This window comes from Pseudomonas sp. NY5710, assembly GCF_013305665.1.
Lineage (GTDB): Bacteria > Pseudomonadota > Gammaproteobacteria > Pseudomonadales > Pseudomonadaceae > Aquipseudomonas > Aquipseudomonas juntendi.
In genome coordinates this window covers 687,629-918,314 of sequence record NZ_CP045554.1, presented here as the reverse complement: position 1 = coordinate 918,314, position 230,686 = coordinate 687,629, and the positions used below count along the sequence as shown (strand labels likewise).

At 63.2% G+C, this 230,686-nt stretch carries 191 protein-coding genes, 3 tRNA genes, 3 pseudogenes and 1 riboswitch (2 of these 198 cut by a window edge); of the genes and pseudogenes, 80 read left to right on the top strand and 117 right to left on the bottom strand.

The window, feature by feature from the left end; genetic code table 11:
- A protein-coding gene (locus GEV39_RS04150; protein WP_029885073.1) for a Fe2+-dependent dioxygenase crosses the window boundary here: on the bottom strand, positions 1–177 show its 5' end (the start). Its footprint begins 504 nt before the window's first position; only the first 177 of its 681 coding nucleotides appear in the window; it begins with the start codon at positions 175–177; its stop codon lies off the left edge, out of view.
- 220 nt (positions 178–397) lie between these two features.
- Here GEV39_RS04150 and GEV39_RS04145 point away from each other — a divergent pair, with 220 nt between their 5' ends.
- Both GEV39_RS04145 and GEV39_RS04140 read left to right on the top strand, forming a co-directional pair.
- The gene (locus GEV39_RS04145; protein ID WP_173887658.1) at positions 398–2,701 is read left to right on the top strand and encodes a TonB-dependent receptor; all 2,304 of its coding nucleotides are present in this window, start codon (positions 398–400) and stop codon (positions 2,699–2,701) included.
- Positions 2,702–2,928: 227 nt separating this feature from the next.
- Entirely contained in the window at positions 2,929–5,484 is a 2,556-nt protein-coding gene (locus tag GEV39_RS04140; protein WP_173891646.1) for a PepSY domain-containing protein, read from the top strand.
- A gap of 102 nt (positions 5,485–5,586) precedes the next feature.
- Here GEV39_RS04140 and GEV39_RS04135 read toward each other — a convergent pair whose 3' ends face one another.
- The 21 genes from GEV39_RS04135 to trmJ all read right to left on the bottom strand — a co-directional run bounded on the left by GEV39_RS04135 (position 5,587) and on the right by trmJ (position 24,224).
- On the bottom strand, positions 5,587–6,378 hold the full coding sequence (locus tag GEV39_RS04135; protein WP_029885485.1) for an amidohydrolase: 792 nt from the start codon (positions 6,376–6,378) through the stop codon (positions 5,587–5,589).
- Positions 6,366–7,514: a pyridoxal phosphate-dependent aminotransferase gene (locus tag GEV39_RS04130; RefSeq protein WP_173887657.1), complete on the bottom strand. Its 1,149-nt coding sequence runs from the start codon at positions 7,512–7,514 to the stop codon at positions 6,366–6,368. The genes GEV39_RS04135 and GEV39_RS04130 overlap by 13 nt, the downstream gene beginning before the upstream one ends.
- A gap of 139 nt (positions 7,515–7,653) precedes the next feature.
- On the bottom strand, positions 7,654–9,117 hold the full coding sequence (gene der / locus GEV39_RS04125) for a ribosome biogenesis GTPase Der (RefSeq protein ID WP_009682028.1): 1,464 nt from the start codon (positions 9,115–9,117) through the stop codon (positions 7,654–7,656).
- Between the two features lie 116 nt (positions 9,118–9,233).
- A complete protein-coding gene (gene bamB, locus GEV39_RS04120) occupies positions 9,234–10,376 on the bottom strand; it encodes an outer membrane protein assembly factor BamB (protein WP_009682029.1) in 1,143 nt (380 codons plus the stop codon).
- On the bottom strand, positions 10,377–11,018 hold the full coding sequence (locus GEV39_RS04115) for a tetratricopeptide repeat protein (RefSeq protein ID WP_009682030.1): 642 nt from the start codon (positions 11,016–11,018) through the stop codon (positions 10,377–10,379).
- A 38-nt stretch (positions 11,019–11,056) separates the two neighbouring features.
- Entirely contained in the window at positions 11,057–12,346 is a 1,290-nt protein-coding gene (gene hisS / locus GEV39_RS04110; RefSeq protein ID WP_173887656.1) for a histidine--tRNA ligase, read from the bottom strand.
- Positions 12,347–12,371: 25 nt separating this feature from the next.
- A complete protein-coding gene (gene ispG, locus GEV39_RS04105; RefSeq protein ID WP_173887655.1) occupies positions 12,372–13,481 on the bottom strand; it encodes a flavodoxin-dependent (E)-4-hydroxy-3-methylbut-2-enyl-diphosphate synthase in 1,110 nt (369 codons plus the stop codon).
- A 3-nt stretch (positions 13,482–13,484) separates the two neighbouring features.
- Complete coding sequence (locus tag GEV39_RS04100) at positions 13,485–14,513, bottom strand: RodZ domain-containing protein (RefSeq protein WP_173887654.1); 1,029 nt, start codon at positions 14,511–14,513, stop codon at positions 13,485–13,487.
- Positions 14,510–15,271 (bottom strand): type IV pilus biogenesis/stability protein PilW, encoded by a 762-nt coding sequence (pilW, locus tag GEV39_RS04095; RefSeq protein ID WP_173887653.1) that lies wholly within the window; start codon positions 15,269–15,271, stop codon positions 14,510–14,512. The genes GEV39_RS04100 and pilW overlap by 4 nt, the downstream gene beginning before the upstream one ends.
- A 14-nt stretch (positions 15,272–15,285) precedes the next feature.
- Entirely contained in the window at positions 15,286–16,431 is a 1,146-nt protein-coding gene (gene rlmN / locus GEV39_RS04090) for a dual-specificity RNA methyltransferase RlmN (protein ID WP_009682035.1), read from the bottom strand.
- A 28-nt stretch (positions 16,432–16,459) separates the two neighbouring features.
- Positions 16,460–16,885 (bottom strand): nucleoside-diphosphate kinase, encoded by a 426-nt coding sequence (gene ndk, locus GEV39_RS04085; RefSeq protein WP_009682036.1) that lies wholly within the window; start codon positions 16,883–16,885, stop codon positions 16,460–16,462.
- An 88-nt stretch (positions 16,886–16,973) separates the two neighbouring features.
- On the bottom strand, positions 16,974–17,174 hold the full coding sequence (iscX, locus tag GEV39_RS04080; RefSeq protein WP_173887652.1) for a Fe-S cluster assembly protein IscX: 201 nt from the start codon (positions 17,172–17,174) through the stop codon (positions 16,974–16,976).
- Positions 17,175–17,184: 10 nt separating this feature from the next.
- Positions 17,185–17,526 carry an ISC system 2Fe-2S type ferredoxin gene (gene fdx, locus GEV39_RS04075; protein WP_023533300.1) on the bottom strand — a complete coding sequence of 114 codons (342 nt, stop codon included), beginning with the start codon at positions 17,524–17,526 and terminating at the stop codon, positions 17,185–17,187.
- Between the two features lie 3 nt (positions 17,527–17,529).
- Positions 17,530–19,392, bottom strand: a complete 1,863-nt coding sequence (gene hscA, locus GEV39_RS04070; RefSeq protein WP_173887651.1) for a Fe-S protein assembly chaperone HscA — start codon at positions 19,390–19,392, stop codon at positions 17,530–17,532.
- A gap of 42 nt (positions 19,393–19,434) precedes the next feature.
- A complete protein-coding gene (hscB, locus tag GEV39_RS04065) occupies positions 19,435–19,956 on the bottom strand; it encodes a co-chaperone HscB (protein WP_054911407.1) in 522 nt (173 codons plus the stop codon).
- Positions 19,957–19,964: 8 nt separating this feature from the next.
- The gene (iscA, locus tag GEV39_RS04060) at positions 19,965–20,288 is read right to left on the bottom strand and encodes an iron-sulfur cluster assembly protein IscA (RefSeq protein ID WP_003248536.1); all 324 of its coding nucleotides are present in this window, start codon (positions 20,286–20,288) and stop codon (positions 19,965–19,967) included.
- A gap of 28 nt (positions 20,289–20,316) precedes the next feature.
- A complete protein-coding gene (iscU, locus tag GEV39_RS04055) occupies positions 20,317–20,703 on the bottom strand; it encodes a Fe-S cluster assembly scaffold IscU (protein WP_003248539.1) in 387 nt (128 codons plus the stop codon).
- Between the two features lie 46 nt (positions 20,704–20,749).
- Positions 20,750–21,964 (bottom strand): IscS subfamily cysteine desulfurase, encoded by a 1,215-nt coding sequence (locus GEV39_RS04050; RefSeq protein WP_173887650.1) that lies wholly within the window; start codon positions 21,962–21,964, stop codon positions 20,750–20,752.
- A gap of 45 nt (positions 21,965–22,009) precedes the next feature.
- Positions 22,010–22,501, bottom strand: a complete 492-nt coding sequence (gene iscR / locus GEV39_RS04045; RefSeq protein ID WP_008092572.1) for a Fe-S cluster assembly transcriptional regulator IscR — start codon at positions 22,499–22,501, stop codon at positions 22,010–22,012.
- A gap of 178 nt (positions 22,502–22,679) precedes the next feature.
- Positions 22,680–23,465, bottom strand: coding sequence for a serine O-acetyltransferase (gene cysE / locus GEV39_RS04040; RefSeq protein WP_009682043.1), 786 nt, complete (start codon positions 23,463–23,465; stop codon positions 22,680–22,682).
- A 3-nt stretch (positions 23,466–23,468) separates the two neighbouring features.
- On the bottom strand, positions 23,469–24,224 hold the full coding sequence (trmJ, locus tag GEV39_RS04035; protein ID WP_173887649.1) for a tRNA (cytosine(32)/uridine(32)-2'-O)-methyltransferase TrmJ: 756 nt from the start codon (positions 24,222–24,224) through the stop codon (positions 23,469–23,471).
- Between the two features lie 151 nt (positions 24,225–24,375).
- Here trmJ and suhB point away from each other — a divergent pair, with 151 nt between their 5' ends.
- Complete coding sequence (gene suhB, locus GEV39_RS04030) at positions 24,376–25,194, top strand: type III secretion system regulator SuhB (RefSeq protein ID WP_173887648.1); 819 nt, start codon at positions 24,376–24,378, stop codon at positions 25,192–25,194.
- 647 nt (positions 25,195–25,841) lie between these two features.
- Here suhB and GEV39_RS04025 read toward each other — a convergent pair.
- The 6 genes from GEV39_RS04025 to queA form a co-directional block, all read right to left on the bottom strand.
- Complete coding sequence (locus GEV39_RS04025; RefSeq protein WP_173887647.1) at positions 25,842–26,384, bottom strand: glycine zipper 2TM domain-containing protein; 543 nt, start codon at positions 26,382–26,384, stop codon at positions 25,842–25,844.
- A 121-nt stretch (positions 26,385–26,505) separates the two neighbouring features.
- Positions 26,506–27,414: a protein translocase subunit SecF gene (gene secF, locus GEV39_RS04020; RefSeq protein WP_173887646.1), complete on the bottom strand. Its 909-nt coding sequence runs from the start codon at positions 27,412–27,414 to the stop codon at positions 26,506–26,508.
- A gap of 10 nt (positions 27,415–27,424) precedes the next feature.
- The gene (gene secD / locus GEV39_RS04015) at positions 27,425–29,287 is read right to left on the bottom strand and encodes a protein translocase subunit SecD (protein WP_173887645.1); all 1,863 of its coding nucleotides are present in this window, start codon (positions 29,285–29,287) and stop codon (positions 27,425–27,427) included.
- 63 nt (positions 29,288–29,350) lie between these two features.
- Positions 29,351–29,686 (bottom strand): preprotein translocase subunit YajC, encoded by a 336-nt coding sequence (gene yajC / locus GEV39_RS04010; protein ID WP_008092587.1) that lies wholly within the window; start codon positions 29,684–29,686, stop codon positions 29,351–29,353.
- Between the two features lie 42 nt (positions 29,687–29,728).
- Complete coding sequence (gene tgt / locus GEV39_RS04005) at positions 29,729–30,844, bottom strand: tRNA guanosine(34) transglycosylase Tgt (protein ID WP_009682049.1); 1,116 nt, start codon at positions 30,842–30,844, stop codon at positions 29,729–29,731.
- Positions 30,845–30,858: 14 nt separating this feature from the next.
- A complete protein-coding gene (gene queA / locus GEV39_RS04000; protein WP_054906087.1) occupies positions 30,859–31,908 on the bottom strand; it encodes a tRNA preQ1(34) S-adenosylmethionine ribosyltransferase-isomerase QueA in 1,050 nt (349 codons plus the stop codon).
- A gap of 107 nt (positions 31,909–32,015) precedes the next feature.
- On the opposite strand from queA, the gene GEV39_RS03995 reads away from it, so the two are divergent.
- From GEV39_RS03995 to GEV39_RS03985, 3 genes are all read left to right on the top strand, one after another.
- Positions 32,016–32,100, top strand: a tRNA-Leu gene (locus tag GEV39_RS03995).
- 263 nt (positions 32,101–32,363) lie between these two features.
- Entirely contained in the window at positions 32,364–33,011 is a 648-nt protein-coding gene (locus GEV39_RS03990; protein WP_173891645.1) for a trypsin-like peptidase domain-containing protein, read from the top strand.
- A 302-nt stretch (positions 33,012–33,313) separates the two neighbouring features.
- Positions 33,314–34,207 (top strand): bestrophin family protein, encoded by an 894-nt coding sequence (locus tag GEV39_RS03985; protein WP_173887644.1) that lies wholly within the window; start codon positions 33,314–33,316, stop codon positions 34,205–34,207.
- A 36-nt stretch (positions 34,208–34,243) separates the two neighbouring features.
- Here the strand turns inward: GEV39_RS03985 and phnE are convergent, their stop codons facing one another.
- The 4 genes from phnE to GEV39_RS03965 are packed head-to-tail and all read right to left on the bottom strand — an operon-like array spanning position 34,244 to position 37,489.
- Positions 34,244–35,011 carry a phosphonate ABC transporter, permease protein PhnE gene (gene phnE / locus GEV39_RS03980; RefSeq protein WP_173887643.1) on the bottom strand — a complete coding sequence of 256 codons (768 nt, stop codon included), beginning with the start codon at positions 35,009–35,011 and terminating at the stop codon, positions 34,244–34,246.
- The gene (locus GEV39_RS03975; protein WP_054890553.1) at positions 35,008–35,835 is read right to left on the bottom strand and encodes a PhnE/PtxC family ABC transporter permease; all 828 of its coding nucleotides are present in this window, start codon (positions 35,833–35,835) and stop codon (positions 35,008–35,010) included. The genes phnE and GEV39_RS03975 overlap by 4 nt, the downstream gene beginning before the upstream one ends.
- Complete coding sequence (locus GEV39_RS03970; RefSeq protein ID WP_173887642.1) at positions 35,829–36,638, bottom strand: phosphonate ABC transporter ATP-binding protein; 810 nt, start codon at positions 36,636–36,638, stop codon at positions 35,829–35,831. The genes GEV39_RS03975 and GEV39_RS03970 overlap by 7 nt, the downstream gene beginning before the upstream one ends.
- The gene (locus GEV39_RS03965) at positions 36,635–37,489 is read right to left on the bottom strand and encodes a putative selenate ABC transporter substrate-binding protein (protein ID WP_054906265.1); all 855 of its coding nucleotides are present in this window, start codon (positions 37,487–37,489) and stop codon (positions 36,635–36,637) included. The genes GEV39_RS03970 and GEV39_RS03965 overlap by 4 nt, the downstream gene beginning before the upstream one ends.
- Before the next feature lie 261 nt (positions 37,490–37,750).
- Between GEV39_RS03965 and selD the strand changes: the two genes are divergently transcribed.
- The gene (gene selD, locus GEV39_RS03960; RefSeq protein WP_173887641.1) at positions 37,751–38,785 is read left to right on the top strand and encodes a selenide, water dikinase SelD; all 1,035 of its coding nucleotides are present in this window, start codon (positions 37,751–37,753) and stop codon (positions 38,783–38,785) included.
- Positions 38,785–39,897, top strand: coding sequence for a tRNA 2-selenouridine(34) synthase MnmH (gene mnmH / locus GEV39_RS03955; protein ID WP_173887640.1), 1,113 nt, complete (start codon positions 38,785–38,787; stop codon positions 39,895–39,897). Before selD ends, mnmH begins: the two co-directional genes overlap by 1 nt.
- A gap of 240 nt (positions 39,898–40,137) precedes the next feature.
- On the opposite strand, the gene GEV39_RS03950 is transcribed toward mnmH, so the two are convergent.
- The 13 genes from GEV39_RS03950 to hmpA form a co-directional block, all read right to left on the bottom strand.
- Positions 40,138–40,524, bottom strand: coding sequence for a lysozyme inhibitor LprI family protein (locus GEV39_RS03950; protein ID WP_173887639.1), 387 nt, complete (start codon positions 40,522–40,524; stop codon positions 40,138–40,140).
- A gap of 20 nt (positions 40,525–40,544) precedes the next feature.
- On the bottom strand, positions 40,545–41,084 hold the full coding sequence (locus GEV39_RS03945) for a hypothetical protein (protein WP_173887638.1): 540 nt from the start codon (positions 41,082–41,084) through the stop codon (positions 40,545–40,547).
- Positions 41,085–41,095: 11 nt separating this feature from the next.
- Positions 41,096–41,659, bottom strand: a complete 564-nt coding sequence (locus tag GEV39_RS03940; protein WP_009681616.1) for a GNAT family N-acetyltransferase — start codon at positions 41,657–41,659, stop codon at positions 41,096–41,098.
- A gap of 209 nt (positions 41,660–41,868) precedes the next feature.
- On the bottom strand, positions 41,869–42,252 hold the full coding sequence (locus GEV39_RS03935) for a YkgJ family cysteine cluster protein (protein WP_173887637.1): 384 nt from the start codon (positions 42,250–42,252) through the stop codon (positions 41,869–41,871).
- A gap of 125 nt (positions 42,253–42,377) precedes the next feature.
- Positions 42,378–43,505, bottom strand: a complete 1,128-nt coding sequence (locus tag GEV39_RS03930; RefSeq protein ID WP_173887636.1) for a hypothetical protein — start codon at positions 43,503–43,505, stop codon at positions 42,378–42,380.
- Positions 43,506–43,724: 219 nt separating this feature from the next.
- Positions 43,725–44,933, bottom strand: a complete 1,209-nt coding sequence (gene alaC, locus GEV39_RS03925) for an alanine transaminase (protein WP_173887635.1) — start codon at positions 44,931–44,933, stop codon at positions 43,725–43,727.
- A gap of 337 nt (positions 44,934–45,270) precedes the next feature.
- Entirely contained in the window at positions 45,271–46,158 is an 888-nt protein-coding gene (gene cyoE, locus GEV39_RS03920) for a heme o synthase (RefSeq protein WP_173887634.1), read from the bottom strand.
- 11 nt (positions 46,159–46,169) lie between these two features.
- Positions 46,170–46,502: a cytochrome o ubiquinol oxidase subunit IV gene (gene cyoD / locus GEV39_RS03915; protein WP_003248599.1), complete on the bottom strand. Its 333-nt coding sequence runs from the start codon at positions 46,500–46,502 to the stop codon at positions 46,170–46,172.
- Positions 46,502–47,128, bottom strand: coding sequence for a cytochrome o ubiquinol oxidase subunit III (cyoC, locus tag GEV39_RS03910; protein ID WP_029886722.1), 627 nt, complete (start codon positions 47,126–47,128; stop codon positions 46,502–46,504). Before cyoC ends, cyoD begins: the two co-directional genes overlap by 1 nt.
- Positions 47,129–47,131: 3 nt before the next feature.
- Positions 47,132–49,150 carry a cytochrome o ubiquinol oxidase subunit I gene (gene cyoB / locus GEV39_RS03905; RefSeq protein WP_009685201.1) on the bottom strand — a complete coding sequence of 673 codons (2,019 nt, stop codon included), beginning with the start codon at positions 49,148–49,150 and terminating at the stop codon, positions 47,132–47,134.
- 3 nt (positions 49,151–49,153) lie between these two features.
- Complete coding sequence (cyoA, locus tag GEV39_RS03900; protein ID WP_054890292.1) at positions 49,154–50,095, bottom strand: ubiquinol oxidase subunit II; 942 nt, start codon at positions 50,093–50,095, stop codon at positions 49,154–49,156.
- Between the two features lie 557 nt (positions 50,096–50,652).
- The gene (locus tag GEV39_RS03895; protein ID WP_173887633.1) at positions 50,653–51,159 is read right to left on the bottom strand and encodes a disulfide bond formation protein B; all 507 of its coding nucleotides are present in this window, start codon (positions 51,157–51,159) and stop codon (positions 50,653–50,655) included.
- A 456-nt stretch (positions 51,160–51,615) separates the two neighbouring features.
- Positions 51,616–52,791, bottom strand: coding sequence for an NO-inducible flavohemoprotein (hmpA, locus tag GEV39_RS03890; protein ID WP_173887632.1), 1,176 nt, complete (start codon positions 52,789–52,791; stop codon positions 51,616–51,618).
- Between the two features lie 154 nt (positions 52,792–52,945).
- Between hmpA and norR the strand changes: the two genes are divergently transcribed.
- The 15 genes from norR to GEV39_RS03815 all read left to right on the top strand — a co-directional run bounded on the left by norR (position 52,946) and on the right by GEV39_RS03815 (position 88,866).
- On the top strand, positions 52,946–54,502 hold the full coding sequence (gene norR, locus GEV39_RS03885) for a nitric oxide reductase transcriptional regulator NorR (protein WP_173887631.1): 1,557 nt from the start codon (positions 52,946–52,948) through the stop codon (positions 54,500–54,502).
- A gap of 188 nt (positions 54,503–54,690) precedes the next feature.
- On the top strand, positions 54,691–71,571 hold the full coding sequence (locus tag GEV39_RS03880) for a BapA/Bap/LapF family large adhesin (protein ID WP_173887630.1): 16,881 nt from the start codon (positions 54,691–54,693) through the stop codon (positions 71,569–71,571).
- A gap of 63 nt (positions 71,572–71,634) precedes the next feature.
- A complete protein-coding gene (locus GEV39_RS03875) occupies positions 71,635–73,071 on the top strand; it encodes a TolC family outer membrane protein (protein WP_173887629.1) in 1,437 nt (478 codons plus the stop codon).
- Complete coding sequence (locus tag GEV39_RS03870) at positions 73,068–75,227, top strand: type I secretion system permease/ATPase (protein WP_173887628.1); 2,160 nt, start codon at positions 73,068–73,070, stop codon at positions 75,225–75,227. Before GEV39_RS03875 ends, GEV39_RS03870 begins: the two co-directional genes overlap by 4 nt.
- Positions 75,224–76,408 (top strand): HlyD family type I secretion periplasmic adaptor subunit, encoded by a 1,185-nt coding sequence (locus GEV39_RS03865; protein WP_173887627.1) that lies wholly within the window; start codon positions 75,224–75,226, stop codon positions 76,406–76,408. The genes GEV39_RS03870 and GEV39_RS03865 overlap by 4 nt, the downstream gene beginning before the upstream one ends.
- A 199-nt stretch (positions 76,409–76,607) precedes the next feature.
- Positions 76,608–77,507 carry a chemotaxis protein gene (locus GEV39_RS03860; RefSeq protein WP_173887626.1) on the top strand — a complete coding sequence of 300 codons (900 nt, stop codon included), beginning with the start codon at positions 76,608–76,610 and terminating at the stop codon, positions 77,505–77,507.
- A gap of 87 nt (positions 77,508–77,594) precedes the next feature.
- Positions 77,595–77,906: a hypothetical protein gene (locus tag GEV39_RS03855; RefSeq protein WP_173887625.1), complete on the top strand. Its 312-nt coding sequence runs from the start codon at positions 77,595–77,597 to the stop codon at positions 77,904–77,906.
- Complete coding sequence (locus GEV39_RS03850) at positions 77,903–78,637, top strand: YkgJ family cysteine cluster protein (RefSeq protein ID WP_173887624.1); 735 nt, start codon at positions 77,903–77,905, stop codon at positions 78,635–78,637. The genes GEV39_RS03855 and GEV39_RS03850 overlap by 4 nt, the downstream gene beginning before the upstream one ends.
- A 166-nt stretch (positions 78,638–78,803) precedes the next feature.
- Positions 78,804–79,964, top strand: coding sequence for an efflux RND transporter periplasmic adaptor subunit (locus tag GEV39_RS03845; protein WP_173887623.1), 1,161 nt, complete (start codon positions 78,804–78,806; stop codon positions 79,962–79,964).
- Entirely contained in the window at positions 79,961–83,053 is a 3,093-nt protein-coding gene (locus tag GEV39_RS03840) for a multidrug efflux RND transporter permease subunit (RefSeq protein WP_173887622.1), read from the top strand. The genes GEV39_RS03845 and GEV39_RS03840 overlap by 4 nt, the downstream gene beginning before the upstream one ends.
- 9 nt (positions 83,054–83,062) lie before the next feature.
- Positions 83,063–83,737, top strand: a complete 675-nt coding sequence (locus GEV39_RS03835; protein WP_173887621.1) for a heavy metal response regulator transcription factor — start codon at positions 83,063–83,065, stop codon at positions 83,735–83,737.
- Complete coding sequence (locus tag GEV39_RS03830; protein WP_173887620.1) at positions 83,712–85,145, top strand: heavy metal sensor histidine kinase; 1,434 nt, start codon at positions 83,712–83,714, stop codon at positions 85,143–85,145. The genes GEV39_RS03835 and GEV39_RS03830 overlap by 26 nt, the downstream gene beginning before the upstream one ends.
- A 229-nt stretch (positions 85,146–85,374) precedes the next feature.
- Positions 85,375–85,599 carry a hypothetical protein gene (locus GEV39_RS03825; protein WP_173887619.1) on the top strand — a complete coding sequence of 75 codons (225 nt, stop codon included), beginning with the start codon at positions 85,375–85,377 and terminating at the stop codon, positions 85,597–85,599.
- 205 nt (positions 85,600–85,804) lie between these two features.
- Positions 85,805–87,139 (top strand): OprD family porin, encoded by a 1,335-nt coding sequence (locus GEV39_RS03820; RefSeq protein WP_173887618.1) that lies wholly within the window; start codon positions 85,805–85,807, stop codon positions 87,137–87,139.
- Between the two features lie 236 nt (positions 87,140–87,375).
- Positions 87,376–88,866 carry a sensor domain-containing diguanylate cyclase gene (locus tag GEV39_RS03815; protein ID WP_173887617.1) on the top strand — a complete coding sequence of 497 codons (1,491 nt, stop codon included), beginning with the start codon at positions 87,376–87,378 and terminating at the stop codon, positions 88,864–88,866.
- On the opposite strand, the gene GEV39_RS03810 is transcribed toward GEV39_RS03815, so the two are convergent.
- Positions 88,863–89,339: a ferritin-like domain-containing protein gene (locus tag GEV39_RS03810; protein ID WP_173887616.1), complete on the bottom strand. Its 477-nt coding sequence runs from the start codon at positions 89,337–89,339 to the stop codon at positions 88,863–88,865. The genes GEV39_RS03815 and GEV39_RS03810 overlap by 4 nt on opposite strands.
- Positions 89,340–89,540: 201 nt before the next feature.
- On the opposite strand from GEV39_RS03810, the gene GEV39_RS03805 reads away from it, so the two are divergent.
- Positions 89,541–89,759: a DUF3820 family protein gene (locus tag GEV39_RS03805; RefSeq protein WP_173887615.1), complete on the top strand. Its 219-nt coding sequence runs from the start codon at positions 89,541–89,543 to the stop codon at positions 89,757–89,759.
- Positions 89,760–89,858: 99 nt separating this feature from the next.
- On the opposite strand, the gene GEV39_RS03800 is transcribed toward GEV39_RS03805, so the two are convergent.
- The 3 genes from GEV39_RS03800 to ptsP are packed head-to-tail and all read right to left on the bottom strand — an operon-like array spanning position 89,859 to position 95,395.
- A complete protein-coding gene (locus GEV39_RS03800) occupies positions 89,859–91,598 on the bottom strand; it encodes a PTS fructose-like transporter subunit IIB (protein WP_173887614.1) in 1,740 nt (579 codons plus the stop codon).
- Positions 91,595–92,542, bottom strand: coding sequence for a 1-phosphofructokinase (gene pfkB, locus GEV39_RS03795; RefSeq protein WP_173887613.1), 948 nt, complete (start codon positions 92,540–92,542; stop codon positions 91,595–91,597). Before pfkB ends, GEV39_RS03800 begins: the two co-directional genes overlap by 4 nt.
- The gene (gene ptsP / locus GEV39_RS03790) at positions 92,543–95,395 is read right to left on the bottom strand and encodes a phosphoenolpyruvate--protein phosphotransferase (protein WP_173887612.1); all 2,853 of its coding nucleotides are present in this window, start codon (positions 95,393–95,395) and stop codon (positions 92,543–92,545) included.
- 389 nt (positions 95,396–95,784) lie between these two features.
- Here ptsP and cra point away from each other — a divergent pair, with 389 nt between their 5' ends.
- Together cra and GEV39_RS03780 are read left to right on the top strand one after the other, a co-directional pair.
- On the top strand, positions 95,785–96,780 hold the full coding sequence (gene cra / locus GEV39_RS03785; protein WP_029886926.1) for a catabolite repressor/activator: 996 nt from the start codon (positions 95,785–95,787) through the stop codon (positions 96,778–96,780).
- Positions 96,781–96,782: 2 nt separating this feature from the next.
- Positions 96,783–97,559: a TatD family hydrolase gene (locus GEV39_RS03780; protein ID WP_173887611.1), complete on the top strand. Its 777-nt coding sequence runs from the start codon at positions 96,783–96,785 to the stop codon at positions 97,557–97,559.
- A 21-nt stretch (positions 97,560–97,580) separates the two neighbouring features.
- On the opposite strand, the gene ampE is transcribed toward GEV39_RS03780, so the two are convergent.
- The 3 genes from ampE to GEV39_RS03765 form a co-directional block, all read right to left on the bottom strand.
- Positions 97,581–98,411 carry a regulatory signaling modulator protein AmpE gene (gene ampE / locus GEV39_RS03775; protein WP_173887610.1) on the bottom strand — a complete coding sequence of 277 codons (831 nt, stop codon included), beginning with the start codon at positions 98,409–98,411 and terminating at the stop codon, positions 97,581–97,583.
- The gene (ampD, locus tag GEV39_RS03770; RefSeq protein WP_173887609.1) at positions 98,408–98,980 is read right to left on the bottom strand and encodes a 1,6-anhydro-N-acetylmuramyl-L-alanine amidase AmpD; all 573 of its coding nucleotides are present in this window, start codon (positions 98,978–98,980) and stop codon (positions 98,408–98,410) included. Before ampD ends, ampE begins: the two co-directional genes overlap by 4 nt.
- 73 nt (positions 98,981–99,053) lie before the next feature.
- Entirely contained in the window at positions 99,054–101,183 is a 2,130-nt protein-coding gene (locus GEV39_RS03765) for a DUF1631 domain-containing protein (protein WP_173887608.1), read from the bottom strand.
- A gap of 221 nt (positions 101,184–101,404) precedes the next feature.
- Between GEV39_RS03765 and nadC the strand changes: the two genes are divergently transcribed.
- Positions 101,405–102,253 carry a carboxylating nicotinate-nucleotide diphosphorylase gene (gene nadC / locus GEV39_RS03760; RefSeq protein ID WP_173887607.1) on the top strand — a complete coding sequence of 283 codons (849 nt, stop codon included), beginning with the start codon at positions 101,405–101,407 and terminating at the stop codon, positions 102,251–102,253.
- A gap of 148 nt (positions 102,254–102,401) precedes the next feature.
- On the opposite strand, the gene trxB is transcribed toward nadC, so the two are convergent.
- Positions 102,402–103,364: a thioredoxin-disulfide reductase gene (gene trxB, locus GEV39_RS03755; protein ID WP_003247318.1), complete on the bottom strand. Its 963-nt coding sequence runs from the start codon at positions 103,362–103,364 to the stop codon at positions 102,402–102,404.
- Positions 103,365–103,686: 322 nt separating this feature from the next.
- Between trxB and cysZ the strand changes: the two genes are divergently transcribed.
- Entirely contained in the window at positions 103,687–104,451 is a 765-nt protein-coding gene (gene cysZ, locus GEV39_RS03750; RefSeq protein WP_173887606.1) for a sulfate transporter CysZ, read from the top strand.
- A 20-nt stretch (positions 104,452–104,471) separates the two neighbouring features.
- Complete coding sequence (locus tag GEV39_RS03745) at positions 104,472–104,687, top strand: TIGR02450 family Trp-rich protein (RefSeq protein ID WP_173887605.1); 216 nt, start codon at positions 104,472–104,474, stop codon at positions 104,685–104,687.
- A gap of 55 nt (positions 104,688–104,742) precedes the next feature.
- On the opposite strand, the pseudogene GEV39_RS26470 reads toward GEV39_RS03745, so the two are convergent.
- Both GEV39_RS26470 and GEV39_RS26465 read right to left on the bottom strand, forming a co-directional pair.
- Positions 104,743–105,102 (bottom strand): annotated as a pseudogene (locus GEV39_RS26470) (methyl-accepting chemotaxis protein); the annotation flags it as partial.
- 228 nt (positions 105,103–105,330) lie between these two features.
- Positions 105,331–105,930: pseudogene (locus tag GEV39_RS26465) on the bottom strand (PAS domain-containing protein); the annotation flags it as partial.
- 299 nt (positions 105,931–106,229) lie between these two features.
- Here GEV39_RS26465 and GEV39_RS03735 point away from each other — a divergent pair.
- A complete protein-coding gene (locus GEV39_RS03735; RefSeq protein WP_173887603.1) occupies positions 106,230–107,435 on the top strand; it encodes a glycosyltransferase family 4 protein in 1,206 nt (401 codons plus the stop codon).
- On the opposite strand, the gene GEV39_RS03730 is transcribed toward GEV39_RS03735, so the two are convergent.
- From GEV39_RS03730 to GEV39_RS03720, 3 genes are all read right to left on the bottom strand, one after another.
- Positions 107,427–108,317: an RHS repeat-associated core domain-containing protein gene (locus GEV39_RS03730; RefSeq protein WP_173887602.1), complete on the bottom strand. Its 891-nt coding sequence runs from the start codon at positions 108,315–108,317 to the stop codon at positions 107,427–107,429. The two genes, GEV39_RS03735 and GEV39_RS03730, sit on opposite strands and share 9 nt — an antisense overlap.
- Before the next feature lie 122 nt (positions 108,318–108,439).
- Entirely contained in the window at positions 108,440–108,922 is a 483-nt protein-coding gene (locus GEV39_RS03725) for a glutathione peroxidase (protein WP_110678723.1), read from the bottom strand.
- Positions 108,923–109,066: 144 nt separating this feature from the next.
- Complete coding sequence (locus GEV39_RS03720; RefSeq protein ID WP_173887601.1) at positions 109,067–109,552, bottom strand: FKBP-type peptidyl-prolyl cis-trans isomerase; 486 nt, start codon at positions 109,550–109,552, stop codon at positions 109,067–109,069.
- Here GEV39_RS03720 and GEV39_RS03715 point away from each other — a divergent pair.
- Positions 109,551–109,853: a DUF3565 domain-containing protein gene (locus tag GEV39_RS03715; RefSeq protein WP_173887600.1), complete on the top strand. Its 303-nt coding sequence runs from the start codon at positions 109,551–109,553 to the stop codon at positions 109,851–109,853. The two genes, GEV39_RS03720 and GEV39_RS03715, sit on opposite strands and share 2 nt — an antisense overlap.
- A 31-nt stretch (positions 109,854–109,884) precedes the next feature.
- Positions 109,885–111,972, top strand: a complete 2,088-nt coding sequence (gene pta / locus GEV39_RS03710; RefSeq protein ID WP_173887599.1) for a phosphate acetyltransferase — start codon at positions 109,885–109,887, stop codon at positions 111,970–111,972.
- Positions 111,973–112,006: 34 nt separating this feature from the next.
- Here pta and GEV39_RS03705 read toward each other — a convergent pair whose 3' ends face one another.
- The 8 genes from GEV39_RS03705 to GEV39_RS03670 form a co-directional block, all read right to left on the bottom strand.
- Positions 112,007–112,729 carry a YiaD family glycine zipper/OmpA-like lipoprotein gene (locus GEV39_RS03705; RefSeq protein ID WP_029887746.1) on the bottom strand — a complete coding sequence of 241 codons (723 nt, stop codon included), beginning with the start codon at positions 112,727–112,729 and terminating at the stop codon, positions 112,007–112,009.
- 108 nt (positions 112,730–112,837) lie between these two features.
- On the bottom strand, positions 112,838–113,482 hold the full coding sequence (locus GEV39_RS03700; RefSeq protein WP_173887598.1) for an MBL fold metallo-hydrolase: 645 nt from the start codon (positions 113,480–113,482) through the stop codon (positions 112,838–112,840).
- Positions 113,483–113,553: 71 nt separating this feature from the next.
- Positions 113,554–114,246, bottom strand: a complete 693-nt coding sequence (locus GEV39_RS03695) for a sensor histidine kinase (protein WP_009682688.1) — start codon at positions 114,244–114,246, stop codon at positions 113,554–113,556.
- Entirely contained in the window at positions 114,243–115,850 is a 1,608-nt protein-coding gene (locus tag GEV39_RS03690) for a response regulator (RefSeq protein ID WP_173887597.1), read from the bottom strand. Before GEV39_RS03690 ends, GEV39_RS03695 begins: the two co-directional genes overlap by 4 nt.
- A gap of 169 nt (positions 115,851–116,019) precedes the next feature.
- On the bottom strand, positions 116,020–118,737 hold the full coding sequence (locus GEV39_RS03685) for a winged helix-turn-helix domain-containing protein (RefSeq protein ID WP_173887596.1): 2,718 nt from the start codon (positions 118,735–118,737) through the stop codon (positions 116,020–116,022).
- A gap of 754 nt (positions 118,738–119,491) precedes the next feature.
- Positions 119,492–120,856 (bottom strand): DUF1329 domain-containing protein, encoded by a 1,365-nt coding sequence (locus tag GEV39_RS03680; RefSeq protein ID WP_173887595.1) that lies wholly within the window; start codon positions 120,854–120,856, stop codon positions 119,492–119,494.
- Between the two features lie 25 nt (positions 120,857–120,881).
- Complete coding sequence (locus tag GEV39_RS03675) at positions 120,882–122,768, bottom strand: DUF1302 domain-containing protein (RefSeq protein WP_173887594.1); 1,887 nt, start codon at positions 122,766–122,768, stop codon at positions 120,882–120,884.
- 333 nt (positions 122,769–123,101) lie between these two features.
- Positions 123,102–124,784 carry a fatty acid--CoA ligase gene (locus GEV39_RS03670; RefSeq protein WP_173887593.1) on the bottom strand — a complete coding sequence of 561 codons (1,683 nt, stop codon included), beginning with the start codon at positions 124,782–124,784 and terminating at the stop codon, positions 123,102–123,104.
- Positions 124,785–124,981: 197 nt separating this feature from the next.
- On the opposite strand from GEV39_RS03670, the gene GEV39_RS03665 reads away from it, so the two are divergent.
- From GEV39_RS03665 to GEV39_RS03655, 3 genes are all read left to right on the top strand, one after another.
- Complete coding sequence (locus GEV39_RS03665) at positions 124,982–125,947, top strand: 2-hydroxyacid dehydrogenase (RefSeq protein WP_173887592.1); 966 nt, start codon at positions 124,982–124,984, stop codon at positions 125,945–125,947.
- A 54-nt stretch (positions 125,948–126,001) separates the two neighbouring features.
- On the top strand, positions 126,002–127,000 hold the full coding sequence (locus GEV39_RS03660) for a methyltransferase (RefSeq protein WP_173887591.1): 999 nt from the start codon (positions 126,002–126,004) through the stop codon (positions 126,998–127,000).
- A gap of 38 nt (positions 127,001–127,038) precedes the next feature.
- Positions 127,039–127,179: riboswitch (yybP-ykoY riboswitch) on the top strand.
- 87 nt (positions 127,180–127,266) lie between these two features.
- Positions 127,267–127,851: a TMEM165/GDT1 family protein gene (locus tag GEV39_RS03655; RefSeq protein WP_009682938.1), complete on the top strand. Its 585-nt coding sequence runs from the start codon at positions 127,267–127,269 to the stop codon at positions 127,849–127,851.
- 43 nt (positions 127,852–127,894) lie between these two features.
- Here GEV39_RS03655 and GEV39_RS03650 read toward each other — a convergent pair whose 3' ends face one another.
- The 4 genes from GEV39_RS03650 to GEV39_RS03635 all read right to left on the bottom strand — a co-directional run bounded on the left by GEV39_RS03650 (position 127,895) and on the right by GEV39_RS03635 (position 129,891).
- Positions 127,895–128,713 carry a M48 family metallopeptidase gene (locus GEV39_RS03650; RefSeq protein ID WP_173887590.1) on the bottom strand — a complete coding sequence of 273 codons (819 nt, stop codon included), beginning with the start codon at positions 128,711–128,713 and terminating at the stop codon, positions 127,895–127,897.
- Positions 128,714–128,812: 99 nt separating this feature from the next.
- Positions 128,813–129,433 (bottom strand): SOS response-associated peptidase, encoded by a 621-nt coding sequence (locus GEV39_RS03645; protein ID WP_173887589.1) that lies wholly within the window; start codon positions 129,431–129,433, stop codon positions 128,813–128,815.
- A 15-nt stretch (positions 129,434–129,448) separates the two neighbouring features.
- Positions 129,449–129,709, bottom strand: a complete 261-nt coding sequence (locus tag GEV39_RS03640; protein WP_029887158.1) for a putative signal transducing protein — start codon at positions 129,707–129,709, stop codon at positions 129,449–129,451.
- Entirely contained in the window at positions 129,709–129,891 is a 183-nt protein-coding gene (locus GEV39_RS03635; RefSeq protein ID WP_009682943.1) for a CPXCG motif-containing cysteine-rich protein, read from the bottom strand. Before GEV39_RS03635 ends, GEV39_RS03640 begins: the two co-directional genes overlap by 1 nt.
- A 124-nt stretch (positions 129,892–130,015) precedes the next feature.
- On the opposite strand from GEV39_RS03635, the gene GEV39_RS03630 reads away from it, so the two are divergent.
- Positions 130,016–131,182 carry a 1-acyl-sn-glycerol-3-phosphate acyltransferase gene (locus GEV39_RS03630; RefSeq protein ID WP_173887588.1) on the top strand — a complete coding sequence of 389 codons (1,167 nt, stop codon included), beginning with the start codon at positions 130,016–130,018 and terminating at the stop codon, positions 131,180–131,182.
- A gap of 33 nt (positions 131,183–131,215) precedes the next feature.
- On the opposite strand, the gene GEV39_RS03625 is transcribed toward GEV39_RS03630, so the two are convergent.
- Positions 131,216–131,476, bottom strand: a complete 261-nt coding sequence (locus GEV39_RS03625; RefSeq protein ID WP_054903934.1) for a hypothetical protein — start codon at positions 131,474–131,476, stop codon at positions 131,216–131,218.
- Between the two features lie 160 nt (positions 131,477–131,636).
- Here GEV39_RS03625 and GEV39_RS03620 point away from each other — a divergent pair, with 160 nt between their 5' ends.
- The gene (locus GEV39_RS03620; protein WP_173887587.1) at positions 131,637–131,843 is read left to right on the top strand and encodes a hypothetical protein; all 207 of its coding nucleotides are present in this window, start codon (positions 131,637–131,639) and stop codon (positions 131,841–131,843) included.
- Positions 131,844–131,937: 94 nt separating this feature from the next.
- On the opposite strand, the gene GEV39_RS03615 is transcribed toward GEV39_RS03620, so the two are convergent.
- Complete coding sequence (locus tag GEV39_RS03615; protein ID WP_029886852.1) at positions 131,938–132,522, bottom strand: YajG family lipoprotein; 585 nt, start codon at positions 132,520–132,522, stop codon at positions 131,938–131,940.
- Between the two features lie 765 nt (positions 132,523–133,287).
- On the opposite strand from GEV39_RS03615, the gene mqo reads away from it, so the two are divergent.
- Positions 133,288–134,796: a malate dehydrogenase (quinone) gene (gene mqo, locus GEV39_RS03610; protein ID WP_173887586.1), complete on the top strand. Its 1,509-nt coding sequence runs from the start codon at positions 133,288–133,290 to the stop codon at positions 134,794–134,796.
- A 271-nt stretch (positions 134,797–135,067) separates the two neighbouring features.
- Here the strand turns inward: mqo and GEV39_RS03605 are convergent, their stop codons facing one another.
- The 3 genes from GEV39_RS03605 to GEV39_RS03595 form a co-directional block, all read right to left on the bottom strand.
- Complete coding sequence (locus tag GEV39_RS03605) at positions 135,068–135,358, bottom strand: PA4642 family protein (protein ID WP_173887585.1); 291 nt, start codon at positions 135,356–135,358, stop codon at positions 135,068–135,070.
- 68 nt (positions 135,359–135,426) lie between these two features.
- Positions 135,427–135,897, bottom strand: coding sequence for a hypothetical protein (locus GEV39_RS03600; RefSeq protein WP_173887584.1), 471 nt, complete (start codon positions 135,895–135,897; stop codon positions 135,427–135,429).
- Between the two features lie 44 nt (positions 135,898–135,941).
- Positions 135,942–136,499, bottom strand: coding sequence for a hypoxanthine-guanine phosphoribosyltransferase (locus tag GEV39_RS03595; protein ID WP_173887583.1), 558 nt, complete (start codon positions 136,497–136,499; stop codon positions 135,942–135,944).
- Between the two features lie 159 nt (positions 136,500–136,658).
- On the opposite strand from GEV39_RS03595, the gene upp reads away from it, so the two are divergent.
- Positions 136,659–137,297: a uracil phosphoribosyltransferase gene (gene upp / locus GEV39_RS03590; protein WP_173887582.1), complete on the top strand. Its 639-nt coding sequence runs from the start codon at positions 136,659–136,661 to the stop codon at positions 137,295–137,297.
- 2 nt (positions 137,298–137,299) lie between these two features.
- Positions 137,300–138,574 carry a uracil-xanthine permease family protein gene (locus tag GEV39_RS03585; protein WP_173887581.1) on the top strand — a complete coding sequence of 425 codons (1,275 nt, stop codon included), beginning with the start codon at positions 137,300–137,302 and terminating at the stop codon, positions 138,572–138,574.
- A gap of 78 nt (positions 138,575–138,652) precedes the next feature.
- Here GEV39_RS03585 and hemH read toward each other — a convergent pair whose 3' ends face one another.
- Complete coding sequence (gene hemH, locus GEV39_RS03580; RefSeq protein WP_173887580.1) at positions 138,653–139,675, bottom strand: ferrochelatase; 1,023 nt, start codon at positions 139,673–139,675, stop codon at positions 138,653–138,655.
- A gap of 13 nt (positions 139,676–139,688) precedes the next feature.
- Positions 139,689–140,594: a TIGR01777 family oxidoreductase gene (locus GEV39_RS03575; protein WP_173887579.1), complete on the bottom strand. Its 906-nt coding sequence runs from the start codon at positions 140,592–140,594 to the stop codon at positions 139,689–139,691.
- Positions 140,595–140,781: 187 nt separating this feature from the next.
- On the opposite strand from GEV39_RS03575, the gene GEV39_RS03570 reads away from it, so the two are divergent.
- The 5 genes from GEV39_RS03570 (at position 140,782) to GEV39_RS03550 (ending at position 145,855) form a co-directional block, all read left to right on the top strand.
- Positions 140,782–141,768, top strand: coding sequence for an NAD(P)/FAD-dependent oxidoreductase (locus tag GEV39_RS03570; RefSeq protein WP_173887578.1), 987 nt, complete (start codon positions 140,782–140,784; stop codon positions 141,766–141,768).
- 99 nt (positions 141,769–141,867) lie between these two features.
- Positions 141,868–142,836, top strand: coding sequence for a YbgA family protein (locus GEV39_RS03565; protein WP_173887577.1), 969 nt, complete (start codon positions 141,868–141,870; stop codon positions 142,834–142,836).
- Complete coding sequence (locus GEV39_RS03560) at positions 142,826–143,725, top strand: MerR family transcriptional regulator (protein WP_173887576.1); 900 nt, start codon at positions 142,826–142,828, stop codon at positions 143,723–143,725. Before GEV39_RS03565 ends, GEV39_RS03560 begins: the two co-directional genes overlap by 11 nt.
- Positions 143,716–145,134 carry a deoxyribodipyrimidine photo-lyase gene (phrB, locus tag GEV39_RS03555; protein WP_173887575.1) on the top strand — a complete coding sequence of 473 codons (1,419 nt, stop codon included), beginning with the start codon at positions 143,716–143,718 and terminating at the stop codon, positions 145,132–145,134. Before GEV39_RS03560 ends, phrB begins: the two co-directional genes overlap by 10 nt.
- Positions 145,135–145,153: 19 nt before the next feature.
- Positions 145,154–145,855: an SDR family NAD(P)-dependent oxidoreductase gene (locus GEV39_RS03550; protein WP_173887574.1), complete on the top strand. Its 702-nt coding sequence runs from the start codon at positions 145,154–145,156 to the stop codon at positions 145,853–145,855.
- Positions 145,856–145,921: 66 nt separating this feature from the next.
- Here the strand turns inward: GEV39_RS03550 and GEV39_RS03545 are convergent, their stop codons facing one another.
- The 6 genes from GEV39_RS03545 to hemA form a co-directional block, all read right to left on the bottom strand.
- A complete protein-coding gene (locus tag GEV39_RS03545) occupies positions 145,922–146,440 on the bottom strand; it encodes an acyloxyacyl hydrolase (protein ID WP_173887573.1) in 519 nt (172 codons plus the stop codon).
- Between the two features lie 103 nt (positions 146,441–146,543).
- Positions 146,544–147,341, bottom strand: a complete 798-nt coding sequence (murI, locus tag GEV39_RS03540; RefSeq protein ID WP_173887572.1) for a glutamate racemase — start codon at positions 147,339–147,341, stop codon at positions 146,544–146,546.
- Positions 147,334–148,089, bottom strand: a complete 756-nt coding sequence (locus tag GEV39_RS03535) for a molybdopterin-synthase adenylyltransferase MoeB (protein ID WP_173887571.1) — start codon at positions 148,087–148,089, stop codon at positions 147,334–147,336. The genes murI and GEV39_RS03535 overlap by 8 nt, the downstream gene beginning before the upstream one ends.
- Positions 148,083–148,913: a peptide chain release factor N(5)-glutamine methyltransferase gene (gene prmC, locus GEV39_RS03530; protein WP_173887570.1), complete on the bottom strand. Its 831-nt coding sequence runs from the start codon at positions 148,911–148,913 to the stop codon at positions 148,083–148,085. The genes GEV39_RS03535 and prmC overlap by 7 nt, the downstream gene beginning before the upstream one ends.
- Positions 148,913–149,995, bottom strand: coding sequence for a peptide chain release factor 1 (gene prfA, locus GEV39_RS03525; protein ID WP_173887569.1), 1,083 nt, complete (start codon positions 149,993–149,995; stop codon positions 148,913–148,915). The genes prmC and prfA overlap by 1 nt, the downstream gene beginning before the upstream one ends.
- Positions 149,992–151,269: a glutamyl-tRNA reductase gene (hemA, locus tag GEV39_RS03520; protein ID WP_173887568.1), complete on the bottom strand. Its 1,278-nt coding sequence runs from the start codon at positions 151,267–151,269 to the stop codon at positions 149,992–149,994. The genes prfA and hemA overlap by 4 nt, the downstream gene beginning before the upstream one ends.
- A gap of 581 nt (positions 151,270–151,850) precedes the next feature.
- Between hemA and GEV39_RS03515 the strand changes: the two are divergent.
- From GEV39_RS03515 to GEV39_RS03450, 14 genes and pseudogenes are all read left to right on the top strand, one after another.
- A pseudogene (locus GEV39_RS03515) lies at positions 151,851–152,338 on the top strand (Hcp family type VI secretion system effector).
- 11 nt (positions 152,339–152,349) lie between these two features.
- Positions 152,350–153,327, top strand: coding sequence for a hypothetical protein (locus GEV39_RS03510; RefSeq protein WP_173887567.1), 978 nt, complete (start codon positions 152,350–152,352; stop codon positions 153,325–153,327).
- Between the two features lie 764 nt (positions 153,328–154,091).
- The gene (locus GEV39_RS03505) at positions 154,092–154,451 is read left to right on the top strand and encodes a hypothetical protein (RefSeq protein WP_173887566.1); all 360 of its coding nucleotides are present in this window, start codon (positions 154,092–154,094) and stop codon (positions 154,449–154,451) included.
- 1,021 nt (positions 154,452–155,472) lie between these two features.
- The gene (locus GEV39_RS03500) at positions 155,473–157,194 is read left to right on the top strand and encodes a tetratricopeptide repeat protein (RefSeq protein ID WP_173887565.1); all 1,722 of its coding nucleotides are present in this window, start codon (positions 155,473–155,475) and stop codon (positions 157,192–157,194) included.
- 4 nt (positions 157,195–157,198) lie between these two features.
- The gene (gene lolB, locus GEV39_RS03495) at positions 157,199–157,816 is read left to right on the top strand and encodes a lipoprotein insertase outer membrane protein LolB (RefSeq protein ID WP_047149785.1); all 618 of its coding nucleotides are present in this window, start codon (positions 157,199–157,201) and stop codon (positions 157,814–157,816) included.
- Between the two features lie 4 nt (positions 157,817–157,820).
- A complete protein-coding gene (ispE, locus tag GEV39_RS03490) occupies positions 157,821–158,681 on the top strand; it encodes a 4-(cytidine 5'-diphospho)-2-C-methyl-D-erythritol kinase (RefSeq protein WP_173887564.1) in 861 nt (286 codons plus the stop codon).
- Positions 158,682–158,702: 21 nt separating this feature from the next.
- Positions 158,703–158,777 (top strand) — tRNA-Gln (locus GEV39_RS03485).
- Positions 158,778–158,825: 48 nt separating this feature from the next.
- Positions 158,826–159,767, top strand: coding sequence for a ribose-phosphate pyrophosphokinase (locus GEV39_RS03480; protein WP_003247410.1), 942 nt, complete (start codon positions 158,826–158,828; stop codon positions 159,765–159,767).
- Positions 159,768–159,887: 120 nt separating this feature from the next.
- Positions 159,888–160,487 (top strand): 50S ribosomal protein L25/general stress protein Ctc, encoded by a 600-nt coding sequence (locus GEV39_RS03475; protein ID WP_009686184.1) that lies wholly within the window; start codon positions 159,888–159,890, stop codon positions 160,485–160,487.
- A 79-nt stretch (positions 160,488–160,566) separates the two neighbouring features.
- On the top strand, positions 160,567–161,151 hold the full coding sequence (gene pth, locus GEV39_RS03470) for an aminoacyl-tRNA hydrolase (protein WP_009686183.1): 585 nt from the start codon (positions 160,567–160,569) through the stop codon (positions 161,149–161,151).
- 24 nt (positions 161,152–161,175) lie between these two features.
- Positions 161,176–162,276 carry a redox-regulated ATPase YchF gene (gene ychF, locus GEV39_RS03465; protein ID WP_009686182.1) on the top strand — a complete coding sequence of 367 codons (1,101 nt, stop codon included), beginning with the start codon at positions 161,176–161,178 and terminating at the stop codon, positions 162,274–162,276.
- Between the two features lie 470 nt (positions 162,277–162,746).
- Positions 162,747–163,136 (top strand): YybH family protein, encoded by a 390-nt coding sequence (locus GEV39_RS03460; protein WP_173887563.1) that lies wholly within the window; start codon positions 162,747–162,749, stop codon positions 163,134–163,136.
- A gap of 90 nt (positions 163,137–163,226) precedes the next feature.
- Positions 163,227–164,726 carry a purine-cytosine permease family protein gene (locus GEV39_RS03455; protein WP_173887562.1) on the top strand — a complete coding sequence of 500 codons (1,500 nt, stop codon included), beginning with the start codon at positions 163,227–163,229 and terminating at the stop codon, positions 164,724–164,726.
- 12 nt (positions 164,727–164,738) lie between these two features.
- Positions 164,739–166,169, top strand: coding sequence for an aldehyde dehydrogenase family protein (locus GEV39_RS03450; protein ID WP_173887561.1), 1,431 nt, complete (start codon positions 164,739–164,741; stop codon positions 166,167–166,169).
- 80 nt (positions 166,170–166,249) lie between these two features.
- Here GEV39_RS03450 and GEV39_RS03445 read toward each other — a convergent pair whose 3' ends face one another.
- Genes GEV39_RS03445 through GEV39_RS03435 form a run of 3 tightly spaced genes read right to left on the bottom strand, consistent with a single transcriptional unit; the run spans position 166,250 to position 170,456 of the window.
- Positions 166,250–168,661, bottom strand: coding sequence for a DUF3772 domain-containing protein (locus GEV39_RS03445; RefSeq protein WP_173887560.1), 2,412 nt, complete (start codon positions 168,659–168,661; stop codon positions 166,250–166,252).
- Between the two features lie 56 nt (positions 168,662–168,717).
- Positions 168,718–169,776, bottom strand: a complete 1,059-nt coding sequence (gene ada / locus GEV39_RS03440; RefSeq protein ID WP_173887559.1) for a bifunctional DNA-binding transcriptional regulator/O6-methylguanine-DNA methyltransferase Ada — start codon at positions 169,774–169,776, stop codon at positions 168,718–168,720.
- 53 nt (positions 169,777–169,829) lie between these two features.
- Positions 169,830–170,456, bottom strand: coding sequence for a DNA-3-methyladenine glycosylase family protein (locus GEV39_RS03435; RefSeq protein ID WP_054903916.1), 627 nt, complete (start codon positions 170,454–170,456; stop codon positions 169,830–169,832).
- A gap of 170 nt (positions 170,457–170,626) precedes the next feature.
- On the opposite strand from GEV39_RS03435, the gene GEV39_RS03430 reads away from it, so the two are divergent.
- A complete protein-coding gene (locus tag GEV39_RS03430) occupies positions 170,627–171,142 on the top strand; it encodes a sigma-70 family RNA polymerase sigma factor (protein ID WP_173887558.1) in 516 nt (171 codons plus the stop codon).
- Positions 171,129–172,085, top strand: a complete 957-nt coding sequence (locus GEV39_RS03425; RefSeq protein ID WP_173887557.1) for a FecR domain-containing protein — start codon at positions 171,129–171,131, stop codon at positions 172,083–172,085. The genes GEV39_RS03430 and GEV39_RS03425 overlap by 14 nt, the downstream gene beginning before the upstream one ends.
- Before the next feature lie 281 nt (positions 172,086–172,366).
- On the opposite strand, the gene GEV39_RS03420 is transcribed toward GEV39_RS03425, so the two are convergent.
- The 3 genes from GEV39_RS03420 to GEV39_RS03410 all read right to left on the bottom strand — a co-directional run bounded on the left by GEV39_RS03420 (position 172,367) and on the right by GEV39_RS03410 (position 175,066).
- The gene (locus tag GEV39_RS03420) at positions 172,367–173,524 is read right to left on the bottom strand and encodes an MFS transporter (protein ID WP_173887556.1); all 1,158 of its coding nucleotides are present in this window, start codon (positions 173,522–173,524) and stop codon (positions 172,367–172,369) included.
- Positions 173,525–173,607: 83 nt separating this feature from the next.
- A complete protein-coding gene (locus GEV39_RS03415) occupies positions 173,608–173,745 on the bottom strand; it encodes a hypothetical protein (protein WP_173887555.1) in 138 nt (45 codons plus the stop codon).
- Between the two features lie 106 nt (positions 173,746–173,851).
- On the bottom strand, positions 173,852–175,066 hold the full coding sequence (locus tag GEV39_RS03410) for an MFS transporter (protein ID WP_173887554.1): 1,215 nt from the start codon (positions 175,064–175,066) through the stop codon (positions 173,852–173,854).
- 191 nt (positions 175,067–175,257) lie between these two features.
- On the opposite strand from GEV39_RS03410, the gene GEV39_RS03405 reads away from it, so the two are divergent.
- The gene (locus tag GEV39_RS03405; protein WP_249414351.1) at positions 175,258–176,181 is read left to right on the top strand and encodes a FecR family protein; all 924 of its coding nucleotides are present in this window, start codon (positions 175,258–175,260) and stop codon (positions 176,179–176,181) included.
- A 94-nt stretch (positions 176,182–176,275) separates the two neighbouring features.
- Positions 176,276–176,352, top strand: a tRNA-Met gene (locus GEV39_RS03400).
- Between the two features lie 62 nt (positions 176,353–176,414).
- On the opposite strand, the gene GEV39_RS03395 is transcribed toward GEV39_RS03400, so the two are convergent.
- The gene (locus GEV39_RS03395; protein ID WP_173887552.1) at positions 176,415–176,957 is read right to left on the bottom strand and encodes a D-Ala-D-Ala carboxypeptidase family metallohydrolase; all 543 of its coding nucleotides are present in this window, start codon (positions 176,955–176,957) and stop codon (positions 176,415–176,417) included.
- A 118-nt stretch (positions 176,958–177,075) separates the two neighbouring features.
- Here GEV39_RS03395 and GEV39_RS03390 point away from each other — a divergent pair, with 118 nt between their 5' ends.
- On the top strand, positions 177,076–178,233 hold the full coding sequence (locus tag GEV39_RS03390; protein WP_173887551.1) for a hypothetical protein: 1,158 nt from the start codon (positions 177,076–177,078) through the stop codon (positions 178,231–178,233).
- A gap of 53 nt (positions 178,234–178,286) precedes the next feature.
- On the opposite strand, the gene rimI is transcribed toward GEV39_RS03390, so the two are convergent.
- Entirely contained in the window at positions 178,287–178,742 is a 456-nt protein-coding gene (rimI, locus tag GEV39_RS03385) for a ribosomal protein S18-alanine N-acetyltransferase (RefSeq protein ID WP_029887538.1), read from the bottom strand.
- Positions 178,739–179,524, bottom strand: coding sequence for an energy transducer TonB (locus GEV39_RS03380; protein WP_173887550.1), 786 nt, complete (start codon positions 179,522–179,524; stop codon positions 178,739–178,741). The genes rimI and GEV39_RS03380 overlap by 4 nt, the downstream gene beginning before the upstream one ends.
- Before the next feature lie 144 nt (positions 179,525–179,668).
- On the opposite strand from GEV39_RS03380, the gene mksB reads away from it, so the two are divergent.
- Genes mksB through mksF form a run of 3 tightly spaced genes read left to right on the top strand, consistent with a single transcriptional unit; the run spans position 179,669 to position 184,483 of the window.
- The gene (gene mksB / locus GEV39_RS03375) at positions 179,669–180,958 is read left to right on the top strand and encodes an Mks condensin complex protein MksB (RefSeq protein WP_173887549.1); all 1,290 of its coding nucleotides are present in this window, start codon (positions 179,669–179,671) and stop codon (positions 180,956–180,958) included.
- Positions 180,948–181,655, top strand: coding sequence for an Mks condensin complex protein MksE (gene mksE / locus GEV39_RS03370; protein WP_173887548.1), 708 nt, complete (start codon positions 180,948–180,950; stop codon positions 181,653–181,655). The genes mksB and mksE overlap by 11 nt, the downstream gene beginning before the upstream one ends.
- A complete protein-coding gene (gene mksF / locus GEV39_RS03365; protein ID WP_173887547.1) occupies positions 181,652–184,483 on the top strand; it encodes an Mks condensin complex protein MksF in 2,832 nt (943 codons plus the stop codon). Before mksE ends, mksF begins: the two co-directional genes overlap by 4 nt.
- Before the next feature lie 126 nt (positions 184,484–184,609).
- Here the strand turns inward: mksF and GEV39_RS03360 are convergent, their stop codons facing one another.
- The 5 genes from GEV39_RS03360 to rplU form a co-directional block, all read right to left on the bottom strand.
- Positions 184,610–185,053, bottom strand: a complete 444-nt coding sequence (locus tag GEV39_RS03360; protein WP_173891644.1) for a CreA family protein — start codon at positions 185,051–185,053, stop codon at positions 184,610–184,612.
- 22 nt (positions 185,054–185,075) lie between these two features.
- A complete protein-coding gene (gene proB, locus GEV39_RS03355; protein ID WP_009686107.1) occupies positions 185,076–186,194 on the bottom strand; it encodes a glutamate 5-kinase in 1,119 nt (372 codons plus the stop codon).
- An 85-nt stretch (positions 186,195–186,279) separates the two neighbouring features.
- On the bottom strand, positions 186,280–187,506 hold the full coding sequence (gene cgtA, locus GEV39_RS03350; protein WP_029884881.1) for an Obg family GTPase CgtA: 1,227 nt from the start codon (positions 187,504–187,506) through the stop codon (positions 186,280–186,282).
- A gap of 188 nt (positions 187,507–187,694) precedes the next feature.
- Positions 187,695–187,952 carry a 50S ribosomal protein L27 gene (gene rpmA / locus GEV39_RS03345; protein WP_003247464.1) on the bottom strand — a complete coding sequence of 86 codons (258 nt, stop codon included), beginning with the start codon at positions 187,950–187,952 and terminating at the stop codon, positions 187,695–187,697.
- Positions 187,953–187,990: 38 nt separating this feature from the next.
- Positions 187,991–188,305 carry a 50S ribosomal protein L21 gene (gene rplU / locus GEV39_RS03340; RefSeq protein ID WP_003247466.1) on the bottom strand — a complete coding sequence of 105 codons (315 nt, stop codon included), beginning with the start codon at positions 188,303–188,305 and terminating at the stop codon, positions 187,991–187,993.
- A gap of 244 nt (positions 188,306–188,549) precedes the next feature.
- Between rplU and GEV39_RS03335 the strand changes: the two genes are divergently transcribed.
- The 3 genes from GEV39_RS03335 to GEV39_RS03325 all read left to right on the top strand — a co-directional run bounded on the left by GEV39_RS03335 (position 188,550) and on the right by GEV39_RS03325 (position 190,356).
- Positions 188,550–189,518 (top strand): polyprenyl synthetase family protein, encoded by a 969-nt coding sequence (locus GEV39_RS03335; RefSeq protein WP_029884883.1) that lies wholly within the window; start codon positions 188,550–188,552, stop codon positions 189,516–189,518.
- Between the two features lie 167 nt (positions 189,519–189,685).
- Positions 189,686–190,027: a zinc ribbon domain-containing protein YjdM gene (locus GEV39_RS03330; protein ID WP_010951939.1), complete on the top strand. Its 342-nt coding sequence runs from the start codon at positions 189,686–189,688 to the stop codon at positions 190,025–190,027.
- A gap of 83 nt (positions 190,028–190,110) precedes the next feature.
- Positions 190,111–190,356 carry a PA4570 family protein gene (locus GEV39_RS03325; protein ID WP_009686102.1) on the top strand — a complete coding sequence of 82 codons (246 nt, stop codon included), beginning with the start codon at positions 190,111–190,113 and terminating at the stop codon, positions 190,354–190,356.
- A gap of 127 nt (positions 190,357–190,483) precedes the next feature.
- Here the strand turns inward: GEV39_RS03325 and bamJ are convergent, their stop codons facing one another.
- The 4 genes from bamJ to GEV39_RS03305 form a co-directional block, all read right to left on the bottom strand.
- Positions 190,484–191,101, bottom strand: coding sequence for a BamJ family beta-barrel-assembly machinery protein (gene bamJ, locus GEV39_RS03320; protein WP_173887546.1), 618 nt, complete (start codon positions 191,099–191,101; stop codon positions 190,484–190,486).
- 127 nt (positions 191,102–191,228) lie between these two features.
- Positions 191,229–191,717, bottom strand: coding sequence for a TIGR00645 family protein (locus tag GEV39_RS03315; protein WP_003247486.1), 489 nt, complete (start codon positions 191,715–191,717; stop codon positions 191,229–191,231).
- Between the two features lie 147 nt (positions 191,718–191,864).
- Positions 191,865–192,203 carry a PA4575 family protein gene (locus GEV39_RS03310; RefSeq protein WP_173887545.1) on the bottom strand — a complete coding sequence of 113 codons (339 nt, stop codon included), beginning with the start codon at positions 192,201–192,203 and terminating at the stop codon, positions 191,865–191,867.
- 162 nt (positions 192,204–192,365) lie between these two features.
- Positions 192,366–194,804: a Lon protease family protein gene (locus tag GEV39_RS03305; RefSeq protein WP_173887544.1), complete on the bottom strand. Its 2,439-nt coding sequence runs from the start codon at positions 194,802–194,804 to the stop codon at positions 192,366–192,368.
- Between the two features lie 260 nt (positions 194,805–195,064).
- Between GEV39_RS03305 and GEV39_RS03300 the strand changes: the two genes are divergently transcribed.
- The 4 genes from GEV39_RS03300 (at position 195,065) to GEV39_RS03285 (ending at position 198,520) form a co-directional block, all read left to right on the top strand.
- A complete protein-coding gene (locus GEV39_RS03300) occupies positions 195,065–195,553 on the top strand; it encodes a DUF3015 domain-containing protein (RefSeq protein WP_009686097.1) in 489 nt (162 codons plus the stop codon).
- A 69-nt stretch (positions 195,554–195,622) separates the two neighbouring features.
- Positions 195,623–197,476 (top strand): Lnb N-terminal periplasmic domain-containing protein, encoded by a 1,854-nt coding sequence (locus GEV39_RS03295; protein WP_173887543.1) that lies wholly within the window; start codon positions 195,623–195,625, stop codon positions 197,474–197,476.
- 121 nt (positions 197,477–197,597) lie between these two features.
- Positions 197,598–197,954, top strand: coding sequence for a hypothetical protein (locus tag GEV39_RS03290; RefSeq protein WP_173887542.1), 357 nt, complete (start codon positions 197,598–197,600; stop codon positions 197,952–197,954).
- Between the two features lie 68 nt (positions 197,955–198,022).
- Entirely contained in the window at positions 198,023–198,520 is a 498-nt protein-coding gene (locus GEV39_RS03285; RefSeq protein WP_009686094.1) for a GreA/GreB family elongation factor, read from the top strand.
- Positions 198,521–199,368: 848 nt separating this feature from the next.
- On the opposite strand, the gene gdhA is transcribed toward GEV39_RS03285, so the two are convergent.
- From gdhA to GEV39_RS03270, 3 genes are all read right to left on the bottom strand, one after another.
- Complete coding sequence (gdhA, locus tag GEV39_RS03280; RefSeq protein ID WP_173887541.1) at positions 199,369–200,709, bottom strand: NADP-specific glutamate dehydrogenase; 1,341 nt, start codon at positions 200,707–200,709, stop codon at positions 199,369–199,371.
- Positions 200,710–200,940: 231 nt separating this feature from the next.
- Positions 200,941–202,608 carry an energy-dependent translational throttle protein EttA gene (gene ettA / locus GEV39_RS03275; protein WP_054913280.1) on the bottom strand — a complete coding sequence of 556 codons (1,668 nt, stop codon included), beginning with the start codon at positions 202,606–202,608 and terminating at the stop codon, positions 200,941–200,943.
- 218 nt (positions 202,609–202,826) lie between these two features.
- The gene (locus GEV39_RS03270; RefSeq protein ID WP_173887540.1) at positions 202,827–203,234 is read right to left on the bottom strand and encodes a hypothetical protein; all 408 of its coding nucleotides are present in this window, start codon (positions 203,232–203,234) and stop codon (positions 202,827–202,829) included.
- Positions 203,235–203,483: 249 nt separating this feature from the next.
- Between GEV39_RS03270 and GEV39_RS03265 the strand changes: the two genes are divergently transcribed.
- The gene (locus tag GEV39_RS03265) at positions 203,484–207,314 is read left to right on the top strand and encodes a sensor domain-containing protein (RefSeq protein ID WP_173887539.1); all 3,831 of its coding nucleotides are present in this window, start codon (positions 203,484–203,486) and stop codon (positions 207,312–207,314) included.
- Between the two features lie 369 nt (positions 207,315–207,683).
- A complete protein-coding gene (glyA, locus tag GEV39_RS03260) occupies positions 207,684–208,937 on the top strand; it encodes a serine hydroxymethyltransferase (RefSeq protein ID WP_009686086.1) in 1,254 nt (417 codons plus the stop codon).
- Between the two features lie 168 nt (positions 208,938–209,105).
- Here the strand turns inward: glyA and GEV39_RS03255 are convergent, their stop codons facing one another.
- The 9 genes from GEV39_RS03255 to GEV39_RS03215 all read right to left on the bottom strand — a co-directional run bounded on the left by GEV39_RS03255 (position 209,106) and on the right by GEV39_RS03215 (position 222,898).
- On the bottom strand, positions 209,106–209,753 hold the full coding sequence (locus GEV39_RS03255; RefSeq protein ID WP_029884890.1) for a response regulator: 648 nt from the start codon (positions 209,751–209,753) through the stop codon (positions 209,106–209,108).
- A gap of 28 nt (positions 209,754–209,781) precedes the next feature.
- On the bottom strand, positions 209,782–212,700 hold the full coding sequence (locus GEV39_RS03250) for an ATP-binding protein (protein ID WP_249414322.1): 2,919 nt from the start codon (positions 212,698–212,700) through the stop codon (positions 209,782–209,784).
- 105 nt (positions 212,701–212,805) lie between these two features.
- Positions 212,806–213,984, bottom strand: coding sequence for an EAL domain-containing response regulator (locus GEV39_RS03245; protein ID WP_349306026.1), 1,179 nt, complete (start codon positions 213,982–213,984; stop codon positions 212,806–212,808).
- A complete protein-coding gene (locus GEV39_RS03240; RefSeq protein WP_173887538.1) occupies positions 213,984–216,803 on the bottom strand; it encodes an ATP-binding protein in 2,820 nt (939 codons plus the stop codon). Before GEV39_RS03240 ends, GEV39_RS03245 begins: the two co-directional genes overlap by 1 nt.
- Before the next feature lie 46 nt (positions 216,804–216,849).
- Entirely contained in the window at positions 216,850–217,617 is a 768-nt protein-coding gene (locus GEV39_RS03235; protein ID WP_173887537.1) for a fimbrial biogenesis chaperone, read from the bottom strand.
- The gene (locus tag GEV39_RS03230) at positions 217,607–218,956 is read right to left on the bottom strand and encodes a fimbrial protein (protein WP_173891641.1); all 1,350 of its coding nucleotides are present in this window, start codon (positions 218,954–218,956) and stop codon (positions 217,607–217,609) included. The genes GEV39_RS03235 and GEV39_RS03230 overlap by 11 nt, the downstream gene beginning before the upstream one ends.
- Positions 218,953–221,541 (bottom strand): fimbria/pilus outer membrane usher protein, encoded by a 2,589-nt coding sequence (locus tag GEV39_RS03225; RefSeq protein ID WP_173887536.1) that lies wholly within the window; start codon positions 221,539–221,541, stop codon positions 218,953–218,955. The genes GEV39_RS03230 and GEV39_RS03225 overlap by 4 nt, the downstream gene beginning before the upstream one ends.
- Positions 221,525–222,280, bottom strand: a complete 756-nt coding sequence (locus GEV39_RS03220; RefSeq protein WP_173887535.1) for a fimbrial biogenesis chaperone — start codon at positions 222,278–222,280, stop codon at positions 221,525–221,527. The genes GEV39_RS03225 and GEV39_RS03220 overlap by 17 nt, the downstream gene beginning before the upstream one ends.
- A 72-nt stretch (positions 222,281–222,352) precedes the next feature.
- Entirely contained in the window at positions 222,353–222,898 is a 546-nt protein-coding gene (locus GEV39_RS03215; RefSeq protein WP_064314581.1) for a fimbrial protein, read from the bottom strand.
- A 141-nt stretch (positions 222,899–223,039) separates the two neighbouring features.
- Here GEV39_RS03215 and GEV39_RS03210 point away from each other — a divergent pair, with 141 nt between their 5' ends.
- Positions 223,040–223,996: an arsenic resistance protein gene (locus GEV39_RS03210; RefSeq protein ID WP_173887534.1), complete on the top strand. Its 957-nt coding sequence runs from the start codon at positions 223,040–223,042 to the stop codon at positions 223,994–223,996.
- A 6-nt stretch (positions 223,997–224,002) separates the two neighbouring features.
- Here GEV39_RS03210 and betT read toward each other — a convergent pair whose 3' ends face one another.
- Positions 224,003–225,976, bottom strand: coding sequence for a choline BCCT transporter BetT (betT, locus tag GEV39_RS03205; protein ID WP_173887533.1), 1,974 nt, complete (start codon positions 225,974–225,976; stop codon positions 224,003–224,005).
- Between the two features lie 164 nt (positions 225,977–226,140).
- On the bottom strand, positions 226,141–227,025 hold the full coding sequence (locus tag GEV39_RS03200) for a homocysteine S-methyltransferase family protein (protein ID WP_173891640.1): 885 nt from the start codon (positions 227,023–227,025) through the stop codon (positions 226,141–226,143).
- Positions 227,026–227,143: 118 nt separating this feature from the next.
- Between GEV39_RS03200 and GEV39_RS03195 the strand changes: the two genes are divergently transcribed.
- Both GEV39_RS03195 and GEV39_RS03190 read left to right on the top strand, forming a co-directional pair.
- Positions 227,144–227,965, top strand: coding sequence for an ABC transporter substrate-binding protein (locus GEV39_RS03195; RefSeq protein ID WP_009686082.1), 822 nt, complete (start codon positions 227,144–227,146; stop codon positions 227,963–227,965).
- A complete protein-coding gene (locus GEV39_RS03190) occupies positions 227,962–228,783 on the top strand; it encodes an amino acid ABC transporter permease (protein ID WP_029884901.1) in 822 nt (273 codons plus the stop codon). The genes GEV39_RS03195 and GEV39_RS03190 overlap by 4 nt, the downstream gene beginning before the upstream one ends.
- A 76-nt stretch (positions 228,784–228,859) precedes the next feature.
- Here the strand turns inward: GEV39_RS03190 and GEV39_RS03185 are convergent, their stop codons facing one another.
- Positions 228,860–229,039, bottom strand: a complete 180-nt coding sequence (locus GEV39_RS03185) for a CsbD family protein (protein ID WP_029884902.1) — start codon at positions 229,037–229,039, stop codon at positions 228,860–228,862.
- Between the two features lie 76 nt (positions 229,040–229,115).
- Positions 229,116–230,102 (bottom strand): hypothetical protein, encoded by a 987-nt coding sequence (locus GEV39_RS03180; protein WP_009686079.1) that lies wholly within the window; start codon positions 230,100–230,102, stop codon positions 229,116–229,118.
- A gap of 204 nt (positions 230,103–230,306) precedes the next feature.
- Here GEV39_RS03180 and GEV39_RS03175 point away from each other — a divergent pair, with 204 nt between their 5' ends.
- On the top strand, positions 230,307–230,686 hold the beginning of the coding sequence (locus tag GEV39_RS03175) for a PAS domain S-box protein (RefSeq protein WP_173887532.1). 1,096 nt of this gene lie beyond the right edge of the window; 380 of the gene's 1,476 nt are visible here — the first part of the coding sequence; it begins with the start codon at positions 230,307–230,309; its stop codon lies beyond the right edge, outside the window.

Genomic DNA, 230,686 nt, shown 5'->3' with positions numbered 1-230,686 from the left:
CGCGGTGCCGATTTCCTTGGCCAGCGGGTGCCCTTCTGGCAGTTGCAGGTTGTGCTTGGCCTTGGCCGACTGGTAACCGGCAGTCACCTTGCCATCGGCCCAGTCAGCCTGCTCCAGGGCCTCGCGAATACGGGCCAGTTCGTCAGCGGCGAACAGGCCTGGGATGTGCAACAGCATGGCAAGGTTACCGTCGGGAACTGTAAAGGCCCAATGATATTGATTCCCTTTTGCGCTACACAAGCCTTTTCGCCGCTTACGACGTTTCAGCCGAATGGAAACTTAAGGGCAAATTGTAAAGATTGTAAATTCTTCACGAATGGTAACGAATCTCAATTGTTAGTCACAATCGCTTACATTAGTATCCGCCGCCTCACCACCTTGGGGAAGGTTTCCAGCAATGCGCCAGTCCGTACCATCTGCAGTAAGCTCACCGCGTCTGATCGTTAGCGCCATAGGCATCGCGCTTGGCGCATCGTCGGCCTACGCCGCCGACCCAGCGGCCAGCAGTGCCATCACCCTGGATGCCACCAGCGTGAACGGCAAGGCTGAGCAGGCCAGCAGCGACTACAAAACCGAGCGCGCAGCTTCGCAGAAGTACACTGCACCATTGGTGGACACCCCGCGCTCGGTCACGGTGATTCCGCAACAGGTGATCAAGGATACCAATGCCCTGACCCTGCAAGACGCGCTGCGCACCGTGCCAGGCATTACCTTCGGCGCCGGCGAAGGTGGCAACCCGCAAGGCGACCGCCCGTTCATTCGCGGTTTCGATGCCCAGGGCGACACCTACCTGGACGGCGTGCGCGACACTGGCGCACAAACCCGCGAAATCTTCGCCATCGAGTCGGTTGAAGTGGCCAAGGGCCCGAACTCCGCCGTGGGTGGCCGCGGGGCAGCGGGGGGTACCATCAACCTGGTGAGCAAGCGCGCGCACTTGGGCAACTCGCTGGACGGTGCCTGGACCTGGGGTAGCGACCAGACCCAACGCTATACCTTCGACGGTAACTACCAATTCAGCGACACCGTGGCCGGCCGCCTGAACCTGATGACCCATGAAAGCAACGTCGCCGGCCGCGACAAGGTGAACTACGACCGCTGGGGCATCGCCCCGTCGCTGGCCTTCGGCCTGGGCACGCCGACCCGCGTCAACCTCGACTACTACCACCTGGAAAGCGACGACCTGCCGGATTCGGGCATCCCGTACAGCATCCCGGTGGCTGGCAGCGCTGCCCGTACTTCGGCCCACCCGAGCAAGCCGGATGATGGCGGCGACAGCGACAACTTCTATGGCCTGAGCGGTCGCGACTTCCGCAAGAGCCGGGTGGATATCGCCACCTTCGCCATCGAACACGACCTGACCGACACGCTGACCGTGAAGAACACCCTGCGCCACGGTAACAGCATGCAGGACTACATCCTCACCCAACCGGACGACAGCAAGGGCAACGTCAACAACGGCAGCGTCTGGCGCCGGGCCAACACCCGCGTTGGCAACACCGCCACCACCACCAACCAGACCGACCTGTTTGGCGAGTTCTACCTGGGCGGCATGAAGAACAGCTTCTCCACCGGCATCGAGCTGAGCCGCGAAGAAAGCGACCGCTCCAGCTACACTGTCAACACCAACACCGGGCTGAATGCATCCGTGTGCAACCCCAGCCTGATCGGCGCCAACAGCGGCTACAACTGCACCTCGCTGAGCAACCCGAACCCGGATGACCCGTGGAACGGCAGCATCGCCCGCAACTACGCCGGCACCGACACCAAGAGCGACACCCGCGCCCTGTATGTATTCAACACCCTTGAGTTGTCGCCTGCATGGCTGGTGAACATGGGCCTGCGTTACGACCACTTCGATACCCAGTACCGCACCTATGACGCTGCTGGCGCCACCGTGGTCAATGCCAAGGGCGTAGCCGCCAAAGGCAAGGATACCAGCGAGTTCGTCACCGGCCAGCTGGGCCTGGTGTGGAAACCGGCCGACAACGGCAGCGTCTACGTGTCCTACGCCACCTCTGCTACCCCACCGGGTGCAATGCTGGGCGAAGGCATGGAGGCCAACCCCCTGGGCAACACCACCGACCGTGCCGGCAACCTGTTGAGCAGCGACATGGAGCCGGAAGAAACCACCAACTACGAAATCGGCACCAAGTGGGACCTGCTCGACCAGCGCCTGTCGCTGACCGCCGCGCTGTTCCGCACCGAGAAGGAAAACGCGCGCGTTCAGGTGGATACCACAAGCTACGAGAACGTCGGCGAAACCCGCGTGCAGGGTATCGAACTGTCGGCCAGTGGCAAGATCACCGCCAAGTGGCAAGTGTTCGCTGGCTACACCTACATGCAGGCCCGCCAGATCGACGGCGGCCCGCTGGGCAAGGCCAACGACGGCAACCAGTTGCCGAACACCCCGAACAACAGCGCCAGCGTGTGGACCACCTACGCGATTACACCAAAACTGACCGTGGGGGGCGGTGCGTTCTACGTGGATGACGTGTACGGCAGCGTAGCCAACACCACCATGGTCGACAGCTACGTGCGCTACGACGCCATGGCTGCCTACAAGCTGACCAAGAACATCGACCTGCAATTGAACGTGCAGAACCTGACCAACGAGGTTTACTACGACAAGGCCTTCTCTACCCACTTCGCCAACCAGGCGGCTGGCCGCACGGCACTGCTGACCACCAGCGTGCACTTCTGATGCCGGGATTGGCTTGATCTGTTGAATGGGCTGCGCCTGTACCGGCCCTCTTGCGGCTGCCCCCCGCCTGTAGGAGCGGCTTTAGCCGCGAAGAGGCCGGTACAGGCACTATACAACCCTATAAACAACAGCCGCCCCGACCCCGTTCATTCCCTATGAGCGGGGCTTTTGCGTATCAAGGCATAATGCACGCCGCGCAGCATGCGGCAGAAACACAAGGTGATGATGTGGTGAAGAAGACGCTGTTCCAATTGCACTGGTTCTTTGGCATCACCGCTGGCCTGGTGCTGGCCTTGATGGGCATTACCGGAGCACTGTACTCGTTCCAGGAAGAACTGCTGCGCGCCTTCAATGCCGACGTGCTGAAGGTCGAGGTACGCGCCGAAGGCGTACTGCCGCCAGCCGAGCTGGTGCAACGGGTCGAAGCCCAGCAACACGAGCAGGTGTCGATGCTGTGGGTGGATGTGCGCGAAGGCAATGCCGCCCGTATCGTCTTCATGCCCGCACCGGGCGAACGCCGTGGCCTGCTGCGCTACGCCGACCCGTACACCGGCGAGCTCAAGGGCGAAGTGGCCGGGCAAGGCTTCTTCAACCTCATGCTCACCCTGCACCGCTTCCTGGCGATGGGTGATACCGGCCGGCAGATCACGGGCGCTTGCACCCTGCTGCTGGTGTTTTTCTGCCTGTCCGGCCTGTACCTGCGCTGGCCGCGCAAGGCGCTGAACTGGCGCACATGGCTGACCTTGGACTGGGCCAAGAAGGGCCGCGCCTTCAACTGGGACCTGCACGCCGTGGCCGGCACCTGGTGCCTGCTGTTCTACCTGCTGTTTGCCCTGACCGGGCTGTTCTGGTCCTACGAGTGGTACCGCGAAGGCCTGAACAGGCTGCTGGCCGATGCCCCGGCCGCTGGCCAGCAGCACAAACGCGGTGAGGGCCGAGGCCGCCACGGGCCGCAAAAGGTCGACCCCAATGCGCCGCCGCGGGTGGTCGACTACGATGCCATCTGGGCCAGCCTCAAACAGGCTGCCGGGCCCGGGCTGGCGGCGTACAACCTGCGCCTGCCACCGGCAGGTGGTCAGCCGGCCAACCTGTTCTACCTGCTGGACAGCGCCGACCACCCACGGGCCTTCAACACCCTGGTGCTGGACCCGGCCAGCGGCCAGGTCCAGCGCCAGGAGCGCTATACCGACAAATCCTTCAAGGCCCAACTGCTGCAAAGCGTCTACGCCCTGCACGTGGGTGAATACTTTGGCCTGCCGGGGCGCATCATCGTCACCATCGCCAGCCTGACCATGCCGCTGTTCTTCGTCACCGGCTGGCTGCTGTACCTCGACCGCCGCCGCAAGAAGCGCCAGGTGCGCGCCGCTCGCGGCAGCGTTGCCAGCAACAGTGGCAACGGCGACAGCTGGCTGATCGGTTTCGCCAGCCAGAGCGGCCTGGCCGAGCAACTGGCTTGGCAGAGCGCCGGCCAGTTGCAGGCAGCCGGCCTGCCGGTGCAGGTCCGCGCCCTGGCCGAGCTGGGTGAGGCAGACTTGCGCCAGGCCCGCCGCGCGCTGTTTGTAGTCAGCACCTTCGGCGACGGCGAAGCCCCCGACAGCGCGCGCGCCTTCGAGCGCAAAGTGCTTGGGCAACCCTGGGCGCTGAACAACCTCAGCTACGCCCTGCTCGCCCTTGGCGATCGCCAGTACCCGCACTTCTGCGGTTTCGCCCGCCGCCTGCAAGCGTGGCTCGCCGAGCGCGGGGCCAACAGCGCGTTCAGCCCGGTGGAAGTGGACAATGCCGACCAGGCTGCCCTGCAGCAGTGGCAGCAAGCACTGGCGCAGCTGACCGGGGCCCAGCCAGTGGCCGCCTGGCAACCGCCAAGTTTCGCCAACTGGACGCTGGTGCAGCGCAAGCTGCTCAACCCCGGCAGCCAGGGCCAGCCGGTCTACCTGCTCGGCCTGCAACCGCAAACCCCGGTCAGTTGGGAGGCTGGCGACCTGGTGGAGGTGCTGCCACTCAATGGTCCACCGCGGGTCGCCGCGTTCCTCAAGGGCATGGCGGTCGATGCAACCACAGCGGTGCAGGTCAATGGCCTGAGTGAAACCCTGGCCCAGGCGCTGGCCGGTCGCCAGTTGCCCACGCGCCGTGATCACCTGATCGGCCTGCAGCCGCAGGCGCTGGTCGATGCCCTGGTGCCGATTGGCAGCCGTGAATACTCCATCGCCTCGATCGCCAGCGATGGCGTACTCGAGTTGATCGTGCGCCAGGAGCGCCACGCCGATGGGCACCTGGGCCTGGGTTCCGGCTGGTTGACGGAGTACCTGCCGCTCAATGGCACGCTGAGCCTGCGCCTGCGCCGCAACAGCAGCTTCCACCTGCCGGGCCACGCCGCACCCATGATCCTGATCGGCAACGGCACTGGCCTGGCCGGCCTGCGCAGCCTGCTGCGGGCGCGGGTGAATGCGGGGGAGCAGCGCAACTGGCTGCTGTTCGGTGAGCGTAATCGCGCCCATGACCTGTTGTGTGGTGAAGAGCTGCAAGGCTGGCTGGCCAACGGCGACCTGGCACGGCTGGACCTGGCGTTCTCTCGCGATCAAGCCGAGAAAGTGTATGTGCAGGATGTGTTGCTGCAGCAGGCCGAGGCGTTCAAGCGTTGGCTGGCAGAGGGTGCGTGTGTGTATGTCTGCGGCAGCCTGCAAGGCATGGCTTCGGGGGTGGATGCGGCGCTCAATGGCATCCTTGGGGAGGCTGCTGTGCAGCAGTTGATCGAGGATGGGCGGTATCGGCGGGATGTGTACTGATCAGCCTTTGATGTAGCCGGCACTGGCCTCTTCGCGGGTGAACCCGCTCCTACATCGGTCGTTGTAGGAGCGGGTTTACCCGCGAAGAGGCCGGCCCTGCTGTCAGTGCAGCTCGAAGGTATCGGCATCCAGGTTGGCCGGGAACTTGGTGCGGTACGCCGCCAGCTCCGCCGCACTCAGCACCACGGTAAACACCCCGTCCGCCTCACCGGCACTCAGCAGGCTTTCACCCTGGAAATCCAGCACCTGGCTGTCACCGGAATAAGCAAAGCCCTTGCCGTCCGTACCCACCCGGTTCACCGCCGCCACGTAACACAGGTTCTCGATGCCCCGCGCCGGCAACAGGCGGTTCCAGTGCTGGCGGCGAGCGGCCGGCCAGTTGGCGGTGTACAGCAGCAGGTCGGTGTCCTGGGCGTCGCGGCTCCATACCGGGAAGCGCAGGTCGTAGCAGATCAGCGGGCGAATCCGCCAGCCCTTGAGCTCGAACTGCACCTGGCGCTCGCCCGGGGTGTAATGCTTGTGTTCGCCCGCCATGCGGAACAGATGGCGCTTGTCGTAGTGCAGAATCTCGCCATCCGGGCGCGCCCACAGCAGCCGGTTGCGGTGGCTGCCATCGGCCGCCTGCACGATCACGCTTCCGGTAATCACCGCGTTGTACTTTTTCGCCTGCGCCTTGAGCCATTTGTAGGTGGGGCCGTTCTCAGGCTCGCACAGGCTTTCCGATTGCATGGAAAACCCCGTGGTGAACATCTCTGGCAGGATCACCAGGTCCACTTCACCGGCCTGCTCAAGCAGTACCTCGAAGTGCGCGTAATTGGCCTCGCGGTCATGCCAGGCAAGGGTAGTCTGCACCAGGGCGATTTTCAGGTTCGGCAATGTGCTCAGATCGCGCATAGTTTTTCCGCTGCCTGGCGCAGCGTCTCCTCTCGTTTGGCAAAGCACAGGCGCACCAGGCGTTGCTCGGGGATGGGTTGCTGGTAGAACACCGACACCGGAATGGTCGCTACGCCGTGCTCACGGGTCAGCCACAGCGCCATGTCGACATCATTCAGGTCCGGGCGTATGTGCGAATAGTCCACCAGCTGGAAATAAGTGCCCGCCGTGCGGGTAAAGCGCAATCGCGAACCCTCCAGCAAGCCGCAGAACAGGTCGCGCTTGGCCTGGTAAAAGGCCGGTAACTCATCGATGTGCTCCGGGTGCTCAGCCATGAAGTCGGCCAACGCGCACTGCAACGGGGTGACGCCGCAAAAGTTGACGTACTGGTGCACCTTTCGCAGTTCGGCGCTCAGCGCCGGCGGGGCGATCACGTAACCGGTCTTCCAGCCGGTGACGTGGTAGGTCTTGCCGAACGAACTGACCACGAAGGCGCGCGGGTACAGCCGCGCATGGGCCAGCACGCTGGCGTGGCGTACCCCATCGTAGACCAGGTGCTCGTAGACCTCGTCGCTGACCAGGTAAATATCCCGGTCGGCGATCAGCTGCGCCAGCTGGTCGAGGTCTTCGCGGGTGATCAGGGCGCCGCTGGGGTTGTGCGGCGAATTGAGGATGACCATGCGCGTGCGCGGGCTCAGGGCATCGCTGAACTTCTGCCAGTCGATGCGGAAGTCGCCGTCGCTCAATTGCACATGCACGCAACGGCCACCGGCCAGCTCCACCGAAGGCGCGTAGCTGTCGTAGCACGGATCGAAGACGATCACCTCGTCACCGGCATGCACCACCGCCTGGATGGCGCAGAAGATCGCCTCGGTGGCGCCGGGGGTGATGGTCACTTCCTGGTCGGCATCCACCTGCGCGCCATACAGCCGCGCAACCTTGGTCGCCACCTGCTGGCGCAGGGCCGGCAGGCCGGTCATCGGCGAATACTGGTTATGCCCGGCGGCCACATGCCGGCCGACTGCATCGAGCAGCGCCTGCGGGCCGTTGAAATCGGGGAAGCCTTGCGACAGGTTGAGCGCGCCGGTCTGCACGGCGAGCTGGGACATGGTGGTGAAGATGGTCGTGCCGACATTCGGCAGTTTGCTGCGGATCATGGAGCCCTCTTTCCTGGGGACTGAGAGCTATAAGCTACAAGCTACAAGCTACAAGCTACAAGCTACAAGCTACAAGATAAAGCAGCGAGAAACGCGGTCTGCTTTTACTTGCGGCTTGCAGCTTGCAGCTTGCAACTGGTCAACGCTTGTCGCGGCGCTTCTTCTCGGCCTTCTTGTGGTGCGACATCAGGCGGCGCTTCTTGTTGACCTGGCGGTCTGTGAGGGTGTTCTTCTTGCCCTCGTACGGGTTCTCACCGCCCTTGTATTCGATGCGGATCGGCGTGCCGACCAGCTTCAGCACACGGCGGTAGGTGTTTTCCAGGTAGCGCGAGTACGACTTCGGAATCTTCTCGGTCTGGTTGCCATGGATCACGATCAGCGGCGGGTTGGCCCCGCCGAGGTGGGCATAGCGCAGCTTGATGCGACGACCGTTGACCAGCGGTGGCTGGTGCTCGCTCACCGCATCTTCGAGGATTTGCGTCAGGCGGCTGGTCGGCCAGCGGGTGACCGCCGACTTGAAGGCAGCCTGCACCGACTTGTACAGGTTGCCCACGCCAGTGCCATGCAAGGCGGAAATGAAGTGGATGTCGGCGAAATCGACGAAGAACAGCCGGCGCTCCAGCTCGGTCTTGACGTAGTCACGCTCGCCCGGCTGCATGCCGTCCCACTTGTTCAGGGCAATGACGATCGCGCGCCCGGCTTCCAGGGCAAAGCCCAGCAGGTTCAAGTCGTGGTCGACCACACCTTCGCGGGCGTCCATGACGAAGATCACCACGTTGGCGTCCTTGATCGCCTGCAGCGTCTTCACCACCGAGAACTTTTCGACTTCCTCGTGGATCTTGCCACGCTTGCGCACACCGGCAGTGTCGATGAACGTGTACTTCTCGCCATCGCGCTCGAAGGGAATGTAGATACTGTCGCGGGTGGTGCCCGGCTGGTCGTACACCACCACACGCTCTTCACCGAGCATGCGGTTGACCAGGGTCGACTTGCCGACGTTCGGGCGGCCGATGATGGCGATCTTGATGCCATCCTTTTCGCTCGGGCCGGGAATGCGCACCGCTTCTTCGCCTTCGGCGACGTCGGCGTCCAGGGCTTCTTCGACCTGGTCGCGCGGCAGGTGGCCGAGCACGGCTTCCATCAGCGCGTTGATACCGCGGCCCTGGGAGCCGGCTACCGGAATGGCGTTGCCCATGCCCAGCGGCGAGAACTCGGCGCGGGCCACGTCGGCGTCGATGTTGTCGATTTTGTTGGCGACCAGAATCGCCTCTTTGTTGCGCTTGCGCAGGTGCTCGGCAATCATCTGGTCGGCGGCGGTCATGCCGGCGCGGGCATCGACCAGGAACAGGACGTAGTCGGCCTCCTCGATGGCCATGAGCGACTGCTCGGCCATTTTCTCGTCCATGCCCACTTCGTCACCGGTGATACCGCCGGTGTCGATCAGGATGAAGGAACGACCCTGCCAGCTGGCATCACCATACTGGCGGTCACGGGTCAGGCCCGACAGGTCACCGACGATGGCATCGCGGGTCTTGGTCAGGCGGTTGAACATGGTGGATTTGCCGACGTTCGGGCGGCCCACCAGGGCAATTACGGGAACCATCGGCTCTCCACTCTCGAATTCTTGAAAATGCAAAGGCCGCTGCAAGGCAGCGGCCGGAGTACGGGCGGCGCTTCCTGCGCCGCGGCTTGAAGCCCGCCAAGGCTTCAAGCATAGCTTCAGCGGATGGTCAGTGCCTCGAGCTTGCCGCTGTTGCCGAAGACATAGATGGTGTCACCGACCACAAGTGGGCGGGCGCGCAGGCCATCGCTGTCGATACGCTCACGGCCCACGAAGCGACCATCGACCTGGCTCAGCAGGTGCAGGTAACCTTCGAAGTCGCCCACGGCCACGTAGCTGGAATACACTTCCGGCGCAGAGAGCTGGCGACGGGCCATGCTGTCGTTGGACCACAGGGCGCTGGAAGTGCGCTCGTCGACACTTTCGACAGTGCCTGAAGCTTCGCTGACGTAAACGTTACCGAAGCCCTGGGCGACACCCACGTAGCTGGAGGCATCACGCTGCCACAGCACACGGCCGCTTTCCAGGTCCAGGCCCGCTACGCGGCCCTGGTAAGTGCTGACATACAGGGTTTGACCAGACAGCAGCAGGCCGCCATCGATGTCGACCACGCGCTCCAGCTCGGAACGGCCCTGGGGAATGGCCACGCGGCTTTCCCACACCGGCACGCCGTTGTTGATGTCCACCGCCACCACCTTGCCGGTCGACAGGCCGGCAATGGCCAGGCGGTTGGTGACGATCGGCGCACCGGTGCCACGCAGGGTCAGTACGGCCGGGGTGTTTTCGTAGATCCAACGGCGGTCGCCGGTAGCGGCGTCCAGGCCAATCAGGCGGTCGTCCTGGGTCTGCACCACGACCACGTCACCGTTGTTGGCAGGCGGGGCCAGCACTTCGCTGGTCACACGGGAGCGCCAGCGCTCTTCACCGGTGCTGGAATCCAGGGCAATGACTTCACCCTTGAGGGTGCCGAGCATGACCAGGCCGTAACCCACGCCCACGGCGCCGGAAACCGGCAGCTCCAGGTCCTTGTTCCAGACCACGTCGCCGGTGATGCGATCGAGGGCATAGACGTCGCCGTGGACGTCGGAAGCGTAGATGCGGTCGTTCTCGATGGCCGGTACCAAGGTGTTGTAGGTTTCACCCTGGCCGTCACCGATCGAACGGCTCCACTGCTTCTTCAGCACCACTTCCTCGGTGAACTTGGTCAGCTCGGCCGGGGGCAGTTCCTTCTTGCTGTTGCTGCTGCAACCTGCGGCCAGTACGGCCAGGGTCAGCACTGCTGCATGTTTCCAACCGATCACTTACGCGTCCCCTTTAGCCAGGTCATCCAGCTTCAATTGCAGGCCACCGACTGCGGCGTCATCGGACAACGCAGCCTTGGCTTTCTCGTAAGCGCTGTGCGCGTCGCTGGCGCGACCCAGTTGTACCAGCAGGTCACCCTTCAACTCTTCACGGCTGGCCAGGAACGCCTTGTCGGCATCACCGTCAAGCAGCTTCAGGGCGTCTTCGGCCTTGTTCTGGGCGGCCAGCACGCGAGCCAGGCGCTGGCGCGAGATTTCGCCCAGGGTGGCATCGGCAGGCTTGTCCAGCACACCTTTGAGCTCGGCGGCGGCGTCGTCGAGCTTGCCGCTCTCGACCGCGACCTTGGCCACGAACAGGCTACCGTACTGGGCATAGGCCGTACCGCCAAACTCGCTCTTGAGCTTGCCGGCCAGTTCCGCGACCTTGGTGGCGTCGGGCTGACCGCTTGGCGTCAGGCTGGTTTCGAGCAGGGCCTGGTACAACTGCGAGGCCCCTTGCGACTGGTTGTTCTGGTACTTGTGCCAGGTATTCCAGCCCAGCACCACCACACCTGCCAGCAATGCGCCGGTCAGCAGCGGCTTGCCATTGCGGTTCCACCAGTCCTTGACCCCTGCCAGGTCATCATCATCAGTACTCGACACCCCAATACTCCTTTTCGCCTATTCGTTGTTGAACCGCGTTACGCCTGCGTGATCGCGGTTTCCAGGTGCTCGGCAAGAGCATCCCAGGCAATGTTCTGTTGCTCACCCTGGCCACGCAGGGGCTTCAAGCCGATGACTTGCTTGGCCAGTTCGTCGTCACCGAGGATCAGGGCGAACAGCGCACCGCTTTTATCGGCTTTCTTGAACTGGCTCTTGAAACTGCCGCCGCCGGCGTTGACGGCCAGGCGCAAGCCCGGCAAACGGTCGCGCAAACCTTCGGAAAGGCGCAGCCCGGCCAGCTCGGCCTGCTCGCCAAAGGCACACAGGTAGACGTCGACAGTACGGCTGATGGACTCCGGCACCTTGCCCAGGGTTTCCAGCAGCAGGATCAGACGCTCGATACCCATGGCGAAACCAACGCCGGTGGTCGGTTTGCCGCCCATCTGCTCGACCAGGCCGTCGTAGCGGCCACCGGCACACACGGTGCCCTGGGCGCCGAGCTTGTCGGTCACCCACTCGAATACGGTCTTGCTGTAGTAGTCCAGGCCACGCACCAGCTTGGTGTTGATCACGAACGGAATGCCGGCGGCCTCCAGGCGAGCCTTGAGGCCCTCGAAGTGCACGCGTGAAGGTTCGTCCAGATAGTCTTCCAGCTTGGGCGCCCCAACCAGCACCGCCTGGGTGTTCTGGTCCTTGCTGTCGAGAATGCGCAGCGGGTTGCTTTTCAGGCGGCGCTGGCTGTCTTCATCCAGCTGCTCCAGGCGTGCGGACAGGAACTCGACCAGCGCATCACGGTAGCGGGCGCGGGCCTCGCTGGTGCCGAGGCTGTTGAGTTCGAGCTTTACCGCGTCCTGAATGCCCAACAGGCCCCACAGGCGCCAGGTCAGCATGATCAGCTCGGCGTCGATGTCCGGGCCGTCGAGGTTGAACACTTCCACGCCAATCTGGTGGAACTGCCGGTAACGGCCCTTCTGCGGGCGCTCGTGGCGGAACATCTGGCCGATGTACCACAGTTTCTGCACCTGGCCGTTACCGGTAATGCCGTGCTCGAGCACGGCACGCACGCAGGCGGCGGTGCCTTCAGGGCGCAAGGTCAGCGAGTCGCCATTGCGGTCCTCGAAGGTGTACATCTCTTTTTCGACGATATCGGTCACTTCGCCGATCGAGCGCTTGAACAGCTCGGTGAACTCGACGATCGGCGTGCGGATCTGGCTGTACCCGTAGGTGTCCAGCAGGCCGGCGACGGTGCCTTCGAAGTAGCGCCACAGCGGCGACTGTTCTGGCAGGATGTCGTTCATGCCACGGATGGCTTGCAGCGATTTGCTCACGAAAAGTCCTTACGAATTCTGTGTGTCAGCCACGGACGATCAGCGCCGCGTCGGCTTCGGCCTTTTCGGCCGCTTTCTGGCGGATGAGTTTTTCCAGCTCATCGACCAGGTTGTCGTTGGTCAGTTTCTGCGCCGGCTTGCCGTCGATGTAGATCAGGTTCGGCGTACCGCCAGTCAGGCCGACATGGGCTTCCTTGGCTTCACCCGGGCCGTTGACCACGCAACCGATCACTGCCACGTCCAGCGGTACCAGCAGGTCTTCCAGGCGCCCTTCCAGCTCGTTCATGGTCTTGACCACATCGAAGTTCTGCCGCGAGCAGCTCGGGCAGGCGATGAAGTTGATGCCGCGCGAGCGCAGGTGCAGCGACTTGAGGATGTCGTAGCCGACCTTCACTTCTTCGACCGGGTCGGCCGCCAGCGAGATGCGAATGGTATCGCCAATGCCTTCGGCCAGCAGCATACCGAGGCCGACGGCGGATTTCACCGTGCCTGAACGCAGGCCACCGGCTTCGGTGATACCCAGGTGCAGCGGCTGCACGATCTGCTTGGCCAACAGGCGGTAGGCCTCAACGGCCATGAACACGTCGGAGGCCTTGACGCTGACCTTGAAGTCCTGGAAGTCGAGGCGGTCGAGGTGCTCGACATGGCGCAGGGCCGACTCGACCAGCGCGGCCGGGGTTGGCTCGCCGTACTTCTTCTGCAGGTCTTTTTCCAGCGAACCGGCGTTGACCCCGATGCGGATCGGGATGCCGCGGTCGCGAGCAGCGTCGACCACTGCGCGTACGCGGTCTTCGCGGCCGATGTTGCCCGGGTTGATGCGCAGGCAATCGACGCCCAGCTCGGCCACCCGCAGGGCGATCTTGTAATCGAAATGGATATCGGCTACCAGCGGCACGCTCACCTGTTGCTTGATCTTGCCGAAGGCTTCGGCGGCGTCCATGTCTGGCACCGATACGCGCACTATGTCGACGCCGGCATCGACCAGGCGCTGGATTTGCGCCACGGTGGCGGCCACATCGTTGGTGTCGGTGTTGGTCATGCTCTGCACCGCGATGGGGGCATCACCACCCACCGGCACATTGCCGACCCAGATTTTGCGGGATTCGCGACGTTTGATCGGAGATTCGCCGTGCATGACTTACTGTCCCAACTTCAGGCGAGCAGTCTCGCCACTGGTGAACGGGGCAACATCGACGGTCTGGCCGTTGTAGCTGACCTGGGCGCCCCGGGCGAAGCCCAGGCGTACCGCGAACGGCGGCTTGCCGGTCAGTTCGAGGTTGTCCCCTTTGCGCTTGATGGCGCTGAACAGCACCTTGCCGTTGCCGTCGGAAACCTGGGTCCAGCAATCGGCGGTGAACTGAATGGCGACCTTGCCGCTACCGGGCGGCGCTGGCACAGGCTCACTGGCGGCGACCGCCGCGGCAGGGGCCGCAGGCGTGGCGGTGGCCGGCGCGGCCGTAGCGGGAGATACCGGGGCCACCGGGGTGCTGGCGGCTGCCTGCACTGGCGCCTGCTGGGCGGTTGCCGCCGCAGCGGCTGGCGCCGTGGCTGTACCGGCCGCCGGCTGCTCGCCAGCTGCAGCGGGTTGTTCGCCCGTGCCCTGCGCCAGCGGCAGCGGTGCAGTCTCAGCCTGCTGGCCGGCAGTAACGGCCTGGTCTTCAGGCTCATCGAGCGGGTGGATCTGGGTGGTGCCGTCGGCGCTTTCGACTTCCACATGCTCCAGGGCCATCTTGGCCAGGTCCTTGCCACGCAGGCTGCCCTGGTCCTGCCACCAGACGAAACCGCCACCGACCACGGCGAGCAGCAACAGCAGGCTGACGCCGCGCAGGATATTGTGCGACAGGCGCGATGGCTCTTCGATGCGGCCCAGCGAATGCACGTCGCTGCCCTTGGCGTGGGTACCGGTGTAGCGGTCGAAGGCATCGACCAGCGCAGCCTGGTCCAGGTCCAGTAGCTTGGCGTAGGCACGTATGTAGCCACGGGCAAATGTATGCCCGGGCAGCTTGTCGAAGGCGCCGGTTTCCACGTGGTTCAGCGAACTGACAGTGAGGTTTAGCTTGCGGGCCACCTCGGCTTGCGACCAGTCCCGTTTCTCACGGGCCAGGCGCAAAAGCTCACCGGGGTTCTGGCCAGGCGCTACTGCTACTTCGGGATGCGCGGCGTTCATCGTTGCTCCGACAGGTATTGCTGATATTCCGGCGTACCGGGATAAAGTCGTTGTAATTGCTGGCCCGTTTCGGCCAGTGCGCCCTGCTCGTCGAATACCCTGGCAAGGCGGCTGCCCAGCAGCAGGCTACGGGCATCGTGCGCGCTCAGCTCGCTGAAACGATCGTAGTAGTCCCGGGCCGGCACATAATGCCTGTTTTCGTAGGACAACTCAGCCATTTCCAGCAACGCCCTGGGTTGCCGCTGGTTGAGCTGCAATGCTTTCACCAGGTAGGCCTGCGCCTGCTCGCGGCGCTCGAGCCTCAAGGCAGTCAGGCCAAGGTTCTCGTACACGCGCGAGCGCTCAGGATACAGGGTATCGGCACTGGCCAGGCGAAACATCTGCTCGGCCTCGGCAAATCGCCCCTGAGCATAAAGGAAACTGCCGTAGTTGTTGCGAATTCGCGTATTGCCGCCGCTGCTTTGCAGGGCCTTGCGAAAGTGTGTTTCGGCCAGCGCCGGCTCACCTTCGGCCTGGAACACCAGGGCCAGGGCCGCGTGCGCATCGGCATCGCTGCTGTCCAGGGCCAGGGCCTTGCCCAGTGGCGCCTTGGCCTGTTCGGTCAAACCCTGTTGCAAATAACCCAGCCCAAGCTGCACGTAGGCCCGCCCCGCTTCGACCCTGCCCTGGCGGCTGCCCAGCGGGTCGCTCGCGCCGCCCGACACGCAGCCGGCCAGCAGCGAAAGCGCAAGGATCGACAGCGCGGCGCGCAGGCTCATGGGCAAGGTCCCGGTCAGTGGCTGGCGGCGCTGTCTTGCAGCTCGACATCCGCAGACAGTTGGCGCACAGCGATATAGCGCTCACTGCGGCGCGTGCGGTCGTTGACCTGCCCCACCAACTGGCCGCAGGCAGCGTCGATGTCGTCGCCACGGGTAGTACGGGTGGTCACGTTGAAACCACCGTGGTGCAGCAGGTCCTGGAAACGACGAATGGCATTGTTGCTAGGCCGCTCATAGCCCGAATGCGGGAACGGGTTGAACGGGATCAGGTTGATCTTGCACGGCACGTCGCGCAGCAGCTCGATCATTTGCGCGGCATGCTCTGGCTGGTCGTTGACGTCCTTGAGCAGGGTGTACTCGATGGTCAGCACGCGCTTGCCGCCCAGGGTGGCCATGTAGCCCATGCACGATTCCAGCAGCATTTTCAGCGGGTACTTCTTGTTGATCGGCACCAGCTTGTTGCGCAGTTCGTCGTTAGGGGCGTGCAGCGACAGTGCCAGCGACACGTCGATGTGCTTGGCCAGTTCGTCGATCATTGGCACCACGCCCGAGGTGGACAAGGTGACACGACGCTTGGAAATGCCGTAGCCGAGGTCATCCATCATGATTTTCATGGCGGCGATGACGTTGTCGAAGTTCAGCAGAGGCTCGCCCATGCCCATCATCACCACGTTGGTAATGGCGCGGTCGATTTTGGCAGGGACGGTCCCGAAGGATTTGTTGGCAAGCCACACCTGGCCGATCACTTCGGCGGCGGTGAGGTTGCTGTTGAAGCCTTGCTTGCCGGTGGAGCAGAAGCTGCAGTCCAGGGCACAGCCGGCTTGCGACGATACGCACAGGGTGCCGCGGTCGTCGGTAGGAATGTAGACGGTTTCGACGCAGCTGCCGGAGGCAACGCGGATCACCCACTTGCGGGTGCCGTCGGCGGAAATGTCTTCACTGACCACTTCCGGGGGGCGAATTTCGGCAACGGCCTCGAGCTTCTCGCGCAAGGCCTTGCCAACGTTGGTCATGGCCGCAAAATCGGACACGCCAAAATGGTGAATCCATTTCATCACCTGGCCGGCGCGGAAGCGCTTCTCCCCGATAGAGTCGAAGAATTGTTCCATTTCCGGCTGGGTCAGGCCCAACAGGTTGATTTTGCCAGTAGATGTCGTCATGGATTCACCCTCACCCGTAAGCTTTCGCTTAGCGAGTGGTTACCTCGGTAGCAGCGAAGAAGTAAGCGATTTCGCGAGCAGCAGCAGCTTCGGAGTCCGAACCGTGAACGGCGTTGGCGTCGATGGACTCGGCGAAGTCGGCGCGGATGGTGCCAGGAGCAGCTTCTTTAGGGTTGGTAGCGCCCATCAGCTCACGGTTCTTGGCGATGGCGTTTTCGCCTTCCAGGACCTGAACAACAACCGGACCGGAAGTCATGAAGGCAACCAGGTCACCGAAGAAGCCGCGCTCGCTGTGCTCAGCGTAGAAGCCTTCAGCTTCGGCTTTGGACAGTTGCTTGATTTTCGAGGCAACGATTTTCAGGCCGGCTTCTTCGAAACGGGTGGTGATCTTGCCGATGACGTTTTTGGCAACGGCGTCAGGCTTGATGATCGAGAAGGTACGTTGAACAGCCATGGAAAACTCCAGAATATGAGTGTTACGAAAAATTAAACCCGCGAATTATACGCGGGTTCGAGGGGATTGCCTAACCTGCACGCAACGCTTAGTCGGCTTCGTCAATCCAGGCGGCCTGGATTGCCTCAAGCACTTTCTCACCGCCGCGTGACGGATCGTCGCTGAACTCTGGCAATGCCAGCACCCAGCGGTGCAGGTCGACGAAATTCACATATGTAGGATCGACGTCCGGCTTGCTTTCTGCAAGCTGGATGGCGATTTCAAGTACATCAACCCATTTCAGACTCATGTACAGGCCCTCAGTGCGGTGCTTCGGCAGCGTGGTTCAGCGAATACTTGGGGATCTCGATGGTCAGGTCCTGGTCGGCGACCACCACCTGGCAACCCAGGCGCGACTGCGCCTCCAGGCCCCAGGCCTTGTCCAGCATGTCCTCTTCCAGTTCATCGGCTTCTTCGAGCGAATCGAAACCTTTGCGAACAATACAGTGGCAGGTGGTACAAGCCTTGACGCCGCCACAGGCGCTCTCCATCTCGATGTGATGGTCGTGGGCCAGCTCCAGGATGTTGGTCCCGGCTGGTACATCCACGGTCAGGCCTTCAGGGCAGAACTTCTCATGCGGCAGGAAGGTTACCAGCGGCATCGATTACTCCTCGATCTCATTCAGGTTGCGCCCGGCCAGTGCGGCTTTGACCGTCGAATCAAGGCGACGGGCGGCAAATGCGTCGGTCACCTGCGACAGACGCTTGGTCTGTTGCTCGATGGCTGCGCCATCGGTGCCCGCCAGCAAATCACGTAGTTCTTGCATCTGGAATTCGATGGCGTCGCGCTCGTCACTGCTGAGCAAGCGTTCGCCGTCGGCGTCCAGGGCGCCCTGCACCGCTTCGAGCAGGCGCTCGGCGTCCACCTGGTGCTCGCGCAACTGGCGGGCGTGCTTGTCGGAACCGGCGTGTTCGAACGAGTCCTTGAGCATGCGGGCGATTTCGCCGTCGGTCAGGCCGTAGGACGGCTTGACCTGGATGCTGGCTTCCACGCCCGAACCCAGCTCGCGCGCGGCGACGCTGAGCAGGCCGTCGGCATCCACCTGGAAGGTAACGCGGATTTTTGCCGAGCCGGCGACCATGGCCGGAATGCCACGCAGCTCGAAGCGCGCCAGCGAGCGGCAGTCGCTGATCAGTTCACGCTCGCCTTGCAGCACGTGGATCATCATGGCCGTCTGGCCGTCTTTGTAAGTGGTGAACTCCTGGGCACGCGCCACCGGGATGGTGGTGTTGCGCGGGATCACCTTCTCCATCAGCCCGCCCATGGTTTCGAGGCCAAGCGACAGCGGAATGACATCGAGCAGCAGCAGTTCGCCACCTTCGCGGCGGTTGCCGGCCAGGGTGTCAGCCTGAATCGCGGCGCCGATGGCCACCACCTGGTCCGGGTCGATCGAGGTCAGCGGCGTGCGGCCAAACAGCGCACCCACCGCATCGCGCACACGCGGCACACGGGTTGAGCCACCGACCATGACCACGGCACTGACTTCGTCCATTTCAACGCCGCTGTCGCGCACCGCGCGGCGGCACGCCTTGAGGCTGCGGGCGATCATCGGCTCGATCATGGCGTCGAAGGCGACACGGCTCAGCTCACCTTGCCAGGCGCCATGGCTGACATTGACGACGTCGGCGTCAGTCAGGGCCTCTTTGGCCGCGCAGGCAGTCTGCAGCAGTGCGCGCTGGGTGGCCGGGTCCAGGTCGGAGGAGAGACCGGCCTGCTCGATGATCCAGCCGGCGATGGCATGGTCGAAATCGTCGCCGCCCAGGGCGGTGTCGCCGCCGGTGGCCAGCACTTCGAACACACCGGCAGTCAGGCGCAGGATGGAAATGTCAAAGGTACCGCCGCCCAGGTCATAGATGGCCACCACGCCTTCAGCGTTCTGGTCCAGGCCGTAGGCCACGGCAGCGGCGGTCGGCTCATTGAGCAGGCGCAGCACGTTCAGGCCTGCCAGGCGTGCAGCGTCTTTAGTCGCCTGGCGCTGAGCGTCGTCGAAATAGGCTGGCACGGTGATCACCGCGCCTACCAGCTCGCCACCCAGGGTCGCTTCGGCCCGTTCACGCAGCACCTTGAGGATGTCTGCGGACACTTCGACCGGGCTTTTCGGGCCCTGCACGGTATCGATGAACGGCATGTGCGACTCACCGCCGACAAAACGGTAAGGCAGCTGCTCGCCCAACTGCTTGACGTCGGCAACGCCGCGCCCCATCAGGCGCTTGACCGACAGCACGGTGTTCAGCGGGTCGCTGGAAGCGGCCTCACGCGCGGCCTGCCCCACCTCGATACGCCCGTCGAGGTAGCGTACCGCGGACGGCAGAATGACGTTACCCTGCGCATCGGGCAGGGGCTCGCTGCGGCCGCTGCGCAATGCGGCGACCATGGAGTTGGTGGTACCCAGGTCAATGCCCACCGCCAGGCGACGCTGGTGCGGTTGGGGGGTTTGACCGGGTTCGGCAATCTGCAGTAGGGCCATGCTTATCTGAGTACCTTAGGTGCCATCACGGGCGACACCGGGTTAATCGTCGAGGCGCTCTTCCAGTTGGCGCACTTCTTGGGCGAGCTTGTCGAGGAACTGCATGCGGCGCATCAGGCGTTCAGCCTTGTCGCGCTCGGCGGGAACGTCCCAGCAGGCAGCGAAATCCTCGTTCAGCGAGTCCTGGGCGGCCTTCAAGCGCTTCTTGAATGCCGCTACGCCGTCCAGGTCGGCTTCGTCCTGCAGCTCTTCCAGCTCTTCGCGCCACTGCATCTGCTGCAACAGGAAGTCCGGGTCGTGGACCGTGACTTCCTGGGGCACTTCATGACCGCTGATGGCCAGCAGATAGCGGGCACGACGCGGCGCACTGCGCAGCGTCTGGTAGGCGTCGTTGAGGGCTGCGGACTTTTCCAGCGCGACCCGCTGCTCTCGCTCGGAAGCGTCGGCAAAACGGTCGGGATGGACTTCGCGGGCCAGCTCGCGGTAGCGAGTGGCCAGCTTGTCGAGATCCAGGCGGAAGCTTGGCTGGAGGTCAAACAATGCGTAGTGACAAGGAGTACCCACAGCCGGCCTCAAACGTTGAAGCTTTCGCCGCAGCCACACTCACCGCGCACGTTGGGGTTGTTGAACTTGAAGCCTTCGTTCAACCCTTCCTTGACGAAGTCCAGCTCGGTGCCGTCGAGGTACACCAGGCTCTTGGGATCGATGATCACCTTGACGCCGTGGTTTTCGAACACCTGGTCTTCGTCGGCCAGCTCGTCAACGAACTCCAGCACGTAGGCCAGGCCCGAGCAACCGGTGGTGCGCACGCCCAGGCGAATGCCCTCACCTTTGCCGCGCCCATCGAGGGAGCGGCGAATGTGGTTGGCGGCGGCTTCTGTCATGCTGATAGCCATCAGGACTCCTTACCTCGCAACAGGCGACTTAGATCAAGCCTTTCTTCTGCTTGTAATCGCGCACAGCTGCCTTGATGGCATCTTCGGCGAGTACCGAGCAGTGGATCTTGACCGGCGGCAACGCCAGTTCTTCTGCCAGCTGGGTGTTCTTGATGGTTTCGGCTTCGTCCAGGGTCTTGCCCTTCATCCACTCGGTGGCGAGGGAGCTGGAAGCGATGGCCGAACCGCAACCGTAGGTCTTGAACTTGGCGTCTTCGATCACGCCCTGCTCGTTGACCTTGATTTGCAGACGCATCACGTCGCCACACGCAGGGGCGCCGACCATGCCGGTACCGACATCCGGGTCTTCGGCATTCATCTTGCCGACGTTGCGTGGGTTTTCGTAGTGGTCGATGACCTTTTCACTGTATGCCATGGTGCAATTCCTTCCTCATCAGGGAGCCGCTCTTGCCGGCGACTGCTTAGTGGGCGGCCCACTCGATCTTGGAGATGTCAACGCCGTCTTTGTACATATCCCACAGCGGCGACAGTTCACGCAGTTTGTTGACGGCCTCGCAGACTTTCTGCGCGGCGTAGTCGACTTCTTCTTCGGTGGTGAAGCGGCCGAAGGAGAAGCGGATCGAGCTGTGCGCCAGCTCGTCGTTGCGGCCCAGAGCGCGCAGTACATACGACGGCTCGAGCGACGCGGAGGTGCACGCCGAACCGGACGATACGGCGATGTCCTTCAGCGACATCAGCAGCGATTCGCCTTCGACGTAGTTGAAGCTCAGGTTCAGGTTGTGCGGAACGCGGGCAGTCTGGCTACCGTTGACGTACAGCTCTTCAAGGCTGGAGACCTGCTTGAAGAAGCGGTCGCTCAGAGCCTTGATGCGCACGTTTTCGGCGGCCATTTCCTGCTTGGCGATGGCGAATGCTTCGCCCATGCCGACGATCTGGTGGGTCGGCAGGGTGCCCGAACGCATGCCCCGCTCATGACCACCACCGTGGATGATGGCTTCCAGACGTACACGCGGCTTGCGGCTGACGTACAGCGCGCCGATGCCTTTCGGGCCGTAGGCTTTGTGCGCCGAGAACGACATCAGGTCGACCTTCAGCTTCTGCACGTCGATTTCCACCTTGCCGGCCGACTGGGCGGCATCGACATGGAACAGCACGCCACGCGCACGGGTCAGCTCACCGATGGCGGCGATGTCGTTGATCGAGCCGACTTCGTTGTTCACGTGCATCAGCGACACCAGAATAGTGTCGTCACGCAGCACGGTCTCGACCATGGCCGGGGTGACGATACCGTCTTCGCCCGGCTCCAGGTAGGTGACTTCGAAACCTTCACGCTCCAGCTGGCGAGCGGTATCCAGCACCGCCTTGTGCTCGATCTTGGAGGTGATGATGTGCTTGCCCTTGGTCTGATAGAAGTGCGCCACGCCCTTGAGGGCGAGGTTGTCGGACTCGGTGGCACCGCTGGTCCAGACGATCTCGCGCGGGTCGGCGTTGATCAGCTCGGCAACCTGGCGGCGGCCGTTCTCGACCGCTTCTTCGGCCTTCCAGCCGAACACGTGGGAGCGCGAAGCCGGGTTACCGAAGTTCCCGTCAACCAGCAGGCATTCGGCCATTTTCTGGGCGACGCGTGGGTCAACCGGCGTAGTCGCGGAGTAATCGAGGTAGATCGGCAACTTCATTTGTCTCTCCTATCAGGCGGTGGCGTCGCTCGTCGTGGCTAAGGGTCAATCGACGGCGGACGTCTCAATCTTGTCCAGCTGGGCGGTTCGGCCTGCGACACGACGCAAGTCCTGGCGCTGGGCGACTTCCTGCACCTCACGGCGCATGACGAGGTCGGCCAGGCTGATGCCGCTGAGGAATTCATGGATCTGCTGGCTGAGGTCGCACCACAGGTGGTGAGTCAGGCAGGTATCACCGGCATGGCAGTCCCCGAGGCCCTGGCAACGGGTGGCATCGACCGATTCGTTGACCGCGTCGATGACCTGTGCCACCTGGATGGTTTCCATACCGCGCGACAGCTGATAGCCGCCACCGGGGCCGCGCACACTGGAGACCAGGCTGCTACGGCGCAGCTTGGCGAACAGCTGCTCCAGATAAGAGAGGGAAATGCCCTGGCGCTCGGAAATATCGGCCAAAGACACCGGCCCATGCTGCGCGTGCAACGCCAGGTCGAGCATGGCAGTCACGGCGTATCGGCCTTTGGTAGTCAGTCGCATGGCTATTGGGTACCACGGGAGTTTCGGGATGTGTGCAAGTATGCGATTCCCGAGCATTTAAGTCAACTATTAGACCTACTGCTTTAGTCGGGTTTGCATCTGGGAGGCGGCGCGATTGTAGCAGACGAGGGGCGTGAGCACACGCCCCGTATGTCAACCTCGGTGCGCCGCGGCGCAATCAATGCGGCTGAGTGTCGCGCCTGACGGCCTGGGCCGCTTCGGTGAAGTCATCCTCGGGCAGGGCCGGCAGCTCTTTGGCGCAGTAGTCACTGCCCATTTTCGTCAACGCGCCGCACATACCCTCCAGCCGCTCGTCGACGGCCTGCAGATGGTCGAGCATCTGGCCAATGGCGCGCGCCACCGGGTCGGGCATGTCGCCACTGACACCGTAAGCGTCGAAGCCGATCTTCTCGGCCATGGCCTTGCGCTTGGCCTCCACTTCGCTGTCTTCGCGCTTGACAATGATGCGCCCGGGGATGCCCACTGCCGTGGCACCGGCCGGGACCGCCTTGGTCACCACCGCATTGGAGCCGATCTTGGCCCCCGCACCCACGGTGAACGGGCCCAGCACCTTGGCCCCCGCCCCTACCACCACGCCGTTTTCCAAGGTGGGGTGACGCTTGCCTTTGTTCCAGCTGGTACCGCCCAGCGTAACGCCTTGGTACAGGGTGACGTCATCGCCGATTTCGGCGGTTTCGCCGATGACGATGCCCATGCCGTGGTCGATGAAGAAACGCCGGCCGATGGTGGCACCGGGGTGAATCTCGATACCGGTGAGCCAGCGGCCAAAGTTCGAGACCAGTCGCGCCAGCCACTTGAAGTCGCGCCGCCACAAGGCATTACCCAGGCGGTGTAGCCAGATGGCATGCATGCCCGGGTAGCAGGTGAGCACCTCGAAGGCATTGCGCGCAGCCGGGTCACGGTGGAATACGCTTTGAATATCTTCACGCAGGCGTTCAAACATCTTTCAGTCCTTCCGTTTATGCGGCTCGCCCCGGACCACTTTCTGGGTCTCGGTGAGGATGCCGCGCAAAATGCTCATTTCCGAACGCTCGACCGCCACCCGCCCGTACAGCCGGCGCAGGCGCGGCATCAGGTGCTTGGGCTTTGCAGGGTCGAGGAAGCCGATGCCCACCAGGGTTTTCTCCAGGTGGTCGTAGAACAGCTCCATTTCGTCCATGGTCGCCAGCTCGCTGGCATCCACCTTCTCGACCTGGGCCGGTGCCACACCGGCGGCCAACCAGGCCATGCGCACCTCATAGGCGAGCACTTGCACGGCGGCAGCCAGGTTCAGCGAGCTGAAGTCGGGGTTGGAGGGAATGTGCACGTGGAAGTGACATCGCTGCAGTTCTTCGTTGGTCAGGCCGGCGTGTTCGCGCCCGAACACCAGGGCGATTTCTTCGCCACCATTGGCATGCACCACCGCCTTTTCGCCACATTCACGCGGGCCGATCAACGGCCAGGGAATGCTGCGCTCGCGGGCGCTGGTGCCCATCACCAGGTTGCAGCCGACCAGAGCCTGTTCGAGGCTGTCGACCACCTGGGCATTGTCCAGCACATCGTCGGCACCAGAGGCGCGGGCACTGGCATCCACGGCGGGGAACTCTTTCGGCTGCACCAGCACCAGACGCGACAAGCCCATGTTTTTCATGGCACGCGCAGCGCCGCCGATGTTGCCGGGGTGGCTGGTATTGACCAGAACAACACGAATATTTTGCAGCAAGGTGTTGTGCTCACAGATGCAGGAATCAGGGGCTTGGATCTTACAGAACCGACAGACGTAACGCCACGAAAGCAAATGTGCCCCTTCTGCCGCCACAGTTTTCTGCTAGAATGATCGGCTTTCTTCTTTAACATCTCCAGGTGACCCGCCCATGCAGCCTATGCTGAATATCGCCCTGCGCGCCGCTCGCAGCGCCAGTGAACTGATTTTCCGCTCCATCGAACGCCTGGATAGCATCAAGGTCGATGAGAAAGAGGCCAAGGACTACGTTTCCGAAGTCGATCGCGCCGCCGAGCAGACCATCGTCAACGCCCTGCGCAAGGCCTACCCGAACCACTCCATCCAGGGTGAAGAAACCGGCCTGCACGCCGGCACCGGTGAAGAAGGCAAGGATTACCTGTGGATCATCGACCCGCTGGACGGCACCACCAACTTCCTGCGTGGCATCCCGCACTTCGCTGTCAGCATCGCCTGCAAGTACCGTGGCCGCCTTGAGCACGCCGTGATCGTCGACCCGGTTCGCCAGGAAGAATTCACCGCCAGCCGTGGCCGTGGCGCCCAACTCAATGGCCGCCGCCTGCGTGTCAGCTCGCGCACCAGCCTGGAAGGCGCCCTGCTGGGTACCGGCTTCCCGTTCCGCGACAGCCAGATGGCCGACCTCGACAACTACCTGGGCATGTTCCGCGCCTTGACCGGCCAAACTGCCGGCATCCGCCGCGCTGGCGCTGCCAGCCTGGACCTGGCCTACGTTGCTGCCGGCCGCTTCGACGCCTTCTGGGAATCGGGGCTGTCCGAGTGGGACATGGCCGCCGGCGTGCTGCTGATTCAGGAAGCCGGTGGCCTGGTGAGCGACTTCAACGGTGGCCACGACTTCCTCGACAAAGGCCACATCGTTGCGGGCAACATCAAGTGCTTCAAGGCCGTGCTGACCACTATCCAGCCACACCTGCCAGAAAGCCTGAAGCGCTAAGCGCGGATTGCCGACAAACAAAAAGCACCCCTCGGGGTGCTTTTTTTGTGCCTGTGTCCACCCAACCAGGGCCTACTACCCCTGTAGGAGCGGCTTTAGCCGCGAAGGGGCCGGGCCTGCTGGCGAGATTTCCTGGGCATTCATCGTTGCCGCCACTGCCGCATTCGCGGCTAAAGCCGCACCTCATGGGGTAGTGGTGGGCGCTTATCTGCGGGGCAGCAACGCCCGATGTAGGAGCGGGTTCACCCGCGAAGGGGCCGGGCCTGCTGGCGAGATGCTGGGCATTCACCGTTGCCACCACTGCCGCATTCGCGGCTAAAGCCGCACCTCATAGGGCAGTGGTGGGCGCTTATCTGCGGGGCAGCAACGCCCGATGGAGGAGCGGGTTCACCCGCGAAGGGGCCGGGCCTGCTGGCGAGATTTCCTGGGCATTCACCGTTGCCGCCACTGCCGCATTCGCGGCTAAAGCCGCACCTCATGGGGCAGTGGTGGGCACTTATCTGCGGGGCGGCAACGCCCGATGTAGGAGCGGGTTCACCCGCGAAGTGGCCGGGCCTGCCGCCGGGATTTCCTGGGCATTCACCGTTGCCGCCACTGCCGCATTCGCGGCTAAAGCCGCCCCTACACAAAGCAAACCACGCCTGGCTTTACTGGCCAGCTTCGCTCAGGATCAGCTTGCCGTTCTTGTCCACCGGAATGGTCGACCCTGGCTCGCGGTCCATCTTCACCTGACCTACCTGATCACCCAGGGTGTACTTCACGTTGTACCCCACCACCTTCTCACTGACGTCGTTGACCGTATTGCAGCGGGTTTGCGTGGTGGTGTAGGTGTCACGCTGCTGCATGCCTTCCTGCACCTTGTTACCGGCATAACCACCACCCACCGCACCGGCGACGGTGGCGATCTTCTTACCGGTGCCGCCACCAATCTGGTTGCCGAGCAAGCCGCCCGCCAGGGCGCCTACCACGGTGCCGGCGATCTGGTGCTGGTCCTTGACCGGCGCCTGGCGCGTTACGGCAACCTCCTTGCAGACTTCACGCGGGGTCTTCACCTGCTGCTTGATCGGCTGCACGTCGGTGACCTGGGCATATTCAGGCCCCTTGTTGACCAAGCTGTAGGTCGCGACAGCACCTCCGGCAGTCACACCGACAGCACCCAGTACCGCACCCACCAGCATTGATTTATTCACGTCAACCTCCTGATCGTACCAGCGGGTCGCAACCCGCGCTTCTCCCAGCCTTGGAGCAAAAAAAAAGGCGCGAGTTCAATACTCGCGCCTTTTGCACCGCCAGGCGGTGTTGAGCTACCCGTTACGGACGATCGTCCACGCCTTCTGCCTTGGTCGGCGGGATCAGGTCTTCACTGTTCAGGTTCAGCCAGATCAATACTACGTTGGCGATGTAGATCGACGAGTAGGTACCTGCCAGCACCCCGATGAACAAGGCCAGCGAGAAGCCGAACAGGTTGTCACCGCCGAAGAACAACAGCGCCGCGATGGCCAGCAAGGTCGAAACCGAGGTGGCGACGGTACGCAGCAAGGTCTGGGTGGTGGACACGTTGATGTTCTCGATCAACGAAGCCTTGCGCATGACGCGGAAGTTCTCCCGCACCCGGTCGAACACGACGATGGTGTCGTTCAGCGAGTAGCCGATGATCGCCAGCACTGCCGCCAACACCGTCAGGTCGAAGGTGATCTGGAAGAACGACAGGATACCCAGCGTAACCACCACGTCGTGAATCAGCGAGACGATCGCCCCCACCGCGAACTTCCACTGGAAGCGGAAAGCCAGGTAGATGAGGATGCCGCCCAGCGCCAGCAGCATGCCCATGCCACCCTGGTCGCGCAGTTCTTCACCCACCTGCGGGCCAACGAACTCGACGCGCTTCAGCGTAGCCGGGTTGTCACCGCCTGCCTTCTGCAGTGCGGCAGCTACCTTGTTGCCCAGTTGCGGGTCATCGCCCGGCATACGCACCAACAAGTCGGTGGTAGCACCAAAGCTCTGCACCACGGCCTCGTGGAAACCGGAGTCGACCAGCTCGGCGCGTACCGCCTTGAGGTCTGCCGGGCGCTCGTAGGTCAGCTCGATCAGCGTACCACCGGTGAAGTCCAGGCCGAAGTTCAGGCCTTTCTGCCACCAGCTGAACAGCGCCAGCACGGTGAGGAGCACGGTAATGGCGAACGCGACATTGCGCACGCCCATGAAGTTGATGGTTTTCATCGCAGCTCCCTCAAACCCACAGCTTCTTGATGTCACGCCCGCCACAGGTCAGGTTGACCATTGCGCGGGTCACCATGACGGCGGTGAACATCGAGGTGAAAATCCCGAGGGACATGGTGACCGCAAAGCCCTTGACCGGGCCGGTACCCATGGCGAACAGGATGCCGCCGACCAGCAGGCTGGTCAGGTTGGCGTCGATGATCGCGGTATAGGCGCGGTTGAAACCTTCGTGGATGGCGCGCTGGACCGACATGCCGGCCTTCAGCTCTTCGCGTATGCGCGAGAAGATCAGCACGTTGGCGTCTACCGCCATACCCATGGTCAACACGATACCGGCAATGCCTGGCAGGGTCAGGGTGGCCCCCAGCAGCGACATCAGTGCCAGCAGCAGCACCATGTTGCCCGCCAGGGCGACGGTGGCGATCACGCCGAAACCACGGTAGATGGCGATGATGAACAGCGAGACGAACAGCATGCCCCACAGCGATGCATCGATACCCTTGGTGATGTTGTCGGCACCCAGGCTTGGGCCGATAGTACGTTCTTCTGCGAAGTACATCGGTGCAGCCAGACCACCGGCACGCAGCAACAGCGCCAGCTCGGACGACTCGCCCTGGCCGTTCAGGCCGGTGATGCGGAACTGGCTACCCAGCGGCGACTGGATGGTGGCCAGGCTGATGATTTTCTTCTCTTCGACGAAGCTTTGCACGGCCACGTCTTTCTCGACGCCGTCGACGGTTTGCTTGACGTAGCGGGTAACCGGCTTCTGCTCGATGAAGATCACCGCCATGCTACGGCCAACGTTGCTGCGGGTAGCGCGGCTCATCAGCTCGCCACCGTGGCCATCCAGGCGAATATTCACCTGTGGGCGGCCGTGTTCATCGAAGCTTGCCTGGGCGTCGGTAACCTGGTCACCGGTAATGATCAGCCCACGCTCGACCGCAGCGGACCGGCCGCCTTCGCGGAACTCGAACACCTCGGTAGTGGCCTTGGACGCGCCCGGTTCGGCACCGAAGCGGAACTCGAGGTTGGCGGTTTTACCCAGGATACGTTTGGCTTCGGCAGTGTCCTGCACACCTGGCAACTCGACCACGATGCGGTTGGCGCCCTGACGCTGTACCAGCGGCTCGGCCACGCCCAGCTCGTTGACGCGGTTGCGCACGGTGGTGAGGTTCTGCTTGATCGAGTATTCGCGGATTTCGGCGACCTTCGCCTGGGTCAGCGCCAGGCGCAGCACCGCAAGGTCGTTGCGCTCGGTGGTGGTCAGCTCGAAGTCATTGAAATTCTTGCGGATCAGGGCACGCGCCTGTTCGCGGGTTGCATCGTCAGCAAAGCCCAGCATGATGCCACCATCCTGCTGAGGCAGGCTGCGGTAGCGCACACGCTCTTTACGCAGCAAGGTCTTGACCTCGCCTTCGTAGACTTTCATGCGGGCGCTCATGGCCTTGTCCATGTCCACTTCCAGCAGGAAGTGCACACCACCGGACAGGTCCAGGCCCAGCTTCATCGGGCTTGCACCCAGGTTGCGCAGCCATTGCGGGGTCGTCTGGGCCAGGTTCAGGGCCACGACGTAATCATCGCCCAGCGCCTTGCGTACCACATCCTTGGCCGGCAGCTGGTCTTCCTGGTTGGTCAGGCGGATCAGCCCGCTGCCCTTCTCGCCCAGGCTGGTGCCCTTGACTGCGATCTTGGCATCGACCAACGCCTTGCTGACGCGGTCGAGGTCGGCCTGGTTCACCTGCAGCGCCGAGCTGGCACCACTGATCTGCACCGCCGGGTCGTCCGGGTAAAGGTTGGGTGCGGAATAAATGAAACCGACCACCAGTACCAGCACGATCAGTGCATATTTCCACAGAGGGTATTTGTTCAGCATCACGCCGCCCGTTCAAGACGCGGGGCGCGTTGCGCGCCCCGACTGGAAAATAAAACCGGTAACTCAGATAGCCTTGAGCGTACCTTTTGGCAGGGTCGCAGCAATGGCGCCCTTCTGGAACTTCAGTTCGACAGTGTCGGACACTTCCAGTACCACGAAGTCATCGGAAACCTTGACGATCTTGCCGGCGATACCGCCGTTGGTGACAACTTCGTCACCTTTTTGCAAGTTGCTCAGCAGGTTCTTCTGCTCTTTGGCGCGCTTGGCCTGTGGGCGCCAGATCATCAGGTAGAAGATGACCAGGAAACCGACCAGGAAAATCCACTCGAAGCCGGTACCGGCTGGGCCGGCGGCAGGTGCTGCAGCGTCCGCGTATGCGGCGGGGATCAAGAAGCTCATTGGGCACTCCTAATGTAATTTTCTAATAATGGATGCAGACAGTCAGTCCAAGGGCGGCACAGGAAGCCCGCGCTTGGCGTAGAAGGCGTCGACAAAGGCGGCCAATTTACCCTGATGAATGGCCTCGCGTAAACCGGCCATCAAGCGCTGGTAATGGCGCAAGTTGTGGATGGTATTCAGCATGCTGCTCAGCATTTCGCCGCACTTGTCCAAATGGTGCAGATAGGCGCGCGAGAAGTTGGTGCAGGTGTAGCAGTCACAGGTCGGATCCAGCGGCGATTCATCGTGGCGATGGAACGCATTGCGGATCTTGATCACCCCTGTATCGACAAACAGATGCCCGTTGCGCGCGTTGCGCGTTGGCATCACGCAGTCGAACATGTCGACGCCGCGGCGCACACCCTCAACGAGATCTTCCGGTTTGCCTACCCCCATAAGGTAACGAGGTTTGTCAGCCGGCATCTGGTCAGGCAGGTAATCCAGCACCTTGATCATTTCGTGCTTAGGCTCGCCAACCGACAGGCCACCAATGGCCAGGCCATCGAAGCCGATGTTTTCCAGGCCTTCGAGCGAGCGCATGCGCAGGTCCTGGTACATGCCACCCTGAACAATGCCGAACAGCGCGGCGGTGTTGTCGGCGTGGGCGTTCTTCGAGCGCTGGGCCCAGCGCAGCGACAGCTCCATGGAGGTGCGCGCGACATCGTGCTCGGCCGGGTACGGGGTGCACTCGTCGAAGATCATCACCACGTCCGACCCCAGGTCACGCTGGACCTGCATCGACTCTTCCGGGCCCATGAACACCTTGGAGCCATCGACCGGCGAGGCGAAGGTCACACCCTCTTCCTTGATCTTGCGCATGGCGCCCAGGCTGAACACCTGGAAACCACCGGAGTCGGTGAGGATCGGGCCCTTCCACTGCATGAAATCGTGCAAGCCGTTGTGCTTCTTGATCACCTCGGTGCCGGGGCGCAACCACAGGTGGAAGGTGTTGCCAAGGATCATCTCGGCGCCAATGGCCTCGATATCGCGTGGCAGCATGCCCTTGACAGTGCCATAGGTGCCCACCGGCATGAACGCCGGGGTTTCCACGGTGCCACGAGGGAAAGTGATGCGACCGCGACGGGCCTTGCCGTCGGTGGCCAGCAGTTCGAAGGACATTCGACAGGTGCGACTCATGCTTGATCCTCGGGGCCGCGTGGCGCCGGATTGCGGGTGATGAACATGGCATCACCGTAACTGAAGAAGCGGTACCCCTGCTCCACCGCCGCGGCATAGGCGGCCATGGTCTCGGGGTAGCCGGCGAAGGCCGAGACCAGCATCAGCAGCGTGGACTCCGGCAGGTGGAAGTTGGTGACCAGCGCGTCGACCACATGGAACGGCCGACCTGGGTAGATGAAAATATCCGTATCGCCGCTGAACGCCTTGAGCACGCCGTCGCGCGCGGCACTTTCCAGCGAACGCACGCTGGTGGTGCCCACGGCGATCACCCGGCCACCGCGAGCGCGACAGGCCGTGATGGCATCGACCACCTCCTGGCTCACTTCGAGCCACTCTTTGTGCATATGGTGGTCTTCGATCTTGTCGACACGCACCGGCTGGAACGTGCCGGCGCCCACGTGCAGGGTGACGAAGGCGCGTTCCACGCCCTTGGCGGCAATTTTTTCCAGCAGCGCTTCATCGAAGTGCAGACCGGCGGTGGGCGCGGCCACTGCACCGGCACGCTCGGCGTAGACGGTCTGGTAGCGCTCACGGTCGGCGCCCTCGTCGGGGCGGTCGATATAGGGCGGCAACGGCATGTGCCCGACGCGGTCGAGCAATGGCAGCACCTCTTCGGTGAAGCGCAGCTCGAACAGTGTGTCGTGGCGGGCGACCATTTCGGCCTCGCCACCGCCATCGATGAGGATGACCGCGCCCTCTTTCGGCGCCTTGCTGGCCCTTACGTGAGCCAGCACCCGGTGGCTGTCGAGCACGCGTTCGACCAGCACCTCCAGCTTACCGCCAGACGCTTTCTGGCCGAACAAGCGGGCCGGGATGACCCGGGTGTTGTTGAACACCATCAGGTCGCCGGGGCGCAGGTACTCGAGCAAATCGGGAAATTGCCGGTGTGCCAGCACGCCGCTCGGCCCATCGAGGACCAGCAGACGGCTGCCATGGCGCTCGGCCAGTGGGTGGCGGGCGATCAGGGAATCGGGGAGTTCGAAGGAAAAATCGGCGACGCGCATGATGATGTTCGGTTCGGCAGGGCCGGGAAGTTTAGCCCAATGTGTGAAAATTGACCATGAAAGCCGATTGACCGACCAGCGGCAGCTCTCTATACTGCGCGCCACACGCCCTGATGGCGGAATTGGTAGACGCGGCGGATTCAAAATCCGTTTTCGAAAGGAGTGGGAGTTCGAGTCTCCCTCGGGGCACCAAAATCCGGAAAAAACCGACCGTATGGTCGGTTTTTTTTCGCCTCGCAAAACTACCCCTCGTCTTGACGCCACCGCCACGGCGCCGGGCCTCACCCCGATACCCCGATTCTATTGGCTACCCTTCTGATTAGCACTTAAGCTGTCATTCGTCGGATATATCACGAAAGCATTGTCCGAATAATGGCACTTAGCCATAGTTGCGCACCCTTCCCCTCAATCCTGTGTGAACCATGAAAGCTATAGCGCCCTGTGTGGCAGCAATGATGCTGCTGGGTGGGTGCAATGGAGTGCCAACGTCGTACGTTTCCGATCCCGTCTACAGCCAGGCATTCGTGGTCACCTCCGGTGCTCCGCTGCCAATGCTGCTGATGGCCAGCGCCATCCAGTGGAACGAGGATTACGCAGTAACCGCCAAACACACCCCCTTCCTGCCCAACGTGGTTCACGAAGGCCTCGGTGATGTGGTGTTCTTCAAGCACAAGGCTGCGACGGTACCGGGCTGGCGCCAGTATGTGCCGGGCGAGGCCGTGACGGCGGTCGGCTACAACAGCTTGATGATGCCGATGCAAGGCAAGGGCCATGCCCTGCCGTCGCTGGTTCGGCTGGAAGGTACGCCTGGCAGTGTCTTCTACTCGGTACACGATGGCCCGATCACCAAAGGCATGTCGGGTGGGCCGGTGTTTGCCGACGATGGCAAGGTCGTGGGCATCAACGTGGCCATCATCCCGACCAGCGAGATCGACGCTGGCAGGCGCCCCGACCTGATCGGCAAGGAACGCATCAGCGTATTCATGTCGTTCAACGAGATCGACAAGGAGTGGCGGCGCTATCAGTACCTGTTGGCGCACAAGGCCAAGCCGAGGGGGCCGGCCGCGGTCAAAGGCTACGTGGCGGTGGCCGCCAAGCCGTGAATCGGGGCGCGGTGCTGGATGGAAAGCGGCCTATGGTGTGAGGCTGATGGCCTCTTCGCGGGTAAACCCGCTCCTACAGGGCCTGCGCGGGATTTGAGCCTGCGCTCGGGAGGCCCGAGTGCCATGCTTCAATCACAACACCGCCGGCCTGCTGTCTATCCACAGCTGGGCTTCACACCATTCGGCATCATCAAGTGGCCACCCAATCGTATCCTTATGGATACACCCGCTCAAGGATGGCGAACCTTCGGCGCCCCTCGACGTCCCATCCTGCATCCCCCCGCGTTTCGAGGTACTCTCGCGTGAAAAACGTCATCGCCCGCAAGTACCGCCTGGTGGTGAAGACCATCGGCTATATCGGCTGGTCGCTGTTCTGGCTGCTGATCTGGGATGTGCTGGTCACCATCGACTTCATGCTGTTCTTCAACAGCAAGTTCACCTTGCCGCTGATCCCACTGACCCTGCTGGGTTCGGCGCTGGTGGTGCTGGTGAGCTTTCGCAACAGCAGTGCCTACAACCGCTGGTGGGAAGCACGCACGTTATGGGGCGCGCTGGTGAACAGCTCGCGCAGTTTTGCCCGGCAGACGCTGACCCTGATCGATGACACGGTCGACGGCCTGAACCCGGTCAAGGCCACCCTGCTGCGACGGCATATCGCCTATGTGAACTGCCTGGCGGCACACCTGAAAGGTGAACCCTGCCCGGAGGAACTGATGGCTTTTATCCCGCCGGCGGAGTTCGAACGGCGCAACCGCTCGAACAACTTCGCCAACGACATTCTCAGCGGCTCGGCGGCCTTGCTGGCCCGGGAATACCAGGCCGGGCGGCTGGACAGCATTCGCCTGGCGCGGCTGGAGGCCACCCTGGTGGACCTGTCCAATGCCCAGGGCGGCATGGAACGGATTGCCAATACGCCGCTGCCGTACCCTTATGTGTATTTTCCGCGCCTGTTCATCACCTTGTTCTGCCTGATCGTGCCCGTGGGCCTGGTGGAGTCGCTGGGCTGGTTCACACCGCTGGCCTCGACAGTGGTGGGGTTCATGTTGCTGGCCATCGAGCGGATCGGTACCGACTTGCAGAGCCCGTTCAGGTTCAGTGAGCACCAGATCCAGATGGACACCATTTGCGAGACGATCGAGCGCAACCTGGAATCTATGCAGCGCGAGGCGCAGTGTGGCGAGGTTATGGGAGCCTGATGGATTTGGGGCTGCCTTTGCGGCCCCGGCTGTCAGTCAGGCCCGCACATAACGCTGGCGCAACACATCACTGAGCAGGTCCACCAGCAACACCAGCACCAGCATGCCAAGGATCACCGTGCTGGCCTGGGCTTCCTGGAACAGGCTCAAGGTGGTGTACAGCATCTGCCCCAGCCCTCCCGCCCCGACAAACCCCAGCACGCTGGCCATGCGAATGTTGTTCTCCCAGCGGTACAAGCTGTATGCCAGCAACTGCGGCCACATATTGGGCAAAGTGCCAAAGCAGAAGGCCACCACCTGGCTACCCCCCTGCAAACGGATCGCCGCCGCAGGCTCTGGCGGCGCATTCTCCAGCGCCTCGGCAAACAACCGCCCCAGTACCCCGGCAGTGTGCAGCGCCAGGGCCAGGGTGCCGGCATTGGGTCCAAGCCCGGCAGCCAGTACGGTCAGCGCCGCCCACACCAGCTCCGGAATGGCGCGCAGGGCATTGAGCAGCAACCGCGCGGCGCCCTGCAATGGCCACCCGAAGCGGCCCGCCGCCGGCAGCGCCAGCAGCAGCCCAAACACCATCGCCAACAGGGTGCCCAGCCCGGACATGGCCAGGGTCTCCAGCGCGCCGCGCCATACCGCCTTCAGGTGCCCGGCAGACCAGTCAGGGTGCAGGAAGCGCCCGGCGTATTCGCCCATCTGCCCCAGGCCGCCATTGCCGACCAGCGCGTGCAAGTCCAGCTGCAGGTAGGCAAACGAGGCCGCTACCGCCGCCACGATGCCCCCCAGCAGTAGCAGGTTGATCACCCGGTTCACGCCAACCTCCAACGCAGCAAGCGGCTGAGCAGGTCGGCCAGGATCACCAGCAACAGGAAGGTCAGCAGCATGCTGGCGACCTCGGCACCTGCAAACATGCGCATCGACAGGTCGATTTGCTGCCCCAGCCCCCCGGCGCCAACAAAGCCCATCACCACCGACGCCCGTACCGCGCATTCCCAGCGGTACACGGTGTACGACACCACCTCGGCGGCGGCATTGGGCAGGATGCCGTAGAGGAACGCAGCCAAGCGCCCGCTGCCCGCCTGCAACAAGGCATGTGCCGGGCGCTGGTCGACCGATTCGAAAATCTCGGCATAGACCTTGCCGAGCATGCCGCTGTAGGTGATGGCAATGGCCAGTACCCCTGCCGTCGGCCCCAACCCCACCGCACGCACGAACAGCAACGCCCAGACAATCTCGGGCACGCTGCGCAGGAAAATCAGCACCCCGCGCACAGGCAGGCGTACCACCCGTGACCCTAACCCGGCCCGTCCGCCCCTGGATGCAGCGCGCAACGACAACGCCCGGCTGGCCAGCAAGCCAGCCGGGATTGCCAGCAGCAATGCCAGCGCCATGCCGGCAGTCGCCACGGCCAAGGTCTGCAACGTGGCGTCGTACAGCAATGCAAGAAAATCGGCGTCGTGGGCCGGTGGCCAGAACGCGCGGGTGAACTGGGCGATCTGCTGCCGGTTCTCTGCCTGCAGCAGCACACCGGGGTTCAGCTCGCTCAACCGTATACCCGGCCACAGGACTGCCACAGCCAGCACGGCCAGCAGCAACCGCGGCAATAAGGCCGGGTCGCGGGTGCTGGCTTTCAGCATCGCGGAATCTGCACGGTCAGGGGTGCCCCAGGGGCTGGCGGCGAAGCCAGGTGTTCGTTGGCGTACAGTGCATCCAGCATCTGCCTGGTAACCGCAGTGGCCGGGCAGTCGAACGCCACCTGCCCCTCGCGAATACCGACCACCCGAGGGAAATGCGCCAGCGCCAGCTCCACCGCATGCAGGCTGGCCACCAGGGTCACGCCATGGCGCTGGGCGTGGCGGTTGAGCAAGGCCAGGCTGTGGTCGGCCAGCACCGGGTCCATGGCCGACACGGGTTCGTCGGTGAGCAGCACCTGCGGCCGTTGATACAACGCGCGCGCGATACCGACCCGTTGCAACTGCCCGCCGGACAGTTGCCCACATTGCACGAACAGCTTGTCGGCCAGGCCCAGCTCAGCCAGAACCTGCCGAGCGCCCGCAACATCGCTGGGGTACAGCAGGTTGAACAAGCCGCGTGACAGCCCCCACTGCCCCAGGCGCCCTGCCAGCACTGCCGTGACCACGCGCTGGCGCGGCGGCAAGGGTGGCGCCTGGTGTACCAGGCCGACCCGCGCACGCAAGCGTTGACGCGCCCGTACCGACAACGCCCAGGGCTGCTCGCCGAGCAGTTCTAGGCGCCCGCTGTCAGGCCGCACGGCTGTGGCCATCAGGTGCAGCAAGCTGGACTTGCCCGCGCCCGAAGGCCCGATGATGGCCACGCGCTCGCCGTGGTCGATCTGCAGGTTGACCGCATCGAGTGCGCGCACCTGGCCGTGGCGCAGGCCGGCGCCATGCAGGTGGATGGCTGCGTTCGAGGCTGTCACTTGAGCAGGCCGGCCTCACGCGCCGCTTGCTCGGTGCCCACGTAGTTCTCGGCCTTGGTCTCGATGAAGCGGCTGGCGGCCTGCAGGTCGAGAATCGCCTTGTGCGCCGGGTTGGCCGGGTCGAGGGCGAGGAAGGCCTGTTTGATCTTCTCTTTCAGCGCCGGGTCCATGTTGCCGCGCACGGTCCAGTTGTAGTCGAAATAGGTCGGGGTGGTGGCAAATACCTTCACCTTGCTGGTATCGACCTTGCCGGCGTCCACCAGCTTCTGCCAGACGCTGGCATTGAGCACACCTGCGTCGACCTTGCCCGCCTGCACCCACGCCACGGTGGCGTCATGGGCACCGGAATAGGCCACACGACTGAAGTAGTCCTCAGGCTTGATGTTGTCTTGCTTAAGCATGAAGTAGCGCGGCATCAGGCTCCCCGACGTGGACGAGATGGAGCCGAAGGCAAACGACTTGCCCTTCAGGTCGGCCAGGCTTTTCACGTTGGGGTCGGCGGTGATGAACTTGGAGGTGAACTGCGCATCCTGCTCACGCTGCACCAACGGCGTGACGGTCGGGTCCTTCAGGTGTACCTGGACGAAGGTGAACCCACCCAGCCAGGCCAGGTCGAGGCGGTCGGAAGCCAGCGACTCGACCACAGCCGGGTAATCGGCCACCGGCACGAATTTCACTTCCATGCCCAACTGCTTGGCCAGGTACTCGCCCAACGGCTTGAACTTGCGCTGCAGTTCGGTGGGTGCTTCGTCGGGGATGGCGCTGACCCGCAGGGTCTCAGCGGCCTGCACGACAACGGCACAGCAGGACAGCACAAGGCCGGCGGCGAGCGCCAGGGGGCGTTTGAGCATGGGGTGTTCTCCGGTTCAATGGCGGGGAAAAGAGGCTGCAAGTCGCAAGTCGCAAGCTGCAAGCTGCAAGCTGCAAGCAAAAGCAGCCTGCATGTGGCTTTTGCTTTTGCTTTTGCTTGAAGCTTGAAGCTTGAAGCTTGAAGCTTGAAGCTTGAAGCTTGAAGCTTGAAGCTCGCAGCTGGCCCAAGGAATTATAAGAGGCACAGGCGCAAAGGCCAGCTTTGCTACAATCGCGCAACAAATTGACCTGCTGAGGTACGCATGAGCGAGCCGATTCGCCTGACCCAGTACAGCCACGGTGCCGGCTGTGGCTGCAAGATCTCCCCCAAGGTGCTGGACGTGATCCTCGCCGAAAGCGGCACCCAGGCCCTGGACCCGAAACTGTGGGTCGGCAATGCCTCGCGCGACGATGCAGCAGTGTACGCGCTGGACGACGAGCGCGGCGTGGTTTCGACCACCGACTTTTTCATGCCGATCGTCGATGACCCCTACGACTTCGGCCGCATTGCCGCCACCAACGCCATCAGCGACATATATGCCATGGGCGGCGACCCGCTGATGGCCATTGCCATCCTCGGCTGGCCGGTCAACGTGCTGCCGCCGGAAGTCGCCCGCGAAGTCATCCGCGGCGGCCGCGCAGTGTGTGCCGAAGCGGGTATCCCGCTGGCCGGCGGCCACTCGATCGACGCGCCTGAGCCGATCTTTGGCCTGGCCGTCACCGGCGTGGTCAATAAACGCCACCTCAAACGCAACGACACTGCCAGCGCCGGCTGCCAGCTGTACCTGACCAAGCCACTGGGCATCGGCATCCTCACCACCGCCGAAAAGAAGGCCAAGCTGCGCGTGCAAGACCAAGGCCTGGCCCGTGACTGGATGTGCACCCTCAACACGCCCGGCAGCCGCTTCGGCAGGCTGGACGGGGTCAAGGCCATGACCGACGTCACCGGCTTCGGCCTGCTCGGCCACCTGGTCGAGCTGGCCGAAGGCAGCGGCCTCACCGCGCACCTGAACTACGCCGCCGTGCCACGCCTGCCCAGCGTCGACCACTACCTGGCCGAAGGCTGCATCCCCGGTGGAACCCTGCGTAACTACGACAGCTACGGGCACAAGATCGGCGCCCTCAGCGACGACCAGAAGCACCTGCTGTGCGATCCGCAGACCAGCGGTGGCTTGCTGGTTGCTGTTGCCCCGGAGGGTGAAACCGAGTTCCTCGCCGTGGCTGCCGAACTGGGCCTGAAACTGTCTCCGATCGGCAAGCTGGTCGAGCGACAGAGCCATGCGGTCGAGGTGATCTGATGCGCCCCGACTGCACCGATTTTCGCCAGCTGTTCCTCGACGACGTGCCGATGATGGACATGCGCGCGCCGGTCGAATTCGCCAAGGGCGCCTTCCCTGGCGCGCTCAACCTGCCGCTGATGAACGACCAGGAACGGCAGAAGGTCGGCACCTGCTTCAAGCAACAGGGCCAGGCCGCCGCCATCGCGCTGGGCCACCAGTTGGTCAGCGGTGCTACCAAGCAGGCCCGCCTGCAAGCCTGGGTAGCCTTTACCCAGGCGCATCCCGAGGGCTACCTGTACTGCTTCCGGGGCGGCCTGCGCTCGCAGATCGTGCAGGGCTGGCTGCGCGATGAAGCGGGCATCCAGTACCCACGCGTCAAAGGTGGCTACAAGGCCATGCGTAACTATCTGCTGGGGACGACCCAACAGGCGGTGGCCCAATGCGATTTCGTGCTGGTCGGCGGCCTGACCGGCACCGGCAAGACCGATGTGCTGCAGCAACTGGACAACGTGCTCGACCTGGAAGGCCACGCCAATCACCGCGGCTCCAGCTTCGGCAAGCGCGCCACAGCGCAGCCGGCGCAGATCGATTTCGAGAACCAGTTGGCCATCGATGTGCTGAAGAAGCGTGCCCGAGGGGTCGAGCAGTTCGTGCTGGAAGATGAAGGCCGCATTGTCGGCAGTTGCACGTTGCCGCTGGAGTTGTACCAAGGCATGCAGCGGTATCCGCTGGTGTGGCTGGAGGACAGCTTCGCTAACCGCGTGGCGCGCATTCTTCGCGACTATGTGATCAACCTGAGTGCCGAGTTTGTGGCCGTGCATGGCGAGGAAGACGGTCGCCGCTTGTTTGCCGAGCGCATGCTGCAGAGCATGGCCAACATCCACAAGCGCCTGGGTGGCGAACGCTACCAACGGCTATCGGAAATTCTGCGCCTGGCCCTGGCAGAACAGCAGCGCAGCGGCGCGGTGGACCTGCACCGGGGCTGGATCGAGGGTTTGCTGAACGAGTACTACGACCCGATGTATGCCTACCAGCGGGCCGCCAAGGCCGAGCGCATCGAGTTTGCCGGGGATGCTGTGGAAGTGCGCGAGTACCTCAAGGCCCGGGCACTGCGCCAGCCACACTTGTAAAACCAGGGTCGCTTCGCGCCCCATCGCAGGCAAGCCAGCTCCCACCTCGATCGCATCGACTTCACATCCTGTGCAATCCCTGTGGGGGGCAACTGTCGTGCTCAAAAGCCATAAGCTGGCGCAATCCCTGTGGGAGCTGGCTTGCCGGCGATGAGGCCAGTCCAGGCAATACAAGACAGTTGCTCCCAACACTACACCTGTGGGAGCGGGCATGCCCGCGAAGAGGCCCGTACAGACAATTCACTGCCCCGGGCTAAGCACCCGCTCCAGCTCCGCCGCGCGGTCGCGGGTCATGCTCATCATGCAGGTACCACCCTCCAGCTGCGCCATGGTCCCGCCACTGGCCTGTACATGGAACTGGCAATTGCCATCGCGGTACGCCAGCCACTTGCGCTGCACATCGAGCAAAATTTTCTGCTGCCCGGCATCCAGCTTGCCCATCAGTTGCTTGTACACCCGGTTCAACCGCTGGTCCTGCACCTGCGTCTCGGCCCCGATGCACTCACTCATGGCCACCGTACTGGAGGCCTTGTCCATGCACTGCACGTACGTCGCCGTGTAGTCATCGGCCACCGCCAATGGCAGCACGCAGGTCAGTGCCAGCCCTGCCAGGTATTGCTTGTACATGCCAACTCTCCTTGTGGGTATCAAAGCGTCTGGGGTTGCACCGGCGGCATCAGCGCCTTGCCCGGCTCGAACTGCAGCGCTGGCATCTGTGTGGCGGCATAAACCGCCACACCCAACGCCGCGATCAAGGCCACATTGAGCCAGTTCCAACCGGGCATGTCCTCAGCGCTGCGGGCCTTCCAGCAATGCCTGGCCTGACCCAGGCAAAACACGCCCATCGCCGCCAGCCACAGGTAGAAGCCGGCACCAAACCCGCTCAGGTCATGGAATTCATAAGTCTGGTTATCCGGCAGACGGGTGATGCCGAAGCTGCTGCCCGCCAGGTAAGCCGCCGCCAACCCGGCCAGCAATGCCAGCCGGCGAAAGCGCCGGTGGGCAAGGATGGCCAACGCCAGCAGCGGGTTGGCAAACCATTGGTGCAAGCCGAAGGGCAAGCCCCATGGCCCGTACAGCAGCATCTGCAGCGCCGGCATGTGATGCCCGCCATTCATGTGCGCGCCGTTGAAGAACAGGGCGAGCAAGTACAGCAGCAGGCTGATGCTCAGGTAGAAAACGGGCAAAGGGCAAATTCCTAGGCGACCGGAGGCTCAAGCAGAAGACCATAGATGCCGGAGTCGGACAACTCACCGGCCACGCACCAGCGCGCCCGCAGGGTGCCTTCCAACACAAAGCCCTGACGTTCGAGGGTGCGCGCCGAGCCTTGGTTACGCGGGTCGATCTCGCCTTCCAGGCGGCGCATGTGCAGGGTGTTCGCCAGGTAATCGATGAAGCAGGTGAGCGCTTCGTCCATGTAGCCCCTACCCTGTACGGCGCTGGCCAGGCAGTAGCCGATCTCGCCGCGGCGGGAAACATCGTCGATGTTGAACAGCTGGACCATGCCGATCAGCTCGCCATTGTCACGGCGGTACATACCCAGCTTGAGCTGGTCGCCATTGGCATAGGCTTCGCGGTCGGCGGCCAGGGCGCTTTCGGCCTCGGCCAGGTTTTGCCAAGGGGCATGGTGCCAATAACGCATGACCTCGGGGTCGGCCATGATCGCCAGCCACTGCGCGGCATCGGCATGGCGCATGGGGCGCAGTTGCAGGCGCGGGCTGTCGAGGCAGAGGTCACTGGGGAAACTGCGGGGTGGGGTCACGCCGGATCTCCTGTCCATTGCTGGGGAGATGACAGTTTAACGTCAAGCGCGAGGTTACGGCATCCCGGGGCTGCTGCGCAGCCCTTCGCGACACAAGGCCGCTCCCACAGAAATCGCATCAGGACTGACAGGTGTTTGCCACGGGATATGCAACGCCTGTGGGAGCTGGCTTGCCGGCGATGGGGCCAGTACAGACCAGCGAGAAAGCGTCAGGCCACCTCGGCCCCATCATCCGGCCAATGCGGCTCATTGGCCCCAGGCGGTGTCAGCGGTGGCAGCCCATATGCTGCCCGGGCGGCGTCACAGCTGGGGTTATGCACCCCACCCTCCCACGACGCCTCGAACTCACGGCAGGGGCTTGAGCGGTTGGCATAAATGGTACAACCCACCTCTTTACCGATCTCGCCATCAAGGGCGACGCAACGGCAAGGCTTGGCATCGGTGCCGATCATGGCCACACGGGTAGGGTTGACCTGCACCACCAGGTCATCCGGGACAACGCCCCCGGCAGACTGGCATTCGCCCCAGAAGAAAGACACACGGAAGTACCCGCAGCAGGCGCCGCAGTCAAGGCAAGGGTTGTATTCGGACATGATGGCACGGAGGGAAGGTTGTTGTTATCGGGTCTGGCCCGCGGCGCCATTCTCAGTCCAAGCAGGGGCGGCTGGATAGGGGGGCAATGCAAAAAAATTGCCGCTGATCCGGCCGCCTGGCACCGCTAGCAGATGGCTTTGTAAGTGTCGGCGTCCCAGCGCTGCAAGGCCAGGCCCGTGCTGGGTTCGTAGGCTGCGCCCTGCACCTCGCTGAAGCGCATGGGCGCTTGACCACAGTGCACCAGGCGGTCGTCCTTCTCACCCTCGGTGAGCACGGTATAGGACGCATTTCGCATGGCCTGGTACTGGTCATCCGCCGCTGCCATTTGCTGGTGATATTGCATCAACTGGCTGTCGGTCAACGCCAGGCGCTTGCCCAACTGCACACCCCAGCGGGCCAGGCAGACTTCGGCGAAGTGGCGAACGATCAACCCCGGTTCAGCCAACGCCTTGCCCGCGCCCGCGCCGTCAACCGAGGCGTTGCCTACCAGCGTGGCATGCCGGCCAGGCATTGGATAAATGCAGATGCGTGTGGTGCTCGCCACGGCAGGAACCACGCAGGCAAACCCTTTGGAACGCTCATCCCGCGAATAGAACCCCACGTACTCCTTCACGTTGCCGGCCAGGCTGACCCGCTGCTGCTGCACATTGCCAACCCCCGGTACCGGGTCGATGGCAAAGATGTTCACCGGTATGTCGCGCAGTACAGGGTCTTGTGCCATGGCATTGGCCAGCATGTGGCAACTGATCCCTCCCCTGCTCCAGCCCACCAGGTTGACCTGGGTCGGCAGGCGCGGCTTGCGGAACATGCTGATGATGCCCTCCTGCAATTGCTGCGGTGTTGGGTGGCGGGCGCCGTAGCTGTAGTTGCGCCAGAACCATGAGGCCGCAGACCCGGCATCCGGTATCGGCACCCCAGCTTGCTTCAGCCGCTCGTATTCTTCCTTGCTCAGTTCGTTGCGCTGCCAGTTGCTTTCGCCTTTGATCACCTGCAGCACGTGGTTGACGTTTTCTTCCCAGCCGCGGCCAAACAGCTGCCCGGTCCAGTTGTAATAGCCACCAGGTTCCACGAACAGGTTGTCATCCTGAAGGTTGCCGCTGCCTGGACCATCGACAGCAATCCAATGGGCGAACTCGTGGCCCTGCTCGTTGCTGGCCAGGGTCGAAACCAGCTCGCCGTTCCAGAAGTTGGGGTTGGCGTGGTCGAAGCGGTGCGAGCCGGTGCCGCAGAAATAGGCGGTGAAGACACTCATGGGGGCGATCTCTTTGGTGAGAAATGAGTGCCGAAGGTAGGTTGGCTGAGGTTTGGAATGCAGGCGGAAAGCTCGCCCGGCTGAAGACCCTGGGGCTGCTTTGCAGCCCTTTCGCGACACAAGGCCGCTCCCACAGGTACAGCGCAGCTTCCGGATGCTGCGTGGTCCCTGTGGGAGCGGCCTTGTGTCGCGAAAGGGCCGCAAAGCAGCCCCTAAAGCTTACTTGCGAGCCAGCCCGTCGGCCCGGAACATCTGCCGAATGCCGCGAATGGCCTGGCGAATGCGGTCCTGGTTCTCGATCAGGGCAAAGCGCACATGATCATCGCCGTAATCACCGAAACCGATGCCCGGCGACACGCATACCTTGGCCTCGGCCAGCAGCTTCTTGGAAAACTCCAGCGACCCCAAGTGCGCATACGCCGGCGGGATCTTCGCCCATACGTACATCGACGCCTTGGGGTTCTCGACCATCCAGCCCAGCTCGTGCAGGCCTTTGACCAGCAGGTTGCGGCGCTGGCGGTACTGCTCGGCAATGTCGCGCACGCACTGCTGGTCGCCTTCCAGGGCAGCGATGGCCGCCACCTGCAGCGGGGTGAAGGTGCCGTAGTCGTGGTAGCTCTTGATCCGCGCCAGTGCATTGACCAGCTCGGGGTTGCCGACCATGAAGCCAATGCGCCAACCCGCCATGTTGTAGCTTTTGGACAGGGTGAAGAACTCCACCGCAATGTCCTTGGCGCCCGGCACCTGCATGATCGACGGGGCTTTCCAGCCGTCATAGACGATGTCGGCATAGGCCAGGTCATGCACCACCAGCACACCATACTGCTTGGCCAGTGCCACCACACGCTCGAAGAAGTCCAGCTCCACGCACTGCGCGGTGGGGTTGGACGGGAAGCCAAGGATCATCATCTTCGGCTTGGGTATCGACTCGCGAATGGCGCGCTCAAGCTCGTTGAAGAAGTCCACCCCCGGCACCAGCGGCACAGAGCGCACCTGGGCGCCGGCGATCACCGCGCCGTAGATGTGGATCGGGTAGCTGGGGTTGGGCACCAGCACGGTGTCGCCCTGGTCGAGGGTGGCCAGCATCAGGTGCGCCAGGCCTTCCTTCGAGCCGATGGTGACAATGGCTTCGTGCTCCGGGTCGATGTCGACGTCGTAGCGTTCTTTGTACCAGTTGGAGATGGCCCGGCGCAGGCGCGGAATTCCGCGCGAGGTGGAATAGCCGTGGGTGTCTTCACGCTGGGCAACCTGCACCAGCTTCTCGACGATGTGCGGCGGCGTGGCGCCATCGGGGTTACCCATGCTCAGGTCGATGATGTCCTCGCCACGGCGGCGGGCAGCCATCTTGAGCTCGGCAGTGATGTTGAAGACGTAAGGGGGGAGACGATCGATGCGCGCAAAGCGGCGCGGCGAACCTGGGTTGGCCATGGTTTCCTCTGAGAACGTAAGCGCCCGGAACCGTCCGAGCGACGCTGGCCGATGTGGCGGCCTGGATCAGAAGATAGTGCCGAGACAGGATACCTGTAAAGGACAAATTCCTGTTTTTTTGGATCTTTTCAGAAGTATTTTTTGAAAATACAGGATTTATGTTTTCCTGCGCTGGCCTCTTCGCGGGCTCGCCCGCTCCCACAGGGTTACCCGCAGCCCCTGGGACCTGCGCCGTACCTGTGGGAGCGGGCAAGCCCGCGAAAAGGCCGGCACAGGAAAAACACCCATAAAAAAACCCCAGCACATGGCCGGGGTTTTCGTGAAACAGGCAGCTATTTCAGCGTGCGTATGTCATCAGCACGTCCGCAGCGGTTTGGCTGTCCACACCCATCATCACGCTCAGGGCAGTGACGGTGAGGATGGAGAAGCCGAACACCTTACGCGCCCACTTGCTGTCGTCCTCGGCCTTGTAGCCACCCCAGGCCATGTACAGCCAGTACAGGCCCATGGCGGCTGCCACGACCAGGTAGCCGAGGCCGGCGTAACCGCCGAGGGTGAGCATCAAGGTAGCAAGCACGAAAGCCAGTACGTACAGCACGATCTGCTTCTTCGCCGCGAGAATGCCGCGTGCCACCGGCAGCACCGGAATGTTGGCAGCGCTGTAATCCTTGAAGCGGAAGATGGCAATGGCAAAGCTGTGCGGCATTTGCCACAGGCTGAACATCACCAGCAAGGTTACCGCAGCCAGGTCGAAGCTGTTGCTCACGGCACAGTAGCCGATCACCGGAGGCATGGCACCTGACAGGCTGCCGACCAAGGTGCCGTGCACCGACTTGCGCTTCAGCCACAGGCTGTAGAAGCCGACGTAGACGACGAACCCTACTGCTGCGCAGAACGCCGACAGCGGGTTGGCCTGAACATACAGCAGGCTGAAACCCGCCACCCCAAGCAGGGTGGCGTAGATCAGCGCGAGGGGCAGCGACATGCCGCCCTGAACCATCACGCGGTTCTTGGTGCGCTCCATCTTGTGGTCGATGTCACGGTCGATGCAGTTGTTGAACACGCACCCGGACGCCACCACCAGCGAAGTACCGATCACCGCCGCCAGGAACAGGGCGAAATCCACATGGCCCTTCGAGGCAAGGAAGAAACCGCCTGCCACGGAAAGCACGTTACCGAAAATGATCCCCGGTTTGGTGATTTGGATAAAGTGCTTAACGGACATGCAGTCTTACCTCACTTGGCCAGCATTTCGAAGTGGATGCTGAACATGATCCACAGCGACAGGCCGACCAGCAGTGCGATCACCAGCGTGGTGAACAGGAACGTCGATACGTTGTTGCGTTGCTCTTTCGAGCGGTCCATGTGCAGGAAGTACACCAGGTGCACAACTACCTGGATCACGGCCATGGCAACGATGATCAGAACGGTCAGGTTCTTCGGCAGGCTGGCGGTCATGGCCAGGCCGAACGGGATCGCGGTCAGGATGATCGACAGTACGAAACCGATCATGTACGACTTGACGCTGCCGTGATTACCTTCGTGATGAGTGTCGTGTGCGTTAGCCATTACAGAACCCCCAGCAGGTAAACGACGGTGAATACGCAGATCCAGACCACGTCCAGGAAGTGCCAGAACAGGCTCAGGCAGCTCATGCGGGTCTTGGCGGTCGGCGTGATGCCGTGCTTGTTGATCTGGTACATCATGATTGCCATCCAGATCAGACCAGCAGTCACGTGCAGGCCGTGGGTACCTACCAGGGCAAAGAAGCCCGACAGGAAGCCACTGCGCTGCGGGCCGAAGCCCTCGCCGATCAGGTGATGGAATTCATAGATTTCCATCGCGATGAAGCCTGCACCGAACAGGAAGGTCACAGCCAACCAGCCCAGCACACCTGCTTTCTTGCCATCGAACATCTTCAGCATGGCGAAGCCGAAGGTGATCGAGGACAGCAGCAGGAACAGCGTTTCAACAGCTACGAAATCGAGCTGGAAGATGTCGTGACCGGACGGGCCGCCGGCAAAACTGCCGGACAGCACCGCGTAGGTGGCGAAGAGCGACGCAAACAGGATGCAGTCGGTCATCAGGTACAGCCAGAAACCCAGTACGGTCATCTGGCCCGAGTCGTGGTGGTGGTCGTCATGCCCATGGTCGTGACCATGAGCTGCGCCGCCGTGCATTACTTGACTGGACATTGATTACACCCGCTCAAACGATTCGACACGTGCGCCGGCAGGCAGAGCACCTGCTTTGGCCAGCGCTTTCATACGCTCGCCTTCGATGCGCGCCACTTCTTCGGCCGGAACCATGTAGCCCTGGTCGTCACGTGCAGCGTGGCGAACGAAGACAGCGATGGTTGCAACCAGGCTCGCGCCCACCAGCCACCAGATGTGCCAGATGAAAGCGAAGCCGAAGACGGTCAGGAACAGGCCCATGAACAGACCGGTAGCAGTGTTGCTCGGCATGTGGATGGCTTCGTACTTGGCCGGAACCTTGTACGCAACGCCTTCTTCCTTGGCTTCGTGCCAGCAGTCCAGGCCAACTTTCTCAGGCATGTGAGCGAAGTTGTAGAACGGAGGTGGCGAAGAGGTCGACCATTCCAGGGTACGGCCGCCCCATGGGTCGCCGGTCACGTCCAGGTTCTGGTTGCGGTCGCGGACCGAAACGTACAGCTGGATCAGCTGGCAAGCGATACCGAACAGGATCAGCACGGCGCCGACAACGGCTACGTACAGGTAGGGTTCCCACAGTGGGTTGTCGGAGTGGTTCAGACGACGAGTCATGCCCATGAAGCCCAGGGCGTACAGCGGCATGAACGCAACGTAGAAGCCCGAAAGCCAGAACCAGAAGGCAGCTTTGCCCCACTTCTCGTTCAGGGTGAAGCCGAAGGCTTTCGGGAACCAGAAGGCGAAACCGGCGATGTAGCCGAATACCGCGCCACCGATGATCACGTTGTGGAAGTGCGCAATAACAAACAGGCTGTTGTGCAGAACGAAGTCAGCACCCGGAACGGCCAGCAGTACGCCGGTCATGCCACCGATGGAGAAGGTGACCATGAAGCCCAGGGTCCAGAGCATTGGCGGGGTGAAGCGCACACGGCCCTGGTACATGGTGAACAGCCAGTTGAACAGCTTCACACCGGTCGGGATGGAGATCAGCATCGTCGCCAGGCCGAAGAAGGTGTTGACGCTGGCACCGGCACCCATGGTGAAGAAGTGGTGCAGCCATACCGCAAAGCCAAGGATGGCGATCGCGCCCGATGCGTAGATCATCGAGTGGTGGCCGAACAGGCGTTTGCCAGAGAACGTCGAAGTCACTTCCGAGAACACGCCGAAGGCCGGCAGGATCAGGATGTAAACCTCAGGGTGACCCCACGCCCAGAACAGGTTGACGTACATCATCGGGTTCCCACCAAGCTCGTTGGTGAAAATGTGGAAGTCCAGATAACGGTCAACAGTCAGCAGCGCAAGTGCAGCAGTCAGGATCGGGAACGATGCAACGATCAGGACGTTGGCCCAGGTGCAGGTCCAGGTGAAGATCGGCATGTCCATCAGCTTCATGCCAGGTGCGCGCATCTTCATCACGGTGACGAGGAAGTTCACGCCGGTAAGCGTCGTACCCAATCCGGATAGCTGTAGCGCCCAGATATAGTAATCGACACCTACCCCAGGGCTGTACTGGATGCCTGCGAGCGGCGGATAGGCAACCCAGCCGGTCTTGGCGAATTCACCAACGCCCAGCGAGATGTTGACCAGCAGCACGCCTGCCAGCAGCAGGTAGAAGCTCAGGGAGTTCAGGAACGGGAAGGCAACGTCACGTGCACCGATCTGCAGAGGAACCGCCAGGTTCATCAGGCCGGTGAAGAACGGCATCGCCATGAAGATGATCATGATCACACCGTGGGCGGTGAAGATCTGGTCATAGTGTTCAGGCGGCAGGTAGCCTTCGGAGCCACCGGTTGCGGCAGCCAGCTGGGTACGCATCATGATGGCGTCGGCAAAGCCGCGCAGCAGCATGACCATCGCGACGATGATGTACATCACGCCGATCTTTTTGTGGTCGACAGTAGTCAACCACTCGCTCCACAAGTAGGTCCACTTGCGGAAATAGGTGATAAGACCGACGACAGCGATACCGCCGAGCGCGATCATGGCAAGCGTCACCATGACTATCGGCTCGTGATAGGGTATCGCCTCCAGGCTTAATTTACCGAACATCTCTTACTCCTCTGCACCGGCAGCTGGTTGCATACTCGATTCCACACCCTTGGTTGTGGCCAGATCTTTGCTGCCAGCTTCTTCGTGGCTACGGCCGCGGTTCATGCCTTCGTACTTGTCTACGATCAGCTGGAACTGCTCTGGCGAGGCCTCGCTATACAGCGCGACTGGGTTGTTTTCGCTTGGTTTGGCCAAGGCTTCATATTCGGCCTTGTCCAGCTTCTTCGGCGACTGCTTGACCTCGGCGACCCACTTGTCGAAGTCTTCCTGGGAAGTGGCAGTAGCCTTGAATTTCATGCCGGTGAAGCCAGCACCGCTGTAGTTGGCGCTGATACCGTCGAATTCGCCGTTTTCGTTGGCGATCAGGTGCAGCTTGGTGGTCATGCCGGCCATGGCGTAGATCTGGCCGCCCAGACCCGGGATGAAGAACGAGTTCATCACGGCGTCGGAGGTGACGCGGAAGTTGACCGGGGTGTTAGCCGGGAAGACGATCTTGTTGACCGTGGCAATGCCCTGCTCCGGGTAGATGAACAGCCACTTCCAGTCCAGCGCGACCACGTCGATCTGTACCGGCTTGACGTCAGAGTCCAGCGGACGGTACGGATCCAGCTTGTGGGTGGACTTGTAGGTGACGTAACCCAGGGCGATGATGATCAGGATCGGGATGATCCACACCGCGGCCTCGATCTTGGTCGAGTGCGACCAGTCAGGGGTGTAGGTGGCAGCCTTGTTGGAAGCACGGTACTTCCAGGCGAACGCCAGGGTCATGATGATCACGGGCACCACCACCAGCAGCATCAGCCCGGTAGCGATCAGGATCAGGTTCTTTTGCTCAATGCCGACCTGGCCCTTCGGGTCGAGCAGGGTCCAGTTGCACCCACTGAGTAAAAGCATGCCTAAAAAGGGCAATATGCCAAACAGTCTGGGGTAACGCTTTTTACTCATCTCACGACCTCTAGATCAGCTTGCTTCAATGCAATTTGTGTTTTGGTAGCCAACACTTCGTCCTGCCAAGTGAGGCATGTCGCGCCCGTACTCGCTCCTGCCTGGGTCTGACTGCAGGACCTTGGCTCAAGCGGGTTAGCGGTGCTTATGGTTTCGTAGGCAACAGGCCTGTACTTCAGACCAAGTCCATTTGGTGCGGGAAAACGCGGAGGGGGGTCCGCCCGGTATCGCCGTTGGGCGAAACTTGACGAAGTCAGCAAAAAGAAGCGCTGGGGCTTCCTTCAATCCTGCGACTCGCAAGCAGTGCCGAACGGGAATTGGGGGCGATTGTAGTTAGGTCGCCAACCCTTGACTATGACTTATTGAGCAACAGTCTTTTACAGAATCTGCAACAATGACGACTGATTATTCAACTTCGCGACAGTTTGTCGCACCCCGCTTGCCAGGCCTCAAAGCCGCATACTGCAAGGCTTTGAGATTGATCCAGATCAAGCGGTCGGCAACTTTTCCCTGTTCTCGCGGCCTGTAAAAGACCCCACCCAAATCGGGACTTTTGTCTAAGCCTGGCGGCGGTTTCGGTAGATGCCGAGCGGCACCAGCACAGCGGTCAGAACGAAGGCAACCAGCGCCCATTGCGCCAGCGACAAACCGAGGATCGGTGGGTATGGCGTGCTGCAGAAGCCATCGACCTGGAATGCCAATGGCCACAGCTTGGCCAGCGGCAGGTCATCGACGATCGGCTGGAGCGTATCGATACCACAACTGACCATCGGGTTGGCGAGTATATACACATGGTTGCCGGCCGCAATCATTCCGCCGATAGCACTGAGCACGACCAGGGCCTCGAAGAAGGTCAGGCTACTGCGCCCAGGCATGGCCGCCGCGATAAAAGCGAACACGGCAATGAACAGCAGTGCATAGCGCTGCAAGATGCACAATGGGCACGGCGCCTCACCCAGTACCACCTGCATGTAGAGCGCGCCGCCGATCAGCGAAATGCAGATCAGGCCCAGCAGCACCAGAAAGCGCCGTTCCCGATTCAGGCGCGATGTTTGTTCGTTCATTACCGGTTCCTTCGATGGAAAGTGGCAGCGTGGTCCGCCTGCCCTGGCGCAAGTCTACACGCTGGGCGGGGCCTGTGAGCGTGTCGAGGAAGCGGCGTGATAGCGCTGCGCAGGGCTATCCGGTGTGGCTGAGACCGGCCAGAACGAGGTCGGTTCAACGGCGGGCGGCAAAAAACCACTGCCCGAGCGCCGCGCAGGGGTTAGCCCCTCGACACCCGGGAGTGAAGGATACCGTGATTAAAGGATGATTAAGAATGAAAGCGGCGCTGGTGCTTTCATCTTTCCTTTATATATAGGCACAAAGGTGCGATGCGGGGCATGCCGCTGGAAATGCATAAGCCTGCACCGGCCCTATCGCCGGCAAGCCGGCTCCCACAGGGAACATTACAAGCCCCAAAAGCTGTTCAGTCCCTGTGGGAGCCGGCTTGCCGGCGATAGGCCCGTACAGCCGCTACATCACTCCAGCGCCGCCGCCGGCCCAAAGAACTCGTAGCGGCTCTGCTGTTCCGGCACGCCCAGGCCCCTGAGCTGGCGCTTGACCGCCGCCATGAAGCCCTTTGGCCCGAGGAAGTAAGCATCCACGTCCCGTTCACGCGGCAGCCACTCGGCCAGCAGGTCTTCGCTCAGCACACCGACGGCATCGGCCGCACTACCATCCGGCTCGGCATAGCAGTAGAAGCGCTTGAGCTGCGGGTGGCGCGCCGCCAGGCCATCGATCCAGTCGCGGAAGGCATGCACCGCACCATTGCGTGCGCAGTGAATGAAATGCACCCGACGGCCGGTTTGCAGGGCGGCCTGCAGCATCGCCAGGGTCGGGGTAATGCCCACACCGCCACTGATCAGTACCAGCGGCTTGGCACTGGCTGCCAGGGTGAAGTCACCTGCTGGCGGGAACAGTTGCAGGGTATCGCCAACCTGCAACTGGTCATGCAGGTAGTTGGACACCTTGCCGCCCGCCTCGCGCTTGACGCTGATGCGGTACTCCTTGCCGTCACACAACGCCGACAGCGAATAGTTGCGGCGCTGTTCGGCACCGTCGATGTTCAGTTTCAGGCCAATGTACTGCCCGGGCTCAGCCTTGAGCACCGGTTTGCCGTCCACAGGGGCGAAGTAGAACGAAACGATTTCGCTGCTTTCCTGTTCGCGGCGCACCAGGCGGAACTCGCGGGTCCCGCGCCAGCCACCCTCGGCCGCTTCCTTTTGCTGGTAAAGGTTTTCTTCGGCACCGATCAGGATGTCGGCCAACTGACCATAGGCAGCGCCCCAGGCCTCGATCACCGCCGGGGTGGCAATGTCCTTGCCCAGCACTTCCTCGATGGCCCGCAGCAGGCAACTGCCGACGATCGGGTAGTGCTCCGGCAGAATCTGCAGGGCGACGTGCTTGTTGATGATCTGCCCGACCAGGCCACCCAGTTGCTCCAGCTGGTCGATGTGACGGGCATACATCAGCACGCCGTTGGCCAGCGCGCGCGGCTGGTCGCCGCTGGCCTGGTGGGCCTGGTTGAACAGCGGACGCACCTCCGGGTACTCGCTGAGCATCATCTTGTAGAAGTGAGTGGTCAGCGCTTCCCCCCCGCTTTCCAGCAGGGGGACGGTGGCCTTGATGATCGCGCGTTGGTCGGCATTGAGCATTACGGTGACTCCTGGGCCTAGGGCTTAAAATGACTGCCTGGATCCTTACAGCAATCGTGCCAACCTTAATTTCCAATTAAATCAGTCACTTGCGTATTGCCATGTCAAAACGACTCACCACGACGTATAGTCATATCGACCTAATGGAGTCCATATGACCTCAAAGCCATTGCTCACCACGTTGCTGCCATTGGTCAGCGACCTGTCCCGCGAACTACCCGACCAGGAGCGCTACCGCCGCCTGTTGCAGGCCATGCGCAGCCTGTTGCCATGCGATGCCGCCGCGCTGCTGCGCCTGGACGGGGAATGGCTGGTGCCACTGGCCGTGGACGGGCTGAGCCCCGATACCCTCGGCCGGCGGTTCCGGGTGAGCGAACACCCGCGCTTCCAGGTCCTGCTCAGCCGCCCGGAGCCCACCCGCTTCGCCAGCGATTCCGAGCTGCCCGACCCCTACGATGGCCTGGTGACCGCGGTCGCGGCCTCGCTCGAAGTTCACGACTGCATGGGCTGCCCGCTGATGGTCGATGAGCGCCCATGGGGCCTGGTCACCCTCGATGCGCTGACGCCGGGGCAGTTCCAGAGCCTGGAGCTGGACGCCCTGCAAGCTTTCGCCAGCCTGGCCGCCGCGACCGTAACCGTGGCCGAGCGTATCCAACACCTGGCCCTGCGCGCCGAAGACGAACATCACCGCGCCGAAATCTACCGCCAGGCCAGTGGCCAGAACCAGGAGCTGATCGGCCAAAGCCCGGCCCACAAACGCCTGGTGGAAGAGATCCGCCTGGTCGGTGGCAGCGACCTGACCGTACTGATCACCGGCGAGACCGGTGTTGGCAAGGAGCTGGTGGCACAAGCCCTGCACCAGGCCAGTAGCCGCGCCAACCAGCCGCTGGTCAGCCTCAATTGCGCAGCCCTGCCGGACACACTGGTGGAAAGTGAGCTGTTCGGCCATGTGCGCGGGGCCTTCACCGGCGCGCACGGCGAGCGCCGCGGCAAGTTCGAACTGGCCAACGGCGGCACGCTGTTCCTCGACGAAGTCGGCGAACTGCCGCTGACCGTGCAGGCCAAGCTGCTGCGCGTTTTGCAAAGCGGTCAGTTGCAACGCCTGGGGTCGGACCGCGAGCACCGCGTGGACGTGCGCCTGATCGCCGCCACCAACCGTGACCTGGCGGCCGAGGTGCGCAACGGCAACTTCCGCGCCGACTTCTATCACCGCCTCAGCGTGTACCCGCTGCAGGTACCGCCACTGCGCGAACGTGGGCGTGATGTGCTGCTATTGGCCGGCTACTTCCTCGAACAGAACCGTTCGCGCCTGGGCCTGAACAGCCTGCGCCTGAGCAGTGAGGCCCAGGCCGCGCTGCTGGCGTATGCCTGGCCTGGCAACGTGCGCGAACTGGAACACCTGATCGGCCGTTCGGCGCTCAAGGCGCTGGGCCAACACCCCGACCGACCACGTATCCTGACCCTTGAGGCCAGCGACCTGGACGTGCGTACAACGGCACCGGCGGCCGCAGCCACGCCCCTCCCTGCCCCGCCGCTGTCGCTAGCCAACCTGCCCGAGGGTGGCCTGCGCGAGGCCGTCGACACCTACCAGCGCCAGGTGATCGAAGCGTGCCTGCAACGGCATCAGGACAACTGGGCAGCAGCGGCGCGCGAGCTGGGTCTGGACCGTGCCAACCTCAGCCGATTGGCCCGTCGGCTGGGGCTTCGCTGAGGTTTATCTACAAAAGGATTAACCCAGAAAGCCATCTGGTTGCTTCCCGCCTGGCTGCTATATCTCCCTAACCACCCCACTCTCGGCTGCCTGGTCGAGGCTGTGCGTAACACCCCTGCACGGGTCCTGTTACTGCGGTTGTAGCCCGATAACGGGCTGGGGGTTCCGGACACCAGCAGGGAGCATCCATGGACAACATCGTCGTCGCCGATAAGCAAACTGAAGTCGCCACTCAGAGCGCCTGGGGCAATATCAATCTCAAAGGGCCAGGCGTCGTGCAGATGCCCGTGGCTCCCGATCAGCTGGCCACCGTCACCCAGCGCGGGCAGGACTTGGTCCTCACCCTCAAGTCCGGGGAAAAAATCACCATCGGCAATTTCTTCGCAGTGGACCAGGCCGGTGTCGGCAGCGACATTGTCTTCGTTGGCGAGGACGGCACCCTGTGGCACGCCCAGTACAATGCGGCGGCATTCGAGGGCTTCACCTTCGAAGACGTAAACTCCCTGGATGAGCTGGTTGCAGGCCTGGGTACCGCTGGCAGCGCCATGCCCACCTGGGCGATTGCCGGGCTCAGCCTGCTCGGTGCCGGCGGTGCGGCGGCGGCGGCCGGCAGCGGGGGTGGCGGTGGCGGGGGTGGCGCCGACCCGGACACCACCCCACCGGCCACGCCCATCGACCTGTTGGTATCGCCCGATGGCCTGCGCCTGAGCGGCCGCGCCGAAGCCGGCTCGACGGTAACCGTACGCGGGGCCGACGGCGCGGTGCTGGGCACTGCCGTAGCCGGCGCCGACGGCCAGTTCAGCATCACCCTGCAACCTGCGCAAACCGATGGTCAGGCCCTGGAGGTCAGTGCCAGCGATGCTGCCGGAAATGTTTCACCACCGGCCAGCATCAATGCGCCAGACATCGACACGCCCGACACCACGGCCCCCGACCAGCCGAGCGACCTGGCCCTTGCCAACGGCGTTACCCTCAGCGGTCGCGGCGAGCCGGGTGCCACCGTACAGGTGCGCGATACTGCCGGTAACCTGATCGGCAGCGGCGTGGTCAACGCCGACGGCACTTTCAGCCTCACCCTTTCCCCCGCACAAGCCAACGGTGAAGCCCTGGACATACGCCAGGTAGATGCCGCCGGCAACAGCTCGACACCCTTGGCGTTCACAGCCCCGGATATCACCGCCCCGGCTGCGCCGAGCGCACTGGTGATCAGCGAGGACGGTACGGTACTCACCGGCCGTGCCGAACCCGGCAGCACCGTACGTATCCTCGCCGCCGACGGCAGCGAGCTGGGCACCGCAGTGGTCGGCGCCACGGGCGTATTCAGCATCACCCTCAGCCCGGCGCAAGTGGATGGCCAAACACTGCAAGCCACGGCCACCGACGCAGCTGGCAACACCTCTACCGCCAGTTCGGTGACCGCGCCGAGCGTCGACGGCGGCGACACCACCCCACCCGAAGCACCGAGCGACCTGGCCATCGGCCTGGCCGGCAGCCAGCTCAGCGGCCGTGGCGAAGCCGGCAGCACCGTGCAGGTGCGTGATGCCGCAGGCACGGTCATCGCAACCGGCACCGTCGGCGCGGATGGCACCTTCGCCATTACCCTGGACCCGGCCGTCAAGGATGGCAGCACCCTGCAAGTCACCCTCACCGACGCTGCCGGCAACGTGTCGCAGCCAGGCGCAGTGACGTCGCCCGACCTGCTGCCACCGGCACAGCCCACCGACCTGGCACTGGCGGACGGCGTGACCTTCACCGGCCGCGGCGAACCGGGTGCCACCGTACAGGTGCGCGACGCTGCCGGTAACCTGCTCGGCTCGGCGGAGGTCAACCAGGACGGAACGTTCAGCCTCAACCTGTCCCCTGCCCAGGCCAACGGTGAAGCGCTTGACGTACGCCTGGTCGACGCCGCCGGCAACAGCTCGACGCCCCTGCAATTCAACGCCCCGGACATTACTGCGCCGGATGCCGTAAGCGATATCCTGGTCGGTGCGGGCGGCACCAGCCTCAGTGGCCATGGCGAAGCAGGGGCTTCTGTGGAAGTGCGGGATGCCGACGGCAACCTGCTGGGTCGTGGCCTGGTCACGGCCAACGGCACCTTCCTGATCGACCTCGACCCGGCCGTGCAACCCGGCGACCAGCTGACCCTGCTGCAAGTGGACCCCAGCGGCAACGCTTCGGTGGCCGTCGAGTACGATGTCCCCCTCACCCCTGCCCCGGCCAGCCCCAGCGGGCTGGCCATCGATGCCGATGGCACTACCCTCACGGGCAGCGCCCCTGCCGGCAGCCGAGTGGAAGTACGCGATGCCAGCGGCACGCTGATTGGCAGCGCCACAGCCAACGCCGACGGCAGCTTCAGTATCGAACTCACCCCTGCCCAGGCCAACGGCGAACTGCTGGACGTACTGGCCCTCGATGCCGAGGGCGTGTCCTCCGTGCCCACCCAGATCACCGCGCCCGATATCACGGCACCCGCGGCACCTGCCGAGCTGGCAGTCAGTGCCGACGGCAGCGTGATCACCGGCCGCGCCGAACCCGGCAGCACCGTGCGCATCGTCGCAGCCGATGGTACCGAACTGGGCAGCGCCGTGGTCGGCCCGACCAAGGTGTTCAGCATCGAGCTGGCCCCACCACAGACTGACGGTGAAGTGCTGCAAGCCACCGCCACCGATGCCGCGGGCAACACCTCAGCCACCAGCGCGGTGACCGCGCCGGACCTCGATGGGGTCGATACCACGCCACCGACAGCGCCGACCGACCTGGCCATAGCGCTGGCCGGTAGCCAGCTGAGCGGCCGCGGCGAACCGGGCGCCAGCGTGCAAGTCCGTGACGCGGCCGGGAATATCCTGGCCACCGGCAGCGTAGGTGCCGACGGCAGTTTCACCATCACCCTGGACCCGCCGGTGAATGACGGCAGTGCCCTGCAAGTGACCCTGACCGATGCTGCCGGCAACCTGTCGCCTCCCGGCTCGGTCACCTCACCCGACCTGCAACCACCTGCGCCGCCAACCGAATTGGCCCTGCTTGGTGGGGTCACCTTCAATGGCCGCGGCGAGCCCGGCGCCACCGTGCAGGTGCGCGACGCGGCTGGCACCCTTATCGGCAGCGGCGTGGTGGGTGCGGACGGAGCGTTCAGCCTGTCCTTGTCACCTGCCCAGGCCAATGGCGAGGCCCTGGATGTGCGCCTGGTCGATGCTGCCGGCAACAGCTCGACACCGCTGGCAATCACCGCACCCGACACCACGCCACCGGCGGCTGTGAGCAACATCGTGGTCGGCGCCGATGGCCTGGCGCTGAGTGGGCGTGGTGAAGCCGGCGCCACCGTTGAAGTGCGAGATGCCGACGGCACCGTGATCGGCAGCGGCGTTGTCAGCACTAACGGTACCTTCCTGATCGACCTCGAACCGGCCGTGCAGCCCGGCGCGCAACTGAGCCTGGTGCAGACCGACCCGAGTGGCAATGCCTCCGAGGCGCTGCAGTTCGCAGTGCCGACCACGCCTGCGCCCGCCAGCCCCAGCGACCTGGTGGTTGCCGAAGATGGCAGCAGCATCAGCGGCACCGCGCCGGCTGGCACCCGTGTGGAGGTCCATGATGCCAATGGCACGCTGCTTGGCAGTGGGGTTGCAGGCGACGATGGCAGCTTCACCGTCACCCTCGACCCCGCCCAGGCCAATGGCGAACTGCTGGATGTGGTGGCCATCGATGGCAGCGGTGCTTCGTCCCTTCCAGCCCAGATCTCGGCACCGGACATCACCCCACCGGTCACCCCCAGCGAGTTGCTGATCAGCGCCGACGGCAGCGTGGTCACCGGCCGCGCAGAAGTCGGCAGCACCGTACGCGTGCTGGCGGCCGATGGCACCACGGTGCTTGGCACCGCGGTAGTCGGTGCCACCGGCAGCTTCAGCATCACCCTCGACCCCGCCCAGGTGAACGGCGAGTTGCTGCAAGTTACCGCTACCGATAATGCCGGCAATGCTTCTGCGGCCGGCACCGTCACCGCCCCAGACATTGACGGTGGCGACAACACACCACCGCTGGCACCCACAGACCTGGTGATCGGCCTGGCCGGCGGCCAGCTGAGCGGTCGCGGCGAACCCGGCACCCGCGTGGAGGTGCGTGACGCCCAAGGTAATGTGCTGACCAACGGCACGGTCAACCCGGATGGCAGCTTCGTCCTCACCCTGAGCCCAGCCGTCAACGACGGCAGCGCCCTGCAAGTGACCCTGACCGACGCTGCCGGCAACGTTTCGCAACCTGGCACGGTTACCGCACCGGACCTGCAGGCCCCGGCCCAGCCGACCGACCTGGCCCTGGCCGATGGCATCACCTTCACTGGCCGTGGCGAACCTGGCGCCACCGTGCAGGTGCGCAATGCGGATGGCACCCTTATCGGCAGCGGCGTGGTCGGTGCGGACGGGGCGTTCAGCCTGTCCTTGTCACCTGCCCAAGCCAATGGCGAAGCCCTGGATGTGCGCCTGGTCGATGCTGCCGGCAACAGCTCGACACCGCTGGCATTCACCGCATCCGACACCACGCCACCGGCGGCTGTGAGCGACATCGTGGTCGGCGCCGATGGCCTGGCGCTGAGTGGGCGTGGCGAAGCCGGCGCCACCGTTGAAGTGCGCAACGCCGACGGCACCGTGATCGGCAGCGGCGTGGTCGCTGCCAATGGCGTTTTCCTGATCGACCTGAATCCCGGCGCGCAGCCCGGCGCTCAGTTGAGCCTGGTGCAAACCGACCCGAGCGGTAATGCCTCCGAAGCGCTGCAGTTCGAGGTGCCGGTCACCCCTGCCCCTGCCAGCCCGAGCGACTTGATAGTCGCCGAAGATGGCAGCAGCATCAGCGGCGCCGCGCCGGCCGGCAGCCGCGTGGAGGTCTACGGTGCCGACGGAACGCTGGTTGGCAGTGTGCAGGTTGGCCAGGACGGCACCTTCACGGTCATTCTCAACCCGGCCCAGGCCAATGGCGAACTGCTGGAGGTGGTGGCCATCGATGGCAGCGGTGCTTCGTCCCTGCCAGCCCAGGTCTCCGCACCGGACATCACCCCACCGGTCACCCCCAGCGAGTTGGTGATCAGCGCCGACGGCAGCGTGGTCACCGGCCGCGCAGAAGTCGGCAGCACCGTACGCGTGCTGGCGGCCGACGGTACCACGCTGCTCGGCACCGTGGTGGTCGGTGCCACCGGCAGCTTCAGCATCACCCTCGACCCCGCCCAGGTGAACGGCGAGGTGCTGCAAGTTACTGCTACCGATGCCGCCGGCAATGCTTCAACTGCCGGCAGCCTCACCGCACCAGACATTGACGGTGGCGACAACACGCCACCGGAAGCCGCCACCAACCTGCTTGTCGGCCTGGCCGGTGCCCAGCTCAGCGGCCGCGGTGAAGCCGGTACCAGCGTGCAAGTGCGCGATGCCCAAGGCAACGTGCTGGCAAACGGCACGGTCAACCCGGATGGCAGCTTCACCCTGATGCTGGAACCTGCAGTCAAGGACGGCAGCACCTTGCAAGTGGTGCTGACCGACGCCGCCGGCAATGCCTCCGCCCCTGCGTCGGTGGTAACGCCGGACCTGCAGGCGCCTGCGCAGCCCACCGGGCTGGCGCTGGTCGACGGCGTCACCCTCAGCGGTAGCGGCGAGCCAGGCGCCAGCGTGCAGGTGCGCGATGCCGCGGGCACCCTGCTGGGCAGCGCTCAGGTCAACGACGACGGCACGTTCAGCGTGACCCTGACACCAGCACAGGCCAACGGCGAAGTGCTGGACATTCGCCTGGTGGATGCTGCCGGCAACATTTCCTCGCCACTGCAGTATCAGGCGCCAGACACCACTGCGCCGGCGCAGGTCAGCGATATCGTGGTCGGCGCCGATGGCCTGGCCTTGAGCGGGCGTGGCGAAGCCGGCGCTACCGTGCAGGTGCGCGACGCCAACGGCACCCTGATCGGCAGCGGCGTGGTGACCGCGAACGGCACCTTCCTGCTCGACCTCGACCCGGCCGCGTTGCCGGGTGAACGCTTGAGCCTGGTCCAGACCGACCCGAGCGGCAACGCCTCGCTGGCGCTGGACTATGACGTGCCGCTGGTAACCATACCGCTCAGCCCCAGCGGCCTGGTGGTCGCCGAAGACGGTACCAGCGTCAGTGGCTCGGCCCCCGTGGGCAGCCGCGTGGAAGTGCTTGATGCCGAGGGTGCGCTGATCGGTAGCGTGGTGGTAGGCGCCGAAGGCACCTTCACCGTCGTCCTCGACCCGGCCCAAGCCAATGGCCAACTGCTGGATGTGGTAGCCATCGACAACAACGGCACCTCGTCGCTGCCGGTACAGGTCAGCGCACCAGACATCACGCCACCGGTGGCGCCAAGCGAACTGGCCATTGCCGCCGACGGCACCGCCGTCAGCGGCCGTGCCGAACCTGGCAGCACCGTGCGCGTGCTGGCGGCCGATGGCAGCACCGTACTTGGCACCGTGGTAGTAGGCGCCAGTGGTGCGTTTGAAATCACCCTTAGCCCTGCCCAGGTGGCGGGCGAACAGTTGCAAGTGGTTGCTACCGACGCAGCCGGCAATACCTCGCAGGCCGGCACCCTTACCGCACCGGTCATCGACAACGGCGGCGACACCACGCCACCAGAGCCTGCCACCAACCTGGCAATCAGCAATGACGGCCGCACCGTGTCGGGCCGCGGCGAAGCCGGCACCACCGTAGAGGTACGCAACGACCAGGGCCAGCTGCTGGTCAGCGGCACCGTGCAGCAGGACGGCAGTTTCAACGTTACCCTGCCCACCCCGGTGGTGGATGGCTCGTCACTGCAAGTGACCTTGACCGATGCTGCTGGCAACGTGTCCAGCCCAAGCCCGCTGACCGCACCGGATCAGGTGGCGCCATTGCAACCCACCGACCTGGCGCTGGTCGATGGCACCAGCCTGACCGGCAATGCCGAGGCCGGTGCCCGGGTAGAGGTACGCGACGCTGCTGGCAACGTGATCGGCAGTACCCTCGCCGAAGCGGATGGCAGTTTCAGCCTCACCCTCGAACCGGCGCAGGCCAATGGCGAAACGGTCAGCGTGCGGGTGACCGACGCCGCAGGCAACACCTCTCTGCCGTTGAGCTACGTAACCCCGGACATCACCCCGCCCGGCATTATCAGCAATGTGGTGCTGGGTGCTGGCAGCCTGGTCGTTTCCGGCCGCGGTGAAGCGGGTGCCACGGTAGAAATCCGGGATGGCAATGGCAACGTGATCGGCACCGGGGTGGTCGCAGCGAATGGCACCTTCCTGATCGACCTCGACAGCCCACTGGCCGCAGGCGACGCCATTGCCTTGCAACAGACCGATGCCGCCGGCAACCCTTCGGTTGCCCTGACGGTCACCGTACCGGCCATTACCGTGCCGGACAGCCCGACGGGGCTGGTGGTAGCTGCCGATGGCAGCGCCATCAGTGGTAGGGCCCCGGCTGGCAGCCTGGTGGAAGTGCGGGATGCCCAAGGCGGTGTGCTGGGTAGCGTGCAAGTCGGCAACGACGGCAGCTTCAACATCCCCCTCAGCCCTGCCCAGGCGAACGGCGAGCTGCTGGATGTGGTAGCCATCGACGCGGATGGCAACAGCTCACTGCCGACCCAGATCGGCGCACCGGACATCACCCCGCCCAACGAGGCCAGCGAGTTGCAACTGAGCAACGATGGCAGCGTATTGACCGGCCGTGGCGAACCCGGCACCAGCGTGCAGGTGGTGGACGCCCAGGGCAACGTACTGGGCAATGCCCAGGTGGGCGCCGATGGCGTGATCAGCGTGGTCCTGAACCCGGCGCAAACCGATGGCCAGGAGCTGGACGTGGTGCTGCGTGACGCCGCTGGCAACAGCTCGACCGCCACCGTTATCGCACCTGACCTGGATGGCCCGCTGCAACCGTCGGGTCTGGCCATCGACAGCGCCGGCATCCACCTCACCGGCCAGGGCCAGAGCGGCTCGCTGGTCACCGTGCGCGATGCCGACGGCAATGTGCTGGGGACCGCCACCGTGGGCGGGGACGGGCGCTTCGACGTCACCCTCAACGCACCGCAGCGCAATGGCGAAAGCCTGACCGTGGAAGCCACCGACAGCCAAGGCAACAGCGCCGGGCCAGTGGACTTCACCGCACCAGACAGTACCCCGCCGCAAGCAGTGACCAACCCGGCCATCGATGGCGACGGCGTCACGGTCACCGGCAACGGTGAACCGGGTGCGACCGTGACCGTACGCGGGCCGGACGGCAGCGTACTGGGCAGCATCGTGGTAGGCGCCGGTGGTGCGTTCGAAATCACCCTCGATACCCCGCAAACCAACGGTCAGGCCCTGACCGTCGAGCAGCGCGACGCCAGTGGCAACCTGTCGACCGCGGTTGACTTGTCGGCACCGGATACCCAGGCCCCCGACACCCCCACCGGCCTGGTTCTGGCGGGTGACGGAGGCAGCCTGAGCGGTAGCGGCGAGCCGGGGGCGCAGGTAACCGTGACCGGCGCCGGCGGCGCCGTGCTGGGCACTGCCACCGTACAAGCGGACGGCAGCTTCCAGGTGACCATCGACCCACCGCAGCTCAATGGCCAGACCTTGGCCGTCACCCAGGCGGACGCGACCGGCAATACCTCCACTGCCGGCAGCGTCACTGCGCCGGACCTGGAAGCCCCGGTAGCCGCTGAAGGCCTGGGCATCAATGGCACGGGCACGGCACTCAGCGGCCAGGCCGAACCAGGCAGTACCGTGGAGGTGCGCAACGGCGCCGGCGACCTGCTGGGCACCGCGCAGGTGGACGAGGACGGCAGCTTCAGCGTGCCCCTTGCCCCCGCCCAGACCAACGGCGAAACCGTGTCCGTGGTGGTGATCGACGCCGGCGGCAACACGTCGCCATCCGTGGCGTTCACCGCCGACGACAGCACCGCACCGCAAGCACCGGGTGGCCTGACCATAAGCGCGGGCGGCAATACCCTTCAGGGCACGGGCGAAGCGGGCAGCACCGTGGAGGTACGCAACGCCGCCGGCGACCTGCTGGGTAGTGTGGTGGTGCCGGTTGGCGGCAGCTTCACTGTCGCGGTCAGCCCGGCCCAGCTCGATGGCCAGGCGCTGCAGGTGACCTTGACCGATGTGGCGGGCAATGTCTCCGACAGCACCCCGATCACTGCACCCGACCTCACCCCGCCGGCCCTGCCCACCGGGGTGGTGGTCAGCGAAGACGGCAGCACGGTCAGCGGCAATGCACCGGGCGCTGATACCGTGACGGTGCGTGACGGCGCAGGCGTGGAAACCACGGTTGAAGTGAACCCCGACGGCAGCTTCAACGTGCCACTGCCAACCCCGCAGAACAACGGCGAAAGCGTGACCGTGATCGTCACCGACCCGGCGGGCAACAGCTCGGCACCGGTTACCGTTACCGCACCCGACACCACCGACCCGGAACCTGCCAGCGGCGTGACTGTGAGCCCCGACGGCAGCAGCGTCGGCGGCACTGCAGAGCCGGGCAGCACCGTGGTCATCCGCAACCCGGACAACAGTGACCGTGGCACCACCACCGCAGGGCCGGATGGTACCTTCGTGGTGCCGGTCAACCCGCCGCTGGCCGCTGGCGAAGAGGTCAGCGTGGTGGTCATCGACCCGGCCGGCAATGAATCCGACGGTGTGACTCTGACTGGCCCGACCGGCAGCGAAGTGGCCACCCCGGCGGACCTTGCCATCAGCGCCGACGGCTTCGTGCTGACGGGTACCGGTACCGTGGGTGCGTTGATCACCGTGACATCCGCCGGTACCACGCTGGGCACCGCGACGGTGGGCAGCGATGGTGTCTTCCGGGTGTTCTTCAGCAACGCCCAGCTCAATGCACAGACCTTGCAGGTCAGCGCGCGGTTAGGCACCGACGGCCAGCCATCGGTACCGGCCACCGTGGTCGCCAACGATACCACTGCACCCGAAGCCCCGAGCGCCACCATCGACCGCACCGGCAGCACGCTGACCGGCCAAGGCGAAGTGGGCGCCAACGTGCGGGTCACCGACGCCCAGGGCAATGTGCTGGGTAGCGGCGTGGTCGGCAGCAATGGCCTGTACAGCATCACTCTGTCGCCGGCGGCCGCCAACGGCCAGAACCTGATCGTCACCCAGGCCGATGCTGCGGGTAACGTGTCGCTGGCCGCCAGCCTGCAGGCACCTGACCTGCAGGCCCCTGCCGCCGCCAGCAACCTCAGCCTGAACGCCGCCGCCACCGTGGTCAGCGGCCAGGGCGAAGCCGGTGCCAGTGTCACTGTGCGCGATGCCAGTGGCGCCATTCTGGCTACCGGCACCGTCAACCAAAGCGGCCAGTTCCAGATCACCCTGCCCAGCGCGCAAGTCAGCGGCAGCCCGCTGCAGGTCACCCTCAGTGATGCCGCAGGCAACGTATCAGGCCCCGCCAGCCTGGCTACCCCGGATCGCACGCCACCTGCCGCCATTGTCGACCCGCTGCTCAGTGCCGACGGCAGGCAGCTTTCCGGTAGCGGTGAAGTGGGCGCTACGGTACAGGTCAGCAATGCCGCCGGTACTGTGCTGGGTAGCGCTACGGTGGGCGCCGATGGCCGCTTCACCGTGACGTTCGACACGCCGCAAAACAGTGGTCAGGCCATTGGCGTGGCGCAAATAGACGCCGCCGGCAATACCTCGCCAGCGGTGACCGTGGCCACGCCAGACCTGACCCCGCCAGCACCGCTGACCAATGTGGTGCTGAACAACAACGGCCTGACCCTCAGTGGCCTGGGCGAAGCCGGCGCCAGCGTGACCGTGCGCGGGCCTGACGGCACCATCATCGGCACCGGCCTGGTCGCGGCCAACGGCAGCTTCAGCCTGACCTTGACCACTGCCCAGCTCAACGCCCAGCAACTGAGCGTGACCCAGACCGATGCCGGCAACAACACCTCCAGCGCCGTGGCGGTGACCGCACCGGACTTCACCCCGCCAGCAGCACCCACGGCATTGGCCCTGTCGGCGACCGGGCTGCAACTGACCGGTAACGCCGAAGCCGGCAGTACCGTGACCGTCCGCGATGCCGGCGGCAGCGTGCTGGGCAGCGTGGTGGCCAGCAGCAATGGCACTTTCCAGGTCACGTTGAACAGTGCCCAGACCAACGGCCAGACCCTGCAGGTAACCGCCACCGATGCGGCGGGCAATGTATCGCCAGCGGCGCCGTACACGGCCGCCGATACCACGCCGCCCGCGGCGGTCAGCAACCTGGCGGTGTCTGCCGACGGCGCGACCCTTACCGGCCAGGGCGAAGCAGGTGCGACGGTCACCGTACGCGCCCCGGACGCGACCGTACTGGGTACCGCAACCGTGGCGGCCGATGGCAGCTTCAGCGTGGCCTTGTCACCTGCGGCGCTCACCGGTGAACGCCTGGGCGTGCTGCAAACCGATGCCGCGCAGAACGCCTCGCCTGAGCAAAACGTGACTGCGCCGGGCATTCTGGCCCCCGCCACGCCAGACAACCTGTTGCTGGCTGCAGACGGTCTATCGGTCACCGGCACCGCCACAGCGGGCAGCACGGTCACTGTCTACGGCCCCAACGGCGCGGTGCTGGGCAGCAGCCCGGTCGCCAACGACGGCACCTTCACCGTCAACCTGGGCAGTGCCCAGGCCAATGGCGAGGTGCTGCATGTGAGCGCAATGGCCAGCGATGGCAGCCTGTCGCTGCCGGCCACCTTGCAGGCGCCAGACACCACGGCGCCACAACCGCTCAGCAACCTGGTGCTGTCCAGCGACGGCCTGGTCCTGACCGGGCGCGGCGAACCAGGCGCCACCGTTACCGTGGTCGGTGAAGGCGGTATCGACCTGGGCACGGCAGTGGTCGATGCCAGTGGCAACTTCAGCGCCACCCTGGGCAGCGTCCAGCTCAACGGCGAACAGCTCAGCGCCAGCCAGGCCGATGCCGCCGGCAACGAGTCCAACAGCGTGAGCATCACCGCCCCTGACCGCTTGGCACCGGATGCCGCCGCAGACCTGGCATTCGCCGGGGGCGGCAGCCTGCTTAACGGTAGCGGCGAGGCCGGCGCCAGCGTGTGGGTAATGGCTGCCGATGGCAGCGTGCTGGGCACGGCCGTAGTGCGCGCCGACGGCAGCTTCCAGGTCGTGCTCGCCTCGCCGCAAGCCAACGGTCAGCCGCTACAGGTGCTTCTGACCGATGCGGCCGGCAACCAGTCGGCCGCCAGCACCATCACCGCGCCAGACACTACACCACCTGCGGCGCCGAGCGACCTGGCGGTTTCCGGCGATGGTGTCACCCTGACCGGCCGCGGCGAAGTCGGCGCCGAGGTGACCGTGACCGACCCGAGCGGCGCCCCGATCGGCAGCGCCATCGTCGATGCCAGCGGGCACTTCACCATTACCCTGAACCCGGCACTGGGCAACGCCGAGCTGCTCAGCTTCACCCAGGCCGACGCCGCCGGTAACGTGTCGGCAGCAGCGACCCTGCAGACCCCAGACTTCACCCCACCTGCACCGCTCACCCAGGTGGTGATCAACGCCGACGGCAGTGTGGTCACTGGCCTGGGTGAGGCCGGCGCCACCGTGATCGTGAGCAACGCCGCCGGTACCGTTCTGGGAACCGGTACGGTGCTGGCCGACGGCAGCTTCAGCGTCGAGTTGTCGCCTGCACAGATCGACAACCAGGTGCTGTCGGTACTGCAGGCCGATCCGCCCGGCAACGTCAGCGCGCCCGTCAGCGTGCAGGCGCCGGACTTCACGCCCCCCGCTGCTGCAACCGAGTTGCGGCTCAATACGGCAGGCGATGTGCTGACCGGGGTTGGCGAAGCGGGTACCACGGTGCGCGTCTATGTGGGTACAACGCAAGTCGGCACCACCACGGTCACTGCCGACGGCACCTTCAGCGTCGGCCTGGACACCGCCCAGCTCAATGGCCAGCAGGTGCAGGTAACCCTCACCGACGCCAGTGACAACGTGTCGCCGATCAGTACCGTCACGGCAGTCGACGTAACGCCGCCGGCCATCGTCATTGCCAGCATCAACGACAGCGGTACCCAGTTGATCGGCACCGCCGAGGCCGGTACCCGGGTCACGGTGATAAACAACAACGGTGACCTGCTGGGCCAGGTGACGGTCGACCTGGATGGCACCTTCGTCCTCGGTTTGAGCCAGCCTCAGATCAACGGCGAAACGCTGACCATCATTGCCCAGGACGCCACCGGTAACCCGTCGCCCCCCCTGGAGCTGAGCGCCCCCGACCTGACCGCACCGGTGCAGCCAAGCGACTTGCTGCTGAACCCGGCCGGTACGTCGATGACCGGCACTGCCGAGGCCGGCACGCTGATCACCGTGCGTGGCCCGGACAACACCCTTGTGGGCCAAGTGGAAGTCGGTGCCGACGGGCGCTTCACCGTGCCCATCAGCCCGGCGCAGAACAACGGCCAGTTGCTCAGCGTGGTGTCTACCGACGACGCCGGCAACGTCTCGGTTACTGCGCCCTACCAGGCCAACGACACCTCGCCACCTGACTTGGTGACCAACCTGGCAATCAACAACAGCTTCAACGTACTCACCGGCAAGGGCGAGGCCAATGCCACGGTCACCGTCAGCCTGGGCGGCAGCGTGATAGGCACTGGCACGGTAGACGGCGCTGGCAACTTCCAGATCAACCTGACGCCGGCGGCAGGCTCGCTGGCAACGCTGGCCATCACCCAGTCCGACGGCACCAATACGTCGGCGGTGGCGACCTATGTCACGCCGCTGGTGGCTCCGCCAACACCGCCGACCAACGTGACGCTGGGCAGCGACGGCCTGACCTTGTCGGGTAACGCGCCCAGCGGCGTCGGCATCCGTGTCTACGATGACGCAGGCAACCTGATCGGTACCGGTGGCGCGACATTGAACGGTACCTTTACGCTGACGCTCAACTCGGCACAGCTCAACGGCGAGTACCTGCAGGTCACCGCCGTGGCCCTGGTGGGCGGCGAGTCGCAACCCACCTTCTTGCAGGCAGCTGATAGCACAGCACCGGCCGACCCGCTGGTGACCAGCCTGTCGACCAACGGCCTGGTGCTGAGCGGTACCGGCGAGGCCGGTGCCACGGTGACCGTGCGCGATGCCGGTGGCAATCTGCTGGGCAGCGCCGTGGTCAATGGCGGTGGTGTGTACACCGTCAACCTCAACGCCGCGCAGCTCAATGGCCAGGTATTGGCGGTGAGCCAGGCCGACGCTGCGGGCAATACGTCCGGCAGCACCCGCTACACCGCTGCCGACCTGCAACCGCCTGCGCTACCGACCAATGTCACCATCAACGGCGCGGGGACTGTGGTGACCGGTAATGGTGAAGCCGGCGCCACCGTCACCGTGCAAGGCGCCAACGGTCCGGTGGGCAGTGCAGTGGTGCAAGCCGACGGCACCTTCAGCGTCACCCTGACCACGCCACAGAACGACGGGCAATTGCTGGTGGTGCGCCAGGCGGACGCTGCGGGCAACCTGTCCAGCAGCGTCAACCTCAACGCCCCGGACACCACCCCGCCGGCGGCGCCGCTGGCCACCATCAATACCAACGGCACAATGGTCAGTGGCTCTGGCCAGGTTGGCAGCACGGTTACCGTGCGCAACAGTGCCGGGACCGTGCTGGGTACGGCAACCGTGGGCAGCACCGGCCTGTTCGTGGTCAGCCTGAATGCCGCGCAGATCGACAACCAGGCACTGAGCGTCACCCTCACCGACAGTGCCGGCAACGTGTCTACCGGTACCACCCTGACCGCCCCGGACCTGACCCCGCCTGCTGCGGCCGCCAACCTGGCGATCAGTGCCGACGGCAGCACCCTGACCGGTACCGGTGAAGTGGGTGCCACGGTGACCGTGCGCAGCGCCAGCGGCACCGTGCTGCAAACCGCCACCGTGCAAGCCGATGGCAGCTTTACCGTGACCCTCAGCCCCCCTCAGGACAACGGGCAGGTGCTTGCGGTGACACTGAGCGACCCACGCGGCAACGTGTCGGGCAACGCCAACATCACTGCACCGGATGTGGATGCCAACGCCCCGGTCATCGCCAGCGATAACCTCGCCACGGCGACGGTCGACCTGGCCGCGGTCACCGCCAGCAGGACCTACACCGACAGCTTCACCACCCTGCTGGCAGGGTTCACCAAGACCTACACCTGGACGGTAGCCGCCGGCACCACGGCCGACCCCACGCTGACCCTGACCACCAGCAGTGCACTGGCCCTGCTGGACAACACCACCTTCACCCTGCAGGTGAAGAATGCCAGCGGAACCTGGGTCACGCTGGCCACCGGTAACAGCCAGGGCTTGCTGGACCTGATCCTGTTGCCGTTGGGCCAAGGCCTGCGAGTCGACATCGGGGAGCTGCAGGCGGGCGATTACCGCCTGACGGTGGGCAGCGGCGGCATTGGCCTGATCACCAATGTCAGCACCTCGCTGGATATCACCTCCACCAGCCTGACCGAGTTCACCGGTACTGGCACAGCCACCTCTGGCAACGTCATCACCGACGTGGGCACCGATGGCGTGGTGGATGCGCGGGGCCCGGACAGCGCCGCGGTGCTGCAGGTGCTCAAAGGGGGCAGCTACGTCTCGGCCGGCAGTGCCACCACGGTGCAAGGCCTGTACGGCACGCTGGTGATCCGCGGCGACGGCAGCTACACCTACACGCCAAATGGCAGCCCCGCCAGCGTCGGCAAAGTGGATGTGTTCAGCTACCAGCTGGTGCACCCCAACGGCCTGTCCGACAGCGCCAACCTGTATGTGCGCATCGATAGCCCACAAGCCACGGAAGTCTGGAGCGACAGTAACTACGCGGCGCCAGCCACGGTACTTGACGCAGTCAATGACGTAGGCTTCAGCAACCTGACCCTGGCCAACCTGGTAGACACCAGCAGCAGTACGCTGGGCTCGTTGACCCTGCCGCTGATCGGCAGCCGCCAGGCCACCTACACTACCACGGTGGCTGCCGATACCACGGCTAACCTGCAAGTGGTACTCAATTCCACCAACCTGCTAAGCCTGCTCAACGGCACCACCCTTGAACTGCTCAAGCTCAACCCGGCCACGGGCCAGTACGTGCTGGTGCAATCGGTAGGCGGTGGCTCGTTGATCAGCCTGTTGGGCGGTGGCGCAGGGTATACCTTCCAGAACCAGGGCGCCGGCACCTACCACGTGCGGGTGACCGCTGGCGGCATTGGCCTGGCCAGCTCGATCACCACCAGTGTCAATGCCACCACCACTTACCTGAACGAGTTCGTGGTCAGTGGCGCCACGGCGGCAACCGGCAACCTGCTGGCGGACGATACCCTAGGTTCGGCACTGACCGTGCTGAGCGTACTGACCGCAGCCAACACCTACACCATACCCGGCTACAACGGAGTGAGCGTGGCGGGCACCTACGGCACGTTGCTGGTGCAGGCCGATGGCAGCTACACCTACACCCTCAACTCGGGGGTCAGCGCCGCGGCGGTCGGCCAGCACGATACCTTCACCTACGAGCTGACGCACCCTAACGGCAGTACCGACACGGCAACGTTGACTATCAACCTGGACAACGCCGCTGGCCTGGTCAGCACCACGTCGCTGCTGGCCGACAGCGGTGAAGAGGCAGTCGCCCTGGCCAGTGTCGCCGCTGTCAGCGATGTGGTTGCCGGCAGCGACGGCAACGACCACCTGGTGGGCAGCCAGGGCGGGCACATCACGCTTGAAGGTGGTGCCGGTGACGACACCGTGGTGATCGTCGACCAGAACTTCGCCAGCGTCGACGGTGGTACGGGTACCGACACCCTGCAATGGGGTGGCGGCGATGTCAGCATCGACCTGGGCAACCTGGTCGGCCGCGTGCACGGCATCGAGGCCATCGACCTCAACGACACCAGCGCGGTGGCCCTGACACTCAACCTGGCCGACGTGGTGGCCATCACCGAAACCGGCACCGACACGTTGATCATCAAGGGCGACAACCATGACTCGGTGCACATGACTGACAACTGGAACCTGGTCGGCAACCAGACCGCCGACGGGATCGACTATAACCAATACACGGCCCAGGAGGACCCGAGCCACCACCTGTGGGTACAGAACGGCATCCACGTCGTCTGAGGCCGCGGCAAACCCGCCGGGCAAAAGCCCGGCGGCATGGACGACCAGCAGTAAGGGAACTATGTGAAGCGAAGCAGTCCGCTGTCACCGTTGTTGCTTGGAGCCTACGGGCTCCTGGCCCTGAATCTCCAACCGGTTGCCCAGGCAGCCGATGATATAGACCCCCACCTGCGCCACATCGGGCCATCGCTGCTACGCGATACGCCCGCCGCGGTGCCTGCGCGGCCACCGACCGGCATGGCCCCGGTCGCCAGTGGCGAGCGCCTGGGCCTGACCGAAGCGGTGTTGCAGGCCGCGCAATGGCACCCCAGCATCGCCGAAGCGATCGGCAACCTGTACAAACAAGGCGAAGGTATCAACGTAGCCCGCGCGGGTTACTACCCGCAGATTTCCGGCGGCATCCGCACCGGTTATGACACTGGCTACGGGGGCGATCGCAACAGCCAGGCCCTCAACCTGTCGCTCAAGCAGATGCTCTACGATTTCGGCAAGGTCGACAGCGCCGTCAACGCCGCGCAGGCCGCCGCCGCGCGGGCCCAGGCCAATATCCTGCTGGTGGTGGACGACCTGGCCCGTGACACCGCCTATGCCTGGATCGAAACCCGCCGCTACGAACAGTTGATGGCCATTGCCCGCGAGCAGATCCGCGGGGTGGGCGACATTGCCGGGATGGCTCGCCAGCGCAGCGACATGGGCGCCAGCACCCGCTCCGACGTGGTACAGGCCGAATCCCGCGTGGAAAGCGCCCGCGCCACGCTGGAGAAATACCAGTCGCAGTACGAGCGCTGGCGCTCCACCCTGGCCGCGCTGATGGGCCGCGTGACCCCGCCGGCCCTGGCCGAACAGTCGCCTGCGGCGTTGAACCAGGCCTGCAAGCGGCCTGCGCAAGGCGATGATCGCCTGCCGGCCGTGCTGATGGCCCTGGCCCAGCGTGCGCAAGGCCAGGCAGAGCTGGCCCAGGCCAAGGCAGAGGCCTACCCGACCGTGTCGCTGCAGCCCCAGGTCAACCATTACCTGGACAACGACTACAACCGCGACAACTCACGCATGGACCGCACCCAGGCGGGCATCTACCTCAACGTCGAGGTACCGTTCTACCAAGGTGGTGCGATCAGCGCCCGCAGCCGCGCTGCCAGCCACGCCTTGAGCGCCGCCGACTCCGCCGAAGATGCCGCGCGCCTGCAGGCACGGCGTGGCCTGGCCGAGGCCCAGGCACAAACCTCCGGGCTGGGCCGCCGGCTGAGTTCGCTGGAAGCGCGCCAGGTCAGCATCCAGGAGGCGCGCATGCTCTATGGCCGCCAGTATCTGGACCTGGGCACACGGCCCCTGCTCGACCTGCTCAACGCCGAGCAGGAGATCTACCAGTCACGGTTCGAACTTGCCGGCACCCGCTCCGACCTGCTGCGCCTGGATGTCGACTGCCTGTACAACACCGGCGCGCTGCGCGCGGCCTTTGGCCTTGAGGGGCGCAACCTGCAAGGTGTGGAGATCCAGCCATGAGCGATTCGATCAATGTAACCCTGCCCACCCAGCCAGCGGCAGCAGCGCCTGAGGCGGCCCAACGGCCTGACCTGGGGCCGTGGCTGGAGGTGATGCTGCAGGTGGCGCACCACTACCGCCTGGACGTGTCGCCCCAGCGTATTCGCCTGGCGGCGGTGGAGGATGCCCGGCCGCTGGACGAAATTCTTCGCCACATGGCCCGCCAGGCCGGCCTGGCACTGCGCTTCGTGCGCTTCGATGCCAAGGGCCTGCGGCAATGGCGTACACCGCTGGTACTGGAGCTGGACGATGGCCAGTTGGCCGTCGTCGAGGCAGTCACCGAAGAAGATGACCTGGCGGTGGTGTTCGCCGGTGACCAGGGCCTGACCACACGCCTGCCCCGCGCCACGCTCAAGGGCCGCATCACCCGGGTTGCGCTGCTGCGCCCGGCGCGACCACTGCGCGATGTGCGCACCGATGACTACACCGCCCCCTACGACCGCCACTGGTTCGCCCGTATCGTGCTGCGCGACCTGCGCCCCTATGGGCAAGTGATGGTCGCCTCGCTGGTGGCCAACGTGCTGGCGCTGGCCGGGGTGCTGTTTTCGATGCAGGTCTACGACCGTGTGATCCCGGCAGAATCGCTGCCCACCTTGTACGTGCTGTTCGGCGGCGTGGTGCTGGCGCTGGTGTTCGACTTCAGCATGCGCCTGCTGCGCTTGAAGGTCACCGACCTGCTCGGCAAGCGCGCCGACCTGCGGGTGAGTGACCTGGTCTATGGCCATGCCTTGCGCCTGCGCAACTCGGTGCGGCCGAAGTCCACCGGCTCGTTCATTTCGCAACTGCGCGAGCTGGAGTCGATCCGTGACCTGATCACCTCCAGTACTGCCACGGCGTTGGCCGACCTCCCGTTCTTCCTGCTGTTCTTGTTCGTGTTCTGGCTGATCGGCGGCGTGCTGGTGTTCATCCCGCTGGTGGCGCTGCTGGCCATGCTGCTGCCAGGCTTGCTGGCGCAGCGGCGCCTGGCGCGGCTGGCCAACGCCTCGATGCGCGAGTCGGCGTTGCGCAACGCCATGCTGGTGGAAAGCATCCAAGGCCTGGACGAAATCAAGGCGCTGCAGGCCGAAGCACGCTTCGAGCGCCAGTGGAACCAGTACAACGCAGCCTGTGCACACACCAACCTGCGCCTGCGCACGCTCACCAACGGCCTGGTGACCTGGACCCAGAACGTGCAAGGTGCCGTGGTTATCGTGGTCGGTGCACCGATGGTGATCGCCGGCGACCTCACCACCGGTAGCCTGGTGGCGGCGTCGATGCTGTCGTCGCGAATGATGGCGCCGCTGGCCCAGCTGACCCATGTGCTGACCCGCTGGCAGCAGGCCAAGGTCGCCCTGCAAGGCCTGGACAAGCTGATGCAGTCGGCGGTCGACCACCCCGAAGGCGAAGCACGCGTGCACCTGCCGGCAATCCGCGGTGAATACCGCCTGCGCCAGGCCAACTTCCGCTACAGCGAAGAGTCCCCCCCGGTGCTCAACATTGGCCAACTGGATATTCAGCCGGGCGAACGCATTGCAGTGCTCGGCCGCAACGGCGCGGGCAAGTCCACCCTGCTGCAGGCGTTGGGCGGGGCCATGGACCTGGTACAGGGCGAGGTCAGCCTGGACGGCATCGCCCTGGCCCACCTCGACCCTGCGGACCTGCGCCGCGACGTAGGCCTGCTGCCGCAGTACGCGAGGCTGTTCCACGGCACCCTGCGGGAAAACCTGACCCTCGGCGCCGGCCAGGCCAGCGACCAGGAACTGGTGGCCGCGCTGGCTGCTACCGGGGCGCTGGACTTTGTCCGCCGCCTGCCCAAGGGCATGGACCACCTGATCCTCGAAGGCGGTCTGGGCCTGTCTGGCGGCCAGCGCCAGGCGCTGGTGCTGTCGCGCCTGCTGGTGCGCCAGCCACAGGTGCTGCTGCTGGATGAACCCACGGCATCGCTGGACGACATGACCGAGCGCAAACTGCTGGATAACCTGGAGCGCTTCTGCCAGGGCCGCACGCTGGTGATCGCTACCCACCGCCTGAGCGTGCTGCAACGGGTCGAGCGCATCGTGGTGCTCGACGGCGGGCGCATCGTGATCGATGACACCCGCGATGCCGCATTGGCCAAATTGCAAGGAGCGCAGGCATGAGCAACCACGAACTCCCGGCATCCTACCTGGACGGGCAGGACGACCAGGCCGTTTTCCGCGCCGGGCGCATCATCACCCTCAGCGCGCTGATGCTGGCCGCGTTCCTGGCCTGGGCCGCCTGGTTCGAGGTGACCGAGGTTTCCACCGGCACCGGCAAGGTCATCCCCAGCTCCCGGGAGCAGGTGATCCAGTCGTTCGAAGGGGGTATCGTCGCGCAGATGAACGTGGCCGAAGGCGACCTGGTCGAGCGCGGCCAGGTACTGGCCCAGCTCGACCCGACCAAGACGGCCTCCAGCGTGGGCGAAAGCGAGGCCAAGTACCGCGCCGCCAAGGCCAGCCAGGCCCGGCTGCAGGCCGAGGTGACCGGCAAGCCGCTGGTCTTCCCGGCCAGCCTGCGCGACTCGCCCGAGCTGATCGAAGCGGAAACGGCGCTGTACCAGACACGCCGCCGCGGCCTGGAGCAGACCCTGGCCGGCATCGAGGATTCGCTGAGGCTGGTGCGCAGCGAGCTGAAGATCACCGAAAACCTGGCGAAAATGGGCGCCTCCAGCCGGGTCGAGGTCATCCGCCTGAACCGCCAGCGTTCGGAGCTTGAACTCAAAGCCAACGAGGCCCGGTCCGACTACCTGGTGCGCGCCCGGGAGGAGCTGGCCAAGGCCAGCGCCGAGGCCGACAGCCTGTCAGAGGTGATCCGCGGGCGCAGCGACTCGCTCACCCGCCTGACCCTGCGTTCGCCGGTGCGCGGCATCGTCAAGGACATCGAGGTGAACACCCTGGGCGGCGTGGTACAGCCCGGGGGCCAGGTGATGAAGATCGTGCCGATGGACGAGCGCCTGCTGATCGAAACCCGCATCGCCCCCCGCGACATTGCCTTCATCCACCCCGACCAGGCGGCCAAGGTCAAGATCAGTGCCTATGACTATTCGGTGTATGGCGGGCTGGATGGCAAGGTGGTGGGTATTTCGCCGGATACCTTGCAAGACGAGGTGAAACCGGAAATCTACTACTACCGCGTGTTCATCCGTACCGAGCAGGACAGCCTGAAGAACAAGGCCGGCAAGCACTTCGCGATTGTCCCGGGCATGATTGCCACGGTGGATATCCGCACTGGCGAGAAAACCATCCTCGATTACCTGATCAAGCCGCTGAACCGGGCCAAGGAGGCCCTGCGCGAGCGGTAACTGGCCGGGGCCGCTTTGGGCCCAATCGCCGGCTCCCACAGGCGCTGCATATCTTTGGGCAACCACCTGTCAGCCCTGATGTGATCCCTGTGGGAGCCGGCTTGCCGGCGATTGGGCCAGAACAGGCAATACAGACCTAAAGCCCGGCCCAACCAGGCCGATAACCGGTTATCCCCCCTGTTTCCCACCGAAGGTCACCATGGCCACGCAAAAAGCCCGCGCGGACTCCTTGTCGCTGCTGCTGTTCACCCTGCGCAGCGGCAAGCTGATGGCAATCAACCTGCTCAAGGTCAGCGAGATCATCCCCTGCCCGCCGCTGACCAAGCTGCCCGAGTCGCACCCCCACGTGAAAGGCGTAGCGACCTTGCGTGGCCATTCGTTGTCGGTCATCGACCTGTCCCGCGCCATCGGCGAGCAGCCGCTGGAGGACCCGCAAGGCGGTTGCCTGATCGTCACCGAGATCAGCCGTTCGCGCCAGGGCCTGCACGTGCAGGCCGTAAGCCGCATCGTGCATTGCCTGAGCACCGACATCAAACCGCCGCCCTATGCCTCGGGCAACCGCTCGTTCATCACCGGTGTTACCCGCGTCGACAACACCTTGGTGCAGGTGCTGGATATCGAGAAGGTCATTCACGGCATTGCCCCGCCTGCGCCAGAGCCCGCGCGCGGCTCAGTAAGCGCAGAAGACGCCAGCCTGCTGGCCGCCACCAATATCCTGGTGGTGGACGACAGCCAGGTGGCCCTGCAGCAGTCGGTGCACACCCTGCGCAACCTGGGCATCGAGTGCCACACCGCGCGCAGCGCCAAGGACGCGATCAATGTGCTGCTGGAACTGCAAGGCACTGCACAGGAGATCAACGTGGTCGTCTCCGATATCGAAATGAGCGAGATGGATGGCTACGCCTTCACCCGAACCCTGCGTGAAACCCCCGACTTCCAGCACCTGTACGTGCTGCTGCACACCTCGCTGGACAGCGCCATGAGCAGCGAGAAGGCAACCCAGGCCGGGGCGAATGCCATCCTCACCAAGTTTTCCTCGCCGGAGCTGACCGATTGTCTGGTGGTGGCAGCACGTGCCGTGGTGTTCGCCGAGCCCTGATATATTCAGCGACAAACTCCCCGGCTTGCTGCCGGGGGTAAGTCGGGCATAATTCGCGCCCTCGCAAAAAATTTGCCGGAACCCGCCATGAAGTATCTCAGCTCCATCCTGCTCGGCTGCGCCCTTTTCAGCGGTATCGCCCAGGCTTCCAGCAGCCAGGCCTGGAACACGCAGCGCCAGCAGATGCTCAAAGCCTGCCTGGCGGCCAGCCAGTTCAAGGACGCCCACGCCCGCGGCAAGCCCGCCGAATTCGACGACCAGGTAGGCATGAGCGCCTTGCTGGTCGAAGGTGTCTACCCGCAAAAGCACATGCAGCAGCGCACTGGCACCGAGCTGTGCCTGTACGACCGCCAACAGCAGCGTGCCTTCGTCAGCGAATGGAGCCCGCAAGCCAAGTGACCGCCACCTTGCGTTTTGGCTGCACCGGATGCGGCAAGTGCTGCAGCGGCCACCATGTCCCCCTGACCCTGGCCGAGGCGGGCCGCTGGGCAACTGACGGCGGTCAGGTGGTTGTGCTGATCGAAGCCTTCGTCACCGATGGCCCGGGCATGCCGGTGGAGCAACGTGAGCATGTGCTGCGCCGGTCGTACCCGGTAGCCTGCGGCAATGGCGAGGCGCGGGTGTCGGTGACCTTTGCCGCGTTCAACCCCGGCCGCTGCCGCAACCTGGACGACAACGACCGCTGCAGTATCTATGAGCAACGGCCGTTGGTGTGCCGCATCTACCCGGTGGAAATCAACCCGCACCTCCCCCTGCGCCCAGAGGCCAAGGACTGCCCGCCAGAAGCCTGGCAGCAGGGGCCTGCGCTGCTTCACGGCACGCAATTGGTGGATGCCGGGCTGGAAGCGCTGGTGCAGGCTTCACGCCAGGCCGACCGTGACGACATTGCCGCCAAGGTGGCGGTGTGCCAGGCACTGGGCATGACCACCAGTGCGCTCAAGGGTAACGGGTTTACCGCCTACCTGCCGGACATGGGCGCGTTTGCCGGAGCGCTGGCGCAGGTGCCGAATGATGACGGTACACAGTGGACCTTGCATGTGGAGGATGAAACGCTGGCGGCGGGCTTGCAGGCGCATGGTTTGCGCACGACCAGCGAGGCCCCGGTGTACTACGCCTTTATCGGTTTCTAGCTCTGCAGGTGGTGGGAGGGGGTTCACTCGCGAAGGAGCAGACCGTGCAGCCGGTTATCTGAAACTGACACGGCTGTCAGCCAGCGGTCACGCTGCCGACCCGGTTCGGCGGCTATAAGATTGAATGACTGACCACCCTTCCCCTCTGGCCAAGGTGCCCGCGCCAATGCGACGTCCGTTCCGCTCTGCCTTGCTTGCCGCCTTGGTACTCATCCTGGTAGCAGCGGGAACCTGGTTCACCCAGCGCCAGCCTGCCCCCGCCGCCCGCACGCAAACGGCCATCCCGGTGCGGGTGGTAACCGTCGCCCAACAGGACGTACCCCGCTACGCCAGCGCCATCGGTTCGGTGCTGTCGCTGCACAGCGTCGAGGTGCGCCCGCAGGTCGAGGGGGTACTGATCCAGGTCCTGGTCAAGGAAGGCCAGTGGGTCAAGCAGGGCGACTTGCTCGCCACCCTCGACGACCGCGCCATACAGGCCCAGCTCGACCAGGCGCGCGCCCTGCTCGGCCAAAGCCAGGCGCAGATCCAGGTGGCGGCAGTGGACTTGCGGCGCTACCGCCTGCTCAGCCGCGATAACGGCGTGTCCAGGCAACAGCTCGACCAGCAACAGGCACTGGTCAACCAGTTGCAGGCCACCGTCAAAGGCAACCAGGCAGCCATCGCCAACGCCCAGGTGCAGCTGTCGTACACCCGGATCCGCTCGCCGGTGACTGGCCGGGTGGGCATTCGCAACGTCGACCCGGGCAACCTGGTACGCACCAGTGACACGCAAGGCTTGTTCAGCGTGACGCAGATCGACCCGATCGCCGTCGAGTTCGCCCTGCCCCAGCATATGCTGCCAACCCTGCAACGCCTGCTCACGGCACCGGCACCTGCGCTGGTGCAGGCGTACATGGACGCTGACGGCGAACGCAGCCTGCTTGGCGAAGGCCACCTGGCGCTGATCGACAACCAGGTTTCCGCCACCACCGGCACCGTGCGGGTCAAAGCCGAATTCGACAACAAGGACGGCCGCCTGTGGCCGGGGCAACTGGTCACCGTCCGCCTGCGCACCGCCGTGCAAGAAAACGCCCTGGTGGTCCCGCCGCCGGTGGTGCAACGTGGGGTGGACGGGCACTTCGTCTACCGCCTGGACGGCGACAAGGTCACCAGCGTGCCGGTCAAGGTGCTGTACCAGGACAGCGAGCTGAACGTCATTGCCGGGGTCAAGCCGGGTGAGCGCGTGGTGCTCGATGGCCAGTCGCGGCTCAAGCCCGGTTCACGGGTAGAGGTCAGCCCCGATGCGCCTACAGCGCCGGCCATGGCAGACCAGCGGAGCCAGCCATGAACACGCGCAACGGTGTTTCAGCCTGGTGCATCGACCACCCCATCGCCACCTTGTTGCTGACCTTCGCCCTGGTGCTGTTGGGCGCCATCGCCTTCCCACGGCTGCCGGTCGCCCCCTTGCCCGAGGCCGATTTCCCCACCATTCAGGTGACCGCGCAACTGCCCGGCGCCAGCCCGGAAACCATGGCCTCGTCGGTGGCAACCCCGCTGGAGGTGCAATTCAGTGCCATCCCCGGCATGACCCAGATGACCAGCAGCAGTGCGCTGGGCTCGACCACCCTGGTGCTGCAGTTCACCCTCGACAAGAACATCGACACGGCCGCGCAGGAAGTGCAGGCGGCGATCAATACCGCCACTGCGCGCCTGCCGCAAGACCTGCCCAACCCGCCCACCTGGCGCAAGGTAAACCCGGCCGACAGCCCGGTGCTGGTGATGACAGTCAGCTCCAGCCAGATGCCCGGCAACGACCTCAGCGACTACGCCGAAACCCTGCTGGCTCGGCAGTTGAGCCAGATCGAGGGGGTCGGCTTGATCAACATCACCGGGCAACTGCGCCCGGCGATCCGCGTGCAGGCACAGCCGGAAAAACTCGCCGCCATCGGCCTGACCCTGGCTGACCTGCGCCAGGCAATTCAGCAAACCAGCCTGAATCTGGCCAAGGGCGCCCTGTACGGCGAACACAGCGTGTCGACCCTGGCCGCCAATGACCAGCTGTTCCACCCCGAAGACTACGCGCAACTGATCGTCTCGTACCGCAACGGTGCACCGGTGTACCTGCAGGACGTGGCCACGGTCATCAGCGGCGCGGAAAACGCCTACGTCAAGGCCTGGTCCGGCGACCAGCCGGGGCTGAACCTGGTGATCTTCCGCCAGCCCGGCGCGAATATCGTCGACACCGTGGACCGGGTCATGGCCGCGCTGCCCAAGCTGCAGGAAATGCTGCCGGCCTCGGTCGAGGTGTCGGTGCTGCAGGACCGCACGCAAACCATCCGCGCCTCGCTGCACGAGGTGGAGCTGACCTTGATGATCGCCGTGGCGCTGGTCATCGGGGTGATGGCGCTGTTCCTGCGCCAATGGTCGGCGACGCTGGTGGTATCCAGCGTACTCGGTGTATCGCTGATCGCCAGTTGCGCACTGATGTATGTGCTGGGCTTCAGCCTGAACAACCTGACCTTGGTGGCCATCGTCATTTCCGTGGGCTTCGTGGTGGACGATGCCATCGTGGTGGTGGAGAACATCCACCGCCACCTGGAAGCCGGCGACGACAGCCGCACCGCAGCGCTAAAGGGTGCCGGGGAAATCGGCTTCACCGTGGTCTCGATCAGCCTGTCGCTGATCGCAGCGTTCATCCCACTGCTGTTCATGGGCGGGGTGGTTGGCCGGCTGTTCAAGGAATTCGCCCTGACCGCCACATCCACCATCCTGATTTCGGTGGTGGTGTCGCTGACCCTGGCGCCGACCTTGTGTGCGCTGTTCATGCACCGCCCACCTGGCGGGCACCAGGGCGGTTTCGGCGAACGCCTGGTCAACTGGTACGAGCGGGGCCTGGACGGTGCCCTCGCTCACCAGCGCGTGACGCTGGGCGTGTTCGCTGTGACCCTGGCGCTGGCGGTCGTGGGCTACGTGGCCATCCCAAAGGGCTTTTTCCCGCTGCAGGACACCGGCTTCATCCTTGGCACCAGCGAGGCGGCCGCGGATGTGTCCTACCCGTCGATGATCGAGAAACACCAGGCGCTGGCGAAAATCATCGGCGCCGACCCGGCGGTGCGCGCGTTCTCGCATTCGGTGGGCGTTACCGGCAGCAACCAGACCATCGCCAACGGCCGTTTCTGGATTGCCCTCAAGCCCCGTGGCGAGCGGGATGTCTCGGCCAGCGAACTGATCGACCGCCTGCGCCCCAAGCTGGCCCAGGTACCGGGGATCGTGCTGTACATGCGCGCCGGCCAGGACATCAACCTCAGCTCCGGCCCTTCACGCACCCAGTACCAGTACGTGCTCAAGAGCAACGACGCCGAGGCGCTCAACCTGTGGACCCAGCGCCTGACCGAGCGGCTGCGCAACAACCCGGCGCTGCGCGACCTGTCCAATGACCTGCAATTGGGGGCCAGCGTCACGCGCATCGACATCGACCGCCAGGCCGCCGCCCGTTTCGGCCTGACCACCACCGACGTCGACCAGGCACTGTACGATGCCTTCGGCCAGCGCCAGATCAGCGAGTTCCAGACCGACACCAACCAGTACAAGGTCATTCTGGAACTGGATGCGCGCCAGCGCGGCAAAGCCGAGAGCCTCAACTACTTCTACCTGCGCTCGCCCCTGAGCAATGAAATGGTGCCCCTGGCGGCCGTGGCCCATGTGGCGCCGCCCAGCACCGGGCCGCTGTCGATCAGCCACGACGGCCTGTTCCCGGCCGCCAACCTGTCGTTCAACCTGGCCCCGGGCGTGGCCCTTGGCGATGCGGTGAGCATCCTTGAACGCACCCAGCGCGAGCTGGGCATGCCCGATTCGATCAGCGGCAACTTCCAGGGCGCGGCGCAGGCCTTCCAAAGCTCGCTGGCGAGCCAGCCTTGGCTGATCCTGGCGGCGCTGGTGGCGGTGTACATCATTCTTGGCGTGTTGTACGAAAGTTTTGTCCACCCACTGACGATCATCTCCACCCTGCCCTCGGCGGGCCTTGGCGCGTTGATCCTGCTGTGGGCCATGGGCCAGGATTTCAGCATCATGGGGCTGATCGGCATCGTGCTGCTGATCGGCATCGTCAAGAAAAACGGCATCCTGCTGATCGACTTTGCCCTGCAAGCCCAGCGCCAGCAGGGCCTTACACCGGAGCAGGCGATTCACCAGGCCTGCTTGACGCGGTTCCGGCCGATCATCATGACCACCCTGGCCGCGCTGCTCGGCGCGGTACCGCTGATGTTCGGCTTTGGCACCGGCGCCGAATTGCGCCAGCCACTGGGCATTGCAGTGGTCGGCGGCCTGCTGGTTAGCCAGGCGCTGACGCTGTTCACCACCCCGGTCATATACTTGGCCCTGGAGCGCCTGTTCCATCGCCGTCAGGCTGCCCGCGCGGCAGCGCCAAGTGCCAGCTAGGACAAGACCATGCGTGTGCTGATCATCGAAGACGAAGAGAAAACCGCCGACTACCTGCATCGCGGCCTCACCGAGCAAGGCTTCAGTGTGGACCTGGCGCGCGATGGCATCGATGGCCTGCACCTGGCACTGGAGGGCGACTATGCCGTCATTGTGCTGGATGTGATGCTGCCCGGGCTGGACGGCTACGGCGTGCTCCGCGCCCTGCGTGCGCGCAAGCAGACCCCGGTGATCATGCTGACCGCCCGTGAGCGGGTCGAAGACCGTATCCGTGGCCTGCGCGAAGGCGCCGATGACTACCTGGGCAAGCCCTTTTCGTTTCTGGAACTGGTGGCCCGGTTGCAGGCACTGACCCGCCGCAGCAGCAGCCATGAGCCCCTGCAGGTTCAGGTGGCCGACCTGTGGATCGACCTGATGGCACGCAAGGCCACGCGGGCCGGCAAGCGCCTGGACCTGACCGCCAAAGAGTTCTCGCTGCTCAGCGTGCTGGCCCGCCGGCAGGGGGAAATCCTGTCGAAGACGGCAATTGCCGAACTGGTCTGGGACATCAATTTCGACAGCGACGCCAACGTGGTCGAGGTCGCGATCAAACGCCTGCGGGCCAAGCTCGACGGGCCGTTCGACCAGAAACTGCTGCACACCATTCGAGGCATGGGTTATGTCCTGGAAAACCGTGCGGGGTAACTCCATTGCGCTGCGTTTGTCGGCGTTGTTCATCCTGGTGGCGTTGGCCGTGTTCCTGCTGATCGGCTCGGCCCTGTATCGCCAGGTCGACCGCAGCCTCGACCTGCTGCCGCAAGCCGAGCTGGAGGCGCGCTTCAGCGTGCTCGAATCCACACTCAACCGCTACGGCACGCCCGAGCACTGGGCCAAGATCATCAACAAGCTGAACCTGCTGAGCGAGGAAGACAAGCGCATCCGTTTCTGGGTGGTCGGTAGCGACCCCGGCTATGAATATGGCCAGCCCAGCGCGCGGGTGCGCCAGTTCGCTGAGGGCGCGCAGGGCATGCGCGACCTGCGCCTGCCGGACCACCCCTACCCGTACAAAGTGCTGGTCAGCGAGCTGCCGGCGCTAGGCCAGCGCCCGCCACTGCGGTTCTTGATTGGCATCGACACCGAAACCTTCTGGCAGGCCCAGCACAGCCTGCTGCTGGCGATCATCGGGCTGGCGGTGCTTGGCGTGCTGCTGGCCTCGGTGCTGGGCTACTGGGTCGCGCGCATCGGCTTGCGCCCTTTGCTGGCGCTTTCCAGGGAAGCCCAGGCACTGGCCCCGCCACGCCTGGACGGGCGCCTGCAAACCCAGGCCCTGGCCCCTGAGCTGGCGCAGTTCGCCAGTGCCTTCAACGCCGCGCTCGACCGGGTCAGCCAGGCCTATTCACGGCTGGAGGCGTTCAATGCCGACGTTGCCCACGAGCTGCGTTCGCCGCTGACCAACCTGATCGGCCAGACCCAGGTGGCGCTGACCCGCGGGCGCAGCGCCGAGCACTACTTCGAAGTGCTGCAATCGAACCTGGAAGAGCTGGAGCGCCTGCGCAGCATCATCAACGACATGCTGTTCCTGGCCAGTGCCGACCAGGGCAGCAAAGCCACTGCCCTGACCCAGGCATCGCTGGCCGAAGAGGTGGCGACCACCCTGGACTACCTTGACTACATTCTCGAAGACGCGCAGGTCAGCGTCAGCGTCAGTGGCGATGCCCAGGTTCCCATCGAAAAAGCCCAATTGCGCCGGGCGTTGATCAACCTGCTGAACAATGCCGTGCAGCATACGGCGCCGCACCAGGTGATCCAGGTAAGGATCGTCCCCGGGCCGCAGCAGGTCAGCATTACCGTGAGCAACCCGGGGCCGGCGATTGCCGACGAGCACCTGCCGCTGCTGTTCGAGCGTTTCTACCGGGTGGATGCGGCGCGCAGCAACAGTGGGGGCGGTAACCATGGCTTGGGCCTGGCCATCGTCAAGGCGATTGCGCTGATGCATGGCGGGGACGTGTTCGTGCGCAGTGAAGCGGGGGCCAATACATTCGGTATCCAGCTCCCGACCTGTAGGAGCGGCCTTGTGTCGCGATGGGGTGCGGAGCAGCCCCTGGTTCAATGACCGGGCCGCAATTGTCGCGGGCTGGCATGCAGCTCATCGAGACACAAGGCCGCTGCTGCAAAGGCAGCGTCTAGCCTGCGGCTTTCAGACGAAAGTCCTGTTGCTTTTGCGTACATCGTTACCTTTTGCGCAACAGTGCTTATCGCACTTCGCTCTGTTTCAAGTGCAATGAAAGGACTAACTTTAGCCCATCCTCATTAGCACTTGCACAGCAAGAAGGTAGTTTCAAATGTCCAACAGTATGGGTATTGCCAGCGTTTTCGTCCTGTCGTCCCTGTTGTTGTCGCCCCTGGCCATGGCCGAAGAATCGCCGGCGTTCGTCAACCGTAACAACGAGCTCGCCGCCGTGCACCAGGAGGCCCGCGAAAGCGTTGCCGCACACAAGGCCGACGTGATGAAAGATGCTGAACAGACAGCTTCCAAGGCCTCTGTCGATGCCAAAGCCGACAGCTGATCAGGCGCTGTTGTTGCTTCCACTTTCCCTTGGCTACGCCATGGGCACAGCCTGTGCCTATATGTTAGCCTTTTAAAGCCGCTGCCCATCAGCGGCTTTTTTTATGTGCCCATAACTCTCAGCCCGGCTGTAACGTTCACCCATAAGAAAGACGCACATTCAAAATAAAAACTGCCCCACCGCCAGACCAAAGGAGCTTCTACCGGTGCCTTCCGCGTTTCGTTTTACCCCGTTTTTCATTGCATTGACTGTAACGATCCCGTGCGCCGCCCAGGCAGATGAAGACAAGGCTGATGGCTTCATCGAAGGGTCGTCCTTCAATCTGCATCTGCGCAATGCCTACTTCAACCGCGACAACCATAACGCCGGCGTGCGCGATACCCGCGAGTGGGGCCAGGGCGCAGTAGCGCGGTTCGAGTCGGGCTACACCCCGGGCACGGTCGGTTTTGGCCTGGACGCCCATGCCATGCTGGGCCTGAAGCTCGACGGCGGCGGTGGCCATGCCGGCACCAGCATCCTGCCCGCGCACATCAAGGACGACGGCGAACTGGGCGCTGCACCCCATTCGTTTTCCACCGCTGGCGCTGCAGTCAAGCTCAAAGCCTTCGACACCGAACTGAAGGCCGGTGACCTGTTCCTCACCAACCCGGTGATTGCCGGCGGCGAAACCCGCATGCTGCCGCAAACCTTCCGCGGTGTGAGCCTGACCAACACCAGCGTCGACGGTTTGCTGCTCGAAGGCGGCCAGGTGAGCTTCACCCACCCGTACAACCAGAGTGGCCACCGCCGCATCGACACCTACTACGGCTCGCTCGACGAACACGACAAGAGCAAGCACCTGAACTGGGCCGGTGCTTCGTGGAGCGGTACGCCGAACATCACCGCCAACCTGTACGCCGCCGAACTGAAGGACATCTGGAACCAGTACTACGCTGATTTCGACTACACCTACGTGGTCAGCGATCTGGTCAGCCTGAACCCCGGTGTGCACTTCTATCACACCCAGGACACCGGCCAGGCCCTGCTGGGCAAGATCGACAACAACACCTACAGCGTGCACTTTACCGTCAACGCCGGGTACCACAGCGTCACCGCCGCCTACCAGCGGGTCAATGGCAACACCCCGTTCGACTACATCAACCTGGGCGACAGCGTGTACCTGGACAACTCGCGCATGTACTCGGACTTCAACGCCCCCAACGAGCGGTCTTGGAAGCTGCAGTACAACTATGACTTCGCAGGTGTCGGCGTGCCTGGCCTGACCAGCTCGCTGTCCTATTCGCGCGGCGAAGCGGACCTGACCAAGGCCACCCAGGACACCACCCATTACGACTACTACCGTGCCGATGGCAAGAACGCCATGCATTGGGAACGCGACCTGGACCTGAAGTACGTGTTCCAGGAGGGTGACCTGAAGGACCTGTCGGTGCTGGTGCGCTATGCCACCCACCGTGGCAGCCAGGGCTATGCCTCGATCGACAGCAACAGCGACAACGACGAACTGCGGGTGATCGTCGATTACCCCGTGAACGTGTTTTGACCCGCCTTTATAGGCAGCACACCTGAACGCCTGTGGGAGCTGGCATGCCCGCGAACACCGGCAAAGCCGGTGCCATACACCGCGGCGCTTGCTTTGCGGGCACGCCCGCTCCCACAGGGTTCAGCGTAAATCCAATATGCAGTACAGCGTGATTCCGTCGGAGAAATCTTGTCCGACAATCCATGCTTCCCTAGAATACCGCCGCCGCGAATGGCCCTGCCCTTGCAGTAGCGAGCATGCCCACCCAATCCCCGCCTCGAGCATTCTACAGGTCGCACCCCGAGCTGGCCCTCAACCTGGGCAGTTGCCTTGCCGTGCTCGCTATTGTGGCGATTGTCAGCTACCTGCTGGCACGCGAGCGGGACAGCGTCGAGCAATCGGCAATGCGTTCAGCCAATAACATCGTGCAACTGATCGAGAGCGACATCCTGCGCAATGCCGAGCTTTACGACCAATCGCTCAAAGGGTTGATCTGGGCCGTTGGGCGCAAGGAGCTTCCGGAAATTCCCGGCCCGTTGCGCCAGCGTCTGCTGTTCAACGAGGCGTTCGTCGACCGCCAACGCGGTGACGTGCTTTGGCTGGACAAGCAAGGCAACGTGGTCGGTGACTCCACCAGCAGCGTGCCGCGCCAGGCCAACTTTGGCGATACCGGCGTCTTCAGGGCGCACCAGCACAATGCTCACCTGGGGCTGCTGGTGGGCCCGCCATTCAAGGCCAAACTGGGTGACCTGGACTGGTGCATCAGCTTCAGCAGGCGTATTTCCGGGTCGCAAGGCGAGTTTGCCGGGGTCGCCGCCGGGGCGCTGCGCCTGTCGTATTTCAACGACTTGTTCCGGCGCCTTGATATCGGCGACGATAGCAGCATCAGCCTGTTGAACACGGATGGGCAGCTGCTCGCCCGCCAAACCCCACGCCCAGAAACGCTTGGGATCGGTACCAATTTTGCCGCTCGGCCGAATTTCAAACGCATTCTCCACGAGCAAAACGGTAGTTTCACCGCACCCGCGACCAGTAACGGCCAGCCACGCATGTTCACCTTCGCACGGGTGGCGCAGTTACCGCTGATCGTAGTGGTGCAGCATTCAGCTGATGAGGTATTCCAGTCGTGGCGGCGCACGGCCACGGTGGTCAGTGTCGCCACGGGTGTGTTGTGCATCGGCATCCTCTGGCTCACCTTGCTGCTGGGCCGGGAGTTGCGCCGCCGCCATGAAGCCGAACAGGGCTTGGCGACACTGGCAGCGACCGACAGCCTGACCGGCCTGGCAAATCGCCGTCGACTGGATCAGGTATTGCGCCAGGAATGGGCCCGGGCGCAGCGCAATCACACGCCACTGGCATTGCTGATGGTGGATGTCGACCACTTCAAGGCATTCAACCAGCGCCATGGTCATGCCGGTGGCGACCATGCCCTGCGCGAGGTGGCCAAGGCAATCGAGGCATGCCTGAGGCGCCCTGCAGATCTGGCTGCTCGCTACGGTGGGGAGGAGTTTCAGGTAGTGCTACCGGAGACCGACCTTTCAGGTGCTCAAGTGATGGCTGAGCGCATCCGTCGGAGCGTAGAGGAACTTGTACCGTTTGCCGATGATGCCCGTGGGGTCACGGTCAGCATCGGCATCGGTCTGTCTGGCACCCAGTACGACCTGGCGAGGTTGCTGGGTGCTGCGGACGAGGCCCTCTACCGGGCCAAGGCCAAGGGCCGTAACCGGGTAGACGGGCCAGAGGCTTAAGAGCGGGCGCGAGCAGCGTTGCGCAGTGCTTTCACTTGGTCGTGGTTGCGCTGCACGCCTTGCAGTTGCTTCTCCACCAGGGCATAGGTAGTGTCTGAGGCAGTGCGGCCCAGTTTAACCAGCTTCTCGCGGGCTTCCTTGTAGGCCTTCAGGGCATGGTCCTCACCGCGCTCCACTTCGTTGAGCACTGCTTCTTCATCCTTGCCGGTGACCATCGCCTTGAGGTTGACCCAGCCGCGATGCAAGTCGCCACTGATGCTGGTAGAGGTTTCCGGGTCGCCACCCAGGCGGCGCACTTCGCTTTGCAGTTCACCGGCCGCATTGGCGCATTCGCCGGCGCGCTGGACGAAGAACGCTTTCAGCTCAGGGTTCTTCACATCATCGGCCGAGGCCTTGAAGCCTTTCTCACCATCCTTGCTGTATTCGATCAGGTCGTTCAGTACATCGATCACGTCTTTGTTCGGGTTGCTCATGGTAAAGCTCCTTGGCAGGTGATAGTCATCTGGATAGGAGCAGCGTTCGTGCCAACCTGGAATGATCTTGGATACCCTTTAATATCAACAGCTTACATAAGAGCCCAAAAAGCCGGATACCGGTGTTCTGCATGATTACCGCTTGGGCGCTCGTGCAGATTGCAGTATGGTCGGCGCTTCATCATAACCCGGTCTCTTCTGATGAACCCCGAAACCCTGGAACTGTTGGTGACCCGCACGATGCCCTTCGGCAAATACCAGGGGCGATGCATTGCCGACTTGCCGGGAGACTACCTGGCCTGGTTCGCACGCAAGGGTTTCCCTACGGGGGAACTGGGGGGGTTGCTGGCGTTGATGCATGAGATCGACCATAACGGCCTGGGTGATCTGCTAAAGCCATTGCGGCAAAAGCACGGGTGAACCCGCTCCCTCAGGCTGGCCCGCACAATCTGCAAGCCTGCGCGAATCCTGTAGGAGCGGGTTTACCCGCGAAGAGGCCAGTACTGCCTATACAAACCGCTAGCCTTTAACCGGCGCCACGGCCAGCTCCACCCGCTCACTCTTCTTGATCACGGCATAGACCACCGCCGTGAGCAAACTGCCCGCGACAATCGCCAACAGGTACAGCAGCGCGTGGTTGATCGCATTAGGGATAAGCAGCACGAACAAGCCGCCATGCGGGGCCATCAGCTTGCAGCCGAAGTACATCGACAATGCCCCGGTCAACGCACCACCGGCGACACTGGCCGGAATGACCCGCAGCGGGTCTTTGGCAGCAAACGGGATCGCCCCTTCCGAGATGAAGCAGAGCCCCAACGCCAGGGCCGCCTTGCCGGCTTCGCGCTCGCTTTGCGCGAACTTGCGTCGGGCAATGAAGGTGGCGATACCCAGGCCGATGGGCGGCACCATGCCCGCCGCCATGGTCGCGGCCATGGGGGCGTAGCTCGACGAGGCCAGCAGCCCCACCGAGAACGCATAGGCGGCCTTGTTGATCGGCCCGCCAAGGTCGACGCACATCATGCCGCCCAGCAACAGCCCCAGCAGAATGGCGTTGGTGGTGCCCATGCTGTCAAGGAAGCGGGTAAGGCCTTCCAGCATGGCTGCAACCGGCTGGCCGACCACGTAAATCATCACCAGGCCGGTGAACAGGCTTGCCAGCAACGGGATGATCAGGATCGGCTTGAGCGCCTCCAGGCTGCTGGGCAAACGGGCCCAGCGGGCGATGGCCTTGGCGCTGTAGCCCGCCAGGAAACCGGCCACGATGCCGCCAATGAAGCCGGCACCCAGGGTGCTCGCCAGCAGGCCACCGATCATGCCCGGCGCCAAGCCGGGGCGGTCGGCGATAGACCAGGCAATATAGCCCGCCAGCAGTGGCACCATCAGTTTGAAGGCCGCTTCGCCACCAATCTGCATCAGCGCCGCCGGCAAGGTGCCGGGCTCCTTGTAGGCCTCGATGCCGAACACGAATGACAGCGCGATCAGCAGGCCGCCCGCCACCACCATCGGCAGCATGAACGACACGCCAGTCAGCAGGTGCTTGTACACCCCAGTCTTTTCACCCTTGGCGGGCGCGGCCGCCGCGGCATCGGCGCTGTTTTCCACCTTGCCTTCGGCCAAGGCCTTGTCCAGCGTGGCCCGCGCCTGCTTGAGGGCGACCCCGGTACCACAGCGGTAAATACGTTTGCCGGCAAAGCGGGCGGTGGGCACCTCAATGTCGGCGGCCAACAGCACCACATCGGCCTGGGCGATGGCTTCGGCAGACAACGGGTTGCGCGCGCCGACCGAGCCCTGGGTTTCCACGGTGAGCTGGTAGCCCACTTGTTGCGCGGCCTGCTGCAAAGCCTCTGCGGCCATAAAGGTGTGGGCGACACCGGTCGGGCAGGCTGTGACTGCAACAATCTGCACACCGGCAGAACGCTCTTCCAGCGCCGGCTTGCCTGGGGCATCCGTGAGCAAGCGGGCGTTGGCCGCCGCCTCATCGAGAAAACCTTCGCGGTCGGCCAGGGCCTGCGACGGCGTGCTCTGGAACAGGCGCTTGCCGACAAAGCGGGACAGGTCAACCGGGCCGGTGCTGACCACCAGCACCCAGTCGGCCTCGGCAATTTGCGTCGCGCTCAGTTGCCGCTCGGGGTGTTCGGCATCCTGCACCTCGACACTGGTGCTCCAACCGCGCCGCTGGGCTGCGGCAGACAGCAAGCGGGCACTCAGCAAACTCGACACCTGGCCATTAGGGCAGGCGGTGACAATGGCAATGTTCATCGGCAACCCTCTTGTTGTTCTGTCAGTTGCACGGCCGCCTGCAGCCGAGCCAGTTGCTCACGGTCGCAGATGCCGAAGCCAACCTGGGTGACGGCCTGGGCGGCGATGGCGGTGGCCCGGGACAGGGTCTGCGCGGGTGCTTCGCCCTGCAGCAGGCCATGCACCATGCCGGCGACCAGGGAATCCCCAGCCCCCACCGTGCTGGCGACCCGCACCGTGGGCGGAACTGCGTGCAGCACGCGGTCGCGCATGTACCAGCTGACCCCCTGCTCACCCGCCGACACCACGACGTGTTCGATGCCGCTGGCCAACAGGCGCTCGGCAGCGGCGCCTTGCTGCGCCTGGGTAACCACAGCCTCACCGAGCACTTCGCCCAGCTCTTCGGTGTTGGGCTTGACCAGCCACGGCGCGCTTTGCAAACCAGCCCGCAAAGCTTCACCGCTGCTGTCCAGGGCCACCTTGAGGCCTTGGGCCTTGAGCTGTTCGAGCAATTGTTGGAACCACTCGGCGCTGACCCCACGCGGCAGGCTGCCGGCCACCACCACCGCATCGTGGCCTGGCGCGACCTGGGCCAGGCGGCTGAGCAAGGCATCGCGCGCCGCCTGGTCCACCTGCGGGCCTTGGCCGTTGATGTCGGTCACGCGGCCATCGGCTTCGACCAGCTTTATGTTGCTGCGGCTTTCACCCGCCACGCGGACAAAGCAGTCGGCGAAGCCGCGCGTTTCAATCAGCGCCTCGAACGGTTGCAGGTTGTCGCCCCCGAGGAAGCCGCCCACGGTTACGCTGTGCCCCAGGTCGGCCAGCACCTGGGCGACGTTCAGCCCCTTGCCGGCGGCGTGGCTGTGCTGCGCCTGGCTGCGGTTGACTTGCCCTGGGCGCAAGGTGCCCAGGCCGATGGTGATATCCAGCGCCGGGTTCAGGGTAAGGGTGAGGATCTTGGCCATTCAGTAACGCTCCACCAGCGCGCGTACCGCTGCCGCGCTGTCCTGTTGCAGGGCCTCGCGCGCCAGGGCGCGGGCCGTCTGGTGATCGGCCTGGCGGACCAGGGCCTTGACTTCGGCAATGCTGCGCGCGGCGACGCTGAGTTCATCCACGTCCAGGCCCAGCAGCACGGCGACCGCTTGCGGGTCGGCCGCCAGCTCCCCGCACACACCTACCCATTTGCCATGGGCATGGGCGGCACGCACCGTCATGTCGATCAGGCTGAGCACCGCCGGGTGCAGGCCGTCGGCCTGGGCCGAGAGGCTCGGGTGGCCACGGTCGATGGCCAGGGTGTACTGCGTCAGGTCGTTGGTGCCGATGCTGAAAAAGTCCACTTCGCGGGCCAGCTGTGGCGCCAGCAGGGCTGCCGAGGGGACCTCGACCATGATGCCCAGTTGCAGGTCGGCGACCGGGATTTCGGCACGCAAACGCTCGACCATGGCCCGCGCCTCACGCCATTCGTGCACCTGGCCGACCATGGGGAACATGATACGCAGCGGCCGCTGGTCGGCGGCCCGCAGCAACGCGCGCAACTGGTCTTCCATGACGTGCGGGCGCTGCAGGGTCAAGCGCACGCCGCGCACGCCAAGGAACGGGTTTTCTTCGGCGGCAATCGGCCAATAGGGCAACGGTTTGTCACCGCCGACATCCAGGGTACGTACTACCAGCGGTCGCCCGTCCAGGCCATCGAGCACACGGCGGTACTCGGCCTCCTGGGTGGCCACGTCCGGCGCTTGAGGGTGCGCCATGAAAATCAGCTCGGTGCGCAGCAGGCCCACGCCCTCGGCACCTTGGTCCACCACCTTGGCGATGCCAGTGCTTTCGCCGATGTTGGCAAACACCTCGACTGCATGCCCATCACGGGTAACCGCGGGCTCGAAACGGCTGGCCCAGGCAGCCTGCAAACGCTGCTCGCGCTGGTCGCGCTCGGCCAGCGCGCGTTGCAGCTCATCGGCCGGCGGCGCCACGCTGACCGTACCGCGCTGGCCATCGAGCAGCAGCGGTGTACCGCTTTGCAGCAGCAGTATTGCGGCCCCTGCGCCAACCACGGCGGGGATACCCAGGGCCCGGGCGACGATGGCGCTGTGCGCGGTCGCGCCGCCCTGGGCGGTGACGATACCGGCCACCCGGCTCGGGTCCAGCCGGGCGACATCGGAGGGGCCCACTTCGGTCATGACCAGCACGTAGGGCTGCTCGGGTTCCACTTGCGCCTGCACCCCGCACAACTGCGCCAGCACGCGACGGCCCACGTCACGCAGGTCGGCGGCGCGCTCGGCCAGCAAGGCATCGTGCAAGGCCTCCTGCTGGCGGGCCGCAGCCTCGATGACCGCCATCCACGCGGCGGCGGCGCTCTCGCCTTGGGCCAGGCGCTGTTCGACATCGTCGGTCAGGGCGGGGTCGGCAAGCATCTCCTGGTGGGTGACGAAAATCTCGCCAATGGCTTTGTCGCTGCGCTGCACCAGCGCCTGCAGTTCACTGCTCACGACCGCCAGGGCGTCGCGCAGCTTCTGCCGCTCCTGCGTGCACGACTCGCCACGCAGGGGGTAGTCGAACTCGCGCTCGACACACACGTGCGCGGGGCCGCTGGCGATGCCTGGGGCGGCGCCCACGCCTTGAATGCGGCTCCCGGCCGGTGGCGCTTGTACCTCCTCGGGCGCGGCCTCCGGTTCAGCGCTGGTGCCCTGTGGCAGCGGCTCGACTTCCTCGCCCAGGCCCTGCTCGATGGCGGCCAGCAGCGCTGGCAAGGCATCGGCGGCAACCGCGGGTTCGGCCAGCAATTCCAGCACCTGGCCACGGCGGGCGCCCAGGCTGAGCAGCTTGCTAAGGCTCTTCACCGACACCGCTGGCTGCGCGCTGTCGGCCAGACGCACGCGGATGTCCCCTTCAAAGCCTTTGGCCAGCTGCGCCAGCACCTTGGCCGGGCGGGCATGCAACCCATGCGGGTTGGCCAGGACCACGCGGGCGCAGGGCCAGTCTGGGGGTGCCTCGCCTCCCAGTACCTCCAGCACCGCACGGCTACTGGTGGCCTGGTAGAGCGTCTGCCCACGGCCTTCGATCAGTACTTCGCACAGCCGCTCGAGCAAGGCCTGGTGGGCAGCCCCGAGGCTGGCCAGGCAGAACAGGCCATTGAGCGGCTGGTCACGGTAGCGCAGCGGCTGTTGCGGGGTGACGAAGGCCAGGCCTGGCTGGCGCACCTGGCGCTCGCTGTGCAACCACCACAGGCCTTCGCCCAGCGGCAGCGGCTCGGCCTGCTGCAGCACGGCGGCAAAACCGCTGTCGACGCAGTCGGCGCGCTGCAACAGCCGGGCCCCACGCCAGGCCAGCTCGTCGAAGTCTTCGGCCGGCAGGTTCAGGCCGACCAGTTGCGCATCCAGGGCCAGCGCTTGCGGCGCGCCTTGCAGCAGCTTGAGCAACGCCTCGGCGGAGCTGGCCCGGCGCAGCGCTTCGGCCAGGTCGGTTTCGCCCAGTGCACGGGTCAACAGTTGCAGCAGGCGCAGGTGTTCATCGGAACGCGCAGCGATGCCGATGGCCAGGTAGACCATCTGCCCATCACCCCAGTCCACCCCTTCAGGGAACTGCAACAGGCGTACGCCGGTGGCATACACCAGGTCACGGGTTTGCGGCGTACCATGGGGAATGGCGATGCCCTGGCCAAGGAAGGTAGAGCCTTGCGCCTCACGGGCTTGCAGCCCTTGCAAGTACCCGTCGGCAACCAGGCCATCGGTAACCAGCCGGTCGGCCAGCAGGCGCAGGGCCTCAGCCTTGTCGGCTGCCGTCTGACCCATGGCTATCTGCTCCTTGGCGAGCTCGAGCATGACCTTCTCCTTATGCAGTTCCCGTTGGGGGTACTGGAGTATTGTTGTGAAATTCACGTAACGGCCAGGGGCTGGCTGCAGGCCTCGAGCTGCGCGTTGCAAGCGAAAGCAGGCAGTGCACCGACACGCTTTTTCTTATAGCTTGCAAGTTGAAATTTGCAGCTTGGGGCTGCCAGCCTAACGCTTGCAGCTTTCTCGGCCGAGGCAGAAAATCGGCAGCTGAAACGTTTAATCTGACCAGGCGGCCACGTTACTCGATAATCTGCCAAGGAAAAAGCCCCATCTTGTCGGACAATTGCGACAATAGTCGTCTGCGCGGATGGCCGGTAGCCGGTCAAACTAGCCGGCCCGGCCTGCCCGCCAGCCCCGGTAACAACAAGGAAAATTCGGTGAAACTCAGCGATATCGCCCGTCTGGCCGGTGTGTCCGTGACCACCGCCAGCTACGTCATCAATGGCAAGGCTGAACAGCAACGCATCAGCAGCAGCACGGTCGACAGGGTGCGCGCGGTGGTCGAGGCCCACGGCTTTACCCCCAACCCACAGGCTGCTGGCCTGCGCAGCCGGCATACCCGTACCCTGGGGTTCATTCTCCCGGATCTGGAGAACCCCAGCTACGCGCGCATTGCCAAGCAACTGGAACAGGGCGCCCGCGCCCGCGGCTACCAGTTGCTGATCGCCAGCAGCGATGACCAACCCGAAAGCGAACGCCAGTTGCAGCAACTGTTCCGTGCCCGTCGTTGCGATGCGCTGTTCGTTGCGAGTTGCCTGCCAGCCGAAGATGACAGCTACCGCGAACTGCAGAACAAAGGTCTGCCGGTGATCGCCATCGACCGCCGCCTGAACCCTGCGCATTTCTGTTCGGTGATCAGCGACGACCGCGACGCCAGCCGCCAGCTGGCCGCCAGCCTGCTGCGCGCCGCGCCACGCAGCATTGCCTTGCTCGGCGCCCGCCCGGAACTGTCGGTCAGCCAGGCCCGTGCCGGTGGTTTCGATGAAGCGCTGCAAGGCTATGCCGGTGACGTGCGCCGCTACCAGGGCGAAGCCTTCAGCCGGGCATGCGGCCAGCGCCTGATGCAACAACTGATCGACGACCTGGGGGGCCTGCCCGATGCCCTGGTGACCACCTCGTATGTGCTGCTGCAAGGGGTATTCGACACACTGCAGGCGCGCCCCGCCGGCTCCCGGCAGTTGCAGTTGGGCACGTTTGGCGACAACCAGTTGCTGGACTTCCTGCCACTGCCGGTCAATGCCATGGCCCAGCAGCACGGCCTGATCGCCGCCACTGCGCTGGAACTGGCGCTGGCCGCCATCGAGGAAAAGCGCTACGAACCTGGCGTGCATGCCATAGGCCGTACGTTCAAACAACGCATCGCCGCAGGCTGAACATGCAGCTGATTGACACCCACACCCACCTGGACTTCCCCGACTTCGACGCCGACCGCCCGCGCGTGCTGACCAACGCGGCGGCCCGCGGGGTGAAACGAATGGTCGTGCTTGGGGTGTACCAGGCGAACTTCCAGCGGGTGTGGGCGCTGGCCAGCGGCGAACCAGGCCTGTTCGCCGCGCTGGGCCTGCACCCGGTCTACCTGGAGCAGCATCGGCCCGAGCACCTGCAGCAATTGCGCGAGTGGCTGGAGCGCCTGCGCGGTGACCCACAGCTGTGTGCAGTGGGCGAATTTGGCCTGGACTATTACCTCGAACACCTGGACAAGGCCCGCCAACAGGCGTTGTTCGAAGCACAACTGCAGATGGCGTGTGATTTCCAGCTGCCGGCGCTGTTGCACGTGCGCCGCAGCCATGCCCAGGTAATTGCCACGCTCAAGCGCTACAAACCGGCACGGGCGGGGGTGGTGCATGCCTTTGCCGGCAGTTATGAAGAGGCCCGCGAGTACATCAAGCTGGGCTTTCGGCTGGGGCTGGGCGGTGCAGCGACTTGGCCGCAGGCGTTGCGGCTGCGCAAGACCCTGGCGCGCCTACCGCTGGACAGCGTGGTGCTGGAGACCGATGCGCCAGACATGGCGCCGGCCATGTTCCCAGGGGCGAGGAACAGCCCCGAGCATTTGCCCGAGATAGCCAATGCCCTGGCGCAAGTGATGGGTGTCGAGGCCGGCGAACTGGCAGCAGCGAGTACTCGCAACGCGTGTGAGCTGTTCGGCTGGTAGCCGCGCTGCCCCCGCCTGATTTCAGGCCAGCACCGTCCACAGCGCGAACGCGGCATACCACAACACCGCGCAGCGCAGCAGCAGCTCCCACAGGCTGTCCAGGCGCCCCAACTCACGCTGGCTGTGTTCATCGTCGGGAATGTCGTCGGCAACGCGCCCGACCCGGGCCACCAGGTGTGCGGCGCTGATGTGCCAGTTAAGCACCTCGTGCAGCATCACCCGCGTCACCGCCAGGAAATTACCCACCAAAGCAAAGCTCAACGCCAGCACGCGCACCGGCAGCCAGTCCATGATGTGCCGCAACTGCTCGGCGCGCGCCTTCAGCACCGCTTGCCCGCTGTGCCCAGCGCACAGCGCCAGTAACCGATAAGCCAACGCTGCCCCCGGCCCCAGCACAAAATACCAGAAGATCACGGCGAAGAAGCCCTGGTACACCTGCCACAGCAAGTTGCCCTGCACCCGCACCAACAACGTGTGCGGCTCATCCGCCGCCAGGCCAAGGTCGCGCTCTGCCACGTGCAAGGCAGCCTGGTCATCGCCCCGGCGCCAGGCGTCGCGGAACGGGCCGAGCGAGGCCTTGGCGTCACCGCGGCCCAGGCTGTAGACCAACACCAGCAGATGCACCGGCAGCGCCAGCAGGCCATAGGCCACCGGCTCCAGTACGTGCAACAGCAAGACCAGCAGCGCGACCGGTGCCAGCACCAGAAGCGTCAGCGTCCACCACGGGTGAAGCTTGCCGCTACGCTCCAGGCGCACCAGCTCACCAAGGAAAAAACCATCCCTTTGCACCTGATGGCGAAGGGCCGAGAACTTCTCGACCCACAGCGCCAGCACCAACACCAGAAAACTCATGCCTTGTCCTCGTTGTGCTGCAGCGCATCACGGTAGCGCGGCCAGTCGAATGCCGGGCCGGGGTCGGTCTTGCGTTGCGGGGCAATGTCGCTATGACCCTGGATACGGCCCAGGTCGATGGCCGGCCAGGCGCAGCAGATGTGCCGGGTGAGCTGTTCCAGGACAGTGTACTGGGCATCGGTATAGGGCAGGTCGTCAGTGCCTTCCAGCTCGATGCCGATGGAAAAGTCATTGCAGCCCTCGCGGCCGTCGAAGCACGAAACACCTGCATGCCAGGCGCGGTCGCACAACGACACGAACTGAGTCACCGCGCCATCACGCTCGACGAACAGGTGGGCAGACACGGTCAGGTGGCTGATGCTGGCAAAGTACGGGTGTTCCTGGGGGTCCAGGCGGTTCTGGAAAAACTGCTGAACCTTGCCGGTACCGAAACACGCCGGCGGCAAGCTGATGTTGTGAATCACCAGCAGGGAAATCGCTTCACCTTCCGGCCGAGCATTGAAGTTGGGCGAAGGGCAATGGGTGATTCCGTTTCCGTGGAACCAGCCAGTGGCACGGTCCAATTGCATGGGGCAGATCCTGAAAACGCCTTGAACAGGACAACAGTATGCCTTGCGGCTCACGCCCTGTGCAGGTGAAAGATCACGGGCGCAGGCCGTCAAGTACGGCCTCCAGTGCACGCTCGAACAACAGCCCGTCACCCAGCACCCGCACTTCGCCGCGCTGCAGTGCCCTGGCCAGGCTGGCGCTGCTCCACTCTCGCACGTTCAGGCCGGTGCGGTTGCTGAACACCAGCCTGTCGCTGTTCTCGACACGTGCTACCAGCTTGCAGCGCAGCGGTGGGTCTTCATCCAGCACCTGGACCCAGGTTCCGACGCGCAGGCGCTGCGCCTGGCGCACTGCCGCAGCGTGCCCGCTGTCGCCCCCTGGCGGCGGGCAGCCTGGTTCTTCGGCACTTGCCAGGACAATCGCTTGCGTCACCCGCACCTGGTCCAGGGGTTGCCACTGGCCTTCCCCGCAGGCGCACAGGTGCAACCGCTCAAGCTGCTGGAAGAACGCGCGGGTAGTGAGCGAGTCCTGCGCCACGCTGGCCAGGCCGTCGCGCAACGCCTTGAGCAGGCCTGGCACCTGCTGCAACAAGGTTTGCGGCTCACGCCCCGGGGTCACGCTGTGCAGCAGGGTGTCCATGGTCTGCACGGCATCGCACCACGCCCTGGAGCCCTCGCCGTGCTTCAGCCAGGCCAGCAACAGGACCTGGCTCCAGGCCTGTACCAGCATCTGCACCACCACCTGGGGCAACACCTGGCCGCGCAGACGCTGGTTGAGCAATTGCTGCACCTGGTGCCTGGCCTGCAGGGTGCGTGCGCGGCCCTCTTCGGCGTCGCGGGTACGTTGCTCGAGCAAATCGCTGCGCCGCCGCTCTTCTTGGCTGAACGCCAGAAAATCTTGCAGCAGGTCGTCGAACACGCGGGTGTCTTCGTCAAAATCACTGAGCACGCGTTGCACGATCAGCGCCACCCGCACGTGCAGACTGTCACGCACATCTTCGCGGCCGCTCTCCCAGCCGATCGCTGCCGCTGCGATTTCGTTGAGCAGCCGACGCGCGGGGTGGCCAGCCCGGCTGAACAACCCCTTGTCCAGCAGCGCCACCTTCAGCAGGGGAATGTGCAGCCGGATGATCAGCGCCCGCAGGCTGGCCGGCAGGTTGTCGTCCTGCTGAATGAACCGGAACAGCAGGTTCACCAGGTTGATCATGTCTTCGTCGGCGACCGCGATGCGCCTGCGTATACCACTGCGCACGCTGACCCGCAGCAGCAATTGCTCAAGCTGTTGGCCAAGCTCGAAATCATCTGCCTCGTGCGTGGCAGGCACGTAGTGCTGCAAGTGGGTCAGTAACCGCAGCAGGTCGGCAGTGCTGATCGGCTGGGCGGCAGCCACCGCCTGCAAACGTGGGGCAAATTGCCCCCGCACCGGCGCCAGCAGGGTTTGCAACGAGGCAAAAAACGCCTGCCCGGCCGCGTCCGCGCCCACATCCTGGCCTGGCATGGGCGGGCAGCGTCGCGCGCCCATGCGCCGCTGCTCGGCAGGCCGGCGCGGAAGCGGTTGCAGTTCGGGCAGCACACCGGCGGCCGCCAGCAGCTGGTTGGCCTCGCCGTAGATCACATCGGCATCACTGAGCACATAGCGCTCGAACAGCGTGAGCAACACCAGCTTCACCCGCAGGCAAACCCCCAGGCTACGCCCGGCATCGAGGAAGTAACCGCATAATGCAGCGGGCCCCAGCGGGTTGTCGCGCTCGTACACGGGGCGGTCGAGCACCACCTGCAAGCGTAGCCCCAGCTGTTGCAAGGCCGGGCGGTGACGGGCCAGCACCCGCTCCACCATGCCTTCGACAGCAGCGCCCCGCTCGGCCTGCGCTTTGCCGCATGTGTTCCCCGGCAGGGCCAGGTACTGCAACAGGTCCGCCTGGCCGATGCGGGCGAAGGTGGCATGGAAGATGTCGAGAAAGCCACGCTCGATGCTTTTGCGCTTCAGGCGCAGGTCGCGCATGGCCTCGAAATACAAGTTCTGGTCGGCGTGCTCGAAGGCTTTGTCAGCCATCTCGAACAGGGTGTCGTCAGCGTTGTCGAACAGCGCCTGCAAGCCCAGCCGCAACTGCAGGGCGGCCTTGTCGCGTACTTGCAACAGCAATACCGGAAGGCAAGGCAGAGGCGCACGCCGGCCTCGGTCGATGGCTGCCGCCAGGGGCACCACCTTGCCTTCTTCATGCATCCTGGACTCCTTGCAGGGTGTGTGGCCCGCCGTAGCAGGTGTCGTCAAAGCTATGACGCCAAATACTGGTCGCCATTATCAGCAAAAACCCGCAGCGCTGCCAGCACGGATTCAGCCCAGGCAGGCGCCCGCCACCCGCCGACCAAAGGTCGTCGCCAAGGCGGCTGTACACACCAGCCCCCTGCCCTATAATCGCCGGCATCTTGCTTGTGGAGCCGACCATGCCGAACCTACGCCTAGCCGACCTGACCGCTGAAATCGAAGCCAACGTGCGCCGTGCGCTGTTGGAGGACATCGGCAGTGGCGACATCACCGCGCAGTTGATCCCGGCCGAGCGCCTGGCCAAGGCGACCATCATCACCCGCGAGGACTGTGTGATTGCCGGCACTGCCTGGGTCGATGCGGTGTTCCGTCAGCTCGACCCGCGGGTGGCGGTGCACTGGGAAGTCACTGACGGTGACCGTGCCAGCGCCAACCAGCCCCTGTTTCACCTCGAAGGCCCGGCCCGTTCGCTGCTCAGCGGTGAGCGCAGTGCCCTGAACTTCCTGCAACTGCTGTCGGGTGTCGCCACCCGTGCGCGCTTTCTTGCCAGCCTGGTAGAAGGCACCCAGGTGCGCCTGCTGGACACGCGCAAAACCCTGCCTGGCCTGCGCCTGGCGCAAAAGTATGCGGTGACCTGTGGCGGTTGCGACAACCACCGCATCGGCCTGTACGACGCTTTCCTGATCAAGGAGAACCACATCGCCGCCAGCGGCGGCGTGGCTCAAGCCGTAGCGGCCGCGCAGCGCATTGCCCCGGGCAAACCGGTGGAAATAGAAGTGGAAAGCCTTGGCGAATTGCGCGAGGCGCTGGCGGCGGGGGCCGACATCATCATGCTCGACGAACTGAGCCTGGAAGAAATGCGTGAGGCTGTCCGCATCACGGCAGGCAAGGCCAAGCTGGAGGCCAGCGGCGGGGTCAACGAGAGCACCCTGCGGGTGATTGCCGAAACAGGCGTGGACTACATCTCGATCGGGGCGATGACCAAGGATGTGAAGGCGGTCGACCTGTCGATGCGGCTGAGCCTGTGAGCTGATCACAGGCAAGCCAGCTCCCACATTTTGTAGGAGCGGCCTTGTGTCGCGATGGGCTGCGCAGCAGCCCCAATCAGTCTGCGATCACACTTGAGTGGACAGCATCAGGCTTTCGAGCCGATTTCCTGTTGGGGCGCTTGGCGAATCAAAACGAGGCGTTGGCCAGCCCGTCCAGGTAGCGCTCGACGTCCAGCGCTGCCATGCAGCCAGCACCGGCCGAGGTGATCGCCTGACGGTACACGTGGTCGGCCACGTCACCGGCCGCGAATACGCCTTCGACGTTGGTGGCGGTAGCATTGCCTTCACGGCCGCCGTTGACCACCAGGTAGCCGTCCTTGAGGGTCAGCTGGCCTTCGAACAGCGACGTGTTCGGGGTATGGCCAATGGCAATGAACACGCCATCGACCTTGATTTCATCGCTGCTGCCGTCGTTGTTCTTCAGGCGCGCACCGGTCACGCCCATGTTGTCACCCAGTACTTCGTCCAGGGTGGCGTTGAGCTTGAGCTCGATCTTGCCTTCGGCCACACGGGCGTTGAGCTTGTCGACCAGGATCTTCTCGGCGCGGAAGGTTTCGCGGCGGTGCACCAGGGTCACCTTGCTGGCGATGTTGGCCAGGTACAAAGCCTCTTCCACGGCAGTGTTGCCACCGCCCACCACAGCGACCGGCTTGTTGCGGTAGAAGAACCCGTCGCAGGTAGCGCAGGCCGAAACGCCCTTGCCCATGAAGGTTTCTTCCGACGGCAGGCCCAGGTAGCGGGCGCTGGCGCCTGTGGCGATGATCAGTGCGTCGCAGGTGTACTTGCCGCTGTCACCCTGCAGGGTGAACGGCTTGTTGGCCAGGTCGACAGCGTTGATGTGGTCGAACACGATTTCGGTTTCAAAACGCTCGGCATGCTCCTGCATACGCTGCATCAGGGCCGGGCCAGTCAGGCCGTGCGGGTCGCCCGGCCAGTTGTCGACTTCGGTAGTGGTGGTCAGCTGGCCACCGGCCTGCATGCCGGTGATCAGCAGCGGCTTGAGGTTGGCACGGGCGGCATAGACCGCAGCGCTGTAACCGGCAGGGCCGGAACCCAGAATGATGACGCGCGAATGACGTACTTCAGACATGTCGAACTCCTGTCGAGCGGGCCGGTCTCGATACACCGGCGGCGCCAGCTGGAAAATTTAAAAGGACCCACGCAGCACTTGGGGAAGGCTACAACGCGCAGGCCCAGAAAGCGGAAAGTTGAACGCACTGTAGCGAGGTCGCAAAGATTAAGGAAATATCCTTCGACAATCCACCTCATAGGCATCGTCTATGCTGCGATTTCATCGGTGATCATACTGTCGATGCTTTTGTTACAGCCGGTTTCCCGACCCCATGCTGCCTTTCGTCGGCACGCCAAACTCGGTAAGGTCAGCGCGTTTCCCTTCTCTGCGGAGTACCCTGATGCAAGCCCCTGTCCTCTCTGGCCCCCAATACCTGCGCGAAGGCCTGAAACTGGTGCTCAGCCCCAACCTGCGCTTGTTCGTGCTGCTGCCGCTGGCGGTCAACCTGCTGCTGTTCGGTGGCCTGATCTACTTCGCCGGGCACCAGTTCAGCCTGTGGGTGGATACCCTGATGCCGACCTTGCCCAGCTGGTTGAGCTTTCTCACGTACATTCTCTGGCCGTTGTTCGTCGCCCTGGTGGTGTTGATGGTGTTCTTCACCTTCACGCTTGTCGCCAACGTCATCGCCGCGCCGTTCAACGGCTTTCTCGCCGAAAAGGTTGAAGTGGTGGTACGTGGCGAAGACAACTTCCCGGCGTTCAGCTGGGGCGAACTGCTGGCAATGGTACCGCGTACCCTCAGTCGCGAAATGCGCAAGCTGGGCTACTTCCTGCCACGGGCCATCGGCCTGTTCATCCTCTCGCTGGTTCCGGTGGTCAACGTGGTAGCTGCGCCGCTGTGGCTGATCTTCGGTGTATGGATGATGGCCATCCAGTACATCGACTATCCGGCAGACAACAACAAGATGAGCTGGCAGGACATGCTCGCCTGGCTGCGCCAGAAGCGCTGGCAGAGCCTGGGCTTTGGCGGGGTGACGTACCTGGCGTTGCTGATCCCGGGGGTGAACGTGCTGATGATGCCTGCGGCGGTGGCCGGCGCCACCCTGTTCTGGGTGCGGGAAAAGGGCGACATCCGCGTCAGCAAGCCAGGCAGCCCAAGCGCATGATCCGGCAACAGGAGCTTCCAATGAACCGCTTCAACCCCGCCAAACTCAAGCTGTCCAAATGGACGGCCACCCACCCGGTGAACCGCGAGAAACATTTTCTGGTCACCGACCTGGAGCACGACGAGACGGGCGTCCTGCTGCGGGTGGAATTGCAGGCGGTGCACAGCCACCGCAGCCAGTGGCTGGACTGGCGGCTGCTGCGCGATGCGCAAGTATGGGCGATGGGCTGGCGATAACCTTGCCCAGGCCAGCAAACGCCCACATGCCAGCGCAGCGCGCAAGCACTGGGCGTCAGTGGCCCAAGCGGCTGGAAAACTGCCCAACCACGTCCACCACCCGCTTCGCCCCGTCTTGGATCTCGACAATCACGTTGCCCGTCTGATCGGCTAGCGCCAGCCCCTGTTCGGCCTGGCGCTTGCTGGTGTCGATGATCGTCACCGCCGCCTGCGCCAACTGCTCGTTCTGCTGCACCACCCGGGCGATTTCCTCGGTGGCGCTGCTGGTACGCGACGCCAGTTGCCGGACTTCGTCGGCAACCACGGCAAACCCGCGCCCCTGCTCGCCTGCACGGGCGGCCTCGATGGCCGCGTTGAGCGCCAACAGGTTGGTCTGCCCGGCAATATCGCTGATGGTCTTGATGATCGAGCCGATCACCCGCGACTGCGTGTCCAGCGCCTGGATACCCTCGGCCGCCTCTTGCATCGAAGCTTCCAGGCCGCGCATCACGCTGACACTCTGGGTGACCACCCCGGTAGCCTTGCGCGCGCTGGCATCGGTGCCCAGCGAGGTGGTGTAGGCCACATCCGCCGCTTCGGCCACCGCCTGTTCCTGGTTGACCTGGTCGGTGATCACGGTGGCGAATTTGACCACCTTGTACAGCACGTCGTGGGCATCGAAGATCGGGTTGTAGGAGGCCTCCAACCAGACCACCCGGCCGTGGGCATCGATGCGCTTGAAGCGGTCAGCCACGTACTCGCCACGACGCAGCCTGTCCCAGAATGCCTGGTAAGCGGTTGAGTTGGCCTCTTCCGGCGTGCAGAACAGACGATGGTGCTTGCCGCGAATCTGCTCCAGGCGGTAGCCGACCGTGGCCAGGAAGCGCTCGTTGGCGGTGAGGACGTTACCGTCGAGGTCGAACTCAATGACCGCCGTGGAGCGCATCAGCGCCTTGATCAGGCTCTCATGTTCGCGCGAAGCTTCGATGGTGCGGGTCAGGTCGCTGGAGTGCAGGGTGAAGTACTTGATGCGCCCTTCGCTGTTCTTCACCGGTTGCAGGATCGACCGCAGCCAGGCTTCCTGGCCATTGCCGCGCAGCAGGCGGAACGCGCCGTTCAGGTGCTCGCCACGGCTGATCGCGCTTTTCATGCGCTGGTAGAAGTCCAGCGATTTGACATGGGCAGGGACGATGTCCTCGATGTTGCGTCCAAGCAATTGTTCGGCACGGTAGAGCATCTCGCTCTCAAAGTTGCCATTGACCATCTCGATCCGTCCCTGGGGGTCGAGTTGCAGTACCAGCATCTCACTGTCGAGGCTGCTCTTGACCTGTTGAATAGACAACAGGTCTTCGCGCAGCTGCCGGATTTCTTGCTTGAGCTTGTTGTTGAACATCACCGCTCTCCTATGGAGCGCATCAGCTAGTCGAATGCATCTTCATCGGCTGCCGGTGACACCTTCTTGAGTGCCGTGCCAGGAAATATTCGTGGGTCGGTGGTCAGGCGTCATCTGTACGTCACATGGCAGTCACATTGGCGCAACCGAGCAGGCGGAAACTTTTTGTCATGAATACACCCGCCCTACGCATCACCCTGGTCAGTGAAACCTTCCCACCCGAAATCAACGGCGTGGCCAATACCCTTGGCCGCCTTAGCGAAGGGCTGCGTCAGCGTGGCCATGAAGTTGAAGTGGTACGCCCGCGCCAGGCCGGCGAAGGGCCGGTACACAGCGACCCGCAGCTGATGCTGTGCCGGGGCTGGGCCTTGCCGGGCTACCCCGGCTTGCAGTGGGGCGAGGTGTCGATGCACAAGCTGTTGCGCCGCTGGCGCCGACAGCGCCCGGATGTGCTGTACATCGCTACCGAAGGGCCGCTCGGGCTCAGCGCTTTACGTGCGGCGCGGCGCCTGGGGGTGGCAGTGGTCAGTGGTTTCCATACCAACTTCCCACAGTATTCCGGCCAATACGGGCTGGGCCTGCTGGCGCGCATGCTCACGCACTACCTGCGCTGGTTCCATCGGCGCACGGCCATCACCCTGGTCCCCAGCCTCAGCCAGCGCCTGGAGCTTGAACGCCGTGGTTTCAAACGCTTGGAACTGCTGGCCCGGGGTGTCGATGCCTGCCTGTTCAACCCGGCGCGGCGTAGCCAGGCGTTACGCGAAGGCTGGGGGCTTGGGCCCGACGACATCGCCGTGCTACATGTCGGCCGCTTGGCGGTGGAAAAGAACCTTGGCTTGTTGCGACCCTGCCTTGAAGCACTGCAAAAGACTTATCCACAAAGGTGCCTGCGCCTTGTTTTTGTCGGTGACGGCCCACAGCGCGCCACCCTTGAGCAACAGTTGCCAGACGCGGTGTTCTGTGGCGCCCAGCGCGGCGAGATACTGGCTGAACACTATGCCAGCGCAGATCTGTTCCTGCTCCCAAGCCTGACCGAAACCTTTGGCAACGTGGTACTCGAAGCCATGGCTTCGGGGTTGGCGGTAGTGGCTTATGACGAGGCCGCTGCAGCACAGCACATTCGCCATGGCCATAACGGCGCGCTGGCCATGCCGGGAGACCAAGCGGCGTTCATCGATGCGGCCTGCTGGTTGCTTGAGGAAGAGGAAACCTTGCGCCGGGTGCGGCTGAATGCACGGCAACACGCCAGCCGCCAGGGGTGGGCGGCGATTGTCGAGCAGTTTGAGGGGTATCTGAACGCGGCGTCCAGAAAAGATGCTGCGCCCCTGCCCAACAGTGGCTCGCTGGCAATGAAGATCAAGCCTGAATCACCCTAAACGCGCGTGTACACGCGTTTGATAACTTACAGCCCTTTTGTACGCTCTCAAATCGGCAGCTGCTTTTTCCAATCTCTCGATCGCATTCAATTCTTGAGCGCTTTTGATGGCAAGATTATCTGCAATATAACTGGAGGGCTCATCGAAGATCATTGTGCTACCTTCTTTACCTCGTTCTGCGCGTTTTAGGTGTTTGCTTGATCTTTTTTGAGTATCCTTTAGATAGTCGAAGTCATCAGCCAGCATGTGCCCACCGATCTTCATCTCAGCCGGGCTGAGCTCGATTGTCGGAACACTGGCGCCAGCGCTTGGCCGAGCGGAAGGGGCCGCTTTCAATTGGTCTATCTTCTTGAAAATCTTTTTCCCATACTTAGCTTTAACATATTCATACGCCACCGTATCGAAGGCTTTCAGCGCAGCACTTTTCACAGCCTTGAGTATTTTTATGTGACCCGAGGGGTCACTGTGGTTGACCGGATCGCTGTCGCAGTAAACATAAGGATTGATGCCCGCAGCACCGAATGGGCTCCAATTGTCTGGAGAGTTGAAGCGCATCAAGAGCGGACTGTATAGACGGTAGCCATTACCCAGCAGGTATCCGCCCATTACGGGCTCAGGTACTTGGCCGGTAAATGCAGGCAACCCGGGATGAGTTGGCTGATACCCGTACGGTGAATAGCAATAAGTTTTGGCTTTCTGCTGTGGGTTAATTAGCAGAGTGGAATGCAAAGCATCACTGGCCAGTAAAACGTTGGGGGTCGCCTGCATTGCCTCTACCAGCACTGCATGGGTTTGTATCACTGAAGTCATCAAGCGGCGCTGTACCTGCGCGTCCTGTATCAGCGCCAAACGTTCGTGTTGATAAAACAACTTGCTCGCCATCGATCAAACCTCGTTTGCATTTCGCAAGGTTGAAGTTTGGCAACACCGTCATTCGGTCGGCAACTGGCAAAAATGTCAGGGCCTGCCACTGACAGAAAGGGCCGCACAGCGGCCCCGAATACTCATCCCAACGCTTTCTCGATGGCCTGCACCACCGTCGGATCATCCGGCGCCGTACGCGGCGAGAAGCGCGCCAGCACCCGGCCATCCTTGCCGACCAGGAACTTCTCGAAGTTCCAGCTGATATCACCCGGGAACTCCGCGCCCTCGCCCGCCAGCAGGCGATACAGCGAATGGCGCTGCGCCCCGTTGACCTCCAGCTTGCCCGCCAGCGGGAAGCTCACCCCGTAGTTCAGGCTGCAGAAGTCCTGGATTTCCTTTTCACTGCCCGGCTCTTGCCCGGCAAACTGGTTGCACGGCAGGCCAAGCACATTGAAGCCCTTGTCCTTGTAAACCTGATAGAGGTTTTCCAGGGCTTTGTATTGCGGCGTGAGACCACACTTGGAAGCGACGTTGACCACCAGCACCACTTGGCCCTTGAACGGTGCGAGGGGCAGTTCCCCGCCGTTCAGCGCCTCCAGTTTCAGCTCGTGAAATGCACTCATGATGAACCCCCTCTCAGCTTCCGGGTTGCCGCGCAGGCAAATCGCGCCCACTAAAAAGGCGCCCGTTCAAACCGCCCACCTCCCGTAGGAAGGCAGATCGGCTTGCCCGAGCGCCTGGCGACTTTCTGAGCTTAGCGCAGAAAATCAGTGGTGATGGCCACCTTCACCGTGGATGTGACGGTGAGCGATTTCTTCGTCGCTGGCGTCACGCACGTTGACGACCTTGACCTTGAAGTTCAGACGCTGACCAGCCAGCGGGTGGTTGCCGTCAACGGTGATGTCGTCGCCGTCCACGTCGCGGATGGTCACAATCTGCATCTGGCCATCCGGCGCCGAAGCGTGGAACTGCATACCCACTTCCAGCTCGTCGACGCCTTCGAACAGGCTGCGGTTCAGGGTGCTGACCAGCTCGGCCAGGTATTCGCCGTAGGCGTCTTCCGGCTCGATGGCAACTTCCAGTTCGTCACCGGCTTGCTTGCCTTCCAGGGCTTTTTCCAGGCCTGGGATGATGTTGCCGGCACCGTGCAGGTAAACCAGCGGCGCGCCACCGGCGGAGCTGTCGATGGTCTCCCCGGCGTCGTTGGTCAGGGTATAGTCGATGGAGACAGCCTTGTTGGCGGCGATCAGCATGGGGCAAGACCTTTTGCAAAAGAATGTAGAGCGCACCAGTGTAACCAAGCCACCGCCCGATTGCGAACGCACTGGCGTGCAGCAACGGTCCATCAGTCGGATCATCGGCTTTCACCAGGACGAAGAAGGCCACTGGGTAGCCGAGCTGTCCTGCGGCCACACCCAGCACCTGCGCCACCAACCGCCGTGGCAGGCACGCCCGTGGGTGCTCGACCCGGCCCAGCGCCTGCAACGTATCGGCCAGCCGTTCGCATGTGGCTGGTGCGCACAAGGGGCCGATAGCGCTACCCTTGGCCGTTAATTTCTTGCACCGCTTATTTCGAGAAGCACGCATGCAGACATTTTTCATTGCGCCGACCGACTTTGGTGTCGGCCTGACGTCGATCAGCCTGGGCCTGGTGCGTACCCTGGAACGGGCCGGGCTGAAGGTGGGTTTCTTCAAGCCCATCGCCCAGCCCCACCCGGGCGACACCGGCCCCGAACGCTCCAGCGAACTGGTCGCCCGTACCCACGGCATCAAGCCCCCCGTGCCCATGAGCCTGGCCCAGGTCGAGCGCATGCTCGGCGATGGCCAACTGGACGAACTGCTGGAAGAAATCATCCGGCTTTACCAGCAAGCCTGCATCGGCAATGACGTGGTCGTGGTCGAAGGCATGGTGCCCACGCGCCACGCCAGCTATGCCGCGCGGGTCAACCTGCACCTGGCCAAGAGCCTGGATGCCGAGGTGATCCTGGTCTCGGCGCCGGAAAACGAAGTGCTCAGCGAGCTGTCCGGGCGGGTCGAACTGCAGGCGCAACTGTTTGGCGGCCCACGCGACCCGAAAGTACTGGGGGTGATCCTCAACAAGGTCCGCACCGACGAAAGCATGGCCGACTTCGCCACCCGCCTGCGCGAACACTCGCCGCTGCTGCGCGGCAATGACTTTCGCCTGCTGGGCTGCATCCCCTATCAGCCCGAGCTGAACGCACCGCGCACCCGCGACGTGGCCGAGTTGCTTGGCGCCCAGGTGCTCAATGCCGGCGATTACGAACAACGGCGCATGAGCAAGATCATCATCTGCGCGCGCACCGTGGCCAATACCGTGCCGCTGCTCACCTCCGGCACCTTGGTCGTCACACCGGGCGACCGCGACGACATCATCCTGGCCGTCAGCCTGGCTGCGATCAATGGCGTACCGCTGGCCGGCCTGTTGTTGACCAGTGACAGCAAACCGGACGCTCGCATCCTCGGGCTGTGCCGCGGGGCGCTGCAGGCGGGCCTGCCGATCCTGTCGGTCAGTACCGGTTCCTACGACACCGCCAACCAGCTCAATTCGCTCAACCGGGAAATCCCGGTGGACGACCGCGAACGCGCCGAGTTCATCACCGACTTTGTCGCCAGCCACCTCGACGCAACCTGGCTGCACCAACGTTGTGGCACCCCGCGCGAGCTGCGCCTGTCACCGGCGGTGTTCCGCTACCAATTGATCCAGCGCGCGCAGCAGGCAAACAAGCGCATTGTTCTGCCAGAAGGTGCAGAGCCGCTGCTGGTGCAGGCAGCGGCCATCTGCCAGGCCCGTGGCATCGCCCGCTGCGTGCTGCTAGCCAAGCCCGAGGATGTCGACGCGGTCGCCCGCGCGCAGGGCATCACCCTGCCACCAGGCCTGGAAATACTGGACCCGGAGCTGATTCGCGGGCGCTATGTGGAACCGATGGTGGAGCTGCGCAAAAGCAAGAACCTCAACGCGCCAATGGCCGAGCAGCAACTGGAAGACCCGGTGGTGATCGGCACCATGATGCTGGCCCTGGATGAGGTGGACGGCCTGGTGTCGGGGCTGGTGCATTCCACCGCCAACACCATCCGCCCTGCCCTGCAGTTGATCAAGACCGCGCCGGGGGCGAGCCTGGTATCGTCGGTATTCTTCATGCTGTTCCCCGAGCAGGTACTGGTGTACGGCGACTGCGTGATGAACCCTCACCCAAGCGCCGCCGAACTGGCGGAGATTGCCCGGCAAAGTGCCGAATCGGCGCAAGCCTTCGGCATCGCGCCACGGGTGGCGATGATCAGTTATTCGAGCGATTCGGCCAGCGATGAGGAAGTGGGGAAAGTGCGCGAGGCGACCCGCCTGGCGCAGGCCGCCACGCAAGGCTTGCTGATCGATGGGCCGCTGCAATACGACGCTGCAGCCAACCCGGCAATTGCCCGGGACTTGGCGCCCACCAGCCAGGTGGCCGGGCGCGCCACGGTCTTCGTATTCCCCGACCTGAACACCGGCAACACCACGCACAAGGCGGTACAGCGCAGTGCCGACGGGGTCAGCCTGGGGCCAATGCTGCAGGGCCTGCGCAAGCCGGTGAACGATCTGCCACGCGGGGCGCAGGTGGACGATATCGTCCATACCATTGCCCTGACGGCGATTCAGGCCAGCGTAGGGCGCTGAAACAAACGGGGCCGCAACGCGGCCCCATGCCTATTCAGGGATACTGCTGCACCTGGCCCTGCTGCTGGTCATACTGCTGGCCTGGAATCGGCTTCAGGTTCACTTCGACACGGCGGTTCTGCGCACGGCCATTGGCATCGGCGTTGCTGGCGATTGGCTGGTCAGGGCCCATGCCACGTACCGACAGGCGCGAGCTGTCCACACCCTGCGAAGTCAGGTAGGTACTGACAGCCTGCGCCCGGCGCTGGGACAGGTCCATGTTGTGCTGGCGGCTGCCGGTGCTGTCGGTGAAACCGACCACTTCGATAGTGTTCTGGTTGAACTGCTTGAACGAGCTGGCGAGGTTGTTCAGCGGCTGGTAGAAGCTTGGCGCGATGTTGGCCGAATCGGTGGCAAAGGTGATGTTGCCCGGCATGATCAGCTTGATCTGGTCACCCTGGCGCTGCACTTCCACACCGGTGTTGGCCATTTGCGCGCGCAGCTCGGCTTCCTGCTTGTCGGCATAGTAGCCATAACCGGCGGCGGCAGCGCCCACGGCGGCAGCGCCGATCAGGGCGCCCTTGCCACGGTTGTTGTGGTCGATGGCGGCACCGGCGATCGCACCGGCCAGCGCACCCAGGCCACCGTACTTGGCAGTCTTGCTCATCCCGGTAGAGCCCTGCGCCTGCCCTTGGTTGTCGTAAGGGTTCTGACTGGCACAGCCGGTCATCAGGGCAGCGGCAGTTGCGACGATAATCAGACGACGCATGGTGAACATGGACAAGCTCCTACTCAATTCATGAATGCGACAGATCGCAAATGCATCTATGCCAGCCTTGGAACGCACCGGCAACGAAAAATTCCATGAAAGCGCCTTCATGTGCCGTCAGGCACGCACGAACGGGTTTTCGCGCATCTCGTCACCCAGCCGTGTATCAGGCCCATGGCCGGTGACCACGGTGGCCTCCTCGTCCAGCCGGTACAGCCGCTCCTTGATCGAGCGCACGATAGCCCGCTGGTCGCCACCCCACAAGTCGGTGCGGCCTATGCCCCGGCGGAACAAGGTGTCACCTGCGATCAACAGCTTGGCGTCGGCGAACCAGAAGCTCATCGAGCCAGGCGTGTGCCCGGGGGTGTGCAAGGCCACGCCGCAGCCGCACGCCAGTTCTTCGTCATCGGCCAGCCAGCGATCAGGCGACGGCACCGGGGTATAGGGCACGCCGAACATCTGGCACTGCATCTCCAGGTTGTCCCACAGTGCCTGGTCGGCCTTGTGCAGATGCAGCGTGGCGCCAGTCAGCGTCTTGAGCTTGCCCGAGGCAAGAAAATGATCGAAGTGGGCGTGGGTGTGGATGATGCTCACCAGCGTCAGGCCATGGGCCTGCAGGCGAGCAAGGATCTTGTCTGGATCACCGCCCGGGTCGACGACGATGGCTTTTTTGCTCAACGGGTCGCCGATGAGCGTGCAGTTGCACTGCAAAGGCCCGACAGGGAAGGTTTCGCGGATGAGCGCAGGCAGGGGTTGGGTCATGGTGTTCTCGCAGGTAAAGCCGGGTTTCTGCGCAAAGCCTGCCAGGAAAAGCAGGCAGGTGCACCAAATCCCTACGGCAGAAACAACTTGAACAAGCCACCGCCCAGTGCACCGCCATTGGAGATCTCGATGCGCCCACGCACCCCGCCACTTTCATGCAGCGCCGCAATGCGCGCGGCAAAGTACAGCCCCAGGCCGGTGCTGCCGCTGGTCGAGTCGATACCCTGGGTATATTCCTCCTGGCGGTCGAGCATGCGCTGTGGATAACCCGGGCCGTCATCGTTGACGCAAATGGCCAGCTGGTTGTCGGCCTCTTCGATGCTGATCAACAAGGCATGCCCGGCAAAGCGGGTGGCATTGGTGATGACGTTGGCGATCACCGAGGCCACCAGCTCGCGGTCGAAGAAACCCAGCGGGTTATCGGTGTCGATGCGCCAGGTGGCGAGAATATCGTTGTGCTTGAGCACTTCCTCGTGCGCCGCCAGCTGGGCCTCGATGAAATCGTCCAGTTCGTGGTAGTCCGGGCACACCGGCAGCTGGTTCACACCAAGCTTGTACAACCCCAGCAGCTGCACCAGCATGCCGTTGAGGTGACGAAACTCGTGCTCCATGATCCCTTGCTCGGCGCCGCCGCGCAGTTCCTCGGGCAGGCGCTCCACCCACTGGCCGTGGCACTGGATCAACGCCGCGAGGGAGCTTTTGAGGTCGTGCACGGTGGAGGCGATCACCGTGGAAAAATCCAGCCCCTGATTGTCTTGATTCATGCGCCGAACACTCGGATGTGCAGTTTGCGGTAACGGTCATAGCGATTGTCGCTGGCAGGGATACCGGCCACGCTGGTCAAGGCGTCGCGGCATTCCTGCATGATCGCGGGCTGGGGGTTTTCACCACCAATGCGCAGCAGCGCCTGGGCGGTGTTCAGAGCGATGCTGATGTTCCTGGGCTGTAGACCCAGCGCCTTGCGGAACAGTTGCAACGCCTCGCCGAGCTGCCCTCCCTGGTAACTGCGCACACCCTGGCGATTGAGGGTGACCGCTTCGGTAATGGCGTTGAGCACACTGGGGTCGTCCGTCAGCTTGCCCACTTTTTCCATGACCTTGGGGTCATCGCCATAACTTTCCACACAGCTTTTCAATACGCCGACGGCGGCGGCTTCCTGGCCCATCGCCTGCAGCTGCGCGGCAACGGTGAGGGCCGAATCGACCGAGAAGAACTGGTTCATCTTGTCCAGGCGCAGAATGGCCTGATCGGTCAGCTTGGCAGCCGTTTCCGGGTCACCGGCCTGCTGCAGGCTGGCGGCCTTCATCATCCGCGCACGCACCTGCAAGCCTTGGTCTTCGGGGTTTTCCTTGGCCACTTCACTGAGCGTGGTGTTGATCTCGACGCGGGTACGGGCGTCCAAGCCAAAGCCTGCGTTCTTGTTCATCAGCGCCTGCACCAGGCCCAGGTTGTTTTCCGGGTCTTTGTAGCGCGAACTCTGCCCTTGATTCACCGCATGGCGGAAGGCCTTGGAAGCGCTTTCAAAGTCTTCGTTTTCCAGCGCCAGCTTACCCAGGGTCGACTGCCGCCGCACCGACAATGGCGACAGGCGCACTGCCTCCTCCAGCAGGCTCTGCGCACGCTTGCTTTCGCCTTGGGCCACCAGCACTTCGGCCATGCCATCGTACAAGGCTGGCATGATCGGAAAGGCTTTGAGCGCCTGCTCGTATACGCCCTGGGCCTGGGCATTCTGGCCCCGCTTGTGCATCAAGGCACCCAACGCCGCGTATACCCACGGTTGCGGGCGGCTGGCGAGAATGGCCTTGAGAAATTTCTCCAGCTCATCGAAGCGGTTGAGGTTGCGCAAGGCATCGGCCCGGTAGCGCAGGCACAGGGGTGCCAGGCGCGGGTCCCTTTTGCACAGCTCGGCGCATGCCGCCAGCACCTCGCCCGGGCGGTTGCGGTCCAGCGCCTGCAATATCGGCTTGAGCAGGGTTTTGCGCTGGAACAGCTTCTCGACCCGCTGGGCCAGCCCCACCCGGTTGAACGGCTTGGTCAGGTAGGCATCGGGCTCGTGCTCGATGGCACTGAGAACGATGGCCTGGCTGCTCTCGGCGGTGACCATGATGAACACGCACTCATGGCTGATGTGCTTGTCGATGATCAGGTCTTCGAGTACCTGCTGGCCATTCTTCTTGCCATCGCCCAGGTGGAAGTCCTGCAGGATGAAGTCATAGCGCTTCTGCGCGCACATGCGCAGCGCCTGCTCGCCGCTGTCGGCGGTGTCGACGTCGCGCACACCCAACTCACGCAACATGGAACGGGTCGACGTGCGAAAGTCGGTGAAATCGTCGACGATCAGAAAGCTCTTTTGCCCGTACTGCAGCATCAACACGACCTGCCCTGGAATGATTGAAAAATCGCGCGAGGCGATGCCACCGATCGCTGTATCGGCAGCTGGCCGGGAAAGATGAGCATCGAGCATTATCGGCCGCGAACATGGCCCGAGGCCATTACTTTAACGGGCGGTAGCCAGCACCGCCAGCACTACGCCAGCACTACGCCAGCAACCCCAGTGACTTGGCCTTGGCCACCGCCTGGGTCCGCCGCTCCACGCCCAGCTTGCTGTTGATATGGCTGGCGTGGGTTTTGACCGTGTGCAAGGAAATGAACAAGCGCTCGCTGATCTGCTGGTTGGAGCAACCTTGGGCGATCAGTTCGAGCACTGCCAGCTCCCGCCCGCTCAGGGCCTCGCTGCTACCGCATGGGGCGCTTGGCAACGCTGGCAAATGCCCCAGCAGGTCGACCTGCACCGGGCAGCCGGCCCTGGCCAGCAACTGCTCCTGCAGCCACTGCGGGTGCCGTTGCAGCAACGGCTGGAACGGTTGCAGCACGCCCCCGCGTGCGGCCTCCAGCAAGCCGGGCAACAACTGCGCGGCCTGGCCATCGCGGCCTTCGTCCAGCAACAGCAGCATCCACTGGCTGAGCGCGCTGACGGTGAGCATCATGCCGCCGCTGGCCTGGCCGCGCTCCACCAGCCCGGCCAGGCGCTCGAGCGCCTCTGTGCGGCGTGACAGCACCCGTTCGAGCAGCGCCTGCTGCAGGGCGATATGCACCGGCAGCAGCGGGTGAAACTCTGGCGCCGCCGCCGGCTGCTCACCGCCATAGGTCTGGCCCAGGCGCAGCAACCAGGACTCGGCCAGGTCGACGCGCCCCTGGGCCAGCCACAGCTCGCATTTGACCAGGGTGATCATGGCCAGGTAGTAAACCGGCGGCACGTCCCAGATATGCATCAGCCGCTCCGCCTCGGCCAGTTCGGCAAAGGCCTCGGCGAACTGCCCGTCGCGCCCATCGAGGGTGGCAATCACGCAGTGGCCGATAAGCACGCTGATGTCGCGGCAGGCACGTGCCTCGCCCAACCCCGCGCGCAAGCGTGCCCGGCCCTGGGCCGGTTGCAGGCGCGAGACCAGCAGGTAGCCTTCATACAGCGTCAGGCGGGCGCGCACCGCATACAGCCGCTGCGCCGAGAGCCCTTGCAGGCGCTGCAGCCCCTGGCGCACTTCATCCAGTGCGCGCAGCACCTCGCCACGGGCGTGCAACACCCGCGCCCGGTCATAATGCGCCAACGCCTCGAACAACGGGTTGCCGACCCGCTGGGCCAGCTCCAGCGCCTCACGGTTCCAGCCACGGGCGCGCCAGAAGTCGCCATCGGCAATCGCCAGGTTGGACAACGTCGACAAACAGACCAGGCGCTGCCCATAGCGCTTGCCGGGCAGGCTCTGCAGGGCTTCGCCACAATAGGCCAGGGTGCGCTCACGATCACCGCGGCCACGGGCGATGACACCGCTCAGTGCCAACCACTGGGCCAGCATGGACTTTTGCGCGGTCGCCGAAGGTGCAGGCAGGAAGCGGCTGAGGTGGCCTGCCAGTTCTTCAGCCGCATCCAGCTGGCAGGCCAGGCCCAGCGCCCAGCTGTACAGCACGATCAGCCGCGGGGTGCTGATCAGCAGGCTGTCGGGCAGGTCCATCTTCCAGCGCAGCAGCATGCCGACATTTTGTTCGGCCAGCAGTTGTTCCTCGGACAGGCTCTGTACCAGGTCGGCAGCGACATCGAGGTGGCCGGCACGCAGGGCCTGCTCCACGGCTTCATCCAGCAACCCCTGGCGCTCGAACCAGCGGCAGGCACGCAGGTGCAGGTCGGCCAGTGGCTCACTGGCCTGGCGGCTGCGCAGCAGGTCGGAGAACAGGTGGTGGTAGCGGAACCAGTGGCCATGCTCGTCCAGCGGTACCAGGAACACCTGGTGTGCCTGCAAGAAGCGCAGGATCGCGGCGCTGTCGTCGCGCCCCCGCAGCGCATCGCACAGCGGGGCGCAGAAGCGCTCCTGGCAGGCGGTTTCATCGAGGAAGGCCTGCACGTCGGCAGGCAGCATGTCGATGACCTCTTCGAGCAGATAGTCGCGGATGAGGCCCTCGCCCCCGTGCAGGGCCTGCGGCAAGGCCTGTTCGTCGGCGCTCTCGCTGACCGCCAGTTGCCAGAAGCGCAACCCCGCCACCCACCCGTCGCTGCGCTGGATCAGGTTGTCCAGCGCCTGGCCTCGCAAGCCGTTGGGCTGGCGACCGATCACCGCCAGCGCTTCTTCGGCGGTCAGCCGCAGCTCCTGTTCGTTGAGCTCGACCAACTGCCGTGACAGGCGCAGACGTGCCAGGTGCCAGTCCGGCCGTTGCCGGCTGGTAACCAGCAACACCAGGCCCGGCGGCAGGTGGTTGAGGAAAAACTGCAGGCAGCGGTCGAGCACCGGCCCCTGGGCCAGGTGATAGTCGTCGAGCACCAGCAGCAATGGCGTATCGGCACGCAGGTACTGCGCCAGCTCGTCGAGCAGGCCATCGAGCCACTCCTCGAAGGCGAATGGCTGATGGCGCTGGCGCATTTTCAACAGGCCCATGGCCTGGCCGCCCAAGGCCGGGCAGTACTGCTGCAGGCCTTCGAGTAGCCGCTCGAGAAAGCGCCCAGGGTCGGCATCGCGCTGGCTCAGGCCCAGCCAGAGGCTGCGCCAGTGATCGGGCAACGACTCGCAGAACTCGATGGCCAGCGAGCTCTTGCCGAAGCCGGCTGGCGCGCTGACCAGCAGCAAGCGCCCACCAAGGCCGGCGTGCAAGCGCTGGCACAAACGCGGGCGCAGCACGTGCCCGTCCGGCAATGGCGGCCGGAAGAAACGCCCGTCCAGCAGGCCCAAGGCCTGAGTCGCGAATCCATGCGTGCGGGACAACTCTGTCATGGCCGGCTCGTTCTGGTTGGAAGACTACGGCGATATGGATGCCTGCGAGACTAGCCGGTAACGCTACGCATTTGAAGGTGATGGAAACAATTGCCGTCGAAAAGACTGCGACAAAAAGCGACATGGCTGATGGACACGGCGGCAGGGGCGGGTTTGGGCAGGTATTCAGCGGACTTATCGCCCGTTCAGGCTTGCACGCCGAGGGCATGGAGCGGCCAATAAAAACGCCCCGGTAAACCGGTAATGCTGCTCGCTCAAGCAACTGGGGCCGCATTGCGGCCCATCGCAGGGAAGCCACAGGGATCGCATTAGGGCTGACAGGTTTTTGTCAGAAGATATGCAGCGCCTGGGAGACCGAGCGCCGCCCGCGCGGCGCTTCGCGGGTAAACCCGCTCCTACGTTTGTTTCGGGCCAATTATGCCTGTGGGATTTGCGCGCGAACGCCTTGGCGCCCACCACGATATCGCGTCGTAAAAACAAGGCGGTCGCGCGCGTCCGGCACAGGCAATACTGGCCCGAAACAAACGTAGGAGCGGGTTTACCCGCGAAGCGCCGCGCGGGCGGCGCTCGATCTCACAGGCGCTGAAGATGCTGCGGCTACCCTTGCCAGAAACCACAGAATTTCCCACAGGTACAGCACGGTCCTGGTAGGAGCGGCCTTGTGTCGCGATGGGCTGCGCAGCAGCCCCAATCAGTGTGACATCACACACAAGTGAACAACATTACGGTAAACCGGCGCTTGAATGCGTTCTGCTCAGCGAATACCGGACTGGCGCAGCGCCGCCGGCTGGAAGTCGGCTTTGCTGGCACTGAAGCCAAAGTCATAAGCACGCTTCTCTTCGTTCTTCATACCTAGCGCCAGGTAACGACCAGACTGCAGGTCGTAGATGGCCTCCAGGGTGTACCACGGTACCTCGACATTGTAGTAAGGCTGGGCATGCGCCTCGGACACGCGCCACAGCTGGCCACGGCCATCGTACTGGTCGATCACTGCGGCCTGCCAGGTGTCTTCGTCGATGTAGAAGTCACGCTTGGCATAGATGTGCCGCTGCCCCGGTTTCAGCGTGGCGACCACATGCCAGACACGGCGCAGCTCATAACGGGTCAGGTCCTGGTTGATGTGCCCGGCCTTGATGATGTCGGTGTACTTGAGCTTCGGGTCATCGAGCTTGAAGGCGTTGGAGGCGATGTACAGCTCCTTCTTGCCCTCCAGTTTCCAGTCATAGCGGTCTGGCGCGCCGTTGTACATGTCCAGGTTGTCCGACGTGCGCAGGCCATCGGCGGCGGTACCTGGGCCGTCATACGACACCTGTGGCGCCTGGCGCACCCGGCGCTGGCCGGCGTTGTAGATCCAGGCCTTGCGCGGATCCTTGACCTGGTCGAGGGTTTCGTGCACCAGCAGTACGGTACCGGCCAGGCGCGCTGGGGCGGTTACTTCCTGCTTGAAGTAGAACAGGATGTTGCCCGGGTTGTTCGGGTCGTAATCCTTCATCTTGTCGCGGAAGACGAACTGGTCGGAAAAGTACACGGGGTTGAAGGAGCCATTCTGTTGCGGCGTGGCCTGGGTAACCAGGCGGCTGACGCTGCCACCCCGGTAGCGGGTGATATGGTTCCAGATCACCTCCAGGCCGCTTTTCGGAATGGGGAACGGTATCGCGGTGCGGAAGTTGCTCAGGCCGTTGCCGCCTTCCACCAGGGTGGTCTTGGTGGCGTTCTCCTTGATGGCGGCGAACACGTCGGCAGGCACGGTGGAACCGCGGTGGGTCTTGAATACGGGGATCTTGTAGGTGTCCGGGTAACGCTTGAGCATGGCCATCTGGCCTGGCGAGAGCTTGTCCTTGTACTGCTCGGCGTTTTGCGCAGTGATGGTGAACAGTGGTTTCTCACTGCCGTACGGGTCGGACAGGAAGCCTTTGCCATCGACGCTGCCTGCGGCTCTGGACAGGGGCTGCCATGGGCCGATCGAACCATCAGCGTTACCGGCCTTTTCGGCGCCCATCGGGGTCAGCGTGCTACCCAGCTTGGCCGCCTCGTCGGCGGATACCGCAGCCATGACGCTGGTCGCCAGCAGGGACAGGCCCAGTACACCGGCTTGCAGCAGACTTCTGGTCTTGTTCATGTCGTGTTGTCCTGGATCTGTGGGCTTAGAAGTTCACGCCGAAGCTGAGGGCGACGAAGTCGCGGTCATCCACGGTGCTGTACTTGCCGTCGAAGAAGTTGGTGTACGACAGGCTTGCCGTGTAGGTGTTCTGGTACTCGGCGTCCAGGCCCAGGCTGACTGCCTTGCGGCCTTCCTCGAAGTTGGCGCCAGGGCCTGGCGAGTAGCCGGACACGTCGTGCGACCAGGCCACGCTCGGTTTCAGGTTGACCCCGGCGAACACGTCGTTGTAATCCCAGATCACGCGGGCGCGGTAGCCCCACGAAGTGCTGGTGGTGTAGCCGTCGTTCTCGCACTTGCGGTTCAGGTTGGCGGTGGAGGCACCCGCACCCGCGCCGGCGATGGTGCTGCTGTTGAGTGCCTGGCAGGTATCTGCGCCGCCGGTGGCGGGCAGCGGGCCTGGGCCGAATACCGGGTCACGGCCGTAACGGGTATCGTGCGCGTTCTCCAGGCCACCGACGTGGGTCACACCCAGCTCGCCGACCACGGTCATGCGGCTGGCGCCCATCACCTGGTCGAAGAAGTGCGTGAGGGTCGTCTGGAATTGAGTGATCTCCTTGCGACGGTAGCCATGCAGGTCCTGGCCAGGGGTGCCTGTCAGCAGCGAGGCGTTGCTCAACGCGCCACCAATCGGGCGAACCCCGGCAAACAGGATGTCCGTGGTATTGAGCTGCACCGGTGCATTGGGCCGGTAGCTGATTTCGCCGCTCCAGGCGGTGCCAGTGGGCAATGTGGTGGAGAAGCTCAAACCATACAGGCGAATGTCTTCCGGGTATTCGACGAAGTACTCGGAATTGCCGGCCACGATCAGCGGCGCCAGCGCCCGCAGCTGCGCAGGCAGCGCGCTGAGCCCTGCAAATACCGAAGGTGCGGCCCCTGTGGCGCTGAAAATTGGCGCACGGCTGTGGTAGTTCATGAAGTAGGCACCGAACTCGGTGTCCAGCGGCTCGAACATGTAGCGCATGGCCACACCGAACTGCCCGCTGTCACGCGCATCGCGGTCGGCACCACGGCGCACCATCACGCCCTCTTCGTTGATGTTCACGCCGCGCGTGGCAAGAAACTGCTGGGCGGCGCCCGGTACCGTGCGGCTACTGTTGAGCACACGCAGGTTGTCGGTACAGCCATCGGCGATGATGTCGGGTTGCGAGAAGAACGTGCCGCAGTTGTCGACGACCGTCTGGTCCCACTCCAGCTGATAGAAGGCCTCGGCCGACAGGTTGTCGGTCAGGCTCTGCGAGATGTAGAACATGTTGACCGGAATCAAGCCTTCCTTGATCTCGGCACCCGGGCGGCGGAACGCCGACACGTCGATGGGGTTGATCGCGTTGATGCCGCCACCGATGAAGGTACTTTCGCCCCAGCTGACCACCTGCTTGCCGAGGCGTACCGAGCCCGGCTGATCACCGATCGAGTAGTTATGGTAGACGAAGGCGTCGAGCAGTTCGGCGCCGGACGATTTGGCCCCCTCCTTGCGGTTGGAATCGCTGATGTCCTTGAACTCGCGACCTTCGTCCTTGAGCTCGAAGTCATACCAGTACTTGCCGCGCACGAAAACGCCGGTATCACCGTACTTGAGCTCCAGGTCGTGGATACCCTTGAAGATCTTGGAGAAGGTTTCGCCCTTCTTGAAGTTCAGGTGGCCGTCGTCGGAGGTCTGCGACAGACCCTTGCCGCCGTTGTTCACCCCGATCAGGTTCCTGTTGGGGTTGGCGGTCGACCAGCTGGCGCCAATGGAGAGCGACGAGTCGAACTGGCCTTCGATTTCACCGATGTTGAAACTGACCGCGAAAGCAGGACTTGCGAGCGTGGAAGCAATGCTGACGGCCAAGGGCAGCTTGGCCCGGCGCCAGAACGGATTTGCAGATTTCATCGACGCTACTCCATGTACTTTATTGTTATGGCAGTGAGTCCTTTCAAGAACGGCCCGAGTGACCGGTTTGCAGGCTTGCGCCTGCGGCGGCACGGCTTGCGCGTGGCGCCCTCCCCCATTCCTGAAAATCCCCTGGCCCCGACTATAGCCAGCAAGGCACAGGCGCATGATCCCTCTAAAGTGTGATTTGCGCTCCGTGCCACCCATTCGTTGGGTTTTTTCCTTGATCGCGCGCTGGCAGTGCTCAAGGATGGCGCATTTTTACCATTTGGCAAGGCGCCAGCCGCTCTAGGACGCGGGTCGCGTTTTGTCGCACGCGGCCCGCCCCCGGGTTCACAGGGTGGACAGGAAGGCGCTGTTGCTGGCCTGCCACTGCACGATGTCCTGGCGAATGCGCTTCTTGTCCAGTTTGCCGACACTGGTCTTGGGAATTTCAGTAACAACGGCGATCTGGCTGGGAATCGCCCATTTGTTGATATGGCCTTGCTCGACGAACGGCTTGAGGTGGTCCTTCAGCGCTTTCGCATCGATCGCCATGCCCTCGCGCACCACCAGCAGGGCAAACGGGCGCTCGCCCCACTGCGGGTCGGCCACCCCCACCACCGCGACTTCACGCACGGCCGGGTGGCGGCTGACCAGGTCTTCCAGGTCGAGTGACGACACCCACTCGCCCCCAGTCTTGATCACATCCTTGATACGGTCGCGTATGTCGATGTAACCCATGTTGTCGAGGGTGGCGACGTCGCCGGTGTGCAGCCAGCCGCCCTGCCACAGCGCTTCGCTCTTTTCCGGCTCCTTGAAGTAACCCTGGGTCAGCCACGGTGCACGCAGCACCAGCTCGCCCTGGGTTTCGCCATCGGCGGGCAGGAAGTTGCCGTCGCCGTCGACAATGGCCGCCTCCACCAACGGCACCGGCACCCCGGCCTTGATACGGTAGGTGACGCGCTCATCCTCACTGCCGGCCTGCAACTCGTCGTTCAGGTGCGCGGCGGATATCAGCGGGCAGGTCTCGGACATGCCGTACGCTGCGGTCAGCTGGATGCCGCGGGCCAGTGCCGCCTGGTACAGCGTACGGTTCAGGGAGCTGCCGCCGATGATGACCTTCCAGCCGCCGAAGTCCTGGCCTTGGGCAGTCGGGCAGTTGAGCAGCATCTGCAGGATGGTCGGCACACAGTGGGAAAAGGTGACGTTCTCTTCACGCCACAGCCTGATCAGCATCTCGGGCTCGTAGCGACCGGGATACACCTGCTTCATGCCGAGCATGGTAGCGGCGTACGGAATGCCCCAGGCATGCACGTGGAACATCGGCGTGATCGGCATGTAGACGTCATCACTGCCCAGCAGGCGCACGCTGTCGATACTGCCGGTGACCGAAGCCTCGGCCAGGGTGTGCAGCACCAGCTGCCGATGGGTGAAGTAAACGCCCTTGGGGTTGCCGGTGGTGCCGGTGGTGTAGAACGTGGTCGCCACCGAGTTCTCGTCGAAGTCGGGGAAGTCGTAGCACGGGCTGGCGGCGGCAAGCAGTTGCTCGTACTCGCCCACCAGCCCGGGCAGGTCGGCGGCCTGGGCCGGGCCGTCGGTCAGCAGCACGGTTTTGTCGACAGTGGTCAACTGCCCGGCGATGGCCTGGTACAGGCCGACGAAGTCACTGTTGACCAGCACCACACGGTCTTCGGCGTGGTTCATGGTGTAGAGGATCTGCTCGGGTGACAGGCGCACGTTGATGGTATGCACCACGGCGCCGATCATCGGGATGGCAAACATGCATTCCAGGTAGCGGTGGCTGTCCCAGTCCATGACCGCCACGGTGTCACCGGCCTTCACACCGGCCTCGGTCAGCACGTTGGCCAGCCGGGCGATACGCTCGTTGAGCTGTGGATAAGTCAGCCGCATCTGGTCGCGGTAGACGATTTCGCGGGTCTTTTCGTAGCGGCTGCCAGACATCAGCAGGCGCTTGATCAGTAATGGATAGGCATAGGCGCCCTCGGCGGGCTTGATGATGCGGGTCTGCAACATGAGTATCCCTTTTCTTGGAAGCGGGCCGGACAAGTCTCTGGGGGGTTACTGTAGTTCGCCAATGTGACGGCCAAATCAGCCGAAGGAATGATTTGCCTGGCCAAGGTATGAGCCGCAAGGCGTTGACGGGCGGCGAGGTTGAGCTAGACACTGCGCCGGGAGCCCACCACAAACCCGCCCCTGCCCAGGAGATGTTCATGCCCAGCCCGCGTCGCGCCGTGTTTCTCGATCACCAGTCCCTGGACCTCGGCGACCTGGATCTGTCGCCCCTGCAGCGGCAATTCGACCAATTCGAGCTGTTCGCCGCCACCGCACCGGAACAGGTCGCCGAGCGCCTGCAGGGCGCGGTCGCAGTGGTAAGCAACAAGGTTGTGCTCGACGCGGCGGTGCTGGCCGCCAACCCACAACTGAAGCTGATTCTGGTGGCCGCCACCGGCACCAACAATGTCGACCTGGCCGCCGCCCGCGCCCAGGGCATCACGGTGTGCAACTGCCAGGGCTACGGCACGCCGTCTGTCGCCCAGCACACCCTGGCACTGCTGCTGGCGCTGGCCACGCGGCTGTGCGACTACCACCAGGCCGTGGCAGAGGGGCAATGGGCCAAGGCCAGCCAGTTCTGCCTGCTGGATTTCCCGATTGTCGAACTGCAGGGCAAAACCCTTGGCCTGCTTGGCCATGGTGAGCTGGGCGGCGCGGTGGCGCGGCTGGCCGAAGCGTTCGGGATGCGCGTACTGAGCGGGCTGATCCCCGGCCGCCCGCAGCGCGCCGACCGGCTGCCGCTGGACGTGTTGTTGCCGCAGGTGGACGCGCTGACCTTGCACTGCCCCTTGAACGAGCACACCCGGCACATGCTGGGGGCGCGCGAACTGGCCCTGCTCAAGCCCGGGGCGCTGGTGGTGAACACCGCGCGCGGCGGCCTGATCGATGAGCAAGCCCTGGCCGACGCGCTGCGAAGTGGCCACCTGGGCGGCGCAGCCACCGACGTATTGAGCGTGGAGCCACCGGTCAGCGGCAACCCGCTGCTCGAAGCCGGTATCCCGCGCCTGATCATCACCCCACACAGCGCCTGGGGCGCGGTGGAGTCGCGCCAGCGCATCGTCGGCCAGCTCAGCGAGAACGCCCAGGCCTTTTTCGCTGGGCAGCCGCGCCGCGTGGTCAGCTGAGCCGGGCGCCGGGCTCTGCTACACTGCGCCACTTTTTTCCAGGAGGCGTCGTTCATGGACCCGCGCAGTGAAGTATTGCTCCGCCAGGCGGAGCTGTTCCGGGGCCCGCTGCTGCTCGCCGGCGCCCCCGCCGACGGCTTGCTCGGGCAGTTGCCCGAGGCCCGTGCCTGGACGTGGCATGCCGGCGACCAGGCCACGCTCGAAGGCCGATTTGCGGGCCGCAGCCAGTATGGCGTAGAGCCCCCGGCGGGCGAGTTCGACAGCGCCGTGCTGTTCCTGCCCAAATCCCGCGAATTGGCCGCCTACCTGCTCAACGCCCTGGCTTCCCGCCTGGCGGGTCGCGCGCTGTACCTGGTCGGTGAAAAACGCGGTGGCATCGAGGGCGCGGCCAAGCAGTTGCAGGCGTTCGGCAAGCCGCGCAAGCTCGACAGCGCGCGGCATTGCCAGTTGTGGCAGGTGACGGTCGACCAGGCCCCGCTGGCGACACCGCTGCAGAGCCTGGCCCAGCGCTTCGAACTGGCCCTGGAAGACGGCCCGCTGCAAGTGGTCAGCCTGCCCGGTGTGTTCAGCCACGGCCGCCTGGACCGCGGCACTGCGCTGCTACTCAAGCACCTGGACAATCTGCCCAGCGGCCACATGCTGGACTTCGGTTGCGGTGCCGGGGTGCTGGGTGCCACGGTCAAGCGCCGTTACCCGCACAACCGGGTGACGTTGCTGGACGTGGATGCCTTCGCCGTGGCGGCCAGCCGTCTGACCCTGGCTGCAAACGGCCTGGAAGGTGAGGTGATCAGCGGTGATGGCATTGATGCAGCACCGCTCGACCTGAGCCTGATTCTTAGCAACCCGCCGTTCCATACCGGGGTGCACACCAATTACCAGGCCTCGGAAAACTTGTTGAGAAAATTGGCGGTTCATCTGCGTAAAGGTGGCGAAATGCGCTTGGTTGCCAATAGCTTCCTGCGCTACCAGCCGCTGATCGAAGGGGCGCTGGGCAACTGCCAGATACGCGACGAGGCGGAAGGCTTCCGTATCTACCAGGCCGTGCATGGCTGAAAACAGCGCTTGCCGAAAGCGTTTTGCCAAGGCAGAATCCGCTCCGTCCTAGGGGAGTAGTCTCCCGCGAGCCCACCGCTCGCCCGGTACGCGTCAACATACTTGGTCCTCAGACCATGGCGCGTGCGACCCCCATGCCCACGTGCATGGAGAGATCCGCGTAGACGGATCCGGGGTTTGACAAGACCTATGACACGCACACCTTACCCGGGGCGGGGAGGCTGTACGTGTCATAGCCGTGTCGACCCGCCCCCGTAGGAATCCTGATGCTGGAATCTCTGTTGGTCCCCACCGCCATCGTTGCGCTCGCCGAAATCGGCGACAAGACGCAGCTGCTCGCACTCATTCTCGCCGCACGCTTCCGCAAGCCATGGCCGATCATTGCCGGCATCATCGCCGCCACCCTGGCCAACCATGCCGCAGCCGGTGCCGTAGGGGCGTGGGTCGGTAGTTTCTTCAGCGATTCGGCCCTGCACTGGATCCTGGCCGCGAGCTTCACCGCCACGGCGCTCTGGACCCTGGTACCAGACAAGATGGACGATGACGAGAACCCGGCGCGCCGCTTCGGCCCATTCCTGACCACGCTGATTGCGTTCTTCCTCGCCGAAATCGGTGACAAGACCCAGGTCGCGACCGTCATGCTGGCAGCCCAATACCCGCACCTGATCATGGTCATTATCGGCACCACCCTGGGCATGCTGATTGCCAACGTACCCGTGGTGCTGGCGGGCAACTTTGCAGCCGACAAGCTGCCGCTGACACTGATCCGTCGCCTGGCGGCCGCGGCGTTCTTCGTGCTGGCGATCGTGGCCGTGTATTCGGCGATGAAGGCCAGTGGCTGGGTAGGGTAAGCGGAAAACACGGGGGCGCCGCGCGCCCCCACGCTTCAAGCGATCATGGTTTGGCCGCAGCCTGATACAGCGGCATCACCTTGGGAATGGCCGCCTGCAGCGATGCAATGCGGCTGGAAGATGCCGGGTGAGTGCTCATGAACTCGGGCGGGGCGCCTTCGGACGCCTTGCTCATCTTGTTCCACAAGGTGATCGCGGCGTTCGGGTCGTAGCCGGCACGGGCCGACAACTCCAGGCCGATCAGGTCTGCTTCGTTTTCGTTGGCCCGGCTGTTGGGCAGGGTCATGGCGTAGTTCACCACGGTGTCGGCCATGGCCATGCTGTTCTGGCCCAGGCCAAAGATGGCACCTGCCCCCTGGCGCGCCATTTCCACACCATAGGCCTTGGACATCGCCTCGCGGCTGTGTTCACGCAGGGCGTGGGCGATTTCGTGACCGACAACGGCGGCAATTTCCGCATCGGTGAGCTTGAGCTGATCGATCAGGCCGGTGTACACGATGATCTTGCCGCCAGGGCCGCAGTTGGCGTTCAGTTCGTCGCTCTTGATCACATTGACTTGCCAGTCCCACTGCGCGGCATCCGGGCGGAACTTGGGGGCCTGGGCAATCAGCCGGTTGGCGATTGCCTGCACCCGCTTGGCATCGGCACTGGACTTGTCGAGCACACCCTTGCTGGAGGCTTCACCGAGTGTCTGCTGGTACGACTGGGCGTACATCTGGTTGACTTCATCGGCGGAGAGCATGCTGAACATGTACTGCTGGCGCTCGACGCCGACAGCACCGCCACTGGTAGTATTAACCGCCTGGCAGCCGCCCAGCACGATGCCAGCACTCAACAGGCTGGCGACAAAAGACTTACGCATGAAAACACTCCCTTTTTTGCATGCGCCGTATCCTAGGCCGACTCGCCAGTAGCCGCTATAGCCGCAGGGAAGATTTTCATCACCAGCACCGGCCACCCCTCAAAGCGGGGTAAGACACTCCGGCGCATCCAGCTTCGGGTCATTGACGAAATTCGCCAAGGCCCTTTCGCGCAATGGCGCAGGCGGACTGGCCAGCAATTCGTGCAAGCGGGTAACCGGCGTATCCGGATCGAGCCAGGCAGCCTGGCCCGCCTCGTCGAGGATCAGCGGCCGGCGCTGGTTCATGGCCGCCTGGGTCACCACCGCGCAACTCAGCCACACCTGGTCCTGCACGGGGTAGGCTTCCCATATGGCCGCAAAGTACAGCGAGGCGCCCTCCCCCGGCGTCAGCCAATAAGGACGCTTGCGTACCGTGCCCCGCCACTCGTAAAAGCCGTTGGCCGGCATCAGGCAGCGGCGCTGGCGAAACGCCTCACGGAACATCGGTTGCTCGGCCAGGGTTTCGGCGCGGGCATGGGCGGGGGTGCGGGACAGGTCGGTGAGCCACGCCGGGGTCAGCCCCCAACGCGCCATGGCCAGCTGCTGCTGGCCGTCAAGCAGGCGCTGGATCAGCACCGACGCCCCAGGCGCGATATTCCATTGGGCCGGCTGGCCCGCGGGGAACCCCGGCAGACTGGCAAGGGCCTGGGGCCAGCGAAACAGGGCGTAACGTCCACACATGAGCGAATTCAGAACCTAGCAGATCAAGGTACCGGGGATACTCTCCGGTTCGTCGCCAACCAATGGCTGGGCTTCATTGTACGCATCGATCAGCTGCCGTGCGTACTCGGCCTGCTCATCGGCGACCGCAAGCCCTAGCAACCCTTGCATGGGCAGCTCGCCGACTGCACCGATCAGGTCACGGCCCACCACCTGCACCGCGATGCCTTCACTGGCGAGCATCCCGGCCAGCATTTCGGCTTCAAGCAGGTTTTCCGGTTCGTAGATCCGCCGCATCATTCGTTCTCGCCGTAGACATCCAGCATCCATTCCTCGCCATGCACCTGCAGCACGAAACGAATCGGCCTGCAGCACACCTGGCAGTCCTCGATGTACTCCTGATCGCCACCGGACAGGTCCACCGTAGTTTCGACCTCTTCGCCGCAATAAGGGCAATCGTAGAACGCAGTTTCGAGCATCGCGGCCTCCGGGGTGACTTATGCGTATAATTGTCGGTCTGTTTACGGGGCCCGTGTGCGTCCGAGCCGTTTTTCGGAGCCTGCCCCTGTTTATTACCCTAGCCGTTTCCAACAAGAGAGCATGATGGGCGAATTCGATGCCATCCGACCCTACGACGACGCTGAGGTACCTGCGGTTCTGGCCCGCCTGCTCAGCGACCCGGCATTCCTCGATATCCTCACCCACTTCCGCTTCCCGCGCGCAGCCGGGGCTTTCGGCTGGCTGCTCAAACCGCTGATCGCCCGCCGCCTGCGCAAGGAATTCGCCGGTGTGACCTGCGTTTCCACCCTGCAGGACAAGGTCGAGTACTACGTTGACCAGACCATCGACCGCGCCACCGACGGCGTCACCTATTCCGGTGTGGAGCAGCTGAAGGCTGGTACGGCCTACCTGTTCCTGGCCAACCACCGCGACATCGTGATGGACCCGGCCTTCGTCAACTACGCGGTGTACCACGCCGGCCTGCCCACGCCGCGCATCGCCATTGGCGACAACCTGCTGCAAAAGCCGTTCGTCAGCGACATGATGCGCCTGAACAAGAGCTTCATCGTGCACCGTTCGATCAGCGGGCGCCGTGAAAAGCTGGCGGCCTATCAACTGCTCTCGGCCTACATCAACCACTCGATCCGCAACGACGCCACCTCGATCTGGATCGCCCAGGCCGAGGGCCGCGCCAAGGACGGTGACGACCGCACCGACTCGGCGATCCTCAAGATGTTCCACATGAGCCGCAAGGACGAGGCGTTTGGCGCCGTCATCCAGAGCCTGAACCTGACGCCGGTGTCGATCAGCTACGAGTACGACCCGTGCGACCAGGCCAAAGCCCGCGAGCTGTATATCCGCGCCACCACTGGCAGCTACCAGAAGGCCCCAGGTGAGGACGACAACAGCATCGCCAAGGGGATTACCGGCTACAAGGGCCGGGTGCACATCAACTTCGCGCCACCGGTGACCGAGTACTACGAGGATACCAAGCAGCTGGCCGCGGAGATCGACCGCCAGATCCTGGCTGGCTACCGGTTGTTCCCGGTGCATTACCTGGCCTACGCAATGTGGGAGGGTAAGGACGAAGCCCTGCAGGTACCTGGCGCCGAACAGGTGTTCCCGGCCGACGAACTGGCCAAGGCCAAGGAAGAATGGCAAAGTCGGCTGGCGGCGTGCCCTGAAGAGCAGCGGCCGTACTTGGTGTTGCAGTATGCGACACCGGTGCGCAACCAATACCAGGTCAGGCAGCAGACGCCGGTTGCCTGACCGATTGCGGGGCTGCCTTGCAGGCCCGCAATCTCAAACCCAGGTGCTGAACCAGGACAGCAGCAGCGCCATGGCCAGGCAAGCGAAGCCCAGAATGTAGAAGTACTTGGGCACCCGCAGGTCGAAGGCATCCACTACCCCCTCCTCAAGCGCCAGGCTCTCGCGGGTTTCGGCCGCGCGCCGCCGGGCGCTTTGCAGCAGCAACCCGCCCGGGCAGGTCAGCAGCAGCGCCAGCACATTGATCAACTTGGTGGGATGGGCGGCCAGAAAACCCCAAAGCACTTGCAAGGACATCACGCAACCTCGGTGTAAGCGACGGCAAAGGCCCGCATTCTACGCAAATCGCCCTCCGCTGCCCGGCATTGGCGACAAACTGTCATTTAATTTCATCTGTCATCGGCTCGTCATCTGGGCAGGCCACCCTGTCGACCTTCCCATGAGCCGGAGCTACTTCATGCTGCACGCCGAAAACCAGGACCGCCTTTACCTCGTTGCCCAAAGCGAGGAGCAACAGGCGCTGATCGATGGTTTTGCCATCAATGTGCAAGACCGCCAGTGGCTGGTCTACTGCGCGCTGGGCGGGCATGTGCATGAAGACCTGCCGGAGGTGGATGCAGGCACTGGCTTCAGCCTGCTGGATTTCCACATAGAGGCGGCGTGAACCGCCGCCGGCCAACCCACCCGCAAGCGCTGGCGAAGCACAAAAAAACCCGCTGCCTGACGACCAGGCAGCGGGTTTTCAGCAGCGCGAGGGCTTACTGGGCCAAGATCTGGCCAATGCTCGGGTCTTTGAACATGCGGGTCAGCGCATCGCTCAGAACGTCGCCTACCAACTGGGTGTTGGTGTCCTGGTTCGGTGCCATGCCGAAGCGCTGGTCGAGCGACGCACCGTAACGGCCGCTGTAGCTGCGGCCGCCATTCTTCACGTCGGCACGGAAGGTGGCACCGATCGTGGCTTCGGTCACGTACAGGTTGTCTTTGGGCGACTGGTACTTCAGCTCGGCCAGGGTCACGGTCAACTGCGGCGCGTTGTAAGCGTTGGCCGTAGGCGTGAAGCCGAGCAGGCGCACAGCCGCTTCAGCCTGGGCCTGCAGCTTGGGCACCACGTCGTTGCCACTGACGCTGATGGTGCTGGTTTCAGGGTACATGCCACCACGGGTACCCAGCGACTGCGATGGGCGACCGTCAACCACCCGGACCACAACCGGCTGGCCATGACCGACCGGCGCGAGTTGGGCCTTGAGCGTGGGTTGCGGGTTGAGTTGTTGCGGGCTGTGGGCACAACCGACCAGGCTGAGGCTGGCCACGGCAAGCAAACCGAACAACAGACGTTGCAACATGCGCGTTTCTCCAGAAAATGCGGCTAAGGCGCACAGTATACCCAGCCCCGCATCGGCCAGTCATCGGTCCCAGCCCGCTTGTGACAATGCTTTCATGCACTGCCCGGGCCTGTACTTTGCGCCTGTGCAAGCCGGCATTGGCAGCCGCGCATGCGCCTGGCCTGACAAACGCTGCAATAAAAACCACGAATGGCGACATTTCTGCCCGCGACATCGTTATAATCTCCCCCCGATTATAAGGACGTCTCCTGATCGGGCCCCGCACTCGCCGATTGACCCCGGCAACTTCAACGCTTCGCCCACAGAGAGCCTTCCACTCAGGTCTTGCATCGGCTGTCGTGCCTGCTTTTCCGGCCCTTCACGCTGCATGAACCTGCGGGTTGCCATCGCGCAGTCCCTTTTTGAGGTTCACGTCTCCAAAAGAGCGTGAAAAAACGGTTTTCACAACTTCACAAGAGTGTGGCGAGCAAATGAACAGTCTGGCATGTGTAAAAGCGGCAGATGTGTCCCGAACAGCCCTGAACAGGCGGCAAATGCGCTCATCCTGCATGAGTGCCTGACCCGCTCCATAACGCACGCACGACACCTTGACCATAAGTCGAATTGCCGCAGCCCTGGCAAACGGCGTTCAATACCTGAACCCGAAGACTGGTTGGCGGTGTCCGCGGAAGTTGCAAGAACTGCGAAAAGCCGGACATGGCGACCCTGGCAACCCCAGGTCCTATGCTGTCAATTAGGTAGCTGTAGATTGTGGAGACGCGTTAAATGGCGCAGAACGAATCGGTTGATGTGGTACTGGTAGGCGCGGGCATCATGAGTGCCACCCTGGCCGTACTGCTCAAGGAGCTAGACCCGACCCTGAAGCTTGAGGTCGTCGAGGCGATGGACTCCGGAGCCGCGGAAAGCTCCAACCCCTGGAACAACGCAGGCACCGGCCACGCCGGCCTGTGCGAGCTGAACTACACGCCGCAGGCCGCCGATGGCAGCATCGACATCAAGAAGGCCGTGCACATCAACACCCAGTTCGAGGTTTCGCGCCAGTTCTGGGCCTACCTGAGCAAGAAGGACAACTTCGGCTCGGCGCGTGCGTTCATCAACCCTGTCCCGCACCTGAGCTACGTCGAGGGTGACAAGGGTGTTGCCTTCCTCAAGAAGCGCTTCGAGCTGCTCAAGCAGCACCATGCGTTCTCCGAGATGGAGTACACCGAAGACAAGGCCGTGATGAACGACTGGATGCCGCTGATGATGCCTGGCCGCCCTGCCGACCAGCACATCGCCGCGACCCGCGTGGCCAAAGGGACCGACGTCAACTTCGGCGCCCTGACCCTGAAGCTGCTGAAGCTGCTGGGTGACGCGCCGGACGCGCAGGTCAAATACAGCAAGAAGGTCGTCGGCCTGCGCCGTAACGGCAGCGGCTGGACCGTCAGCATCAAGGACGTCAACAGCGGCGGCAGCCGTGAAGTGGACGCCCGCTTCGTGTTCCTGGGCGCCGGCGGCGCGGCCCTGCCGCTGCTGCAGATGTCCGGCATCCCGGAGAGCAAAGGTTTTGGTGGCTTCCCGGTCAGCGGCCAGTGGCTGCGCTGCGACAACCCGGAAATCGTCAAGCAGCACCAGGCCAAGGTTTACAGCCAGGCCGCCGTAGGTGCGCCACCGATGTCGGTACCGCACCTGGACACCCGGGTTGTAGACGGCAAGACTTCGCTGCTGTTCGGCCCTTATGCCGGCTTTACCACCAAGTTCCTGAAGCACGGCTCGCTGATGGACCTGCCGCTGTCGGTGCGCATGGGCAATATCGGCCCGATGCTGGCCGTGGCCCGCGACAACATGGACCTGACCAAATACCTGGTCAGCGAAGTGATGCAGTCGATGGAACAGCGCCTTGAAGCCCTGCGCCGCTTCTACCCGCAGGCCAAGGCCGAAGACTGGCGCCTGGAAGTCGCAGGCCAGCGCGTGCAAATCATCAAGAAAGACCCGAAGAAAGGCGGCGTGCTGCAATTCGGCACCGAGCTGGTCTCGGCGCAGGACGGCAGCCTGGCTGCACTGCTCGGCGCCTCGCCAGGTGCCTCGGTGACCGTTTCGATCATGCTGGAACTGATCGAGCGTTGCTTCCCTGAGCAAGCCAAAGGGGCCTGGGCTGACAAACTCAAGGAAATCTTCCCCGCACGCGAGAAGACCCTGGCGACCGATGCTGCCCTGTACCGCGAGATCAGTGCAGATAACGACGCGGCACTGGACCTGGTGGAAAGCAGCCCGGCAGCCAAGCATTACGCCTGACTGGCCCGGTAACGAAAAAACGCCCTTCGGGGTAATGCCTGTCAATTAAGTGTTACTGGGGCTGCTTTGCAGCCCTTCGCGGGCACGCCCGCTCCCACACGTTTGGCGCTGAATGCAAGAAATGCGCAATCCTTTGTGGGAGCGGGCGTGCCCGCGAAGGGTCGCAAAGCGGCCCCAAATTACTTAACTGACTGGCATTACCCTTCGAGGCGTTTTTTTCTGCCTGCGTGTCGGTCAGCTTGCGCCGCGAAGAGGCGGAACAGGCTAACGATCAAGCACGGGCCTGGGCGATGATCTCGATGTACTCCTGCGCATTGCGCTGGTCGGCGATCTGCTCGACGAAGGTTTTGCCGTGTTCGTCCTTGCCATCCAGGTCCAGGCCGGCCTCGACGAAGAACCCGACAAAACGCTGGAAGTCGTCCACACGCAGGCCGCGGTAGGCTTTCACCAGTTTGTGCAGCGAGGGTGAGGTGACGCCATCGGCCGGCTCGAACTGAAGGAACGACTTGATGTAGTCGTCGCTGATTTCGTCACCGATTACCTGTTTCTTGTCTTTACGCATTGCCGGCTCCATCTGGACCATCACGGAATTTCGAAGGCCGGCAGTTTACCCCCCGCAGGCCGCAGGCCTCAACGCGTACGTACGGTGCCTGTGTGCAGGTCGGCCCAGATATGGCCGTTGCCATAGGTGAGGAACTGCACATACAGCGTTTCGTTGCGCAGCAGGTCCATGATCACCCGGTAGTCACTGAGGGGGTAATTCAGACTCAAGGTGCGGGTCTTGTCGTCGTACACCGGTTTCTTGAGGCTCTTGGCGGCCTCACCGTCAAATGTCAGCAGCACCTGGGCAATGGTCGCCCCCTTGCTCAGCGGCTTGCCCTTCAGGCGCACTTGCAGCGACGAGGTGATCGGGATCGGCTGCTGGTCGGACTGCCGCTGGGCACCGACTACCACCGAGTAGTCGGTCACTTGCAGCAACTGCTGGCTGGTGGGTGCTTCCTGACGCAGGGCCATGTCGTCCGGGGGCAGGAACTGGCTGTGCAGCGGTGCAGCGGCCAGCGGCAGGCTGATGGCCACCAGAAGGGGGAGAAACGCACGCATGTGAGGCTCCTTGTATGAAGCCGCACTCTAGCACGTGGACGTTTTTACAGGCCCTTGACGGCGAAGATGCCGTTGGCGTTGCGCCAGTAGCCTTTGTAGTCCATGCCATAGCCGAAGATGTAGCGGTCAATGCACGGCAGGCCCACGTAGTTGGCCTTCAGGTCCGGGCTGGCTTTGCGGTCGTGGTCCTTGTCGATCAGCACGGCGGTGTACACCGAGCGCGCGCCGGCGTGCTTGCAGAACTCGATGATGGCGCTGAGGGTATGGCCTTCATCGAGGATGTCGTCAACGATCAGCACGTCGCGGTCGATGAACGACACTTCGGGCTTGGCCTTCCAGAACAGCTCGCCGCCACTGGTCTGGTTGCGGTAGCGCGTGGCGTGCAGGTAGGAAGCTTCCAGCGGGAACTGCAGGTGGGTCAGCAGTTTGCCGGAGAAAATCAGGCCACCGTTCATCACGCAGAACACCACAGGGTTCTTGTCGTGCAGGTCCTTGCAGATCTGCTCGCCAACGTTGGCGATGGCCGCTTCGACCTCGGCTTCGGTGTACAGGCAGTCAGCTTCACGCATGACTTGACGGATATGCTCGAGATCGGCGGACATGGCGCGCTCCGGGGGATTTTGGAAAAGCGGGCAAAGGTACGCATCCGCTCGTCACAGATCAAGCGTTTATGGACTAACGTGCAGAATGATCAGACGACAGCGCAGGCTGAATAGATTAATCTAGCGCGGTTTTTTTGCCCGCCTTTCGGAGCCCCCCCTATGCCCACTCGTGAGATCCGCCACCCGCTGATCCGCCACAAGCTCGGCCTGATGCGCCGTGCCGATATCAGCACCAAGAATTTTCGCGAACTCGCCCAGGAAGTCGGCGCTCTTCTGACTTATGAAGCCACCCAGGACCTGCCGCTCGAAACCTACGAGATCGACGGCTGGTGTGGCAAGGTCTCGGTAGAGAAAATCGCCGACAAGAAGATCACCGTAGTGCCGATCCTGCGTGCCGGCATCGGCATGCTCGACGGCGTACTCAGCCTGATCCCGGGTGCCAAGGTGAGCGCGGTCGGTGTTGCCCGCAACGAAGAAACCCTCGAAGCCCACACCTACCTGGAAAAGCTCGCCCCGGACATCAACCAGCGCCTGGCATTGATCATCGACCCCATGCTGGCAACCGGCGGCTCGATGGTTGCCACCATCGACCTGCTGAAGAAGGCTGGCTGCAAAGAGATTCGCGCCATGGTCCTGGTCGCGGCACCAGAAGGCATCGACGTGGTGGAGAAAGCTCACCCCGATGTACAGATCTACACCGCTTCGATCGACCAGCGCCTGAACGAGCACGGCTATATCGTGCCGGGCCTCGGCGATGCCGGTGACAAGATCTTCGGCACCAAGCAAAAGGACGCCTGATCATGCAGGACGGCTTCAACGACCCGCTCTGGCGCCAGGTCGTTTCGGGCGCGCAGATGCTCTTCGTGGCATTCGGTGCGCTGGTACTGATGCCACTGATCACCGGCCTGGACCCGAACGTCGCGCTGTTCACCGCAGGTATCGGTACCTTGCTGTTCCAGTTGGTCACCGGCCGTCAGGTCCCGGTGTTCCTGGCCTCGAGCTTCGCCTTCATCACCCCGATCATTCTCGCCAAGGGCCAGTTCGGCCTGGCCGAGACCATGGGCGGCGTGATGGCCGCAGGTTTCGTGTATACCTTCATGGGCCTGATGGTGAAAGTCAAAGGCACCGGTTTCATCGACCGCATGCTGCCGCCCGTGGTGATCGGGCCGGTGATCATCTCCATCGGCCTGGCCATGGCGCCGATTGCCGCCAACATGGCGATGGACAAGGCTGGCGACGGCAGCGTGCTGCTGCCGTACAAGACAGCCATGCTGATCTCCATGCCGGCGCTGCTGACCACACTGATCGTGGCTGTGTTCGGCAAAGGCATCTTCCGCCTGGTGCCGATCATCGCCGGCGTGCTGGTGGGTTTTGCCCTGTCGTTTGCCTTTGGCGTGGTCGACACGGCCAGAATCGCCGCTGCACCCTGGCTGGAAATGCCCAATTTCACGGCGCCAGCGTTCAACTGGCAGGCCATTCTGTTCATCGTTCCGGTAGCCCTGGCACCTGCGATCGAGCACATTGGCGGGGTAATCGCGGTTGGCAGCGTAACCGGCCGTGACTACCTGAAGAAGCCCGGCCTGCACCGCACCCTGCTGGGTGACGGCCTGGCCACTACCGCCGCCGGCCTGTTTGGCGGCCCGCCGAACACCACCTACGCCGAAGTGACCGGTGCGGTGATGCTGACCAAGAACTACAACCCCAAGATCATGACCTGGGCGGCGGTATTCGCCATTACCCTGGCGTTCATCGGCAAGTTCGGCGCGCTGCTGCAGAGTATTCCGGTGCCGGTGATGGGCGGCATCCTGTGCCTGCTGTTCGGCTCGATCGCCGCGGTAGGCTTGAACACCATGATCCGCCACAAGGTCGACCTGGCCGAAGCGCGCAACCTGGTGATCGTGTCGGTGACCCTGGTGTTCGGTATTGGCGGGGTACTGATCGGCAGCGGTGATGGCCCGGATGATTGGGGCCTGAAGGGGATTGCCCTGTGTGCCATCGTGGCGATTGCCCTGAACCTGATCTTGCCTGGCAATGACGGCTGGAAGCACAAGAAGCTCGAGGATCAGCAGCCTTGAGCCACCTTTGACCTGAGCGCCCACAGGGCAGCAAAACACCCTGTGGGAGCGGGTTCACCCGCGAAAAGGCCGGTTCACTCAGGCCTTTTCACACATGTCCGCCAACACCCCCACCCACTGCGGGTGGTCGTTCAAACACGGCACCAGCACCAGCTCCCGCCCGCCGGCCTCGACAAACTGCTCACTGCCGCGCATGCCGATTTCTTCCAGCGTTTCGATGCAGTCGGCCACGAATGCCGGGCACATCACCAGCAACTTCTTGACCCCCGCCTTGGCCAGCTCGTCCAGGCGTGTTTCGGTATACGGCTCGATCCACTTGTCACGCCCCAGCCGCGACTGGAAACTCACCGACCACTTGCCGTCGGGTATACCCAACTGCGCCGCAAACGCTTTGGCGGTGGCCAGGCACTGACCCCGGTAACACACCGCGCGCACCTCGGCGCTGGCGTCTTTGCAGCAGTCGGCTGCACGCAGATCATGCTTGCCGGGCGTGCCGCGCGGGTACAGCTTTTTCAGGTGCCGCTCCGGCAGCCCATGAAAACTCAGCAACAGGTGGTCGTAATCCTGCGCCAGGTAAGGTTCGGCGCTGGCCGCCAGTGCCTGGATATAGGCGGGGTGCTCGTAGAACGGCTGCAGCACCCGCATTTGCAACGGCAACTGGCGCTCTTGGATGGTCTGTTTCGCCAACTCCACGACCGTGGTCACCGTACTGTCCGCGAACTGTGGATACAACGGCGCCAGGGTAACCCTGCGCACGCCCTGCGCTGCCAGACGCGCCAACACATCCTCCAGCGCCGGCTGGCCGTAACGCATGGCTATTTCAACCGGCCCATGCGGCCAGTGCTCGACCATGGCGGCCTGCAGGCGGCGGGTCAGCACCACCAACGGCGAGCCCTCCTCCCACCAGATGGACGCGTAGGCATGGGCCGACTGCTCCGGTCGCTTGATCAGGATCAACGACACCAGCAGCCGCCGCAGCGGCCACGGCAGGTCCACCACGTACGGGTCCATCAGAAACTGGTTGAGGTAGCGGCGTACATCGGCCACCGAAGTGGAGGCCGGGGAACCCAGGTTGACCAGCAGCAGGGCGTGATCAGTCATGCAGCGTCCTATGTCAGAGGCGGCTGGACAGGTCGTCCAGGGCCGATTGCAGATCATTGAAACGGAAGGCGAAGCCCGCCTCCAGCAAACGTACCGGGCGCGCACGCTGGCCGCCCAACAGCAAAGTCGACAGCTCGCCCAAGCCGGCCTTGAGCAGCAGTGCCGGCACCGGCAATAGCGCCGGGCGATGCAGCGCACGGCCCAGCCGCCTGGCGAACTCGCGGTTGCGCACGGGCGTCGGAGCGCAGGCATTATAAGGACCGCTGGCGTCCTTATGCTGCAAGAGAAAATCAATCAGGGCGACCTGGTCGTCTATATGGATCCACGGCATCCACTGCCGACCATTGCCCAACGGCCCGCCCAGCCCCAGCTTGAAGGGGATACGCAAACGCGACAAAAAGCCGCCATCGCTGGCCAGCACCAGCCCGGTACGCACCAGGACCACACGAATGCCCTGGGCCTGCGAGCGCTGGGCTGTTTCTTCCCAGGCAATACACAACTGGCTGGCGAAATCTTCCCGCACCGGGGGCGAGGTCTCGGTCAGCTCGCGCTCACCACCGTCACCGTACCAGCCCACCGCTGACCCGGATATCAACACCTCAGGGCGCTGTTCGCGGCTACCTAGCCACGCCAGCAACTGCTCGGTCAGGGCGATGCGGCTAGCCCACAGCAGGTTGCGCCGGGCGGCCGTCCAGGGCCGGTCGGCAATCGGTGCCCCCGCCAGGTTGACCACTGCATCGAGCTGATCGTCTGCTTCCAGTTGCTCAAGCCGGGCGATGCCCCGCACCCCGGCGCCGCAGAGCTTCGCCACCTCCTGCGGCCGCCGGCTCCACACTGTCAGCCGGTGGCCCTGGCTGAGCCAGTACTGGCACAGGTGCTTGCCAATCAACCCGGTACCGCCTGTCAGCAATATATGCATGCCTGTGTCCTCGCAGATTGCAGCGGTGGTCTATTTTTAACATCAAGGCACTTTTTTGACCCGACGCTCTCGGATAAACATAGGCCAACCTGTGCGGCAAAGCGGAATTACCTTATACAATATTTTTGCTTTGTACAGGTTTTCCTGACAGCGTAGTCTGCTCATAGCAAGGTTTGAAGAGGCCATCATGACAGTACCTATTGCCATCATTGGTGCCGGTATCGCCGGCTTGTCTGCCGCCCAGGCTTTGCAGAAGGCCGGGCAGTCGGTGCATTTGTTCGATAAAGGCAAGGGCAGCGGCGGGCGCATGGCCAGCAAGCTCAGCGAGGCCGGCGCGCTCGACCTTGGCGCGCAGTATTTCACTGCCCGCGACCGGCGCTTTGTCGAACAGGTCCAGCAATGGGTGGCCGCAGGCTGGGCTGAACAGTGGAAACCCCAGCTGTACAACTACCGCGACGGCAGCCTCAGCCCCTCCCCCGACGAGCAGACACGCTGGGTAGGCGTGCCGCGCATGAGCGCGATCACCCGCGGCCTGCTCAAAGATGTGACGGTGAATTTCGAGTGCCGCATTGCCGAGGTGTTTCGCGGCAAGCAGTACTGGCACCTGCAGGATACCGACGGCTGCAGCCACGGGCCCTACAGCCGGGTAGTGATCGCCGTGCCGGCGCCCCAGGCGACACCGCTGCTGGCCGCCACGCCCAAGTTGGCCGCCGTGGCCGCCGGCGTGCAGATGGAACCCACGTGGGCCGTGGCCCTGGCATTCCCAGCCCCGCTGGAAACGCCGATGCAAGGCTGCTTCGTGCAGGACAGTGCCCTTGATTGGCTGGCACGCAACCGCAGCAAGCCTGGCCGCGCCGAACAGCCCGATACCTGGATATTGCACGCCACGGCAGATTGGAGCCGGCAACATATCGACCTGCCCAAAGAAGCAGTGATCGAGCAACTGTACGGCGAATTCGCCGAACTGGTTGGCTGCGTGGTGCCCGCGCCCGCTTTCTCTGTGGCCCACCGTTGGCTGTATGCCCGCCCCAGCAGCAATCATGAGTGGGGTGCCCTGGCGGACGCCGATCAGGGGTTGTATGCATGCGGTGACTGGTGCTTGTCGGGGCGTGTCGAAGGCGCCTGGCTTAGCGGCCAGGAAGCAGCACGGCGACTGCTCGAACATTTGGACTGATTTCACCTTATACAAAAAAACTGGTTTGCATAACTTCCGCACTGTGCTGGAATAAACCTGTACAAGTTTTTACATACGTACAGGTTTTCGGAGGCAGTCATGCAAAACCCGCCCACCCCTAGCAAGCCGCGCATTGCCATCAGCGCCTGCCTCACCGGGCACAGCGTGCGCTACAACGGCGGCCACAAGGCCTCCGACCTGTGTCGCAAGCAACTGGAAGAACACTTCGAATGGTTACCTGTGTGCCCAGAGGTGGCCATCGGTCTAGGCGTACCACGCGATCCGATCCGCCTGGTTGGCGACCCTGACAAGCCCGAAGTGGTTGGCACTCGCAACCCTGGCATGGACCTGACCGGGCCGCTACGCAGCTATGGCGAGCAGATGGCCGCTGAGTTGCAAGACATCTGCGGCTACATCTTCATGCAGAAATCGCCGTCTTGCGGGTTGGAGCGGGTCAAGGTGTATCAGCCAAATGGTCACCCTGCGGTGCAGAGTGGTCGCGGCGCCTTCGCCCAGGCATTCTGCGCGTTACGCCCCGACCTGCCGGTGGAAGAGGAAGGCCGGTTGCATGACCCGGTACTGCGGGAGAATTTCATCAGCCGTGTGTATGCCTACGCCGACTGGCAACGCCTGCTGGCCGACGGTCTCAGCCGGGGTGCCTTGGTGAGCTTCCACTCGCGCTACAAGTACCTGTTGATGGCCAACAACCCTCAGGCGTACCGCACCCTGGGGCGCCTGCTCGGAGGCATGAGCAAGGACGATGACCCGCAACAGGTCGGCCAGCAGTATTTCAGCCAGCTGATGCAGGCGTTGCGCCGCTGTGCCAGCCGCGGCACCCATTGCAACGTGCTGCAGCACCTCAGCGGCTATTTCAAGGACGCCCTTACACAGCAGGACAAAGCCGAGCTGCAGACGCTCATCGGCCAGTACCAGCAGGGTGTAGTGCCGCTGGTGGTGCCACTGACCCTGCTCAAACACCACTTGCGCAAGCACCCGGACCCGTACCTGCTTCAGCAAGCCTACCTGCAACCCCACCCTGAAAGCCTAGGTTTACGCAATGCGGTCTGAAGTGCTGTTGCCAATCGGTGAGCTGGCCCGCCGCACCGGCGTGAACCCGGTCACCTTGCGCGCCTGGGAGCGTCGTTACGGCCTGCTCAAACCGCAACGAACGGCGAAGGGTCACCGTTTGTACCCACAAAATCAGGTGGAACGGGTCGAAACGATCCTGGCGTGGTTGCAGCGTGGCGCCTCTGTTGGCCAAGTGCGCGAGTTGCTCGACAAGCCGACCAGCACCGCGCCCAAAGGCGACTGGCAAGCCCGTCAGTTCGAGCTGGTCGAAGCCATCGCCAGCCTGTCGCAACGCAACCTGGACCAGCAGCTCAACCAGGCCATGGCGCTATATCCGGCTCTGACCCTGTGCGAGCAATTGCTGCTGCCCTTGCTCGACCTGCTCGACCTGCGCTGGGGCAACTACTTCAACGCGCGGCTGGAGCAGGTTTTCTTCTATGGCTGGCTGCGCAGCAAGCTGGGCGCCCGCGTTTACCACGACAACCAGTTGCTGCACGGCCCCGCCGTGCTGTTGGCCGAGGACAGCGAGCGGGCCTTCAGCCCTGGGCTGTGGCTGTGCGCCTGGTTGTTCACCAGCAATGGCATCCCCGTTGAGGTGCTTGAACAGCCTGTCAGCGCGGCGCAACTGCAAAGCGCAGTCAGCATCTTCCAACCCCGCGCCATGCTGCTGCACCTGGGCCCGCGCATAGACGACAAGGCGTTGCTGCGTGCCCTGCAGGGGGTGCCGGGGCCGAAGTTACTCGGTGGCAGCATGGTTACGCTGCATGAAACCCGCCTGAAAGACAGCGAATTGCCTGACCTTTTCCTGTTCGATACCCCGCAAGCGGCCTTGCGCCTGCTTCAAGCCCATGACCGCCAGCCCGTAGAGATGAGTGACCCATGCACCTGACCTGGCTGCGTAGTGACCTGCGCATCGATGACAACACCGCACTGAGCGCTGCAACCGAGCGCGGGCCGACCATCGCCTTGTGGCTGGTCAGCCCCGGGCAATGGCGTGCGCACGACGATGCCGACTGCAAAGTCGATTTCTGGCTACGCAACGTGCGCGACCTGCGCCAAGCGCTGGAAAAGCTGAACATCCCGCTGCTGATCCGCAAGATCGACACCTGGGACCAGGCGCCCCAGGCCGTGCTCGATATTTGCCATCAGCACCAGGTGCAAAGCGTGCACTGGAACGAGGAATACGGCATCAACGAGCAGCGCCGTGACGCTGCTACGCGCGAACTGCTGGACAAAGCGTGCGTCCAGGCGCACAGCTATCTTGACCAACTGCTGTTTCGCCCAGGTACCATCCTGACCCGCAGTGGCGATTACTTTCAGGTATTCAGCCAGTTCAAGAAAACCTGCCTTGAACACCTGCACCGCAGCCTACCTGCGCTGGCGCAGCGAGTAAAACGCCAGGCTGCGCTGAATATCGACAGTGACCCGATCCCGCAACACATCGACGGCTTCGAAAAAACCACGCCCACCTTGCGTGAGCATTGGCCGGCGGGTGAGGCCCACGCGCAGCAGCGCCTGTCGCAGTTTCTGGACGAAACCATCGACGACTACCATAAAACCCGGGACCTGCCGGCCATGCCAGGGACCAGCCAGCTTTCGCCATACCTGGCCGCCGGGGTGATTTCACCCCGCCAGTGCTTGCATGGGGCCCTGGCGGCTAACAAGGGCGAGTTCGACAGCGGTAGCACGGGTGTGCAGACCTGGGTCAACGAGCTACTGTGGCGCGAGTTCTACAAGCATATCCTTACCGGCTACCCACAGGTATCGCGGCACCGCGCCTTCCGTAGCCATACCGAAGCCCTGCCCTGGCGCGATGCGCCGGACGATCTCGAGGCTTGGGAGCAGGGCCGTACCGGCTTCCCGATCATCGACGCGGCCATGCGCCAGCTGCTGCACACGGGCTGGATGCACAATCGGCTGCGCATGATCGTCGCCATGTTCCTCAGCAAAAACCTGTTGATCGACTGGCGCAAGGGCGAGCGGCACTTCATGCGCCACCTCATTGACGGTGACCTGGCCGCCAACAATGGCGGCTGGCAGTGGAGCGCCTCCACCGGCACCGATTCGGTGCCCTATTTCCGTATTTTCAACCCGGTCTCACAATCCCAGCGTTTCGACCCTGAGGGGCGTTTCATTCGCCACTGGCTGCCGGAGCTTCGCGACATTGATGAAAAAACAATTCATGGTCCGATGAAATCTACGGATCTTTTCGCTAGTAATTCGTATCACAATCCAATAGTTGATCTGGGCAGTAGTCGCCAACGTGCATTGGAGGCCTTCAAAGGCCTGCCGCGGTAACATCAGAGGGCAGAACGTCTTGAATAACTCACGCAGTTTTTGGGTTACAGGCGCAAGCAATGGACTTGGCTTGGCGTTGTTGCAAGGGCTGCTCGAACAAGGCCATCGGGTGGCCGCGAGTGGCAAGGATGCGGCTGTTTTCGAAGCGCTGGGCGAACGCTATGGCCAGCAATTCATGCAAGTGCCCTGGCAGTTGCACGACGCACAGCAAGCCGCTGACGCTTGTCAGTTGATCGCCCGTCACTGGCAATCACTGGACGGCTTGATCATCAACGCCGGTACCAGCGATTATCTACCGGGCGATGTGGCTGACAGCGAATTGATCGAGGCCATCGTCACCAGCAACCAGCTGGCGGGCAAACACTGCCTGACAGCGGTGACGCCCTTGCTGGCCAAGGGTGATTCACCCCAGGTGATGGCTGTTTTCAACCGTTATTCGGCCCTGCAGTTGTACGCGCCAAGCCAGGTAACCGCCGGTTGGAACCAGCTGCCGCAGTGGGTACGTGAGCAGCGTGATGCGCTCAAGGCGGTGGGGATATCGCTGACCGTGGTAGGACCGCAGTCGCTGAAAACGCCAGTTACGCCTGCGCAGGCCTTTCCGGAGCAGTGGACACCGCAAAGCGCCGCACAGGAGTTGTTGCGGCGCTGGCCCGCGGCCGAGCCCGAGTTGGTGCTGGAGACGCTTGACCTCAGTGGGCTATGGCCGCTGCCGCAGAGGTGACGGCCAAGCTCCCCGCCAAGCGCGAACCTGGGTCGCGCTTGGCGGTTGATGATTGACCCGATCGGGTCAGAGCGCCATGCGGTAATGCAAGCTGTAGCTTTCGACCCCGTCGTTGGGTTCTTTGATGCCGGCGTTCGAGTAGTGGATCGCACGCACACCAATTTCATGCCCACCGGCGAAGCGCAGGCCGAAGCCGATGCGGTCTTCGAACTGGAACGACGAACCCAGTTCGTTGCTTTCCAGCTCGGTGCTGGAGAAAGCTGCCACGCCGATGCCCGCCTCGATATAGGGCTTGACCGACTGGCCGGCAAACTCGTACACGAACACGGGTGCGAACGACAGGCTGTGGTTGCTAGCCGTGTCGTCGCCGTCCCAATAGGTGTAGGCGCCGTCCCAATAGCCGGTCACGCGGCCGACACTGGTCTGCCACCAGCTGGCATCCCAGTTCGACTGCAGCCCCAGCCGATAGACCATCGTCGAGTCGCCGGTCTGCCCCACCGAAACCGATACATCAGCAGCCTGCGCCGATATTGCCTGCCCCATGGTGAAAACGGCAGCCGCCGCCAAGCCCAGCAGTTTCTTCATGAGAAACATCCTTCATCCTAGTGCTGTTTTAGTGTCGCCTCATCTCAGGCAAGGGATAGAAAGCGGCAGTGGTACGATAGTTCAGCTTTTCTTCACGTTTTTTTCACATGGCAAAGCTTTGCACATCGTCAGACTTATGCCACAACACAGGCAGGATTTTTTTCAGTGAAGAGGGATCGGCGCTGGTCCAGAAGCGGGTAGCCTGCGCCGGTCCGGCGGCCAGCAGGTCATTGTTGCCTAGCAGCCGCTGCAACTGGCGCGCTACGGCGGCACCGGTATCGATGATGGCCACATCTGGCGGCACCATGCCGGCCAGCAGCGGCCGCAGGAAGGGGTAATGGGTACAGCCCAGGATCAAGGTGTCACAGCCAGCGGCCAGCAGCGGCTCGACATAGCCCCACAGCATCTGGCGCAGCGTGGGGCTGCACAGGTCGCCGGTCTCGATCAGCTCGACCAACCCCGGGCAAGGCTGGGTGATCACCAGCACGTCGCTGGCGAAGCGGTCGAGCAAAGCCGCGAACTTGGCGCTTTGCAACGTGCCGGTAGTGGCCAGCACCCCAACCACGCCTGAGCGTGTGGCAGCCGCGGCAGGCTTGACTGCGGGCTCCATCCCCACCAATGGCCAGTTCGGGTACAGTTCGCGCAAATCCGCTGCGGCCGCCACCGTGGCGGTGTTGCAGGCCAGCACCAGGGCCTTGGCGCCTTGCTCGCGGAAGAACCCGGCAATGCGCCGGCAGCGCTCACGGATGTAGTCCGGGGACTTTTCGCCATAAGGCACATGGCCGCAGTCGGCCACGTACAACAGTGTCTCATTGGGCAACAGCCGCTGGATCTCGGCGAGCACCGACAAGCCGCCAACACCAGAGTCCATCACGCCGACCGGCGCCGAGCGCTCAGCCATCGCGCTTGCCGCACACGGCACACGCCGGGTCGCGCTTGACGCGCAGTTCGCGAATACGGGTGCCGAGGGCGTCGATCAACAGCAGTCGGCCGACCAGCGGCTCGCCGAAGCCTGCCAGCAGCTTCATCGCTTCCAGCGCCTGCAGGCTGCCGACCAGGCCCACCAGTGGGCCGATCACTCCCGCCTCGCTACAGGTCAGCTCGGCTTCACTGCCATGCCCATACAGGCAGTGGTAGCAAGGGCTGTAGTCGCGACGCGGGTCAAACACCGACAGCTGCCCCTCCAAACGGATTGCCGCACCGCTGACCAAGGGTTTGCCGGCGGCGAAACAGGCGGCGTTGACCGCCTCGCGCGTGGAGAAATTATCGGAGCAGTCCAGCACCAGGTCGACGGCAGCTACCGCGGCTGCCAGGGAGTCGTCGTCCAGCGCCTGGCGGTGGGCAACCAGGGTGACTTCCGGGTTGATGGCCTGCAGGCGCTGCAGCGCCGAGTCGACCTTGCTCATGCCGACACTGTCGCTGTCATGAAGCACCTGGCGCTGCAGGTTGGTCAGGTCGACCGTATCGAAGTCCGCCAGGTGCAGTTCGCCAACCCCGGCGGCTGCCAGGTACAGGGCGACCGGCGAACCCAGGCCACCCAGCCCGACAATCAATGCCTTGCTGTGCTTGAGGCGTAGCTGGCCGTCGATGTCGATCTGCGCCAGCAGCACCTGGCGGCTGTAACGCAGCAGTTCCTGATCACTCAGCATGGCAGGCGCCCCAGGCTGATGCGTTCATGGCCACCCAGATCGGTTCGGCTGGCCACCTCGTTGAACCCCTGCCCGACCAGCAAGGCCCGTACCGCCGCGGCCTGATCATAGCCGTGCTCCAGCAGCAACCAGCCACCGGGCAGCAAGTGCCCTGGGGCCTGGGTAACGATCACGCGCAGGTCGTCCAGGCCATCGGGGCCAGCCACCAACGCACTGCTGGGTTCGAAACGCACGTCGCCAGCCACCAGGTGTGGGTCTGCTGCGGCGATGTAAGGGGGGTTGCTGACGATCAGGTCGAAACGCTCACCCGCCAGGCTGTCAAACCAATGGCTGAGGCGCACCTGGGCATTGCTCAGGCCCAGTCGCTGCCGGTTGCGCTCGGCAAGCGCAGCGGCCTCTGCTACCCGGTCGACGGCCGTGACCTGCCAGGCTGGGCGCTCACTGGCCAGGGCCAATGCGATGGCGCCCGTGCCAGTGCCCAGGTCGAGAACCCTGGCTGGGGCTGCGGGCTGCAGTTCGAGGGCGGTTTCGACCAGCAGCTCGGTATCCGGCCGCGGGATGAGCGTGTGCGGCGCGACTTCCAGGTCGATTTTCCAGAAACCTTGCTGGCCAAGGATATACGCCACCGGCTCACCGCCGCGGCGGCGCTGCAGGTACCCGGCGTAGGTCTGGGCGTCTTCGCTGCTGACGATCCGCTCGGGCCAGGTGTGCAGATAACTGCGCGACTTGCCGATGGCCGCTGCCAGCAGCAGTTCGGCATCCAGGCGTTCGGTAGGCGAATCTGGCAACTGTGCGTTGCGCAACAGGCTGGCGATGATGGTCATCAGTCCCCCAGGGCAGCCAGTTGATCGGCCTGGTATTCGGCCAGCAACGGCTCGATCACCGCGTCTACGCCACCACTGAGGATGTCGTCCAGCGAATACAAGGTCAGATTGATACGGTGATCGGTCACCCGCCCCTGTGGGTAATTGTAGGTACGAATGCGTTCCGAGCGGTCACCCGACCCGACCAGCAGTTTGCGCTCGCTGGCAATGGCGTTCTGGGCGGCGCTGGTCTGCATGTCGTTGAGCTTCGCCGACAGCCAGGACATGGCGCGAGCGCGGTTCTTGTGCTGCGAGCGCTCTTCCTGGCACTCCACCACGATACCGGTGGGCAAGTGGGTGATGCGGATCGCCGAGTCGGTCTTGTTGACGTGCTGGCCGCCGGCACCGGAGGCGCGGTAGGTGTCCACGCGCAGGTCAGCCGGGTTGATTTCGATGGCCGCTTGTTCGTCTGGCTCGGGCAGGACCGCCACGGTGCAGGCGGAGGTGTGCACACGGCCTTGGGACTCGGTCTCCGGCACGCGCTGCACGCGGTGGGCGCCGGACTCGAACTTGAGCTTGCCGTAGACGTTTTCCCCTTCGACACGGGCAATGATTTCTTTGTAGCCGCCGTGTTCGCCCTCGTTCTCGGACAGAATCTCCAGGCGCCAGCCACGCTTTTCGGCGTAACGCGAATACATGCGGAACAGGTCACCCGAGAAGATCGCGGCCTCGTCCCCACCGGTACCGGCGCGGATTTCGAGGAACACGTTGCGGCCATCATTCGGGTCCTTGGGCAGCAGCATGCGCTGCAGCTGCGCCTCGAGCGTCAGCAACTGCTCCTTGGCTTCACGCACTTCTTCCACGGCCATTTCGCGCATGTCCGGGTCACTGTCCTTGAGCAGCGCCTGGGCACCTTCAAGGTCGCCCTGGACTTTGCGCCACTCTTTATAGGCAGCATAGACTGGCTCGACCTCGGCGTACTCGCGGGAATACGCGCGAAAGCGCGTCTGGTCGGAAATGACCTCGGCATCGCCGAGCAAGGCGGTGAGTTCTTCGAAGCGGTCCTGGAGAATTTCCAGTTTGTTCAGCAGCGACGCTTTCATTGCGGGGTTTTGTCCGTCGAGCCCTCGTTGAGGGCAAAGAGTTCCTGGGCCATGGCCAGCGCATCGACGCGCCCCTCGGCCGAGAGCTTTTTCAACTGCACGCTGGGCGCATGCAGGAGTTTGTTGGTCAGGCCACGGGCCAATTGGGCCAGTACGTCCTCGGGGTTGCCGCCGTTGGCCAGCAAGCGCAGGGCCTTTTGCAGTTCTTCGTCACGCAGGCGCTCGCTTTGCTGGCGATAGGCCTTGAGCACATCCACGGCGGCTAGTTCACGCAGGCGCAGCATGAAGTCTTCGGCGCCGACTGTCACCAGTTCTTCGGCAGCCTGGGCCGCGCCTTGGCGGCTCTTGAGGTTTTCCGCCACGACATCGTGCAGGTCATCGACGGTGTAGAGGTAGACGTCATCGAGCTCACCGACCTCGGTTTCGATATCGCGGGGTACGGCGATGTCGACCATGAAGATCGGTTTGTGCCGGCGCTGCTTCAGCGCACTCTCGACCGCGCCTTTACCAAGGATCGGCAACTGGCTGGCAGTGGAGCTGATGACGATGTCGCTGTTGGCCAGCTCCTGGGGGATGTCGGCCAGCAGAACGGCATGCGCACCGAACTGTTCGGCCAGGATGCTGGCGCGCTCCAGGGTGCGGTTGGCCACCACGATGCGGCGCACGCCCTGCTCATGCAGGTGGCGGGCGACCAGGGTGATGGTTTCGCCGGCGCCGATCAGCAGGGCCTGGCTACGCCCCAGGTCGGCGAAGATCTGCTTGGCCAGGCTGACGGCGGCGAATGCCACCGACACCGGGTTCTCGCCAATGGCGGTGTCGGTACGCACCTGTTTGGCGGCGCTGAAGGTTGCCTGGAACAGGCGCCCGAGCAACGGCCCGACGGTGCCGGCCTCGCGGGCCACGGCGTAGGCGGACTTCATCTGGCCGAGGATCTGGGGCTCGCCGAGCACCAGCGAGTCGAGGCCCGAGGCCACGCGCATCATGTGCTTCACGGCGTCGTGCTCTTCGTGCACGTAAGCACTGGCGCGCAGTTCGTCGAGGCTGAGGCGGTGGTAGTCGGCCAGCCATTTGAGTACGGCGTCGGCGGACAGGTGGTCCTGCTCTATATAGAGCTCACTGCGGTTGCACGTCGACAGAATCGCCGCTTCGCGGCTGGACGTCAGTCGGCAGAGCTGCTGCAGGGCGTCTACCAGCTGCTCTGGGGTAAACGCCACGCGCTCGCGTACGTCTACCGAGGCAGTCTTATGGTTGATACCGAGTGCAAGAAAGGCCATGCGAGGTCGCTGGTTGTGACGGGAAGCCGATAATTGTCCTCTTTCGCAGGTTTCAGGACAACCACCGTTCGCTATTGCGCTGATAGCGCGGCGGCTATCGCCGGCTGCACGCCCGCCTGACCTGTGATTCCAGCCCCGGATCCTGCAGCCCCCTTGCAAGGATTATCACCATGGACCTCAGCGCTTGACGGGCACCCATGCCCCTCACCTCCCTCCGCATGACCTTCGCTCGGCCTCCTGAAGTCGCAATGTGCGGCGCCTGAACTACCGCGTGCTTAGAAGCAAAACCGAAGCCCGCTACGCCACTGAAGCAGCGGCACATAACAGACGCCTTGACCTGACCGAATCGAAACCCGACGTGACAATGTAACGAGGTGATATTTCCTACAAAAGCTTATGTGAATTACTTTTTTCGACATATCTGTATCGATTTTTTCCATCGACTTGTAGTCCATTTCTGAATTGCTGATCCAGCTATTGCTTCATCCCATTTCAATGCCTAGCCTTTCCCATCATTAATCTGAAGTTCGTTCCTCACCACAAAATTAAAACCTGACAATGATTACCAAACAGAGGTAAGCATGGCTTTTGACGCTTATATAAAAATCGATGATATCCCAGGCGAGGCCCTGGACGAAAAATACAACAGGTGGATCGAAGTCACAGGTTACCAATTCGGTGTAAGCCAAGCACTTCAGCCACCGCAAGCTCTGCCGGTGGCGCCACATCAGGCCGCACGGCCGTCAGCCATTTCACATTTACCAAATCTCTCGACAGTGCCAGTTGCAAATTGATGGAAGCCAGCTGCGCAGGCCAACATCTCAAGGAAGTTAAACTCGCACTCTGCCGCGCGGGCGGCGGCAAGCTCAAATATTACGAAATCATTCTCGAAGAAGTGATCATTGCCGACTACACCCAAAGCGCCGCCGATGGCGTACCGATAGAGGTGGTGCAGCTCGATTACGGGAGAATCAAGACCACCTATACCCAGCAAAAACGCGTTGACGGGTCCGGCGGCGGCAACATCGCCGGCGGGTGGGACCGGATCGGTAACAAGAAGTACGCCTAAAGGGGGTCGCCATGCCTGGAGCCAGAGCGTTCATCAACCCCAGAATGCAGAGCTACCACACGCTCAAGGCCGGCCTTGCGCTGACCGGGCATTCGGCCAGTAAGTTCGACATGCTGAACTCGCACATTTTCAACAATGTGGTCAGAAGCGGCGAACTGGTGATCGTCGGCGACTGGTCCACGCCTTCTTGTACCAGTGAGGAGGCGTATCTGATGTCGAAAGCTGCCGTGACCCATATGGGGCTGATGCGCAGCGGGCAAGGTGCCGATGAGTTTTTTCTGGATAATTTCGAGCTGTTGAAGAGCCTGCTCGCCCACGCATCACTGGGCTCAGGCGTGGTAAGCGATGGCTGGAGCAAGTATCTCAAAGCGATTCAAGATACCTTGCTGGAAATCGAGACGCTGCATAGAGAGCACATGAGCTCCGGGTCCCTCAAAGCGCGCGAGCAGTTTTACGCCAAGCGGGCTGGGTTTTTCACGAAGCTGGATGAGCAGTTGCGCAGGTTGGCGGCGTTCGGCTCAGGCTTGCGCAACAATGGGTCCATCAAAAGAATGCTAGCCATTTCCACGAAAAGCTATTTGCATACGGGTGAGATTGCAGGGTATGCGGATAAGGTTGCCGGTGTGAGCAAGGCTGCTAACCTGATAAAAAAAGGAACTTATTTAGGCATTGCACTGGAAGTTTCGAGTACAGGTCTATCAATCAATAAAGCCTGCACGGAAGGGAGAGAGGAAGAGTGCAGAAGAGCTGAAATTGTGGAGAGTAGCTCATTGGCAGGTGGCGTAGGTGGAGGCGTAGTTGGCGCATATGCAGGCAACATAGTTGGCGTAGCAGCTTGCGGCGTGGTTCTCGGAACCGTATCGGGCGGGCCTGGAGCTATCGCTTGCGGTGTAGCGGGCGGAGCCTTTGGGGGGATGCTAGGCGGGAAGTTCGGAAGCGATGGTGGAGAATTCATGGGAGATTTATTCTACGAACGGGTGATAAAGTGACCACAGCTCATGAAATTTTGGGAGCGGTGTTCGCCCTCCTTATCACCGCGATCTTCATATCCATGTCGATAACGCTATATTTGTCCCATCGCCTGACTGAACACATTGAATCGCTGCTACCCAACTGCAAGCTGATCAGTGAGAACAGAAAAACATACGCTGACCTTGGCTTTATCGGAAAAGTTTTTCGATTCGGGACAATATCTTTAATGTTAGTCTCCCCAAAAGCCTATGCACGTAAAGGCCTGATAGACATTAATGAAGTAAACCAACTACCGGCCCGCATAAAAAAATTACTTAGCAGACTCGTCATTGTGTGCTTAGCACTTTTTCTCACACTGCTATTGTTTAGGGCATGCCTATATGCTGCTGATCACTACCAAACCCTTTGAAAACCAGTATTGAAGCTCGAGCAAACGCTCCCGTTGTTATTGCTAATAACAGCGCCAATAGCATATGCGTGGACCTATATTGGCATAATGCTTAACATAGCAGTAACCGGTCTATAAATTCGCCATGCTTGAAGCGAGCCGCATATGTAAACTCTGCATCATTAGCTGGAGGCCTGGCTGGTAGCACTGTAGGCGGTTATCTAGGAGGGAATATTGTTGCACCCGCAGTATCCGGCACTAGGAGTAGGGACTGCCGGACTAGGGCACTCACCTGCGCGGTCATCGGTGGCGCTGCCGGGCGAAGTTAGCCGGTGGTTTCGCAGAAAAAAAAGGCGAGGTATTAGGTGACTTTTTGTATCACGAGTTTTCAAAATGACTAACATAGAACCAGGACTGATCGCGCTGATCCTGATTACAGCAATGTTAATTGCCGCTAGCGCGCAAATTATTATTTCACACAAATACACCGAGCATTTTGAATCTTTCCTTCCCACCTCTCGCCTCGTATCTGACAACATCAAAAATCACCAGCACGCCGGAGTCTTGGGCAAAACAATAAGAACCGGCCAGATTGCAACACTGTTGGCTATACCCAAAATCTTCATTTACAGGGGTTACGCTGAAATTGAGGAAGTAAAAAACTTCCCCCTCCGCGAAAAGCGCATTTTGTTAACCCTATGGATTATTCACATCACCTTGTTCATTGCCTTGATGCTGTCGCATTATCTATGACTTCATGCCGACACGACTTGCCCCGAATCGAAACCTGACGTGGCAACGTAACGAGGGGAAATTTCCTACAAAAGCCTGTACCGCTGGCCGCGATAATGAGTGTAGAAGAGCTAAATACGTCCATGGATCTTCCTTGACAGGCAGTGTCGCCCGGGGGAGGGATAGCAGCAAGCTACGGTGGGAATATTGCCACTAGTACTTGTCTCGCTCTTGGCGTGCTAACAGCCGGTACAGGCGCACCCCTCTGCGCTGTTATTGGTGGGGCTGCGGGAGCCACGGGAGGAAGCATGCTTGGCGGTGCTGTAGGGGAAACGCTCGGCGAAGTACTGTATGAAAAGGTAGGCACCCAATGAGTACTGCTGTGAGCATTGTTGCATTTATAATTTTGGCAGCCATGACCATCACGCTTTGCGCATCGCTCTACATATCAATCTATCATCTTGGCAGGATCGAATCACTACTACCGAATAGCGCATTCGTGAGCGGAAATAAAAAAACATTCTCACAAGCAGGCCTTATTGGCAAAGTAATGCGCACACTCTCAATTTCAATACTACTAACAGCACCAAATATATATGCGCGAAAAGGCTTAGTTAACCTTGATGAGGTCACGAGGTTTCCTAGACGCATGAAGCGCACTCTTATCATGTTAGGGGCTATGCACCCAACACTCATCGGAGCACTTATTTTATTTCGCATTTGGCTGCATACCTTGGAGACAAGCCGCAGCTGGTAGCGAGAGCATAACGTCAGCCGAAGAGCTACAGCAGGGCGTCTACCATCTACTCTGGGGTTAACGCCACGCAGTAGTACGCTTCGCGGGTGTCCGCCTTTACACCATCTGCGCTCGATCTCATAAACCGCCAAAAAACCCAAGCCAAACACCCGGCACAGCCACCACATCACGGAACCCTCTCCCACCACAAAGGTCGCAGTTAACCAGACACCACACAGGTGGGTTTGCCCCCGCGCTTGTGTCATCATGCTGCGACCGCCGGTGAGTCCTCCTATTAAGCCTTCTATGAACAAACCATACGCATTGCTGCTTGCCTTCGCCCTGCTCCAGGGCTGCCAGAGCCTGGCCCCGCAAAAGGCCGAGCCTCCCGTTGCCGATGCCGCCAAGGCGGAGGCCGAGAAGCCCGTGGTGTATGGATCCTTCAAGCAAGACACCCTTTACAGCCTGCTGGTGGCGGAACTGGCCGGGCAGCGCAACCGCTTCGATATCGCCCTGGCCAACTACACCGACCAGGCCGCCAAGACCCAGGATCCCGGCGTATCCGAGCGCGCCTACCGCATCGCCGAATACCTGGGTGCCGACGAGCCCGCCCTGGAAAATGCCTTGGTCTGGGCTCGCAACGACCCACAGAACCTCGACGCCCAACGCGCCGCTGCCATTCAACTGGCGCGCGCCGGCCGTTATGACGACTCCATGGCCTACATGGAAAAGGTACTGCAGGGTCAGGGCGACACCCATTTCGATTTCCTGGCCCTGTCAGCTGCCGAAACCGACCAGAGCACACGTGACGGCTTGCTGCAGAGCTTCGAGCGGCTGCTGGCGAAATACCCCGACAACGGCCAGTTGGTATTCGGCAAGGCCCTGCTGCTGAACCAGGACGGCAAGACCGAAGAAGCCCTGGAACTGCTCGAGTCACACCCCCCGCAAAATGGTGAAATCGCCCCGATCCTACTGCGCGCCCGCCTGCTTCAGGCGCTGGACCGCGGCCCCGAGGCCCTGCCCCTGCTGCGCGGCGCCATTCGCGACAACCCGGACGACAAACGCCTGCGCCTGACCTACGCCCGCACCTTGGTCGAGCAGGACCGTATCGCCGATGCCAAGGGCGAATTCCTCAGCCTGGTCCAGCAGTACCCCGACGACGACGAACTGCGCTACTCCCTGGCCCTGGTGTGCCTGGAGAACAAGGACTGGGACGAGGCCGAGGGCTACCTGCAGGAACTGATCGAGCGCGACAGCAATGTCGACGCCGCGCACCTCAACCTGGGCCGTATCCGCGAAGAGCGCCACGACCCCGCAGGTGCCCTGCGTGAATACGCCCTGGTCGGCCCGGGCCCCGACTACCTGCCGGCGCAACTGCGCCAGGCCGACATTCTGATCGCCAACGGCCGTGGCAGCGAGGCCTCGCGCCAGCTTGCCGAGGCCCGCGAAGCGCAGCCGGACTACGCCATCCAGCTGTACCTGATCGAATCGGAAAGCTACAGCAACAACAACAAGGACGCCCAGGCCAACCAGGTGCTGCAACAGGCCATCCAGCGCTACCCGGACGACCTCAACCTGCTTTACACCCGCGCCATGCTGGCCGAAAAACGCGACGACCTGGCGCAGATGGAACAAGACCTGCGCGCGATCATCGCCCGCGAGCCGGAAAACGCCATGGCCCTGAACGCCCTGGGCTACACCCTGGCCGACCGCACGACCCGCTACGCCGAGGCCCGGACGCTGATCGAAAAGGCCCACCAGCTGACCCCCGACGACCCCGCAGTGCTCGACAGCCTGGGCTGGGTGAACTACCGCCTGGGCAACCTAGACGCGGCTGAAACCTACCTGCGCCAGGCGTTTGCCAACTTCCCCGACCACGAAGTGGCTGCCCACCTGGGCGAAGTGCTGTGGGCCAACGGCAAACGCCGCGAAGCCCGCCAGGTCTGGGCCAAGGGCTTCGATGCCCAGCCCGACAGCCCCCTCCTGCGCAAGACCCTCCTGCGCCTGACCGGATCCGAGACCCTTTAACGCCATGTTTCTGCGCCATTGCATTACCTTCACCCTGATCGCCCTGCTCGCCGGCTGCGCCGGCTTTGGAAGCCGCGAGGCCCTGCAAGGCCATGGCGACCCACAGCAGTGGCGCGCCCATAAAGAGCAACTGAGCAGCCTCGATGGCTGGCAGATCAACGGCAAGGTCGGCATCCGCGCACCGCGCGATTCGGGCAGCGGCACGCTGTTCTGGCTGCAACGCCAGGATTACTACGACATTCGCCTGGCCGGCCCGCTGGGCCGAGGTGCCGCCCGCCTCACCGGTCGCCCCGGCGGCGTGGTGCTGGAAGTGGCCAACCAGGGCCGCTACGAAGCCCCCAGCCCCGAAGCCCTGCTGGAAGAGCAACTGGGCTGGCGATTGCCGGTCTCGCACCTGGTGTGGTGGGTACGCGGCCTGCCCGCCCCTGACAGCAAGAGCACACTGAGCCTTGACGGCGACAGCCGCCTGGCCACCCTCGACCAGGATGGCTGGCAGGTGCAGTACCTGAGCTACACCGAGCAGAACGGCTACTGGTTGCCCGAGCGCCTGAAGCTGCACGGCCAGGACCTGGACGTGACCCTGGTGATCAAGGACTGGCAGCCGCGCCAGCTGGGGCAGTGAGCCCATGCACACGCTGACCCTGCCGGCACCGGCCAAGCTCAACCTGTGGCTGCACATCGTTGGCCGCCGCGCCGACGGCTACCATGAGCTGGAAACGGTGTTTCAGTTTCTCGACCACGGCGACGAACTGCGCTTCGCCCTGCGCGATGACGGCGTGATTCAGTTGCATACCCCTGTCGAGGCAGTACCGCACGACAGCAACCTGATCGTGCGTGCTGCGCGCAAGCTACAAGCGCAATCAGGTACCCCATTGGGTGCGGACATCTGGCTGACCAAGGTCCTGCCCATGGGTGGCGGCATCGGTGGCGGCAGTTCGGATGCTGCCACCACCCTGCTGGCCCTCGCCCACCTGTGGCAGCTGGATTGGGACGAAGACCGCCTGGCCGCCCTGGGCCTGAGCCTGGGGGCGGATGTACCGGTATTCGTGCGCGGCCATGCAGCCTTCGCCCAGGGCGTGGGCGAACAGCTGACCCCGGTCGACCCGGAAGAACCCTGGTATGTCGTGCTGGTGCCGCAAGTGTCTGTCAGCACAGCAGAAATTTTTTCACATCCGCAGTTGACACGTGATTCACTGCCCCTTAAGATGCGCCCCGTTCCCAAGGGAAACAGTCGAAATGACTGCCAACCGGTGGTAGAGCAGAATTACCCAGAAGTTCGAAATGCATTGAATTCACTGGGAAAATTCACCGAAGCTCGATTAACCGGCACTGGAAGCTGTGTGTTTGGGGCCTTCCCAAGCAAAGCCGAAGCTGATAAAGTTCTGGCCCTTCTTTCAGCGACCCAAACAGGGTTTGTGGCGAAAGGAAGCAATGTTTCGATGTTGCATCGCAAGCTGCAAAGTCTGGTCAAGAAGTCGGGCGCATAAGCGTTCGCAAGCAACAGATACAGGGGCGTCGCCAAGCGGTAAGGCAGCAGGTTTTGATCCTGCCATGCGTTGGTTCGAATCCAGCCGCCCCTGCCATTTTCCTTATACTCATCCAGGTATACCCTCAGCCTCCAGGTACTGCGCGTGTCCAAGATGATGGTCTTTACGGGGAACGCTAACCCCGATCTGGCTCGGCGTGTAGTACGTCAGCTGCATATCCCTCTCGGTGACGTCTCTGTCGGTAAATTCTCCGACGGCGAGATCAGCACTGAGATCAATGAAAATGTTCGTGGTAAAGACGTTTTCATTATTCAGCCGACCTGTGCCCCGACCAACGATAACCTGATGGAACTGGTAGTGATGGCCGACGCCTTCCGCCGCTCCTCAGCATCCCGAATCACCGCCGTGATTCCTTACTTCGGATATGCCCGCCAGGACCGCCGTCCGCGTTCGGCACGTGTAGCCATCAGCGCCAAAGTCGTCGCTGACATGCTCACTGTCGTCGGTATCGACCGTGTACTCACTGTCGACCTGCACGCTGACCAGATCCAAGGCTTCTTCGATATTCCCGTCGACAACATCTACGGCTCGCCCGTACTGGTAGACGACATCGAAGACCAGCGTTTCGAGAACCTCATGATCGTATCCCCGGACATCGGTGGTGTTGTGCGCGCACGCGCCGTCGCCAAGTCCCTGGGTGTCGACCTGGGTATCATCGACAAACGCCGTGAAAAGGCTAACCACTCCGAGGTCATGCACATCATCGGCGACGTCGAAGGGCGCACCTGCATCCTGGTAGACGACATGGTCGACACCGCCGGCACCCTGTGCCACGCGGCCAAAGCCCTGAAAGAACACGGCGCTGCCAAGGTTTATGCCTATTGCACGCACCCTGTCCTGTCGGGCCGCGCGATCGAGAACATCGAGAAGTCGGTACTGGACGAGCTGGTGGTGACCAACACCGTACCGCTGTCCGCCGCTGCTCAAGCCTGTGACCGTATCCGCCAGCTGGATATCGCACCGGTTGTCGCTGAAGCGGTACGCCGTATCAGCAACGAAGAATCGATCAGCGCGATGTTCCGCTAAGCGGAACCCGTGTTGATATGAAGCGCCCCGCCCCAACCTGTGTTGGGGCGGGGCTTTTTTGCCATCCCCGTCTGGCGCTGGTCGCAAACGCCATTCGGGAGGCTATTTTGGAGAAGTAAAATGACCGATTTCATCCTGAACGCCCAAGCGCGTACTGACCTGGGGAAAGGTGCGAGCCGCCGCCTGCGTCACTCCGCCAGCATCCCTGCCGTAGTTTACGGTGGCGATAAAGAAGCCCAATCCCTGACCATCGTGGCCAAGGAAATCGCCAAACTGTTCGAAAACGAAGCTGCCTTCAGCCACGTTATCGAACTGAACGTCGACGGCGCCAAGCAGAACGTCGTGGTCAAGGCCATGCAGCGTCATCCAGCCAAAGGCTTCATCATGCACGCCGACTTCGTTCGCGTCGTAGCTGGCCAGAAGCTGACCGCTGTTGTTCCAGTGCACTTCATCAACGAAGAAGCACCGGTCAAGAAAGGCGGCGAAGTTTCGCACGTTGAATCGCAGATCGAAGTTTCCTGCGAAGCCAAAGACCTGCCAGAGTTCATCGAAGTCGACCTGGCCAACGCTGAAATCGGCACCATCATCCACCTGTCGGACCTGAAAGCTCCGAAAGGCGTAGAGTTCGTCGCTCTGGCCCACGGTGATGACAAAGCTGTTGCCAACGTTCACGCTCCGCGCGTTTCCGCCGAAGCTGCTGAAGAAGGCGCTGCCGAGTAATCCACTCGCACGCCGGCGTTGATCGGGTTACAGTGCCGCGCGCACTGTGACCCACCAACTCCAAGGAAGAGCCCCTGACGTGACCGCCATCCAGTTGATCGTCGGCCTGGGTAACCCCGGCCCCGAATACGAACAGACCCGGCATAACGCAGGGGCTCTTTTCGTTGAACGCATTGCCAGCGCACAGCGTGTTTCGCTGACCGCTGACAAAAAATATTTCGGCCTGACGGCTAAGTTCAGCCATCAGGGCAACGACGTTCGTTTGTTGATCCCCACCACCTACATGAACCGTAGCGGCCAGGCCGTGGCGGCCTTGGCCAATTTCTTCCGCATCAAGCCGGAAGCGATCCTGGTGGCGCACGACGAACTCGACCTGCCCCCGGGCGTTGCCAAGCTCAAGCGCGGCGGCGGTCATGGGGGGCACAACGGCCTGCGCGACATCATCGCGCAGCTCGGCAACCAGAACGACTTCCACCGCCTGCGGCTTGGCATCGGCCACCCGGGCGACGCCAAACTGGTCTCCAACTTCGTCCTGGGCCGCGCGCCGCGCGCCGAGCAGGAGAAGCTCGACGCCAGCATCGATTTTGCCCTCGGCGTGCTGCCGGACGTGCTTGCCGGCGATTTCGCCAAGGCGATGCGCGAACTGCACAGCCAGAAGGCCTGATTTCCTTTAGAGAGGGGAATACCCATGGGTTTCAATTGCGGCATCGTCGGCCTGCCCAACGTCGGCAAGTCCACCCTGTTCAACGCCTTGACCAAATCTGGCATCGCGGCGGAGAACTTCCCTTTCTGCACTATCGAGCCGAACAGCGGCATCGTGCCGATGCCCGACGCGCGCCTGGCTGCGCTGGCTGAAATCGTCAAGCCGAACCGCATCCTGCCGACCACCATGGAGTTCGTCGACATTGCCGGCCTGGTGGCCGGTGCATCGAAAGGCGAAGGCCTGGGCAACAAGTTCCTCGCCAACATCCGCGAGACCGACGCCATTGCCCATGTGGTCCGCTGCTTCGAAGACGAGAACGTGATCCACGTTTCCAACAGTGTGGACCCCAAGCGTGACATCGAGATCATCGACCTCGAACTGATCTTCGCTGACCTGGACAGCTGCGAGAAGCAACTGCAGAAGGTTGCGCGCAATGCCAAGGGCGGTGACAAAGAGGCGCTGGCACAGAAGGCCATCCTCGAGCAGCTGATCCCGCACTTCACCGAAGGCAAGCCGGCACGCAGCCTGATGAAGAACATGGGCGCCGAAGACAAGGCGGTCATCCGCGGCTTCCACCTGCTGACCAGCAAGCCGGTGATGTACATCGCCAACGTCGCCGAAGACGGCTTCGACAACAACCCGCACCTGGACGTGGTCAAGGCCATTGCCGAGGAAGAAGGCGCGGTCGTGGTGCCGGTGTGCAACAAGATCGAAGCAGAAATCGCCGAGCTCGACGATGGCGAAGAGAAAGACATGTTCCTCGAGGCCCTGGGCCTGGAAGAGCCAGGCCTGAACCGCGTGATCCGCGCCGGTTACGAACTGCTCAATCTGCAGACCTACTTCACCGCTGGCGTGCAGGAAGTTCGCGCCTGGACCGTACGCGTGGGCGCCACCGCACCACAAGCGGCCGGCGTAATCCACACCGACTTCGAGAAAGGCTTCATCCGTGCTGAAGTCGTGGCCTATGACGACTTCATCCAGTTCAAGGGTGAAAGCGGCGCCAAGGAAGCCGGTAAGTGGCGCCTGGAAGGCAAGGATTACATCGTCAAAGATGGCGACGTGATGCACTTCCGCTTCAACGTCTAAGCGGTAGCCTGCAGTAACCAGAAACCCCTTGCGGCTTATGCCTCAAGGGGTTTTCGTTTTTTTGTGGCCTGTGCCGGCCTTATCGCTAAGGCGGCTGGGCTTTTATATAACTTTTTGATTTAACAGGGACCTTGTGGGAGCGGGCTTGCCCGCGAACACCGGCGCAGCCGGTGCCAGACACCGCGTCGCCTGCTTCGCGGGCACGCCCGCTCCCACACAGGCCGCCTCTGCGCGACAGCCCAGCCCATAGGGCTGGGTAATCTCCCACAATGTCTCGCGCAGGCTTTGCAAATTTTGAGAAAGACAATTGCTCCGACCTGGGCCGCCGGTCCGGTATGGCCAAACGCCGGGCTGCCAGCGCATCACTTCACAAATTCCTGAACTGATTATTTGTCGCCAGCGATTTTTCCCCCCGGCAAGCCCCACCAGAATCGCTTCACCACAATCATAAAAAACCGTGAGGCCACCCCGTGGACCAGACCCTGCAGGTACGGCAAGCCGCCGCCGACCTTGTTGCCGCCTTCGCCAGCAATGACACCGCCCGCTACTTCGCCTGCTTCAGCGAAGACGCCACGTTCCTTTTCCACACCTTGGCGCAACCACTGCTGTCACGCCGGGCCTATGAGGAGGTCTGGGCCCAGTGGCAGGCCGAAGGGTTTGCCGTGCTCGCCTGCGCGTCCTGCAACGCCCAAGTCAGCCTGCAAGGCGACGTGGCGATCTTCATGCATGATGTGGCCACGCATCTGCGCATCGGCGGTGCCGAGCACCAGCTGAACGAGCGCGAGACCATCGTGTTCCGCCGCCACGCTGACCAGTGGCTGGCCTGCCACGAACACCTGTCGGCCGTATCGCCGGCCTGATCACCTTTTTGCGGCCCTGCCGCCCTGCCATCGCACCCACAAGAAGGCTTGCGCACTGCGCCGGCCCACAACAAGCGCTGGAGCATCACCATGAGCCACTCGACCGGTATCGAGACCAACGGTGTCGAACAGATCCCCGCCGATCAACGCGACGCCTCCCCGCTGGACCTGTTCCGCCTGATCTTCGGCGGCGCCAACACATTCGCCACCGCCGTGCTCGGCAGTTTCCCGGTGCTGTTCGGGCTGTCGTTCCAGGCGGGAGTGTGGGCAATCGTGCTCGGTGTCGCCGTTGGGGCGCTGATCCTGGCACCGATGGGCCTGTTCGGCGCGCTGAACGGCACCAACAACGCGGTCTCCTCGGGCGCGCACTTTGGCGTGCACGGGCGCATCGTCGGCTCGTTCCTGTCGCTGCTCACGGCAGTGGCATTCTTTTCGCTGTCGGTGTGGAGTTCGGGCGATGCCCTTGTCGGCGGCGCCAAGCGCCTAGTCGGCCTGCCGGAAACCGACCTGACCCTGGGCCTGGCCTACGGCCTGTTCGCGGTGCTGGTGCTGGTGGTGTGCATCTTCGGCTTCCGCTTCATGCTGTGGGTCAACAAGATTGCCGTGTGGGCGTCGAGCCTGCTGTTCCTGCTGGGTATCGCTGCTTTTGCCGGGCCGTTCGACGCCGGCTACGCAGGCAGCGTAAACCTGGGCCAGGCCGGTTTCTGGGCAGCTTTCGTCGGCGCTGCGATCCTGGCCATGAGCAACCCGGTGTCATTCGGCGCCTTCCTCGGTGACTGGTCGCGCTACATTCCACGCGAAACCCCCAAGGCGCGCATCATGCTGGCGGTGATAGCGGCCCAGGGTGCCACGCTGATTCCATTCCTGTTCGGCCTGTGCACCGCCACCCTGGTGGCCACCCAGGCACCGGACTACATTGCCGCCAACAACTATGTCGGCGGGCTGCTGGCTGTCGCCCCCAGCTGGTTCTTCCTGCCGGTGTGCCTGATTGCGGTGATCGGCGGTATGTCCACCGGCACCACGGCGTTGTATGGCACAGGCCTGGACATGTCCAGCGTGTTCCCACGCCTGCTCAGCCGTGCCTGCGCCACGCTGCTGATCGGGGTGCTGGCGATCGGCTTCATTTTCATCGGCCGCTTCACCTTCAACCTGGTGCAGAGCGTGTCGACCTTCGCCGTGCTGATCATTACCTGCACCAGCCCGTGGATGGTGATCATGATCCTCGGCCTGGTCACCCGCCGTGGTTTCTACCACGCCGATGACCTGCAGGTATTCACCCGCGGCCAGCGGGGTGGCCACTACTGGTTCCTGCACGGCTGGAACTGGCGCGGCATGGGCGCTTGGGTCCCCAGCGCAGTGGTCGGCCTGTGCTTCGTGAACCTGCCCGGGCAGTTCGTCGGTCCGCTGGGCGACTTGGCCGGTGGCATTGACCTGAGCCTGCCGGTCACCCTGGGGTTGGCCGGGGTGCTGTACCTGCTGCTGCTCAACCTGTTCCCCGAACCTGCCGGCGTGTATGGCCCGCAGGGCCCACGTTGGGTGCGCTGCAAACAGACTGCGCACACGCCTGTAACCACTGCCGAAATGGCCTGACTGGAAACCACCATGATCACTTCCCACTACATTGCCGGCCGCTGGGTCGACGGCCAGGGCAGCGACTGCATCAGCGTCAACGACCCTGCACTGGGCCAACCGTTTGCCGAACTGATGGCTGCCAGTGCCGAGCAAGTCGACCAGGCCGTGGCCGCCGCACGTGCAGCCCTGCCCGCCTGGAAATGCACCAGCGCCAGTGAACGCGCGGCGTATCTGCGCGGCTTCGCCGAACAGCTTGGGCAACGCCGCGAAGCGCTGGTCAACCTGCAGATGCGCAACAACGGCAAGCCGCGCCACGAGGCAGAAGTCGACCTGGACGACGCCATCGCGACCTTCAGCTATTACGCCGAGCTGGCTGAACAACTGCCTGGGCAAAACCGCGACGTACCGCTGGCTGCACCCGGTTTCACCGCCCGCACCCGCCTGGAGCCGGTGGGCGTGGTCGGCCTGATCGTACCCTGGAACTTCCCGCTGGTGACCAGCGCCTGGAAGCTTGCCCCTGCCCTGGCCGCTGGCTGCACCGTGGTGCTCAAGCCTTCGGAAGTGACCCCACTGAACGAACTCGCCTACGGCCAGATCGCCGACACCCTGGGCCTGCCGGCCGGAGTGCTGAATATCGTCAATGGCAAAGCCGAGACGGGTGCCGCGCTGAGCAACCACACAGGCCTGGACAAACTATCGTTCACAGGCAGCAATAACGTTGGCAGCCAGGTGATGCGCAGCGCAGCGGCACAATGCCGGCCGGTCACGCTGGAGTTGGGCGGCAAGTCGGCGATTCTGGTGTTCGATGACTGCGACGTCGATGCGGCGGTGCAATGGATCGTTGCCGGCATCTGCTGGAACGCGGGCCAGATGTGCTCGGCCACATCACGCCTGCTGGTACAGGACGGCATTGCCGACGCCCTGCTGCCGCGCCTGCAGGCAGCGCTGGAAAACCTGCGGGTGGGCAGCCCGCTGAGCGAAGAAGCCGACATGGGCCCACTGACCAGCCAGGCCCAGTGGCTGAAGGTGGCCGGCTACTTTGCCACGGCGCGGGAGGAAGGCTTGCAGTGCCTGGTCGGTGGCAAAGTGCTGGACCGTGGCGGCTGGTTCGTCAGCCCTACCCTGTATGCCGATGTGCCTGAAGACAGCCGCCTGTGGAACGAAGAAATCTTTGGTCCGGTGTTGTGCGCACGGCGCTTCGCCAGCGAACAGCAGGCAATTGCCGAGGCCAACGACAGCCGCTTCGGCCTGGTGGCGACAGTGTGCACCACAGACCTGGCGCGCGCCGAGCGGGTGGCCGACGCGCTGGAGGTGGGCCATGTGTGGATCAACTCGGTGCAGGCGGTGTTCGTCGAGACCTCATGGGGTGGCACCAAGGGCAGCGGTATAGGCCGTGAGCTGGGGCCTTGGGGCTTGTCGGGCTTCCAGTCGGTCAAGCATGTGACGCGGTGCCTGGGCTGAACTGTAGGGGGCCGCACGTGGCGGCCCCTTTCAACAGCTTCTGCCATTCATCTAGTCGCGTGCCACTGGCATGAAGCGCATCACGGCGCTTCGTCAGCCGGGCGCGCAGCTTCCTGTACCAGCACCATGCTCTGCGGCGAAGACAAGGCGATACCCTCGTCACGCAGCCGCCCTAGGATGGTGAACAGCAGGTCACTGCGGGTGCCCGACACCTGGCGCGGCCCGGCCACATAGCCACTGACAGCTATCACCATGCCATTGCTGGTCAGGTCCTTGAACGACACCGAGCTGGCGGGCGCGTCCAGAATCGCCTCGTGTTCGTGGTAAGCCGCCAGCAGCAACTCACGTACACGGTTGGCATCCGTATCCAGCGGCAGGGTCAACGTAATGCCGACCACCCCTAGCGCGTTGCCCATGGTGACGTTGCGCACGTTCTGCGAGATGAACTGCGAGTTGGGTACGATCACCGTGGAACGGTCGGACATCTGGATTTCGGTAGCGCGCACGTTGATACGGCGAATGTCGCCCTCGACGCCGGCCAGGCTTACCCAATCGCCGACCTTCACCGGGCGTTCGGTGAGCAGGATCAGGCCCGAGATGAAGTTCTGCACGATCTGCTGCAGGCCAAAACCGATACCGACCGACAAGGCACTGACCACCCAGGTCAGGCTGGTAAGGTTGATGCGCAGGGTAGACATCACCAGCATGGCCAGGAAAATGAACCCGAGGTAGCCCACCAGGGTGACCAGCGAGGCGCGCATGCCGGCATCCATGTCGGTTTCCGGCAACAGCCGTTCGCTGAGCCAGCGCTTGACCACCCGGATGGCGAACAAGCCGCCGAGCAGAATCGCCACCGCCAGCAGAATGTCCTGCGGCACGATGTTCAGGTTGCCCAGCAATTTGCCACCAGTACCGTCCCAGTCGCCCAGGCTGAGCAGCAGTTCGCTGGGGCTGGTGCCAGACGGCATCAACGCCAGCAGCAGCGCCAGGAACAGCACTACGGTGCGGCCGATACCGGCCAGGATGGTGCTGGCCTGGGCCTGGTGACGTGGCGCCAGCCCCAGGGTCGACGCCAGTGCCAGACCGCCGGGCTGGCGTGGCGACAGCAGGGTTTCGCACAGGTCGCCGAAGAAGCTGGTCAACAGGTAGGCGCACGTGATCACCAGGCTGACCCACAGCAGCTTGGCTGTAAGGAAGTAGGCAAGGGTCAGGTACCCGGTCACCATGGCCAGCATGATCAACCCCAGCCAGATGACCATCACGAACGGGATCAACCCGCCCAGGCCGGTGGGGCGTTCCAGTTCATGCTTGCGCAGGGTGCGGCGGTAGCGCTGCAACGCGCCGGCGAAGATCATCGCCACTACCAGCGCGGTCAGGCCGTTCACCGCCACGGTCAGCGCCAGGCTGGCACCGATCACGGTGTTGATGCGCTCCATGGTCATCATGACCATCAGTGCCAGGGCCAGCACCTTGGGGAACCAGCCCAGCGCGCTGGCCACTTCGTCGTGAATGGCGGGCAGGCGCCAGGACGGGCGCTGCAGCATCAGCATGGCACGGCCCAGGCCCGCGATGAACGCGCTGAACACCACCAGCGCCAGGATGTGGTTGACCAGGCTGGCGATATCGCTGCCCAGTTCGGCATTGCTCTCCAACCCCCAGCGCAGCAGGGAAACCGAACCGGCGATGGTGCCCAGGGTTGCCAGGCTGACCCCTAGCGCCAGGGCACTGCGGCGCAGCCGGCCTTCGGGCAACCAGCGGACCATGGCACGGGCCAATAGCCGCTCTATCCACAGGCGTACCAAGGTCCAGACCAGGATGGCCGCTACCAGGCTGGCCATGAACGGCCAGCGGTGTTCGGGGCTGAACGCGCTGCCAATGGCAACGGCTGCTTCGCCCCGCAGGTCGCGCAGGCGCGCCACGTCATCCTGGGTGGGGCGGATGATGCTCTGCCAGAATGCCGGGCTCAACGGCGAGGCGGCGCGGCTGGTGATCTGCGAGTTGAACTGGCTGCGGCGCAAGTTGACGATTTGCGTAGACAGGTCGCGCGCCGACTGAGTCAGCTTGGTGGCCTGGTCCTGCTGGGCGACCAAGGCCTTTTTCTCGGCCTCCAGGGCCTTGCGCTGCTGGGTCAGGGCCGCAGGCTCGTCGGGCTGGGCCGGGCCAACCACCTTGAGCTTGTCGTCGAGCTTTTCCACATCGGTGGTGCGCTGCGCACTCAAGGCATCAGCCTGGCGCTGAACCTGCATGGCCGCCAGCCGCAACTGCGACAGCAGGTCGTCGTTGGCGTTACTGCTGACGCCTTGGCGAATCTGGTCCAGGCTATCGCTCAACTGCTCGATACTGGCGTTTTCATCCAGTGCCGGGGCTGCCGCATTGGCCAGGTTGGACAACGGTGTGGCGGGAGCCGCCGCGGCCGGGCCGGTGAGCACCAGCAGCAGCGCCAGCATGGCCATCAGGCCAGGGCAAAAACGAACAAGGCTCAGACGCCTCATCGAATATTCCTCTTTACAATCCGATTTGGCGGGGGATTCTACGCGGCTTCAAGGTATCAGGAGAGTGCCGTTTCTCGCCTCAGCAGTTGCTGCTTGCGCGCCACGCCCCAACGGTAGCCGCTGATGTCGCCATCGCGGCGCACCACACGGTGACAAGGTATGGCCACGGCGATGCGATTGGCTGCACACGCCAGGGCTACCGCCCGCACCGCCTTGGGCGCGCCAATGCGTTCGGCAAGGTCGCTGTAGCTGATGCGGCTGCCAGCCGGCACCTCGCGCAGGGCTTGCCACACGCGCTCCTGGAACGCTGTGCCTTGTACATCCAGCGGCAGGGCCAGGCCCAGCGCCGGGGCCTCGACGAACCCCACCACCTCGGCAACCAGTTGCTCATAACCGCGGTCACCGCCGATCAACCGGGCCTTGGGGAACTGATCCTGAAGTTCATGCAGCAGGCTTTCAGGGTCGTCGCCCAGCAGGATCGCGCAAATGCCTTTCTCGCTTTGGGCCACCAGGATGGCGCCCAAATAACACTGGCCGAGAGCAAAATGAATCGTGGCCCCTGCGCCACCGGCCCGGTACTGCCGGGGGCGCATGCCCAGGCGCTGGTCGGCGCTGGCATAGAAGTGGCTGTTGGAGGTGTAGCCAGCATCGTAGATGGCATCGGTAACCGAGCACCGAGCATCTTCCAGGTGCGCGCGCAGGCGCCGGGCGCGAAAAGCGGTGGCGTAGGCCTTGGGGGTGACGCCGGTTTCGGCCTTGAACAGCCGGTGCAGGTGGTATGGGCTGACGGCCAGTTGCGCAGCGAGCTGGTCGAGGCTGGGGCTGGGGTCGCTGGCTTCGATCAGGCGGCAGGCGCGGATGACCAACTGGTTGTGGCGAGCCGCGCTGGCCTTGGCGCTAGCGGTGCAGCGCTTGCAGGCACGATAGCCAGCGGCTTCGGCAAACGCAGGGGTGTCGAAGAACTCGACGTTGCCCCGCTTGGCCAGCCGCGACTTGCAGTTGGGGTGGCAATAGATGCCGGTGGTGCGCACGGCATAGACGAAGTGGCCGACCGCAGCGGAGTCGCGGGCTTCGACGGCTTGCCAGCGTTGGTCGGGGGTGGTGTACGCGGTCATTGGTATGCTTCCAGACTCGTGCGGCCGGCTCCGGCCTTGACGGTGTATAAACCTCAGGCACGCCACAGGTACCAGGCCGCCACGGTTCGGTATGGCCGCCAAGCGCCGCCCAGCGAGCGCATCTGCGCCGGTGTCGGCGCTTTGTCGAGGCCCTTGAGGCGGCGATACCCCTCACGCACGCCAAAATCGTCGACGGGCAGGATATCCGATCGCTCCAGGCTATAGATCAACAGCATTTCCACCGTCCACCGCCCTACCCCGCGCAGTGCTACCAGGCGTTCGATCAGGGCGTCGTCGCTCATGGCCAGTGCTGCTTCGCGGGTCGGCACCAGGCCGTCCAGCCTGGCTTGGGCAATGCCCTGGATAGTCGCCATCTTGCTCGCCGAAAAACCGCAGGCACGCAGGGTTTGCGGGCTTGCGGCCAATAACTGCTCGGGCGGCGGAAACGCATGCTGCGGGAACAACGCCAGCAACCGGCCCAGAATCGCCTCGGCCGCCCGGGCATGCAGCTGCTGGTAGGCAATCGCGCGCACCAGCGCCTCGTAAGGTTCGCGGCCAGGGGTGGCCTGGTGCAGGCATGGCCCGGTCGCGGCGACATGCCGCGCCCAGTCAGGGTCGAGCGCCGCCAGGTATTCGCCGGCCTGGCGGTAAGCCGCTGGGGAAAGGTCGGCCAGAATCATGGCGGCTCCATCACGTCGAGTGCAGGTGCAGCTTAGCGCAGCCGTTCATCGGGCGAACGCCGGTTCTTGCGCGGCTAATTCCTGGCCCACCATTGCCCCGCGCCATCCTCCGCGCATAGAATTGAGAACTGTTCACATTCGCACATCTCATGGGACCGGCCTTGGCAACGATGCAGATTAACGACACGCTCAAACCGGCCGAGGTCGCTCTGCTCTACCAGTCCCACCATGCCTGGCTGCGTGGCTGGTTGCGCAGCCGCGTGGGGTGCAGTGAACATGCGGCCGATCTGGCCCAGGATACCTTCGTGCGGGTATTGCGCGCACGCCAGGCATCGCCGTTGAAAGAGCCGCGCGCCTACCTGAGCAGCATTGCCCGCGGCTTGATGATCGACCAGTTCCGCCGCCGCGCGCTGGAGCGGGCCTACCAGCAGAGCCTGGCCCAGGTGCCAGAAACCGAGGTGCCCAGCGAAGAGGCTCGGTTACTCATCCTTGATGCCCTGGCGCGCCTGGACCGCGCCCTGCACCAGCTCAAACCGCGGGCGCGCCAGGCCTTCATGCTGGCCCAGCTGGACGGTATGAGCATTGTTCAGATCGCCCGGCAACTGCGGGTGTCGCGCGCGACCATCGAGCGCGACCTGGCCACCGCCCTGGGTGTCTGCTACCGGTTGCGCTATGCCGATGCCTGATGCCACCCCCACCCAAGCCCAGGTTGACCAGGCCATCGATTGGCTGGTGAAGCTGCGCTTCGACAGCCCCTGCCCGCGTACGCGGCAACAGTTTCAGCAATGGCTGGCCAGCCACCCGCATCACCCACTGACCTGGCAGCGCGTGAGCCTGCTCAGCGACGAACTGGCAGGGCTGCCCAAGGACCTGAGCCGGCGCACCCTGGAAGGCAGCCAGCAGAAGCGTGGCAGCCGACGCAACCACCTCAAGCTGCTGGCGCTGCTGGCCGTCGGTGGCAGCCTGGGCCTGGCGGCGCGTGAACCACTGGGTTTACCCGAGCTGCTGGCCGACAACAGCACCGCCGTCGGCGAGCGTCGCCAGGTGCAGGGGCGCGACGGCAGCCGTATCCAGTTGAACACTGCCAGCGCCATCGACCTGGACTACAGCGTTGAACAGCGCCAGCTGGCGCTGCTACGCGGTGAAGTGAGCCTGGAGAGCAACGCCAACGACCACCGGCCGTTCCTGATCGAAACATCGGTTGGGCGGCTGGTCACCCTGGACGGCCAGTTGCTGCTGCGTGAAAACCGCCAGGGCCTGCTGCTGGCGGTGCGTCGTGGCCAGGTCACGCTGTTTCCCGCCTCGGCACTGCGCAGGCAAGTGCCGCCGGGCGAGACCTTGCAGGTGCGGCGCGACGGCCGTGTCCAGGCCGTGACGTTGCACAGTGACCCGTGGGGCTGGACTGACGGCGTACTCAGCGTGCAGCAGATGCCGCTTGGCGAGTTTGTCGCCGAACTGGGCCGTTATCGCCCCGGCCTGCTGCGCTGTGCGCCGGACGTAGCCGGCTTGGTGGTGTCTGGCACCTTCCAGCTGAGCGACACCGGCGCCATTCTGCACCTGCTCAGCCGCAGCCTGCCAGTGCGGGTCGAGTACCGTACCCAGTATTGGGTCAGCATCGCAGCCGCCTGACGCTTGCAGGAGCAACTGTCTTTCTCAAAATTTGAAAAGCCTGCGCGATTCATTGTAGGAGCGGGTTCACCCGCGAAAGGGCCAGGCCTGCGGGCCAGTTTCTGCCAGGCATTGTGCGTTGCCGGCGCCACCGTATTCGCGGGTGAACCCGTTCCTACATCGATCGATGATGCCGGCCCGGCCCCGCAGGGCTACCGGCCACCCCAGCCCGTTGTAGAAGCGGCCTTGTATCGCGATGGGCCGCAAAGCGGCCATTTATGACCGAAGCAACCCCGAAGCCGTCAGTCCGCCAACGCGCGCAGGCGGCCCGCAGCCCGAAACGACTGCCGGGCAAAGCACACGAACAGCCCGGCCATCAGCGCCAGCGCCATTGGCAGGCCATGCGGCGCCACGCCCATCGCCGCACCACTGACCAGCGGCCCGACCAGGCTGCCTACGCCCCACAGCAGGCCCACGCTGGCGTTGGCGGTCACCAGGTCCTGGCCCTTGAAGCGCTGGCCGATCAGCACCAACGCCAAGGTATAGATCCCCCCGGCCACCGCCCCCAGCACCACCAGCAACGGCCACAACAGCCAGGTCAGGTCCAGCAACCATGGCAAACCTATACCGATCGACATCGCCACCAGCCCGCACACCAGGTGCAGCCCGGTGCGCTCGACCCGATCGGCCAGCCAGCCCAGCGGCAGCTGGAACAGCATGTCACCAGCAAACACCACCGTCACCATCAATGCCGCCACCCCCACGGCGAAGCCATGACTGCTGGCGTACACCGGCAGCAACGACAGCACCACGGCATCGAAGAACGAGAAAAACAGCACCGCCATGCACAACGCCGGCGCTACCCGGAAGAACCCCGCCAGGCCAAAGCTTTTCTCGCCTTCTTCGTGCGCCACATGGTCATTGGGCACCGTCAGCACGATGCACAGCAAGGCCAGGCCGTAGCCAACGGTGACCACGCCGGTGATCCATGGGCTGTCCGCACCCAGTACTGCCAGCATGGCCGGGCCGAGCACCTGGAAGCCGGTAAAGCTGGTGGCATACAGGGCCATGATCTTGCCGCGGTTGTGCTCCGGGCACAGTTCGTTGACCCACGACTCGCCCAGGATGATGGCGATACCCATGCCCAGCCCCAGGCCAAGGCGCAGCAGCGCCAGCAGCCACAGCGAGCCAAAGGCCGCTTCGAGCAGGGCGATGCTGAGTGTGCACAGGCTGAAACAGAGCAGGTAGATGGTGCGCCGGGTGAGGTGGCGGCAGCAGACATCGACCAGGAATGCCGAAAGCATCATGCCGGCAGCAGGAATAGCCGAGATGATGCCGATTTCCAAGGTGCCCGCCCCTGCTTCATGCAGGCGCAACGAAACCAGGGGCAGGCTCGCCCCCAGGCTGAAACCCACGACCGAAACGGCGAACAACAGGCCCGCCAGCAAACGCATGTTCATGTACCACTCCTTGCAAACCGGAAAAACGTGCAGACACAGGCGCGCAGGCCAAAGTGGCCAGTGGCGCGAACGCGCAGATCAGGTCAGGCGAGGTGTGGCGAGAAGGTGAAGGCAAACAGCACGCTGCGACGGCGCTTGAGTACCGTGTCGCTCGGCCACGCATGGCGCAAGCCCTGACGGGCAGGCTGGCGGGCGCTGGGCAGTGACGGGGTACGGCGCATTGCTTGGCTACTACGCAGGTGGGAGGGGAAAGTGGCGGCACTCTAGGCCAAGGACAGTCCGGTCGTCAATCGCCAGGGGCCGCCACGTGCAGCGGCCCCGACGAAATCAGCGCTTGCCGGTATTGGGCAGGAACACCGCCAGCAATCCGAACAGCGGCAGGAACGAACAGACGCCATAGACGTATTCGATGCCCCGCAAGTCTGCCACGTACCCCAGCAGCGCCGCACCGATGCCGCCGAAGCCGAACATCAGGCCGAAGAAGATGCCGGCAATCATGCCCACGCTGCCCGGCACGAGCTCCTGCGCATACACCACGATGGCGGAGAACGCCGAAGCCAGAATGAAGCCGATCACCACGCTCAGTACCGTGGTCCAGAACAGATCGGCATAGGGCAGCGCCAGGGTGAACGGGGTCACGCCCAGGATCGAGAACCAGATCACCGCCTTGCGCCCGATACGGTCACCGATCGGCCCGCCGAAGAAGGTCCCCGCCGCTACGGCCCCGAGGAACAGGAACAGGTGCAACTGCGAACTCGCCACCGATACCGCGAATTTCTCGATCAGGTAGAAGGTGAAGTAGCTGGTGAAGCTGGCCATGTAGAAGTACTTGGAGAACACTAGCAGGCCCAACACGATCAGCGCCACGATCACCCGCTGGCGGGAGATGCCATGGGTGGCCTGCACCGCCTTGCGTGCCTTGGCCTGGTTGAGGTGTTCCTTGTACCAGCCACGCAGCATCAGGGTTACGCCAAGGAAGAACAACGCCGCCAGGCCGAACCAGGCGACGTGGGTCTGGCCGAACGGAATGACGATGGCCGCCGCCAGCAAAGGGCCCAGCGCCGAACCGGTGTTGCCCCCCACCTGGAAAGTTGACTGGGCCAAGCCAAAGCGCCCGCCCGAGGCAAGCCGCGCGATACGCGATGTTTCGGGGTGGAAGGTGGAGGAACCGATGCCCACCAGTGCCGACGCCAGCAGGATCATCGGGAAGCTGCCGACGAAGGCCAGCATCACGATCCCCACCAGGGTGCACAAGGTGCCCAGCGGCAGCAGGTTCGGTGCCGGCCGACGGTCGGTGAAAAAGCCGACCCAGGGCTGCAACAGCGAGGCGGTGATCTGGAACGTCAGGGTGATCATGCCGATCTGGGCGAAGCTCAAGTTGTAATTGGCCTTGAGCATCGGGTAGATCGCCGGCAGTACCGACTGGATCAGGTCGTTGATCAGGTGCGCCAGCGCGCAGAAGCCGATGATACGCATCACCAGCGGCGTGGCCTGGTTGGTCGGTGCCTGGCTGGATGCGGTGGAGGCGCTACTGGTGGCCATTTGCCTAAATCTCCGTCCTTAGGTTTGGGATCCGATTATCGGGAAACAAATAGATACTTAGCTACCTTTTTTTCCCTCTGTCGCGACGTTCTTGAAAATGGTTCTCAATATAATTAGCATCCTTGTCTACTTCTCTTGTCATCGTTGGGCCCGCTGGCCCCTCTCGCGAGCAGACCGTACCCATGAGCCCGATGCCCGCCAAACAGCTGCAACCCCACCCCGAGCAGGAAGCGCTCGAGTGGTTCTCGGCGTTGCGCCACCCCAACTGTGACGACGCCCAGCGCCAGGCCTTCGTGGCCTGGTGCCAAGCCGCTGAAAACGCCGAGGCCTATGCCGAGCTGGAGCGTTTCTGGCAGCAGGTGCAGCCCCCACCCGCCCGCCCTCACCCACGGCAGCTACGCGAGCGCCGCAATCACCTGGGCAAATGGGTGGCGCTGGTCTTTCTGCTGGGCCTGGCCGCCGCAGCCTACCTGTACTGGCCATTGATGCAGCGCCTGGCCAGCGAGCTGCACACCGATGTGGGCGAGCGGCGCAGCACGCGCCTGGTCGATGGCACGACCTTGAGCCTGGACAGCGCCAGTGCGATGAACGTGGACCTGCGCGGCCGTACCCGCCAGCTGCATCTGGTACAGGGTCAGGTGTACCTGCAGGTGGCGCTCGATGGGCGCGCCCTGGAGGTGGCAGTGGGTAACGCACGCATCCAGGTGTTCGGCACCCGCCTGCAAGTCACCCGCCATGCCAACCATGACGAACTGGTGGTCATCAGTGGCAAGGCCATGGTCGTGCAGGGGGGTGAGCAGCGCCTGGTCTCGACAGGTGAACGGGTAACCTTCGATGACACGCGCATCGGCACGGTACGCCCAGCGGACCTGAAAACCGTAGACAGTTGGCGCAGCGGCTACCTGAAGGCCAGCGACATGCCGCTGGGGCAGGTGCTGGAGCGCCTGGCCAGCTACCAGGGCCAGCGGGTATGGCTTATGGATGAACAACTGGCCCATCGCCGGGTAGGCGGCGATTTCAACCTCGACCGCGCCGGGGAAACCCTGCAATCCCTGGCCGCCGCCCAGCATTTGCAGCTGCAGGGCGTGCTCGGGCACTGGCTGGTGGTGCGCTAGAAGCGGCCCTAGCCGCTAAGTTTTTGAAAGCGTGCAAATTTTTTTGAAATGAGTGTTGACAGGGGGGGCGTTCAAGAGAATAATGCGCGCCATCGGCTACATAGCTCAGTTGGTTAGAGCATAGCATTCATAATGCTGGGGTCCGGGGTTCAAGTCCCTGTGTAGCCACCAAACAAGACGAAGGGCTTACCGCAAGGTAAGCCCTTTTTCTTTGCCTGCAGAAAAGCCTAGATCTACTTGACTGCGTGATCACCGGGGCAGAACGACGAACCAGGGCCGCCATCACCACCCCAGGTGCGATAACCCGCAGTATCGATATGGATCCGCCCGCTCGGATAGCGCCCCAGGCCCATGTTCCAGGCCTGGCCATGCTGCTGCCAGAAGCGGCACAGTGGATGGATGTCGGCCCAGGCCGGCAGCAGCATGTCGACCGCGAAAGCGCGGGTATGGGCACTGCCCACGGCGCCACCCGCGCAGCGATTGAGCTCGGGGCTGCGATAGGCCGACACCACTTCAAACTGGCGCAAGATGCCAAGCCCGACGAGCGCATTGAGCAACGACAACGTGGAACGCACCGCCGGCCAGTTATCGGCTGGCGGTACCGCGAACGGTGAGGCATGGCACAACTTCCAGTCCGACGCCGAACGCAGCAACTGATGGATAGGCACAACGCCATAAAGACGCGCATCCACCAGCATCTCGCGAAACGGCCGGGTCTGATGGTCGCCCGCCCACTGCGCGAACATCCCTACGTCGCGCTCGTCCGTCAGTGCCATGGTGCTCGACAGCACACCCGCAGCCAGTAGCAACCCGCTTGCTCTTCTCTTTCCCACGCCCAGTGCCTCAGTATGAGCACGGCCGCCACCGCAGCAGGCCACTGACAAGGAGTTAAGCATGCACAACACGTTCTTACCGAGCCTCGCCGCTCTTGCCTTCAGCGGCCTGACGCTGGCCGACGCACGCATCGACCTGGGCGACACCCAGCGCGTCACCCGCCTGTTCGCCTTCCCCAACAACTGCCACGTTGTCTGCTACCGCGACTGGACCCTGGAGCAGACCGTTGAGCACTACCTGACCCAGAGCGTACGCCGCGACGGCCATGCCAACGCCCAGGTGCGCGTCACCCGCGAGCAGGACCAACTGCATGCCACCATCACCGACGTGCCCGCCAATTATGTCGAGCCCCTGCGCAAGCTGCTGGACAGCGGCGAGCTGGCCTACAACGGTGCCAGCCAGCTGAACAAGGATGGCAAATGGTCCTACGACTGGTACCTGTTCCTGCCGCTGGGCATGGCCCTGCAGAACCGCCGCAGCATCGAGCTGCTGCACTTCCCGCCGGACTATTCGTTGACCCAGGCCCAGGACTACCTGCGCTCCAATACCACCGACCGCTGGGCGCAACTGCTGACCTTCAACGGCGTCGACGCCAGCCAGACGCCGGCCTACCAGACCATCATCGACATCGCCCCGATCGCGGCCCCGGCCAGTGCCGGCGATGCCTTGGCAGGCACCTACGGCTACTTCAAGGACTATCAGCTGCGCATGGTCAAGGAGATGGCCCTGCAGACCACCACCAAGCCACTGCCCATAGTCGCCTTCGGTGCGCCGGTGCGCAGCTGGATCCAGCAACAGTACGGGCCAAAGGTGAATGTGCTGGGGCTGGTCAGCATCAGCCCGCAAGCGGGCGCGCAGGTGCCGGTGCTAGGCGCCAACCACCCGAGTGCGATCTGGTATGCGGCAAACAAGGACAGCCATGGCGGTGATCAGGATGCAGCCGATGCGGCCGGGCTGAAGATGATGGGGCAGGACTTGACCGCGGCCTGCTGGCAGGCAGGAATGGGGCGTAACCCGGGGGCCGAGCCAAAGATGACCCTGGAGGCTTGCTCAAGCAAGTGGCAGGTCACGCAGAAGAAACAGACCTGTGAGCTGTTCTTCCGCACGGTGCGCAATTTCACGCCGGAACAGGCGGCGGCGAAATGCAATACCGGGGAGATGACCAGGAACCTGCGGGGCCTGCGCAAGCCGATCGAGGCAATGCCGCCGCAGCGGTGAGCCACTTGCCGCCCCTTCATGGGCAAGCCCACGAAGGGGCGGTCAAGCCTCACTCAGTCTTCAAGCAGGGTGCACGCCATCACCAAGGCATCTTCACGGCCACCCGCCACTGGGTAATAGTCACGGCGACGGCCGATTTCATTGAAGCCGTAGCGCTCGTACAAGCGGTAGGCCGACTGGTTGCTGGCGCGTACTTCCAGGAAGCATTCGCGGCCATTGAGCTGGTAGGCACGGGCCATCAGGTGCTCCAGCAGGCGCAGGCCCAGGCCGCAACCCTGGTTCTCGGGTTTGACGGTAATGTTGAGCAGGTGCGCTTCGTCGATGATCACGTTGATCACCCCATGGCCCACTTGCTGCTCGCCATCGAACATCAGCCAGACTTCGTAGGATTTGAGCGCATCCTGGAAAATCCCGCGGGTCCAGGGATGGCTGAACGCGGCATATTCGATCTTAAGTACGGCATCCAGATCCGCCTCGGTCATCGGGCGAAAACTGATCGAGTCACTCATTCAACGCTCTTCCAGCGCGCCATCAGCTGGCGCATGGCTTTCCAGACGTCCGCCTTGCGCTGCGGCTCGTCCATCAACAGTTCAAGGCCCGGCAAGACCCAGGCGTCGCCCAGGCCGTCGAGCTTCAGGGTTTGGTAGTAGGCCTGGGCGTCGGCGTTGGCGGCAAAGCGCACCGCTGGCAGGCCCACCAGCCAGAGGCAGGCGCACGGCGCGTCTTCCAGGCGCGCCTGGACAAAGCCCTGGACAAAATCACGCGCCGCCTCCGGGCCCTGGTCCATGTTGCCGCGTACCAGCAACGGCCAGCGCACCGGCTCGCCGATGATCTGCGGTGCATCAGGTAGCCCGGCGGCGCGCAGCATGTCCTTGAGCAGCAGGTAGGACGGGTCGCGGCTCTGGAACGGCTGGCCGGTGGCCAGCTCGACCAGCAGCAGGCAACTGCCGGCGCGCAGCAACTGCAGCGCGAAACGCGGCGGTGGCACCGGCGCCGGCCTTGGTGGTGCGGGTTGCGCCTCGGCCGCGACCGCCTTGACCGCCGGCTTGGGCCCACTGCCGGGCCGCGAGATCTCGATTTTGGGCCGCTCGGCGGAGCGCGCCTGGGGCGCGATTGGCTTTTCGTTGCCAGGGGGGGCCGGCCGCACATCGAAATCGAGGTCCTCGACCGGGGCCACCGGCAGCAGCAACTCGGGGCGCGACGGCGCAGCGAATGGCAGTTCGGCGCGCGGCAGCCAGTGCACCACTTGCATGGCGGAAAGGAAGGCGCGGCGGCGAGGTTCGGTGAGCAAGGGGCGGGGTCCGAGGGGTGGAGGCAGTTGGGCATTCTAACGTGTACGCCTTGGTTTTTGCAGCGTCTATCAGACCGAGGGGTGAAACCCTACCCCCCGGATGCAGTACAATCGCCCCTTTTTCTTGGCAACGAGTCGAAGCCAATGATCGAACCCAAGCGCGTCCTGCGCGCCCTAGCCGAACACTGGGCCCTGATCGAGCCGCTGTGCGAGCGTTTCGACCAGGGCACCCTGAGCCTGGTCGAGCTGCGCCAGCATGTGGCCCGCCAGCAAGTAGAAAGCACCCCGCAGGACATCACCCAGCTGCTCGACGTGTGGATCCGCCTGGACATCCTGGTCCCGGTGGCCAAAAGCCCGAACCGTTTCGAGCTCAATGCGCAGATACACGACTTTCTCGCCTACCTGCGCCGCGAGCACCGGCTGGGCCTGTGCCTGGAGATCGAAGCCTACCTGCGCCACCTGGAACGCCTTGCCGGGCACATCCAGGACGCCTTCGACAACCGCGACAGCGACGACCTGGCGCGCCAGCTGCGCCTGCTCGACATGCGCGTGCGCGATGTGCTGAAAAAGCTCGACAACGACGAGCAGGCGCTGGTTGCCGTGGCCGAACGGGCCAAGACCAGCAACCGCCAGATCCCGCTGCGCCAGCGCTATGCCGAGGTCCTGGCAACCTGGGACGAATACGTCGAGCCGATGATCCAGCTGGTCAACGCCGACGGCGCCTTCGAGCAAGGCGTGCGCAAGGTCGAGACCGTGCTGCTCAAGCTGCTGGGCGAACAAGCGCGCCTGGGCCACCTGGTCGATGACGACATGCTGCTGCGCACCCATGCGCGCATCCTGGAGATGCAGACCAACGCTCAGCTCACCCTGCGCCACGCCCGCGAACTGCTGTTGCCGCTGCGCGAAGAAGCCCGTCGGCATAACGCCGTGACCCGTGGTGCCGCACTGGCCCTGTCGGTGATCCGGCGCAAGGGCCTGGATGCCGTGCCGCAAGCGGCCATGCCGATGTTCACCCGCCCGCAGAGCACCTTCCTCGGCAGTGCCAGCCAGGTCGAAGCCTACGTGTACGCCCTCGCCCGCTTCGAGCCCAAGCCGGCACGCTTCCCCAAGGCCCACAAGACGCAGTCCGGTGCCCTGCCCCGCGCCCCGCGCACGGTCAAGGAAATGGCCGAACGTTGCGAACAGGCGCTGCCCCTGCCCGACCTGATGGTCTGGCTGCTGGAGCAGGAGCCCGAAAGCGCCACCGACGAGTTGCTGTACTGGTTCTCACGCCTGTCGCGGGAAAAGCGCTTCAAGCGCGAGCGCCTGGACCGGCGCGAGTACACCACCCAGGAACACTTGGTCAGCCTGCGCTCGTTCGCCCTGACCTCCAGCCGCGAAGACGCCAACAGCGCGCCTACCGACCCCAACGCGAGCCCAGCCCATGCATCTTGATCTTTCCGAACTGTCCCAGCTCGCGCCGATCTTCCGCGAGCTGTTCAAAGGCTTCCACATCAGCCGTCGCGACCCCGAGCTGTACGCTCAGCTGTCGAACTTCCAGGACCAATACCGCACCCTGTTCAAGGCCCTGGGTTTCGAGCTGGTGTGCGACACCCGTGGTTTCTACTACTTCGTCCCGGACATGACCGCCGCGCAGGTCAACAAGACCGCGCAACGCCTGTCGCTGTTCACCTTCATCCTGGTCGAGCACCTGGCTGACCAGGGCCGTGACCCCATGGCAGTGCTGGACGGCGGCAGTATCGGCCGCGACGAGCTGCCCTCGCTGCTGGACAAGTACCGCGACCTGTTCCTGCAGGCTGAAGTGCAGACCGTCGACGAGCTTGAAGAAAAGATTCTGCGGCGCATGACCCAGCTGGGCTTCGCCCACGAAGAAGGTGGCATCTACCGCTTCCTGCCGCCCATGCACCGTTTTCTCGACGTGTGCCTGTCGGTGCAGCAGGACCGCGACCTGGCCGCCACGCTGCACAGCGACCTGCCGCTACCGACCCCGGTATTGGTCGAGGAAGAAAGCGCCGAGGAACTCAACCGCACCGACGACCCGCTGGACCTCACGCCGTTCGACGGCGAGGAAAGCGAAGAGGACGCCCTGGCCCGGGCCATCCGCGAAGAGCAACAGGAGATTGACGCATGAGCCAGGAACGCTACGGCATCCGCCGCTTTGCACTGCTCAACACTGCAGGCTACAGCCTTGGCCTGTTCCCGCTGGAGCACCCGCTGTCGGTCTATGGCGCCAACAACCTGGGCAAATCGGCGTCGATCAACGCGCTGCAGTTCCCGATCCTGGCACGCATGTCAGACATGAGCTTCGGCAAGTACAGCCTCGAGCAGTCGCGCCGCTTCTATTTTGCCAGCGACACCTCGTACATTCTCTGCGAACTGAGCCTGCCCCATGGCCCCCACGTGATTGGCGTGGTCGGCCGCGGGCCGGGCGGTGGTTTCGGTCACCAGTTCTTCGCCTACAAGGGCGAACTGGACCTGGCCCATTACCAGAAGAACGACACCTGCCTGCGCCAGAAAGAGCTCTTCACCAACCTCGAGCGCCTGGGCATAAAAGCTTACGAGGTCAAGCCCGACGAGCTGCGCCGGCTGCTGGTCGGCGGCCACACGTCGGTGCCGCTGGACCTGACCATGATCCCGCTGCGCTCCACCAGCGAGCAAAGCCTGAAAACCTTCCGCGCACTGTTCATCAACCTGCTGCACATGCGCGAGATCACTGCGGCCAAGCTCAAGCAACTGTTCCTCGATGCCTTCGAGCACAGCCTGCGCTCGGGCAGCGTCGACTACATCGCCGCCTGCGAAGAGGCCTTCCGCGACGTACGCCGCATGGAACAGGACTACAACGCCCTGGTCGCGGCCGGCCCGCTGGTCGAGGCGCTGGCGGGCGGCGTGGCCCAGCGTGACATCCTACGCGGCAAGCTGCACCGCATTTCCCCGGTGCTCGACACCTTGCTGGGCACCTGGCAGGAATACGCCATGGCGCGCAAGGAAGAGCTGGTGATCCAGGCCGAGCACTACCGTGGCGAGCAGGACCGCCTGCAGAACGACCAGCGCGGCGGCACCCAGGAGCTGATGCGCCTGGAGCGCGAAATCACCGGTATCCAGCGCTGGCTGGGTGAGCTGTCGGTCCTCAAGCACCGCTTTGCGCTGGTCGATGACGTGAAGGTGCTGGAGCAGCAATTGCTGGCAGCCAAGGACGCGCACGACGAACTGGCCGGTGCCCTGGCCCAGTCGCGGCAGTTCAGCGCCGAAGACCTCGACGAGCGTGTGCGCGACCTGGAAAAGCGCCTGAAGCAGGTCAAGCAGCAGCTCGACCATGCCGACAACAACAGCTACGCACGCCTGCGCGAAGAGTTCTCGCAGCAGGACGTCGACCGCCTGATGCGCCTGTTCAACGGTGCGCTGTTCAGCCTGCCATTGGGCGAGCGCGGCATCGAGCTGGACGACAGCGACCTGTGGGTAAAATCGCTGGAAGCGGTGCTCGACGGCTTCAAGGGCGAGCGTTTCGAGGCGCCGGGCCTGGCCATCGACCTGACCAACATAGACCCACCGGCCCTGCAGGCCCTGGCCGACCGCGCCGCCCTGCGCGACCAGAAAGAGCGCCTGGAGAAGGAGCTGAAACAGCTCAAGACCCAGCAGGCCGTAGCCGCCGACCGCTCGGCCTCCAAGGCCCAGACCGAAACCCTGTATCAGCAAGTGCTGGACGCCCAGAAGGCCCTGGAAGACTACCGCCGCAGCCAGACCCTCGCTGCCGAAGAGCCGGAAAAACTCGAGCAACTGTCGCAACTGGAAGCCGCCCAGGACGAGCTCAAGCGCTCCAGCGACGCGTTCACCGAACGCGTCCAGCAACTGTCGGCCAAGCTGCAGCTGGTCGGCCGCCAGCTCGGCGACCTCGAGTCCAAGCAGCGCACCCTGGAGGACGCCCTGCGCCGCCGCCAACTGCTGCCGGCCGACCTGCCCTACGGTACGCCTTTCATGGAAGCCATCGACGATTCGATGGACAACCTGCTGCCGTTGCTCAACGACTACCAGGACAGCTGGCAGAGCCTGCAGCGCGTCGATAACCAGATTGAGGCACTGTATGCCCAGGTGCGCCTGAAAGGCGTGGCCAAGTTCGACAGTGAAGACGACATGGAGCGCCGTCTGCAATTGCTGGTGAACGCCTATGCGCACCGCACCGACGAAGCCCTGACCCTGGCCAAGGCCCGCCGCGCGGCGGTGACCGACATCGCCCGCACCCTGCGCAACATCCGCAGCGACTACGACAGCCTTGAGCACCAGCTGGCGCTGTTCAACCGCGAGATCAACAAGCGCCAGGTATCCAACCTGGAAAGCTTCCGCGTGGTGCTGGCGCCGAACAAGGAAGCGCTCAAGCATATCGACCAGATCATCCACAGTGCCGGCCAGTACGAGGAAGGCGAAACCCTGTCGGTGTTCGACCTGACCCAGAGCGCCGAGCAGGACAACAAGAACGAAGAGGCCAAGGAGTACCTGGCGCGCCTGGTGGCGGCCAACCACAACCAACTGGGTTTGAAGGACCTGTTCGAGCTGGCGTTCGAGATCACCAAGGTCAACGGCCAGCCGGTCATCCATGCCGACATCGATGGCGCGGCGTCCAACGGCACCACCATGACCATCAAGGCGCTGACCAACATGTACCTGTTGCTGCACCTGATGGACCGCGACCTGGCAGGTCGTATTCGCCTGCCGTACTACCTGGACGAAGCGGCCGACATCGACGAGCGCAACCAGGCGGCACTGCTGGAAACCAGCCTGCAGCTGGGCTTCGTACCGATTCTGGCAAGCGTGAAGCCCCAGGTATCGGCGCGGGTGGCGATCGACCTGGAAGGTGGCAGCGGGCCGAATGGCATCTACATCGACGAGGCGGACTGGAAGTTCATCAGCCGGCTGGATGAGGTGAAAGCGGTTGTGCGTGAGGATCAGGCCGAAGAGTTGGCCTGAGGAACCTGGGGCCGCTTTGCGGCCCTTTCGCGGGTAAACCCGCTCCTACAAGGAATTGCGTAACAGTGTAGGAGCGGGTTCACCCGCGAATGGAGGCCGAAGGCCTCCCGGCAATCTACCAGGCTATCAATGCGCCCAAGGCAGAATCGGAATGGCAGTCACCGCATTCTGCGGGCTGCCTTCGATCATGCGGTCGCTGTACACCAGGTACACCAGGGTATTGCGCTTCTTGTCGAGGAACCGCACCACCTGCATGGTCTTGAACACCAGCGAGGTGCGCTCCTTGAACACCTCCTCGCCATCCCTGAGCTCACCCTTGAAGCTGATCGGCCCGACCTGGCGGCAGGCGATGGAGGCCTCTGCCCGATCTTCGGCCAGGCCCAACCCGCCTTTGACCCCGCCCGTCTTGGCCCGCGACAGGTAGCAGGTCACACCTTCGACTTTGGGGTCGTCGAAGGCTTCCACCACGATGCGGTCGTTCGGCCCAAGGAACTTGAACACGGTGGACACCTGGCCGATTTCCTCAGCCCCGGCCAGCATGGGCAAGGCCAACGCGGCAACGGCAATCATCCTTTTCAACACAGCCAAACCCTCAGACCAGAACCAGGTTGTCGCGGTGCACCAGTTCTGGCTCCGCAATGTAGCCCAAGGTGCTCTCGATGGCATCCGAAGGCTGGCCAATGATCTTCTGCGCCTCCAGGGCGCTGTAGTTAGCCAGGCCACGGGCGACCTCTGCACCGTCAGGGCCGACGCACACCACCATCTCGCCACGGCGGAAACTGCCCTGCACGGTTTTCACACCCACCGGCAGCAGGCTCTTGTTGGCCTGGCGCAGCGCCTGCACGGCACCGGCATCCAGCACCAGGGTGCCACGGGTTTGCAAGTGGCCAGCCAGCCACTGCTTGCGCGCGGCGAGCATGCCGCGCTCGGGCGACAGCAAGGTCCCCAGACGCTCGCCCGCCTTAAGGCGGTCGAGCACGCGCTCGATGCGGCCACCGATGATGATGGTGTGGGCACCCGAGCGGGCAGCCAGGCGCGCGGCGCGCAGCTTGGTCTGCATGCCGCCACGGCCCAGCGCGCCACCGGTGCCGCCGGCCACGGCATCCAGCGCCGGGTCGTCGGCACGGGCTTCGTAGATCAGCTGGGCCTCGGGGTTGTTGCGCGGGTCGGCGTCGAACATGCCATCACGGTCGGTAAGGATCACCAACAGGTCGGCCTCGACCAGGTTGGCCACCAGCGCCGCCAGGGTGTCGTTGTCGCCGAAACGGATTTCGTCGGTGACCACAGTGTCGTTTTCGTTGATGACGGGCACCACACCCAGGTCGACCAGGGTACGCAGGGTGCTGCGGGCGTTCAGGTAACGCTTGCGGTCGGACAGGTCGTCATGGGTCAGCAGGATCTGCGCGGTGTGCTTGCCGTGCTCGCCAAAGCTCGACTCCCAGGCCTGCACCAGGCGCATCTGGCCGATCGAAGCAGCGGCCTGCAGCTCGTTCATCGCGCTCGGTCGCGAGGTCCAGCCCAGCTGGCTCATGCCGGCAGCAACGGCCCCGGAGGACACCAGTACCAACTCCACGCCCGCCTCACGCAGCGCGACCATCTGCTCGACCCAAACGGCCATGGCCCCGCGGTCGAGGCCCTTGCCATCGGCGGTCAGCAGAGCACTGCCAATCTTCACGACCCAGCGCTTGGCGCCCGTCACCTTGCTTCGCATCTTCTTCCAACCTATGTCGAATCTGTAGATACCGTGGATACAAAAACGCCGCTCCAGAGAGCGGCGTTTAGTGTACTGCAACCGGTCAGTCGCGCACGTAAATGATTTCCGGGCCGTCTTCGTCGTCCTCGAAATCATCGTCCCAACCGTCATCGTCGCCGATGTCGTGCACGCTCTTGACGCCGGTGCGGCGCAGGGTGCGGGCGTCGTCCAGGGCCTGCAGCTGGGCACGGGCTTCGTCTTCGATGCGCTGGTCGAGGTCGGCCAGCTCTTCGGCGTAGGCCGGGTCGTTGGCCAGGCGGTCGGCGCGGTCTTCGAGGTAGCGCATCAGGTCGTGGCTGAGCTTTTCGGTGCCCTGCTTGGAGATGGCCGAAATCACGTAGACCGGACCGTCCCACTGCAGGCGCTCGACCACTTCCTGCACGCGCGCGTCGCGCTCGTCGTCCATGACCATGTCGGCCTTGTTCAGCACCAGCCAGCGCTCACGCTCAGCCAGCGACGGGCTGAAGCGGGTCAGCTCGTTGACGATTACTTCGGCTGCGTCGGCAGGGCTGCTCTCGTCCAGCGGCGCGATGTCCACCAGGTGCAGCAGCACGCGGGTGCGGGCCAGGTGCTTGAGAAAGCGGATACCCAGGCCAGCGCCATCGGAAGCACCTTCGATCAGGCCGGGGATGTCGGCGATGACGAAGCTCTTCCAGCGGTCGACGCTGACCACCCCCAGGTTCGGCACCAGGGTGGTGAACGGGTAATCGGCCACTTTCGGCTTGGCGGCCGAGACCGAGCGAATGAAGGTGCTTTTGCCGGCGTTTGGCAGGCCCAGCAGGCCCACGTCGGCCAACACTTTCATTTCCATCTTCAGGTCACGCTGCTCACCCGGCTTGCCTGGGGTGGTCTGGCGCGGTGCCCGGTTGGTACTGGACTTGAAGCGCGTGTTGCCCAGGCCGTGCCAGCCGCCCTGGGCGACCATCAGTTTCTGCCCCGGGGTGACCAGGTCACCGATCACTTCCTGGGTGGAAGCATCGATCACGGTGGTGCCGACCGGTACACGCAGGAACAGGTCTTCACCCTTCTTGCCGGTGCAGTCGGTGCTGCCGCCGTTGGCGCCGCGCTGGGCTTCGTGGTGACGGGTGTAGCGGTAGTCGACCAGGGTGTTCAGGTTTTCGTCGGCAACCATGTACACCGAGCCGCCGTCACCGCCATCCCCGCCATTGGGGCCGCCGTTCTCGATGAACTTCTCGCGACGGAAGCTCATGCAACCGTTGCCGCCGTCACCGGCCTTGACCCGAATAGATACTTCGTCAACAAACTTCATTAAAACCGCCTCTCGTCGGCAGACGAGCTGAATGACTCAAAAACATGAGGCTCTTGCAAAAATGAGCGCGGCGGCCCCGTACGACCGTAGAAACCAACGCCGGCAACCCAGACAAACAGCTTTGCAAGAGGCTCACCACAAACGAAAAAGCCCCGTCGCATGACGGGGCTTCAGAAGCGACGTCGCGATTAAGCGGCGACGATGCTCACGTAACGGCGCATGAACTCGCCTTTCTTCTCGAACTTGATCACGCCTTCGATCTTGGCGAACAAGGTGTGATCCTTGCCCATGCCAACGCCGTAGCCAGCGTGGAATTCGGTGCCGCGCTGACGGACGATGATGTTGCCTGGCTTGATAACCTGGCCGCCATACATCTTCACGCCAAGGCGTTTCGATTCTGAGTCGCGACCGTTACGAGTACTACCACCAGCCTTCTTGTGAGCCATGGTTCAATTCTCCAAATAAATTCAGGGGATCTAGGGGATTAAGCCTGGATGCCGGTGATTTTGATCTCGGTGAACCACTGGCGGTGGCCCATACGCTTCATGTGGTGCTTACGACGACGGAACTTGATGATGCGAACCTTGTCGTGGCGGCCTTGCGAAACGACTTCGGCCACTACTTTAGCGCCAGCAACAACTGGAGCACCGATGGTGACTTCTTCACCGTTGGCGACCAGCAGGACGCGATCGAAAGTCACGGATTCGCCAGTGGCGACTTCCAGTTTTTCGATCTTGAGGAATTCACCTTCAGCGACTTTGTACTGCTTGCCGCCGGTAACGATTACTGCGTAAGACATGGTATTTCTCCGATAATCCTGCTCACCCAGCGCTTTATATGATGAGTATTGGCTGGCATGGCTGCACAGGGCTGGAACGGCCCGGCGCAATTGCGTAAGGCAGGTGCTGCCCAGGAAGTTAGGGTGCGCGATTGTACGCAACCACGGTTTTGCTTGCAAGTGCCGCCCCCGGCCAGCTGGCACCGCGCCTTGACACACCGGGACCTGCGACCTAGCATGCCGCGCAACCTCACTGGAGCAGCCGATGCAACCCCAAACCTTCTACCGCGCGGTAGCTGATGATTTCAGCGCCGTCGACGAGATCATCAAGAAGCAGCTGACCTCGCGCGTGCCGCTGGTATCGAAGATCGGCGACTATATCACGTCCGCCGGCGGCAAGCGCCTGCGCCCCCTGCTGGTCCTGCTGTGTGGCAAGGCCCTGGGCCGTGAAGGCGACGACCTGCGCCTGCTGGCTGCCACCATCGAGTTCCTGCACACCGCCACCCTGCTGCACGACGATGTGGTCGACATGTCCGGCATGCGCCGCGGCCGCTCCACCGCCAATGCCCTGTGGGGTAACGCGCCGAGCGTGCTGGTGGGTGACTTCCTTTATTCGCGCTCGTTCGAAATGATGGTCGAACTGGGCTCGATGCCGGTCATGCAGATCCTGTCCAAGGCCACCCGGGTGATTGCCGAGGGTGAGGTGCTGCAGCTGTCGCGGGTACGCGACGCCAGCACCACCGAGGAAGTCTACATGGAGGTCATCCGTGGCAAGACAGCCATGCTGTTCGAAGCCTCTACCCACAGCGCCGCAGCGCTGGCCGAAGCCACGGACGCGCAGCGCGAAGCCCTGCGAACCTTTGGCGACCACCTAGGTGTGGCCTTCCAGCTGGTCGACGACCTGCTGGACTACAAGGGCGACTCGCAGACGTTGGGCAAGAACGTTGGCGACGACCTGGCCGAAGGCAAGCCTACCTTGCCGCTGATCTACACCATGCGCGAAGGCACTGCCGAACAGGCTGCGCTGGTGCGCCAAGCCATTCAGAAGGGCGGCCTGGAAGACCTTGAGCAGATTCGCGTGGCAGTCGAGGAATCGGGTGCGCTGCAATACACCGCAGAGCTGGCTCGTGATTACGTGAAGCGCGCCATTGCGTGCCTTGAGGTGCTGCCGGCCAGCGAGTACCGCGATGCGCTGGTTGAGCTGAGCGAGTTTGCAGTCGCACGCACGCACTGACCCACCGAGCCGCTTCTTCGCGGGCTTGCCCGCTTCCACAGGTTGATGCTGGCGCTGTGGGAGCGGGCAAGCCCGCGATTGCTTTTGTCCGGACATAATCCCTTCTGGAAAAATACCTTTTACAATGCGGGCTTTCTACCGCCCGTCTGTTTGTTTGAGGAACCGAAGTGAGCACTCTGCCACCCTGCCCGAAATGCAATTCCGAATACACCTATGAGGATGGCACTCAGCTGATCTGCCCTGAATGCGCCCACGAGTGGTCGGCCAGCGGCGATGCCGAGGCTGCCAGCGACGACGTGGTGAAAAAGGATTCGGTCGGCAACATCCTGCAGGATGGCGACACCGTCACCGTGATCAAGGACCTGAAGGTCAAGGGTTCATCCCTGGTGGTCAAGGTCGGCACCAAGGTCAAGAACATCCGCCTGTGCGATGGCGACCACGACATCGACTGCAAGATCGACGGCATCGGCGCCATGAAGCTGAAGTCCGAGTTCGTTCGCAAAGTCTGATTACATGAATTCCGCCAATTGGCGCTTGCTATTCTGATAATAAGAATTATTCTCATTGGAATCGATTTCCAAGGAGAGTAGCCATGACTTATCTGATCGACGCCTGGCTGGACCGCCCTCACCCCTACCTGCGCATTCTTCATCGGGAAACCGGCGAAGTGTGCGCGGTACTCGAAGCAGAAGCCCTCGACGAACTGCGTGACCAGGGCGACCTGGACATGAGCGGGTTGAATTCGAGTGAACCGGGGGTATTGAAGGAGCTGGTGCGCAATCTGTTTCTGTTCTGCTATGCGCGGGCGTTGCGCCCCGGGGGAACGGATTGGAATTGAGGTTGGCAGCGCCGGCCTCATCGCTGGCAAGCCAGCTCCCACAGGTACTGCACAAGCCTGGAAGGTAACGCGGCACCTGTGGGAGCGGGCGAGCCCGCGAATGGGCCGCAAAGCGGCCCCGGCGATCTTACAGAACGTCGAGCAGCTCGACGTCGAACACCAGCACGCTGTGCGGCGGGATGCTGCCCACGCCTTGGGCGCCGTAAGCCAGCTCGCTCGGCACGTACAGGCGCCATTTGCTGCCTGCGTTCATCAGCTGCAGCGCTTCGGTCCAGCCAGCGATCACGCCGCCGACCGGGAATTCAGCCGGCTGGCCACGCTCGTAGGAGCTGTCGAACACAGTGCCGTCGATCAGGGTGCCGTGGTAGTGCGTGCGCACGCTGTCTTCACGGCTTGGCTTGGCGCCTTCGCCGGCGGTCAGCACTTCGAACTGCAGGCCGGAAGCCAGGGTAGTGATGCCATCACGCTTGGCGTTCTCGATCAGGAATTCCTTGCCCGCGGCAGCAGCGGCTTCGGCCTTGGCCGCCGCTTCGGCTTGCATCACTTCGCGGATGACCTTGAAGCTGGCCGACAGGTCGGCTTCGCTGACGCGGCTGTCGGCGCCGTTGAAAGCGTCGGTCAGGCCGGCCAGGATCGCTTCCAGGCTGACGCCTGGTGGCGGGTTGTCGCGCAGCTGGCCGCCCAGCTGACGGCCAATACCGTAGCTGACGCGGGTTTCGTCGGTGGACAGGTTGAGTTCGGACATTGTCGTGCTCCACTGCAGGGCGCAGTGCAGCCGCGCCCTTGATGAAAAGGGCGAGCAGCCTAGCACACTGGGCCGCCGCGAGCAGCTACCAGGCCGGAGGCGGGGCGCACGAACGGGCCCGTGCGACTCAGTGCTTGGTCAGCTTGTCCAGGTAGCCCATGCAGAACGCCGAAACCACGAAGGTCATGTGAATGATCACGTACCACATCAGGTAGTCGGTGGAGATGTTCTGTGCGTCCATGAACACGCGCAGCAGGTGAATGGACGAAATGGCCACGATCGATGCGGCCACCTTCATCTTCAGCGACGAAGAGTCCATTTTGCCCAGCCAGTTGAGCTTTTCCTTGCTTTCGTCGATGTCCAACTGCGAGACGAAGTTCTCGTAGCCAGAAATCATCACCATCACCAGCAGGCCGCCCACCAGCGACATGTCGATCAGCGACAGGATCACCAGGATCAGGTCGGCTTCACTGAGGGCGAAGACGTTGGGCAGGACGTGGACCACTTCCTGGAAAAATTTCAGCGCCAGGGCCAGCAGGCCGAGTGACAGGCCGAAGTAGATCGGGGCGAGCAGCCAGCGCGAGGCATACATCGCGTTTTCGAGGATACGTTCCATGAAGTTCGGGACTCATCAGGTGACTAAAAAAGCGACGGCGAGTATAGCCAGCCACCTGTTGCAGCAAAAGCCCGATCCAGAAGACCACGCCCCCTGGAGGAGCGGCCTTGCGTCGCGATCGGCCCGCAAAGCGGCCCTAGCGCTCGCTCAGGTCTCCGGATGGAACTGGTAATCCCCCAGGTTCCGGCAGCGCTCGCCGTTGATCCGGCGCAGCTGCGCCTGCAGGTGCAAGCACCAGATCTGCGGGTCTTCTGCCACCTGGTACCCGTGCAGGGTCAGGCTGTCGACGATGGCATGCAGCACCGACTCGGCCACCACTGGGCCATGGAACGGCCCCTGGGCCTTGATTGCAGAGGGTTGCTCACCGGCCATGCCGGCGGCGAACAGCAAGGTCCACATGCCGGTGTCACCGGCCAATGGGCGAATGCTGCATTCGATGCGGGTCACCAGGCCCAGGCACTGGCGTGTGAGGCTGAGGTTGCGCATGGCCGCGTCCCCTCCAATGAGCCTTGTTCAGCCTGAAACCCTCAGGCTGTTTCCATCCTGAACGCTGTTCCTTCCTTAAGTTCCAGCATAGAAGAGCAAAACAGAAAGTTGGAAAACCGGCGCTGAACGGTAGCACATGGCCGCCAGCGCCGGTTTATTGACTCAGGTAGGCTTGGCCTGGGCGATGACTTCCTCAAGGCGCTCCTTTTCCGCCTTTTCGATCTCTTCCTCGCTGATCATCTCGGCAATTTCCCGCAGGCGCTCCACCACCCGGGCGTTGACACTGCCCTCGGTGAACTGGCCCTTGTCATCCAGCACCCCGGCTTCTTCGCCCACCAGCAGGCTGAGCGCCTCGTCGGCCTGGCTGACGGCGTAAACGTGGAACATGCCGTTCTCCACAGCCTGCAACACACGCTCGTCGAGCATCAGGGTAGCCACGTTGGCACGCGGGATGATGACCCCCTGCTCGCCCGTCAGACCACGCGCTTCGCACAGCCGGAAGAAGCCCTCGATCTTCTCGTTCACCCCACCCACGGCCTGCACTTCACCAAACTGGTTGATCGAGCCAGTAATGGCGAAGCACTGCTTGAGCGGTGTACGCGACAAGGCCGAGATCAGCGTGCACGCCTCCCCCAGCGAGGCGCTGTCACCGTCGACATAGCCGTAGGACTGCTCCAGGGCGATACTCGCGGAAATCGCCAATGGGAATTCCTGGGCGTAGCGGCTGCCCAGATAACCGGTAAGGATCATCACCCCCTTGGAGTGGATCGGCTGGCCCAGGTTGACCTCTCGCTCGATGTCGACGATACCGCTGCCGCCTGGGTATACCGTGGCCGAAATACGTGCAGGCATGCCGAACGCCGAATCGCCGACTTCCAGCACCGTCAGCCCGTTGCACTTGCCGATCGCCGCACCTTCAGTGTCGATCAGGATGATGCCGGCAAGCATGTCGTCCAGGACCCGCTGCGATACCCGGCCGGTACGAGTGGCCTTGGCCTTGAGCGCCCGCTCGATATGGCCGGCGTCAGTCATTTCGTCACCGGCCAGCTGGCGGATGAAGTCGGCTTCGCTGACCAGCTGGAACAGGTCGCCGATACGGGCCGACAAGCGCGACTGGTTCTCCGCCAGGCGAGCGCTGAACGTGGCCAGGCGCGCCACCGCATCGCTGGTCAGCGGCGCCATGCCTTCCTCGTTGGTGCGGGTGCGCAACAGCTGGGCGAATTGCTCCAGGTTCTCGTCGACCATGGGCATGTCTTCGTCGAAGTCGACCAGCACGCGGAACATCTCCTGAAAGTCCGAGTCGTGGTCCTGCAGTGCGTAGTACAGCTGCCGCGAGCCGATGATCACCAGCTTGACGTTGAGCGGGATCATCTGCGGCTGCAGGCTGACAGTAGCCACCCGGCCCAGCTCACCGATCGGCGATTCCATCTTCAGCTTGCGCGATTGCAGCGCACGCTTGAGCGCGTCCCACACGAATGGCTCGCCCAGCATTTTCTCGGCCTCGAGGATCAGGAAGCCGCCATTGGCCCGGTGCAGCGCCCCCGGGCGCAACTGGCGATACGAGGTATACAGCGCGCCCTGGTCGGTGCTGTATTCGATGCGGCCAAACAGGTTGTCGTAGGTCGGGTGCGGCTCGAACACCACCGGTGCGCCACCGTCGGCGTAGTGGCCCACCACCAGGCTTGGCGCGTATTGCTCTTCCAGCAGCTTGCGGGCAACGGCGTCGGTCTTGCTGTCATCGACCAGTTGCTCGACCACGGTGCGCAGCAGGTTCAATTGCACCGATTGCAGGTAGGCGCAGACCGCGGCGTTCTCGGCGTACTTTTCCGAAAGCGGCGCCAGCAGCGGTTGCAGGGCCAGGGTGATGGTTTCTTCGTTCAGCTGGCGCAACTGGTTGTTCGACTCGCGCTTCCATTGCGGCAGGCTGGCCAACTCTTCGTTCAGCTGCTCCTCGAGCTGGGCGATGTCGTCGTGGAACTGCTCGCGCACCTCTTCCGGCAACTGGGCGAATTCCGCTTCGTCCAGCGCCTTGCCATCGGCCATGGGGGTAAAGGCGACGTTGCTGGAGTCGCGGTACAAGGCCACGTCCTTCTCCAGCGACGCCCGCTCGATCACATCCAGGGCACGGTCATAGCGCTGGTTGAAGGCGCGGTCGATGGCGCCCTTCTTCTGCTGGTACGACGGGTGCTCGAACACCGCCGGGAAGGTGGCCAGCAGGTTGTCGATCAGGCCGCCCATGTCGGCGATGAACTCGGTGGCGGTGCCGGACGGCAGCTCCAGTGCCCGCGGCTCGCGGGTGTCATCGAAGTGGTTGACGTATACCCAGTCGGCCGGGGTCTGCTGGCGTTTGCCTTCGGCCTTGAGGTAGCGTTTGACGAACGAGAAACGCCCGGTGCCGGGCTCGCCCATCACGTACACGTTGTAACCAGGGCGTGGCATGGCCACGCCGAACTGCAGGGCCTCGACAGCACGCTCCTGGCCCAGGACTCCGCGAAACGGCTCCAGATCGTCGGTATTGGTAAAGGCAAACTGCTCGGGTGAGAAACGCCGGGTCAGGGCTTCAGGCGCAAGACGCAGGCGCGCAGCGACAGGATCGGGCATTGGGTTTCCTTACTTCGGCGGGGCAGATACGCAGCATTCTGGCGCTGCCCGCGCGCGCCTTGCAAGGCTCCCGGGGACTTTATATCGCCGCACCTCACCGCCAGAGCAGGTATTCGAACAGCAAATTTTTCGCAATCAACAACGCAACCTTTAGATCGTGCCTAAACTCCAAGCTGCGCGGGTGGGTGAAATGCTTTCCCGACCTGGCAACCGAGTTGCCAGAAACCCTGACCCTTGGTTATGACAAAGAGAAAAAAGCTATGAAACGGATTCTTCTGGGTACTCTGTTCACCGTGGTCTCGCTCAACGCCATGGCAGAAGCGCCAGGCGGCCCGAACTGCGGCTGGGGCAACATGCTGTTCGAGGGCCAGCGCGGCACGCCGGCTCACTTCCTGGCTTCCACCACCAACGGCACCTCTGGTAACGCCACCTTCGGTATGACCTCCGGCACCAACGGCTGCTCGACCAAGGCTTCGCTGACCTACGGCGGCAAGTCCTGGTTCGCCATGAACGGCATGATGAACGAGCTTTCCGAAGACATGGCCATGGGCCAAGGTGAAGCACTGACCACCTATGCCGTGGTACTCGGCGTGGCCCCGGAAGACCGTGGCTACTTCAACTCGGTCACCCACCAGCACTTCAACCAGATCTTCAGCAGCGCCGACGTCACTGCTGAAACTGTTCACAGCAACACCCTCGCTGTACTGAAGGGCGACCCACGCCTGGCCAAATACGCTACCGAGGCCTAAGCTGCAGCTCCCGCCCCTTCGGGGGCGGGTTTCGCCTTTTCCGGCATCGTTCAGAAGTAGTTGCCCGATATGCTCAAACGCTTCGCTGCCCTCGCGCTGTGTGTCTGCGCCCCTGTTCACGCCGCCCCTGTGTTGGATCAAGGCCGCCTCCAGCAACTGGCCAATACCCCCTACTGGATTGCCTTGGGCCATTACGAAACCGCCAAGCTCGGTGGCTGGCGCAGCTATGTGGACGATGACGCGTTCTTCCTGGCCAAAGACGGTGCGCACCACCCCGACCAGGAGCTGCAAGCCACGGTGCAAGCCCTGTACGCCCCGGCCAGCCTCGGCGACAAACATGCCCAGTGCGTATTCCCCGCACGCACTCGCTGGCTGCGTGAGCAGCTGAATTTGCAAGGTTTGCCACAACCGGACTGCCAGGCGTTCAACACCTGGTACAAGTCGGTCGACCCGCATAGTGCCGCGCTGATCTTTCCGGCGGCCTACCTGAACAGCCCCTCGTCGATGTTCGGCCATACCCTGCTGCGCATCGACCAGTCCAATACCCGCAGCGACGACACCACGCTGCTGAGCTACGCAATTAACTTCGGCGCCTACATCGAGGGCAGCGACAACAGCATCCTGTATGCCTGGAAAGGCCTGATGGGCGGCTACCCGGGGCTGTTCGCGCTGATGCCCTACCAAGAGAAGCTCTCCGAATACCGCAGCCTGGAAAACCGCGACCTGTGGGAATACCAGCTGGACCTGACCCCACAGGAAACCGGGCGCATGGTCGAGCATGTATGGGAACTGAAGCAGATCCAGTTCGATTACTTCTTCTTCGACGAAAACTGCTCGTACCGCCTGCTGGAACTGCTGCAGGTGGCCCGCCCAAGCCTGGACCTGACATCGCAGTTTCCGCTGACCGCCATCCCCACCGACACGGTCAAGGCCGTGAAGCAGTCCGGCCTGGTCGCCAGCGAAACCTACCGCCCTTCGCGCGAACGTGAACTGCTGGCCCGCGCCGAGCCGCTGGACCATAACGAAAAGCAACAGGTGCTGGCGGTCAGCGCCGACACCGCGCAACTGCAGAGCCCTGCGTTCAAGGCGCTGCCCCGCGAGCGCCAGGCGCTGGTGCAGGACGCCGCCTATCGCCTCGAGCGCTACCGTGCCAACGGTCAGGAGCGTGACCCGGGCCAAGCCAAGCGCAGCTTCGAACTGCTGCGGGCGATCAACGGCAACCCGCCCCCACCGCTGCAGGTAGAGCGCCCCGGCCTGCCCGAAGACGGCCATGACTCACGTACCTGGCAACTGGGCGTGGGCACCCGTGAAGACCGTGCCTACGCCGAGTATGGCCTGCGCATGGCCTACCACGACCTGAACGACAACGCCTATGGCTTTCCGCTGGGCGCCCAGATCGAAATCCTGCAATTGAAAGTGCGCCAGTACGAAGGCAACGACTGGCAGGTACAACGCCTGGACTTGGCCACCATCCGCTCGCTGACCCCACGCAATGCGTTGCTCAAGCCTTGGTCATGGCAGGTGGCTGGCGGGCTGGAACGGGTACCCGGCAAGCATGATGACGAGGTGCTGGTAAGCCATGTGAATGGCGGCGCCGGCGGTACCTGGCAACTGGCCGATGGCTTGCTCGGTTTTGCCTTGGGCACGGTGCGGGTCGAACACCACAACGACTTCGCCGAATTCATTGCCCCGGCCGCGGGGTTCAATGGCGGGCTGCTGTGGCGCAACGGACTGGGCAACATGACCCTGGAGGCCAAAGGTGATTACTTCACCAATGGCGAAGTACGGCGCAGCCTGAGCCTGAACCAGCAATGGGAAATCAGCCAGAACCTGGGGGTGAGGTTGAGTGCCTCGCGTGAGTTCAGCCACCTGGCCACTGCGCAGAATGAGGTGATGCTGGAGCTGAAGTGGTATCACTACTGAAGATTGCGGGTTGCCTGCACAGACAACAGTGTGGCCCGACCAACTCTTTGACACTGTTTTGACACTAACCCGACAAATTGCCACCTAGACTTGCCCCTATCGACGGGAGGGTCAGGTGGTTATGTCGCGGTACTGGTTCGGCGTGTGCATTGCGTTGTTGCTGTCAGGTTGTGAAACCACCCACGAGCAAATGCTCGCCAACGGCTATCCCCCTGCCTATGCCGATGGCTTTCAGGACGGCTGCAGCAGCGGCCATCAGGCCGCCGGCACCATGGCCGGCGACTTTCGCAAGGACGTACCCCGCTACCTGCACGAGCGCCAGTACGAAACCGGCTGGGACGATGGCTTTCGCCAGTGCCAGGCCATGCAGAACAGCGAAGAACAGCGCCAGTACCATGAACGCTTCTGGGACCAACGCGACCGCGAGTGGCAGCAGGAAAAGGATCGGGGCGCCGCCAAGGCCTATCGCCACAATTGAGGTCGTTAACAGACATTTCTTTAAATCTGCGGCCTGCCATGATGGTCTCCTGCACAAGGAGGCCTTGCATGAGCCGAGCATTCGTCAATGAGGACCAGGCCGCCGCCCAGGCCGATCAACCGGTAGAGCGGCGCGTCAGTGAGCAACCCAACTATGTGACCGCCAGCGGCCTGCGCCAGTTGCAGGAACGCGTGGCCGAGTTGAATGCCTTGCGCAGCGATCTACAGGCGCAGGGCGAGCGTGTGGACAAGCAGCGGCTGGCCGATACCGAGCGCGACCTGCGTTACTTCAGCGCGCGGGTACAGAGCGCCCAGGTGGTACCGCCCGCGACGTCGCACAGCAAAGTGCAGATTGGCAGCCGGGTACGGTTTGTCGACGCGCAAGACCAGGCGCATGAGGTACGGCTGGTGGGCGAGGATGAGGCGGATGCCGGTCGCGGGTTGATCAACTGGGGGTCGCCGTTGGGGCGGGCCTTGCTGGGGGCGGGGCCGGGGGATGAGGTGGTGTGGCAGCGGCCGGTTGGGGAATTGGTGATTGAAGTGACTGACGTGATCGCTGAAGGGTGAGGTGCCTTGCAGCCCGTCGCGACACAAGGCCGCGATCATTGTTGCGGATATATCCGCGAAAGGGCCGGGCCTGCTGGCCAGTTTCTGCCAGGCAATGTGCGTTGCCGGCACCACCGTATTCGCGGGTGAATCCGCTCGTTCAATGATGCCGCCCCGCCTCCGCAGGACTACCGGCCACCCCTGGCCGTCGTAGAAGCGGGTTCACCCGCGAAAGGGCCCGGCCTGCTGGCCAGTTTCTGCCAGGCATTGTGCGCTGCCGGCACCACCGTATTCGCGGGTGAACTCGCTCCTACATCGATCGATGATGCCGGCCCGGCCCCGCAGTACCACCGGTCACCCCCGCCCGTCGTAGGAGCGGGTTTACCCGCGAAAGGGCCGGGCCTGCTGGCCAGTTTCTGCCAGGCATTGTGCGCTGCCGGTACCACCGTATTCGCGGGTGAACCCGCTCCTACATCGATCGATGATGCCGGCCCGGCCCCGCAGTACCACCGGCCACCCCCGCCCGTCGTAGGAGCGGGTTTACCCGCGAAAGGTCCGGGCCTGCTGGCCAGTTTCTGCCAGGCATTGTACGTTGCCGGTACCACCGTATTCGCGGGTGAACCCGCTCGATGAATTGTGCCGCCCCGGCTCCGCAAGACCACCGGCCACCCCCGCCCGTCGTAGGAGCGGGTTTACCCGCGAAAGGGCCGGCCCTGCTGGCCAGTGTCTGCCAGGCATTGTGCGTTGCCGGCACCACCGTATTCGCGGGTGAACCCGCTCCTACATCGATTGATGATGCCGCCCCCCGCTCGCTGTACAAGCGGCCTTGTGTCGCAACGGGCCGCAAGGCGGCCCCCTGCGATCCCGGATCAAATGACGCCCTGAGCCAACATCGCATCCGCCACTTTGACAAAGCCGGCGATGTTCGCACCTTTCACGTAATTGACCCGGCCATCCGCCTCTTCACCGTAATGCACGCAAGCATGATGGATCGATTGCATGATGTTGTGCAGCTTGCTGTCCACTTCGCCGGCAGTCCACAGCAGGCGCATGGCATTCTGCGACATTTCCAGGCCAGACACGGCCACACCGCCGGCGTTGGATGCTTTGCCCGGGGCATAGAGAATGCCGGCTTCCAGGAAGATATCCACCGCTTCCAGGGTGGTCGGCATGTTGGCGCCTTCGGCCACGCAGATACAGCCGTTGGCCAGCAAGGTACGGGCGTCTTCGGCGCCCAGTTCATTCTGCGTGGCGCACGGCAAGGCGATGTCGCATGCCAGGCTCCAAGGGGTATGGCCCTTGCGGAACTCCAGGCCGAACTGCTCGGCCAGCTCGCTGATACGGCCCCGCTTGACGTTTTTCAGCGCCATCAGTGCTTCCCACTGGGCATCGGTCAGGCCGGCTTCGGCATACAGCGTGCCTTCGGAGTCCGACATGGAGATCACTTTGCCGCCCAGGTCCATGACCTTGCGCGCTGCATACTGGGCAACGTTGCCCGAGCCCGACACCGCCACGCGACGACCGTCGATGCGCTTGTTCTGGCGCTTGAGCATTTCCTCGGCGAAATACACACAACCATAACCGGTGGCTTCAGGGCGAATCAGGCTGCCACCGTAGGTCATGCCCTTGCCGGTCAGTACCGAGGTGAACTGGTTGGCAAGCCGCTTGTACTGGCCAAACATGAAGCCGATTTCGCGGGCACCCACGCCGATGTCACCGGCCGGCACATCGCAGTCGGCGCCGATGTGGCGGTACAGCTCGCTCATGAACGCCTGGCAGAAGCGCATCACTTCGGCGTCGCTCTTGCCTTTGGGGTCGAAGTCCGACCCGCCCTTGCCACCGCCCATGGGCAGCGAAGTCAGGGAGTTCTTGAAGACCTGCTCGAAGGCCAGGAATTTCAGCACGCTGAGGTTGACCGAGGGGTGGAAGCGCAAGCCGCCCTTGTACGGGCCGATGGCGCTGCTCATCTGGATACGGTAGCCGCGGTTGACCTGCACTTTGCCCTGGTCATCGACCCACGACACGCGGAACAGCACCGCACGCTCCGGCTCGACCATACGCTCCAGAATGCCGGACTGCAGGTAATGAGGGTTGGCCTCAAGGAAAGGCCATAGCGTGCGCAGCACTTCTTCCACTGCCTGATGGAACTCGGGCTGGCCTGGGTCGCGCTGTTGCAGGCGCGCGAGGAAACTGTCGACAGATTCGATCATGGCAGACATCTCACCGAAGGTTTTGGACTTATTGGTTTTTCGGGAATGTACCAAGAAGCAATCGCACCAGAACAGGGCGAAATGTCGTTTTTTTGAAATTATTTGGTGCGTTTTATATAAGTGTATACAAAACCACCCGCGATACCGGCTTTTCTAGCGGGGAGGCCAGCAACCGCCAGGCACAAAAATGGGGCCACCAAGGGCCCCATTCTTGTGCATCAGGACACTGGCTTACTGGGCCAGTTTCTTGTGCCGTACCCGGTGCGGCTGGGCAGCAGCGTCACCCAGGCGCTTTTTGCGGTCGGCTTCGTACTCGGTGTAGTTACCCTCGAAGAACACCACGTTCGAGTCGTCTTCGTACGCCAGGATGTGGGTCGCCACACGGTCCAGGAACCAACGGTCGTGGGAAATCACGATCGCGGCGCCCGGGAAGTCGAGCAGGGCTTCTTCCAGCGAACGCAGGGTTTCCACGTCCAGGTCGTTGGACGGTTCGTCGAGCAGCAGGACGTTACCGCCCTCCTTCAGCGTCAACGCCAGGTGCAGGCGACCCCGCTCACCACCGGACAGGTCCTTGACGAACTTCTGCTGGTCGCCGCCTTTGAAGTTGAAACGGCCAACGTAAGTGCGCGACGGGATCTCGTAGTTGCCGATCTTGATCATGTCGGAACCGTCGGACACCTGCTGGAACACGGTCTTGCTGCCGTCCAGGTCTTCGCGGCTTTGGTCGACGCAAGCCAGTTGCACGGTTTCGCCGATTTCGATGCTGCCCGAATCCGGTTGTTCCTTGCCCATCAGCATGCGGAACAGGGTGGACTTACCAGCACCGTTACCACCGATCACGCCGACGATCGCGCCTTTTGGCATGGCGAACGACAGGTTGTCGATCAGTACGCGGTCGCCATAGCCCTTGGTGACGTTCTTGAACTCGATGACCTTGTCACCCAGGCGTGGACCGGCCGGGATGTAGATCTCATTGGTTTCGCTACGCTTCTGGAATTCCTGCGACTGCATTTCTTCGAAGCGCTGCAGGCGGGCCTTGGACTTGGACTGGCGGGCCTTGGCGCCTTTGCGCACCCATTCCAGTTCCTCTTTCATGGCCTTTTCATGGGCGCTTTGCTGCTTGGACTCCTGCGCCAGGCGCTCGGACTTGGCTTCCAGCCAGCCCGAGTAGTTGCCTTCGTACGGGATGCCGGCGCCACGGTCCAGTTCCAGGATCCACCCGGCGACGTTGTCGAGGAAGTAACGGTCGTGGGTAATCGCCACCACCGTGCCCGGGAAGTCGTGCAGGAAGCGCTCCAGCCAGGCCACCGAGTCGGCGTCCAGGTGGTTGGTTGGTTCGTCGAGCAGCAGCATGTCTGGGGCCGACAGCAGCAGGCGGCACAGGGCCACGCGGCGCTTCTCACCACCGGAAAGGTGCTCGATACGGGCGTCCCAGGCCGGCAGGCGCAGGGCGTCGGCAGCGACGTCCAGCTGGCGCTCCAGGTTGTGGCCATCGGCGGCCTGCAGGATGGCTTCCAGCTTGGCCTGTTCGGCGGCCAGCTTGTCGAAGTCGGCATCCGGTTCGGCGTAGGCAGCGTACACCTCGTCCAGGCGGGCCTGGGCGTCCTTGATCACGCTGACCGCTTCTTCGACCACTTCGCGGACCGTCTTGGTCGGGTCCAGTTGCGGTTCCTGGGGCAGGTAGCCGACGTTGATGTCGGGCATCGGACGGGCTTCGCCGTCGAATTCCTTGTCGACGCCCGCCATGATCCGCAGCAGCGTCGACTTACCGGCGCCGTTCAGGCCGAGCACGCCAATCTTGGCGCCAGGGAAGAATGACAGGGAAATGTTCTTGAGAATTTCCCGCTTCGGCGGCACGACCTTGCTCAGCCGATGCATGGTGTAGACGTATTGAGCCAAAACCAAGCCCTCTAATCAGGTAAGTAAAGACATCGACGATCGCCCCGGCGCGCTGACCAGGGAGATGTGTGTTTGGGTGTAATTGAACAAAGGCGACCATTCTACGCCATCGCACGGCGTTTCATAGGCGGGGCGATGGCGGGCAGGGATCGGTGCGATCTATGGGGGGAATGTGTTGCCTTCAGCCGCGAAAGAGCCGACACAACAGCCGAGAGGGCTCAGACGTGACGCTGCCGGGCCTTGCCACGCGGCAACCGGCAACGGTCACCCTGCTCGGCCAGGCGCGCGGCCCAGGCAGACTTCACGCTGAAGCCACTACTGCGGGCAGGCTGCTGCTCGGCAACATTCGCGGGTTGGGCGGCCGCAGGGGCAGTGCTGACCACCTTGGCCGCAGGCTTGTGGGCCGCAGCCACTGCCACTGCCGGCGCTGCTGCCGCCTTGGCGGTCTTGCGCAGTTCAGCCAGCGACGGGGCCTTGGGCTTGGCCGAACTGGCCGCTTCGGGTTTGCTCAGCGAACGCTGGCAAGACTTGCAGGATACGTCCTCGGTCACGGCAGTGCTGACAAGGGTCTGACTGCTGCGCCCACAGGCGGAATCGAGGCCATTGGAGGAAAAGTGAGTAACCAAAACCGAACATCTCCGATGCGTTGTCATGTAAAGCGGGCGGCATTCTCGCACAGGTTGCAGGGGCTTGCAGAACCGGCAGGCAGTCGCCACCGGCCCAGATGGCTGGCACTTTGCCATAATCGTAGGCATGCTAGCCGGTTTCGGGTGTCCGGCCTTATAGTGCGCCACCACCGGTGTGACTGCCGGACATCGGTACATGCCGTGCACGTTTCGTCCCTGCCATCGCCAGCCCAATCGCAGGATCAGCGCTTGATCAATCCTACTCCTCCGTCGTCACTGCGTTCCGCGCCTGAAGCGCCCGCCTCTAACCTGCGCGGGTCGATCAAGGGGACGTTGGCGCTGCTGGCCCTGATCCTGCTGGGCCTGCTGCTGTGGCAACTGTTCGCCCAGTTCAACCATACCCAGGCCGACCTGCGTGCGCAAAGCCTGGATGCCAGCGTGGAAATGGCCGACCACCTGAACCTGAACATGGCGTTCAAGGCCCAGCAGGCGGTGAACGTGGTACAGCCCTACATCAACCCGCCGACGCCCGCAGCCATGCCCAGCCTGGTCGATACCCTGCGCCAGCGCCTGCCCGACCTGCAAAGCCTGGCCTGGCTGGACAGCTCCGGGCAGCTGCGCGCCGACAGCCTGGCCGGCAGCCCGGACCGGCAGTGGCTGAACCAGTTGCTGGCGCTGAACCAGGGGCGTGCGTACTTCTTCACCAATTCGCCCGACAACCACACGCTGTACATGCTGCTGCGCCAGGCCACCGAGCAGGACCGCGGCTACTGGCTGCTGCGCCTGTCGCCAGACTACTACCGCGAGCTCACCCTGCACCTGGACAGCGGCACCCACCCGTTATGGCTGCTGGAAAACAGCCGTACCGGCGAAGTGCTGCAGCGCCATGCCCCCACCGCTACCAGCGATGAACCGCTGCAAAGCGTGATGCTGGCCTTCATCGACAACAGCACCTGGCAACTACGCGGCTTGTTCGACGTCAAGCTGATGCAACAGAAGCTGCTGCCGGCGCTGATCGGCAAATGCCTGCTGGTGCTGTTTTGCGCCCTGCTGCCGGTGCTGGCCCTGATCAACATGCGCCGGCGCCAGCGTGCGCTGCAGGAAGACCGCCGGCGCTACCAGGAAATTTTCGAAGGCACCGGCGTGGCCCTGTGCGTGCTCGACTTGTCGAGCCTGCCGGGCCAGCTGGACCGCTACCACCTACGCAACCGCGCCGCACTCAAGCACAGCCTGGCCCTGGACCCAGGCCTGCGCCGCTCCCTGCTGCTGGAACTGAAGATCACCGAAGTCAACCAGGTGGCCCGCCAGTTGCTGAACATCGACTGCCATGAAGGCGCCTGGCAGCGGTTGATCGACGGCACCGGCGATGGCCGCGATAGCATCGGCATGCAACTGATCGACGCACTGATCGAACAGCGCCAGGTGCTGGAGCTGGAAGTACGCCTGCCGTCACCGCTGGGTGGCGAGTTGCACCTGTGGTTGATGGCGCGCCTGCCGCAGCAGCGGCGCGACTACCAAGCGGTGATCCTGAGCATCAGCGACATCACCAGCCGCAAGCAGGTCGAACTGTCGCTGCTGGAGCGCGAAAGCTTCTGGTCCGACGTGGTGCGCACCGTACCCGACCAGCTGTACGTGCAGGATGTGCTCAGCCAGCGGATGATCTTCAGCAACCGCCACCTCGGCCAGACCCTGGGCTACGACCGTACCGAGCTGGCACACATGGGCGAGCGCTTCTGGGAGCTGCTGCTGCACCCTGAAGACGCCGCGCACTACCAGGCCTTGCGCCAGCAACAGCGGGACAATGGCCACGACCAGCAGTTGCACTGTCAGTTGCGCTTCCGCCACCGGGACGGCGGTTGGCGCTGCTACGACATCCGTGAGCAGGTACTGACCCGCGACCCTGAAGGCCTGGTGACGCGCATCATCGGCGTTGGCAAGGATGTCACTGTACAGATCGAGGCCAGCCAGTCGCTGCGTGACAGTGAGCAGCGCTACCGCATGCTGGCCGAAAGCATCAGCGACGTGATCTTCTCCACCGACAGCCTGCTCCAGCTCAACTACGTCAGCCCGTCGGTACAGAGCGTGCTGGGCTACCAGGCCGAGTGGATCTTCACCAACGGCTGGCAGTCGATCATCGCCAACCCGGCCCAGCTAACCGGCATCTACAGCCTGATGGAGCGGGTCAGCAAGGCCATGGGCGACGCCGAGCAGTTGGCCCACCTGCGCAGCCAGCTACCGAGCCAGCTGTTCCTGTTCGACTGCCTGCGCGCCGATGGCCGCAAGATCCCGATCGAACTGCGTCTGGTGCTGGTGTGGGACGATGACCAGCGCTTCGAAGGTGTGCTAGGGGTCGGCCGCGACATCAGCCAGCAACGCCGCGCAGAAAAAGACCTGCGCATGGCCGCGACGGTATTCGAGCACTCGACCTCGGCGATTCTCATCACCGACCCCGCCGGCTATATCGTCCAGGCCAACGAAGCGTTCAGCCGGGTCAGCGGCTACGCCGTCAGCGACGTGCTCGACCAGCTGCCCAGCATGCTCACGGTCGACGAACAGCAGGAAAGCCACCTGCGCTACGTGGTCAAGCAGCTGCACCAGCGCGGCAGCTGGGAGGGCGAGGTGTGGCTCAAGCGCCGTGACGGCGACCACTACCCGGCCTGGGTCGGCATCACCGCGGTGCTGGACGATGAAGGCGACCTGGCCAGCTACGTGTGCTTCTTTACCGACATCAGCGAGCGCAAGGCCAGCGAGCAACGCATTCACCGCCTGGCCTACTACGACGCCCTCACCCACCTGCCCAACCGCACGCTGTTCCAGGACCGCCTGTACAACGCCCTGCAGCAGGCCGAGCGGCAAAAGGCCTGGGTGGTGCTGATGTTCCTCGACCTCGACCGCTTCAAGCCGATCAACGACTCGCTTGGCCATGCCGCCGGCGACCGCATGCTCAAGGACATGGCCTTGCGCCTGCTGGCCTGCGTGGACGACGACGACACCGTGGCACGGATGGGCGGCGACGAATTCACCTTGCTGCTGCAACCGCGCGCGACCCGGGAAATGGCCTTGAACCGCGCCATCCATGTGGCCGAAAACATCCTTGCCAGCCTGGTGCGGCCGTTCGTGCTGGAAAACCGCGAGTTCTTCGTCACCGCCAGTATCGGCATCGCCCTCAGCCCGCAGGATGGCAGCGAGCTGAGCCAGCTGATGAAAAACGCCGACACCGCCATGTACCACGCCAAGGAACGCGGCAAGAACAACTTCCAGTTCTACCAGGCCGAGATGAACGCCAGCGCCCTGGAGCGCCTGGAGCTGGAAAGCGACCTGCGCCACGCCATGGAGCAGAACGAGTTCATCCTGTACTACCAGCCGCAGTTCAGTGGCGATGGCAAACGCCTGACCGGTGCCGAGGCGCTGCTGCGCTGGCGGCACCCGACCCGCGGCCTGGTGCCGCCCGGCGACTTCATCCCGGTGATCGAGGAACTGGGCCTGGTGGTGGATGTGGGCGACTGGGTGCTGCGCGAGGCCAGCCGCCAGCTCAAGGCCTGGCACAAGGCCAAGGTGCGGGTGCCGAAAGTCTCGGTGAACATCTCGGCGCGGCAGTTCTCCGATGGCCAGCTGGGCACCCGGATTGCCACCATCCTCGAGGAATGCGGGCTACCGCCGGCGTGCCTGGAGCTGGAACTGACCGAGAGTATCCTGATGCGTGAGGTGAACGAGGCGCTGCAGATACTGGCCAGCCTGAAGAACCTTGGCCTGAGCATTGCGGTGGACGACTTCGGCACCGGCTACTCGTCGCTGAACTACCTCAAGCAGTTCCCCATTGATGTGCTCAAGATCGACCGCACCTTCGTCGACGGCCTGCCCGAAGGCGAGCAGGACGCGCAGATTGCCCGGGCGATCATCGCCATGGCCCACAGCCTCAACCTGGCGGTCATTGCCGAGGGTGTGGAAACCCACGAGCAACTGGAGTTCCTGCGCGAGCACGGGTGCGACGAGGTGCAGGGCTACCTGTTCGGGCGCCCGATGCCGGCGCATCAGTTCGAGGCACAGTTCGCCAACGAGACGTTGTTCATGTTCCATTGACGCTGCCTGCACTGGCCTCATCGCAACTATTGATTTAGGAGGACCTTGTGGGAGCGGGCGGGCCCGCGAACACCGGCGTAGCCGGTGCCAGCCACCGAGCCGGATTCTTCGTGGGCGGGCCCGCTCCCACACCGACCGCATTAACTTCCGGCCATGTGCAAACCTGTGGGAGCCGGCTTGCCGGCGATGGGGCGCAAAGCCCCCCAGAAACCGGACTTCAAAGTCAACTCCAATCCCCGCCCAGCCCAGACACGGCGCGGGATGCAACATGAGGCCCATTGGTCCGCGACTTGACGCCACTTCATATGCCAGCCGCGAATCAATCGGTTAGAATGCCCCCCCAAACTACCCCGATCCTTGAGGACCGCCATGTTCAGCCGTGATTTGACCATTGCCAAGTACGACGCCGAGCTCTTCGAAGCCATGCAGCAAGAAGCCCTGCGCCAGGAAGAGCATATCGAGCTGATCGCCTCGGAAAACTACACCAGCCCGGCTGTCATGGAAGCCCAGGGCTCGGTGCTGACCAACAAGTACGCCGAAGGCTACCCGGGCAAGCGCTACTACGGTGGTTGCGAGTACGTCGATGTCGTCGAGCAACTGGCCATCGACCGTGCCAAAGAGCTGTTCGGTGCCGATTACGCCAACGTCCAGCCACACGCTGGCTCCCAGGCCAACGCTGCTGTCTACCTGGCCCTGCTGTCGGCCGGTGACACCATCCTGGGCATGAGCCTGGCCCACGGTGGTCACCTGACCCACGGTGCTTCGGTAAGCTCCTCGGGCAAACTGTACAACGCCATCCAGTACGGCATCGACGGCAACGGCCTGATCGACTACGACGAAGTCGAGCGCCTGGCTGTCGAGCACAAGCCGAAGATGATCGTTGCCGGCTTCTCCGCCTACTCGCAAGTGCTGGACTTCGCCCGCTTCCGTGCCATCGCCGACAAAGTGGGCGCCTACCTGTTCGTCGACATGGCCCACGTTGCCGGCCTGGTTGCTGCGGGCGTGTACCCTAACCCGGTGCCGTTCGCCGACGTGGTCACCACCACCACGCACAAGACCCTGCGCGGCCCACGCGGCGGCCTGATCCTGGCGCGCAAGAACGAAGAAATCGAGAAGAAGCTGAACTCCGCCGTATTCCCTGGCGCCCAGGGCGGCCCGCTGGAGCACGTCATCGCCGCCAAGGCCATCTGCTTCAAGGAAGCCCTGCAGCCTGAGTTCAAGGCTTATCAGCAGCAGGTCGTGAAGAACGCCCAGGCCATGGCCGAAGTGTTCATCGAGCGTGGTTTCGACGTGGTGTCCGGCGGTACCCAGAACCACCTGTTCCTGCTGTCGCTGATCAAGCAGGAAATCTCCGGTAAAGATGCTGACGCTGCCCTGGGCAAAGCCTACATCACCGTCAACAAGAACTCGGTACCCAACGACCCACGTTCGCCGTTCGTCACCTCGGGCCTGCGTTTCGGCACCCCAGCCGTCACCACCCGTGGCTTCAAGGAAGCCGAGTGCAAGGAACTGGCTGGCTGGATCTGCGACATCCTGGCTGACCTGAACAACGAAGCGGTGATCGATGCCGTGCGTGAAAAGGTCAAGGCCATCTGCAAGAAGCTGCCTGTTTACGGCAACTGATCGCTGATCGCCAGAAGAAAAGCCGGCTTGAGGCCTAATGACTGTCAGTTAAGCGTTACTGGGGCTGCTTTGCAGCCCCAAATTACTTAACTGACCGGCATTAGGCTCAATGCCGGTTTTTGTTATGCCCGCCCACTTCTCACAGGGTTTGCCGCCCAGCGCGGTGAATTACTGGAATTGCCTGGCTTCGATGCAATAGGTCAGCAGATCCTGATCACTGTCAACGTTGAGCTTGCGCATCGCCGAGATTTTCTGCGCACTGACTGTCTTGTTGCTGCGCGACAATTGCCGGGCAATATCGCCTACGGTCATACCGGTAACAAAGAGCCGAACGACTTCAAGCTCCCTGGGCGACAGTTGATTGAACCGCTCCTCGACCCTGACCGCTTCACGCACCACGGAAGTGGGCGCCGATAGCGGGCTTCGATATCGACGCCGCTTGCGGATTGCACTGAGCGCTTTTTCGATTTCATCATGCAGGTGATTTTTCTGAATGACCCCGGCAACCCCCAACTCTTGGAGGCGGGAGAGGATCAGGTCGTTGGAGATCATGGTCAGAATGAGCACTTGAGTATCCGGGAAGTGGCGCAGAATGTACTCGATGAGTTTGAAGCCATCACCGTAGGTGCAATCGCCCGGCATATTGAAGTCAGTGATCAGGGTGCGAGGATTGTGCAGGCGCAGTTGTTCAATCAATTCGGAAGAGTTGGTGGCTTGGCCGACGACCTTATAGCGCCCGATGCGTTGAATGACTTCACGCACCCCTAGCAGAACAATGGGATGGTCGTCGGCGAGGACAACCTTGTGATGAGGCATGCAGAAATACTCCAATAGGGGACAAGGCTCATCCGGGAATCTCGTCTGACAAACGCTGCGCGACCTTGGCAAGGCGCCCGCACAGGGCAATGACTTGCTCGCTCACGCGTACGTCCAGCGGCAGCTCCTGCAACATGCTCTCCAGGCGTAGGCACTCGCTGCACAAGGCAGTGGCGTTAACGCTGGCCAAAGCACCGCCCAGGCTATGCAACCGCTGTTGCACCAGAACGGCATCGTGCTCGGTCACCCCCCCTTCCAACTGCGCAATATCGCTCGCCAACGTTTGGGCAAGCAGTTTGCGCATGGGCTGGGATAATGACAGCCAGCCCGAGAAATCCTCCTTGCCTGAATCGTTCGCAACGTAGGGTTCGCTCAAGCCATGGCAATGGCTCATCAGCACCTGACGCAAAGCACCGAGGCTCAAAGGCTTGACTACCCAGGCGTTCATCCCCGCCTGCAGGCAGCGCTCGCCTTCTTCGCGCAACGCATTGGCAGTGATGCCAATGATGGGCGCCTGGACGCCTGCCTCTCGCAACTGGCGGGCCAGCTCGTAACCATTCACCTTCGGCATGTTGATGTCGGTGATGACCAGGTCAAACGTCTTAGATTGCCACAGTTGCAAAGCCTGCTGACCGTCAGCTGCTACGGTAGGGGAAACCCCGATGGCTTCAAGCTGCTCACGCAGCACAGCCTGGCTGACCGGGTTGTCCTCAGCCACCAACACACACAACTTCAATGGGGCAGACGCCGCCTGCGAGACCACCCGTGGGACAGCCTTCACGGCCTGGGATAGCGCGATAACGACGGGCAAACGGATGAACAGCGAAAAGCTGCTACCCAAACCAGGCTCACTGACCACTCGCATCGTGCCGCCCATCGACTCACTCAACCGCGAGCATATGGAAAGCCCGAGCCCGGCGCCTCCTTCCTGCCCTGCGGAAACCTGATAGAACGGTTTGAACAGGTGTTCGAGGGCTTTCTCGGGGATTCCCTTTCCGGTGTCTGTGACTTGCCACTGCAGCAGCACATCCTGGGCATTGCGTTCGTGAACGATCAGCCGCAGGCGTACCCGCCCGGAGGGGGTAAACTTGATTGCGTTGCCCAGCAAGTTGTGCAAGATCTGCCTGATCCGCCCGGCGTCGCCCTGGACCTGCGCGGGTACCTGTGCATCGATTTCAGCGTCAAGCTGCAACCCTTTCCCCTGAGCCGTGGCTTTGAAACTGGCCTGCGCGTCGTCTACCAGTTGCCGCGGATCGAAGGCCGCATGCTCGAAGGCCATCTGCCCAGATTCAATTTTGGTCACATCCAACACGTTACTGATCAACTGAAACAGCACGGCAGATGAATTCTCGATGATCTGCAGGTAATGCCTCTGCCGCTCATTGAGCTCGGTCAGCGACAGCAATTCGAGGTTGCCCAGCACGCCGTACAGCGGGGTTCTGATTTCATGGCTCATGGTAGCCAGGAAAACCGTCTTGGCCTCATTGGCAGCCGTTGCACGTTGATGGGCCTGGTTGAGTTGAAGTTGCTCGTCAACGTGGCGAGTGATGTCATTACAACCGCATAGAAACACGTCTTCGCCGTCGTAACGCGTAGCCACAGCCACGACCTGTACATAACGCTCATCCACCAGCAAGCACAGTTCACCGGGGGCCTCATCACCATGGTTGTCCCGCAGCAGTTGCAGTACCGCTGCGGTAACGCCCAACTGCGCTGCACGCTCATTTTCCAACAGCACGCGATGGTCGTGACGACGAACAACGCACAAACCTACCGGCACGTTGTGCAGGATGATGCGGCTGAAGGCTTCGCTTTCGGCAAGCCGGACCTGTGCTCGCTGAGCAGGCCGGACGATGCGCGATTTGTACCAGTGATTGACCCACAGCCCCAACAGGACGGCGGCGATGATCGTCAGGCCAAGACCAAGAAGCGGCCACTTGGCATAGCGCAGGAAATCCCTGTAGCTGATGGCATACAGCCCCGTCCATGAGTCGCCCGACGACGAGATCATCTTGAAACGCAAGCCGTTGCGGTTGAAGCTCAACCCAAGCGGCGCCGGGTCCCCATCACTGCGCTCGCCCATCAACACCTTGCCGTCCGGCGAGATGAGGGTGAACTGGTTGTAGACCGACAACCTGAGCACGCGCTCGAATTCGTCCACCTGCTCGGTGTCCATCACTGCGGCCAAGGCCATCGAGTGTTCACCCGTTGCGCTCGGCTTGAGGGTATGCGCTGGCCCTAGCCCCATGAGCGCGACCATACGCAGGTTGTCGTTGTACAGACGGGCAGGCGCTCGCACCCAATGAACACGCTGATCAAGCGGTAGATCGGGCTGGGCCAGCAACTTCACCAGGCGATCTACCACGGTTACATAGTGGCGAGGCAGCAGCGGCTGATGCTGACGCTGGTCGCCGGCAGCAGGCACGGCGATACTCGCGCCCGTTCCCTGCTCGAGCACGAACAGTTGCGGCGATGCGTAGAAGGAGCGAGCCCAGAACCCGCCGTAGTAGTCGGTCAGACGCAGCCCAAGCCCCAGAGCGCCGCTTACTTCCTCGGGTCTGAAGTCCCCCGTGTAGGCAATTGTGAAGGGTAATGAAAGTTCGAAGCCTTTAGCCTTGGTCAACGTTCTGCCGTCAGTGCTGACCGAATCGAGCAACATGACGCCCTGCCTCACAGGCGGGGGAAGCTCGCCATTGGGTGGCAGGCTATTGGTCAAGTTACGCAGAAACAGCTCATGCTCATGGATAATTTCGATCACCCTGGCAAAGTGCAGTTCGAGTCTTTGCTGTTCCGATTCCAGAAGACGCGATACGGCCCAATAACATGTACTGGACAACAACAGTAAAAGCCCGCTGAGCAGCAGGATGGCTTTGTTCAGACGTTGAGAGCTGCGCGCAAGTTTATCCATGCGCAAGCTTGCATTTTTCATGGTGTTGATCGTCGACATCACTCTATGAAGGTAGGAGTGCTCTCCTGGACACAAAATTCATGCCAAATGCCTTCATTATCTTAAAGCTGAAACGTTTCATCCTGGTTTTTCATGCGTTTACTCCTAGCTCTGCCCGTTCAGCAGCGCAGGCATCCTTGTACCGTCTACCGCTGGGGAAATAATGAACCCCTGCACTTGGTTACACCGTGCCTTGCGGACAACTTCAAGGTCCTCTCGGGTTTCGACGCCCTCTGCTACCGTGACCATTCCCAGTGCTCGCCCGAGTTCAGCCGCACTGGCCAGGGCGATAGCCATGTCAGGACTTTTTGCACACCCATTGACCAAGGAACGATCTATCTTCATTTCGGCAAAAGGCGTAGTTATCAAGTTGGAATAGGAGCTGTACCCCTTGCCAAAATCATCCTGGGCCAGACCGAAACCCATCATGCGCAACCGGCACGTGCCCGCTAGATAGTCACTGGAATGGCGAGTGGTAGACGTCTCTGTCAACTCGAAGGTGATGGTTTTGGGATCAGCGCCTCGCGCTCGCACTGCCCTGTGCAACGTGTCGACCAAGTCGGGCTGGTCAAGCAGATGCGTGGGAAGGTTGATCGAGACCGGTAACCTGTGCCCCTGAGCCGCCCACAGCGCCTGAACGGCAAGCGTTTGCTCAAGCATGCTGTACAGCAGCTGCAGGTCGAGCCCCGCTGACTCCAGCTCGGCCAGAAATGCCCGAGGCATCAGGATACCTTCGACCGGATGCAGCCACCTGGCTAGCGCCTCCGCGCCGACGATGCGGCCGTCGAGCAGAGACTTCTTGGGCTGGAACCAGGCCTGTATTTCGCCTGACTGGAGCGCATGGGTCAGGACTCGCGCCGAATGCACGCCAGGGCAGGCAACAGGTTGCCGGTTGGCTTGGGTGCGCCCGCGGTCCAGGTAATGGCGCAGTGCAAGAACGTGATGAATCTGCAAAGGTTTACTGATCATGCCTGCGACGCGCATACCGAGATTCTCGGCAACCTTGGCGACGCCGGCGAGCATGCGCGGAGAAGCGGCTGTCATCAGCCCCAGGGCCGGTGGCGTAGGTAACAGGCTCATCTTCTGAATGAACTGTACACCGTCCAGCTGGGGCATCATGAGGTCCGTCACGACCAGGTGGTAACCCTGGTTGCGCAAGCTTTCGATCGCCATACTGGCATTCCCTTGCAGCTCGACATCAAACCCGCCGACGGATCGGAACAGCTGTGCCAGGTGCTGGAGTTGAAACGGATGATCCTCGACGATCAAGACGCGGTAGAGCATCAGGGCGAGACCTTTCGGTACGGCAACAGGCACTGATAGAGCGCATGCAACGTGAACGGTTTGACCAGAAATTGATCCATCCCGGCGCCCAGGCAACGCTCTGCCTCATCGAGCATCGCGTTCGCGGTGGCGCCCACGATGGGTATGGCCTGGCCTAGCTGGCGCAGGCGTTGCGCCAGTTGGTACCCGTTGATCCTTGGCATGTTCACGTCGGTCAGCACCAGATCGAAAACGTGCATCTGACAGAGGGCGAGTGCTTCCTCGCCATCACTGGCCAGGGTGACGGTGCAGCCCAGTTTTTCCAGCTGGTCACGCAATATGAGCTGGTTGATGACATTGTCCTCAGCCACCAGTACATGAATGCACAGCTTGGTTTCGATCATGGCCTGGCGGGCAGTTGCATTGTGACGCGCCTCTATACCCTGGGCTTGGCTCACAGCCCGGTTGAGCAACTGAAGATCATTCAACGCCACCTGCCAACATTGAGCCGCAGGACGCGATAGGCCATGACCATCGGCGCATGCGCGTATCACCGGACCTGGCCAATGCTCGATGGCTGCCGAGCTGGCCGGCCCGGGGCATATCTCGACCAGCACGGTGCCTGGCTCATGAGGCACGTCCCGCGCGGTCGTTACTTGCGCTCGCGCCCCCCAGCGACGCAGCCAGCCTGCGGCGTGCTCGGCCAGTTCGGGAACACCGGAATAGACAGCTACTTCCTGATTGAGCAATGGCTGTGCCCAGTACTGGTCTTCATCAAGCGCCAATTGGCCAAGCGGCAGTGTGAACGAGAAGCTGCTGCCCAAGCCCGGCTCACTGAACACCCGTATAGAGCCGCTCATCAATTCGACCAGTCGCTTGCAGATGGAAAGGCCAAGGCCCGTTCCTGCAACAGTGTTCGTACTCGGGCCACTCTGGAAGAACGGCTCGAACAAGTACTGCTGGTCCTGTTCAGGTATGCCCTGCCCGGTATCGACCACTTGCCAGCGCAACATCATGCGCTCACCTTCGACCCCAACCATGTGGAGCCTGACCATGATCCGGCCACTGCTGGTGAACTTCACCGCGTTACTGAGCAGGTTGCCAAGGATCTGACGGGTGCGCATTTTGTCGCCCAGGACCTGTTCAGGAAGCTGCGGGTCCATGCAACTGAGCAACTGCAACCCTTTTGTATGGGCGGCGCCCATATAGCCCTTCATCACTTCCTGTGTCAGTTCGATCGGGGAAAACGCACTTGTTTCCAACGCCAGTTGGCCTGCCTCGATCTTGGACACATCCAGCACGTCGCAGATCAGTTGCAGCAAAGTGGCAGATGAACCTTCGATGGCATTGAGATACCCTCGCTGCTGGCTGTCGAGGTGGGTACGGGAGAGCAATTCAAGCGTGGCCAGCATGCCGTACAGGGGCGTACGGATTTCATGGCTCATCGTCGCCAGGAACAGTGTCTTCGCTTCATTGGCGGCATCGGCCAGGGCCCTGGCCTGCTGCAACGACAGCTCGGCGGTTTTGCGCTCGGTAATGTCGCTGAAGGCGCAGATCAGAACGTCTTCACGCCTGTAGCGAGTGGGGGCATAGCTCAGACACAGATGACGACCGTCGGCCATTTGCAGCTCTTCTGTACAACTGGTCTGCGCAGGCTTGCTGAAGGCACGGGTGATCCAGTCCTGGCAGGCTTTGGTGCGTTCATCGCCCATGACCAGCCATTGCTCGCTCAGCCGATTGGCCAAAACCACTTCGCCGTCACTACGACGCAGCACACACAGCGCTACCGGGGCGGTGCGGATGACAGCACTGCTGAACGCTTCACTTTCGACCAATGCATCGATTCGCGCCGCTGCCGGGCTGATGAGTCGCACGTCGACCCGACGAACCAACCACAGCATTAAAAGCGTAACAGCGACGCTGATCAGCACTGCCAACCCGAACGGCAGAATCAGCACGGGGACCAACGACGCCAAGGGCATGCTGTAGACGATCTGCCAGTCCGAATGATCAAGTTGTTTGCGGATGGTCAGCCGATCCGGAAGCCAATGTCCGCCTTCCCAACCAAAGCCGTCATCGATAGGCGTTGCCGTATAGCGCCGAGCGCTCAGTTGTTGCTCCCGATCGTTGCTGGCGATGATCTGGCTTGCGCTGTCCACGAGCTGGAAGTCGCCGGCCTGCTCATGCGCCAGCGCTGCGAGCAGTTGCGAGCCTTCCACCTCAAGGCCCAGCCACCCTGAAGCCCGGTCGCGCTCATCCATGGCAATGAAAATATAGAGCGGAGGCGATTTTCCATCTCCAGCGTCTGCCAGCAAGATCTGCTCCTGGCCAGGCTCGCCAGTCGAGCCGCGCAGCCGTTGCAACACAGGGTTGGGGACCAGAGGAGGACGCTGAGGCTGACTGAAAAGCCATTGCACCGGCCCATCAAGGGCGTGAGGGACATACAACAGGCTGGTCTGCTTGGTTCGCAGGAAATCCAGCATGCGCGGCGTCAGCCACAAGCTCCATGTACCGCTGGGCTGGCGCAGGAAAACATGGACTTCCTCGCCTGGAATGTACGCCTCGCCACCCGAGGAGCCAGCATGCCTGACCGTCGACAGCCCTAGCGATTTAAGCAAGGTCTGACGGCTGACAAAGAAATCCTGGGCGTTGAAAATGGCCTCGTTCATGTACCTGCGCCGAGACGAGATTTCCTCGTTCAAGGTCATGCGCATGTAACCGTAGGCGCCAATGTAGAACCCCGCGACGAGGGTGATCGCGAACAGGCGCAACAAATTGCGTGCGGCAATAGGCGTCGACAGGTTCCACTGAGCGGCAGGTAACAGGTTGGCTAGCTTCATGCAGCCAGCCTAGGGGCACCAATGCCATTGCTGAATAGGACGAATCTCAATCTGCTGCAGCGGCCTCTGGCGTTGGTTCGACGCTGTGGGGCATCGCGCCCAGGACAGGGCGCTCGCCGGTCTGCGCATTGCCATCATCATCCAGCCATGTGTAGTGGAACGTCGCGTCGCTGGGCACGTTACCGCCCACTGTCTGGCGCTGCGTACTGAATGGCGTCAACAACGGCGCATCAAGCACGATCGAGCGTTTGCCATCGCCGATCTCCGCCTGCGCCAGGGATATGTAAAACGGCGTCGGGTTATGCAACTGCACAGTGCGGCCCTGGGCTTTGACCACCAGTTGCAAAGGCGCTGTCTCGGCCTTCTTCGACAAGCCTTGGGGGCGATAGATGACTTTCAGCTGGGTGCGCAGCGTGATCGTCAGCCGGGTCGAGCCCTCGCCCAGCGCCTCGCGCGGCCGGGGTGGAATCTCGTACACATTCAGCCAGTACAGGGACTCTCGATCCTGTGCGAACGCCTGCCCGGTAGTCACCAGGCGTAGGCTTCGCTGTTGCCGGGGCTCAAGCCTGAACATTGGCGGAAGCGGCATGATGGGTGCAGTTGCGGTGTCCGGCGTAACATTCAGCTCCCCATTGTCGACCCAGGCCTGAACCACGACTGGATAGGCATTTTGATTGACCAGTGCCAAGGAAGTGTCACGCTGACCTTCACGCACGATGACCCGGGTACGCTCAGCAGTGACACCCGCGCAGGTGACCGTACTGACCAGCGCGACGACGACCAGCAGCAGGCCCTGCGCGTAGCTACTGGACACGTATCACCACTTGCGCAGTGGCCTCGACCCGACCAGGCCTTACCGTCGGCATGGTGCCGATGGAGAGCTTTTCTAATCGAGCTCTGAACGTCTCGGTGTACTGGCCGATACCATTGATAGTGCCTGTGAGGTTGGCGGAATTGCTGACAACCGGGTACCACCCTCGACCCGCTGCACCACTGCCATTGGCAGAGTCTTCATTGGCCAGCAAGTTGATGGGAGCGCCGCCGCGCAGCACGCGAACGCCCACCCCCTGCGCCATTCCCGCCTGGCCATAACGGTCCGACAGCAAGTAGGCCAGACCACCTTGGGCGTTGATCAGGCCCAAGGAAGAGGACGCAGCCAGAGCGCCGGAAGAAACCTTGATGCCAATGGCTGTACCGTTGGCGCTGGCGCTGTTGAGAACAGTGCTCTGGCAGCGGAAATTGATCTGAAAAGGCACCTCGCGGCTGCCCCCGGCGTTGATCTCGCTCACGCTGATCGAGGGAAACACCACATAGGGTGTAACGCTCGATACGCTGCAGGTGGGGTAACGCTTTAGCGTGACCTGGTTGTACAGGCCCAGTGCACCAGGCCAGTTCCCATACCAGCCACTCCAGTTACCGTAGTGGGTTTGCCCTACCGTCGGATAAGCAAGGCCCGGCCCCTTGATCGCGATGTAGGCCGCCTGTTGGGCATAGGCGTAGAGCTGCGACGAGACCGTGTCGCTGTAATAGTTGTACGTAGGGTCTTTCGGTGCGCTGAAAGCTTCCGCACGCACGGCGCTGAGGTTCTTGGCCTTGACCAACTGATAGCCGCGAGAATCGATGTCCAGGCCAGTGAGCCTACGCTCACGCCAGATGTGAGTGAAAGGCTCGCCGCTTGCAAGATGGGTCAAGCGCAACAGCACATTAGGCCAGGCCGTTCTGTAGGCGTCCTGCAAACCCAGGCTCAGGCCGACGCTGTCGCCCCCTTGGAACCAGCCACTGTAGACATCATCGCCATTGGTAGACCACATTTCGTAAACCGCATCTTGCCCCTCGCAGCGAAAAAATACGTACTCCGGATTGTAGCCAGCCGTAGCGCCATACTGGGTGAAGGGGACCACGGAGCTCGCGATCAACGTGCCATAAGGTTGAAAGCTTGGGTCACTGACGTTGATCACACTCGGTATGCCCAATGACCCATTGCACGTGTCGCATGCACCGGCCCAGGCGCCGGCAGTACCCTCCCCGGGCCTGATCGCAGCGTTGGCCGTGGTGTTGGCGGCGCCCACGGAGGTCACTCTGTAGCAGGTCGCCCAGGCGTGTTGAGCAGGGATGAGCAGGATGGCCGTCAGCAGCCAGGACCTGAGCGTCATGATGGTTCCTCTTTGAGCGTGCATATGCTTTTCAGGTGAATGAAGCCCTGACTGTTGGCGGCTGTGGCGCTGTTGACGTCGTAGGGCAGCTGGCATCGCTGGCTAGGGCCGGCGCCCCAACGCACCAGCAAGCGCCCGCTGTCGGCCTGGGCGCGTGCATACACTTGCCCGCCCTGGCCTACCATGCCAAGGGTCGTGCCCTGTTCGTCGACCACGTCGGCTCCCAGGGGGATTGCCCTACCGCCCGGCAAGCTGGCCTGGATCAACAAGGCATGCCCAAGCAAGGTCTTGAAGTCGACCAGCACGGAAGCACCGGCATAAGGGGCCACCTTTCGCTCGGTTTCGATCAACTCGGCCTGTTCACCCATTCCACTGGGGTCAAGCCCGACAGGGTTGTATCGGTAAGGTGACAAAGAGGGCACCACCGCATACCCATCAGCGTTCACACGTGCCCCCTGCCCACCCCGGATGATCGCGCCGCCCGCGCCCTTGGCCCGCACCAGCGCGAAGGTATCCCCGACGTAGGGACCCAACGTGAGACCACCCTCATGCACCACGGCCGCTCCGCGAATGCCGCCATTGATCTGCCGATAGTCGGCGCTTTGCGAAAAGCCGCCATTGAAGGTGGCAACGGCACTCTGCGCCTGCAGGTTGCTGGTCCAGTTCGTCCCGCGCCCGGCGCTGTCACGGCTGGCCGCGATCGCGTAGCTCATGTCACGCTGTGCGCCCATCGTACCGTTGATACCTGTCTGGAAACTGCTGCCTTTCGTATCACCTGAGCGCCGGGTCACCATTGAGCTGATGGTCGGTGCCCGGCTCGAGCTGCCCAAGGGCATGGAGAAGGTCAGCGTCAGGGTATTGCTGCTATTGCTGGTGTCGTACACGTCCGCCGGGTTCGTGAAACTGAGTTCTGAACTTTCCGCCTTATCGCGGTACCAGGTGGTGCGCTGACGTGAATAGGCCAGGCTGTAGTTAAGCTGTCGCCAGGTGTTCGAGTAACCGAACTGCACCTGCGTATCACGGCTCTTGCCGTCGTAATAATCGCTTCGCGACCCGGACAGATACAGGTTTCCATACCCGCCCAGCCCTTGACTGACCAGCACGGTCAGCTGGTTCCGCTGCTTGAAGCTGGTCGAGTCCCAACGTTCACCGCGCACGGTGGCCTGCCGGGCACCCAGTGCGTCGGCCAAATCCCGATAACCCTGAGTTGAGTATCTGTACCCGGCAAGATTGAGCGTGGTGTTGGTAGGCTGGAAGGTGCGGCTGTAGCTCAGCCCCATGCGCCAGCCTTGCCTGTGCTGACGGTTTTCTACCGTGGCACTGGAAAAGGTGCTGTTGAGCCCGAACGCGCCATAAGGCGTTGCCAGCACGCCGCCGCCCAGCACAGCCAAATAGTCCTGCGCTACCCGAGCCCCGAGGTTGGCGGACACTGCGTTGGTCAGGCCCCGTTGGTAAGTGGCCTCGGCAAAGACGCCCTGGTTGGTATCAGTCTGGCGGACCTGGCCTAAGGTTGCGCTATAGCGCGAGATGCCCGGGCGGATTGAGTCGGGCACTGCCGCATAGGGCACGGTGAAGCGCGTGATACTGCCGTCAGCTTCGATCACCTGCACGTCCAGGTCACCGTTGTAAGCCGTGCCGTACAGGTCGTCGATAACGAATGGCCCAGCCGCTACGGTGGTTTCTTGAACCTTGCGGCCATTCTGGCTGATCACCACGCGTGCATTGCCCGCCGCCGTGCCGCGTACCTGCGGAGCATACTGACGCTGAGAGTCCGGCAGCATGCGGTCGTCGCTGGCCAGGCGCACGCCGCGAAAGCCGATGCTGCCAAACAAGTTGCCTTCGGTGAAGCTGTCGCCCACCGTCAGCTCGCTTTGCCAGGGCGCGATTGCGCGCTGTGCATAGGTGCGAATGCTGTTCCAGCGGCTGACCGCGGTGCCACCGAAACTTGAGTAGCTGTAGTTGGACTGATGCCGCAAACGCCACAGCCCGACGTTCAAGCCCGTGTTCAGCCCCAGGTAACCATAATTGGCAGCTTCGCTTTCTGACGCTTGATAGCGAGAGTTGTAAAGGCTGGCGTCATAGTTGACGAAGCCCATGGCACTGCCCGCGTCCCAGTCCTGCGGGTCGACGTAGCCGCGCGGCTTGATGTAGAGCAATGCTTGGGGTACTGAAAGGTCCAGGCGCAAGCGGGCGGAGTCGTATTGAAACATTGATCCCGGCAGCCGCTTGCTCAGGGCCATGCATTGGGTCGAATCGACGATGGGCGTCTCGACCTTGCGCGCGTTCATGTGCTGGTGCAGGAACTGCTCGGACAAACAGGGTTCGACCACATCGTTTTGCGGCCGAAAGCTCACTTCACTTCGGTTGACGTATTGCGTGTTCACATACACGTCGACAAGGTAAGTACCTGGATCGACCTGCTGCGCCTGGTTGAAACGCTCCAGGTTGCCGCCGGCCAGACCCGAGCCGAGTAGCAGGCTGTCATCGAAGCGGTAATCGCCTTCGCCGTGGGCTAACCGCGCCATCAGTAAGGCAACACCACCTAGCAGGGCCGTGTTGCGCCGCAGGTTAGCGCTGCAACACATGAGTGATGCCCACGCGTGCGCCATAGTCGTTGATCAACTGCGCCCTGAGCTCGGGGGCTTTGCCCTCGAGCAGGCCGCCCCCCTCCGGCGCCCAACGCACCGAGCCGTAGGGCGGCACCATGGTGGCATGCAGCTTTACCTGGCGGTTACCCGCGGTGAGCGTCGCAGCCCCGAATGAGGCATAGAACCCCGTTGGGTTATCCACAAGCACCTGCCAGCTGGCGCCCTGGCCCACGAGGCTAAAACGCAGTTTTTCAGGCAATTGCTCAACCGTTCCGGCAATGGCAGCAGGGCGGTAGAACAGCTTCAGGCGATTACGCAGGATGAGCAACATCTGGTTGCTGTCGGCGTGCGCGGTATTGCGTGGCGGGATCTGCAGCACGTTCAGATAAAAGACCGATTCCCGGTCGCCGGGTAACGCCGAGCCGGTATAGATGAGCCTGAGGGACTGCCCGCTACCCGGGGCCAGACGTGACACGGCCGGGTTGACCATGAACGGGGCCCCGGCAGTTTCGGGCGTGGAGGCCGGGTCACCGGAATCCACCCAGGCTTGCACGACATTGGCGAAGGCATCCTGATTGGTGAGTTGCAGCGTTTTTTCCTTTGCATCCCCGGGGTAGATGACCCGGGTACCGGTCACCACTACGCTGGCCTGGACGAATGCGGTACCCGTCATGCCCAGCACCAGCGCAAGCGCAATGGCGACCGAACGAAGCCGGTCTGCTGACGAAGTTCTCATGCATTTACCTCGAAGGCCTGCCGCCATGAGTACTGTCCAATGGCGGCAGTCAGAAAGCTTGGCGTGCACGCATCACTCGTAACGCAGGGTGTAAGTGACGGCGCCCAGGACAGGGCCTGCGGTGACGGTGGCTGCCTCGGAGACATAACGCACGGCATAGTCATGGCTTGTAGACGTCTGGCCGGCGCTCAGGACGATTTGCCCCGCGCTGACTGCCGCCCCACCTGCCAGGTTTACCGGGCTACCGCCGGGTGCATCGAGCAACTGCAACGCAACGCCTGTGGCGCCGTTGGTGGCCGTGTTGGTCAGGTTGCCCAGCGTTGTAGGGTTGGTAGCTTGAAACAGCGTCGTGAATTGCTCGTTGGCGTCGGCTGGCGCAGCGCAACCGGTCAGGCGCAGCGTGAATTTGGTTTCCCCGGTGTTCTTGCCGGAGCCGCCGATCAGCGCACTGGCTGGCACACTTTGCATGACGACGGTTGGCTCGGTGTTGCCATCGACGACAGCCGAGCAAGTCTGGTCAGTGACCTCCCCGCTGAACGTAATGGTATTGGCCGCGCTGGCCAGGCCAGGGGCAGTCATGGTTGCAGCTACGGCGATAGCGATGGCACGAATGTTCATTACGACGTCCTGTGGTTGTTGTGTAGGCTGCACATAGAATGCAGCGATGGCGCTGGCGGATAACTCAGACGAGTCTTAAAACAACCACTGGCTGCAGTGCCCCGCACCGCATGGCCCGCACTTTTTTCAGCAGGTAATTTCTTGACCAGAGACCAACTCGAAACCCGGCAAACGCTGATCTATTTCGCCACCGTGCTGGCGGCCTGCGCTTTCGGCCTTTTCACCAGTGGGGGTGCTTCAGTGCTGGAAGTGCTGATCACACCCGCCATCGCCATGCTGATGTATGCCATGTTCTTGCAGATACCCTTTCTGGACCTGCGCGCGAGCCTGGCCAATCGACGGTTCATGGTTGCCTTGCTGTTGGCCAATTTCGTGCTGGTGCCCTTGCTGGTGTGGGCCCTGACCCGCGGGCTGACGGGCCAGCCGGCATTGTTGGCAGGCGCCTTGCTGGTACTGCTGGCACCCTGCATCGACTACGTGGTGGTGTTTACACACATGGGCAAAGGCGATGCGCGGCTCATGCTGGCCGCCACGCCCGTGCTGTTGCTGCTGCAACTGCTGCTGTTGCCGTTTTACCTGGCGCTCATGCTCGACGATGGCCAGCCGTTGAACCTGGTGATAGGGCCTTTCGTACAGGCGTTCGTAGCGATGATCGTCGTGCCGTTGGCCTTGGCCGTGTGGACCAGTGCCCTGGTCGGCAAGTGGCGGGGGGTGAGCCGGTGGAACGATGCCTGGGCCTGGATGCCCGTACCGGCGATGGCGCTGGTGCTGTTCGTGGTGATCGCTTCACAGATCCGGGTCGTGTTGCACGACCTGCCGCAACTGTTGCCAGTAGTGCCGGTTTACCTGGGCTTTGCGCTGGTGGCACCGGCCATCGGCTGGGCAACAGCGAGGCTGCTGGGCTTGCCGGCACAACAGAAGCGCGCCGTGATGTTCAGTGCGGCGACGCGAAATTCGCTGGTGGTACTGCCGTTGGCGCTTGCCTTGCCAGAGCAGTGGCGCACGCTGGCGGCCGCGGCGGTGATTACCCAGACATTGGTCGAGCTGATCTGCGAGCTGGTCTACGTGCGGGCGATTCCGGCGATCGCCCGCACGTAAACGGCATCAGCTCACCACGTGCAGGTAATGCAGGTGGCGCTCGTACTGGTCGAGGATGTCGCCGATCACATCCTCGCGGCTCCAGCCCATGACATCGTAGTCCTGCCCGCCTTCGCGCAGGTACACCTCTGCCCGGAAGTATTTGCGCGCATCGCTGTTGTCATCGGCGTCGCGCATGACGAAGCTCGGCGTATTGAATGCCCGGGGGCGTACCTCGTACTTGAAGCGCCCTTCACCGGCATGGGAAAGCTCGAGCGTGATGCGGCCGTCGTCACGCTCGTCCACGGTCACCTCATAGCCCTGTTTGCGCAGTTCCTGGGCCACTTCCTCGCATGCGGGCTTGACCACGTCGGCGATGAAGCGGGTAACGTGCGCCCTGCGCGGCATCATGGCGATGTTGCGCAAGCGGCGCTGCCAGCCGCCGTGGTTCTGACGGCCCTGCCGCTGGCCTGGCAATGCCTGGGTGCGCAGCCCACGCCGTGTGGCGTCGAGCCCCAGGGCCTTGAACAACCCCCAGATGGAGAACAGCAGGATGATCGCGAACGGCAACGCGCTGGCAATCGTGGCCGCCTGCAGTGCTTTCAGGCCGTTGGCCAGCAGCAGGGCAATGGCCACCGCGCCCATGCTGACGGACCAGAACACGCGCTGCCAGAGTGGTGACTGACCCCTGCCGGACGAAGCCAGCATATCCACCACCAAGGCGCCCGAGTCGGCCGAGGTGACGAAAAACACCACGACCATCAGCACCGCCACCATCGAAATGGCTGTCGACCAGGGGAAGTGCTCAAGGAACGCGAACAACGCCAGCGAGCTGTCCTGGTCGACCACCGCGGCCAGGTCCTTGATGCCGCCGTGCAGGATCATGTGAATGGCCGAATCGCCAAACACCGTCATCCACAGCAAGGTGAACCCGGCCGGCACGAATAACACGCCGCAAACGAACTCGCGAATGGTGCGGCCACGCGAAATGCGGGCAATGAACAGCCCCACGAACGGCGACCAGGACAACCACCAACCCCAGTAGAGCAAGGTCCAGCCGCCAATCCAGTCGGTGGGTTCGTAGGCAAACAGGTTGAACGTCTTGTTGACGATGTCGGACAGGTAGGCACCTGTGTTCTGCACGTAGGCTTGCAGCAGGAACACCGTAGGGCCTAAAGCCAGCACGAAGACCATCAGAAGCACGGCAAGGCCCAGGTTGAGCTCCGACAGGATACGGATGCCCTTGTCCAGGCCGCTGGCCACCGACAGCGTGGCCAGTGCGCAGGTAACGGCGATCAGGATGACCTGCACGGTGGTGCTGATCGGAAGGCCGAACAACTGGTTCAGCCCACTGTTGATCTGCAGCACACCGTAGCCCAGCGAGGTGGCGACGCCAAATACCGTGCCCAGGATGGCGAAGATGTCCACTGCATGGCCGATAGGGCCGTAGATACGCTCACCGATCAAGGGGTACAGCGCCGAGCGCAGGGTAAGCGGCAGCCCGTTGCGGAAACTGAAGTAGGCCAGGATCAACGCCACGATGGCGTAGATCGCCCAGGCATGCAGGCCCCAGTGGAAGAAGGTGATGTTCATGGCTTCGCGGGCGGCGGCGACGGTATTGGGGTCACCCACCGGCGGGTTGATGAAGTGCATCACCGGTTCGGCTACACCGAAGAACATCAAGCCGATGCCCATACCGGCAGAGAACAGCATGGCGAACCAGCTTTTGTTGGGGTAGTCGGGCTCGCTATGGTCCGGGCCCAGCTTGATGTCGCCATAGCGGCTTACGGCCAGGAAGACAACGCTGATGAGCACCAGTGCAACGGTGAGGATGTAGAACCAGGCTGCATTGGTGACAATCCATTGTTGAACCTGCTCGAAGACGCTTTGCGCATGCGCCTGGAACAGGGTGGCGTACAACACCAATAACAGCACCAGCACCGCACTGGTGTAAAAGACGGGTGGGTTGATGGTGCTCCTGCGTTGTTGTTCTTCAGGCATAGGCGTTACTCCTTCTGGCGTTCAGCGCTGCGCTCCATGGTTGGGCAGCCAAAACACGACTACCCGTGGCGCATGATGCATGGAAGATGCTGAAACCTTACCGTCAGTTCCAGCAATTCCAAAACTTAACCGCTTCGCTTGCCGTACAGAAGGCTTTGAATCTGTCAGCCGAGGTTACGCTTTAGCTCGGTAATGTGCTCTGGGCCAATGCCGCAGCAGCCGCCCACCATGCTGGCGCCGCGTTCACGCCAGTCCTTGGCCCAGGCGAGGTAGCCCGGTGGGTCCAGGTCTTCGCGCAACTCGTCCAGCCCGTCGTTGGCGGTAGCCTCTTTGGGCTGCGGAGGGAAGGCGTTGGCGTAGGCACCGATGGCCACCTCTGCGCCTTGCTGGCCGATAACGGCACGGGCGACGTCAATGGCCGCGCCGATTACTTCCGGCTGGCTGCAGTTGAACAGCACCGCTGCGGCGCCCAGTCCGACTACCGCTTGCACGGCATCAGCCACCGGCTCACCGGAACGCAGGCGCGGCACTGTATCCACGTCCTCGTCCTGCAAAGTGAACGACACCCAGAACGGGCGGCCGTCTTTGGGCAGGTGCGCATGGATGGCACGTACTTCGGCGATGGCGCTTTGGGTTTCGGCCAGCCACAGATCAACGTGTGGCGCCAGGCCGGCGAGCAGCGGCTTCAATACTTCTTCGACCCGCTCAGGCTGGAACAGGTCAGGGCGGTAAGAGCCGAACAGCGGTGGCAGCGAACCCGCTACCTTGACCGGGTGCGCAGCATTATCGGCCGCATGACGCGCCAGCTGGCCGGCGGTATTGGCCAACTGCTGGCCTTCTGCAGCAAACCGTTGCTCGCCAATGTGGAACGGCACGACCGCATAGCTGTTGCTGGTAATGACCTGGGCACCCGCGGCAATGAACGCCGCATGCACACCTAACACGGCCTCCGGCGCTTCTGTCAGCGCCAGCGCCGACCATTCGGGCTGACGAAACGGTGCGCCGCTGCGCTGCAGTTCACGGCCCATGCCCCCGTCGAGAATAACCATCGCGCGCTGTGTCATATAACTACTCTGAAGGTACTTATGAATAAAATTCATTATGAGAGAAAGGTTTATAACTATTAAATACACTTTCTCTTTTTTGGCAAACTTTTCAGGTATGTACATGCGCTTTTCTACTGTGCTCGGCGCGGGCCTCGTGTTGCTCGCCACTGCGTCCCAGGCCCTGGCAGGCACCACGCTGGAGCGGGTTGAATCGCGCAAGGAAATGGTCAACGTGTTGATGGAGAGCTACCCGCCGTTCTCCTTCCTCAATGATCAGAACCAACTCGACGGCTTCGACGTGGATGTGGCCAAGGCTGTGGCCGACAAGCTTGGCGTGAAGCTGCGCCTGGAAACCCCGTCGTGGGACGTGATCGCCGCCGGCCGCTGGAGCGGCCGCTACGACATCTGCATCTGCTCGATGACGCCCAGCAAAGCCCGCGCCGAAGTGTTCGACTTCCCGGTGGAATACTACGCATCGCCGGCGGTGATCGTGGTCAATGCCAAGGATGAGCGCATTCATGGGGCCAAGGACCTGGATGGGCGCAAGGTAGGCTTGACCAGCGCCTCCAGCTACGAGAGCTACCTGAACAAGAACCTGGTGATCGAAGGCAAGGAAGACCAGAAGATCGACTACCCCTTCGACTTTGTGCAGATTGCGCCTTACGACACCGACAACGTCGCTTTCCAGGACCTGGGCCTGGGCGCGGGCGTGCGTCTGGATGCCATTCTTACCAACCTGGTGACCGCGCAGCCGCGCCTGACCCAGGACAAGCGCTTCAAGCTGGCCGGTGCCCCACTGTATGAAGAGCCCAACTCGGTGGCCATCGAAAAAGGTGACCCTGAATGGGATGCCAAGGTGCGCCAGGTGTTTGCCGAACTGAAAGCCGATGGCACGCTGGCCAAGCTGTCGCAGAAATGGATTGGCGCCGACATCAGCAAATGAGCACCTTCCCTTCTTCCCCCAAGCCCGCGGCCAAAGCCACGGGCGCCAGCCTGTTCGGCTTTCGCACCCGGCTGCTGCTGACCTGGCTGGCGCTGTTCGGTCTGTTCGTGGCGTTCTTCCTCAGCTTCGACCTGAAGTTCGCGATCATTGTGGAGAAGTTTCCCAACCTCGCCGGCTTCAAACTGGGCCCAAACGGCTTTTTGCAAGGCGCAGCGCTGACCTTGTTCCTGTGCCTGTGCTCAATGGTGGTCTCGGTGCTGCTGGGCTTTGCCGCAGCCCTGGCGCGCTTGTCCGGCAGTGCGGTGCTGGTCGGTATCGCCAGTTTCTACACCTCGTTCTTCCGCGGTACGCCGCTGCTTATCCAGATTCTGCTGATTTACCTGGGCCTGCCACAGGTCGGCCTGGTGCCCGGCGCAATCAGCGCAGGCATCATTGCGTTGTCGCTGAACTACGGCGCTTACCTCAGTGAAATCTTCCGCGCCGGCATTCTCGGCGTGGCGCGTGGCCAGCGCGAAGCGGCGCTGGCGCTGGGCATGCGCCCGCCGCAGACGTTCTGCTACATCGTGCTGCCCCAGGCCATGCGGGTGATCATTCCGCCCACGGCCAACCAGTTCATCTCGATGCTCAAGGATTCATCGCTGATTTCGGTGATGGGGGTGTGGGAAGTGATGTTCCTGGCCCAGTCGTACGGGCGCTCCAGCTACCGTTACCTGGAAATGCTGACTACCGCGGCAATCATCTACTGGGTACTGTCGATTCTGCTGGAGCTGGTGCAAGCGCGCCTGGAACGGCACTTCGGCAAGGCGTACCAGCGCTGAGCAATGCCTGGGCGCAGCGGGCACATGCAAGAACGGTCGCCCGAAGGCGACCGCTGGTGGGTGGGGCGACAGTCGGCTAGTCCTTGCTGACGGCGTCCTTCACATCGCCCACCACTTGTTGGGCTTCACCCTTTTTCTCCTGCACCTTGCCCTTTACCTCCAGCTCGGTATTGCCAGTCGCTTTACCGACGGCTTGCTTGACCTTGCCAACCACTTCGTTGGCCATGCCTTTGACTTTGTCAGACGTGCTGCTCATGGTTTTTCTCCTTCAACGACATCAGTACATGTGGGTTGGGGTTACACCAGTGAAACGGGCAGACCTGGGCGGGTGATCACACATTCACGACTCGGGTCTTGCGTGAGGACAGGGCGAAGCGGCCTGCCACAACGCTCAAGGCAGCGCCAAGCAGCAGGGTTACCAGCGTGCCCCAGGCGGCTTTGGACACGTTGCTGGCCGCTACCTGGGCAGCTTCACGCGCCTGTTGCTCTGCCTGGTCTTTCAGCACTTGCACCTGCTCGGCGGCTTGCTGGTAGGCACGGGCATAGTTATCGACGATCTGCTGGGCCTCCTGCTGGCTCTTGCCTGTGCGCGCCGCCACGATGTTGACCAGGGCCTGCTTGTCTGCCGCGCTCAGCGCAGGCTCACCGGCCTTGCGTACCCGGTCGAACCATTGCTTGAGCTGGTCAACGGCCTGGGTCGGGTCCTCGGCGGCAATACGGCCCGCCGACTCACCCTGCGCCTGCGCCTGATCGGCCTGCTGCTCCAGGTTCGACGGGTTCAGTTCGGCCTTGCCGGACTGCTGCAGGGTCTTGTTCAGCTCCGCTTCCAGGCTGTCCCAGTCGAGCGAAATGCCCTGCTTACCCAGGCGCTCTTTGATGCCTTGGCCGACTGCCGGTGCGGCGGCAGCCACACCATCCGCGGCAAGCGACAGGCCTTTACCGGCAATATTGCCGGCAGTGCCGACCACGCCCCCGGCCAGCGAAGCCAGCAGCCAGGTCGCCAGCAATGTGGTCACCGTCCAGCTCAACAGGCCATGCAGGCCACCGCGGCCCGGCGCCGTGCGGCCGGCAACCCAGGCACCGGCGGCGACCGAAACCAGGGTGCTGACGAACAACCACACCCCCGCACCGGTGCCAAAACCACGCAGCGGGTTGCCATCGGCCATCGCGTCAACGGCCCCGGCCCCGATGGCGGTGCCCAGCACACTGAGTACCAGGTAGGTAGCCAAGGCAATGGCCCCCCCGGCGAAAACTGCACTCCACGACACCCGCAGCGGGCTCACGGCATTTGCCGGGGTGCTTACATAGGCTTCAGTCATCTATGCATCCTCGTCAATGGGAACTGGCTGCACCGGCCACGGGTGCCTGATGCAACGTCATGGCCAGTTTGCGGGTCCCATGCAAGGGTGTATTGATGCATCTGCCCCACCCGCACTAGTGCATTGGCACCAATCTGCCGGTGCCTGCTGCGTTTATGCTCAACGCCAGTCACCACACCAGCCACTACCGACCGGGGGACGCCCATGAGCGACGCCGTGCTTGCCCGTGAAACCAACCGCCGCCAGCTGCAGCAGATAATTGCCGGGCTTTCGGATGGCGTGATGCTGCTGGAAGTGGACCAGACGATCATCTGGGCCAACGAAGCCGCCCTGCGCATGCACGGGGTCGACAGCCTGGAGCAGCTGGGCGGGGACGCCGAGGGTTATCGCCAGCGCTTTGCCCTGCGCTACCGCAACAACCATCCACTGGAAGCCGACCAGTACCCCATTGCCCGCGTGGCGGCGGGGCAAGTGTTCAGCGATGTCGTGGTCGAGGTTTCGCCGGTTGGCGATGAGGAGGCGCGCAGCCGGGTACACCGTGTTCGCAGCATGGTGCTGGAAGACAGCAAGGGCGAGGCCGAATC

What these genes read in the sequence shown, in the direction of transcription:
- GEV39_RS04145 (WP_173887658.1), top strand. Translation starts at nt 398, where the DNA reads ATGCGCCAGTCCGTACCATCTGCAGTAAGCTCACCGCGTCTGATCGTT.
- GEV39_RS04135 (WP_029885485.1), bottom strand. Translation starts at nt 6,378, where the DNA reads ATGCGCGATCTGAGCACATTGCCGAACCTGAAAATCGCCCTGGTGCAG.
- GEV39_RS04130 (WP_173887657.1), bottom strand. Translation starts at nt 7,514, where the DNA reads ATGATCCGCAGCAAACTGCCGAATGTCGGCACGACCATCTTCACCACC.
- der (WP_009682028.1), bottom strand. Translation starts at nt 9,117, where the DNA reads ATGGTTCCCGTAATTGCCCTGGTGGGCCGCCCGAACGTCGGCAAATCC.
- ispG (WP_173887655.1), bottom strand. Translation starts at nt 13,481, where the DNA reads ATGCACGGCGAATCTCCGATCAAACGTCGCGAATCCCGCAAAATCTGG.
- GEV39_RS04100 (WP_173887654.1), bottom strand. Translation starts at nt 14,513, where the DNA reads ATGAACGCCGCGCATCCCGAAGTAGCAGTAGCGCCTGGCCAGAACCCC.
- pilW (WP_173887653.1), bottom strand. Translation starts at nt 15,271, where the DNA reads ATGAGCCTGCGCGCCGCGCTGTCGATCCTTGCGCTTTCGCTGCTGGCC.
- rlmN (WP_009682035.1), bottom strand. Translation starts at nt 16,431, where the DNA reads ATGACGACATCTACTGGCAAAATCAACCTGTTGGGCCTGACCCAGCCG.
- ndk (WP_009682036.1), bottom strand. Translation starts at nt 16,885, where the DNA reads ATGGCTGTTCAACGTACCTTCTCGATCATCAAGCCTGACGCCGTTGCC.
- iscX (WP_173887652.1), bottom strand. Translation starts at nt 17,174, where the DNA reads ATGAGTCTGAAATGGGTTGATGTACTTGAAATCGCCATCCAGCTTGCA.
- fdx (WP_023533300.1), bottom strand. Translation starts at nt 17,526, where the DNA reads ATGCCGCTGGTAACCTTCCTGCCGCATGAGAAGTTCTGCCCTGAAGGC.
- hscA (WP_173887651.1), bottom strand. Translation starts at nt 19,392, where the DNA reads ATGGCCCTACTGCAGATTGCCGAACCCGGTCAAACCCCCCAACCGCAC.
- iscA (WP_003248536.1), bottom strand. Translation starts at nt 20,288, where the DNA reads ATGGCTATCAGCATGACAGAAGCCGCCGCCAACCACATTCGCCGCTCC.
- iscU (WP_003248539.1), bottom strand. Translation starts at nt 20,703, where the DNA reads ATGGCATACAGTGAAAAGGTCATCGACCACTACGAAAACCCACGCAAC.
- GEV39_RS04050 (WP_173887650.1), bottom strand. Translation starts at nt 21,964, where the DNA reads ATGAAGTTGCCGATCTACCTCGATTACTCCGCGACTACGCCGGTTGAC.
- iscR (WP_008092572.1), bottom strand. Translation starts at nt 22,501, where the DNA reads ATGCGACTGACTACCAAAGGCCGATACGCCGTGACTGCCATGCTCGAC.
- cysE (WP_009682043.1), bottom strand. Translation starts at nt 23,465, where the DNA reads ATGTTTGAACGCCTGCGTGAAGATATTCAAAGCGTATTCCACCGTGAC.
- suhB (WP_173887648.1), top strand. Translation starts at nt 24,376, where the DNA reads ATGCAGCCTATGCTGAATATCGCCCTGCGCGCCGCTCGCAGCGCCAGT.
- secF (WP_173887646.1), bottom strand. Translation starts at nt 27,414, where the DNA reads ATGAAAACCATCAACTTCATGGGCGTGCGCAATGTCGCGTTCGCCATT.
- secD (WP_173887645.1), bottom strand. Translation starts at nt 29,287, where the DNA reads ATGCTGAACAAATACCCTCTGTGGAAATATGCACTGATCGTGCTGGTA.
- yajC (WP_008092587.1), bottom strand. Translation starts at nt 29,686, where the DNA reads ATGAGCTTCTTGATCCCCGCCGCATACGCGGACGCTGCAGCACCTGCC.
- tgt (WP_009682049.1), bottom strand. Translation starts at nt 30,844, where the DNA reads ATGTCCTTCGAACTGCTGGCCACCGACGGCAAGGCCCGTCGCGGTCGC.
- queA (WP_054906087.1), bottom strand. Translation starts at nt 31,908, where the DNA reads ATGCGCGTCGCCGATTTTTCCTTCGAACTCCCCGATTCCCTGATCGCC.
- GEV39_RS03990 (WP_173891645.1), top strand. Translation starts at nt 32,364, where the DNA reads ATGCTGCTGGGTGGGTGCAATGGAGTGCCAACGTCGTACGTTTCCGAT.
- GEV39_RS03975 (WP_054890553.1), bottom strand. Translation starts at nt 35,835, where the DNA reads ATGCTGAAAGCCAGCACCCGCGACCCGGCCTTATTGCCGCGGTTGCTG.
- GEV39_RS03965 (WP_054906265.1), bottom strand. Translation starts at nt 37,489, where the DNA reads ATGCTCAAACGCCCCCTGGCGCTCGCCGCCGGCCTTGTGCTGTCCTGC.
- selD (WP_173887641.1), top strand. Translation starts at nt 37,751, where the DNA reads ATGAGCGAGCCGATTCGCCTGACCCAGTACAGCCACGGTGCCGGCTGT.
- mnmH (WP_173887640.1), top strand. Translation starts at nt 38,785, where the DNA reads ATGCGCCCCGACTGCACCGATTTTCGCCAGCTGTTCCTCGACGACGTG.
- GEV39_RS03950 (WP_173887639.1), bottom strand. Translation starts at nt 40,524, where the DNA reads ATGTACAAGCAATACCTGGCAGGGCTGGCACTGACCTGCGTGCTGCCA.
- GEV39_RS03935 (WP_173887637.1), bottom strand. Translation starts at nt 42,252, where the DNA reads ATGTCCGAATACAACCCTTGCCTTGACTGCGGCGCCTGCTGCGGGTAC.
- GEV39_RS03930 (WP_173887636.1), bottom strand. Translation starts at nt 43,505, where the DNA reads ATGAGTGTCTTCACCGCCTATTTCTGCGGCACCGGCTCGCACCGCTTC.
- alaC (WP_173887635.1), bottom strand. Translation starts at nt 44,933, where the DNA reads ATGGCCAACCCAGGTTCGCCGCGCCGCTTTGCGCGCATCGATCGTCTC.
- cyoE (WP_173887634.1), bottom strand. Translation starts at nt 46,158, where the DNA reads ATGTCCGTTAAGCACTTTATCCAAATCACCAAACCGGGGATCATTTTC.
- cyoD (WP_003248599.1), bottom strand. Translation starts at nt 46,502, where the DNA reads ATGGCTAACGCACACGACACTCATCACGAAGGTAATCACGGCAGCGTC.
- cyoC (WP_029886722.1), bottom strand. Translation starts at nt 47,128, where the DNA reads ATGTCCAGTCAAGTAATGCACGGCGGCGCAGCTCATGGTCACGACCAT.
- cyoB (WP_009685201.1), bottom strand. Translation starts at nt 49,150, where the DNA reads ATGTTCGGTAAATTAAGCCTGGAGGCGATACCCTATCACGAGCCGATA.
- cyoA (WP_054890292.1), bottom strand. Translation starts at nt 50,095, where the DNA reads ATGAGTAAAAAGCGTTACCCCAGACTGTTTGGCATATTGCCCTTTTTA.
- GEV39_RS03895 (WP_173887633.1), bottom strand. Translation starts at nt 51,159, where the DNA reads ATGAACGAACAAACATCGCGCCTGAATCGGGAACGGCGCTTTCTGGTG.
- hmpA (WP_173887632.1), bottom strand. Translation starts at nt 52,791, where the DNA reads ATGCTCAATGCCGACCAACGCGCGATCATCAAGGCCACCGTCCCCCTG.
- norR (WP_173887631.1), top strand. Translation starts at nt 52,946, where the DNA reads ATGACCTCAAAGCCATTGCTCACCACGTTGCTGCCATTGGTCAGCGAC.
- GEV39_RS03880 (WP_173887630.1), top strand. Translation starts at nt 54,691, where the DNA reads ATGGACAACATCGTCGTCGCCGATAAGCAAACTGAAGTCGCCACTCAG.
- GEV39_RS03870 (WP_173887628.1), top strand. Translation starts at nt 73,068, where the DNA reads ATGAGCGATTCGATCAATGTAACCCTGCCCACCCAGCCAGCGGCAGCA.
- GEV39_RS03865 (WP_173887627.1), top strand. Translation starts at nt 75,224, where the DNA reads ATGAGCAACCACGAACTCCCGGCATCCTACCTGGACGGGCAGGACGAC.
- GEV39_RS03860 (WP_173887626.1), top strand. Translation starts at nt 76,608, where the DNA reads ATGGCCACGCAAAAAGCCCGCGCGGACTCCTTGTCGCTGCTGCTGTTC.
- GEV39_RS03855 (WP_173887625.1), top strand. Translation starts at nt 77,595, where the DNA reads ATGAAGTATCTCAGCTCCATCCTGCTCGGCTGCGCCCTTTTCAGCGGT.
- GEV39_RS03845 (WP_173887623.1), top strand. Translation starts at nt 78,804, where the DNA reads ATGCGACGTCCGTTCCGCTCTGCCTTGCTTGCCGCCTTGGTACTCATC.
- GEV39_RS03840 (WP_173887622.1), top strand. Translation starts at nt 79,961, where the DNA reads ATGAACACGCGCAACGGTGTTTCAGCCTGGTGCATCGACCACCCCATC.
- GEV39_RS03835 (WP_173887621.1), top strand. Translation starts at nt 83,063, where the DNA reads ATGCGTGTGCTGATCATCGAAGACGAAGAGAAAACCGCCGACTACCTG.
- GEV39_RS03830 (WP_173887620.1), top strand. Translation starts at nt 83,712, where the DNA reads ATGTCCTGGAAAACCGTGCGGGGTAACTCCATTGCGCTGCGTTTGTCG.
- GEV39_RS03825 (WP_173887619.1), top strand. Translation starts at nt 85,375, where the DNA reads ATGTCCAACAGTATGGGTATTGCCAGCGTTTTCGTCCTGTCGTCCCTG.
- GEV39_RS03815 (WP_173887617.1), top strand. Translation starts at nt 87,376, where the DNA reads ATGCCCACCCAATCCCCGCCTCGAGCATTCTACAGGTCGCACCCCGAG.
- GEV39_RS03810 (WP_173887616.1), bottom strand. Translation starts at nt 89,339, where the DNA reads ATGAGCAACCCGAACAAAGACGTGATCGATGTACTGAACGACCTGATC.
- GEV39_RS03805 (WP_173887615.1), top strand. Translation starts at nt 89,541, where the DNA reads ATGAACCCCGAAACCCTGGAACTGTTGGTGACCCGCACGATGCCCTTC.
- GEV39_RS03800 (WP_173887614.1), bottom strand. Translation starts at nt 91,598, where the DNA reads ATGAACATTGCCATTGTCACCGCCTGCCCTAATGGCCAGGTGTCGAGT.
- pfkB (WP_173887613.1), bottom strand. Translation starts at nt 92,542, where the DNA reads ATGGCCAAGATCCTCACCCTTACCCTGAACCCGGCGCTGGATATCACC.
- ptsP (WP_173887612.1), bottom strand. Translation starts at nt 95,395, where the DNA reads ATGCTCGAGCTCGCCAAGGAGCAGATAGCCATGGGTCAGACGGCAGCC.
- GEV39_RS03780 (WP_173887611.1), top strand. Translation starts at nt 96,783, where the DNA reads ATGCAGCTGATTGACACCCACACCCACCTGGACTTCCCCGACTTCGAC.
- ampE (WP_173887610.1), bottom strand. Translation starts at nt 98,411, where the DNA reads ATGAGTTTTCTGGTGTTGGTGCTGGCGCTGTGGGTCGAGAAGTTCTCG.
- ampD (WP_173887609.1), bottom strand. Translation starts at nt 98,980, where the DNA reads ATGCAATTGGACCGTGCCACTGGCTGGTTCCACGGAAACGGAATCACC.
- GEV39_RS03765 (WP_173887608.1), bottom strand. Translation starts at nt 101,183, where the DNA reads ATGCATGAAGAAGGCAAGGTGGTGCCCCTGGCGGCAGCCATCGACCGA.
- nadC (WP_173887607.1), top strand. Translation starts at nt 101,405, where the DNA reads ATGCCGAACCTACGCCTAGCCGACCTGACCGCTGAAATCGAAGCCAAC.
- trxB (WP_003247318.1), bottom strand. Translation starts at nt 103,364, where the DNA reads ATGTCTGAAGTACGTCATTCGCGCGTCATCATTCTGGGTTCCGGCCCT.
- cysZ (WP_173887606.1), top strand. Translation starts at nt 103,687, where the DNA reads ATGCAAGCCCCTGTCCTCTCTGGCCCCCAATACCTGCGCGAAGGCCTG.
- GEV39_RS03745 (WP_173887605.1), top strand. Translation starts at nt 104,472, where the DNA reads ATGAACCGCTTCAACCCCGCCAAACTCAAGCTGTCCAAATGGACGGCC.
- GEV39_RS03735 (WP_173887603.1), top strand. Translation starts at nt 106,230, where the DNA reads ATGAATACACCCGCCCTACGCATCACCCTGGTCAGTGAAACCTTCCCA.
- GEV39_RS03730 (WP_173887602.1), bottom strand. Translation starts at nt 108,317, where the DNA reads ATGGCGAGCAAGTTGTTTTATCAACACGAACGTTTGGCGCTGATACAG.
- GEV39_RS03725 (WP_110678723.1), bottom strand. Translation starts at nt 108,922, where the DNA reads ATGAGTGCATTTCACGAGCTGAAACTGGAGGCGCTGAACGGCGGGGAA.
- GEV39_RS03715 (WP_173887600.1), top strand. Translation starts at nt 109,551, where the DNA reads ATGGGGCAAGACCTTTTGCAAAAGAATGTAGAGCGCACCAGTGTAACC.
- GEV39_RS03720 (WP_173887601.1), bottom strand. Translation starts at nt 109,552, where the DNA reads ATGCTGATCGCCGCCAACAAGGCTGTCTCCATCGACTATACCCTGACC.
- pta (WP_173887599.1), top strand. Translation starts at nt 109,885, where the DNA reads ATGCAGACATTTTTCATTGCGCCGACCGACTTTGGTGTCGGCCTGACG.
- GEV39_RS03705 (WP_029887746.1), bottom strand. Translation starts at nt 112,729, where the DNA reads ATGTTCACCATGCGTCGTCTGATTATCGTCGCAACTGCCGCTGCCCTG.
- GEV39_RS03700 (WP_173887598.1), bottom strand. Translation starts at nt 113,482, where the DNA reads ATGACCCAACCCCTGCCTGCGCTCATCCGCGAAACCTTCCCTGTCGGG.
- GEV39_RS03695 (WP_009682688.1), bottom strand. Translation starts at nt 114,246, where the DNA reads ATGAATCAAGACAATCAGGGGCTGGATTTTTCCACGGTGATCGCCTCC.
- GEV39_RS03690 (WP_173887597.1), bottom strand. Translation starts at nt 115,850, where the DNA reads ATGCTGCAGTACGGGCAAAAGAGCTTTCTGATCGTCGACGATTTCACC.
- GEV39_RS03685 (WP_173887596.1), bottom strand. Translation starts at nt 118,737, where the DNA reads ATGACAGAGTTGTCCCGCACGCATGGATTCGCGACTCAGGCCTTGGGC.
- GEV39_RS03680 (WP_173887595.1), bottom strand. Translation starts at nt 120,856, where the DNA reads ATGAACAAGACCAGAAGTCTGCTGCAAGCCGGTGTACTGGGCCTGTCC.
- GEV39_RS03675 (WP_173887594.1), bottom strand. Translation starts at nt 122,768, where the DNA reads ATGAAATCTGCAAATCCGTTCTGGCGCCGGGCCAAGCTGCCCTTGGCC.
- GEV39_RS03670 (WP_173887593.1), bottom strand. Translation starts at nt 124,784, where the DNA reads ATGTTGCAGACCCGCATCATCAAGCCCGCCGAGGGCGCCTATGCCTAT.
- GEV39_RS03665 (WP_173887592.1), top strand. Translation starts at nt 124,982, where the DNA reads ATGCCCAGCCCGCGTCGCGCCGTGTTTCTCGATCACCAGTCCCTGGAC.
- GEV39_RS03660 (WP_173887591.1), top strand. Translation starts at nt 126,002, where the DNA reads ATGGACCCGCGCAGTGAAGTATTGCTCCGCCAGGCGGAGCTGTTCCGG.
- GEV39_RS03655 (WP_009682938.1), top strand. Translation starts at nt 127,267, where the DNA reads ATGCTGGAATCTCTGTTGGTCCCCACCGCCATCGTTGCGCTCGCCGAA.
- GEV39_RS03650 (WP_173887590.1), bottom strand. Translation starts at nt 128,713, where the DNA reads ATGCGTAAGTCTTTTGTCGCCAGCCTGTTGAGTGCTGGCATCGTGCTG.
- GEV39_RS03645 (WP_173887589.1), bottom strand. Translation starts at nt 129,433, where the DNA reads ATGTGTGGACGTTACGCCCTGTTTCGCTGGCCCCAGGCCCTTGCCAGT.
- GEV39_RS03640 (WP_029887158.1), bottom strand. Translation starts at nt 129,709, where the DNA reads ATGCGGCGGATCTACGAACCGGAAAACCTGCTTGAAGCCGAAATGCTG.
- GEV39_RS03635 (WP_009682943.1), bottom strand. Translation starts at nt 129,891, where the DNA reads ATGCTCGAAACTGCGTTCTACGATTGCCCTTATTGCGGCGAAGAGGTC.
- GEV39_RS03630 (WP_173887588.1), top strand. Translation starts at nt 130,016, where the DNA reads ATGGGCGAATTCGATGCCATCCGACCCTACGACGACGCTGAGGTACCT.
- GEV39_RS03625 (WP_054903934.1), bottom strand. Translation starts at nt 131,476, where the DNA reads ATGTCCTTGCAAGTGCTTTGGGGTTTTCTGGCCGCCCATCCCACCAAG.
- GEV39_RS03620 (WP_173887587.1), top strand. Translation starts at nt 131,637, where the DNA reads ATGCTGCACGCCGAAAACCAGGACCGCCTTTACCTCGTTGCCCAAAGC.
- GEV39_RS03615 (WP_029886852.1), bottom strand. Translation starts at nt 132,522, where the DNA reads ATGTTGCAACGTCTGTTGTTCGGTTTGCTTGCCGTGGCCAGCCTCAGC.
- mqo (WP_173887586.1), top strand. Translation starts at nt 133,288, where the DNA reads ATGGCGCAGAACGAATCGGTTGATGTGGTACTGGTAGGCGCGGGCATC.
- GEV39_RS03605 (WP_173887585.1), bottom strand. Translation starts at nt 135,358, where the DNA reads ATGCGTAAAGACAAGAAACAGGTAATCGGTGACGAAATCAGCGACGAC.
- GEV39_RS03600 (WP_173887584.1), bottom strand. Translation starts at nt 135,897, where the DNA reads ATGCGTGCGTTTCTCCCCCTTCTGGTGGCCATCAGCCTGCCGCTGGCC.
- GEV39_RS03595 (WP_173887583.1), bottom strand. Translation starts at nt 136,499, where the DNA reads ATGTCCGCCGATCTCGAGCATATCCGTCAAGTCATGCGTGAAGCTGAC.
- upp (WP_173887582.1), top strand. Translation starts at nt 136,659, where the DNA reads ATGCCCACTCGTGAGATCCGCCACCCGCTGATCCGCCACAAGCTCGGC.
- GEV39_RS03585 (WP_173887581.1), top strand. Translation starts at nt 137,300, where the DNA reads ATGCAGGACGGCTTCAACGACCCGCTCTGGCGCCAGGTCGTTTCGGGC.
- hemH (WP_173887580.1), bottom strand. Translation starts at nt 139,675, where the DNA reads ATGACTGATCACGCCCTGCTGCTGGTCAACCTGGGTTCCCCGGCCTCC.
- GEV39_RS03575 (WP_173887579.1), bottom strand. Translation starts at nt 140,594, where the DNA reads ATGCATATATTGCTGACAGGCGGTACCGGGTTGATTGGCAAGCACCTG.
- GEV39_RS03570 (WP_173887578.1), top strand. Translation starts at nt 140,782, where the DNA reads ATGACAGTACCTATTGCCATCATTGGTGCCGGTATCGCCGGCTTGTCT.
- GEV39_RS03565 (WP_173887577.1), top strand. Translation starts at nt 141,868, where the DNA reads ATGCAAAACCCGCCCACCCCTAGCAAGCCGCGCATTGCCATCAGCGCC.
- GEV39_RS03560 (WP_173887576.1), top strand. Translation starts at nt 142,826, where the DNA reads ATGCGGTCTGAAGTGCTGTTGCCAATCGGTGAGCTGGCCCGCCGCACC.
- phrB (WP_173887575.1), top strand. Translation starts at nt 143,716, where the DNA reads ATGCACCTGACCTGGCTGCGTAGTGACCTGCGCATCGATGACAACACC.
- GEV39_RS03545 (WP_173887573.1), bottom strand. Translation starts at nt 146,440, where the DNA reads ATGAAGAAACTGCTGGGCTTGGCGGCGGCTGCCGTTTTCACCATGGGG.
- murI (WP_173887572.1), bottom strand. Translation starts at nt 147,341, where the DNA reads ATGGCTGAGCGCTCGGCGCCGGTCGGCGTGATGGACTCTGGTGTTGGC.
- GEV39_RS03535 (WP_173887571.1), bottom strand. Translation starts at nt 148,089, where the DNA reads ATGCTGAGTGATCAGGAACTGCTGCGTTACAGCCGCCAGGTGCTGCTG.
- prmC (WP_173887570.1), bottom strand. Translation starts at nt 148,913, where the DNA reads ATGACCATCATCGCCAGCCTGTTGCGCAACGCACAGTTGCCAGATTCG.
- prfA (WP_173887569.1), bottom strand. Translation starts at nt 149,995, where the DNA reads ATGAAAGCGTCGCTGCTGAACAAACTGGAAATTCTCCAGGACCGCTTC.
- hemA (WP_173887568.1), bottom strand. Translation starts at nt 151,269, where the DNA reads ATGGCCTTTCTTGCACTCGGTATCAACCATAAGACTGCCTCGGTAGAC.
- GEV39_RS03510 (WP_173887567.1), top strand. Translation starts at nt 152,350, where the DNA reads ATGCCTGGAGCCAGAGCGTTCATCAACCCCAGAATGCAGAGCTACCAC.
- GEV39_RS03505 (WP_173887566.1), top strand. Translation starts at nt 154,092, where the DNA reads ATGACTAACATAGAACCAGGACTGATCGCGCTGATCCTGATTACAGCA.
- GEV39_RS03500 (WP_173887565.1), top strand. Translation starts at nt 155,473, where the DNA reads ATGAACAAACCATACGCATTGCTGCTTGCCTTCGCCCTGCTCCAGGGC.
- lolB (WP_047149785.1), top strand. Translation starts at nt 157,199, where the DNA reads ATGTTTCTGCGCCATTGCATTACCTTCACCCTGATCGCCCTGCTCGCC.
- ispE (WP_173887564.1), top strand. Translation starts at nt 157,821, where the DNA reads ATGCACACGCTGACCCTGCCGGCACCGGCCAAGCTCAACCTGTGGCTG.
- GEV39_RS03475 (WP_009686184.1), top strand. Translation starts at nt 159,888, where the DNA reads ATGACCGATTTCATCCTGAACGCCCAAGCGCGTACTGACCTGGGGAAA.
- ychF (WP_009686182.1), top strand. Translation starts at nt 161,176, where the DNA reads ATGGGTTTCAATTGCGGCATCGTCGGCCTGCCCAACGTCGGCAAGTCC.
- GEV39_RS03455 (WP_173887562.1), top strand. Translation starts at nt 163,227, where the DNA reads ATGAGCCACTCGACCGGTATCGAGACCAACGGTGTCGAACAGATCCCC.
- GEV39_RS03450 (WP_173887561.1), top strand. Translation starts at nt 164,739, where the DNA reads ATGATCACTTCCCACTACATTGCCGGCCGCTGGGTCGACGGCCAGGGC.
- GEV39_RS03445 (WP_173887560.1), bottom strand. Translation starts at nt 168,661, where the DNA reads ATGAGGCGTCTGAGCCTTGTTCGTTTTTGCCCTGGCCTGATGGCCATG.
- ada (WP_173887559.1), bottom strand. Translation starts at nt 169,776, where the DNA reads ATGACCGCGTACACCACCCCCGACCAACGCTGGCAAGCCGTCGAAGCC.
- GEV39_RS03435 (WP_054903916.1), bottom strand. Translation starts at nt 170,456, where the DNA reads ATGATTCTGGCCGACCTTTCCCCAGCGGCTTACCGCCAGGCCGGCGAA.
- GEV39_RS03430 (WP_173887558.1), top strand. Translation starts at nt 170,627, where the DNA reads ATGCAGATTAACGACACGCTCAAACCGGCCGAGGTCGCTCTGCTCTAC.
- GEV39_RS03425 (WP_173887557.1), top strand. Translation starts at nt 171,129, where the DNA reads ATGCCGATGCCTGATGCCACCCCCACCCAAGCCCAGGTTGACCAGGCC.
- GEV39_RS03420 (WP_173887556.1), bottom strand. Translation starts at nt 173,524, where the DNA reads ATGAACATGCGTTTGCTGGCGGGCCTGTTGTTCGCCGTTTCGGTCGTG.
- GEV39_RS03415 (WP_173887555.1), bottom strand. Translation starts at nt 173,745, where the DNA reads ATGCGCCGTACCCCGTCACTGCCCAGCGCCCGCCAGCCTGCCCGTCAG.
- GEV39_RS03410 (WP_173887554.1), bottom strand. Translation starts at nt 175,066, where the DNA reads ATGGCCACCAGTAGCGCCTCCACCGCATCCAGCCAGGCACCGACCAAC.
- GEV39_RS03405 (WP_249414351.1), top strand. Translation starts at nt 175,258, where the DNA reads ATGCCCGCCAAACAGCTGCAACCCCACCCCGAGCAGGAAGCGCTCGAG.
- GEV39_RS03395 (WP_173887552.1), bottom strand. Translation starts at nt 176,957, where the DNA reads ATGGCACTGACGGACGAGCGCGACGTAGGGATGTTCGCGCAGTGGGCG.
- GEV39_RS03390 (WP_173887551.1), top strand. Translation starts at nt 177,076, where the DNA reads ATGCACAACACGTTCTTACCGAGCCTCGCCGCTCTTGCCTTCAGCGGC.
- rimI (WP_029887538.1), bottom strand. Translation starts at nt 178,742, where the DNA reads ATGAGTGACTCGATCAGTTTTCGCCCGATGACCGAGGCGGATCTGGAT.
- mksB (WP_173887549.1), top strand. Translation starts at nt 179,669, where the DNA reads ATGATCGAACCCAAGCGCGTCCTGCGCGCCCTAGCCGAACACTGGGCC.
- mksE (WP_173887548.1), top strand. Translation starts at nt 180,948, where the DNA reads ATGCATCTTGATCTTTCCGAACTGTCCCAGCTCGCGCCGATCTTCCGC.
- mksF (WP_173887547.1), top strand. Translation starts at nt 181,652, where the DNA reads ATGAGCCAGGAACGCTACGGCATCCGCCGCTTTGCACTGCTCAACACT.
- GEV39_RS03360 (WP_173891644.1), bottom strand. Translation starts at nt 185,053, where the DNA reads ATGATTGCCGTTGCCGCGTTGGCCTTGCCCATGCTGGCCGGGGCTGAG.
- proB (WP_009686107.1), bottom strand. Translation starts at nt 186,194, where the DNA reads ATGCGAAGCAAGGTGACGGGCGCCAAGCGCTGGGTCGTGAAGATTGGC.
- cgtA (WP_029884881.1), bottom strand. Translation starts at nt 187,506, where the DNA reads ATGAAGTTTGTTGACGAAGTATCTATTCGGGTCAAGGCCGGTGACGGC.
- rpmA (WP_003247464.1), bottom strand. Translation starts at nt 187,952, where the DNA reads ATGGCTCACAAGAAGGCTGGTGGTAGTACTCGTAACGGTCGCGACTCA.
- rplU (WP_003247466.1), bottom strand. Translation starts at nt 188,305, where the DNA reads ATGTCTTACGCAGTAATCGTTACCGGCGGCAAGCAGTACAAAGTCGCT.
- GEV39_RS03335 (WP_029884883.1), top strand. Translation starts at nt 188,550, where the DNA reads ATGCAACCCCAAACCTTCTACCGCGCGGTAGCTGATGATTTCAGCGCC.
- GEV39_RS03325 (WP_009686102.1), top strand. Translation starts at nt 190,111, where the DNA reads ATGACTTATCTGATCGACGCCTGGCTGGACCGCCCTCACCCCTACCTG.
- bamJ (WP_173887546.1), bottom strand. Translation starts at nt 191,101, where the DNA reads ATGTCCGAACTCAACCTGTCCACCGACGAAACCCGCGTCAGCTACGGT.
- GEV39_RS03315 (WP_003247486.1), bottom strand. Translation starts at nt 191,717, where the DNA reads ATGGAACGTATCCTCGAAAACGCGATGTATGCCTCGCGCTGGCTGCTC.
- GEV39_RS03310 (WP_173887545.1), bottom strand. Translation starts at nt 192,203, where the DNA reads ATGCGCAACCTCAGCCTCACACGCCAGTGCCTGGGCCTGGTGACCCGC.
- GEV39_RS03305 (WP_173887544.1), bottom strand. Translation starts at nt 194,804, where the DNA reads ATGCCCGATCCTGTCGCTGCGCGCCTGCGTCTTGCGCCTGAAGCCCTG.
- GEV39_RS03300 (WP_009686097.1), top strand. Translation starts at nt 195,065, where the DNA reads ATGAAACGGATTCTTCTGGGTACTCTGTTCACCGTGGTCTCGCTCAAC.
- GEV39_RS03295 (WP_173887543.1), top strand. Translation starts at nt 195,623, where the DNA reads ATGCTCAAACGCTTCGCTGCCCTCGCGCTGTGTGTCTGCGCCCCTGTT.
- GEV39_RS03290 (WP_173887542.1), top strand. Translation starts at nt 197,598, where the DNA reads ATGTCGCGGTACTGGTTCGGCGTGTGCATTGCGTTGTTGCTGTCAGGT.
- GEV39_RS03285 (WP_009686094.1), top strand. Translation starts at nt 198,023, where the DNA reads ATGAGCCGAGCATTCGTCAATGAGGACCAGGCCGCCGCCCAGGCCGAT.
- gdhA (WP_173887541.1), bottom strand. Translation starts at nt 200,709, where the DNA reads ATGATCGAATCTGTCGACAGTTTCCTCGCGCGCCTGCAACAGCGCGAC.
- glyA (WP_009686086.1), top strand. Translation starts at nt 207,684, where the DNA reads ATGTTCAGCCGTGATTTGACCATTGCCAAGTACGACGCCGAGCTCTTC.
- GEV39_RS03255 (WP_029884890.1), bottom strand. Translation starts at nt 209,753, where the DNA reads ATGCCTCATCACAAGGTTGTCCTCGCCGACGACCATCCCATTGTTCTG.
- GEV39_RS03250 (WP_249414322.1), bottom strand. Translation starts at nt 212,700, where the DNA reads ATGTCGACGATCAACACCATGAAAAATGCAAGCTTGCGCATGGATAAA.
- GEV39_RS03245 (WP_349306026.1), bottom strand. Translation starts at nt 213,984, where the DNA reads ATGCTCTACCGCGTCTTGATCGTCGAGGATCATCCGTTTCAACTCCAG.
- GEV39_RS03240 (WP_173887538.1), bottom strand. Translation starts at nt 216,803, where the DNA reads ATGAAGCTAGCCAACCTGTTACCTGCCGCTCAGTGGAACCTGTCGACG.
- GEV39_RS03230 (WP_173891641.1), bottom strand. Translation starts at nt 218,956, where the DNA reads ATGACGCTCAGGTCCTGGCTGCTGACGGCCATCCTGCTCATCCCTGCT.
- GEV39_RS03225 (WP_173887536.1), bottom strand. Translation starts at nt 221,541, where the DNA reads ATGTGTTGCAGCGCTAACCTGCGGCGCAACACGGCCCTGCTAGGTGGT.
- GEV39_RS03220 (WP_173887535.1), bottom strand. Translation starts at nt 222,280, where the DNA reads ATGAGAACTTCGTCAGCAGACCGGCTTCGTTCGGTCGCCATTGCGCTT.
- GEV39_RS03215 (WP_064314581.1), bottom strand. Translation starts at nt 222,898, where the DNA reads ATGAACATTCGTGCCATCGCTATCGCCGTAGCTGCAACCATGACTGCC.
- betT (WP_173887533.1), bottom strand. Translation starts at nt 225,976, where the DNA reads ATGCCTGAAGAACAACAACGCAGGAGCACCATCAACCCACCCGTCTTT.
- GEV39_RS03200 (WP_173891640.1), bottom strand. Translation starts at nt 227,025, where the DNA reads ATGGTTATTCTCGACGGGGGCATGGGCCGTGAACTGCAGCGCAGCGGC.
- GEV39_RS03195 (WP_009686082.1), top strand. Translation starts at nt 227,144, where the DNA reads ATGCGCTTTTCTACTGTGCTCGGCGCGGGCCTCGTGTTGCTCGCCACT.
- GEV39_RS03190 (WP_029884901.1), top strand. Translation starts at nt 227,962, where the DNA reads ATGAGCACCTTCCCTTCTTCCCCCAAGCCCGCGGCCAAAGCCACGGGC.
- GEV39_RS03185 (WP_029884902.1), bottom strand. Translation starts at nt 229,039, where the DNA reads ATGAGCAGCACGTCTGACAAAGTCAAAGGCATGGCCAACGAAGTGGTT.
- GEV39_RS03180 (WP_009686079.1), bottom strand. Translation starts at nt 230,102, where the DNA reads ATGACTGAAGCCTATGTAAGCACCCCGGCAAATGCCGTGAGCCCGCTG.